Source organism: Pedobacter planticolens (assembly GCF_014172375.1).
GTDB lineage: Bacteria > Bacteroidota > Bacteroidia > Sphingobacteriales > Sphingobacteriaceae > Pedobacter > Pedobacter planticolens.
This window is the reverse complement of record NZ_WNXD01000002.1, coordinates 922,745-1,153,430: the sequence shown is the minus strand read 5'-3', so window position 1 is coordinate 1,153,430 and position 230,686 is coordinate 922,745. Positions and strand designations below refer to the sequence as shown.

211 protein-coding genes (2 of these 211 cut by a window edge) are annotated in these 230,686 nt (G+C 34.2%); 98 read left to right on the top strand and 113 right to left on the bottom strand.

From position 1 onward, the window contains the following. The 5 genes from GM921_RS13795 to GM921_RS13775 all read left to right on the top strand — a co-directional run. Nucleotides 1-1,897 carry the 3' portion of an outer membrane beta-barrel protein gene (locus GM921_RS13795; protein WP_182923216.1) on the top strand. Its footprint begins 518 nt before the window's first position, so the window shows 1,897 of its 2,415 coding nt (coding positions 519-2,415); its start codon lies off the left edge, out of view; it ends in the stop codon at nucleotides 1,895-1,897. Nucleotides 1,898-1,992: 95 nt separating this feature from the next. Next, nucleotides 1,993-2,547 (top strand): NUDIX domain-containing protein, encoded by a 555-nt coding sequence (locus GM921_RS13790; protein ID WP_182923215.1) that lies wholly within the window; start codon nucleotides 1,993-1,995, stop codon nucleotides 2,545-2,547. 71 nt (nucleotides 2,548-2,618) lie between these two features. Continuing rightward, nucleotides 2,619-3,254 carry a family 16 glycosylhydrolase gene (locus GM921_RS13785; RefSeq protein WP_182923214.1) on the top strand — a complete coding sequence of 212 codons (636 nt, stop codon included), beginning with the start codon at nucleotides 2,619-2,621 and terminating at the stop codon, nucleotides 3,252-3,254. Between the two features lie 4 nt (nucleotides 3,255-3,258). Further along, nucleotides 3,259-4,005, top strand: coding sequence for a lysophospholipid acyltransferase family protein (locus GM921_RS13780; RefSeq protein WP_182923213.1), 747 nt, complete (start codon nucleotides 3,259-3,261; stop codon nucleotides 4,003-4,005). Then, entirely contained in the window at nucleotides 4,002-4,880 is an 879-nt protein-coding gene (locus GM921_RS13775) for a TraB/GumN family protein (RefSeq protein WP_182923212.1), read from the top strand. Before GM921_RS13780 ends, GM921_RS13775 begins: the two co-directional genes overlap by 4 nt. Before the next feature lie 89 nt (nucleotides 4,881-4,969). On the opposite strand, the gene GM921_RS13770 is transcribed toward GM921_RS13775, so the two are convergent. Both GM921_RS13770 and GM921_RS13765 read right to left on the bottom strand, forming a co-directional pair. Beyond that, nucleotides 4,970-5,719, bottom strand: a complete 750-nt coding sequence (locus GM921_RS13770; protein WP_182923211.1) for a LytR/AlgR family response regulator transcription factor — start codon at nucleotides 5,717-5,719, stop codon at nucleotides 4,970-4,972. Continuing rightward, a complete protein-coding gene (locus tag GM921_RS13765; protein WP_182923210.1) occupies nucleotides 5,716-6,747 on the bottom strand; it encodes a sensor histidine kinase in 1,032 nt (343 codons plus the stop codon). The genes GM921_RS13770 and GM921_RS13765 overlap by 4 nt, the downstream gene beginning before the upstream one ends. Before the next feature lie 253 nt (nucleotides 6,748-7,000). Here GM921_RS13765 and GM921_RS13760 point away from each other — a divergent pair, with 253 nt between their 5' ends. Genes GM921_RS13760 through GM921_RS13750 form a run of 3 tightly spaced genes read left to right on the top strand, consistent with a single transcriptional unit; the run spans nucleotide 7,001 to nucleotide 8,877 of the window. Continuing rightward, nucleotides 7,001-7,174 (top strand): hypothetical protein, encoded by a 174-nt coding sequence (locus tag GM921_RS13760; RefSeq protein WP_182923209.1) that lies wholly within the window; start codon nucleotides 7,001-7,003, stop codon nucleotides 7,172-7,174. A 2-nt stretch (nucleotides 7,175-7,176) separates the two neighbouring features. Further along, nucleotides 7,177-8,085, top strand: coding sequence for an ABC transporter ATP-binding protein (locus tag GM921_RS13755; protein WP_182923208.1), 909 nt, complete (start codon nucleotides 7,177-7,179; stop codon nucleotides 8,083-8,085). 3 nt (nucleotides 8,086-8,088) lie between these two features. Further along, nucleotides 8,089-8,877: an ABC transporter permease gene (locus GM921_RS13750; RefSeq protein ID WP_182923207.1), complete on the top strand. Its 789-nt coding sequence runs from the start codon at nucleotides 8,089-8,091 to the stop codon at nucleotides 8,875-8,877. 406 nt (nucleotides 8,878-9,283) lie between these two features. Here GM921_RS13750 and GM921_RS13745 read toward each other — a convergent pair whose 3' ends face one another. Together GM921_RS13745 and GM921_RS13740 are read right to left on the bottom strand one after the other, a co-directional pair. After that, on the bottom strand, nucleotides 9,284-9,979 hold the full coding sequence (locus GM921_RS13745) for a LytR/AlgR family response regulator transcription factor (protein WP_182923206.1): 696 nt from the start codon (nucleotides 9,977-9,979) through the stop codon (nucleotides 9,284-9,286). Next, a complete protein-coding gene (locus GM921_RS13740) occupies nucleotides 9,976-11,640 on the bottom strand; it encodes a histidine kinase (RefSeq protein ID WP_202985662.1) in 1,665 nt (554 codons plus the stop codon). The genes GM921_RS13745 and GM921_RS13740 overlap by 4 nt, the downstream gene beginning before the upstream one ends. A gap of 109 nt (nucleotides 11,641-11,749) precedes the next feature. Here GM921_RS13740 and GM921_RS13735 point away from each other — a divergent pair, with 109 nt between their 5' ends. Next, entirely contained in the window at nucleotides 11,750-14,140 is a 2,391-nt protein-coding gene (locus GM921_RS13735; RefSeq protein ID WP_182923205.1) for a TonB-dependent receptor domain-containing protein, read from the top strand. Between the two features lie 85 nt (nucleotides 14,141-14,225). On the opposite strand, the gene GM921_RS13730 is transcribed toward GM921_RS13735, so the two are convergent. Further along, nucleotides 14,226-15,584 carry a M20/M25/M40 family metallo-hydrolase gene (locus tag GM921_RS13730; protein WP_235969839.1) on the bottom strand — a complete coding sequence of 453 codons (1,359 nt, stop codon included), beginning with the start codon at nucleotides 15,582-15,584 and terminating at the stop codon, nucleotides 14,226-14,228. A gap of 172 nt (nucleotides 15,585-15,756) precedes the next feature. On the opposite strand from GM921_RS13730, the gene GM921_RS13725 reads away from it, so the two are divergent. After that, entirely contained in the window at nucleotides 15,757-17,379 is a 1,623-nt protein-coding gene (locus GM921_RS13725; RefSeq protein WP_235969838.1) for a M28 family metallopeptidase, read from the top strand. 58 nt (nucleotides 17,380-17,437) lie between these two features. Here the strand turns inward: GM921_RS13725 and GM921_RS13720 are convergent, their stop codons facing one another. The 6 genes from GM921_RS13720 to GM921_RS13695 all read right to left on the bottom strand — a co-directional run bounded on the left by GM921_RS13720 (nucleotide 17,438) and on the right by GM921_RS13695 (nucleotide 20,558). Next, a complete protein-coding gene (locus GM921_RS13720; protein ID WP_182923204.1) occupies nucleotides 17,438-17,881 on the bottom strand; it encodes a hypothetical protein in 444 nt (147 codons plus the stop codon). 145 nt (nucleotides 17,882-18,026) lie between these two features. Next, a complete protein-coding gene (locus GM921_RS17620) occupies nucleotides 18,027-18,251 on the bottom strand; it encodes a response regulator transcription factor (RefSeq protein ID WP_182923203.1) in 225 nt (74 codons plus the stop codon). Between the two features lie 58 nt (nucleotides 18,252-18,309). Next, nucleotides 18,310-18,606: a hypothetical protein gene (locus tag GM921_RS13710; protein WP_182923202.1), complete on the bottom strand. Its 297-nt coding sequence runs from the start codon at nucleotides 18,604-18,606 to the stop codon at nucleotides 18,310-18,312. 483 nt (nucleotides 18,607-19,089) lie between these two features. Further along, nucleotides 19,090-19,941, bottom strand: a complete 852-nt coding sequence (locus tag GM921_RS13705; protein WP_182923201.1) for a hypothetical protein — start codon at nucleotides 19,939-19,941, stop codon at nucleotides 19,090-19,092. A gap of 10 nt (nucleotides 19,942-19,951) precedes the next feature. After that, nucleotides 19,952-20,206: a hypothetical protein gene (locus GM921_RS13700; RefSeq protein WP_182923200.1), complete on the bottom strand. Its 255-nt coding sequence runs from the start codon at nucleotides 20,204-20,206 to the stop codon at nucleotides 19,952-19,954. A gap of 22 nt (nucleotides 20,207-20,228) precedes the next feature. Next, complete coding sequence (locus tag GM921_RS13695; RefSeq protein WP_182923199.1) at nucleotides 20,229-20,558, bottom strand: hypothetical protein; 330 nt, start codon at nucleotides 20,556-20,558, stop codon at nucleotides 20,229-20,231. A gap of 201 nt (nucleotides 20,559-20,759) precedes the next feature. Here GM921_RS13695 and GM921_RS13690 point away from each other — a divergent pair, with 201 nt between their 5' ends. The 3 genes from GM921_RS13690 (at nucleotide 20,760) to GM921_RS13680 (ending at nucleotide 23,353) form a co-directional block, all read left to right on the top strand. Beyond that, complete coding sequence (locus GM921_RS13690; protein WP_182923198.1) at nucleotides 20,760-21,290, top strand: hypothetical protein; 531 nt, start codon at nucleotides 20,760-20,762, stop codon at nucleotides 21,288-21,290. Between the two features lie 607 nt (nucleotides 21,291-21,897). Next, nucleotides 21,898-22,710: a sensor histidine kinase gene (locus GM921_RS13685; RefSeq protein WP_182923197.1), complete on the top strand. Its 813-nt coding sequence runs from the start codon at nucleotides 21,898-21,900 to the stop codon at nucleotides 22,708-22,710. Nucleotides 22,711-22,714: 4 nt separating this feature from the next. Further along, entirely contained in the window at nucleotides 22,715-23,353 is a 639-nt protein-coding gene (locus GM921_RS13680; protein WP_182923196.1) for a response regulator transcription factor, read from the top strand. An 8-nt stretch (nucleotides 23,354-23,361) separates the two neighbouring features. On the opposite strand, the gene GM921_RS13675 is transcribed toward GM921_RS13680, so the two are convergent. Continuing rightward, a complete protein-coding gene (locus GM921_RS13675) occupies nucleotides 23,362-24,765 on the bottom strand; it encodes an MBL fold metallo-hydrolase RNA specificity domain-containing protein (protein ID WP_182923195.1) in 1,404 nt (467 codons plus the stop codon). A gap of 165 nt (nucleotides 24,766-24,930) precedes the next feature. Between GM921_RS13675 and GM921_RS13670 the strand changes: the two genes are divergently transcribed. The 4 genes from GM921_RS13670 to GM921_RS17525 are packed head-to-tail and all read left to right on the top strand — an operon-like array spanning nucleotide 24,931 to nucleotide 28,477. Further along, nucleotides 24,931-25,308, top strand: a complete 378-nt coding sequence (locus tag GM921_RS13670; protein WP_182923194.1) for a BlaI/MecI/CopY family transcriptional regulator — start codon at nucleotides 24,931-24,933, stop codon at nucleotides 25,306-25,308. After that, complete coding sequence (locus tag GM921_RS13665) at nucleotides 25,305-27,284, top strand: TonB family protein (protein ID WP_182923193.1); 1,980 nt, start codon at nucleotides 25,305-25,307, stop codon at nucleotides 27,282-27,284. The genes GM921_RS13670 and GM921_RS13665 overlap by 4 nt, the downstream gene beginning before the upstream one ends. A gap of 12 nt (nucleotides 27,285-27,296) precedes the next feature. Continuing rightward, nucleotides 27,297-27,653 carry a TonB-dependent receptor plug domain-containing protein gene (locus GM921_RS13660; RefSeq protein WP_182923192.1) on the top strand — a complete coding sequence of 119 codons (357 nt, stop codon included), beginning with the start codon at nucleotides 27,297-27,299 and terminating at the stop codon, nucleotides 27,651-27,653. 26 nt (nucleotides 27,654-27,679) lie between these two features. After that, nucleotides 27,680-28,477 (top strand): energy transducer TonB, encoded by a 798-nt coding sequence (locus GM921_RS17525; RefSeq protein ID WP_182923191.1) that lies wholly within the window; start codon nucleotides 27,680-27,682, stop codon nucleotides 28,475-28,477. Nucleotides 28,478-28,661: 184 nt separating this feature from the next. Here GM921_RS17525 and GM921_RS13650 read toward each other — a convergent pair whose 3' ends face one another. The 4 genes from GM921_RS13650 to GM921_RS13635 all read right to left on the bottom strand — a co-directional run bounded on the left by GM921_RS13650 (nucleotide 28,662) and on the right by GM921_RS13635 (nucleotide 34,434). Next, entirely contained in the window at nucleotides 28,662-29,432 is a 771-nt protein-coding gene (locus GM921_RS13650; protein WP_182923190.1) for a succinate dehydrogenase/fumarate reductase iron-sulfur subunit, read from the bottom strand. Nucleotides 29,433-29,528: 96 nt separating this feature from the next. Next, nucleotides 29,529-31,508 carry a fumarate reductase/succinate dehydrogenase flavoprotein subunit gene (locus GM921_RS13645; RefSeq protein ID WP_182923189.1) on the bottom strand — a complete coding sequence of 660 codons (1,980 nt, stop codon included), beginning with the start codon at nucleotides 31,506-31,508 and terminating at the stop codon, nucleotides 29,529-29,531. A gap of 30 nt (nucleotides 31,509-31,538) precedes the next feature. After that, nucleotides 31,539-32,213 carry a succinate dehydrogenase cytochrome b subunit gene (locus GM921_RS13640; RefSeq protein WP_182923188.1) on the bottom strand — a complete coding sequence of 225 codons (675 nt, stop codon included), beginning with the start codon at nucleotides 32,211-32,213 and terminating at the stop codon, nucleotides 31,539-31,541. A gap of 667 nt (nucleotides 32,214-32,880) precedes the next feature. Then, nucleotides 32,881-34,434 carry a trypsin-like peptidase domain-containing protein gene (locus GM921_RS13635; RefSeq protein WP_182923187.1) on the bottom strand — a complete coding sequence of 518 codons (1,554 nt, stop codon included), beginning with the start codon at nucleotides 34,432-34,434 and terminating at the stop codon, nucleotides 32,881-32,883. Between the two features lie 175 nt (nucleotides 34,435-34,609). On the opposite strand from GM921_RS13635, the gene dapF reads away from it, so the two are divergent. After that, complete coding sequence (gene dapF, locus GM921_RS13630; RefSeq protein WP_182923186.1) at nucleotides 34,610-35,392, top strand: diaminopimelate epimerase; 783 nt, start codon at nucleotides 34,610-34,612, stop codon at nucleotides 35,390-35,392. Nucleotides 35,393-35,395: 3 nt separating this feature from the next. After that, nucleotides 35,396-35,848 (top strand): hypothetical protein, encoded by a 453-nt coding sequence (locus GM921_RS13625; protein ID WP_182923185.1) that lies wholly within the window; start codon nucleotides 35,396-35,398, stop codon nucleotides 35,846-35,848. Here the strand turns inward: GM921_RS13625 and GM921_RS17580 are convergent. Both GM921_RS17580 and GM921_RS13615 read right to left on the bottom strand, forming a co-directional pair. Continuing rightward, on the bottom strand, nucleotides 35,831-38,131 hold the full coding sequence (locus tag GM921_RS17580) for a helix-turn-helix domain-containing protein (protein WP_182923184.1): 2,301 nt from the start codon (nucleotides 38,129-38,131) through the stop codon (nucleotides 35,831-35,833). The two genes, GM921_RS13625 and GM921_RS17580, sit on opposite strands and share 18 nt — an antisense overlap. A gap of 125 nt (nucleotides 38,132-38,256) precedes the next feature. Then, complete coding sequence (locus GM921_RS13615; protein ID WP_182923183.1) at nucleotides 38,257-40,077, bottom strand: DUF4153 domain-containing protein; 1,821 nt, start codon at nucleotides 40,075-40,077, stop codon at nucleotides 38,257-38,259. 147 nt (nucleotides 40,078-40,224) lie between these two features. On the opposite strand from GM921_RS13615, the gene GM921_RS13610 reads away from it, so the two are divergent. Together GM921_RS13610 and GM921_RS13605 are read left to right on the top strand one after the other, a co-directional pair. After that, a complete protein-coding gene (locus GM921_RS13610; protein ID WP_182923182.1) occupies nucleotides 40,225-43,017 on the top strand; it encodes an outer membrane beta-barrel protein in 2,793 nt (930 codons plus the stop codon). A 4-nt stretch (nucleotides 43,018-43,021) separates the two neighbouring features. Beyond that, on the top strand, nucleotides 43,022-43,795 hold the full coding sequence (locus GM921_RS13605; protein ID WP_182923181.1) for a GLPGLI family protein: 774 nt from the start codon (nucleotides 43,022-43,024) through the stop codon (nucleotides 43,793-43,795). Between the two features lie 483 nt (nucleotides 43,796-44,278). Here GM921_RS13605 and GM921_RS13600 read toward each other — a convergent pair whose 3' ends face one another. The 3 genes from GM921_RS13600 to GM921_RS13590 all read right to left on the bottom strand — a co-directional run bounded on the left by GM921_RS13600 (nucleotide 44,279) and on the right by GM921_RS13590 (nucleotide 47,340). Next, nucleotides 44,279-44,974: a response regulator transcription factor gene (locus GM921_RS13600; RefSeq protein ID WP_182923180.1), complete on the bottom strand. Its 696-nt coding sequence runs from the start codon at nucleotides 44,972-44,974 to the stop codon at nucleotides 44,279-44,281. Between the two features lie 9 nt (nucleotides 44,975-44,983). Beyond that, complete coding sequence (locus GM921_RS13595) at nucleotides 44,984-46,822, bottom strand: sensor histidine kinase (protein WP_182923179.1); 1,839 nt, start codon at nucleotides 46,820-46,822, stop codon at nucleotides 44,984-44,986. A 149-nt stretch (nucleotides 46,823-46,971) separates the two neighbouring features. Beyond that, nucleotides 46,972-47,340, bottom strand: a complete 369-nt coding sequence (locus tag GM921_RS13590) for a DUF3127 domain-containing protein (RefSeq protein ID WP_182923178.1) — start codon at nucleotides 47,338-47,340, stop codon at nucleotides 46,972-46,974. A gap of 194 nt (nucleotides 47,341-47,534) precedes the next feature. Between GM921_RS13590 and GM921_RS13585 the strand changes: the two genes are divergently transcribed. The 6 genes from GM921_RS13585 to GM921_RS13560 all read left to right on the top strand — a co-directional run bounded on the left by GM921_RS13585 (nucleotide 47,535) and on the right by GM921_RS13560 (nucleotide 52,895). Further along, entirely contained in the window at nucleotides 47,535-48,728 is a 1,194-nt protein-coding gene (locus GM921_RS13585; RefSeq protein ID WP_182923936.1) for a THUMP domain-containing class I SAM-dependent RNA methyltransferase, read from the top strand. A 78-nt stretch (nucleotides 48,729-48,806) separates the two neighbouring features. Next, on the top strand, nucleotides 48,807-49,064 hold the full coding sequence (locus GM921_RS13580; protein WP_182923177.1) for a helix-turn-helix domain-containing protein: 258 nt from the start codon (nucleotides 48,807-48,809) through the stop codon (nucleotides 49,062-49,064). A 64-nt stretch (nucleotides 49,065-49,128) separates the two neighbouring features. Further along, complete coding sequence (locus GM921_RS13575; protein ID WP_182923176.1) at nucleotides 49,129-49,776, top strand: HD domain-containing protein; 648 nt, start codon at nucleotides 49,129-49,131, stop codon at nucleotides 49,774-49,776. A gap of 69 nt (nucleotides 49,777-49,845) precedes the next feature. Then, nucleotides 49,846-50,871: a sensor histidine kinase gene (locus GM921_RS13570; protein WP_182923175.1), complete on the top strand. Its 1,026-nt coding sequence runs from the start codon at nucleotides 49,846-49,848 to the stop codon at nucleotides 50,869-50,871. A gap of 75 nt (nucleotides 50,872-50,946) precedes the next feature. Continuing rightward, the gene (locus tag GM921_RS13565) at nucleotides 50,947-51,588 is read left to right on the top strand and encodes a DUF47 domain-containing protein (protein WP_182923174.1); all 642 of its coding nucleotides are present in this window, start codon (nucleotides 50,947-50,949) and stop codon (nucleotides 51,586-51,588) included. A gap of 5 nt (nucleotides 51,589-51,593) precedes the next feature. Then, nucleotides 51,594-52,895 (top strand): inorganic phosphate transporter, encoded by a 1,302-nt coding sequence (locus GM921_RS13560; protein ID WP_182923173.1) that lies wholly within the window; start codon nucleotides 51,594-51,596, stop codon nucleotides 52,893-52,895. Here GM921_RS13560 and GM921_RS13555 read toward each other — a convergent pair. From GM921_RS13555 to GM921_RS13545, 3 genes are read right to left on the bottom strand one after another with little or no spacing between them, the layout of a single operon-like run. Further along, nucleotides 52,892-53,506: an FMN-binding negative transcriptional regulator gene (locus tag GM921_RS13555; RefSeq protein WP_182923172.1), complete on the bottom strand. Its 615-nt coding sequence runs from the start codon at nucleotides 53,504-53,506 to the stop codon at nucleotides 52,892-52,894. The two genes, GM921_RS13560 and GM921_RS13555, sit on opposite strands and share 4 nt — an antisense overlap. A gap of 28 nt (nucleotides 53,507-53,534) precedes the next feature. Then, complete coding sequence (locus GM921_RS17575) at nucleotides 53,535-54,806, bottom strand: carboxypeptidase-like regulatory domain-containing protein (protein WP_182923171.1); 1,272 nt, start codon at nucleotides 54,804-54,806, stop codon at nucleotides 53,535-53,537. Further along, the gene (locus GM921_RS13545) at nucleotides 54,796-55,374 is read right to left on the bottom strand and encodes an RNA polymerase sigma factor (RefSeq protein WP_182923170.1); all 579 of its coding nucleotides are present in this window, start codon (nucleotides 55,372-55,374) and stop codon (nucleotides 54,796-54,798) included. The genes GM921_RS17575 and GM921_RS13545 overlap by 11 nt, the downstream gene beginning before the upstream one ends. A gap of 100 nt (nucleotides 55,375-55,474) precedes the next feature. On the opposite strand from GM921_RS13545, the gene GM921_RS13540 reads away from it, so the two are divergent. From GM921_RS13540 to GM921_RS13530, 3 genes are all read left to right on the top strand, one after another. Further along, the gene (locus GM921_RS13540; RefSeq protein WP_182923169.1) at nucleotides 55,475-57,388 is read left to right on the top strand and encodes a vWA domain-containing protein; all 1,914 of its coding nucleotides are present in this window, start codon (nucleotides 55,475-55,477) and stop codon (nucleotides 57,386-57,388) included. Nucleotides 57,389-57,442: 54 nt separating this feature from the next. Then, nucleotides 57,443-58,177, top strand: a complete 735-nt coding sequence (locus tag GM921_RS13535; RefSeq protein WP_182923935.1) for a DUF4197 domain-containing protein — start codon at nucleotides 57,443-57,445, stop codon at nucleotides 58,175-58,177. 581 nt (nucleotides 58,178-58,758) lie between these two features. Next, nucleotides 58,759-59,976: a DEAD/DEAH box helicase gene (locus tag GM921_RS13530; RefSeq protein WP_182923168.1), complete on the top strand. Its 1,218-nt coding sequence runs from the start codon at nucleotides 58,759-58,761 to the stop codon at nucleotides 59,974-59,976. A 122-nt stretch (nucleotides 59,977-60,098) separates the two neighbouring features. Here the strand turns inward: GM921_RS13530 and GM921_RS13525 are convergent, their stop codons facing one another. Beyond that, nucleotides 60,099-60,929 (bottom strand): 2OG-Fe(II) oxygenase, encoded by an 831-nt coding sequence (locus tag GM921_RS13525; protein WP_182923167.1) that lies wholly within the window; start codon nucleotides 60,927-60,929, stop codon nucleotides 60,099-60,101. Between the two features lie 129 nt (nucleotides 60,930-61,058). Between GM921_RS13525 and GM921_RS13520 the strand changes: the two genes are divergently transcribed. The 4 genes from GM921_RS13520 (at nucleotide 61,059) to GM921_RS13505 (ending at nucleotide 65,415) form a co-directional block, all read left to right on the top strand. Beyond that, a complete protein-coding gene (locus tag GM921_RS13520) occupies nucleotides 61,059-62,339 on the top strand; it encodes a replication-associated recombination protein A (RefSeq protein ID WP_182923166.1) in 1,281 nt (426 codons plus the stop codon). 1 nt (nucleotide 62,340) lies between these two features. Beyond that, nucleotides 62,341-63,813 carry a DUF5687 family protein gene (locus GM921_RS13515; protein ID WP_182923165.1) on the top strand — a complete coding sequence of 491 codons (1,473 nt, stop codon included), beginning with the start codon at nucleotides 62,341-62,343 and terminating at the stop codon, nucleotides 63,811-63,813. A gap of 3 nt (nucleotides 63,814-63,816) precedes the next feature. After that, entirely contained in the window at nucleotides 63,817-64,512 is a 696-nt protein-coding gene (locus GM921_RS13510) for an ABC transporter ATP-binding protein (protein ID WP_182923164.1), read from the top strand. Between the two features lie 222 nt (nucleotides 64,513-64,734). Further along, nucleotides 64,735-65,415 (top strand): OmpA family protein, encoded by a 681-nt coding sequence (locus tag GM921_RS13505; RefSeq protein WP_182923163.1) that lies wholly within the window; start codon nucleotides 64,735-64,737, stop codon nucleotides 65,413-65,415. A 151-nt stretch (nucleotides 65,416-65,566) separates the two neighbouring features. Here the strand turns inward: GM921_RS13505 and GM921_RS13500 are convergent, their stop codons facing one another. Continuing rightward, entirely contained in the window at nucleotides 65,567-65,911 is a 345-nt protein-coding gene (locus GM921_RS13500; protein ID WP_182923162.1) for a hypothetical protein, read from the bottom strand. Nucleotides 65,912-65,988: 77 nt separating this feature from the next. On the opposite strand from GM921_RS13500, the gene GM921_RS13495 reads away from it, so the two are divergent. Next, a complete protein-coding gene (locus tag GM921_RS13495; protein ID WP_182923161.1) occupies nucleotides 65,989-67,002 on the top strand; it encodes a Gfo/Idh/MocA family oxidoreductase in 1,014 nt (337 codons plus the stop codon). Nucleotides 67,003-67,119: 117 nt separating this feature from the next. Further along, a complete protein-coding gene (gene hutH, locus GM921_RS13490; RefSeq protein ID WP_182923160.1) occupies nucleotides 67,120-68,610 on the top strand; it encodes a histidine ammonia-lyase in 1,491 nt (496 codons plus the stop codon). An 89-nt stretch (nucleotides 68,611-68,699) separates the two neighbouring features. Here hutH and GM921_RS13485 read toward each other — a convergent pair whose 3' ends face one another. From GM921_RS13485 to GM921_RS13460, 6 genes are all read right to left on the bottom strand, one after another. After that, entirely contained in the window at nucleotides 68,700-69,548 is an 849-nt protein-coding gene (locus tag GM921_RS13485; protein ID WP_182923159.1) for a GIN domain-containing protein, read from the bottom strand. A gap of 4 nt (nucleotides 69,549-69,552) precedes the next feature. Beyond that, nucleotides 69,553-69,927 carry a GntR family transcriptional regulator gene (locus GM921_RS13480; RefSeq protein WP_182923158.1) on the bottom strand — a complete coding sequence of 125 codons (375 nt, stop codon included), beginning with the start codon at nucleotides 69,925-69,927 and terminating at the stop codon, nucleotides 69,553-69,555. A 17-nt stretch (nucleotides 69,928-69,944) separates the two neighbouring features. After that, nucleotides 69,945-70,766, bottom strand: coding sequence for a hypothetical protein (locus GM921_RS13475; protein ID WP_182923157.1), 822 nt, complete (start codon nucleotides 70,764-70,766; stop codon nucleotides 69,945-69,947). Between the two features lie 13 nt (nucleotides 70,767-70,779). Further along, complete coding sequence (locus GM921_RS13470) at nucleotides 70,780-71,607, bottom strand: ABC transporter ATP-binding protein (protein ID WP_182923156.1); 828 nt, start codon at nucleotides 71,605-71,607, stop codon at nucleotides 70,780-70,782. Nucleotides 71,608-71,907: 300 nt separating this feature from the next. Further along, a complete protein-coding gene (locus tag GM921_RS13465) occupies nucleotides 71,908-74,205 on the bottom strand; it encodes a TonB-dependent receptor (RefSeq protein ID WP_182923155.1) in 2,298 nt (765 codons plus the stop codon). Nucleotides 74,206-74,425: 220 nt separating this feature from the next. Beyond that, nucleotides 74,426-74,716 (bottom strand): hypothetical protein, encoded by a 291-nt coding sequence (locus GM921_RS13460; RefSeq protein ID WP_182923154.1) that lies wholly within the window; start codon nucleotides 74,714-74,716, stop codon nucleotides 74,426-74,428. A 111-nt stretch (nucleotides 74,717-74,827) separates the two neighbouring features. Between GM921_RS13460 and hutU the strand changes: the two genes are divergently transcribed. Together hutU and crcB are read left to right on the top strand one after the other, a co-directional pair. Continuing rightward, nucleotides 74,828-76,495 (top strand): urocanate hydratase, encoded by a 1,668-nt coding sequence (hutU, locus tag GM921_RS13455; RefSeq protein WP_182923153.1) that lies wholly within the window; start codon nucleotides 74,828-74,830, stop codon nucleotides 76,493-76,495. A gap of 118 nt (nucleotides 76,496-76,613) precedes the next feature. After that, nucleotides 76,614-76,985, top strand: a complete 372-nt coding sequence (crcB, locus tag GM921_RS13450) for a fluoride efflux transporter CrcB (protein ID WP_182923152.1) — start codon at nucleotides 76,614-76,616, stop codon at nucleotides 76,983-76,985. 1 nt (nucleotide 76,986) lies between these two features. On the opposite strand, the gene GM921_RS13445 is transcribed toward crcB, so the two are convergent. The 4 genes from GM921_RS13445 to GM921_RS13430 form a co-directional block, all read right to left on the bottom strand. Beyond that, nucleotides 76,987-78,420, bottom strand: coding sequence for an FAD-binding oxidoreductase (locus tag GM921_RS13445; RefSeq protein ID WP_182923151.1), 1,434 nt, complete (start codon nucleotides 78,418-78,420; stop codon nucleotides 76,987-76,989). A 134-nt stretch (nucleotides 78,421-78,554) separates the two neighbouring features. After that, nucleotides 78,555-79,055 carry a hypothetical protein gene (locus GM921_RS13440; RefSeq protein WP_182923150.1) on the bottom strand — a complete coding sequence of 167 codons (501 nt, stop codon included), beginning with the start codon at nucleotides 79,053-79,055 and terminating at the stop codon, nucleotides 78,555-78,557. Between the two features lie 22 nt (nucleotides 79,056-79,077). After that, nucleotides 79,078-80,589 carry a hypothetical protein gene (locus GM921_RS13435; RefSeq protein WP_182923149.1) on the bottom strand — a complete coding sequence of 504 codons (1,512 nt, stop codon included), beginning with the start codon at nucleotides 80,587-80,589 and terminating at the stop codon, nucleotides 79,078-79,080. A 74-nt stretch (nucleotides 80,590-80,663) separates the two neighbouring features. Beyond that, a complete protein-coding gene (locus tag GM921_RS13430; RefSeq protein ID WP_182923148.1) occupies nucleotides 80,664-81,257 on the bottom strand; it encodes a Crp/Fnr family transcriptional regulator in 594 nt (197 codons plus the stop codon). 919 nt (nucleotides 81,258-82,176) lie between these two features. Between GM921_RS13430 and GM921_RS13425 the strand changes: the two genes are divergently transcribed. After that, nucleotides 82,177-82,407 carry a hypothetical protein gene (locus tag GM921_RS13425; RefSeq protein WP_182923147.1) on the top strand — a complete coding sequence of 77 codons (231 nt, stop codon included), beginning with the start codon at nucleotides 82,177-82,179 and terminating at the stop codon, nucleotides 82,405-82,407. A gap of 138 nt (nucleotides 82,408-82,545) precedes the next feature. Here GM921_RS13425 and GM921_RS13420 read toward each other — a convergent pair whose 3' ends face one another. Both GM921_RS13420 and GM921_RS13415 read right to left on the bottom strand, forming a co-directional pair. After that, nucleotides 82,546-85,326: an outer membrane beta-barrel protein gene (locus tag GM921_RS13420; protein WP_182923146.1), complete on the bottom strand. Its 2,781-nt coding sequence runs from the start codon at nucleotides 85,324-85,326 to the stop codon at nucleotides 82,546-82,548. Nucleotides 85,327-85,727: 401 nt separating this feature from the next. Next, nucleotides 85,728-86,330, bottom strand: coding sequence for a hypothetical protein (locus tag GM921_RS13415; RefSeq protein WP_235969837.1), 603 nt, complete (start codon nucleotides 86,328-86,330; stop codon nucleotides 85,728-85,730). Nucleotides 86,331-86,539: 209 nt separating this feature from the next. On the opposite strand from GM921_RS13415, the gene GM921_RS13410 reads away from it, so the two are divergent. Next, a complete protein-coding gene (locus GM921_RS13410) occupies nucleotides 86,540-88,885 on the top strand; it encodes a PIG-L family deacetylase (protein ID WP_235969836.1) in 2,346 nt (781 codons plus the stop codon). Nucleotides 88,886-89,015: 130 nt separating this feature from the next. Then, nucleotides 89,016-90,737 carry a sodium:solute symporter gene (locus tag GM921_RS13405; protein WP_182923144.1) on the top strand — a complete coding sequence of 574 codons (1,722 nt, stop codon included), beginning with the start codon at nucleotides 89,016-89,018 and terminating at the stop codon, nucleotides 90,735-90,737. A gap of 21 nt (nucleotides 90,738-90,758) precedes the next feature. Here GM921_RS13405 and GM921_RS13400 read toward each other — a convergent pair whose 3' ends face one another. Beyond that, nucleotides 90,759-91,688 (bottom strand): DUF2911 domain-containing protein, encoded by a 930-nt coding sequence (locus tag GM921_RS13400; protein ID WP_182923143.1) that lies wholly within the window; start codon nucleotides 91,686-91,688, stop codon nucleotides 90,759-90,761. 199 nt (nucleotides 91,689-91,887) lie between these two features. Here GM921_RS13400 and GM921_RS13395 point away from each other — a divergent pair, with 199 nt between their 5' ends. Beyond that, the gene (locus GM921_RS13395) at nucleotides 91,888-92,730 is read left to right on the top strand and encodes an NAD(P)H-binding protein (RefSeq protein WP_182923142.1); all 843 of its coding nucleotides are present in this window, start codon (nucleotides 91,888-91,890) and stop codon (nucleotides 92,728-92,730) included. Here the strand turns inward: GM921_RS13395 and GM921_RS13390 are convergent, their stop codons facing one another. The 3 genes from GM921_RS13390 to GM921_RS13380 form a co-directional block, all read right to left on the bottom strand. Beyond that, the gene (locus tag GM921_RS13390) at nucleotides 92,731-93,177 is read right to left on the bottom strand and encodes a KTSC domain-containing protein (protein WP_182923141.1); all 447 of its coding nucleotides are present in this window, start codon (nucleotides 93,175-93,177) and stop codon (nucleotides 92,731-92,733) included. Between the two features lie 128 nt (nucleotides 93,178-93,305). Then, nucleotides 93,306-94,613, bottom strand: coding sequence for a DUF3887 domain-containing protein (locus tag GM921_RS13385; RefSeq protein WP_182923140.1), 1,308 nt, complete (start codon nucleotides 94,611-94,613; stop codon nucleotides 93,306-93,308). A gap of 134 nt (nucleotides 94,614-94,747) precedes the next feature. Continuing rightward, nucleotides 94,748-95,164 (bottom strand): OsmC family protein, encoded by a 417-nt coding sequence (locus GM921_RS13380; RefSeq protein WP_182923139.1) that lies wholly within the window; start codon nucleotides 95,162-95,164, stop codon nucleotides 94,748-94,750. Between the two features lie 158 nt (nucleotides 95,165-95,322). On the opposite strand from GM921_RS13380, the gene GM921_RS13375 reads away from it, so the two are divergent. The 3 genes from GM921_RS13375 (at nucleotide 95,323) to GM921_RS13365 (ending at nucleotide 97,012) form a co-directional block, all read left to right on the top strand. Then, a complete protein-coding gene (locus GM921_RS13375) occupies nucleotides 95,323-95,715 on the top strand; it encodes a response regulator transcription factor (RefSeq protein ID WP_182923138.1) in 393 nt (130 codons plus the stop codon). Between the two features lie 79 nt (nucleotides 95,716-95,794). Then, nucleotides 95,795-96,262 (top strand): nuclear transport factor 2 family protein, encoded by a 468-nt coding sequence (locus tag GM921_RS13370; protein WP_182923137.1) that lies wholly within the window; start codon nucleotides 95,795-95,797, stop codon nucleotides 96,260-96,262. 12 nt (nucleotides 96,263-96,274) lie between these two features. Continuing rightward, nucleotides 96,275-97,012, top strand: coding sequence for a class I SAM-dependent methyltransferase (locus GM921_RS13365; RefSeq protein WP_182923136.1), 738 nt, complete (start codon nucleotides 96,275-96,277; stop codon nucleotides 97,010-97,012). Here the strand turns inward: GM921_RS13365 and hisS are convergent, their stop codons facing one another. The 5 genes from hisS to pdhA all read right to left on the bottom strand — a co-directional run bounded on the left by hisS (nucleotide 97,013) and on the right by pdhA (nucleotide 104,487). Beyond that, a complete protein-coding gene (hisS, locus tag GM921_RS13360; protein ID WP_182923135.1) occupies nucleotides 97,013-98,545 on the bottom strand; it encodes a histidine--tRNA ligase in 1,533 nt (510 codons plus the stop codon). A 119-nt stretch (nucleotides 98,546-98,664) separates the two neighbouring features. Continuing rightward, nucleotides 98,665-100,443 carry a DUF885 domain-containing protein gene (locus GM921_RS13355; RefSeq protein ID WP_182923134.1) on the bottom strand — a complete coding sequence of 593 codons (1,779 nt, stop codon included), beginning with the start codon at nucleotides 100,441-100,443 and terminating at the stop codon, nucleotides 98,665-98,667. A 26-nt stretch (nucleotides 100,444-100,469) separates the two neighbouring features. Next, nucleotides 100,470-101,630, bottom strand: coding sequence for a DUF418 domain-containing protein (locus GM921_RS13350; RefSeq protein WP_182923133.1), 1,161 nt, complete (start codon nucleotides 101,628-101,630; stop codon nucleotides 100,470-100,472). 153 nt (nucleotides 101,631-101,783) lie between these two features. Further along, nucleotides 101,784-103,463, bottom strand: a complete 1,680-nt coding sequence (locus GM921_RS13345) for a pyruvate dehydrogenase complex dihydrolipoamide acetyltransferase (protein ID WP_182923132.1) — start codon at nucleotides 103,461-103,463, stop codon at nucleotides 101,784-101,786. A gap of 28 nt (nucleotides 103,464-103,491) precedes the next feature. Continuing rightward, nucleotides 103,492-104,487: a pyruvate dehydrogenase (acetyl-transferring) E1 component subunit alpha gene (pdhA, locus tag GM921_RS13340; protein WP_182923131.1), complete on the bottom strand. Its 996-nt coding sequence runs from the start codon at nucleotides 104,485-104,487 to the stop codon at nucleotides 103,492-103,494. 484 nt (nucleotides 104,488-104,971) lie between these two features. Here pdhA and GM921_RS13335 point away from each other — a divergent pair, with 484 nt between their 5' ends. After that, a complete protein-coding gene (locus tag GM921_RS13335; RefSeq protein WP_182923130.1) occupies nucleotides 104,972-105,526 on the top strand; it encodes a C40 family peptidase in 555 nt (184 codons plus the stop codon). Between the two features lie 66 nt (nucleotides 105,527-105,592). Further along, nucleotides 105,593-106,690, top strand: a complete 1,098-nt coding sequence (locus GM921_RS13330) for a CapA family protein (protein ID WP_182923129.1) — start codon at nucleotides 105,593-105,595, stop codon at nucleotides 106,688-106,690. Here GM921_RS13330 and GM921_RS13325 read toward each other — a convergent pair whose 3' ends face one another. Both GM921_RS13325 and GM921_RS13320 read right to left on the bottom strand, forming a co-directional pair. Next, nucleotides 106,691-106,876: a hypothetical protein gene (locus GM921_RS13325; protein WP_182923128.1), complete on the bottom strand. Its 186-nt coding sequence runs from the start codon at nucleotides 106,874-106,876 to the stop codon at nucleotides 106,691-106,693. Nucleotides 106,877-106,986: 110 nt separating this feature from the next. Beyond that, complete coding sequence (locus GM921_RS13320; RefSeq protein WP_182923127.1) at nucleotides 106,987-109,020, bottom strand: M13 family metallopeptidase; 2,034 nt, start codon at nucleotides 109,018-109,020, stop codon at nucleotides 106,987-106,989. A gap of 80 nt (nucleotides 109,021-109,100) precedes the next feature. Here GM921_RS13320 and GM921_RS13315 point away from each other — a divergent pair, with 80 nt between their 5' ends. After that, nucleotides 109,101-110,024 (top strand): SPFH domain-containing protein, encoded by a 924-nt coding sequence (locus GM921_RS13315; RefSeq protein WP_182923126.1) that lies wholly within the window; start codon nucleotides 109,101-109,103, stop codon nucleotides 110,022-110,024. A gap of 87 nt (nucleotides 110,025-110,111) precedes the next feature. On the opposite strand, the gene GM921_RS13310 is transcribed toward GM921_RS13315, so the two are convergent. The 9 genes from GM921_RS13310 to GM921_RS13270 form a co-directional block, all read right to left on the bottom strand. After that, on the bottom strand, nucleotides 110,112-112,337 hold the full coding sequence (locus GM921_RS13310; protein WP_182923125.1) for a carboxy terminal-processing peptidase: 2,226 nt from the start codon (nucleotides 112,335-112,337) through the stop codon (nucleotides 110,112-110,114). 104 nt (nucleotides 112,338-112,441) lie between these two features. Continuing rightward, nucleotides 112,442-112,663 (bottom strand): response regulator transcription factor, encoded by a 222-nt coding sequence (locus GM921_RS13305; RefSeq protein WP_202985661.1) that lies wholly within the window; start codon nucleotides 112,661-112,663, stop codon nucleotides 112,442-112,444. 43 nt (nucleotides 112,664-112,706) lie between these two features. Beyond that, nucleotides 112,707-113,174 (bottom strand): DUF6252 family protein, encoded by a 468-nt coding sequence (locus GM921_RS13300; protein ID WP_182923123.1) that lies wholly within the window; start codon nucleotides 113,172-113,174, stop codon nucleotides 112,707-112,709. Between the two features lie 94 nt (nucleotides 113,175-113,268). Next, nucleotides 113,269-113,904: a response regulator gene (locus GM921_RS13295; protein WP_182923122.1), complete on the bottom strand. Its 636-nt coding sequence runs from the start codon at nucleotides 113,902-113,904 to the stop codon at nucleotides 113,269-113,271. 9 nt (nucleotides 113,905-113,913) lie between these two features. Then, complete coding sequence (locus tag GM921_RS13290; RefSeq protein WP_262890415.1) at nucleotides 113,914-116,166, bottom strand: ATP-binding protein; 2,253 nt, start codon at nucleotides 116,164-116,166, stop codon at nucleotides 113,914-113,916. Between the two features lie 99 nt (nucleotides 116,167-116,265). After that, complete coding sequence (locus tag GM921_RS13285; RefSeq protein WP_182923120.1) at nucleotides 116,266-118,038, bottom strand: tetratricopeptide repeat-containing sensor histidine kinase; 1,773 nt, start codon at nucleotides 118,036-118,038, stop codon at nucleotides 116,266-116,268. Between the two features lie 89 nt (nucleotides 118,039-118,127). Continuing rightward, nucleotides 118,128-118,808, bottom strand: a complete 681-nt coding sequence (locus GM921_RS13280; protein WP_182923119.1) for a hypothetical protein — start codon at nucleotides 118,806-118,808, stop codon at nucleotides 118,128-118,130. Nucleotides 118,809-118,827: 19 nt separating this feature from the next. Then, the gene (locus GM921_RS13275) at nucleotides 118,828-119,670 is read right to left on the bottom strand and encodes an isoaspartyl peptidase/L-asparaginase (protein WP_182923118.1); all 843 of its coding nucleotides are present in this window, start codon (nucleotides 119,668-119,670) and stop codon (nucleotides 118,828-118,830) included. A gap of 85 nt (nucleotides 119,671-119,755) precedes the next feature. Then, a complete protein-coding gene (locus GM921_RS13270) occupies nucleotides 119,756-120,628 on the bottom strand; it encodes a cyanophycinase (protein ID WP_182923117.1) in 873 nt (290 codons plus the stop codon). A 258-nt stretch (nucleotides 120,629-120,886) separates the two neighbouring features. On the opposite strand from GM921_RS13270, the gene cphA reads away from it, so the two are divergent. After that, nucleotides 120,887-123,505 (top strand): cyanophycin synthetase, encoded by a 2,619-nt coding sequence (gene cphA / locus GM921_RS13265; RefSeq protein ID WP_182923116.1) that lies wholly within the window; start codon nucleotides 120,887-120,889, stop codon nucleotides 123,503-123,505. Nucleotides 123,506-123,586: 81 nt separating this feature from the next. Here cphA and GM921_RS13260 read toward each other — a convergent pair whose 3' ends face one another. Beyond that, nucleotides 123,587-124,042 carry a ferritin-like domain-containing protein gene (locus GM921_RS13260; protein ID WP_182923115.1) on the bottom strand — a complete coding sequence of 152 codons (456 nt, stop codon included), beginning with the start codon at nucleotides 124,040-124,042 and terminating at the stop codon, nucleotides 123,587-123,589. Nucleotides 124,043-124,157: 115 nt separating this feature from the next. Between GM921_RS13260 and GM921_RS13255 the strand changes: the two genes are divergently transcribed. Both GM921_RS13255 and GM921_RS13250 read left to right on the top strand, forming a co-directional pair. Then, nucleotides 124,158-124,736, top strand: coding sequence for a Crp/Fnr family transcriptional regulator (locus GM921_RS13255; protein ID WP_182923114.1), 579 nt, complete (start codon nucleotides 124,158-124,160; stop codon nucleotides 124,734-124,736). A 74-nt stretch (nucleotides 124,737-124,810) separates the two neighbouring features. Further along, nucleotides 124,811-125,251 carry a carboxymuconolactone decarboxylase family protein gene (locus GM921_RS13250; RefSeq protein ID WP_182923113.1) on the top strand — a complete coding sequence of 147 codons (441 nt, stop codon included), beginning with the start codon at nucleotides 124,811-124,813 and terminating at the stop codon, nucleotides 125,249-125,251. 4 nt (nucleotides 125,252-125,255) lie between these two features. Here the strand turns inward: GM921_RS13250 and GM921_RS13245 are convergent, their stop codons facing one another. The 6 genes from GM921_RS13245 to fumC are packed head-to-tail and all read right to left on the bottom strand — an operon-like array spanning nucleotide 125,256 to nucleotide 129,467. Further along, nucleotides 125,256-125,816, bottom strand: coding sequence for a DUF1543 domain-containing protein (locus tag GM921_RS13245; RefSeq protein ID WP_182923112.1), 561 nt, complete (start codon nucleotides 125,814-125,816; stop codon nucleotides 125,256-125,258). A 12-nt stretch (nucleotides 125,817-125,828) separates the two neighbouring features. Continuing rightward, entirely contained in the window at nucleotides 125,829-126,269 is a 441-nt protein-coding gene (locus GM921_RS13240) for a low molecular weight protein-tyrosine-phosphatase (protein WP_182923111.1), read from the bottom strand. A gap of 1 nt (nucleotide 126,270) precedes the next feature. Continuing rightward, nucleotides 126,271-126,705 (bottom strand): hypothetical protein, encoded by a 435-nt coding sequence (locus GM921_RS13235; protein WP_182923110.1) that lies wholly within the window; start codon nucleotides 126,703-126,705, stop codon nucleotides 126,271-126,273. A gap of 21 nt (nucleotides 126,706-126,726) precedes the next feature. Continuing rightward, a complete protein-coding gene (locus tag GM921_RS13230) occupies nucleotides 126,727-127,527 on the bottom strand; it encodes a S1/P1 nuclease (RefSeq protein WP_182923109.1) in 801 nt (266 codons plus the stop codon). Nucleotide 127,528: 1 nt separating this feature from the next. Continuing rightward, a complete protein-coding gene (locus GM921_RS13225; protein ID WP_235969835.1) occupies nucleotides 127,529-128,041 on the bottom strand; it encodes a fumarate hydratase in 513 nt (170 codons plus the stop codon). 28 nt (nucleotides 128,042-128,069) lie between these two features. Further along, nucleotides 128,070-129,467 carry a class II fumarate hydratase gene (fumC, locus tag GM921_RS13220; protein ID WP_182923108.1) on the bottom strand — a complete coding sequence of 466 codons (1,398 nt, stop codon included), beginning with the start codon at nucleotides 129,465-129,467 and terminating at the stop codon, nucleotides 128,070-128,072. Between the two features lie 330 nt (nucleotides 129,468-129,797). Here fumC and GM921_RS13215 point away from each other — a divergent pair, with 330 nt between their 5' ends. The 3 genes from GM921_RS13215 (at nucleotide 129,798) to GM921_RS13205 (ending at nucleotide 133,531) form a co-directional block, all read left to right on the top strand. Next, entirely contained in the window at nucleotides 129,798-131,414 is a 1,617-nt protein-coding gene (locus tag GM921_RS13215; protein ID WP_182923107.1) for a sensor histidine kinase, read from the top strand. Nucleotides 131,415-131,418: 4 nt separating this feature from the next. Further along, complete coding sequence (locus tag GM921_RS13210; protein WP_182923106.1) at nucleotides 131,419-132,165, top strand: LytR/AlgR family response regulator transcription factor; 747 nt, start codon at nucleotides 131,419-131,421, stop codon at nucleotides 132,163-132,165. A 130-nt stretch (nucleotides 132,166-132,295) separates the two neighbouring features. After that, on the top strand, nucleotides 132,296-133,531 hold the full coding sequence (locus GM921_RS13205) for a serine hydrolase domain-containing protein (protein ID WP_182923105.1): 1,236 nt from the start codon (nucleotides 132,296-132,298) through the stop codon (nucleotides 133,529-133,531). A 93-nt stretch (nucleotides 133,532-133,624) separates the two neighbouring features. On the opposite strand, the gene recG is transcribed toward GM921_RS13205, so the two are convergent. From recG to GM921_RS13185, 5 genes are all read right to left on the bottom strand, one after another. After that, nucleotides 133,625-135,730: an ATP-dependent DNA helicase RecG gene (recG, locus tag GM921_RS13200; protein ID WP_182923104.1), complete on the bottom strand. Its 2,106-nt coding sequence runs from the start codon at nucleotides 135,728-135,730 to the stop codon at nucleotides 133,625-133,627. Nucleotides 135,731-135,737: 7 nt separating this feature from the next. Then, nucleotides 135,738-136,640, bottom strand: a complete 903-nt coding sequence (locus GM921_RS13195; protein WP_235969834.1) for an EamA family transporter — start codon at nucleotides 136,638-136,640, stop codon at nucleotides 135,738-135,740. 6 nt (nucleotides 136,641-136,646) lie between these two features. Then, entirely contained in the window at nucleotides 136,647-137,027 is a 381-nt protein-coding gene (locus GM921_RS13190) for a RidA family protein (protein WP_182923102.1), read from the bottom strand. A gap of 82 nt (nucleotides 137,028-137,109) precedes the next feature. Next, the gene (locus tag GM921_RS17570) at nucleotides 137,110-137,256 is read right to left on the bottom strand and encodes a DUF6728 family protein (RefSeq protein ID WP_317170979.1); all 147 of its coding nucleotides are present in this window, start codon (nucleotides 137,254-137,256) and stop codon (nucleotides 137,110-137,112) included. Between the two features lie 70 nt (nucleotides 137,257-137,326). Next, nucleotides 137,327-138,676 (bottom strand): OmpA family protein, encoded by a 1,350-nt coding sequence (locus GM921_RS13185; RefSeq protein WP_182923101.1) that lies wholly within the window; start codon nucleotides 138,674-138,676, stop codon nucleotides 137,327-137,329. Nucleotides 138,677-138,846: 170 nt separating this feature from the next. On the opposite strand from GM921_RS13185, the gene GM921_RS13180 reads away from it, so the two are divergent. Then, nucleotides 138,847-140,136, top strand: a complete 1,290-nt coding sequence (locus tag GM921_RS13180; RefSeq protein ID WP_182923100.1) for an aminopeptidase P family protein — start codon at nucleotides 138,847-138,849, stop codon at nucleotides 140,134-140,136. On the opposite strand, the gene meaB is transcribed toward GM921_RS13180, so the two are convergent. Next, nucleotides 140,123-141,022 carry a methylmalonyl Co-A mutase-associated GTPase MeaB gene (gene meaB / locus GM921_RS13175; protein WP_182923099.1) on the bottom strand — a complete coding sequence of 300 codons (900 nt, stop codon included), beginning with the start codon at nucleotides 141,020-141,022 and terminating at the stop codon, nucleotides 140,123-140,125. The genes GM921_RS13180 and meaB overlap by 14 nt on opposite strands. A gap of 163 nt (nucleotides 141,023-141,185) precedes the next feature. Here meaB and GM921_RS13170 point away from each other — a divergent pair, with 163 nt between their 5' ends. The 4 genes from GM921_RS13170 to GM921_RS13155 are packed head-to-tail and all read left to right on the top strand — an operon-like array spanning nucleotide 141,186 to nucleotide 145,738. After that, on the top strand, nucleotides 141,186-143,006 hold the full coding sequence (locus GM921_RS13170; protein ID WP_182923098.1) for an ABC transporter ATP-binding protein: 1,821 nt from the start codon (nucleotides 141,186-141,188) through the stop codon (nucleotides 143,004-143,006). Nucleotides 143,007-143,011: 5 nt separating this feature from the next. Further along, complete coding sequence (locus GM921_RS13165) at nucleotides 143,012-143,938, top strand: glycosyltransferase family 2 protein (protein WP_182923097.1); 927 nt, start codon at nucleotides 143,012-143,014, stop codon at nucleotides 143,936-143,938. A gap of 43 nt (nucleotides 143,939-143,981) precedes the next feature. Next, a complete protein-coding gene (locus GM921_RS13160) occupies nucleotides 143,982-144,935 on the top strand; it encodes a glycosyltransferase family 2 protein (RefSeq protein ID WP_182923096.1) in 954 nt (317 codons plus the stop codon). A 20-nt stretch (nucleotides 144,936-144,955) separates the two neighbouring features. Next, complete coding sequence (locus GM921_RS13155) at nucleotides 144,956-145,738, top strand: glycosyltransferase family 2 protein (protein ID WP_182923095.1); 783 nt, start codon at nucleotides 144,956-144,958, stop codon at nucleotides 145,736-145,738. Here the strand turns inward: GM921_RS13155 and GM921_RS13150 are convergent. Next, complete coding sequence (locus tag GM921_RS13150) at nucleotides 145,716-146,612, bottom strand: glycosyltransferase (RefSeq protein WP_182923094.1); 897 nt, start codon at nucleotides 146,610-146,612, stop codon at nucleotides 145,716-145,718. The genes GM921_RS13155 and GM921_RS13150 overlap by 23 nt on opposite strands. Before the next feature lie 80 nt (nucleotides 146,613-146,692). Between GM921_RS13150 and GM921_RS13145 the strand changes: the two genes are divergently transcribed. After that, a complete protein-coding gene (locus GM921_RS13145; RefSeq protein WP_182923093.1) occupies nucleotides 146,693-147,763 on the top strand; it encodes an acyltransferase family protein in 1,071 nt (356 codons plus the stop codon). A gap of 105 nt (nucleotides 147,764-147,868) precedes the next feature. On the opposite strand, the gene infB is transcribed toward GM921_RS13145, so the two are convergent. The 4 genes from infB to GM921_RS13125 all read right to left on the bottom strand — a co-directional run bounded on the left by infB (nucleotide 147,869) and on the right by GM921_RS13125 (nucleotide 153,490). Continuing rightward, on the bottom strand, nucleotides 147,869-150,862 hold the full coding sequence (gene infB / locus GM921_RS13140; RefSeq protein ID WP_182923092.1) for a translation initiation factor IF-2: 2,994 nt from the start codon (nucleotides 150,860-150,862) through the stop codon (nucleotides 147,869-147,871). Between the two features lie 71 nt (nucleotides 150,863-150,933). Beyond that, nucleotides 150,934-152,169 (bottom strand): transcription termination factor NusA, encoded by a 1,236-nt coding sequence (gene nusA / locus GM921_RS13135; RefSeq protein ID WP_182923091.1) that lies wholly within the window; start codon nucleotides 152,167-152,169, stop codon nucleotides 150,934-150,936. Between the two features lie 4 nt (nucleotides 152,170-152,173). Continuing rightward, entirely contained in the window at nucleotides 152,174-152,638 is a 465-nt protein-coding gene (gene rimP / locus GM921_RS13130) for a ribosome assembly cofactor RimP (RefSeq protein WP_182923090.1), read from the bottom strand. 426 nt (nucleotides 152,639-153,064) lie between these two features. After that, nucleotides 153,065-153,490, bottom strand: a complete 426-nt coding sequence (locus GM921_RS13125) for a hypothetical protein (protein WP_182923089.1) — start codon at nucleotides 153,488-153,490, stop codon at nucleotides 153,065-153,067. Nucleotides 153,491-153,508: 18 nt separating this feature from the next. Here GM921_RS13125 and GM921_RS13120 point away from each other — a divergent pair, with 18 nt between their 5' ends. Further along, on the top strand, nucleotides 153,509-153,856 hold the full coding sequence (locus GM921_RS13120; RefSeq protein WP_182923088.1) for a phage holin family protein: 348 nt from the start codon (nucleotides 153,509-153,511) through the stop codon (nucleotides 153,854-153,856). Nucleotides 153,857-153,969: 113 nt separating this feature from the next. On the opposite strand, the gene GM921_RS13115 is transcribed toward GM921_RS13120, so the two are convergent. Beyond that, nucleotides 153,970-155,109, bottom strand: coding sequence for an acyl-CoA dehydrogenase (locus GM921_RS13115; RefSeq protein ID WP_182923087.1), 1,140 nt, complete (start codon nucleotides 155,107-155,109; stop codon nucleotides 153,970-153,972). Nucleotides 155,110-155,287: 178 nt separating this feature from the next. Between GM921_RS13115 and GM921_RS13110 the strand changes: the two genes are divergently transcribed. Both GM921_RS13110 and GM921_RS13105 read left to right on the top strand, forming a co-directional pair. Beyond that, entirely contained in the window at nucleotides 155,288-156,358 is a 1,071-nt protein-coding gene (locus GM921_RS13110) for a helix-turn-helix domain-containing protein (protein ID WP_182923086.1), read from the top strand. 106 nt (nucleotides 156,359-156,464) lie between these two features. Then, nucleotides 156,465-158,843, top strand: a complete 2,379-nt coding sequence (locus tag GM921_RS13105; protein WP_182923085.1) for an outer membrane beta-barrel protein — start codon at nucleotides 156,465-156,467, stop codon at nucleotides 158,841-158,843. Nucleotides 158,844-158,851: 8 nt separating this feature from the next. Here GM921_RS13105 and panD read toward each other — a convergent pair whose 3' ends face one another. Both panD and panC read right to left on the bottom strand, forming a co-directional pair. Next, nucleotides 158,852-159,202, bottom strand: coding sequence for an aspartate 1-decarboxylase (panD, locus tag GM921_RS13100; RefSeq protein WP_182923084.1), 351 nt, complete (start codon nucleotides 159,200-159,202; stop codon nucleotides 158,852-158,854). Between the two features lie 687 nt (nucleotides 159,203-159,889). Beyond that, nucleotides 159,890-160,750: a pantoate--beta-alanine ligase gene (panC, locus tag GM921_RS13095; RefSeq protein ID WP_182923083.1), complete on the bottom strand. Its 861-nt coding sequence runs from the start codon at nucleotides 160,748-160,750 to the stop codon at nucleotides 159,890-159,892. A gap of 149 nt (nucleotides 160,751-160,899) precedes the next feature. Between panC and GM921_RS13090 the strand changes: the two genes are divergently transcribed. From GM921_RS13090 to glmS, 3 genes are all read left to right on the top strand, one after another. Beyond that, a complete protein-coding gene (locus GM921_RS13090) occupies nucleotides 160,900-161,724 on the top strand; it encodes a glycogen/starch synthase (RefSeq protein ID WP_182923082.1) in 825 nt (274 codons plus the stop codon). A 24-nt stretch (nucleotides 161,725-161,748) separates the two neighbouring features. Next, on the top strand, nucleotides 161,749-163,173 hold the full coding sequence (locus GM921_RS13085) for a DUF4270 domain-containing protein (protein ID WP_182923081.1): 1,425 nt from the start codon (nucleotides 161,749-161,751) through the stop codon (nucleotides 163,171-163,173). An 82-nt stretch (nucleotides 163,174-163,255) separates the two neighbouring features. Next, a complete protein-coding gene (gene glmS / locus GM921_RS13080; protein ID WP_182923080.1) occupies nucleotides 163,256-165,094 on the top strand; it encodes a glutamine--fructose-6-phosphate transaminase (isomerizing) in 1,839 nt (612 codons plus the stop codon). A 127-nt stretch (nucleotides 165,095-165,221) separates the two neighbouring features. On the opposite strand, the gene GM921_RS13075 is transcribed toward glmS, so the two are convergent. Both GM921_RS13075 and mutY read right to left on the bottom strand, forming a co-directional pair. Next, the gene (locus GM921_RS13075) at nucleotides 165,222-165,644 is read right to left on the bottom strand and encodes a single-stranded DNA-binding protein (protein WP_182923079.1); all 423 of its coding nucleotides are present in this window, start codon (nucleotides 165,642-165,644) and stop codon (nucleotides 165,222-165,224) included. A 13-nt stretch (nucleotides 165,645-165,657) separates the two neighbouring features. Then, nucleotides 165,658-166,707 carry an A/G-specific adenine glycosylase gene (gene mutY / locus GM921_RS13070; protein WP_182923932.1) on the bottom strand — a complete coding sequence of 350 codons (1,050 nt, stop codon included), beginning with the start codon at nucleotides 166,705-166,707 and terminating at the stop codon, nucleotides 165,658-165,660. A gap of 170 nt (nucleotides 166,708-166,877) precedes the next feature. On the opposite strand from mutY, the gene GM921_RS13065 reads away from it, so the two are divergent. The 3 genes from GM921_RS13065 (at nucleotide 166,878) to GM921_RS13055 (ending at nucleotide 169,862) form a co-directional block, all read left to right on the top strand. Beyond that, the gene (locus GM921_RS13065; protein ID WP_182923078.1) at nucleotides 166,878-167,180 is read left to right on the top strand and encodes an HU family DNA-binding protein; all 303 of its coding nucleotides are present in this window, start codon (nucleotides 166,878-166,880) and stop codon (nucleotides 167,178-167,180) included. A 6-nt stretch (nucleotides 167,181-167,186) separates the two neighbouring features. After that, on the top strand, nucleotides 167,187-168,059 hold the full coding sequence (locus tag GM921_RS13060; protein ID WP_182923077.1) for a tetratricopeptide repeat protein: 873 nt from the start codon (nucleotides 167,187-167,189) through the stop codon (nucleotides 168,057-168,059). A gap of 252 nt (nucleotides 168,060-168,311) precedes the next feature. After that, nucleotides 168,312-169,862, top strand: a complete 1,551-nt coding sequence (locus GM921_RS13055) for an Rne/Rng family ribonuclease (RefSeq protein WP_182923076.1) — start codon at nucleotides 168,312-168,314, stop codon at nucleotides 169,860-169,862. A gap of 71 nt (nucleotides 169,863-169,933) precedes the next feature. Here GM921_RS13055 and GM921_RS13050 read toward each other — a convergent pair whose 3' ends face one another. Continuing rightward, entirely contained in the window at nucleotides 169,934-170,893 is a 960-nt protein-coding gene (locus GM921_RS13050) for a helix-turn-helix domain-containing protein (RefSeq protein WP_182923075.1), read from the bottom strand. 190 nt (nucleotides 170,894-171,083) lie between these two features. On the opposite strand from GM921_RS13050, the gene GM921_RS13045 reads away from it, so the two are divergent. The 8 genes from GM921_RS13045 (at nucleotide 171,084) to GM921_RS13010 (ending at nucleotide 180,085) form a co-directional block, all read left to right on the top strand. After that, nucleotides 171,084-171,644, top strand: coding sequence for a hypothetical protein (locus GM921_RS13045; protein ID WP_182923074.1), 561 nt, complete (start codon nucleotides 171,084-171,086; stop codon nucleotides 171,642-171,644). 25 nt (nucleotides 171,645-171,669) lie between these two features. After that, entirely contained in the window at nucleotides 171,670-172,185 is a 516-nt protein-coding gene (locus GM921_RS13040; protein ID WP_182923073.1) for a DUF6252 family protein, read from the top strand. A gap of 64 nt (nucleotides 172,186-172,249) precedes the next feature. Further along, nucleotides 172,250-172,747 (top strand): hypothetical protein, encoded by a 498-nt coding sequence (locus GM921_RS13035; protein WP_182923072.1) that lies wholly within the window; start codon nucleotides 172,250-172,252, stop codon nucleotides 172,745-172,747. A 41-nt stretch (nucleotides 172,748-172,788) separates the two neighbouring features. Further along, a complete protein-coding gene (locus tag GM921_RS13030) occupies nucleotides 172,789-175,950 on the top strand; it encodes an esterase/lipase family protein (RefSeq protein WP_182923071.1) in 3,162 nt (1,053 codons plus the stop codon). Between the two features lie 274 nt (nucleotides 175,951-176,224). After that, nucleotides 176,225-177,601 carry a DNA repair protein RadA gene (radA, locus tag GM921_RS13025; protein WP_182923070.1) on the top strand — a complete coding sequence of 459 codons (1,377 nt, stop codon included), beginning with the start codon at nucleotides 176,225-176,227 and terminating at the stop codon, nucleotides 177,599-177,601. 359 nt (nucleotides 177,602-177,960) lie between these two features. Continuing rightward, on the top strand, nucleotides 177,961-178,431 hold the full coding sequence (locus tag GM921_RS13020) for a DUF4920 domain-containing protein (protein WP_182923069.1): 471 nt from the start codon (nucleotides 177,961-177,963) through the stop codon (nucleotides 178,429-178,431). A gap of 143 nt (nucleotides 178,432-178,574) precedes the next feature. After that, nucleotides 178,575-179,132: a LemA family protein gene (locus GM921_RS13015; RefSeq protein ID WP_182923068.1), complete on the top strand. Its 558-nt coding sequence runs from the start codon at nucleotides 178,575-178,577 to the stop codon at nucleotides 179,130-179,132. After that, entirely contained in the window at nucleotides 179,132-180,085 is a 954-nt protein-coding gene (locus GM921_RS13010) for a DUF3137 domain-containing protein (protein ID WP_182923067.1), read from the top strand. Before GM921_RS13015 ends, GM921_RS13010 begins: the two co-directional genes overlap by 1 nt. Before the next feature lie 313 nt (nucleotides 180,086-180,398). Here the strand turns inward: GM921_RS13010 and carB are convergent, their stop codons facing one another. Both carB and GM921_RS13000 read right to left on the bottom strand, forming a co-directional pair. Beyond that, nucleotides 180,399-183,296, bottom strand: coding sequence for a carbamoyl-phosphate synthase large subunit (carB, locus tag GM921_RS13005; RefSeq protein WP_182923066.1), 2,898 nt, complete (start codon nucleotides 183,294-183,296; stop codon nucleotides 180,399-180,401). A 207-nt stretch (nucleotides 183,297-183,503) separates the two neighbouring features. Further along, nucleotides 183,504-183,821, bottom strand: coding sequence for a carboxypeptidase-like regulatory domain-containing protein (locus GM921_RS13000; protein ID WP_182923065.1), 318 nt, complete (start codon nucleotides 183,819-183,821; stop codon nucleotides 183,504-183,506). A 226-nt stretch (nucleotides 183,822-184,047) separates the two neighbouring features. On the opposite strand from GM921_RS13000, the gene GM921_RS12995 reads away from it, so the two are divergent. From GM921_RS12995 to GM921_RS12975, 5 genes are all read left to right on the top strand, one after another. Continuing rightward, nucleotides 184,048-184,569 (top strand): hypothetical protein, encoded by a 522-nt coding sequence (locus GM921_RS12995; protein WP_182923064.1) that lies wholly within the window; start codon nucleotides 184,048-184,050, stop codon nucleotides 184,567-184,569. Nucleotides 184,570-184,702: 133 nt separating this feature from the next. Beyond that, the gene (gene pnuC, locus GM921_RS12990) at nucleotides 184,703-185,326 is read left to right on the top strand and encodes a nicotinamide riboside transporter PnuC (RefSeq protein WP_182923063.1); all 624 of its coding nucleotides are present in this window, start codon (nucleotides 184,703-184,705) and stop codon (nucleotides 185,324-185,326) included. Then, a complete protein-coding gene (locus GM921_RS12985; protein ID WP_182923062.1) occupies nucleotides 185,310-185,837 on the top strand; it encodes an AAA family ATPase in 528 nt (175 codons plus the stop codon). The genes pnuC and GM921_RS12985 overlap by 17 nt, the downstream gene beginning before the upstream one ends. A 248-nt stretch (nucleotides 185,838-186,085) precedes the next feature. After that, nucleotides 186,086-188,533: a TonB-dependent receptor gene (locus GM921_RS12980; RefSeq protein WP_317170977.1), complete on the top strand. Its 2,448-nt coding sequence runs from the start codon at nucleotides 186,086-186,088 to the stop codon at nucleotides 188,531-188,533. A 145-nt stretch (nucleotides 188,534-188,678) separates the two neighbouring features. Further along, nucleotides 188,679-189,311 (top strand): thiamine phosphate synthase, encoded by a 633-nt coding sequence (locus GM921_RS12975; protein WP_182923061.1) that lies wholly within the window; start codon nucleotides 188,679-188,681, stop codon nucleotides 189,309-189,311. 192 nt (nucleotides 189,312-189,503) lie between these two features. Here the strand turns inward: GM921_RS12975 and GM921_RS12970 are convergent, their stop codons facing one another. Next, nucleotides 189,504-189,782 carry a hypothetical protein gene (locus GM921_RS12970; RefSeq protein WP_182923060.1) on the bottom strand — a complete coding sequence of 93 codons (279 nt, stop codon included), beginning with the start codon at nucleotides 189,780-189,782 and terminating at the stop codon, nucleotides 189,504-189,506. Between the two features lie 101 nt (nucleotides 189,783-189,883). Between GM921_RS12970 and GM921_RS12965 the strand changes: the two genes are divergently transcribed. After that, nucleotides 189,884-190,282, top strand: a complete 399-nt coding sequence (locus GM921_RS12965; RefSeq protein ID WP_182923059.1) for a group III truncated hemoglobin — start codon at nucleotides 189,884-189,886, stop codon at nucleotides 190,280-190,282. A gap of 36 nt (nucleotides 190,283-190,318) precedes the next feature. Beyond that, nucleotides 190,319-191,611 carry an MFS transporter gene (locus GM921_RS12960; protein WP_182923058.1) on the top strand — a complete coding sequence of 431 codons (1,293 nt, stop codon included), beginning with the start codon at nucleotides 190,319-190,321 and terminating at the stop codon, nucleotides 191,609-191,611. Nucleotides 191,612-191,715: 104 nt separating this feature from the next. Here the strand turns inward: GM921_RS12960 and GM921_RS12955 are convergent, their stop codons facing one another. The 4 genes from GM921_RS12955 to nagA form a co-directional block, all read right to left on the bottom strand. Continuing rightward, nucleotides 191,716-193,476: an ABC transporter ATP-binding protein gene (locus GM921_RS12955; protein WP_182923057.1), complete on the bottom strand. Its 1,761-nt coding sequence runs from the start codon at nucleotides 193,474-193,476 to the stop codon at nucleotides 191,716-191,718. An 88-nt stretch (nucleotides 193,477-193,564) separates the two neighbouring features. Beyond that, entirely contained in the window at nucleotides 193,565-194,128 is a 564-nt protein-coding gene (gene frr, locus GM921_RS12950; RefSeq protein WP_182923056.1) for a ribosome recycling factor, read from the bottom strand. Nucleotides 194,129-194,169: 41 nt separating this feature from the next. After that, nucleotides 194,170-194,877, bottom strand: coding sequence for a UMP kinase (gene pyrH, locus GM921_RS12945; RefSeq protein WP_182923055.1), 708 nt, complete (start codon nucleotides 194,875-194,877; stop codon nucleotides 194,170-194,172). Between the two features lie 64 nt (nucleotides 194,878-194,941). After that, nucleotides 194,942-196,039 (bottom strand): N-acetylglucosamine-6-phosphate deacetylase, encoded by a 1,098-nt coding sequence (gene nagA / locus GM921_RS12940; RefSeq protein ID WP_235969833.1) that lies wholly within the window; start codon nucleotides 196,037-196,039, stop codon nucleotides 194,942-194,944. A 68-nt stretch (nucleotides 196,040-196,107) separates the two neighbouring features. Here nagA and GM921_RS12935 point away from each other — a divergent pair, with 68 nt between their 5' ends. Further along, the gene (locus GM921_RS12935; RefSeq protein WP_182923054.1) at nucleotides 196,108-197,316 is read left to right on the top strand and encodes an FN3 domain-containing metallophosphoesterase family protein; all 1,209 of its coding nucleotides are present in this window, start codon (nucleotides 196,108-196,110) and stop codon (nucleotides 197,314-197,316) included. A gap of 49 nt (nucleotides 197,317-197,365) precedes the next feature. On the opposite strand, the gene tsf is transcribed toward GM921_RS12935, so the two are convergent. The 6 genes from tsf to GM921_RS12905 all read right to left on the bottom strand — a co-directional run bounded on the left by tsf (nucleotide 197,366) and on the right by GM921_RS12905 (nucleotide 201,526). Then, entirely contained in the window at nucleotides 197,366-198,211 is an 846-nt protein-coding gene (gene tsf, locus GM921_RS12930) for a translation elongation factor Ts (protein ID WP_182923053.1), read from the bottom strand. A 98-nt stretch (nucleotides 198,212-198,309) separates the two neighbouring features. Beyond that, nucleotides 198,310-199,155, bottom strand: coding sequence for a 30S ribosomal protein S2 (gene rpsB / locus GM921_RS12925; protein WP_182923052.1), 846 nt, complete (start codon nucleotides 199,153-199,155; stop codon nucleotides 198,310-198,312). A 20-nt stretch (nucleotides 199,156-199,175) separates the two neighbouring features. Continuing rightward, nucleotides 199,176-199,562: a 30S ribosomal protein S9 gene (gene rpsI / locus GM921_RS12920; protein WP_182923051.1), complete on the bottom strand. Its 387-nt coding sequence runs from the start codon at nucleotides 199,560-199,562 to the stop codon at nucleotides 199,176-199,178. A gap of 16 nt (nucleotides 199,563-199,578) precedes the next feature. Then, entirely contained in the window at nucleotides 199,579-200,022 is a 444-nt protein-coding gene (gene rplM / locus GM921_RS12915) for a 50S ribosomal protein L13 (protein ID WP_182923050.1), read from the bottom strand. 464 nt (nucleotides 200,023-200,486) lie between these two features. Continuing rightward, entirely contained in the window at nucleotides 200,487-201,113 is a 627-nt protein-coding gene (locus GM921_RS12910; RefSeq protein ID WP_182923049.1) for a DUF1579 domain-containing protein, read from the bottom strand. Between the two features lie 41 nt (nucleotides 201,114-201,154). Then, entirely contained in the window at nucleotides 201,155-201,526 is a 372-nt protein-coding gene (locus GM921_RS12905) for a hypothetical protein (RefSeq protein ID WP_182923048.1), read from the bottom strand. 83 nt (nucleotides 201,527-201,609) lie between these two features. On the opposite strand from GM921_RS12905, the gene GM921_RS12900 reads away from it, so the two are divergent. Together GM921_RS12900 and GM921_RS12895 are read left to right on the top strand one after the other, a co-directional pair. Then, on the top strand, nucleotides 201,610-201,816 hold the full coding sequence (locus tag GM921_RS12900; protein ID WP_182923047.1) for a YtxH domain-containing protein: 207 nt from the start codon (nucleotides 201,610-201,612) through the stop codon (nucleotides 201,814-201,816). 39 nt (nucleotides 201,817-201,855) lie between these two features. Beyond that, a complete protein-coding gene (locus GM921_RS12895; RefSeq protein ID WP_182923046.1) occupies nucleotides 201,856-202,545 on the top strand; it encodes a class I SAM-dependent methyltransferase in 690 nt (229 codons plus the stop codon). 100 nt (nucleotides 202,546-202,645) lie between these two features. On the opposite strand, the gene pepT is transcribed toward GM921_RS12895, so the two are convergent. Further along, complete coding sequence (gene pepT / locus GM921_RS12890) at nucleotides 202,646-203,896, bottom strand: peptidase T (protein ID WP_182923045.1); 1,251 nt, start codon at nucleotides 203,894-203,896, stop codon at nucleotides 202,646-202,648. A 148-nt stretch (nucleotides 203,897-204,044) separates the two neighbouring features. On the opposite strand from pepT, the gene GM921_RS12885 reads away from it, so the two are divergent. Continuing rightward, the gene (locus GM921_RS12885) at nucleotides 204,045-205,787 is read left to right on the top strand and encodes a M14 family metallopeptidase (RefSeq protein ID WP_182923044.1); all 1,743 of its coding nucleotides are present in this window, start codon (nucleotides 204,045-204,047) and stop codon (nucleotides 205,785-205,787) included. Nucleotides 205,788-205,790: 3 nt separating this feature from the next. After that, nucleotides 205,791-206,420: a rhomboid family intramembrane serine protease gene (locus GM921_RS12880; RefSeq protein WP_182923043.1), complete on the top strand. Its 630-nt coding sequence runs from the start codon at nucleotides 205,791-205,793 to the stop codon at nucleotides 206,418-206,420. Here the strand turns inward: GM921_RS12880 and GM921_RS12875 are convergent. Both GM921_RS12875 and GM921_RS12870 read right to left on the bottom strand, forming a co-directional pair. Then, nucleotides 206,403-207,371, bottom strand: coding sequence for a hypothetical protein (locus GM921_RS12875; RefSeq protein WP_182923042.1), 969 nt, complete (start codon nucleotides 207,369-207,371; stop codon nucleotides 206,403-206,405). The genes GM921_RS12880 and GM921_RS12875 overlap by 18 nt on opposite strands. A gap of 241 nt (nucleotides 207,372-207,612) precedes the next feature. Next, nucleotides 207,613-208,746: a hypothetical protein gene (locus tag GM921_RS12870; RefSeq protein WP_182923041.1), complete on the bottom strand. Its 1,134-nt coding sequence runs from the start codon at nucleotides 208,744-208,746 to the stop codon at nucleotides 207,613-207,615. 69 nt (nucleotides 208,747-208,815) lie between these two features. Here GM921_RS12870 and GM921_RS12865 point away from each other — a divergent pair, with 69 nt between their 5' ends. Then, the gene (locus GM921_RS12865) at nucleotides 208,816-209,850 is read left to right on the top strand and encodes a dipeptide epimerase (protein WP_182923040.1); all 1,035 of its coding nucleotides are present in this window, start codon (nucleotides 208,816-208,818) and stop codon (nucleotides 209,848-209,850) included. Between the two features lie 262 nt (nucleotides 209,851-210,112). On the opposite strand, the gene GM921_RS17615 is transcribed toward GM921_RS12865, so the two are convergent. From GM921_RS17615 to GM921_RS12805, 12 genes are all read right to left on the bottom strand, one after another. After that, nucleotides 210,113-210,433, bottom strand: a complete 321-nt coding sequence (locus GM921_RS17615; RefSeq protein ID WP_394354306.1) for a CPBP family glutamic-type intramembrane protease — start codon at nucleotides 210,431-210,433, stop codon at nucleotides 210,113-210,115. Between the two features lie 202 nt (nucleotides 210,434-210,635). Further along, entirely contained in the window at nucleotides 210,636-210,809 is a 174-nt protein-coding gene (locus tag GM921_RS12855; protein WP_182923038.1) for a hypothetical protein, read from the bottom strand. Nucleotides 210,810-210,832: 23 nt separating this feature from the next. Further along, a complete protein-coding gene (locus tag GM921_RS12850; RefSeq protein WP_182923037.1) occupies nucleotides 210,833-211,021 on the bottom strand; it encodes a hypothetical protein in 189 nt (62 codons plus the stop codon). 62 nt (nucleotides 211,022-211,083) lie between these two features. Further along, nucleotides 211,084-211,401, bottom strand: coding sequence for a hypothetical protein (locus GM921_RS12845; RefSeq protein ID WP_182923036.1), 318 nt, complete (start codon nucleotides 211,399-211,401; stop codon nucleotides 211,084-211,086). A 10-nt stretch (nucleotides 211,402-211,411) separates the two neighbouring features. Next, on the bottom strand, nucleotides 211,412-213,556 hold the full coding sequence (locus GM921_RS12840; protein WP_182923035.1) for a peptidase domain-containing ABC transporter: 2,145 nt from the start codon (nucleotides 213,554-213,556) through the stop codon (nucleotides 211,412-211,414). 84 nt (nucleotides 213,557-213,640) lie between these two features. Next, nucleotides 213,641-214,765 carry an HlyD family secretion protein gene (locus GM921_RS12835; RefSeq protein WP_182923034.1) on the bottom strand — a complete coding sequence of 375 codons (1,125 nt, stop codon included), beginning with the start codon at nucleotides 214,763-214,765 and terminating at the stop codon, nucleotides 213,641-213,643. A gap of 149 nt (nucleotides 214,766-214,914) precedes the next feature. Then, nucleotides 214,915-215,166 (bottom strand): hypothetical protein, encoded by a 252-nt coding sequence (locus GM921_RS12830; RefSeq protein WP_182923033.1) that lies wholly within the window; start codon nucleotides 215,164-215,166, stop codon nucleotides 214,915-214,917. Between the two features lie 385 nt (nucleotides 215,167-215,551). Further along, entirely contained in the window at nucleotides 215,552-215,698 is a 147-nt protein-coding gene (locus tag GM921_RS12825) for a hypothetical protein (RefSeq protein ID WP_182923032.1), read from the bottom strand. A 12-nt stretch (nucleotides 215,699-215,710) separates the two neighbouring features. Next, on the bottom strand, nucleotides 215,711-215,857 hold the full coding sequence (locus tag GM921_RS12820) for a hypothetical protein (protein WP_182923031.1): 147 nt from the start codon (nucleotides 215,855-215,857) through the stop codon (nucleotides 215,711-215,713). A gap of 442 nt (nucleotides 215,858-216,299) precedes the next feature. After that, nucleotides 216,300-216,482 carry a DUF6358 family protein gene (locus GM921_RS12815; protein WP_182923030.1) on the bottom strand — a complete coding sequence of 61 codons (183 nt, stop codon included), beginning with the start codon at nucleotides 216,480-216,482 and terminating at the stop codon, nucleotides 216,300-216,302. Between the two features lie 118 nt (nucleotides 216,483-216,600). Continuing rightward, nucleotides 216,601-216,918 carry a rhodanese-like domain-containing protein gene (locus GM921_RS12810; RefSeq protein ID WP_173271020.1) on the bottom strand — a complete coding sequence of 106 codons (318 nt, stop codon included), beginning with the start codon at nucleotides 216,916-216,918 and terminating at the stop codon, nucleotides 216,601-216,603. Nucleotides 216,919-217,051: 133 nt separating this feature from the next. Further along, nucleotides 217,052-217,681: a hypothetical protein gene (locus GM921_RS12805; RefSeq protein ID WP_182923029.1), complete on the bottom strand. Its 630-nt coding sequence runs from the start codon at nucleotides 217,679-217,681 to the stop codon at nucleotides 217,052-217,054. A 240-nt stretch (nucleotides 217,682-217,921) separates the two neighbouring features. Here GM921_RS12805 and GM921_RS12800 point away from each other — a divergent pair, with 240 nt between their 5' ends. From GM921_RS12800 to GM921_RS12785, 4 genes are all read left to right on the top strand, one after another. Next, nucleotides 217,922-219,034 (top strand): DUF4407 domain-containing protein, encoded by a 1,113-nt coding sequence (locus GM921_RS12800; RefSeq protein WP_182923028.1) that lies wholly within the window; start codon nucleotides 217,922-217,924, stop codon nucleotides 219,032-219,034. 84 nt (nucleotides 219,035-219,118) lie between these two features. After that, nucleotides 219,119-220,945: a M61 family metallopeptidase gene (locus tag GM921_RS12795; RefSeq protein ID WP_182923027.1), complete on the top strand. Its 1,827-nt coding sequence runs from the start codon at nucleotides 219,119-219,121 to the stop codon at nucleotides 220,943-220,945. 38 nt (nucleotides 220,946-220,983) lie between these two features. Next, nucleotides 220,984-222,297 (top strand): M20/M25/M40 family metallo-hydrolase, encoded by a 1,314-nt coding sequence (locus GM921_RS12790; RefSeq protein WP_182923026.1) that lies wholly within the window; start codon nucleotides 220,984-220,986, stop codon nucleotides 222,295-222,297. 24 nt (nucleotides 222,298-222,321) lie between these two features. Then, on the top strand, nucleotides 222,322-225,621 hold the full coding sequence (locus GM921_RS12785) for a S41 family peptidase (RefSeq protein WP_182923025.1): 3,300 nt from the start codon (nucleotides 222,322-222,324) through the stop codon (nucleotides 225,619-225,621). Between the two features lie 140 nt (nucleotides 225,622-225,761). Here the strand turns inward: GM921_RS12785 and GM921_RS12780 are convergent, their stop codons facing one another. The 3 genes from GM921_RS12780 to GM921_RS12770 are packed head-to-tail and all read right to left on the bottom strand — an operon-like array spanning nucleotide 225,762 to nucleotide 227,461. Then, nucleotides 225,762-226,265 carry a GNAT family N-acetyltransferase gene (locus GM921_RS12780; protein ID WP_182923024.1) on the bottom strand — a complete coding sequence of 168 codons (504 nt, stop codon included), beginning with the start codon at nucleotides 226,263-226,265 and terminating at the stop codon, nucleotides 225,762-225,764. Further along, nucleotides 226,262-226,825, bottom strand: coding sequence for a thiamine pyrophosphokinase (locus GM921_RS12775; protein WP_182923023.1), 564 nt, complete (start codon nucleotides 226,823-226,825; stop codon nucleotides 226,262-226,264). The genes GM921_RS12780 and GM921_RS12775 overlap by 4 nt, the downstream gene beginning before the upstream one ends. 36 nt (nucleotides 226,826-226,861) lie before the next feature. Continuing rightward, on the bottom strand, nucleotides 226,862-227,461 hold the full coding sequence (locus GM921_RS12770; RefSeq protein WP_182923022.1) for a hypothetical protein: 600 nt from the start codon (nucleotides 227,459-227,461) through the stop codon (nucleotides 226,862-226,864). 60 nt (nucleotides 227,462-227,521) lie between these two features. Here GM921_RS12770 and GM921_RS12765 point away from each other — a divergent pair, with 60 nt between their 5' ends. From GM921_RS12765 to GM921_RS12750, 4 genes are all read left to right on the top strand, one after another. Continuing rightward, nucleotides 227,522-228,016, top strand: coding sequence for a DUF1579 domain-containing protein (locus GM921_RS12765; protein ID WP_182923021.1), 495 nt, complete (start codon nucleotides 227,522-227,524; stop codon nucleotides 228,014-228,016). A 632-nt stretch (nucleotides 228,017-228,648) separates the two neighbouring features. Further along, on the top strand, nucleotides 228,649-229,995 hold the full coding sequence (locus GM921_RS12760) for a hypothetical protein (protein WP_182923020.1): 1,347 nt from the start codon (nucleotides 228,649-228,651) through the stop codon (nucleotides 229,993-229,995). Between the two features lie 17 nt (nucleotides 229,996-230,012). Then, nucleotides 230,013-230,540, top strand: a complete 528-nt coding sequence (locus GM921_RS12755; RefSeq protein WP_182923019.1) for a hypothetical protein — start codon at nucleotides 230,013-230,015, stop codon at nucleotides 230,538-230,540. A gap of 10 nt (nucleotides 230,541-230,550) precedes the next feature. Further along, a protein-coding gene (locus GM921_RS12750) for a hypothetical protein (RefSeq protein WP_182923018.1) crosses the window boundary here: on the top strand, nucleotides 230,551-230,686 show its 5' portion. It continues 356 nt past the right edge of the window; only the first 136 of its 492 coding nucleotides appear in the window; the start codon lies at nucleotides 230,551-230,553; the stop codon falls past the right edge of the window.

The following is a 230,686-nucleotide window of genomic DNA, read 5'->3' as shown; positions in this document are numbered from 1 at the left end:
TTCTGGCAAAAGAAGCACACGCGTTTTTATAGATGGAAAACCTTCTGATTACATGACTTCTAACATTGCAGATTTGTTAAATGTACTGCCATCAGATGCGATCGAAAAAATTGAAGTAATGACTAATCCACCTTCTAAATACTCTGGCGATGGTGAAGGCATTCTGAACATCGTGATGAAAAAGGGGTTTAAAGTTGGCTTTAATGGAAATATAGGTGTAACTGCAGGAATACAAGGCAACAAAAACACTAATGCCAACGCATCTTATCGTGGTAAAAATTATAACTTAAATGGTAGCGCTGCCTACCGACAAAACATTGGCATAGGAACTAGCGAAAGTTATCGAACTAACTTTTTCCCAGATACCACTTTTTACTACAATCAGTTTAATAATAACCGCAGCGAAAGTGATGGTGGCAATTTTAGGTTAGGTTTAGATTGGGATATTACGCCAAAACAAAACCTACGTCTTTCTACAAATTACAACATCAATAATAGCAATAGCATTTCTGGTAACGACTTTTATTACATTAATGAAGCCTTAACGCCAACTCGTTTGCGCAATCAGCATAACCTTGGAGACGGCAACAGCAACAACTTTGTTTTTAACGCCGACTATAATTTACAAACCGATACAACTGGTGGCAAACTGACCATGGGCATTACCTTAAATACAAATTCGAATAGCGATTTACGTTCTTACAACCGAACGTATGCTTTTCCAGCTAATTTAAATCCTAGTTTACAGCAAAACGATAATGAAGTTAGCAATCGTGGGTTGAATTTTAATTTAGATTATGATAAACCCGTTTTTAATAAAAGAGATCAATTAGAATTTGGTATCGCCTACAATTACCGTAAAAACGATAACGATTTATTGGTTCAGAATTTCAATTATCAAACAGAACAATTCGTCACCAATCAAAACCTCACCAACAAATTCTTTTATAACGAAAACATACTTTCTGGCTACGCTTCTTATAATTACCGCAAAAATGGATGGGGTTTAAAAGGAGGTTTAAGAGGAGAATATACCGATGTAAATTTCGATCTTTCTACTGGAACAAGTTATCACGTTAGCCCTTATTTAAGTTTATTTCCAAATGTATCCTTAAATCATTTTTTCAAAAAGCGATATAATTTTGGTGCAACGTATAGTGTCCGTATTAACAGACCGCGAGAATTTGCCTTAAATCCGCAAGTAAACAATGCAGATACGTTAAATATTTCTTTTGGTAATCCAGATTTATCTCCAGCTTATACCCACCAAATGGATTTCAGTTTCGGCGCTTTCGGACAAAAATGGTCGTTTACACCACGTATTTCTTACTCTACTAGTCGCGGTGTTATTGAAAGATATCGAACTGTTAAAAAGAATGGCGTTTCAGAAAGTACTTTCGATAACGTTGGAACAAACAACTCTTTCGCGGTAATGCTAATTGGAAACTTCCGCCCAACAAACAAAATTTCTGCAAACGGAAACTTTAGTGTAATTCAAAGCAAATACAGTTCAAAATTAAACACAGCTTTAAATAGAGATGGATTAAGTTTAAGAGCATCCTTAGGTTTTTCGATGCAATTGCCTTACAAAACTGCATTCGAATCTAACTTAAATTACGCCAATAACATCAATGCTCAAGGTCGTAATAAAGGCTCTATCAATAGTAGTTTTGGTGCTCGAAAATCATTCTTTAAAAATACATTGAGCGCTCGTATAAGTACAAGTGATCCTTTTGGTCGAAAAAACAATAACTCGTTTAATCAGGGTACAAATTTTACATCGCAAAGCTACTCTACCAACAATTCGAGCAATGTAACCTTCAGTTTAAATTATCGTTTTACGAAAGTAAAAATGAATAAAGTTGTAGTTCCGCCACCGCCACCTGCTAAGCCTTAATTTTTTAACGAAACCTATAAGGTTTTAAAAACCTTATAGGTCTTCACGCTTAAACAAGCTTTGCAATACTATTAAAAGCTCCGTATCTTGCACCTATGAGCACCGAAAACCCTTGGAAAGTTTTAAATAGTGAAAAAATTTACGATAATAACTGGATTTCTTTAACAGAACATCAAGTGCTAAATCCATCTGGTGGTGAAGGGATTTATGGTGAAGTGCATTTCAAAAACATCGCCATTGGCATTTTACCTTTAGATGCTGATTTAAACACATGGTTGGTTGGGCAATATCGTTTCCCGATAAAAGAGTACAGTTGGGAAATTGTAGAAGGCGGTGGCGTATTAAATGCAGACCCAATAGAAAGTGCAAAAAGAGAGCTTGCCGAAGAAACAGGTTTGACTGCAAAACGATATACTGAAATTCAGCGCATGCATTTATCAAATTCGGTAAGTGATGAGTTGGCCATCATTTATTTGGCGCAAGATTTACAATTAGGCGAATCATCTCCAGAAGAAACAGAAGAATTAATTGTTCGTAAATTACCTTTTGAAGAAGCCTATCTGATGGTAATGAATGGTGTAATTACGGATAGTATTAGCGTAGCCGCCATTTTAAAAACCAAAATATTACTACAGCAAGGTAAAATTTAATGAGCAAAAAGATTTTACTTTATTCGTTACTAATTTTGCCACTAATAAGTGGCTGTGGGGTTTTATCAAAAATGACAAAAGAAACGTTTACAGATGATTTTACTAAAGGTTTAAAAACCAATTGGACGATTGAAAATCATACGTTTGAAAATAATTTAGCACATTTTTCTCCTGCGAATGTGGTTACCGAAAATGGCGAATTAGTTTTATCATTAACTAATGAGAAATTTCATAAAAAGGAATATACTGCTGCTGAAATAAGATCAAAAAGAGCATATTTATATGGTAGATTTGAAGCTAGAATTAAGGCTTCTGATGCTTTAGGATGCATCACCGCATTTTTTCTTTATCAGCCTGCAGAAAATAACCAAGAAATAGATTTCGAAATTAGCGGGAAATCTCCAAATGAAATAACGCTTAATAATTGGATAGATAAAACATCACACGACAAAGTGATAGCACTTGATTTTAACACAACTGCAGCGTTTCATGATTATGCGATTATATGGAACCCAAATGAAATTAAGTGGGAAATAGATGGAAAGATAGTTCATTCTACAACCACAGCAATCCCTAATAAAGCAATGCACATTGTTTTTAACCTTTGGGCAACAAAATCCGTAAATTGGGGTGGAAATATAGAAGAAGCTACTTTACCAACAAAAGCATATATAGATAAGGTTCAATTTTATCCCTATATTAACTAAACAAATGAGAAAATTACTAGGCTACATTTTTGCCCCCATATTTCACTTTTTCTTCTTCTTATTGCTTTGCATTTTCCAACCTATACAATGGATTTGCTATCGATTTTTTGGATATAAAGCGCATAAAGTTTCGGTAGATGTTATGAATTTTTTCTTAACCTATTGCAACTGGTTTTTACTAAACTCTGTTACGTTTACCAATCAACAAAATTTGCCAACTGATAAACCAATTATTTTTGTGGCAAACCACCAAAGCATGTATGATATTCCAGGTTTGATTTGGTATTTACGCAAGTATCAACCTAAATTTATTTCAAAAATCGAATTAACAAAAGGCATTCCTTCTATTTCATTTAATTTAAAATATGGTGGTGGTGCAAACATTGATCGTAAAGACAGCAAACAAGCTGTTGCCGAAATTATAAAATTAGGTCGCCGAATGAAAGAAAATAATTGGTCCGCAGTAATATTTGCAGAAGGTACAAGAGCAAAAGATGGTCAATTAAAAACATTTCAAGTAGGCGGTATTGCTACACTTTTAAAAGTAGTTCCTAATGCTTTAGTAGTTCCGGTTGCAATTGAAAATTCTTGGAAAATTGTTCGTTTTGGTAAGTTTCCTTTAAGTATTGCTAACCCGATTAAATGGACAGTTTTAAAACCAATTGATCAGACCGATAAAAATGCAGAAGAAATAACTTTAGCTGCAGAGAATGCGATAAGAGAAAAATTAAATCAACCTATAGCTTCATGAGAATTATCAAGTACTTTTTAATCTGTTTTTTAAGCATCGGTTTTACCGTAAATGCACAAACCAAAAAAGCAGAAAACACCTTATTATGGGAAATTTCAGGTAAAGATTTAAAAAAATCATCATACTTATTTGGCACTTATCACTTTGCTGATAAAGGCTTTATAGATACCATGAAAGTATTAAATGAGAAATTAAATCAGGCTGAAGCGGTTGTGGGTGAATTGGTAATGGACAAAGATATGGCCATGAAGCTATTACCATATATGACAATGAAGGACAATACGTTAGATAGTTTATTAACTCCCAAAGAGTTTAAATTAGTGGCTGATTATTTGAAAACATTGGGCAAGTATGATCTTACCAAAATGAACAAGCTAAAGCCTATAATGATACAAACTATAATTCTTCAAGCTTCGGCTCCGAGAACTTTTACTGCAACCAATCCTGCAATTGATCAGTACATTCAAGATTATGGAAAAGCAAACCAAAAGAAAATATTTGGTTTAGAAACAGTTGAAGACCAAGCTAAAGTACTGTTTGGCAACAGCCTAGTTAGACAAAAAGAAATGTTAGTTAAAAGTGTTAAGGAAGCAAAAAAGATAAAGAAAGGGACTTTAAAACTATATCATTCTTATATTACTCAAAACTTAAAAGAGTTAGAAAAGATGTTTGCAAATCCAAAAGGTTTCACAACTGAAGAAATGAATGAATTGTTGAAGAACCGTAATGACAAATGGATTGTTCAATTGCCTCAAATGATGCAAAACCAATCTTTATTTATCGCTGTTGGCGCAGGGCATTTAGTTGGTGCTGATGGTTTAATTAAAGGTTTATTAAAGTTGGGATATACGGTTAAACCTGTAGCAACGAATTAATATTGGTTAATAGTTGATGGCAAATTGTCCATAGTCAAATTTAATAAGCATCAAGACAATCAACTATAGTCTATCGTCCATTAACTCCCTTAAATATTCTTTCCGTCAATTAATTTAAAAAATTCATCTCTATACGTATCTCCTACTGGGATAGTTTTACCCGCAATTAAAATCCGACTACGTTCAATACTTTCAATTTTATCTAATGCAATAATGTACGATTTATGCACTCTGATAAACTCTCCTTTCGGTAAAGTTTCTTCCATCTTCTTCATGTTCTGAAGCGTAATTACACGTTCAGTTTTAGTGAAAATAGAAATGTAGTCCTTTAATCCTTCGATATATAAAATATTGTCTAACTGAATTTTTTGAATTTTATGCTCCGTTTTTACGAAAATAAAATCTTGCACTGAACTAGTATTATGATTGTTATTTTGTTGTGCAACAGGTTCTGGAGTTGCAACCGCAGCTGGTTCAGATTTTAATAATTGATTATGAACTTTCTCAACCGCTTTATAAAAACGATCAAAAGCAATTGGTTTTAATAAATAGTCTGATACATTTAAATCATAACTTTCTAAAGCATATTGCGAATAGGCAGTTGTTAAAATATAATTCGATTTACCGCTGGCAATTTTTAAGAATTGAATTCCAGTTAAGTCTGGCATTTGGATATCTAAAAACACCAAATCTATTCCACCAGCCTGCACCAATTGTAATGCTTCAATAGCATTTTCAGTTCGTTTTACAAGTTGTAAAAACGGCACTTTAGATACATAATCTTCAATAATATCGAGCGCTAAAGGCTCGTCATCAACAGCAATACATTTTAATATCATAAGTCAAGCATCAATTCTGTGGTGTAATGCGTAGCCGAATTTACAATATTTAATTTATACCTATCGGGATAAAGTAACTGCAATCTTCGTTCTACATTATTTAATCCAACACCACCCATGGCGTCTTTATTGGTTTTACTTTTTTTATTGCTTACGCTAAAATGAAGTATTTTTTGGTTAGCAATAATATTTATTTTAATAGGGTCATCGTGGTCGTTTGCAATACCATGTTTAAATGCATTTTCTACAAAAGAAATTAAAATGAGTGGCACGATTTGTTGTCCATCTATTTCACCGTTTATAGTAATTTCTACTGCTGCACCATCTTTAAATCTCAATTTTTGTAATTCTACATAGCTTTTAACGTATTCCACTTCTTTACTTAAATCTACCCAACTATCGTTACTTTCATAAATCATGTAACGCATAATTTCAGATAGTTTTAAAATTGCATCCGCTGTTTTATCTGATTTTTGATACGCCAGTGAATAAATATTATTTAGTGAGTTAAATAAAAAGTGTGGGTTAAGTTGAGATTTTAAAAACTGCAATTCCATGTCTTTTTTCTCGCTCTCTAGATTGCGTTGTATGCGTTCGTTTGAAAACCAATCTGTAGAAAATTTAAGTAGTGAACTGATAACGATAAAAAAGCCGGTTATTAGAAATGTACCAACTAAGAAGCTTGTATAAGATATGTCTTCTAGTTTACCTTGAGGGCCTCGGTGTGATAACATTACTTCGGGATACATTAATGCAATTCCAAACTTAACAACCATTGTTACTGCAACTAATCCTGCAATTGAAATCAGATACAACCATGATCGTTGTTGTTTTTGGATAATATTTGGAATAAGTATCAGATAATTGATGAAATATATCGAAACATTAATAAGTCCAAAATAGCCAAATTGCACCAATAGCTCAAAGCGTGTTACTTTTTCTGGACTATTGAGTACCATTAATAGCGAAAATGCAAGAATTAATACCCAAAAAATCGCATTTACAATTATTGCACCTTTACTTCTCATGCGTGTATTATTTTAATATGCCTTCTATTTATATCCAAAGTAAATATTCCATTTATTTTAAGCTATCACTTTCGACGAACTGGCATTTTTTTTCTACCAAAAGGCTAAATCAAACAACCAGTTACAAAACTATTCTTTTTAAGCGTTTATCTAGAATAATATGCACTTGGTCTAAAACATTTTAGTAGTATTTTTTTTAGTATTCTATTTGTTTAACAAAACGAAACAACACAAACTCAAAAATAGAAGAACCATGAAAAAGTTATCAAACGTATCGCCATTCTTACTTTTATTATTTCCAGTATTTATCATGATGGTATTAGCTTTTGCAACTAGCACAACCACTAACCATGATGAAGAAGTTGCTTTAAAAAACACAACACCAACAAATACAATTGTTAAAGCAACTGCTGCAATTTTAAAATAAGCATGAGCAATTTCGCTATAGAAACTGTAGGCTTAACGTATAATTTCGGCTCACAAACCGTTGTTAAAGATTTATCGTTACAAGTACCAAAAGGTAGTATTTATGGTTTCCTTGGGCCAAATGGCGCAGGAAAGACCACAACCATAAAAATATTATTAAACTTGTTAAAATCTCCTGCAGATCAGGTTTTCATTTTCGGAAAAGATATCAACTCTAATCGCATTGCGAGTTTAAAACGCATGGGCGCTTTAGTAGAGCAACCTGCTATATACGGTCACTTAACAGGAAAAGAAAACTTAGTTAATCGTTGCATCCTTTTAGGAATTAGAAAAAGTAAATGTGCCGAAATGTTAAGTTTAGTTGGCTTAACGGATGCTGCTGATAAAAAAGCTGGCAAATATTCTTTAGGGATGAAACAACGTTTAGGCATTGCTTTGGCGTTGGTATCAGATCCAGAATTGTTGTTATTAGATGAGCCTACCAATGGCTTAGACCCGAACGGGATTATAGAAATTAGAAATTTAATGATTGAGTTAGCTACCAAACATCAAAAAACGATTTTGGTATCAAGTCATCTTTTGGCAGAAATAGAAAGAACAGCTACTCATGTTGGTATTATCAATAAAGGAGAATTATTATTTCAAGGTACCATTAACGACTTACACAGCTTAAGCAAACCAACCATAAAAATAGAAACTAACGATTTAGAAAAAACCAGTGCTATTTTGATAAATGCAGGTGCAGAAATCGTACAAAAAGAGGAGCATACCATTTCTATAACTTTTAAAAACAAAGAAGATATGGGCTACCTAAATACTTTATTGGTACAAAACGGAATTACCGTTTACGCGATTAGTAAAGAAAGAAAAGACCTTGAAAATTTATTCTTAGACATTACTTCAAAAAACTAACTGATGCGCTCATTCTTTGTATCCTTAACCTCAGAATTTTATAAATCGAGAAAAACGCTTGCCTTTTGGAGTGCAATTTTACTTCCATTGGTAATTTGTATATTAATGAGCTGGGGCTTTATAAGTCAGGCAACTAAATTAGCTCATAACCCTGCACCTATGTTGTGGTTTAGGTATATTTCTGCCATTGTTGGTGTAATGGGCGTATTACTTTTACCCGTGTTGGTAATTTACAATACTTACGCAATTACCAACATGGAATATAAAGGTGATACCTGGAAAAGCTTGTTTTCTTTGCCTTTACCAAAACTTTCTATTTACGCCAGCAAATACGTTTACATTGTATTTTTAACCTTTATAACGATGTTATTGTTTGGGGTATTCATCATCTTAACGGGTCATGGCATACAGCTAATTAAACCAGAATTAAAGTTTGGCGATTACAATGCGAACAACATTATATTCAGGTTCTTCAGTAAATTATTTTTATCAGCTATCGGAATTATTTCTATTCAGTTTTTGATGAATTTAATGTGGAACGATTTTTTAAAACCTTTCGGAATTGGTTTCTTGCTAACCATTATGGGTATTATCACCGCTAATGTAAATTGGAAATACGTTGATTATTTGCCTTATGCCTATCCAAACTTAACGGTTACCAATATTATGCATACCAAAGGTGATTTTAATAAAATGATAATTTTCGACCAAGCCATTTACAACAGTTTAATTTGTGGCGTTGTGGTATTCATTATAGGTTACTTTCTGGTTGCTAAAAAGACCATCAAATAATAAAGATTTTAGTACAATTTAGTTTTTAGTTTAGTTAGGGGTGGCGGATGCTACCCTTTTTCTATTTTATAGATTAAGGGCCTACAAAGAGTAACTGTAAACCTACAAAGAGCAATTGTAAACCTACAGAGAGCAATTGTAAACCTACAAAGGGCAATTGTAAACCTACAGAGAGCAATTGTAGACCTACAGAGAGTAATTGTAAACCTACAGAGAGCAATTGTAAACCTACAGAGAGTAATTGTAGACCTACAGAGAGTAATTGTAAACCTACAGAGAGTAATTGTAGACCAACAGAGAGTAATTGTAGACCTACAGAGAGTAATTGTAGACCAACAAAGAACAATTGTAAACTGTTTTTAATGCAATGTCAATTGACAATTACTCTTTAATTAACTGAAAGCAGCTAAATTATCTTTTCCTTAAGCTCTTTGTATTTAGATCTGCCAATTGGCAATAATTCGCCATTTTTTATCAGCAAGCTGTATTTGCTTCCAGGTTGAACAATTATTTTCTCAGCCAATGCTAAAGAAACTAAATATGATTTATGAATGCGGTTAAAAGAATTAGGTAAGAGTTGCGCTAAAGTTTCTAAAGATTTATCGTGTAATTCTTGGTTTCCGTTCCGTAAATGTAGCTCGCTATAAATTCCAGCGCCTTTAATGTAAAGCAACTCTTCAATGTCTATCAGCTTTATATTTCCAGCCTTTTTAACAGCTAAAAACTTAAGCGGTTCATCGGTTGTTTTTAAAGTATTCGTTATTCTTTTAAAAGCCTGTGCTAATCTAAGTTCATCAAATGGTTTAGGTACAAAATCTAACACACCATATTCAAATGCCATAATTGCTTTATCGGTGTAAGCGGAAACTATAATGGTATGAAATGATTTTGAAACCACAGCTTCCAATACATCGAAACCGTTTTCTCCATTTAGATTTAAGTCCAATAACAAAAGATCAATTTCATTATTTTCTATATGGTCCATTCCTTTTTGAACAGAATCGCAAATAGAAATGATAGAGTTTTGCTCAAAATAATTACTTGCCATTCTTTCCAATCGCCTAGCAATTCTGGCTTCATCTTCAATGATCAATACTCTCATTTGGTATAAATTTTAACAATTGAAATCCAACCTTGTTCATTTTCATTTGATGTAAACTCCCAATTATCTCCATAACTTTCTGTTAGTCGGGCTTTGATGTAAACAAATCCATTACCGCCAGCTCTCGGTTTAAGTTTAACTCTATTATTGGCAAAGGTTTCAAAAGTATATTGTTTGTATCCAGCAGTTGCTGAAAACGATAATTTAAACTTCATGCTACCATCTTCAAACGGACTGCTATGGGTTATCCCGTTTTCTAAAATGGTATGGAATAATGCTGGTGGAATAAATTCATTTTCATCGATACCACTTTCTTCCCATTTATAGTTTATCTCTTTACGAAATTGCATGACTGATAAATGTTTTTTGCAAAGTTCAATCTCCTGGCGTATCGGTATCAACACCTGTTCTGATATGTCGTTTATAATATCAAATTCATCGGCCAATGCCTGAATAAATGCCGTACCTTCTTTAGGCGATTCTTCTACCCAATCTATTAAAGACGTAAGTGTATTCTTTATAAAATGAGGTTGGATATTCTTTTTAATTAGTTCTAATTGTAGCTTAGAAGAAAGTAAAAGTGAGGATTGATATTCTTCTTCTATCACTTTCATTTGAATGGTATTAAGGTAAAGCATACACAAAACGATAATACAAAAGCTAATAAATAAGCTAAAATCATAAAATAGAAATTGATTAATCAATACTCTTAATAGTAAAGCTATTAGTACAATTATGGCTCCTTTTTCTTTTTGATAAATAGCATTAAAAACAACTATCAAAGAGAAAATCCACATGGTTAGACTATAATAAATAGCGGTGATATCGTAATGTCCAAAGTTTAAAATGTAGATGGATACCAATGTGATAAAAAGCAAACTCATCACTATTTTCTTCCATTTAAACTTAAACTGAATTGTAAAATATAAGGGCACTAACATGGAGAGTGCAAAAGTTATCCAGCCTATAAATTCCAATCGTAAGAAAAAACGCGGATAAGGTATTTCTACATAATACTTGACGTATTCTAAAATCAGCAATGCGAAAAACAGAAAGCAGATTACAGCAAAAATTAAAACGGTGTACTGCCTACTTCTGCTATTAATGTATAAGAAAAGATAATAGATGGCTGCAATTAGAAAAGCGCCAGCTATTAAATTCATAAAGGAGGTAATGATTAAAGGGAATTTAAGTAAACTTTCATATGTGCTTAAACCTACATTAACACTCCGCTGAACATTTGGCAAATAAGACTGCGAAGCTCTGATTGCTACCACATGGCTTCCTATTTGGGCTAATGAATCTGGTATACTATAATAACTTGTTGATGTACCTGGAACTTCAGCTTTGCTACTAATTACCTCACCGTTTTTCCCGATAAGTTTCCCATCCCAATACACATCGAAAGCACCAAAGGCTTCAATTTTTACACCAAGGTGTCCTACTGGTTTTTTTGTTAAATCTAGTTTTGTTCTTACCCAAAAGATATTGTTTTTGGTATAGTCACGATCAGTTGCCCAACCAATAGCATTAAAATCTTTTTTTGCCCACGACTGGTTATCTCCTGTTTTAAAAACAGGCGGATAATCTTTAAAACTAATGTCTGGTCTGCAAGAACAAAGACAACATAGTGCTAGAAAAAGAAAAAGGTAATTCTTCATTCATCAAAGATAATATATAACCTGCTGAGAAAAATGCATTTCAAAAGGACATAGAGCAGTTCACATGGTTTTCTACTTTTAAGCAAACAATGGCTTGTAAACTTGTGCCATGAAACGACTTATTCTCTTACTTACACTCTTGTTTAGTTACTCAATTAGTAAAGCTCAACAAACAAATACAGCATCAATAACAGTACACGGAACTGTGCAAGAGCAATCTACTAAAGATCCTATTATGTATGCAACGGTTCGCATAAAGGATGCAACAGCTAAATTAGTAGCCGCAACAATTACGGATGAAAAAGGTGCATTTAAACTAGAATTTATTTCGACTGATAGTGCAACAATAGAGTTTTCATTGATAGGATATAAAGCCGTAGTTAAAACCCTAAGCAAATCTAATTTATCTGTTAATTTAGGAACTATCAACCTTCTGCCAGATGCAACATTATTAAAAGAAGTTGCAATAAATGGCGAGCAGCCATCCATTAGTTTAAAGCTGGATAAGAAAATATTTCAGGTTGGAAAAGATGTTTTATCGCAAACTGGTTCTTCATTAGATGTATTGAATGGTGTACCATCTGTAAGTGTAAACCCTGCTGGAGGTGTTAGTTTAAGAGGAAATAGCAATGTTTTGGTTTTAATTGATGGCAGGCGTTCTGGATTTACGCAAGGAAATGCCTTAGATCAATTGCCGGCAGATCAAATAGAAAGAGTAGAGGTAATTACAAATCCTTCATCACGTTACGATGCGGCTGGCTCTGCTGGAATTATCAATATTGTTTTAAAGAAAAATAAAAAATCAGGTTTAAATGGTCAATTAAGTTTAGTTGCTGGAATACCAAATGAAACCAAGATTACGCCAAGTTTAAACTATAAATCAGCAAAAATTAACTTGTTTTCTACGTTTGGTGTCCGTTATTCTGATTATGATGGATTGTATATTTCTGATCAAGCTACCAATGATGCAGGAACAACCAATTTGCTCCATAAAAGGCAAGATGAAGATAGACATGATGATGCGAAGATGTTATATTTTGGGGGAGATTTTATACTAAATAATCACAATACGATTACTGCCGCATTTTTAAACAAAACAACAAATGATCATGATAAAACAAGTTTGCTATACGATTATGCGAAACAAGGGCAAACATTAGATAGCACATTATTACGTAAAGGAGAATCGTGGGAGAAAAGAAATTACAACCAATTAGAATTTAATTACACCAAAACATTCGATAAACCCAATAAGAAATATACAATAGATATGCAGTACGATTTCTGGAATAGCGATAAGGATTGGAATTTATCTACACAAAAAACTTTTCCAACTGCTACTGCTTTTCCTGGTGTTAGAACAAGTTCGATAGGTTCTAGTAAAGATTTTATGTTGCAAACAGATTATGTACAACCTTTAGATAGTATTACAAATTTAGAGTTTGGCGTTAAAGCCGAAAAACGTAGCGTAACAAGTGATTTTAAAGCTGAGCGACAAAACAATACTGCTTGGGAAATATTGGATGGAATTAATAATCAGCTTATTTATGATGAATTAATTGGAAGTGCTTATGTACAATTTAATAGCAAATGGAATAAAATAGGTTACCAATTTGGGTTGAGAACTGAATTAACTAAAATTGGTTTGGAAGATAAAGCTGGGACATTTAACAGTGATAAAAACTATACACGGTTTTTCCCAACGCTTAACTTATCTTATCCATTTAGCACAAATGCTACGCTGCAAGCTAGTTATAGTAAACGTATAAATAGACCTTCGCTTTTTGCATTATATCCTTTTAACGAACTAACAGATTTTAATGCTCAGTATGTTGGTAATCCGAATTTAAATCCATCTTATGCTGATGTTGTAGAACTAGGGTTTTTAAAAAATTGGGGTAAGTTGACTTTTAATCCTTCTTTATATTACCAAAACAACAAAGACATTACGCAAGATTATACCTATGGAAATGCTAGCGGAGTATTTATTACAACACCTATAAATATTGATGGAGAAACACGTGGTGGATTAGAGCTTTCGGCCTTATACAATCCGTACAAGTTTTTACAATTTAGCATGGAAGTGAATGCTTACTATTTTAAACAAAAAGGTTTTTATTCAAATCAGGATTTCTATTACAGCGGCAATATTTTAACCAGCAGAATAAGCACACAAATAAAACTACCTAAAAAATTGAGTCTTCAAGGACGATATAATTTTACTGGTGCACAAAGCAATGCACAAAGTAGAACCGCCAGCATACATAATATAGATTTTGGAGCTGCTAAAACTTTCTTAAAAGATAAGGCTACTTTAATATTTGATGTAACTAATTTATTTAATCTGAGAAAGTTCGAGACCACAACCACTGGTAGCAACTATTTACTTTCGCAAGTTAACAGTCCAAATGCAGCTAGATATCGCTTAACATTTGTGTATAAATTAAACCTTAAAGAAAACCAAGGCGCAAGACAAGCAAAGGCTGGAAATAGGAATTAAGATAGGTTATGTTTTTAACCACATAGGCACATAGAAAAATTAGCTAAACAGCACCCAACTATGTTTCTATGTGGTAAAACTTATTTTATCGCCCAGCTTTTGGAATAACTACCAAACTCTCATGTCCGTTTTCATCAACGGATTGTACACCGAAATAATAGTTGTCCTTTGAATAGGATAACGTTGCTGCATTCTCTTTTACAAAGAATTTCTGTTCCCAAAAAGGACTTGTAGTTTCACGCATCAACACATAATAACCTGCCGGAGATTTTCCTTTTGGTGCATCCCATTTTAGGGAAGTTTTATTCGTTAATCCTGAAGTAAGGACCACAACATTTTCAGGTTCTTGAGTTGACAAACCTAAATTTGCCATCACTGATAAATTCATTCGTGTTACTTTTTGCAGATAGTTATAATCTACATATTCGGGTAAATCGCCATATTTAAAACCATTTTCTGTTCTCACATCCTGGTGTTGGCGATTAAAATCTTCGTTCATTTCTGTTATCCGCACTGCGGCAAAACCTTGTTGAGAAAATGGAGTGTGATCTCCGCCACGCAAATAACGATCTCTTCTGTAAATCAGTTTTACTTCCAATTGGTCAACATATCGCTCTGCAACTTCTTTAATATATCTCGCCGCCTGACGAGCTTTCCCATCATTTTCAGTTCCAGCCGATTGTCTAGCCGCAGCTTGAGCTGGTGTTTCTAAAGCAGAAACTCCTTCACTAAAAACACGTACACTTTTATTGTCTTTTAAATCGGTTTCCATTCCGTAAGAGTTTCCAACAATATCATTATTCATTAATAAATGTACATTCCAACCTTCTTCCTTTGCTCGTTTAGCCAAATTTGTTGCACCATATAAACCCTGTTCTTCACCAACCATGGCTACAAAAACTAACGTACAGTTAAATTTCTGCTTGCTCATTACTCTGCACATTTCCATCATAGCGGCTACGCCGGATGCATCATCATTTGCACCAGGAGCGAAATCTTTGATATTCATTACATCTGTCACTCTCGAATCATAATGCCCAGAAACTAATAGCATTCTTTTATCATTCGGATCTGTTCCAGGTAAAACTGCTAGTACATTTTTAAGTACAACGGGTGCAGTAATTCTTCTTCCATCAGCAGCTTGCGTAAAAGTATCATAAGAAACTTGAAGCCTGCCACCACCAGCTGCACCATATTTTTCAAATTCACTTTTAATCCATGTTCTAGCAGCCCCAATACCTGTTGTTTTACTTAAGGTATCGCTTAGCGTGTGTCGGGTTTGAAAAGAAACCAGTTTTTTAATCGTTTGCTCTAAATTAGTGGAAGCAACTTCATTAACCATCGTGCTAATATTAGCATCTCTAGTTATTGTCTTTTGTGCAAATGAATTTTCAGAGAAAAGAATAACAGCTAATAAAAGACCTAAGTATTTCATTTTAATCATAATATGGCATGTAAAAATGTGAATAGAAAGGTACAATTATTTATCATTAACTGTAAATTCACCATAATAATGATACTTAACTAACTATTATGATGAAACCATCGCAAACCTGCAGACCAAAATATAACAATAGGTTTGTATAGCTTCATCTTCAATTAAAAACAACAATATTATGATGAAAAAATTTACTTTTAGTGCATTAGCCATTGGCTTGTGCTTTTCTGCATTTGCTCAAGAGCCTGTAAACTCAGCAATTGTTCAAAAAATCAGAACAGAAGGTTTGGAAAAATCTAAAGCTATGGATATTGCTTTCCATATTACAGATGTTTCTGGACCACGTTTATCTAACTCGCCAGGCTTAAAAAGAGCGCAAGATTGGGCGGTTAAATACATGAAAGAAATGGGCTTAAAAAATGTTCATTTAGAGGCATGGGGAGACTTTGGTAAAGGTTGGCAAGTAGATAAATTTTATGCAGCTACCACATTACCTTATTATCATGCTATTATCGCTTCGCCTAAGGCATGGACTCCAGGCACAAAAGGTTTAATTAAATCTGATGTGGTTTTAATAAAAGCAGATACCGTTACAGATTTAGCAAAATACAAAGGCAAATTAGCTGGTAAAATTGTTATTCTAGATCAAGGAGCACCTATTCGTAGTAATGATAAACCTGAGCTATTAAGATATACGGATGAGCAATTAACAGAAATGGCAGCTGCACAACCACAAGCTGCTGGTGCTGGTGGCAGACCACAACGTGCTGCTGGATCAGGCAATGATCAAAGAGCTATGATGATGAGACAATTCGCAATACGTGCAGCATTAGATAGCATGTTAGTGGCTGAAAAAATCGGATTAAAATTAACTTTAGCTAGAGGTAGTTACGGAACTTTCTTTACGAGCAATGGCGCTTCTTATAAGTTAGATGCTAAACCTGTTTCTCCAGAATTAGAAGTTGCAGGTGAAGATTATTTACACATTTTACGTTTATTACGTGGTGGTGAAAAAGTAGAAATGGAAGCGGATATCAAAACTTCATTTTATGATAAGGATCCAAAAGGATATAACGTAATTGGCGAAATTCCTGGAACTGATCCTAAATTAAAGGATGAAGTTGTAATGATTGGTGGTCATTATGATTCGTGGCATGCTGGAACGGGAGCAACTGATAATGGTGCAGGTTCTGCTGTAATGATTGAAGCCATGCGCATTTTAAAAGCAATTGATTTTAAACCAAAACGCACTATTCGTATTGCTTTATGGAGCTCGGAAGAACAAGGTTTATTTGGATCGAGAGGATATGTTGCTGAACACTTTGGCACACCAGCTGCTGCTGCTAGACCAGCAACTGCTACTACTCCAGAAACTCCAGCGAAAGAATTGGTACTGAAACCAGAGCATGAAAAATTAAGTGCTTATTATAATTTAGACAATGGAACTGGAACTATTCGCGGTGTCTATTTGCAAGGTAATGCTGCCGTTAAAGACATCTTTCAAAGCTGGTTAACTCCTTTTGCAGATTTAGGTGCAAAAACAATTACCATTAGCAATACTGGTGGTACAGATCACCAATCTTATGATGCTATGGGTTTACCAGGTTTCCAGTTTATTCAAGACCCAATGGATTATAATTCACGTACGCACCACTCTAACATGGATACTTATGATCGTTTAGTGGAAGATGACTTGAAAAAATCAGCTACAATTGTGGCTTCTTTCGTTTATCATACTTCTGAAAGAGCAGAGAAATTACCACGTAAAGAGATGCCTAAACCAGCACCTGCAAGACAATAGGAATTTTCTAATCTTAAACAAAAAAGCCTCCGCATTTGGAGGCTTTTTTGTTAATTAACTATTTATTTAACGCCTTATAACGTTCACCATATATTACAGCCCAACCTTCATCGGTTATTACAGTTACTCCCATTAAATCGTAACTATTTACTGGGTAGTTACCATTTTTTCCATCTAAATATTGAATGAGCAAAGTATATTGATATCTACCATTAATCCCTTCTGTTTTTCTTATCACTCCTTTTGCATCGCAATCAATCCAATATTTAATAGAAATTGGTGGAACCATATGTGGTTGGAAAGATCCAGTTCCATCTGCATTTAACACAACTTTCGGTTCGCCTTTCTTTTCATATAAATATTCTCCAATAATTTCCTTTGGGATTTTCTTACTAACGGTATACTTTGTTCCTTTTAGATCAATTGATATCACATCATTTTGAGCAAAAGCAAAGCCTAAAGAGAAGAGTAGGCCTACTAAAGTGAGGGTAATTTTTTTCATTTTGATTTAATATTAAAGGGTTAACTTATTAAACAAATTGGTAGTCGATTACGTATATCAAAATAAGAAAGTATAGCATCAGTAAACAATACCTAAAAATGGGTATTTACTAGTAAAGGGAAATCTCCAAAATTGGAGATTTCCCTCATACAGAAAGCATTCTTTCTTTAAATGCCCATACTATCAATTGGTGTGAGTTTCTTAGACCAAGTCTCTTCACCATATTGCGACGATGAGTGCACACAGTAAGTTCGCTAATAAAAAGCTGGTCGCCAATTTGCCTGCTATTAAAACCCATGCAAACCATATACAATATCTCTAGTTCTCGTTGGGTAATATGTTCAGCCTTATAAGATATATTGAGAGTCATAAGTCAATTTTTTCTAAAGCTTTTTATTAGTTTCATAACTTTATGATTTAGCCGATTATTAGAAACTATTACAATCAATATTATTCCATTGTTGCGTTAATTGAGCAATTTGTGCTTTTGTAGCAGCATCGCATTTTTCAAACTTTTTAATTAAATCGAGTGAAGCCGTCTTTAAAACATTGCAGTTACTGCGTGTTGGGCTATTGGCAAATTTCATAGCTGTATTGTAATAAGCTTTTGATTCTGCATCACTAAAGGTACAGGTTGATGATTTTACTTCGTCTTCAGGTTTACATTTAGAAAACACGAGTACAGCACAGAATAGAATTGCGATTTTGAGAGAATAATTTTTCATGATTTTTTAATTTAATGGTTAATTTATTTAGGGGTGATTATTTAATACAATCAAATTTACCCATGTAATTTTTTCAATTTTAACGCCTATTTGCCCTTTTTAATAAGGTGTTTTTACGGTATTCTTGTAGTATGCTATAGTCGAATTGAAGAAGATGATAATTCTAAATTTTAAAAAAACTTTGAAAGTTTATCAAAGCTTCTAGAAATAAAAAGGCCTCCAAATTTGGAGGCCTTTTTATTATACAGAAAGCATTCTTTCTTTAAATGCTCAAACTATCAATTAGTGTGAGTTTCTTAAACCCAATTTCTTTACCTTGTTGCGACGATGAGTTTGCACAGTAAGTTCGCTAATAAAAGCTGATCAGCAATTTACCTACTGTTATAGCCCATGCAAACTAGGCGCAAGATTTCAAGTTCTCGCTGGTTTATAACTGTATGATTTTGACATGAAATAGCGATTATCATTTTGTCTTGTCGGATATTAAAAAGTAACCGTTAATCCCATCCCATATTGATCTCCTTGATTAAAGTTTGGTGCTCCAGAACCTTTTTGGTATTTAAAATCAAAGAATCTTTTCTTATTGCTTGATAAATAAAATCTCAACTTTCCACTGAGCGTATAATAAATTTCTTTATTTAGAATATCATACCAACCATCTGTAGAACCTACTAAACCAACCCAACTTTTTGGGAACAGATTCTTTGTGTCCATGGAAAAAGTTCCTTTCAATCTAAATATTGCTTCATCTATTTTCTCTTTACTCTCGTCCAACTCTCCACCAACTGGGGCATTACCTCCATTGTTCCAATCAAATTTCTGACCTCCTTGTACAAATACACCAATTTTTGTGCTTTTTATAAGCTTTGGAACCTTCTGCATAGATTGATACCACGGCACATACCCAACTTCCAAAATTCCGTTAATAACATTAAAACTGTTATTCGTTTCAACTCCAGCTGCAAGCGGCAAAGTATGAAATAAACAATCAGAACATGGAGTTATAACACCCGCAACTGTTTTCGTTTTAAAGAAGATGAATAAGCCTTGAAGTTTTACATCTATTGATGAAAAAGCATCATCAGTTCCTGATTGCACATTAATTTCTGGAGATGCTTGAAAAAGGCTTTTTTTCCCACCCAAGAATATACCCTTTCTACTGATAAGGCTATCAATGGACTCAACATACTTTATTCCAAAATCGATAGCTTTATTCTTAAGCTCTGTTTTTATACTACCAATTGAAAGCTCTATTGGTTTTTCTTGGGCATAAGTAATAAATGCTAAAAAGGAAAAGAAAATAAGTCCTAATAATTTAAAATAAATAATTTTCATAACAGCTTAATTAAATAATTTTTGATGCCAAATACGATACATCTTTTTCAAACCAATCTGATGGCCACACTTTATCTTCATGCCCATTTTCAGTCATTGTCCACCTCATAAAAGCTCGATAAATAGTTTTTGAGTTAGCATTTCCAATTCCATCAGAATCACTAAGAACTGAATTATGAATTGTTTGGTCATTAATTCCAACGCCCTCGTCGTTAAAACTCTTAAGGTGATATTTCATCACCTCCTTTAATTGGTCTATTGTCATATCATATTTATTGATGAAATAATTAATTGTTTTTAGTTGATGTTGGCGCAAGTAATCCTGCCAAAGCACCTATGGCAGCAGATCCAATTGCAGTTAGAATGGTAGGCACGCCTGTATCGCCTTCAACTCTTCCTACTGCAATTAACACGATAGTTCCAAGAATGATAGCAAGAATGGTAATACCTAATGCTAATACCACTATCCTATAAATCCAAACATCATCTAATGGCTTTTTTTGTTGTATTTGACTAATAGCTGCAATAGGATCTGCCTTGAATTGATTTTGCATTTCCGAATCTGAAATAAGTTCGGTTTTAAATTCATCGAGTGTCTTAAAGTTTTTTGTCTCCATGATTTTGTTGAGTTTTAGCGTTAATAAACATTTGTATACCCAAAATTAAAGCGAAGTAATGCTAAAAGTTAGGAGGTAAACACCCGAGTTAACAAGGTATTTTTACGGTAAATCCATACGTAATTTCACTGTTGTTAATACGCTGAACATTAGCGACTTTTATATTGAATTAACAAATTAAACCATCTAAACAAAAAAATTATGATAGTAGAATTAAATGGCACTGAGAAGTTATTAGGATTTCGATCAAAAGGATTTGATAGGGATGTGGTAAGAGATATGGTTCTTGCTTATAGACAAAAGATAAAAGGCACAGATTCATTAAAATATTCACATTTTAACGTGTATGAAGTATTAGAATTATTGATGGCCAATAAAACACTAAGCCCTAATCTAATTAAAGCAATAGAAGCTGAGAAAGAAAGTATTAAAGCATTTGGGCTTAAAATTTATCTGGCTTCTCATTGTTTCCCTCTTTCAGATCCGTTGCCAGGGAATACAAATGCTAGTGAATATGAAAATAAGACTACAACCGTTCTTTGTAATACTAAAATTGGGCATGGTTTTAGAGATATACTTGATAACAAAAGTTATATCTCACTTGCAACATCAAGAGAGATAAGAGAAGGAGATATAGGAGAAGGTCAAGGCCTTGACCAAGCAGAAATTTGCCCACCATATAATAACGATGATGATGATAATTACGATATTGGTTATGATGGAACCCCATAATGGAAATAATTAAATTCCCGTTCTCCTTACTTGCAGAATGGATGTGCTTACTCACATCCATTCTGTTGTTTAAAGAAACCATTCCAAAATTTTGGCAATGGTTTGCCCCCTATCTTGCCCTAACAGTAGCCATAGAGAGCTATAGCTTTTACATGAGCAGGATTTTGGGTTTAAGGCCCGATACGCAATGGCTTTATAACCTATATTTAATGTTGTATATCCTATTTCACCTCTATATCTTTTCTAAAATCATCGAACTAAAAAGAATAAAAACCATTTGCCTTATTTTCTTATTCTTTTTGATTGGATTTTATGCTTGGAACTGGATAAACGTTAGCTTTTTTAAATCCTTTTCTACTACTAATACTTTATTTGGAGGATCTATAATCGTATTATCTATTTTATACTATTACAGTTTATTTCACCAAGAGGAACCTAAAGATATCTTAAAAGAACCTGCTTTCTGGTTTATTACTGGATGCTTTATTTTTTATGCAACCAGCACTAGTGTTAGTGCCTTTTATGAGGAAATAATTGCCTACAGCAAAAAAAATTATTTCCCTTTAAGATATGTTATTATGAATTTTTTGAATATTATTATGTACGGATGTTGGATCAAATCATTTCTATGTCTCCAAAGGAGTCAAACTTCTTCACGGCAATTATATTAATATCTCTTGTTTTCTTTATTGTTGCAATTGGGCTAATATTATTGGTGGTTATAAATAATCATCGCAGAAAACTTCATAAAGAGGAAACGAAAACTATGCATCAAAAATTCGAATCAGAGCTCTTAAAAACCCACCTCGAAGTACAAGAGCAAACCATGCAAACCATCGCATCAGATTTGCATGATAATATTGGTCAACTACTAAGTTTAACAGCGCTTACTTTAAGTTCAATCAATTTAAAAGAACCACAAAAATTGGAGAAAAAAGTGTCTGAATCTATAGGTTTAGTTAATAGTTCTATTAAAGAATTAAGAGGTTTAGCTAAATTAATGAATGGCGAACTTATAGTTCAAACGGGGTTAGGAAAGGCAATTAAACAAGAAATAGATCGATTAAAAAAGATAGGTAATTACAAAATAAGAGTAAAAAACGAATTACTCGATATCGAAATTTCATCGCCAAACAAAGACCTTATTATTTTGCGGCTGCTTCAAGAGATTATTAATAATATAATTAAACATGCTCAAGCATCACATATAGAAATAGAAGTTTATATCATTAAAGATTTACTTTACTTAACCGTAAAAGACAATGGCATCGGCTTTGATTATGAAACAGCAAAAACACAAAATAAAGGAATAGGCCTATCATCAATTCATAATAGAATAAAAATGATTGAGGGTAAAATTACCATAAATTCAAATCCTACTGATGGAACTATAACTTCAATTGAAATTCCTTACCCATAAAATTATGTTAAATACTATAGATATAGCGGTTGTAGATGACCATACGTTGTTCCGTTCGGGGCTTGCCAATCTATTAGCAGAGTTTGAGGAAATCAATGTTGTTATTGAAGCAAAAAATGGCGTAGATCTGCAAGAGAAAATTAAAATCTTTGAAAACGTTCAGGTGATTTTAATGGATATTAATATGCCAATTATGGATGGATATGCGACCACCAAATGGCTAAAAGAAAATTATCCACAGGCTCATGTCTTAGCATTAAGCATGTTTGAAGATGAAAAAGCAATTATCGGAATGTTGAAAGCTGGAGCAGGCGGCTACATGTTAAAGGAATCAAAACCATCTGAATTGTTAACTGCGATTAAAACCATTGTAGAAAAGGGATTTTACATTAACGATTTAGTGTCAGGCAGATTATTAATTTCATTAAAAAACGAAGATACAAAGCCTATATTTTCTGAAAAAGAGCTCATATTTCTTCAGTATTGCAGCACCGAATTAACCTACAAAGAGATTGCGTCAGAAATGAATATCAGCCCACGAACAGTAGATAATTATCGCGAATCACTTTTTGCAAAATTGAATATCAAATCAAGAACTGGTTTAGTGGTTTATGGCATAAAAAATAACTTAATTACCATCTGATAATTGATTTAGGTTAACTCAAACTCCTGGTGCCTATCTGGAATTTCTATATTCAAAAATCTGGCAGCAATTAATTTTTGCGCAAATATTTGCTGCACATCATATTCTCCATGCACTAAAAATACTTTTTTAACCTTAGCAGGATCTTGGCAGGACATAAATCGGAGTAAATCTTCATAATCGCCATGTGCACTCATAGATTGTATACTTTGTACTTCGGCAATTACTTGAAATTGTTCGCCATAAATACTTACTTCCTTTGCACCATTTTTTAAACGACCACCTAACGAATTAGGCTCGCAATAACCAACCATCAAAATTGTATTCTTGCTATCGCTTATGTTATTTTTAATGTGATGTTTTACTCTTCCTGCTTCGGCCATGCCCGATGATGATATAATTATACATGGATCTGGATTATAATTTAGCGCTTTAGATTCTTCCGCATCTTCTACATAATGTAGGTTTTTAAAATCAAATGGGTTCTCATCTACTTTTAAAATCGCCAAAACTTCCTGATTATATCCTTCCGAATGGCTTTCTACAATTTGTGTAGCTTTTTCAGATAATGGACTATCCACATATACCTTAACATCGGGCAATTTTCCTTCTAAACCTAAATTATTTAAAATATATAAAATCTCTTGCGTTCTGCCCACACTAAAAGCTGGGATAATTACTTTACCTTTTTTCTGTACACAGGTTTTTAAAATTACCGCCAATAACGCTTCCTTAGTTGGCTGCTCGTCTTTGTGCAATTTATCACCATAGGTAGATTCTAATAAAACATAATCAGCTTGCGGAAATTCTTCCGGAGATTTTAATAGCAAATCACCATACTGACCAACATCGCCACTAAAACTCAATTTTGTAGTTTTTCCATCCTCAACAATAGTTAAATGCACCGATGCACTACCAATAATATGTCCAGCATCTACAAATTGCACTGTTACGCCATCTATCAACTTTGTTTCTGTATGGTAATCAACTGCCACAAAATAATCCATTGCTTGTAGCACATCTTCTTCCTCGTACAAAGCTTCTTCTAATGGCAAACCACGTTGCTGCTGTTTTTTATTTTTATATTTTAAATCGCCTGCCTGTATTTTCGCAGAATCTAATAGCAATATTTTACTTAATTCTTTAGTGGCTGGTGTACCATAAATCGCTCCTTTAAAACCTTGCGCTACTAATCGAGGAATTAATCCGCTGTGATCTATATGCGCATGCGAAAGCACTAAAATATCTACTTCTGCTGCATTAAAGCCAAAGTTTTTATTTAGTTCATCGGTTTCTTGGCCCATACCTTGAAACATGCCACAATCCAATAATATTTTTTTTCCGTTGTTTAACGTAATTAAATGTTTGCTACCTGTAACGTTACGGGCTGCACCATGAAAGGCTATTTTCATACCGATGAGATTTATTTTTCAATAATATAGAAAATAATTAGTGAAATGTTTTGTAAACTAAAATATTAGTTTTAAGTTTATGTTAAATTATTTATATGTTAGGACATTCAATATTGTTTAACATATTTAAAATAACGCTCAAACACCATAAAAACAACAATTATCATGGAAATAAAAGATTTAACAAAGGCAGAGGAACAAATCATGCAAATTGTATGGCAACTAGAAAATTCATTCGTAAAAGAAGTAATGGATTATTTGCCAGAACCTAAACCTGCTTACAACACGGTATCTACCATTATTAGAATTTTAGAAGTTAAAGGATTTATTGGACATGAAGCTTTTGGGAAAGCTCATAAATATCATCCTTTAATTAGTCGCGAAGAATACAAGCGCCATGCAACAGAAAAATTATTAGGTAATTATTTTGAAAACTCTGTAGAAAGCATGTTCTCGTTTTTTGTAAAAGAAGAAAAATTGGATTTAAGTGATGTGGATGAAATTTTAAAAATGATCAACAAATTTAAAAACAAACCAAAATGAGTTGGGCGCATTATCTCTTACAAGTAAACATTTACTTGATTATATTTTATTGTTTTTACAAGCTACTTTTAGATAAGGAAACCTATTTTGTATTAAATCGGATATACCTTGTTTCATCGGGCTTATTCTCTTTGGCTATACCTTTTTTAAGGTTCGAACTATTTAGCGAAAAAGTAGTAAGCGATAAACTATATATCAGCGTAAGCGAGATAAATGCCGTCGTAAATAATTATGCCATTTTACCGCAAACACAAGATCAATACGATTGGGGGCGGTTAATTGTGATTATTTATATTTTTGGTGTACTTTGCTATTTGCTATACTTCATCTATCAGTTGTTAGCAATTAACTTGTTATTTAGCAGAGCTAGTGCAAATGATGCCTTTTCTTTTTTTCAACGAAAATCAGTAGCCGAAAATTTACCAGAAAGAGCTACTGTTGATTTGCATGAAGACATTCATGTAAAGCAATTACACACCCTAGATGTTATCTTTTTTGAGATTTTAGGAATAATTACATGGTTTAATCCGGTTATTTATTTGTACAAAAAATCGGTTAAAAACATACACGAATATTTGGCTGATGAGGCCGCAGCTAAATTTCAGGGAGATAAAGAAACCTATGCACTTTTATTATTAAGTCAAGCTTTTGGAGTAAAACCAAATACATTAATGAATGGGTTTTTCACTAAATCCTTAATAAAAAAGAGAATTTTTATGCTGCACAAACAGCGCTCTAAGAAAACCGCAATTTTAAAATATGGTTTATTTGTGCCCTTGTTTGCATTAACACTTGTTTTATCGTCCGCCACAATTCGTAAAAACAATCAGATTTTGGCAGTAGCCGATCAAATACCTTTAAATGATGCGAGTTCAGTGGTAAATCAGGCAATAAAAGCTCCATTAAGCGTGGTAAACTTAGCATCAACATCCGCAGTTAAATTAGATCAAGTTCAGGTGCAAGATCTGGTAACCAAAAGTAACGTGATTTCTCCTTCAGCCAGTGGCGATAACTTAGAAAAAGAAAAGGCAAATTCATGGAATAGTTTTTACAAATTCTTAGGAGATGGCATAAAGTATCCAGCCGAAGCTGTTAAGAAAAAAATACAAGGAAATTTAGTAGTTAATTTTACAGTTAGTCGTGGTAAAGTAAACGATTTAGTGGTACAAAACGAACTAGGTGGTGGTTGCGATGAAGAAGTTACCCAGCAAATAGCTAATTACGATGACTTCTTTCAAAAAGATGGTAATTACTGCTTAAAAGTAACTTTTAAACTTGATGGCACAGATACTCAACTTAAAAATGAAGACGCAACAAACACAGAAGGATATACTGTTTTGCAAAACCTAGTTATAACAGGTTATGCACCTAAAGAAGAAGTTACCGATAATAGAGTTTACAATTTTGTGGCGATGGAGATTCCACCAAGTTATCCGGGAGGACTTAATGAGTTTTATAACTTTTTAGGGGAAAACATAAAATATCCAGTATTAGCTGGTGATAATGATATACAAGGTACTGTATTTGTTTCTTTCACAGTAGAAAAAGATGGATCATTAAATAATATTAAAGTAGACCGAAAATTAGGTTATGGCACAGATGAAGAAGCAGTTAGGGTTTTAAAACTCTCTAAAAGATGGAATCCTGGAATGCAAAATGGAAGAGTAGTTCGAGTAAAATATAACGTCCCTATTAAGTTTTCATTAGGAACAGAAAAACAAGAAGCTAAAACAGATATTATCTTTAAAGGTTATGCTGACGATAAAACCCCTCCTCTTGTAGTTTTAGATGGAGAAATAAAAGAGATGGGTATTTTAAAAGATATTGACCCTAAAACAGTAGAAAGAATTACTGTGCTAAAAGGAAGTAATGCTATTGCTCTATACGGAAAAAGTGGTGAAAATGGCGCTATAGTTATTACATCGAAAAAACAAAAACCTCGCTCAATAACAGCAACACTTATCAATAGAAATTAAATTAAATCGCATATGAAAAAGTTAATTTATTTGTTGTTACTAACAGTTTTAGTATGCTCATTTCAGCAAGCCAATGCTCAAGAAACTGGTTCAGCAAAGACAAAGCCTGACACGGTTAAAACAGTAACTTCGGCCTCAGGGTTTATCTGTAGGGTTGCTATTGATAAAGCAGACACAAATCATCCGTTAGTTGTATTAAATGATGAAGTCATCGAATACGCTGGGATAAAAGGAATTGATCCAAATAAAATCAGCACTATAAGTATTTTAAAAGATGCCTCAGCTACAGCGCTATACGGACAAAGAGCAAAAAACGGAGTAATTATTATCTCTACTAAAGATTACGTACCAAAGAAGACAATCAAATAAATCCCATACCTAAAAACTAAAATCACATGAAAAAATTAATTTTCTCATCGCTAATAGCGGTGTTAATGCTCGGCTTTTGCCAAAATAAAACGGCAGCCCAAGCAGTAGAAGACAACACGGTTTACAACTTCGTTACAATGGAAACGCCTCCAACTTACCCAGGTGGTCTTGACAAGTTTTATGACTTTTTAGGAAAAACAATGAAGTACCCTGATAGTGCCGTAAAAAATAATGTACAAGGGAGTGTTTTTGTTTCCTTTACAGTTGAAAAAGATGGATCGCTAAACGACATTAAAGTTGACCGTAAACTAGGTGGCGGAACAGATGAGGAAGCAGTTAGAGTTTTAAAATTATCTGAAAAATGGAATCCTGGAATGCAAAATGGTAAAGTGGTTAGAGTTAAATACAATATTCCTGTTAAGTTCGCTATTCCTGGTAAAGACTCAAATCCTAAAGTAGCTACACCAGTTTATAATTCTACTGGTCCTGTTAATGAAAATACAGTTTATAATTTTGTATCCATGGAAAATCCACCGTCATACCCAGGCGGTATGGCAAAGTTTTATCAATTTTTAGGAGAAAACATGAAATACCCTAAAGCTGCAATTGATAACAAAGTGGAAGGAATGGTGTCTCTTTCTTTTATTGTTGAAAAAGATGGCTCCTTAAGTGATATTAAGGTAAATCGCAAACTCGGGTCAGGAACTGATGAAGAAGCTGTTAGAGTACTTAGTTTAAGCAAAAGATGGAATCCTGGAATGCAAAATGGCACAGTAGTACGCGTTAAATACAATATTCCTGTTAAATTTAAACTCCCTAAATAATTGTTAACCATTGATTATACTCCACAAAAAACCCCAGCCAAATGGTCGGGGTTTTTCGTTTATTAAATCTCCTGTGTCTCGGACATTTAAATCTAGTAATTTTATAGGATAAAAACAAATTATTCAGTTCAATAGTCATTTGTTAGCCAGCATACCTAATGGCCAATGAACTAATGAACAAAGCCTATCCTTCTTCTTCGCTGATAAATTTAGCCGAATAATAATCTCTATTCATACGAGCAATGTTCTCTAAAGAAATTCCTTTAGGGCATTCTGCTTCACAAGCACCAGTATTTGTACAGTTACCAAAACCTTCAGCATCCATTTGTGCAACCATATTTTGTACACGTTTATAACGTTCTGGTTGTCCTTGTGGCAATAAAGCCAATTGAGAAATTTTAGCCGAAACAAATAGCATAGCCGATGCATTTTTACACGTTGCCACACATGCACCACAACCAATACAAGCCGCTGCCTCAAAAGCTGCATCTGCTTGCGATTTTGGAATTGGCAAATTGTTAGCATCTTGCGCATTACCTGTATTTACAGAAATAAATCCGCCAGCCGCAATTACACGATCAAATGCTGATCTATCAACCGTTAAATCTTTAATTACTGGAAACGCTTTTGCTCTCCAAGGTTCAACTACAATCGTATCTCCATCTTTAAAAGAACGCATGTGCAACTGACAAGTTGTTACTGCATCTTTCGGTCCGTGAGGGCGACCATTGATAAACATTGAACACATCCCGCAAATTCCTTCGCGACAATCGTGATCAAATACAATTGGGTCATCACCTTTGGTAATTAAATCTTCGTTTAAAACATCGAACATCTCTAAAAAAGACATGTCAGGAGAAATATCGGCAACTTTGTAGTCAACCATTTTCCCTTTGTCTTGTGTGTTCTTCTGACGCCAAACTTTTAGCGTTAAGTTCATATTTCCTGTACTCATTGTATAGAGATTAGGTATTTAGTAATTAGTAGTTAGTAGTTAGATAGAATAGCGAATATGCCCAGATCTAAATACTAAATACTGCCCATCTAAATACTATTTATAACTTCTTTGTGCTATTTTAATATTTTCGAATTTCAATTCTTCTTTGTGAAGTTCAAAAGTTCCATCACCTTTATTTTCCCAAGCGGCTACGTAAGCAAAATTTTCATCATCACGCAATGCTTCTCCTTCTTCGGTTTGGTGCTCTTCACGGAAGTGACCACCGCAGCTTTCTTCACGATTTAATGCATCCATACACATCAATTCTCCTAGTTCGATAAAATCTGCAACGCGGCCTGCTTTTTCTAATTCTGGATTATATTCATCTGCCGATCCTGGTACACGAACATCACTCCAAAAATCTTTTTTCAATTGTTGTATTTCAGCAATCGCTGATTTTAAACCTTCAGCATTACGAGCCATTCCGCATTTTTCCCACATAATTAAACCTAATTTTTTGTGGAAATGATCTACAGATTTAGTTCCTTTAATATTAATAAAGTGATCTAAGATTCCTTTTGCTCTTGCTTCTGCTTCAGCAAATGCTGGATGATCTGTTGGAATTGCTTTAACCGAAATTTCTTTCGATAAATATTGTCCGATAGTGTAAGGAAGAACAAAATAACCATCTGCCAAACCTTGCATTAAAGCTGATGCACCTAAACGGTTTGCTCCATGGTCTGAGAAGTTGGCCTCACCTGCACAATATAAACCCGGTACGGTTGTCATCAAGTTATAATCTACCCATAAACCGCCCATAGTATAGTGAACTGCTGGATAAATACGCATTGGAGTTTCATAAGGATTTTCACCAGTAATCTGCGCATACATATCGAACAGGTTACCGTATTTTTCTTTAATAACAGCTAAACCTAAACGCATGCAAGTTTCCTTATCAGGATGATGATTTCCCGCTTTAGAAGCTTCAATTCTGCCGTAACGTTCTGTATTTGCTTTAAAATCTAAGTAAACCGCTAATTTAGAAGAACCTACACCATAACCTGCATCACATCTTTCTTTTGCAGCACGAGAAGCCACATCACGAGGAACCAAATTACCAAAAGCAGGATAACGACGCTCTAAATAGTAATCTCTTTCATCTTCTGGAATTTCTGATGCTTTACGTGTATCGTCTTTCTTTTTAGGAACCCAAATACGTCCATCGTTACGTAACGACTCAGACATTAGAGTTAATTTAGATTGATGATCTCCAGAAACTGGAATACATGTTGGGTGAATTTGAGTGTAACAAGGATTTGCAAAAAATGCGCCTTGTTTATTTGCTTTCCAAGCTGCAGTTACGTTACTTCCCATTGCATTGGTAGACAAATAGAATACGTTTCCGTAACCACCTGTTCCTAAAACCACTGCATGACCGAAGTGACGTTCTAATTCGCCAGTAATTAAGTTACGAGCAATAATTCCGCGAGCTTTTCCGTCAATTTTAACTACTTCAAGCATTTCATGGCGAGTAAACATTTCTACTTTACCCATTCCAATTTGACGTTCTAAAGCAGAATATGCACCTAATAATAACTGTTGGCCAGTTTGTCCGGCTGCATAAAAAGTACGTTGAACTTGTGTACCACCAAATGAACGGTTATCTAACAAACCGCCATATTCTCGAGCTAAAGGAACACCTTGAGCCACACATTGATCGATGATATTTGCACTTACCTCAGCCAAACGATATACGTTTGCCTCACGTGAGCGATAATCTCCACCTTTAATGGTATCATAAAATAAACGATACGTGCTATCGCCATCATTTTGATAATTTTTGGCGGCGTTTATTCCACCTTGTGCAGCAATAGAGTGTGCTCTACGTGGTGAATCTTGAAAACAGAAGCATTTTACTTTGTAACCCATTTCGGCCAAAGTTGCTGCTGCAGATGCTCCAGCTAAGCCAGAACCTACTACAATTACTTCTAAAGTTCTTTTGTTTGAAGGGTTAACCAAAGCCACAGACGATTTGAATTTCGTCCATTTAGTGGTTACATCTCCCTCTGGTATATTTGAATTTATTGCTGACATTATATATAGCTTTATTCGTTCAAAATTATTTTAAAGACCTAAATAGATCCAAACTGGCATTGCTGCAAAAAGTAATGGTACGATGATTGAAAAACCAACGCCAATTGCTTTAATAAGTGGGGTGTATTTTTTATGATTCCAACCTAAGGTTTGAAAAGTTGAAGCGAAACCATGTAATAAGTGATAACCTAAAGAAATCATTGATAAAACATATAAAACCACAAACCAAACATTGCTGAAAGTTTCTTTCATTACTGCATATAAATCTTCATGTCCGTTTGCATCAATAGTAGGAATACCTGTAAAGCGAGATACAACCCAGAATTGTGATAAGTGAACGATTAAGAAAATCAATAACAAAGTACCTAACAAACCCATTGAACGAGAATACCATTTACTGTTTGCATTGCCGTCGTTATACGCATATTTAACTGGTCTTGCTGCCTGATTTTGGAATGTTAACCGTGCTCCTTGTACAATGTGCAATAACAAACCGGCCATTAATACCACTTCCATAGCACGGATAATCCAGTTGGTTGCCATAAAATGAGCGCCTTCGTTAAATAAAACTCCTGTCTTATCAAAAAACACAAAAGAATTTAGAAAACAGTGTACTACTAAAAACGAGATTAGAAAAAGGCCTGTGATGCCCATTATTAGTTTTTTTCCTATTGATGAGGAAAAAGCATTTGTGATACTACCCATTAGCTTTTATTTTTTATTCAGTTAGTGCAAAAGTATTTAAAATATGATTTAAAATAGACATACTAGGTATAAAAACGCAATAAAGAAGCTATTTAGAAACGTTCTAAAAAAAAGAGATAAAAATTCACTGAAATTCTTACCTACTAACTCCTATGGACTGAAAATCCATACGTTTAAATGACGAATAAAATTCATTAAGAAAGCCATGGATTTACAGACTACAAATAAACATTTATAGAAAAGAATTCTTACACTGAAAGAGGATAATTGCAACTAACGAATGAGATAAATGAACAAAAAGAAGTTACAACAACTAATATAAAATGCTAATGCTTCTAGGAAAGAATATAAAGAAATATACTCTGTTCGTAACAGCTTAACTATTGGCTCAAGTTTAATTCGGGCTTCAGTCGCACTTGGTTCGGATACAATTGTCATAAGTCCGAACTAACCCCGAACCAACCCCGAACTAAGTGCGTTTTAACCACTATGCTTTTACGATGCAAAACGAGGTTTTTATAACGCAAAGACAAGGCAAATAACAAACAATTAACCTCAAGTTTCGCTTGAAAAAAACAAGACTAATGAAGGCCTTAACCTTAAAATAAGTGCATAAAAAAGGAGTGGCATTACCACTCCTAATTGTTATAACATGTAATATTAATTTTTAATTGAATGAAAACGTATATGAACCACCGTTTTCATTAAAACCAGAAATGGTAGTTTTACCATTTGGAGATGTTGGCAATGCTTTTTCAATATCAGCTGCGCTATTTACTGGCTTGCCATTTACTTTTGTAATTAATAAGCCTTTACTCACATCCCAATAATCGAACAATTTTCCTTGCTCTACATTGGTTACCACAACACCATCTTTAACTCCGAATTTAGCTTTTACCGCTGCTGATGCTGGTGCAAAACTTGCTCCCAATTTGCTAATTGTTGCTCCAGTAGACTTACTCTCTACTGTTTTTGCCGATGCTAAGCTAACTGTGCTTTCTGGTTTTAAAGTTACGGTTACATTCTTGGTAGAACCATCTGTTTTCAAAACAGTTAAAGCAACTTTATCGCCTGGGCGCATACGACCAATTTTTTCTTGTAAATCTGGTGAGTCATAAATTTCTACACCCTCAACTTTTTTAATGATATCACCCTCTTTTAATCCAGCAGATGCCGCACCACCACCAGGAAGTACACTACTTACATACAAACCATTAATGTCTTTTATTTTTAAACGTTCAGCTGCATCAGCATCTAAAGCCTGAAAAGTTACACCGATATAACCACGTTTTACAGCGCCATATTCTTTAAAATCTTCTAAAATCTTTTTAGCCAAGTTAATTGGAATTGCAAAGCCATACCCTTCATTGGTGCCAGTTTGAGAAGCAATTGCGGCATTAATACCAACTAATTCTCCATTTGTATTCACTAAAGCACCACCGCTATTACCTGGGTTAATTGCCGCATCTGTTTGAATATAAGATTCGATAGCGTTATTTGCCGGGCGATCTGGTATTTTACCTGTTCTTTGATATTCTTCGTACTCTTCTCGGGTTGGTTGTTGTTGTTCACGGTTTAAAATACCAATATTGCGTGCTTTTGCACTCACGATACCTGCCGTTACAGTAGTTTGTAAATCTAAAGGGAAACCTACGGCCAAAACCCACTCGCCAACTTGTACATTATCAGAGTTACCCATTTTAACAAAAGGCAAACCAGTTACATCAATCTTAATTAAAGCTAAATCTGTGTTGGCATCTTTACCAATCACTTTTGCCATTACTTTACGTCTATTTGATAAGATAACTTCAATTTTATCAGCATTATCTACTACGTGATTATTGGTTACGATATAGCCATCAGCCGTTAAAATTACACCAGAACCCGAAGCTGCCCTTGGCACTCTTGACCTTGAACCACCTCCACCTCTAAAAAGCTGATCGAACATGTCAGACATATCTCCACCACTTCCTTCATCAGATGTAACTTTTGAACCGTATGTGGTTTTAATGTGTACTACGGCTGGCGAAACTGCCGCAGCCGCCTGCACAAAATCTACTGCGCCAGATGACCCCACTTTAATTGGGTTATTGGCAAACATCAAATTCTGCTTCTCGGCTAATGAAAAGTTATCGTTGTTGCGCTCTAATAGTTTATAAGCGCCAATTGCAACTGCACCTCCTAAAAATGCAGCCAACACTATTAATCCTATTTTTTTCATTGTATATATATAATTATTATTCTTTTTTACGAATGATTTACTCAAATTTAATACCATATAAACGATATTTGTATACTAAACACATCTAATTTTGTGTTAAAAAATGTTAAATCAAATTTAACCATTGATTTGACACTTAATGCTGGCAAATATTACATGCTTAAATGAAGAAATAATGAACATAAAATTCTATAAATATCAAGGTGCAGGGAACGATTTTATTTTAATAGATCATCGCGTTAGTGAGTTAAAAAATATCGATAATAAACTCATAGCACAACTTTGTGATCGTCGTTTTGGCATTGGTGCTGATGGTTTAATGTTCTTAACACAACATAAGGATTACGATTTCGAAATGGTGTATTACAATGCCGATGGCAATGTAGGCAGCATGTGCGGAAATGGTGGTCGTTGCATTGTTGCATTTGCCAAATTTTTAGGTGCTATTGAAAATGAAACTAATTTTTTGGCAGTTGATGGCCCTCATTACGCCAAAATTACAGCAGAAGGCAATTGGGTTGAGTTACAAATGATTGATGTTGATACAATTAAAGCTGATGGAAGTGCTTTTGTGTTAAATACTGGTTCTCCTCATTATGTAGAAGAAGTTAAAAATTTAGCTGCGCTTGATGTATTTACTACTGGTAAAAATATTCGCAATAACGATACGTATAAACTGAATGGCATTAATGTAAATTTTGTGGAGGATAAAGGCGATCACTTATTTGTGCGCACTTTTGAACGTGGCGTAGAAGATGAAACCTATGCATGTGGCACAGGCGTAACTGCTGTAGCAATGGCAATGGCACAACAAAAACAACCAGGGCATATTGAAACTCCTATTGAAGTTTTAGGCGGCAAATTGCAAATTAACTTTGATTACGATGGCTCGAAATTTACTAATGTGTTTTTATGTGGCCCAGCAGAACAAGTTTTTGAGGGAGAATTGAGCGTATAAATGATGAAAAAATCAATAAGTAGGTTCTATGAAGTTCTTTTTAATTATTTTCTTAAAAAGGATGGTGGTTATAGCAGTGCAACACCCATTTTAGTTTCTTCGATAATTGGTCTTACTTTATTCCTTTTTATTACTACAATAAATTGTGCAATCAGCTTGGTGATAGGATCACCATTTTTTAATCATTTAGGAATAAATAAGGGTTTGATATGGATTTGTTTAGCTATTTATATGGCGGTAGTATATCTAATATTATTCTCTGCCTTTAAAATTACTAAACATGGGAAAGAAGAAGATAATTATCTTTTTAAATTAGAAGAAAAAACTATAAAATTAGTATGGAAATTATTCATTATTAATATGGCATTATGCTTTATAGTTATGTTTTTATACGCTATATATGTGCCAACAAAAGCAACAATTAATGAGCATAGTTTTTTAATTCCCCTCCGCTAAATAAGCAGCTATCGCAATTTTTATTTCTCCAAAAGCATAAGATTTACCTAAATGCTCACGAATATCATTCATTCTAATTGATTTCAGTTTAACTATAGCACCCATAATTTCTGTCAATTTCTTTTCAGAAATAAGCTCGTTTGCTTTTACTTCTTGCTTTGCAACAAAATGCGCTAAATGCCCTTCAATTGTACTTTGTGTCATTTTACGTTCTGTTGCTATTTCTGCTAATGTTTTACCTTCTTTAAATAATGCCAACGTAATTTCTTTTGTATCTTCTTTAGGTGCAGCTGGTGTTTTGGGTTTTCTTATCGCCCTTGGCTTACCGTATTCATCTTCTTCAGTCGGATTAAATTCCTTTTTATTTGGCAAAGTATACGCCGTTTTAACCTGTTCTTCTCTTTTTGCACTTGTGTACAAAGCCAAAACCTCTTCCTTAGTTAATTCGACACCTTTATTTGCTGCAGCCAGCATCGATTTTGCTTTAAGAATTCTTTTAAATTGCTCATAAAACATAGCTTCCATGGCTAACAATTCCGCTAAATATTCTTTGGTCTGCTTTTCAGTTTTAACAACTTCTATTAACTCAAAAATAGAATCACTCATTTGTGCTAATTGCGGATTAAAATAGTTAACCGCCGCTTCTGTTCTTTCTAAAAGTAAGTTTAAACTTTCGGCGTTGCCGATGATAAACAAACGCTCTATCTGTTTTAAAAATTTATCGGCATTTACTTTTAACGCCATTAAATCTTGTTGCAGTTTTACCGCCCAAGCTAAATGCGTTTGCTTTGTGGATCTTTTTTCATCTTTTGTATAACTAAAAACATGTTCAAAAACATAATTATCCAATACTGTAAAATTGAAACTTTGCAGCAACGAATGCCTTAAAAACGCATCGCTTTCCTTTTTAATTTGAACGATCAAATCTTCCTGCTGTTCTTTTGTTCTAGCAAAAAAAGTTACATTTTGGTCTTGCCTAATTCCCTTGCCTGAAATTAACGAAGTAAGCACCAAACCATCCATAGAGCGTAAACGCGAGAGCGCCACATAAATTTGTCCTGGTGCAAAGGCATCGCCAATATCAATAATTGCCTTATCAAAAGTTAAACCCTGACTTTTATGAACTGTAATAGCCCAAGCTAATTTTAATGGAAACTGCGTAAAAGTTCCTGCAATTTCTTCCTCAATTTCATTCGTTGTTTTATTGGTGTTGTATTTAATGTTTTTCCAAGTATATTTTTCAACTACTAAGTTTTGTTTCGAACCATCAACTTGTACTTCAATACTATCATTACTTAATTTAGTAACCACAGCTATTTTTCCATTAAAAAATCGTTGTTCGCCAGTTGGATCATTTTTAATAAACATCACTTGCGCACCAATTTTTAGTTCTAAAGTTTTTTCGGCGGGATAAGCACTCTCACTAAATTCTTTTTCAATAGTAGCGTGGTACAAAAACGACTTACTATCCAACTTAGTTAAGCTGTTTTTATTTAATGTATCAGCTTTGCTATTGTGCGTAGTTAAAGTGATATAATTATCAGTCAGCACCGGCTGATAATTTTCTTTGTAATAGGTTTTTAGCAGAGCGATGTCTTGCTCAGTAACCTGATTATTGCGCAGATTATTTAATAAATGAATAAATGTTTCATCTGCTTGGCGATAAATTTTCTCTAACTCTATATAAACTGGCGGATTTTTTTCCAACACCAACGCGTCAAAGAAAAAAGCACTCTTATAAAAGGCACTCAACAAACCCCATTCGTTATTCTTAACCACTGGCGGTAGCTGATGCAAATCACCAATAAACAGCACTTGCACGCCGCCAAAACTTGCCGAATTATTTTTACGGATATAGCGTAAAACCATATCAATTGCATCCAGCAAATCCGCCCGCAGCATACTTACTTCATCAATAATTAGTAATTCTAAATCCAACAGAATACGACGCTTAGTTGCATTCATATTCAAATGCTTCACAATAGATTTCGGCGTATGGTAATGTTGATATTCTGTAACAGTTGTAGTCGGCACAACCTTTGGCAAAAAAGTGCCAAACGGCAATTGAAAAAGCGAATGAATAGTTACACCAGCCGCGTTGATAGCTGCTATACCTGTTGGGGCAACAATTACAGCTTTTTTATGGGTTAAGGAAATTAGATTTCTAAGAAATGTGGTTTTACCTGTACCGGCTTTACCCGTTAAAAAAATATGTCTCGATGTTAAATTAATAAATTTAGCAGCAAGGTGGGCGGGTTCTAATTCTTCTATGGGTTGTAGCATTTTATTAATAAATCACAGGTCGCTCAATATACATTTTTCGTTTTGCAAATGTAAATATCAGCCACAGATGCAAACAGTTAAACACAGATTTAAGATAATTCATTATTCCATCTGTTTACTTTTTTCTAATTCTTTTTTACCAGGATAAACCCCTGAAAATCAAACCAGTCAAAATCCTTCTTATCGCTATCATAGTTGCCATTCATAGTAGTAACTACTAGTTTTATGGTATATCGTTGTGTTTGATGAATGAATTGCATTTTTTCTGAAGGATATTCATAACTACGATAATTCTCTTTTATAAGTTTATGTGTTTTGTATTCATTGTAAGCCTCTTTTGCCAAGCTTTTTAAATTAAAATCGAATGAATTTTCATTACCAATACTTACCGTTAATCTAAACTTGTTTTTACTCCCTTCCTTTTCTGAATTTTGATCTAATTTAAAGGTAGTTCCATCAAACATTCTTGCAGAACCTGAATACTCATTAAACGAAAAAACTGCATCATAACCTGTTACTGAGATAACACCTTTATCTTTATTAATAAAGTTTACTTGTTCATTATAGTCTTCATGCCTTGAATCTTTAATTTTTAATATACTAAAAGCAGTATCAACTTTTTGGCTTTTTATTTCATAATCATAAGATTTTTTTGATTTTGCGTTAGCATTAATTTTCGCTTCTATAGTTTCTAAATCTGCATTTGTAAAACTTTGTAATGAAGTTAATCCATGTCTATCTACTAAATATTCTACTACTTCAGATCGTTCTATGATTTCCTGTTTATTTTTGCTTGCTATTAGCATTTTTAACCTCGAAACTTGAGAATATCTTGAAACTGAAAACGCACTTTGTGGTCCATACGTTGCCAATAATGCCAAAACACAAAGGCTAATGGGAATAATTTTGATATTCTGTTTTTTACTGATTAAAAAATAAATGGTAATTGCTGTGAGCCATACTCCTAAAACAATTAAAATATATCTGGATTCCGTTACGCCATAGCTAAAAACTCTTTTACCAATTGCAAGCAATAGAAGAACAATTAGTGGGATCATCATTAGGTAAAAGAACCTAGAGAAAAGTCGCATCCAACCGTTACCTTCTTTATCTTTTATTGGGTAAATTAAAAGCAACGATAAAATTCCGAATACTGCATAACCCAAAATTAAAGTAGAAACTAGACCTTTGGGTAAAGTCCACTGAAAAATAATCTTTACCTCATAAACTAAAAGGATGCCTAAATAGATCGTCATTAAAGGAATAAGCACATATTGAGTAAAAATCTTTAATCCCTTTGGATAAGATTGTTCTTCATTTAGTGCTTCGAAATTATCAGGCACTCCTGCCAAAAAGAAAATGGTAGTAACTCCTGCACTTACCAAGGCCAGGAGTTTCATATAAATTCTATATGTAATATTTACATCAAACAATCCATCAATTGCTAACAGAGCGACAGACAAACCTGCATATAAAACAGCAGCATAAAATGCAGATGTTAGAAATCGAAGGAAAAGTGTTTTATTATACTGCCAAAAACCATTAAGATTTGATTTGCCAATAAAAGGTGCAAAGGCAACTAACAAATGAAAGGCAAAAGCTAAGAGAAATATCCTATAAACATCTACCAAATATGCCCAAGGATTAAGCAAGAGATACAAACCTGTCGAAATTGCAAGCACAATAATTCTTAATATCCACTTTTTGAGATTTGAATAATGATGACTTTCACAAAATAAATCTGTGGCCAGTAAAAGTGTTAAAGCTATATTACAAACTGCTAAGCCTGTAATTAAGTTATGTGTATAAACCTGGTCGTTGTAGCTTATATCAATTAAGCGCCACCAGATTCCAATAGAGATAATTGCTATTAAAAACTGAAATGGAAATCGTTTAGAAACTCGGTTAGTTCCTTGCCAGAGCGTTTGTAAAGATGGTAATTTCATAATCCTAATTTGTGGTTTAAATATAACGATGAATGTATAAGCATTTGATAAATGTTAAATAGTGTTATTTATTGTTAAATTCTTTCAACTAAATTTTTAGTATTAAAGATTTAGTTATATCTTGTGGCAACCAAACTAACCTATCAGATGAGATCTATAAGCCTAGCCCTCTTGCTTTCCTTGTGCTTTTGTACGGCAATTTTTGCACAAAATCCATATTCAATTAAAGGAATTGTTGCCGATACTGCTAATAATAGCAAACTTCACAACGCAACAATTAGTATTTTAAATGCTAAAGATTCAACATTATTTAAATATACTCGTGCTTCGGCAAATGGTTCATTTGCAATTAATGCTATGAAAAAAGGAAATTTCATCCTTTTACTCACGTATCCAGCCTATGCCGATTTTGTTTCTTCTTTCACCTTAGATTCTGCTAAAACCACACTAGATTTTAAGCAAATTAACATGAAAACGAAGGCTACATTACTTAATGAGGTAATTATTAAAGGGCAAGTCGCAGCCATTAAAATTAAAGGTGATACCACCGAATTTAATGCAGGTAGCTATACTATACAACCTAACGATAAGGTAGAAGATTTGTTAAAGAAATTTCCTGGGATGCAAGTTGATAAGGATGGAAAAATCACTGCCCAAGGTAAAACTGTTTCAAAAGTTTTGGTAGATGGTGAGGAATTCTTTGGTGATGACCCAACCTTAGTGACTAAAAACTTACGGGCTGATATGGTAGATAAAGTTCAGCTTTTTGAAAAATCTAGTGATCAAGCGGCTTTTACTGGCGTAGATGATGGACAAAAAACCACAACCCTAAACATTAAACTGAAAGAAGATAAGAAGAGTGGATACTTTGGAAAAGTAGATGCCGGAATAGCGACCAACGATTTATACCAAGGCCAAGCCATGTTCAATAAATTTAAAGCCAAGCAAAAGTTTTCACTCTATGGTACATCTAGTAATACTGGTAAAACTGGGTTGGGTTGGGAAGACAATGGCAAATTTGGCGGTGGAAGCGATAACGTTGAATTTATAGATGGCGGAATGATGATTAGCGGTGGTGGTGGAGACGATTTAGATTCGTGGGGTGGGAGATACTATGGCGAAGGAATTCCTGTTGCACACAATGGTGGTGCACATTACGACACCAAATGGAATTCAGACAAACAGTCCTTAAACACCAACTATAAAATTGGTTCTTTACGTGTTACAGGTTCAGACAATAGCATTACTCAAAATAATTTGCCAGATAGCATTACAAATAGTAATTCTAATAAGGTTACCGATAATTACATGTTTAGACAAAAGTTAGATGCGACCTATCAAATTAAATTAGATACCACTTCTAACTTAAAAATAAGTGCAGATGGAAGTTTGAAAAATAACGAAACCACAAATGATTTTATCTCATCAAGCACCAGAGGTGATAATAGCTTAATAAATAAATCTAAACGAAGCGTAGATAATAATGGAAACGATAAGGCATTTAATATCTCAGCATTTTATACCAAAAAACTAAAAAAAGTAGGGAGAAATTATTCTCTTAGACTAAGTCAAGCAATTACTCAAAAAGATAGTGAAGGGTTTTTAAACGCCAAAAACGAATTCTTTAATCCTGAAGGTATAAATTATAAAACGGAAATTACAGACCAATTTAAAACAGTAAATACTAAAAGTACTGTCTTCAGTTCAAACCTTACCTATAACGAGCCCCTTAGTAAAACCCTAGCATTAGTTTTAAATTATGGGTTAAGCATTAACAATAGCAGATCCGATCGAAAATCTTTTAACGCATCCACACCTGGCAATTACGATGTTTTAGATGCCGATTATAGTAATGATTTTAAAGCAGATCAGTTAATTAATCAAGCGGGTGCAATATTCAATTATAAAAAACTGAAAACCGTAGTAAGTTGGGGTACTAAAATAAGTGCAGTTAACTTTGATCAATTCGAAGCCTATTCAGGTACAAGCTACAAAAGAAGCTTTACTAATTGGATGCCTCAAGCAAGTTATCAATACAAATTCTCACAACAAAGTTCATTCAGATTTGGCTATAGTGGCTATACAAATCAACCAACGGTAGAGCAATTACAACCCGTAAAAGTGAATACAGATCCATTAAATATCCCATTGGGTAACCCTGATTTAAAACCGTCTTACAATAATAGTTTCAATGTAAGCTACAACTCCTACAAAGTATTAAGCAGCCAATCTATTTACTTAAGCGGTAGATATAACTTTGTTTCAAATCAAATTGTAAACAATACAAATTTCGATCAATCAACAGGAAAAACCGAATACCAATCGATTAATTTCAACAGTAAAACACCTTTTAATTATAGTGTGTACCTTGATTTTAATAGAAAAATTAAATTCTTAGGAATTAACGGTGGTATTAGTTTAAATACCTCAGGTAGCACATCGTATAATTATGTAAACCACGCACTCAATAAATCAACTTCAAATAATTATTCTGCTAGCATCTCTTTAAGTAAATACAAAGAGAAAAAATATGACTTCTATTTTTATGCTGGACCAAATTACAACACACAACAAACTTCCCTACAAAAAAATGTAAATAACAATGGATGGGGAGCTGACGCCAGTGGACAATTTAGTTTTTACCTGCCGGGGAAAGTACAGTTAAGATCTGATGCCAATTATGAATATACTGCCAAAACACAATCATTTGATGAAGATTTTTCTCGTGTAATATGGAATGCTTCAATCAGTAAAACCTTTTTTAAAGGAGATAATTTAAAGATGACTCTTTCTGGAAATGATTTACTAAATCAAAATTTAGGCTTTAGCAGACGCGTAAGTGGGAACTTGATAACCCAAAGAAGTTACACCACTATAAAACGTTATTTTATGTATTCGGTAAGTTGGGATTTCAGCAAAATGGGGGTAGTTAAAAAATAATAAGATGAAAATTAATCAAATTACAATCACCTGTTTGTTAGTAATTGCTATGCAAACAGCGTTCGCTCAAAATGCTCGTTTCGCACAACAAGGCACTATAGAGTTCGAAAAAAGGGTAAATATGTTTGCTCTCCTTAAGAAACAAATTACTGCCCGTAACGAAAGTTACATGAAACCGATGTTCGAAAACTATCAGAAAACGCAGCCTCAGTTTAGGGTCTTAAAAAGCACACTAACGTTTTCAAAAGATCAAACTTTGTTTAAGCCTATAGAAGAAACTGTACCCGTTAACAATATGTGGGGAGATTTTGCCGCACAACAAAACAACATCATTTTTACCAATACAGTGACGGGTACAAGTACCAGTCAGAAAAAAGTGTACGAAGAAACCTATTTAGTAAAAGATAGTACTAGAAAAATTAATTGGAAAATTACCAACGAAATTAAAAACATTGCTGGTTATGATTGTCGAAGGGCAAATGCCTTAATTATGGATTCCATTTATGTAGTTGCTTTTTATACAGATGAAATACCCATTTCAGGCGGTCCCGAATCATTTTCCGGTTTACCTGGGATGATTTTAGGAGTTGCCCTACCCTACGAACACACCACATGGTTTGCAACCAGCGTAACCGATCAACCTGTAGCAGAAGACAAATTAAAAGCGCCCGTTAAAGGAAAAGCAACAACTAATGCTGGCTTAATCGCTACACTAAAATCTGCCTTAAAAGACTGGGGAGATTACGCAAAAGATGCCTTTAAAGCTTTTCTGCTTTAGTAGGATAAAAGAAACAAGCCAAAAAAATAAAATGGCAGGTACAATCTTTGTGATATCACCTGCCATTCTTTTTATTAGAGCTGCAGGTTTTGTAACGCAACCTGCTAAACACCCTCATCATTGCAACCTCACCAAAACCACAAACCATTCCCAAGGGCGAGGACTGGCCTTGTAGCATCCCGAAGGAGAAAGCATTAAAACTTTTGCAAACACGTTCAAAAACCACAACCCAAAACAGAATGCAGTTCCGATCCTTCATCGGGACCTTATTCTGTTGCCCTAAAAGTTTTGATAGCTTAATCCGAGAGATGATACTAAGCCTTGATCTTTTGTTTCTTTTCTATCAAGAGAAAAGAAAGAGCCATAGCGGCAGCGAGCTAAAAAAAATAACCTTCGACAAACTACCGATGTAAAATCGGCACAAGCCAGGATGACAAAATGTGAGATTCTTCTCTGCGCTCTGAATGACAAGAGAAAAGAAACCTAATTCACCAACAACTTATACCCCTTACCATGCACATTTAAAATCTCCACCTTCGGATCTTCCTTCAAATACTTACGAAGCTTACTTAAAAAGACATCCATACTCCTACCATTAAAGTAATTGTCATCATGCCAAATACTTAACAAAGCCTCTTCCCTAGTTAAAACCGTGTTTTTCTTTAAACAAAGCAATTGTAAAAGCTCCGCTTCCTTAGTAGATAGCTTCTGCTGCACACCATTAAAATGGATCAACTGCGTTGTATAATCAAACGTATATTGACCAATTTCAAAATGAGTTTGTACAGGTTCATTAGCCGTATTCTCCTTCGCCGATGCCCTTTTTAACAATGCATTAATACGTAACAACAATTCTTCAATACGGAAAGGTTTAGTAATATAATCATCGCCACCTAAATCATAAGCAGAAGCTTTATCTTCCATCATGGCTTTAGCAGTTGCAAAAATAATAGGCACCTGCTGATTCGACTTTCTAATCTCCTTGCCCAATGTAAATCCATCCTTTTTAGGCATCATTACATCTAAAATGCATAGATCAAAGTTTTGCTTAGTAAAAGCCTTTATTCCCTCCTCGCCATCAGTACACAAAACCACCTCAAACTTACCCTTCAACTGTAGGTAATCTTGTAATAACATGCCCAAATTAGGATCATCCTCTACCAATAAGATCTTCTTCATATTTCTATTTTAATTGCTTTGTTTAAATGGCAAGCACACTTCAAACGTAGTTCCTTTATCTTTTTCACTATGTACTTTTATTGTTCCGTTCATTTCGTTTACAATATCCTGCACATAATTTAAGCCCAATCCAAACCCTTTCACATCATGTAAATTGCCAGTTGGCACTCTATAAAACTGATCAAAAATGCGTTTGGTGTGGTCTTTCGTCATTCCAATTCCTTCATCGCATACCTCAATATACAAGTTTTTAGCGTCGCTTTGGGTAGTTATTATAATCTGAGGCTCATTTACACTATACTTATTTGCGTTATCTATCAAATTATAAATCACGTTAGATAAATGCAATTCATCACCCATAATTACATCTTCCGTTGCGTTTAAATTAAGCGTTATCGTTGCATTTCTTTTGTGCAATTGTAAGCCCATACTATCAACCACCGCAGTAATTAAATCATTTACCTTAACAGGATTAAATTCTAGTTTTATTTCCTTTTTCTCTAACCTCGCAACACTTAATACACGTTCAATATGATTTCCCAAACGTACATTTTCATCATAAATAATGTTAGCCAACCGGCTGATTCTACTCTTATCTTCTACAACCTCTGGATCTTTTAAAGCCTCACTTGCTATCATAATGGTAGCAACAGGAGTTTTAAATTCGTGAGTCATATTGTTAATGAAATCCGTTTTCATTTCCGACAGTTTTTTCTGTCTGATGATGGCATAAATCGTATACGTAAAGATAAAGATGAGCACCAAAAGCAATCCAGCAGATGATGCCATGGTTGCAAATAGATTACTAAATATCAACGAGTTTTTCTTAGGGAAATACACATACAACATCCCCGGATCTCTAATAATATCTTTACTAAACAAAGGCAATTTGTATAGACCCGATGGCGTAACCTCTCCACTAGTATGAGCCGCATTTTGATAAATCACCGAATCCTTTGTGGCCAATTTTACCCAAAAATCATAATCGATATTGATGTTCCTAATCAGCAGTTCCTTTTTAATTAAGGTATCCAAATTATCCCTTTTAGGTATTCTTTTAATCAAAGGGACGTCTTTATCTGCCATTTCTTTAGCAGCTTCTTGGTACACATTTACGCTACCATCATCTAACAAATTAACCGTATCGGCATTTAACTGTTGTAACGCCTGTTGATACCTTCTTTGTGCGATAGCGTCCTCAATTTTAAACTTCTTTGCCATCGCATCATCAACAGTGGCAACGGAAACACCCAAAGGTTTTAAATCTCGAGGGTCTTGTACCAAATACCTAATAGTATCGGGCATAGTATTTGGTGTCAAATTAAAGGTCCTAGCTCTATTAGGGTCATATCTTAAAGCGGCCACTCGACGAAGAACATTGCCATTCGCATCCATCAAATCTTTAGTAACCATTAATACGCCCGAGTGCACTAAATCTGGCAAATTAGCATATTCTTCTTCAGAAATGACAACTGCATCTCCAAAGTTCATTCTAATTAATGTATCTTGATAATTTAGAGCTGCTAGAATTTGTCGATATTTATCTTGCTTTCTTTTTTCTTCCTGTAGATTAAATTTCTCTTTTAAATCAACATATTTTTGAGCCCTGTTTAAATCGTTTTGTTCACCTTGTATTTTAAAATCAAGATCTTTTTTAGTGATGTGAGTAACAGCATTTTGCTTTTGAACCTTATTAACTACTGCATTTAACGCCTGGTTTACATCTTGTTCAAACAATTGAGATTTTAGTGTATACGATTCCTTGATGTAATACAATTGCATTACAAAAACACCCAGCAATGCTAAGGTCATTAAGGCGGTTATCAACCAAAGACTTCTCTTTTTCATTTAAACTATTCAAAAATAAATGATTAATACCCAAAAAACCGTGTTTTAACACTTTTTAACACAGTAACAACCAACGGCTTAAACGCAAAAAAACCGTCCTTTGTTGAGGGACGGTTTAATTAACAAACTTGTTTTCTTAAAAAAGATTTTTAGAACGGAAGATCGTCTTCTTCTCCTGCTGGAGTATTAACATCTACCGGAGCAGCGTATTGTGGAGCCGCAGCAGCACCCGCTGTATTGGTTAAAGCCGTTAAACGCCAAACCACTAAACTATTAAAATATGAAGTTACACCTTCTTTGTTTGTCCACGGGCGACCGCGTAAATTGAAAGAAACTTCTACTTCATCACCAGCTTTTAATGTATCGAATAAAGCTGTTTTATCTTGTAAAGCCTCAAACCTAATATATTCAGGATATGTTGGGTTTTCTGCGTATTCTATAATTAAATCACGTTTTTTAAACGTTTCACTTACCTGTTGTAATGCACCTATTTCGTGTACCTTGCCTTTAATTTCCATATCAAAACTTATAATTATACTATCAAACCAAATCTCTAAAATTTTATTGATAAATCTGCATCGAAAAGCATCAAGTTTTCCACACAACTTTGAGTTAACTAATTATAGAATAACGATAATTTAGGGTCGATAATATACAAATCAAGTCCAAAAATTAATTCTCTATTTTTATTGGTAACTTTGCGGTTAATATGATGCAAGTTTTCCAAACCAAAAGCAAGGTAATTATTACCTGCAACAAAAGGCTTTCGCCTTATTTACAAGATGAAGTTACCGCTTTAGGTTATGAAATTGTAAGGGCTTTTCCAACAGGTGTTGAGTTAAATATTACGTTAACAGAATGCATAAAACTGAACTTGAACTTAAGATGTGCAAGTCAGATTTTATATTGCATAAACAGCTTTAAAGCGAACACTCCAGACGAATTGTACACCGCTTTGGTTGCGATGGAATGGGAAGAATTAATTGACTTTGCTGGTTATTTCTCGGTAACATCTAACGTAGATAACCCAACGATTACCACTCCTCTTTTTGCTAATTTAAAAGTTAAGGATGCAATTGTAGATCGCTTTAGAGAAAAGAAAAATATCCGTCCAAACTCTGGTTCTGATGCTAACAAAACAGTTGTTCATTTGTACTGGAAAGATGACGAAGCTGACATTTTTATAGATACCAGCGGTGAAACCTTAGCGAAACATGGCTATCGTAAAATCCCTGGAAAAGCCCCAATGTTAGAAGCTTTAGCGGCTAGCACAATTATGGCAACCCAATGGGATCAGAAATCTCCTTTTGTAAATCCGATGTGTGGTTCGGGAACTTTAGCCATTGAAGCTGCTTTAATAGCTACCAATCGCCGACCAGGTTTATATAGAATGAATTATGGTTTTATGCATATTTTAGGTTATGATGAAGAAGTATTTTTTGCAGAGCGAAGAATTTTAAAAGATCAAGTAATTAAAAATGTGGATTTACAAATTATCGCGACTGATATTTCTGAAGATGCAGTTGATGTAACCAGAAGAAATGCAAAAACTGCTGGTGTAGATACGTTAATTACTTTCGAAGTTTGTGATTTTGAAGAAACTCCAGTTCCAGAAGGCGGAAAAGGTGTAGTGGTTTTTAATCCAGAATATGGCGAACGTTTGGGTGTGCATAGCAAATTGGAATTGACCTACAAACGCATTGGCGATTTCATGAAGAAGAATTGCAAAGGATATTTTGGTTATATCTTTACAGGAAATCCAGATTTGGCGAAGAAAATTGGCTTAAAAGCTGATAAAAAAATAGAGTTTTATAACGGAAAACTAGATTGTCGTATGCTCGAATACGAATTATACGATGGAACTAGACGACCAGAAGACGAAAGACCAAAAGCAAAATTAGATTAGATTTAGCGCCCGTAAATTTTATTAAAACTCTTACTACCACTTTTTCGTTTATGTAGGTAATCAACCTATAAAAATTCGATGAAAGACAAGGTAAAAGCAGAAATGCAAGTTGTGGCGGGTAACATTAGAAAAGTAAGGGAATTTCGAAATTACACGCAAGATTATTTAGCGGCAAAGTTAGAAATATCGCAAAATGCGTATAGCAAAATTGAATTGGGTTATACTAAAATCACTTTAGATCGGCTTTTTCATATCGCCTTAATTTTAGAGGTGGAAGTAACTCAGCTCTTGTATTTTAATCAAGATAAATTTGAAAGATTAGGTCCATTTGCATAGCAATTTTTCAACATTAAGTGGTTTTCAATTAAATTCAGAATAACTTGCGGTATAATTTTTCTTTATGCAGCATATCATCGATCAAACCATCAACTTTGTTAAAATTACTTTGGTTAATGCAGAAACTGGACACGATTGGTTTCACATTGAACGCGTTTATAAAACTGCACAAACTATTAATGCTACCGAAAAAGGCGATGAATTGATTGTTGCTTTAGCAGCTTTATTACATGATATTGCCGATAGCAAATTTAACAATGGTGATGAAGAAATTGGCCCACAAAAAGCTGGTGAATTCTTAAAAAGTATTGGTTTAGAAAATGAAATCATCCACCATGTGCAAGAAATTATTAGAAATCTATCTTATAAAGCAAGTTTAGGAGAAATCTCTTTTAAATCTAAAGAATTAGATATTGTGCAAGATGCAGACCGATTAGATGCGATTGGCGCCATCGGCATTGCCAGAGCTTTTACCTACGGCGGTTATAAAAACAGGGTTTTGTACGATCCTGAAGTTAAACCGAACCTTAATATGAGTAAGGAAGAATATAAAAATACTACTGCGCCAACATTAAATCACTTTTACGAGAAGTTACTTTTACTAAAAGATTTGATGAAGACCAGTGCAGGAAAAGCTATGGCAGAACAACGTCATCAGTTTATGCTTACCTATTTAGAGCAATTTTACGCCGAATGGGAAGGCAAATTATAAAAAACAGATGAGCGAAAATTTAACATTACAACTCTCTTCAACTTAATTTATTCCTTGTAAATTAGCCTTATGAAGTTAAGCGTACTTGTTTTAATTACTGCTCTTGCCGTTGGGCTTTCTATCGGCTTGGTTAATTACCACTTTCAGGGCAGTTGGTATTATCTATTAATCTCCTTTGGAATTTCCTTCGTTACCAGTTTTTTAGTGTTCTATTATCTGATGGAGAAATATATTTACACTAAAATTAAGCTTATTTACAAACTTATTCACAATTTAAAACTTGGCAAAGATTTAAAAGAAGCCATAGGTGAGTATAAAAGTTCTGATCCAATTGGTGATGTTGAGCAAGAGGTGAAAGAATGGGCTGGCGCTAAAAAACGTGAGATTGATCTACTAAAAAAACAAGAACAATTTAGACGAGAATTTTTATCAAATGTATCTCACGAGTTTAAAACTCCACTTTTTGCTATTCAAGGATATATAGAAACTTTACAAGATTGTTTAGTTGATGATCCAGAAATGGCAGTTAAATTTCTTAAAAAAGCAGAAAAGAATGTAGAACGACTAAGTTATCTAATTAATGATTTAGATTCTATTTCTAAACTAGAAACTGGAGAAATCCCTATCAATTTCGAGAAATTTGATTTCGTAGTTTTAGCTAAGGAAGTAATGGACAGTTTAGAAGATCGAGCATTAACACATAAAATTAAACTATCGTTTAAAGATAAATATACTGCACCAACCTTTGTTTATGCCGACAAAGAAAAAATAAGGCAAGTGATGATTAATCTAATTCAGAACTCTATTAAATATGGCAATGAAAACGGCGCTACGGATATTAAAATTTTCGAATTGCATGATCAATTTTTAATTGAAGTAACTGATGATGGTATTGGTATTGAAGAAAAACATTTAACTCGTTTATTTGAACGTTTTTATAGAATTGATTCACACAGATCTCGTCAAGAAGGTGGCACAGGATTAGGCCTAGCCATTGTAAAGCATATTTTAGAAGCGCATCAACAAACTATTTCAGTTCGTAGCACACCATACATAGGCACAACCTTTGCCTTTACTCTGCAAAAAAGCAATTAATTTTATTAAAATAGTTCAACTACTTAACATTAACTTAACATTGTAACTTTAGCTTTGCACCATATTTAATTTAATATGAATAGTATTTTTACCTTCTTTACACCTAAAGACAAAAAATTTCAACCTCTTTTTGAGCAAGCTGGAGCAAATGTTTTAAAAATTGCTGAAGCGCTTTTAATTGTTGTTACTACGAATGATTTAGAAAGAAGAAAGGAAGCCATTAAGGAAGTTGAACGACTTGAACATGTTGGCGACGACATTACACACACCATTTTTATCGAGTTAAGTAAAAACTTTATCACTCCTTTTGATAGAGAAGATATTCACTCTTTAGCAAGTGCTATTGATGATGTTGCAGATTATATCCACGCATCTGCAGGAAATATTGAGCTTTATAATGTAACCAACATTGGTGATGCAATGGTAAAACTAGCAGAGCTTTTAGTAGAAATGTGTGGTGACCTTGAAAAAGCAATCAAAGAATTAAGAAGCTTTAAAAATATCCGCGTTATTGCAGATGCTTGTGTTAGAATTAACAGTGCCGAAAATCAGGCAGATTACGTTTGTAATTTAGCGATTGCCCGCTTATTCGAATTTGAAACTAACGCAATAGAATTGATTAAACAAAAAGAGATTTTACAAACATTAGAAATCGCTACCGATAAATGTGAAGACGCAGCGAATGTATTGGAATCTATTTTGGTTAAAAACGCTTAAAAAACATGACTTTAACCCTACTTTTTGTTATCATCGTATTAGCCTTAATTTTCGACTATATTAATGGTTTTCATGATGCTGCAAATGCAATTGCGACTATTGTAGCGACAAAGGTATTAACACCTTTTCAAGCTGTACTTTGGGCAGCATTTTTTAACTTTTTAGCCTATTGGGTTTTTGGTTTTGGTGTGGCAGACACTGTTGCAAAAACAGCGAACACCATGGAAATTAACTTGGTGGTTATTTTGTCTGGGGTTATTGCCGCCATTATCTGGAATTTATTAACGTGGTGGTTTGGTATTCCTTCAAGTTCATCACATACTTTAATTGGTGGTTTTGCTGGTGCTGCAATTGCACATGCTGGTTTTAACGTAGTAAACTGGTATAAAGAAGGTAAAGCAGGAGAAATGCCAACAGGTGTTTTGGTAATTATTGGTTTTATTGTTTTAGCACCCGTAATTGGAGCTATTATTTCTTATTCCATTTCCATTTGGCTTTTACATTCATCTAAAAAGAGCATCTGGCCAAAAATATTTACACTTTCTTTAATTATAGTTACGGTTGTATTTATTTATAACCAAATGCTGTTTTATAGTGAGATTAAACATCCAAGATTCGAATCTCATTTTTTAAGTGTGATGTTAGAATCTCATAACATTAAATGGTTATTGGTTGCCTTTATCGTTTTATCGGTTAGTTTCTTTTGTTTAATATTTAGCAGCCTTAATCAATCACAATCTACTGCTTGGTTAAGAAAAATGCAATTATTATCATCTGCATCTTTTAGTTTAGGTCATGGTGGTAACGACTCGCAAAAGGTAATGGGTATTATCGCGGCGGCAGTTGTTGTTTATATTCATACTAGCGGAGTAGATATGTCTGCATTACCATCATGGTTACATGTAGCACTTCCATCAAAAGGAGCAAACGGAGAAGAAATAGCTGGGCACATGCCAAGTTGGATTCCTTTAGCCTGTTACAGTGCAATTGCTGCAGGAACATTAAGTGGTGGTTGGAAAATTGTAAAAACAATGGGCTCTAAAATAACTAAAGTAACTGCTTTTGAAGGCGTAACGGCAGAAACTGCTGGTGCATTAACGTTATATTTTACAGAACATTTAAAAATCCCAGTAAGCACAACACACACCATTACGGGTTCTATTATTGGTTCTGGCTTAACAAAAGGTGTTTCTGCTGTAAAATGGGGAGTAACTGTAAAACTGATTTGGGCTTGGGTATTAACTATCCCAGTATCTGCAGTTTTAGCAGCGTTAATTTATTATTTGTTAAGCGCTTTTATACACTAGCAATTCGCTTTCATTTGTTGCGCAACTACAATCGCATTTTGATCGTTGCTTTCTATTAAATGCTCAATAATCTGTGCCTGATTTACTGCTGAATGATTTTGGCTTAATTTAAACACGCTATTAATTTCCTCCACTTGTATTTCAAAACCGCTAATTGCTTTTAGGTTTTTCTCAATGTAGGCATCATCCATTTTATGAAAAGCAGCTGGACTTTTTGCTGGATCCTCATAACTATTTGTTAAGTGTTTAATCACTTCCCTAGTTTCATCATTATTCATTAATCGGATTTTCCCTTTGGCCTGTACCGAACTGTAATTCCAAGTAGAGGCAACTGCCGGATTTTCATAAACCGAAGCACTCACATACACATGTGCTCCAGCAAAAAGCGCTAAAACATTATCATTTTTGGCATACGCCTGATAGTGATCCGTCTTTTTCATGATATGACCAACCAGACGAGTACCTTTTTCATCTTGATACACATGAACAGGAATTTGTGTCGCAACTGGATAAACACCATCGTAACCAATTAATGTAATAAAAGAATGCGCTTGCATAAATGCCAATACTTTAGCAGCATCCTTTTCTTCAAAATAAGGGGCTTTGTACATATTATAAATTTGAAATAAATAGGAGTATTTAAAACTTAATAACTACCTGCATGGCAGTAGGTGCATTTGCAGGCACTATCCAATTCGGTCCGGCATTAACTAAACGAATAGCTTCTTCGTTTTCTGCGGAAGTTAAACCTCGAACTATTTTAATCCCGCTAGGCCGCCCATTTAACACATCAAAACTAAGCGTTACCGATTTATCCGACACTCCTTCTTTAAATAATCGGTTATTGTTTTTAAGATACTGCTCAAAACTTTCCCATCCGCCTTCTGGTAATGGTGTAGATTTTATCGTAGTAACCGATGCACCCAACGCCTGTTTTTTTGCTTGTCTAGCACCATAACCTGTAACTATAACTTCACTTAAGGCCTTATCATCTTGCTGTAATTCTACATTAACATCTTGATTTGCATCAACCGTTATATTTTTAGTCACAAAACCTAAATAAGCAACCGAAACCTGATTATTCTTACTAACACCATCTATTGGAAGCGTAAATTCTCCTTTACCATTAGTAGTTGTACTCGCTTTTCCATTTGCTAATCTAACAGCAGCTCCAGGGATAGGCAATCCATCACTTTGTGAAACTACTTTACCATTAATTGATTTAGCGTTAGCAGAACTAACTTGCATACCAGCAACCCTACCTTGCAAAGCCGAAACTACAACTGCTTTACTTTCTTGTTCTTTTTTTTCTGCCTGCAGTGCTTTAGCAACGCTTTCTTGTTTAGCATCAGCTTGAATAACTACTTGTGCTAAAACAGGTTCTTCCGCTACTGGGGCAGCGGTAGCAATTGTTGGTTTTTCAGCAACTGCTGGAATATTATTTTTCGCTTTACGATTTACCTTTGCAACAGCAACAGCCTTATCAACATCCAAATTTAATGGTGGTACTGGCTTAAGCTCTGCATTTGGCTTTACTTCTGGCGCAACTTTTACCTGTACATTTTTTGGTGCGTTATTATTTATTTTCTGACGAAAATCTTCCTTCATCCAAAATAAAACACTTGCTGTAACAAATAATACCGCAGCCGCAGCGGCTATACTTAAACGTTGCGAAGTAATTGTCCAACGTTTTTTCTCTATAGGTTTTTGCGCAACACGCTCTTGTAATTGTTTTTGCAACAGCGATAAAGATTGACTTCGTCTCGGCGATTGACTTAAGCCCGCCAATGCTTCAGCCACAAAAGGATCTTCGAGCGAAAGTCGCTCTACCTTATACATAGTTTTGGCATCAAGCTTACCATCAAGGTAATCTTCCAACACATCAATATCTAACCACTCGTTATAGCTCACTGTTTTTCTCTATACAAATTTTCAAATTCCTCTTCCCATTTTGGATATAACTCTTCACCTTAAGCATATCGTAACCTGTCATTTCTGCAACTTCCTTATAACATTTCTCTTGCAAATAAAACAAATCTACACTTTTACGTTGCTCTTCAGGTAAGGTTTCCATGCACTTTTCCATCACAGTTAACTGCGTTTCTTTTGCGTCGTCTATATCCAGATGCACAAAATCACCATTTTCCACAAAATTATCTTCCATAGCAACAGTCGGATTCTTTGCAGATTTACGCAATGCCATCAAACAATGATTACGAGCCAATACATGCAACCAGCTCTTAAAGTTTTGCACCTCATGCATTTTCAACTTCGTTACCAACTCCTCAAAAATTTGCATCACCGCATCCTTGCTTTGCTCTTCATCCTTAAAATAATTAAAGCAAACCCCAAAAACCAAATGCATGTATTTATTGTAGAGCGTACCCAATACCTCTAAATCACCACTTTTTTTATAAGCGATTAGGAGCGCAGAATCATCCTGTTCATTAATCTTAGCGGTGTTTTTTATAAACTTCAAATTGGGTATTCGGCTAAATGTTGTTCAAGTATAAAAAATATTTTCCGATAAGGATATGGAAATCTGATAAACCTTACATCTCCTATTAAAACCAAAACTCATGAAAAAATTATTGATACCCATTTTGGCTCTCCTTATCCTAGTCGGATTTAAAGCCGCTACCATCAGAACTATTACAGGCGTAGTAGTTGACAATACTGATAATCTTGCCATACCAGGTGTAAGTATAAAAAGTTTGCCCAGCAATAAAACAGCAAGCACAAATAAAACTGGTAAATTTTCTATCAGCATACCAGAAACTGATACCAAACTAGTGGTCTCATTCATAGGTTATGAAACGCAAACCATAAAATTGGGCAAAGCCGATAACTTAACCATTAAACTTAAAGCCGATGCAAAAGCACTAAGTGAAGTTGTTATAGTTGGAGCAGCAGCGCAAGCTCAACGAAAAGAAGAATTAGCTTACAATGCCGTAACAAAATCTAAGCAACAAGTGTACGGTTTACAAGGACGAGTTGCAGGAATGCAAATAATGAGCGCACCTAATTACGAAACCGAAAGCTATGCTGGAGTAAACGAAAACGGTTTTAAAAACCCACTAAAAGATGCGCTTTCTACCTTTTCTATTGATGTAGATGCAGCCTCTTATAGCAACATCCGCAGGTTTATTAATAACGGAAGCTTGCCTCCAAAAGATGCAGTTCGTATAGAAGAAATGATTAATTATTTCGATTACAACTACACACAACCAACTGGCAATGATCCTGTAAATATTCAAACAGAATTAGCTCCAGCACCTTGGAACCCTCAACACAGATTAGTACAAATCGGGCTAAAAGCAAAAACTATTTCAACGGAAAATCTTCCAGCATCTAACCTTGTGTTTTTAATAGATGTTTCTGGCTCAATGAATAGCGCCAACAAACTTCCCTTATTAGTTTCATCCTTAAAATTATTAACAGACCAACTGCGAGATAAAGATAAAGTTGCAATTGTAGTGTACGCTGGTCAATCTGGTTTGGTGTTGCCTTCTACCAGTGGCGATGCAAAAGCAAGTATAAAAGATGCCTTAAATAAATTAAGTGCTGGCGGTTCTACTGCTGGTGGCGCTGGTTTGCAATTGGCATACAAAGTTGCGGGCGAAAACTTTATAAAAGGCGGTAACAACCGAATAATTTTAGCTACCGATGGCGATTTTAATGTAGGCGTAAGTAGTGATAATGAAATGGAACGCTTAATTGAAGATAAACGCAAAAGCGGGATATTTTTAACCGTATTAGGTTACGGAATGGGTAATTATAAAGACAGCAAAATGGAAATTCTAGCCAACAAAGGAAACGGAAACTATGCTTACATCGATAATATTAACGAAGCCAGAAAAGTATTGGTAAACGAATTTGGCGGAACCTTATTTACTGTTGCCAAAGATGTGAAATTGCAGATAGAATTTAATCCTGCAAAAGTACAAGCCTACCGATTAATTGGTTACGAAAACAGAATGTTAAAGGATGAAGACTTTAATGATGATAAGAAAGATGCTGGCGAAATGGGTTCTGGACATACTGTAACCGCTTTGTATGAAATTATCCCCGTTGGTGTAAAAAGTTCTTTTGCAAACAAAGTTGATGATTTGAAGTATCAAAAAACTACAAAAGCTGCCAACACTTACACAGGTGATGAAATGCTAACCATTAAATTGCGCTACAAATTACCAGATCAAAACACTAGTAAAAGCATACAAAAATCTATCAACGATAATCAGAGTGCGAGTACAAGTGTAAACTTTAGATTTGCCGCCGCTATCGCCGAGTTTGGTATGCTCCTTCGTCAATCTGAGTACAAACAAAATAGCAGTTTTACACAGGTAATCGCGTTAGCAGAGGGTGCTATGGGCAAAGATAAAGAAGGGTATCGTTCAGAGTTTTTACGATTAGCAAAATCTGCTCAATTAATGGCAAAAGATTTGCTTAGTATTGTCGAAGTAGAAAACGGTAGCGAACAAATCATCAAATAAACGCTGATTTAGGTAATCTATTCCGTTTCAATTAGACATTAACTTATGGAAAAGATGAAAAAAATCAGCCTATACTTTACTGCATTAGTGGTAATTTGTTTAAGCAGTTGTGATGTGCAAAGTCAGAATAAAATTGGCAACATTTTAAAGCAAATACCTACGGGTGGTACGCCAACAACGCTAGAAATTGGACAAGGCATTAAGCAAGCTTTAGAGATTGGAACATCGCAAGGTGCAGATCGACTTTCTGCTAAGGATGGTTTCTTAGGTAATTTGGCGGTTAAAATTTTGTTTCCGCCAGAAGCGCAAAAAGTAGAAAAAACGCTACGTAGTGTGGGTTTAAATTCGCTAGCAGATAATGTAATTTTAAGTATTAACCGTGCTGCCGAAGATGCTGCTAAAGAAGCAAAACCGATTTTCCTATCAGCCATTAAACAAATGACTATTGCCGATGCAACCAATATTTTATTAGGCAATAAAAATTCTGCTACAGAATATTTTAAACGTGTAACTACAGCACAGCTGATGGAAAAATTTAGACCAGTAATTACTACAAGTTTAAGTAAAGTTGGCGCCACCAAATATTGGGGCGATGCAGCATTAGCCTATAATAAATTACCATTGGTAAAACCTGTTAACACAGATTTATCTGCCTATGTTGCGCAAAAAGCAATTGATGGCATGTTTATACAAGTTGCACAAGAAGAATTAAAAATTAGAGATAACATTGGCGCCCGTAGCACTGGTTTATTGCAAAAAGTATTTGGCTATGCCGATACAAAGAAATAACTAACACCATTGTTAATTTGTGGATAAATTTCTATCGGATTAAAACCAAATAGTTGCTAGCTTGTTCTATCAAAAAAGAGGATTAATTAACGATAAAAAAGTCCTGTGAACGGGTAATCCGTGAAGGGCAGGCACACCATAAATAAACAAGTTTAACATGTTTTATGAAAGGCTTTTCGAGTTAATCGAAAAGCCTTTTTTATGCCCAATCTTTATAAACAACAACTTAGAGTAGTAAACAAACAGGGTACAAGTTTTTGCCCCAAGGTTTGCTTCATGTTAAAGTAATATTAATACCACTATAAGTCCGTAGTGAGTCCGCATTATTACATAAAAATGCGGACTTGATGCGGACTCACTACGGACTTACTATTAATATGACCTAAACTTTATGTTCACATAAACATCACTAACACACTCGTCTTTGCGAAGGAGGTTCTTCACCGACTGTGGCAATCTCCTTCCTAATAAGTTATAAAACCACTTCGTGCCTCGCAAAGACGCGATCGTAAGAAAAACCCCATATTTGCTTTTCGCTTTAATTTAAGGTAATTTACACGCAATATTTACAACACAAAACATTGGATTTCAAAGATTTTAATTTCAACCCCGATCTTTTAGAGGGTTTACTGGCAATGGGTTTTAAAAACGCAACGCCTATACAACAACAAGCCATTCCGCTTATTTTAGCTAAAAAAGATTTAATTGCATGTGCACAAACGGGTACCGGAAAAACGGGTGCTTTTTTGTTGCCGATAATGAATTTGCTTACTCAAAAACACGAACGTCATAACGAAGTACTCATTTTAACACCCACTAGAGAATTAGCACAGCAGATAGATTTGCAGGTGGAAGCGCTTTCGTATTTTACCAATATCAGTTCATTAACAGTATATGGTGGCGGCGATGGCATTGCTTACGAACAGCAAAAACGATCTATGCGTGAAGGTGTTGATATTATTATTGCTACACCAGGAAGGTTAATTTCTCATCTATCATCTGGTTTATTAAAGATGGATAAATTAGAATATTTAGTGTTAGATGAAGCCGATAGAATGCTAGACATGGGTTTTTACGAGGACATTATGAAAATTGTTGGATACTTACCACAAGAACGTCAAACAGTAATGTTTTCGGCTACCATGCCACCAAAAATTAGAAAGCTGGCAGCGACGTTATTAAAAGATCCTGAGCAAATAAGTTTAGCCATCTCTAAACCTGCCGAAGGTATTAACCAACAGGTTTATTTAATACACGATGATCAAAAAGTTCCTTTGCTAACAGAAATGCTTAAATCGGCTACGTATAAACGCATTATTGTTTTTGCAGGGCGAAAAGAGAAAGTAAAAGAACTGGGCAAGCTTTTTAAAAGAATAGGGTTAAAAGCTGCTGCTTTCCATAGTGATTTAGAACAAAAAGAACGCGAAGCGATAATGCTAGATTTTAAAAATAGCAAACTCGATGTTTTAATTGGTACTGATGTTTTAAGTCGTGGTATTGATGTTACAGGTATTGATTTGGTAATTAATTACGATGCGCCACAAGATCCTGAAGATTATATTCATAGAATTGGACGTACAGCTAGAGCAGAAACCACAGGAACTGCAATTACTTTAGTTAACAATAAAGACAAACGCAAACTGGCTAACATTGAGAAATTAATTGAACGCCAAATTGATAGAATGCCTTTGCCAGCAACTATAGGTGAAGCACCTAAAGATGAACCTGCTACCGCAAGTGATAAGCCTTATATTAAGAAAAAGAAGTTTTTTAAGAAGAAGCCGAAGCCTAGCGTTTAGATTTGACTAAACATTAAGGAATTAAGAATTATTAAGTCTTCACTTATCTTAATTCCTTAATGGTAAAATAAAGCTTGGCTGAAGTTGTTTAAACCAAATTTCTGTTCAATTCTTCAATATTATTACTTGATTATTTTCTTAAGAAGATTAAAGATAATAGGCGGTGTAAAGTTTTTAACTGCACTTGTTAGCTTTGGTACTAATGTTTTTGGAGGGGCTATGTCCTTAGGTTTTCCTTTTCGATTTACAAATAAGGTGCTGTGTTCGCCCTCATTTAATTCACTAGCGGGGCGCCCGTTGGTATAATAATATAAAGCAATCGATTTCCTACTACGATCTGGCGGACAGGTAAGTGGATCAGGATGCCCATGATAAGAGAAATCTGTAGTAGAAAAAATTGCAACACGATTAAATATTGGCAATAATTTTCTTTGCGCACTAACCATGTTTTCATCCCAAAGTTCAAAGAAACCGCCATAGCTTTCTTCCCAATCCTTGTTCAAATAAACCAATAGATTTATTCTCCTATCTAAACCCGTTTTATTGTGCTTGTTAAAATCCGCATGGATTTTCAAATATCCACCAGGCTTAATTTCATGATATCCACCTCCATAAAAATAAGGATCCGGCAATAAAGTCTCTGTTATTCCTGTAAGTTCTTGCAAAAATTCGAGAATTGGTTGAGAATTGAGGTAATGGCAAATCAATTTTGTATACTCCCCGAAATCTGCTTCACCTTTTGTCCCTAATTTTTTTTCATTAAGATTATTAAAAACATTAATCTCACTTTTAGTCGAAAGGTCTGGGAATTCATTTAATACTTTAGACAAAAATTCTTCTTCAAAAAAATCATCTATCACAATGTTCGGAAAAGGTTTTGCATTCGCGTATTCTTTATGCTTTTCTTTCGCAAACTGTTGTAGATCGACAATCTTTTTATTCAGATAAACCATAGTTGAGTAGTTGATAACCAAAAATAATACTATTTGTCAGTTTTAAATTATTTTAGTCAATTTCTTTATCAGTGATTTTTTAAGAACAAGATTTGATAAGGCAGATAATAAAATTACTACCTTTAACTTATGCAAAACCTACCGCCATTAGCCGAACGGATGCGTCCTCAGAATTTGGACGAATATGTGGGACAAAAGCATTTGGTGGGTCCAGATGCAGTTTTGCGCAAGGCGATAGAAAGCGGACAATTGCCGTCTATGATTTTTTGGGGGCCTCCCGGAGTTGGTAAAACTACTTTAGCTTACATTATTTCTCAAAGTTTAGACAGACCATTTTTTAACCTAAGCGCCATTAATTCGGGTGTTAAAGATATAAGAGATGTAATTGATAAAGCCGCAGCATTAAAAGACAGTTTTTTAGGTTTACCTATTTTATTTATTGATGAGATTCACCGGTTTAGTAAAAGTCAACAGGACAGTTTGCTTGGTGCTGTTGAACGTGGTTTGGTTACATTAATTGGTGCTACTACCGAAAACCCAAGTTTCGAAGTTATATCAGCTTTGCTATCGCGATGCCAAGTTTATATTTTACAAGCTTTAAACGAAGATGAGTTAGTAGGTTTACTACAAACTGCCCTTAAAAAAGATGTGATTTTAAAAGAGAAGAACATCAACATAAAAGAACATGAAGCTTTAATTCGTTTATCTGGTGGCGATGCTCGTAAATTATTAAACGTTTTAGAAATTGCGGTTAACGGAATTGGCGGCAATAAAATTGAATTAACTAATGAAAATGTCCTCGCCCATGCGCAACAGAATTTAGCGTTGTATGACAAAGCTGGCGAGCAACATTACGATATTATTTCAGCGTTTATTAAATCTATCCGCGGCAGCGACCCAAATGCAGCTGTATATTGGTTAGCACGAATGATTGAAGGTGGCGAAGATCCTTTATTTATTGCTCGCAGGTTGTTAATCTTATCGTCAGAAGACATCGGCAACGCCAACCCAAATGCGTTATTGTTAGCAAATAATTGTTTTACGGCAGTAAATGTAATTGGTTATCCCGAAGCTCGAATAATACTTTCACAATGCGTAACTTACTTGGCATCAAGCGTTAAAAGCAATGCTAGTTATGAAGCTATAAATAAAGCACAGGCTTTAGTGAAACAAACGGGCAATTTGCCAGTCCCATTACATATTCGCAATGCGCCAACAAAGTTGATGAAGAAGATTGGGTATGGAAAAGATTATCAATATTCGCATAGTTATGAGGGAAATTTCTCTCCTCAAGAATATATGCCTGATGAATTGAGCGGCACAAAATTATATGATCCGGGTAAAAATCCGGCAGAAGAAAAACTGAGAGAAAAACTAAAACAGAATTGGAAAAACAAATACAACTATTAATATGCTATCAACTTTTTTAAACCACCAATGGAAAGATTTTTGGCGCAGCCGAAATAAGGCTGGCAGTATTGCCGCAAATATTCTGCTTGGTTTTTTTATGCTCTACTTTTTAGTCGTTGCAATTGGTGTAGGCTTTTGGATGGCAATGATTATTGGCAAAGCTTTTCCAGGGCAAAATGTAATTACCGTTTTTAATGGTTTTATTTTGTACTATTTCTTGTTCGATCTTGCCATTCGCACACAAATGCAAGAACTCCCAACCTTAAGTATCGTACCTTATTTGCATCTTAATATTCCTAAGAAAACGATTGTTAATTTCTTAAATATTAAATCGCTGTTTTCATTCTTCAATCTATTACCACTATTTATTTTTATTCCTTTTAGTGTTATCAAAATTGGCGCAACATACGGTGCAATCACTTCATTAATGTATGTGTTGTCTATTATTTCACTTATCGTTTTTAATAATTATTTGGTTTTATACTTAAAGCGTAAATCCATTAATAATTTTATCTATTTCATTTGTATAATAGGTTTTGTTGCGGTATTGGCTGGTTTAGATTATTTTAAAATTATTTCGGTGAGGAATGCATCGAACTTCATATTTGTAGCAATTGCAAAATATCCTTTTTTAGCATTAGTTTTCACATTGGCAGCAGGGCTGATATTTGTCCTTAACTCGAAATATTTGCGGGCTAATTTATATACCGAAGAATTAAGCACAAAGGATGATAAGAAAGTAAGCACAGATTATGCTTTCCTTAATCGTTTTGGAAGAGTTGGAGAATTAGCTGCATTAGAATTGAAATTAATTCTTCGCCATAAACGCTCAAGAGGCTCCATTTTAATGGGTTTTGCCTTTTTAGCCTACGGTTTTATTTTCTATAAAGACAAAATGATTGCAAATGATGATTTTGGTAAAATGCTTTTTGCTGCTGTATTCATGACGGGGATTTCTATTATATCTTACGGTCAGTTTATGTTTGCTTGGCAAAGCACCCACTTTGATGGACTTTTGGTAAATAAAATTGATTTCAAGAATTTCATTAAAGCTAAATTCTTACTCTTTACCATAAGTTGTACTATTATTACTGTATTAGCTAGTTTTTATGGCTTTATGAGTTATAAATTGCTATTGCTTCATTTAGCAGCCTATTTATATAACATCGGCTTTGCCACAGTAATTGTATTATATTTTGCTACACTGAACTATAAACGATTAGATATTACCAAAAGTGCAAGTTTTAATTGGCAAGGTGTAGGTGCCACACAGTGGATTTTAGGATTGCCTTTTATTTTAATTCCAATACTTATTTATGTGCCTTTCGGTATAATGAATAAACCTTATTATGGTTTGGCCGCAATTGGCTTATTTGGGTTAATTACTCTTTTAATGCGCAATTTTTGGATTAATCTACTCGTTAAAAGATTTGAAAAACAACGTTATAAAATAGCCGAAGGCTTTAGAGAATAATATATGTTAACATTTAAAAACTTAAAAAAAACTTACGGAGGTAGAACCGTAGTAGACATCAATAACCTAAACATTCGCTCTGGCGAAACCATTGGTTTGGTTGGAAATAATGGTGCTGGTAAAACTACTCTTTTCAGAATGTTGCTGGATTTAATTAGGCCGGATAGCGGCGAAGTATTATCTAAAGATCAAAATGTAGCGCAGAACGATCATTGGAAAGATTATACAGCTTCTTACTTAGATGAAGGTTTTTTAATCGACTATTTAACCCCCGAAGAATATTTCACCTTTATTGGAAGTTTGCATAACTTAAGTGTGGCGCATGTTGTGGATTATTTAAGACAGTATGAGGAGTTTTTTAATGGGGAAATTCTAAATCGTGGTAAGTACATTAGAGATTTTTCTAAAGGAAATCAGAATAAAGTTGGTATTGCCGCAGCATTGATGCAAAAACCAGAGCTTTTAGTATTGGATGAACCTTTCGCTAATCTAGATCCTACCACTCAGATTAGACTGAAAAGTTTAATTAAATCGTTAAAACAAACACATCGTTTAACTACTTTAATCTCTAGTCACGATTTAAACCATGTAACTGATGTTTGCGATCGCATCATTTTATTAGAAAAAGGACTAATCATAAAAGATTTCCATACCGATGAAAATTCATTAAAAGAATTGGAAGCTTATTTCTCTGAATAGATTATTGTAACAATTGTATAGTATTATGGTCAATTTGATGCCCAATTTGTGGAATCAAATTGACCATTTGTTTTTACAGCAATCATTTTAAATTGTTTATCCCAATAAGTTAAAACACAGTAAATCAACTTATAAAATATTAATTCCATTTAATTTTAAAGCGAAGCTGGAATTGGCATCACCTTTGAATAAGTCATTTTATTAAATTAAAACATGACTAAAATGATGACTTCAAAATTCAAAATAGCAACATTAAGTATTGCCTTATCATTAGGCGCAATGACTTTTCAAAGTTGTGACAGTTTAACTAACACACAAAAAGGCGCTGGTATTGGTGCTGCTGCTGGTGGTGTAATTGGAGGTATAATTGGTAAAAAAGCGGGTAATACTGCTGTTGGCGCTATCATTGGTGCTGCAGTTGGTGGTACTGCTGGTGGTTTTATCGGTAAACGTATGGATAAACAAGCTGCCGAGATACAAACTGCAATTCCAAATGCAGAAGTTATTCGTGAGGGAGAAGGTATTATTGTAAAGTTTGATAGTGGTATTTTATTCGACTTCGATAAGTTTGCATTAAAAGATGCTGCTAAAACTAATATTCAATCTTTAGCTAGTTCATTAAACCAATATCCAGGTACTGATATTAAAGTTATTGGTCACACTGATAGCCGTGGTACTGAACAATATAACATGGGTTTATCTGAAAAAAGAGCTGCTGCTGTAAAAGCGTATGCTGTTTCGCAAGGTGTACCATCATCTCGTTTAATTACTATTGGTAAAGGTTTTGCAGAACCAATTGCAGATAATGCAACTGATGCTGGTAGAGCTGCTAACCGTAGAGTTGAGATTGTAATTGTTGCAAATGATCAATTGAAAAAAGAAGCTGCTGCTCAAGGCAAATAAGCTAAAAATTTATATCTACCTATATAAACGTAAAACCCTGTTGTATTAATTTACTTCAGGGTTTTTAGGTTTAAAAGTTTCTCTAACATTAAGAAGTTAAGGAAATTTAAGCTTTACTTTTCTTAATTCCTTAATGGTGATTAGTTAAATACTAAGAATAAATATCTTCGAAATAAGTAATAGCGAGCCCTTTAAGCAATAATTCTTGTTCCATTAAAGCATAGGATGGAATTGGTTTAAGTAATTTCCAATGCGGCCATCCATCCTGATCTAACCCTTCTAGTTCGTAAAAACCCATTTCACTTAACAACCGACAGGTAGCAATATGCATTAATTCTTCCTTTTGTCTTTTGCTGTATTTGCCAGGCCCCTTGCCTAATTCTTGTACACCAATTAAAAATAAAATTACCTTTAGATCGGGCGTATCCGAATCAAATTCCTCTGCAATTTTTAGCTGTAAAGTTTTCCATTTGGCATGTATTTCTGCTGGCTTCATGTTGCAAATATACATTTATAGCAGCTTTATGACCTACAGATTAACGCACATATAAGTCAAATTTTTAGCTTTGTGTTATGAGCAGTAAAATCAATACTGGCCTTTTGGCTTATGGCATGTCTGGCAAGGTATTTCATGCCCCTTTTGTGAGTACACATCCTGGTTTCAACTTTGTTGCAGTTACCGAACGTAACCAAAAACAAGCGGTTAATGATTATCCATCAGTTAGTAGTTATAATAGTGTTGAAGAATTATTAGCTGATGGTTCCATTGAATTGGTGATTATCAACACTCCGAATTTTACACATTACGAGTATGCTAAACTGGCTTTACACGCTGGAAAACATATTTTAGTCGAAAAACCTTTTACGGCTACATCAGGGCAAGCTAAAGAATTATTTGCTTTAGCTAAAAGCGTAGGCAAAAAAGCATTGGTGTATCAAAATCGCAGATATGATAGTGGATTTAATGCTGTAAAGAAAATTATTGAAAGTGGCAAGCTTGGCAAATTGGTAGAAGTTCATTTTCGTTATGATCGATATAGAAATGAAATTAGTCCTAAGTTTTTTAAGGAAGAACCTTATCCCGCAAGTGGCTTATCCTATGATCTTGGTCCACATTTAGTAGATCAAGCTATTGCTTTGTTTGGTAAACCTAATAGCTACCACAAAGTATTAAGTAAAAATCGTGTTCACACAAAAGTGGATGATTATTTCGCTATACAATTAAGTTATCCGAACGATTTGAATGTGTTTTTAACTGCAAGTATGCTGGTTGCGGATATACAATCTGCATTTGTATTAAATGGGATGATGGGCTCTTTTAGTAAAAATCACGCCGATGTGCAGGAAGAACAGTTACTAAAAGGAATAAAACCTACTGCTGAAACTTACGGAATAGAAAATCCAGCAGATGCAGGAAAACTTACTTTAGTTACTGAAAATGGAGGCAGAAGTACCGAATTTATTCCATCAGAAAAAGGAGATTACACTGGTTTATTTGAAGCTGTTTACCAAAATATAGTGAACGATGTTCCTTATCCAATAACTGAGGAAGATATTATTACACAGCTAGAAATTTTAGAAAGCTAGACCAGGATTAATAAGATTTTAGGATTTGTAGGATTATTTCAAAAAACGCCCAAACGTAAAACTCACAACTTATAACGTACAACTTTTTTCCTACTTTTGAGCACCAACTATAAATACATGACAGATTACCAAATCGGTTCGGGGCAATTATCCTTAGCCGTTATTGAAACCATACTACAAGAAAAACAAAGCATTAAATTATCTGCTTTAGCAATTGAGCGAATTGAAAAATGCAGAAAATATTTAGACGATAAATTAAACACCAATGAAGATCCGATTTACGGGATTAATACTGGATTTGGCTATTTGCAAAATGTAAAAATTGAAGCCGAAAATCTTACCCAACTTCAGCATAATTTATTATTATCCCACGCTTGTGGAACAGGACAAGAAGTGCCTAAAGAAATAGTAAAACTGATGCTTTTACTAAAAATACAATCGTTAAGTTACGGCCATTCTGCTATTGCTTTAAGTACGGTTCAACGTTTGGTAGATTTTTACAATCATGATATTTTACCAGTAATTTATACACAAGGTTCGTTAGGTGCATCCGGCGATTTAGCTCCATTGGCACATTTAGCTTTACCCTTAATTGGCGAAGGCGAAGTTTGGTATCAGGATGAAAAAATCAGCAGTGCTGAATTAAATAAAAAATTAAATTGGGCGGCACTTACTTTACAAAGTAAAGAAGGCTTAGCTTTAATTAATGGCACTCAATTTATGAGCGCTTATGGTACTTTTTGTTTATTAAAAGCTCAAAAAATATCAGCATGGGCTGATGTAATTGCAGCCATTTCTATTGATGCATTTGATTGTAGAATTGATCCTTTTTTAAATTTAAGTCATGTGATTAGGCCTCACAAAGGGCAAATTGCAACGGCAAGTGCTATTAAAAATTGGTTGGAAGGAAGTGAATTAATAGCCAGAAAAGGCAAGCAAACGCAAGATCCTTATTCTTTCCGTTGTGTGCCACAGGTTCATGGCGCCAGCAAGGATAGCATCAATTATATTCAATCGGTTTTCGAAACAGAAATGAATTCGGTAACGGATAATCCTAATGTCTTTCCGGATGAAGATTTAATTATTTCTGCAGGGAATTTTCATGGTCAGCCGTTGGCATTAACCTTAGATTTTTTATGCTTGGCATTGGCCGAATTAGGTTCAATCTCCGAACGAAGAACTTTTCAATTAATTTCTGGAACTCGAGGGTTACCGCCATTCTTAGTGAAAAATGCTGGTTTAAATTCTGGATTAATGATTACACAATATACCGCAGCATCTATTGCAAGTGAAAATAAACAGTTGTGTACGCCAGCATCTGTTGATAGCATTGTAAGTAGCAACGGACAAGAAGATCACGTAAGTATGGGCGCAAATGCCGCAACAAAATGTCTTAGAGTGGTAGAGAATGTAGAACGAATTTTGGCTATAGAACTGTTAACAGGAAGCCAAGCACTAGAATTAAGATTACCAGAAAAATCATCGGTTAAAATTGAGAATTTGGTGAGTAAATATCGTGAACTTGTTTCTTTTAATGAGGCGGATCGGCTTTTGGCAAATGATATTAAAGCTAGTGTTTCGTTTATTAGAGGTACTAGTTTAACATAAATCGTCATTGCGATCTCGATTTTCATCGAGGGAAGCAATCTATCTAGCAGGAAAGATTGCTTCGTACCTCGCAATGACGAATTTGTAGTTTACTTTTTAAACATCTGATTTAAATTAACGGCAGGCATTTGCACTGTTGTTTGATCAGAGAAAGAGCCTTTGCAGTTATCAACCTTAGTGTTTTCCAATTTGACATCAGCTAAATCGAAAGTGTTTATGGTAAGGTTTTTAATTGATGTATTTTTATCCTCATAACTGCTAATCTCTATTTTACTCTTGCCATAAGCTGCAATAGATAAATTCTCATAAGAATTATTCTGTGTCTTAAAATCTGTACCATTTAGTTTGACAGTTAAAGATTTTACATCAACATTTGATAGGTATAAATTCTTTACCTCTTCCGTATTTATAGTTAAAGCCTTCAATGTTAAATCGTTCTGCAAACTAATTGAACCCGACTTTTTAACATTCAAGGTCAAAGAATCTAACTTTGCATCTAAATTTACAGTATTAGCATTAACAACAATTACTTGTTTAATGTTTGGCGCATAAACCCATATCGTGTTATAATTATTATTTTCTGGTCGTTTATTTTTAAAAGTAATTTGTAACTCCCCATTTGTATCAACATTAAAACTGATAAAGTCTTTTAGCTCTTTGGGAACTTTTACTCCAAATTTTTCATCTTTAATAATATTTACATAGATGCCCATTTTTTTGGCATCCGCAATATTTATTGATTCGAATGATGTAGCAATAGCTTTACTCTCCATGTTTTCTGTTGGAGTGCTAAAGTTTTCATCTTTACGTACAACATCTACAATGTCTCTATCACTACCTTCTTTATAATATACGCGAGAAATATAAATCATCCCCGTTAACGGAATAAGAATTAGTGCTAATGCAAACGTGATTAATATTTTATTACTTAGTTTCATGTTCTTAAGGATTAAAAGTTTCTTTAACAAAAGTGTTGTAGCGGCTTTCCAATTCATCAAACCCGATGTTTAGCAAATACACATTACGGAAAACAACAGGAAGTTCATCGTCCATAAATTGAGTTTTACGATAGCTTTTTACATTTGCTATTGCATCATCTGCTACAAAAAAACCAATGCCTCTTTTGTTATTAATTATATTTTTATTTTGAAGTAATTCGTAGGTACGCATTACTGTATTTGGGTTTACCTCTAGCTCTACAGCCATTTCCCTAACTGAAGGAACTTTCTCGTCTGTATTCCATTTGCCAAGCAAAATATGCTCGCAAACGTACTCTGCTATTTGAAGGTATATCGCCTTATTATCTCTAAATTCCATATCTATACCATTTAAAATTAAACCTGTTTTTCTTTAAGGCGCACATAAGTAATACTCCAAAAAATTAGTGTGAGTAAAACCAATAGAAGTGCAAGACATAGTTCTACATTGTCTTTTGCAGGACCATTGTTCCCCATTCTATTGATAAGCGTTCTATTATCAAATAATAACTTCCCAGATTTAAAAATAATTGCTGTCCAAATGCCAGAGAAAACCATTGCCGAAATAGTTGTTTTTATGTAATGGAACTTATTAAAATAAATAGAGCCTAATAAGAATATACTAGTTACAAAAAATGGAATAATGTATAATCCTTTATAAACATGAGGGCCATTTTTAGAAAAGAAATAAGCTAAATTATCAACAACTATTGCTACTGCACCTTGCGCATCTGTATAAGAAGTCCTAGTGGAACTACTATGATAAACACTTCTCAGTTTAGCTAAAAATGCTAAATCTGTTACATAAAATATAAATATAAAACTAACTGTACTTAATATGGCAGTAAAGAAAATACCAGTTAAAAACTTCTCAAAAGTTGATGCAGGTATCATTAAATCAATAATCGCCTTTGGCTTTTGCCCTAAGTGTGCAAAATAATTACTTGCAATAACGGTGATAAATAAGAAACCAAAAATTAAAAATAACGGCTCTCTAAAATTAAGTGCTCTCTCATAAAAAGGTTTTGTTTCTGCAATATATCCCCATAGTGAAAAACTATAAAAGGTAACAATTACTCCGAGTGCAACCGCTAAAGTAATTAAGTAAATTTTGCCAAATTCTAGCCATTGTCTCTTCAACAAAAGACCAAAACGTTGTATGTTAAATGTATTGTTCATGTCTGTTTAAGATTTAGTTAAAAATTGGTTTTAATTTATTTTTCTCTGCCAATACCGCGTTAAATAGCAACTCTAAATCAAGTTTACTATCTTCTTGATGAAAGTTTTGCATTACTGCATTATAACCAGCTAAAGAAGGCTCAGCATAAATTACTTTATCATCTAGTTCTTTTACCCGTTTAAAGCAAAGTCTATTGGTAATTTCTTCTACCGATGCTTTTAAGGCTACGCTATTTTCATCGAGCATAATTACGGTATCAATTAAATTATCTAAATCTCGCACTTGGTGTGTTGAAATGATAATACAACGATCTTCCGTTAAAGCCGATGCCATAATTTTACGAAATTGCGCTTTTGAAGGAATGTCTAAACCATTGGTCGGCTCATCCATTATAACCAATTTAGCTTGTGTGGCTAAGCCAAAGGCGATGATCACTTTTTTCTTCTGACCATAAGACATATCGATCAATTTTTGGGTTACTGGAATATCAAATTCTGCTAGTAAGGCCGTAAAGTACGGATGATCAAAGTTTGGATAAAAAGCTGCATTTGCTTTTACAAATGCATCAATTTTAATGGATGGCAAATAAAATTCCTCTGGAATAAAACAGATTTCTGTTAATAACGCAGGTTGACGCTTTGAAGGATCGTAACCCATAACGTCCATTGATCCGCTGTCTGCGTAAACCAATCCCGCTATATTTTTTAATAAGGTTGATTTACCAGCGCCATTTTTTCCCAACAATCCATAAATATGTCCAGTGCTTAATTGCATGCTCATATTTTTGAACAACAGTTGATTTTTGCGGTAACCAAAATTAAGGTTGTTAATTTTTATCATATTCTACTGTATTAGTTAAATAATACACTAAAGTATAATGTTATTTTGAAACCACCAAATTATTTTTGAAATTATTTTTGGTTGATGGCTAATGGTTGATAGCTAATAGCTTATTCTGATGTATTAGCGCATGAAAAAGCCGCAGATTCGCTGATTAAAAAAGTCTGCAACTCTGCGGCTACTATTTATTTCTGTCGGTGAGACACCAACCGATAGATCAATCTTTTAAATAGAGATCCTTCGCTGCGCTCTGGATGACAAAGCCGACCCAATGAACAATTGAACTAATGAACCAATGAACTATAGCAACGGAACGCTAATTCCAAAACTCACGTTACGTCCAGCATTATAAATCCCGGCAGGTTTATATCTACTTAAATGGTTGTAATATAGTTTATCAGTTAAATTTTGTCCGGTAATCCATAAATTGATTTTACCATTTTTAACTTTTACAGAAGTTCCAACACCAGCATCTAATAACGTATAACCATTTGTTTCAGTCTCGAAACTATCAAAGCGATTTTGTTTAAACACATTGGTTAAACCAACTTTGATAAAACTATCTTTCAATCCTTTAATGGTTGGCTCGAAACGTAGCTCATTATTTAAACTTGCTGCCGGAATAAATGGTAAAGCAGTACTACTTGCAAGATTGGTACCTTTTACATAAGCGAAAGTATTTTCGAAATGCAAGGCTTTAACTAAATGAAAATCTATTGAAGCCTCGCCACCCAACAATTCTGCATCTGTTTGCACATAACGGTACAATGGCAGTGTAGTTGTACTACCATCTTCTTCTAAAAAGGGATGAGTTTCGTTATTAAAGTTACCTGGATAAATATAATTGTAAATACGATTGCTGTATGCATTTAAGCCAACCGTAACTTTTTCTGCACTGTATTCTAATCCTAAATCGAATTGCAAACTGGTTTCTTGTTTTAAATTGCTATTACCAATTTCATATCTAAATGTACCTTCATGACGACCATTTGCTCCCAACTCTGCAATGTTTGGTGCTCTAAATCCCGAACCTGCATTTCCTTTTAAATTTAAGTTTTTAGCAATTTCAAATGCAAAGCCGATTGATCCAGATACGTTAGAAAACTTGTTATTGAATGCGGTAAAAACTTGGTTTCCATCGGCAATCAAATCATCACCATCAATGTTCTTATAATCGTAACGGATACCTGCGTTTAGTGCACCTTTATCAAAATTGCGTTTCAAATAGGCAAACGCACCGATATTATCACTTACATAATCAGGTATTAAAAACTCATCTCCACTGTTTACATTCGTTTGATGCATTCCTTGCACACCAATTGTTGGCTCCCAAACACCAGCATTTGCAAAAGAATATTTTACATCATACGTATAAGAATTCAGCCCTAAATTTAAACCTGGTTCAGTTGCACTTTCTTCAAACTCTTTACGAATGTTTCGCTGAAAAGCCAACGTAGTTTTCAATTGTCCGCCACCTAAAAGGATGTTACTATTTAAGGCAGCACGATAATGGTTAATGTTTTGAAAAGGAAGATCAAGTTTTCTGGTTTGTGCTTCACTATTAGTAATTACAGCTCCATTTTCATCTTCATAATCGCCATTGGCATTTGGTCCATTTTCTACCAAACCAACATTCGTATTAAACCTTGATAAACTTAAATGAGCATAGCCCCAAGTTTTATTTAAACCCAACATTCCGCTGAAGTTAGTTTCGTTAAAGCCAGAATTTGGCACCGTGTGATCTTTGTAGCTAAAGCCATACGCATTTTTATACGATACACGTCCACGATACACAAAACCATCGGTATTGCATTGCAACATTAAAGAAGATGCTGTTAAGCCATTGTTTGTACCATAACTCGTGGTAAAATTTCCATTAAATTCTCCAGGCGCAGGCACTAAATCATCTATAATATTAATTACTCCGCCTAAGGCATCAGAACCATACAATAAACTTGCTGGACCTTTTAAAACTTCAATTCTATTGGCCGAAAACTGATCTACTTCAACTCCATGTTCATCTCCCCATTGTTGAGCTTCTTCTCTTGCACCATCAACAATAGTTAACACACGGTTATAACCCAACCCTCTAATAGATGGTTTTGAAATTGCACCACCAGTTGTAACTTGAGAAATACCGGGTAATTTGGCAATTGCATCTATAATATTTGTACCCGCAGCCTGCGCTAATTTTTCTCTATTTACAGAAACTACAGCTAAACTGTTTGTTTTATTATTTGAGCTATAGGGCGTTCCGGTAATTACCACCTCAGCACTTTCTATTACAGATTGCTCTAATGCAAACGTGAGTTGATTGTTCGCAGCTAAATCTACCTGCTTTGATGTTGTTTTATAACCCACATATCTTACCTCAACTAAAAACTTTCCTTTAGCTGGGATATTTCTAAATGTAAATTCGCCGTTGGCGTTTGTAGTGGTGGTTGTTTTTAAATCCGAAATATAAATTGTAGCACCAGAAAGTGGTTCATTAGTAGTAGCATCGGTAACCTTTCCTATAACTTCTGTTAATTCAGTTGCCAAAACTGGTATCGTAAAACAGGCAAATAGTACAACCATTAATAGGCGTATCTTGTTCATAATAATATATTTTAAGGATAAACAGCATATTAGCCTTGGCTAAAATCTATTCATCAAAACGTGATTAAACAATAATTTTTTTCTTCCGTCCCCCTGAATTTTTCAGTCGCTTCTATTGATTTTTGTCTTCAAGAGAGCTTCGCTGTTTATTTCAAGGTCTAGGCTGCTTGGACATCGCATGAAAGATGCTGAAATGAATTCAGCATGACGATTTAGTTTATTATGAAAAACTTGGAGGGCCTCTAAGTGAGGTAGAAATAAGCTCTGCGTAAGAGCTAGTTACGACAGCAATATTTTTCGGCATCAACTTACTTGTTAAATAAGTGATGTGAGAAGCAGTGGTAATCGTATAGTTTTTTTCGAAATGAGCAGCGCAAATTAAACACGTATCTTGTTGTGTTTTTATATGCAATTTATGGGTGCAATGCTTTTCGACTGCTGTATCTGCAATTTGTTGGTGGTGATGCAAAACACTCCAAGGCGTTATCGCAAGGGAAAATACCCAGAGCATAACTACCGATATAACTTTTTGAATATGTGAGTGCTTCTTTTTCAATTTCAACAGCAAACCTAAGCAAATAACATAAATTTCCTACATTTGGAATTGTAACATTGCCTTGATATGACTACAAAAATGCTAGACGGTTTAAATTTAACAACAAAACAAACACCAACGGGAAACACGCTAACTTGTAAAGGTTGGGTGCAAGAAGCAGCCCTAAGAATGCTGTTAAATAACTTAGACCCTGATGTTGCCGAACGCCCTGAAGATTTAATTGTGTACGGTGGCAGAGGCAAAGCTGCTCGCAATAAAGAAGCCTTAACTTTAATTATAAAAGCCTTACAAACCTTAGAGGATGATGAAACTTTACTCATCCAATCGGGCAAACCAGTTGGCGTTTTACCAACACATAAGGATGCACCACGAGTTTTAATTTCTAATTCTCAATTAGTTCCAAAGTGGGCAACACAACAACATTTTGATGAATTAGAAGATAAAGGGTTAATGATGTACGGCCAAATGACGGCTGGCTCTTGGATTTACATAGGCTCTCAAGGAATTGTACAAGGCACATACGAAACCTATTCGGCTCTTGCCAAAAAACATTTTCAAAGTAATTTAAAAGGAACGTTAAATGTTACCGCTGGTTTAGGCGGAATGGGTGGTGCTCAACCTTTGGCTATTACTATGAACCAAGGGGTTTGCCTAGCGGCAGATGTGGAAGAATGGCGAATTAAAAAGCGCTTAGAAACCAGATACATTGATGAAATTGCCTACGATATTGATGAAGCAATTGATAAAGCGTTAGCTTATAAAAAGGAAAATAAAGCAATTTCAATCGGTGTAGTTTGCAATGCCGTTGAACTTTTACAGCGATTACTAGATAGGAATATCGTTCCAGATACGTTAACGGATCAAACTTCGGCTCATGATCCATTAATTGGTTATTTCCCAGAGGGATTATCTGTTGAGCAAGCAAACGTGTTGAGAACAGAAAATCCAGCAGAATATACCAAGCGTTCGTATGCCACCATGGCAAAGCATGTTCAACAAATGTTGGAGTTGCAAAAACGTGGCGCAATAACATTCGATTACGGCAATAATTTACGTGGCAGAGCTTTAGAAGCTGGTGTAAAAAATGCTTTTGATTTCCCTGGTTTTGTACCTGCTTACATTCGCCCTTTATTTTGCGAAGGAAAAGGTCCGTTTAGATGGGCAGCTTTAAGTGGTGATCCTCAAGATATTTATGAAACTGATAAATTAATCCTCGAACTTTTTCCAGAAAACGAGAGTTTACACCAATGGATTACGATGGCGCAAGAACGCATTGCTTTTCAAGGTTTACCAGCTCGTATTTGTTGGTTAGGACAAGGTGAAAGAGAAAAAGCTGGTTTGGCATTTAACAAATTAGTAGCCGATGGAAAAGTAAAAGCTCCGATTGTGATTGGTCGTGATCATTTAGATACGGGTTCTGTTGCTTCTCCAAATCGTGAAACGGAAGCCATGTTGGATGGCTCTGATGCAGTAGCCGATTGGCCAATTTTAAATGCATTAATTAATACTGCTGGTGGCGCAAGTTGGGTTTCTTTGCATCATGGTGGTGGCGTTGGTATCGGTTATTCTATTCACGCTGGGATGGTAATCGTTGCAGATGGAACTGAAGATGCAGCCGTTCGAATAAAAAGAGTGTTACATAATGACCCTGCAATGGGCGTTATCCGTCATGCAGATGCAGGTTATGATATTGCAAAAGATACCTTAAGAAAACACAGACTGGGGTTGAAATAATTAGCTAATATTAAACATTAAGGAATGAAGAAGAATTAAGGGATTTGTAAAGATGTAGTCGACTTTATCTTAATTCCTTAATGTTGAAAAACTGGATCCGATATAAATACTTTTAATAATGATAAAACAACTTTTATTGGTAGGCTTTGGCGGCGGATTAGGAAGCATTTTCCGTTATCTTACTTCTGTATTAACCGCAAAATATTATGCGAGTACTTTTCCATTGGCAACATTTATCACCAATGTTTTAGGATGTTTTATTATTGGGCTATTAATTGGGTTTTTTGGACAAAACATTTCTTCCAATCAGAATGTAAGGCTTTTATTTATTACTGGTTTTTGTGGTGGTTACACTACCTTTTCTACTTTCGCCGCAGAGAATATTTCCTTACTGCAAAACAATAATTACATCACTTTAATAGCGTATGCACTTGCAAGTATTGTTGTAGGTTTTTTAGCTGTTGGTTTGGGATTGATGATTACGAAATAAATCAGTTTCGATAATAAGCATCAAAAAGCTTGTTTTTAAATTTATAATCTGGATCATATTTCTTTTTCAATTTGAAAAATTCTTTAGCATTAGGATATGCTTTTAAAAATTGTTCTTTCGTAGCATGAATTTGATAAGGCAAATAATAAGATCCTTCCTCTGAGAGCGCAGCATTTATCAATTGTTGTGTCCATTCTTTTACCTTTTTCTTATCCTTATTAGTTACTCCCTGTTTATAATAAATTACAAATGCAAAGACTTCTGTTTTAGCCCATGCCATTATTGAACCTGGATCTTGCTTAGCATGCCTAATGGAAATGTTCATTACATTAACTTCGTTTTCCTTAAGGATTTTAATCATTTTAGGATAAAAAGAATCGAACTTTTCTACAGGAACAAAATACTCTTCCAAAACGTATGTTGTTTTGTTCCTTGAGCTAGGTTCAAGTTCCTTAACATCATAAGTCGCCTCATAATTTCTCCATTCAACAGGATTATTTTCATAATAAATCGGATTAATAATTGTCTTTCTAATCCATTTACCAAAAGATGAACTTGAAACAGTTTTAATTGCAAAACGATTCATCGCAAAACTTCCATCATTAGGCTTTAATCTATCTTTTATGGTTAATTCTTTATCAGTTTTACTGTAGGAAATTGCTCTTATCTCATCATAGGTATTTGGATAAATGTCTGCATTATGAAAAACCACTTTATCATTATTTCTAATTGTTGAAGTAAAATATTTATAATAATCTTTAATATCCATCACTTTATCACTCCTTTCTAACTTACAATTATCGGTTAATGATAATGTCACTTCTGCAATTATTCCTATCCCACCATATCCACCAATTGTAGCATAAAAAATTTCTTGATTTTGAGTTGCACTAGCCATTACAAAATCTCCATTTGCTAAAATTACTTTTATGCTCTTCACCGATAAGATAATTGGCCCTTGTCCAACATATCTTCCATGCACATTAACACTTAACGAACCTCCAATTGTGAAATTTGCATAGGTTTGCATAATTTTAACAGAGAGGTCATATTTATCAATAAACTGAATTAATTCCCTCCATCTAATTCCTGCTTGTACAGTAATTTCTTTTTGCTCTTTGGAAAAGCTAACAATGTGATTATACTTTCGCATATCAATTTGAATTGCATTTTCAGTAGCCGTTTGCCCACCCATGCTAAATCTACCACCTCCAATTGAAATAGAGCCTTTGTGATTTTTAACAACATTAATAATTTCTGCAGTTGACTTAGGTGTTACTATACCTCTAACTTTTATAGGGTTGAGTTGAGTAACATCATTTACTACATTTTGCTCTTGCTTAGGTTTATTGTTTAAGCAAGAGAAAAGTAGAGCTACAAGAAGAACAAGATAAGTTTTTAATAAAGTGAAATTTACATTTTTTCTATTCTTCATCTTAACTTTTGATAATAGTTTATCTGACTTCCTTTCTTACAAGAATTAATTGTAACAAGTGCTTTTCGAAACGCACTAAGTTAGCATCTCGAAAAGCAGGCATACTTAAACCTAAAAAGAAATTGTTCTGCGGGTTATCGAGAATTAGTAAGCATAAAAATAAAACCAATAATCAACATAAAGAAGATATAAGTTGGAAAAACTGCACTAATAACGGATAATAGAATTATGGCATACATTAACCATTCGAATGCTTTTAAATTTTTAAACGCTATTAATGTGGCTATAAATAATATACTATGGAGAGCAATTACACTAATTATCGGAATTAACAATGTTCTATTGAAAATTTCTATATACATGTACAATCCACTTAAAACCACAAAAAATATTCCCGCAATTAACCACTGTTTCGCCTTTCGGCTATCCACACCATATTTTCTAATAGCCATTGCTGCAAAAAATGAACTCAAAGAATAAATTGATAGTGCAAAGAAAAAATCATCAAGTCCTTTTTCTGGATTATTAAAGTAATGCTTGTAGCAAAGCCAAAGGCCTGTGATTAAACATATACCATTAATTATAAGAACGAATTTAAGATATTCATTAATAGATACTTTCTTTAACTTTTCCATACTCATATATTACATTAAATTATTAATTGCAGGGCCCATTACTTGCTGGATTGTTGCCAGTGGATGAAGCTCCTGAAGAAATTCTACTATCGCCTGAAGCATGAGCTGATCGCATACTAGAGCCTAAGCCACCTGGTGTCATTGCGACTGTAGCGGCCCCAGATCCAGCAGGGTAAGGTCCTACAGTTGTGTTTGCATTAGGTAAGGTTATTCCTCCTGCCGCACACGCTCCGACTACAAATGCTGTACAATTCATTCCTAATAATTGATAATTTGATGGTGGATTTTCAATACTTGATATAATTTTATTAAAATCTGTTGAATTACTTCCCATGTCAAATATCATTCTAATTGTATAATCTGTTTGATCAGAATTGTTAACCATTTTTGAGGGACTACTAAATGAATTAGTTGTAGGGTAAAAGCCAACAGTTTGCGTCGTTTTTAAACCATTACTTCCTTGCTTAATCATTGTTATAGCAGTATGACCAACACCATTTATTGGCCCATAATTATAAGAGGTTCCTGGAACGGGCTCTAGAACTTGAACTATAACCTTGTATGTTGCTCCAGCATTGGGTATATTATCAAAACATTTTGTATACTTCTTTATATCAATTGCAGGATGTTCCTGTCCTGGTAAAATTGGATCATCGGGGATATCATTAGAACCTTCATTTGAACCACCATTACCCGGATCTATTGGTTCTGGTGGATCAGGAAACCAAACACTTTCACATACATCCTCTATATTATAATCACCTAATATCCAAATTGAGTTTTGGCAATAGCTAGGTTGTTGGCAATCATAACTATATTCGATAACAAGACCACCCCCACAGCTCGACAAATACGTATAATAGGTACATGATTTCATTTCTGTATGGCAATAATTCTCAAAAAATGAGATAACTCCTTTATTTGATTGTAATTTTTTGAGAGCTATTTCTCCATTTTTATGATAGGTATCACTAATTTCTCCATTTTTATAATCAATGACATAATTTTCCTTAACCTCTAAATTACTTAGAAAAAGCTTACCTGTAAAATTTTTAGTATTGATTTCATTTAACTTGCTGTCAGATTTAATGATATTCTGATTATTAGGCTGATAATACCTACCACGAAAATAATATTTTTCGTTTTTTACGATAATGTAAGATTTCGCTCCCAATTCTTCAGCCCTTAACAATTTGCCATCTTTCAAAATGTGACCTATCAATGGATAAAATACATATGAAACACTATCGTTGACAGTTTGAATACGTGGATTATCCCATTCGGGCATCCAAATTAAATTTTCATCTATGTTTGTTTTTAACTTATCCTCTAATTTTCGTAAATAGAAATTTCTTTTAATTTCAGCTAATCTATTTTTTAAATCAGGAGAATTTTCAGCTAATGTTTTTTTTGGTTCTTGGTCTTTCTCTTTAAAGTTGTCTTTTGTACAAGATCCGATAAATAATAGAAGAACAATTGTACAAAGGAAGAACCTGCTCTTTTTAATGCTTCTAGTTTGTGATAGTTTTTTCATAAATAGTTTTGGTTAATGTTTATATTCAAAACTATGTTATGTTTCTCTCCCAACTTTTGACAAATGTCAAAAAATCAAATTTGCTTTCTAATTCTACTTAAAGTTTCTTGAGAGATGCCTAAATAAGAGGCGATATGACCTAAAGAAACTCGATTTAATAACTTAGGGTTATTTGTCAACAACCTCTGGTAACGTTGTTTTGCGGTAAGCACCCTTAATTCATTTGCTTGAATTTCATTTCGGATATAATAAAACTCAGTAAGTTTTCTGCCAATAAAATTAAAGTCCAAGTATTTTTCGTACAGTTTATTTAACTTTTCACGTTTTAAAACTATAAGAGTTGAGTTTTCTAAAGTTTCTAGGTATTCAAAGCCAGGCAAACCTGTAAAAAAACTATATACTGAAATAAGCAGTTCATTTTCAAACAAAAACCATGAGGTAATTTCAGCACCTTCTTTATCTAAATAGTAAACTCTAGCAGCCCCTTTATTAATAAAATAGATATTATTGCTTGTTTCGCCAGCATTTAATAATTGGGTTTTCTTTTCAACATGTATAATGTTACTCTCATTAACAATGGCTTTTTTTAATTCATCACTTAACGGATAAATGGAATTAAATACATTAAACAAGCTTTCATGTTCGGGGTATAAATTTTCATTAGGCATAACCTAATATGAATAAACATTAGCTTAAAACAGCCAAAAGACTAGTTAATTAGTCCTTTTTATTACAAAAATATGATGTCTTATTGCGTTAACCACTTCTTTGTTTTAGTTAGCATCCCTGCCAAAGGATAATCTATCCAATCAAATATTAACCATCTTGTAAGGTTGTTATATAGTGTAAAAACTACCGCCGAAGGCTTGCAAAGGCAAATTGTTAACTGTGTTTTTTTCATTGTCAACCGTCAAAGGCAAATTGTCAACTGTATTTTGTACAATGTCAACCATCAAAGAACAATTGTTAACTGTATTTTTTAAATTGTTAACCAACAAAGAACAATTGTCAACTGTTTTTTATGCAATGTCAATGAACAACCGTCAAATGTCTATTGTCTAAAACCTAAAAAACGTCTCCTTACCACCTACTTTACCACCAAGATTCACCGTGATACTAAATGAACACTTTTAATAACACTTAGTCACTTTTAAACACTAATTATACTAAATGAGACGAACTGAGACTAATTAATAGTCTTTTATTGGGCAACTTATTACACGGTTTTACCCCAAAAACGCCCTAATAACTATTTAAAAGCACATATACATTTATTTCATTTCCAATTTTCTTGACAGGAAATGAACATTTCCTGATAGGAAAAGGTCTTTTCTTACCATATTATGGGCAACATCTAGCGTATTATGTCAATAGTTTGCTCTACTTAAGGCATTTCTTATCGTATTATGGCTCACATCTTGCGTATTATATCAATAGTTTACTCTACTTAAGGCATTGTTTGCTATACAATTGTGTTTGTTCGATAGATTATATCCATTTCTTGTCGAACATATATAGGTGTACACCTTTAAATTAAGCAGAAAAACTACAAATGAACAGTAACAAAAAAATAATAAATCAACTACTATGGATAATGAAGAAATCTTCGTTCACGCTAAAAACATTATGGCGTTATATAAATGTTGTAGATCTACCGGCTTTCGCAAATTGAAAGCCATTAAGCGAAAATTGGGGATTATTGAACCTAAAGAACTAACAGTAGACCATGTTTGTATTCATATTGGCATAACGCCAGAGCAATATTGGAAAACCCAAGAGACTAGTTATAAGAATAAACCAACAAAGGGCACAAGTTAGTGTATTTGGCTTTAAGCTTTGCTTTACAATATTTCTAAAGAAATAATAATCGAACTCAGGTTTATACTAATGCCTTATTTTATCTTATTTAGTTCGAGATGAGCTACGCAAATAGCTCAAACAGTCATAGTCTGATCATTAAAACCTAAAAAACGTATCCTTACCGCCTACTTTGCCACCAAAATTTTGGATGTTGTATGTTAAAGTTACTAAACCATGTCGGCCTAAGTTATTTGTACGTGTATCGCGAATAGAGTTTTCACTAATAGTAATATATCTTCTTGTATTGGTATTTAGAATATCGTTAACCGCAAACTTTAACTGAGCCCTATCATTCTTCATAAACAATAAAGTAAGAGCAGCATTCCAAATTTCGACATTGTTGTTAAAGCCTGCTGTAGTTTGTGTGTTATGTTGGATTTTGTAAGTGGTTTCCCAAACCATTTTCTTTGGTAAACGAACAATTAATTCCGTTTCACTGTTATGCGTATAGAAATTTAAATCTCTATAAAACGCATCATCATAAGTGCTTTTGTTATAAGCAACACTATATGATTCTCCTAGTTCAAATTTATCATTTAAGTTAATTCTACCACTAATTCTTGGCGCTATGGTTATATTTTTAGCGTAACTTCTTACATCATTTACCTGTACAATATTGCGGGTGAAATTAGAATAAAACCCTGTTCCAAACGTAAATTGTCTTTTGCCATTTTTAAAGTCTTTGTTTATGTTTCCACCTAAATAAAAACGCCAGATCCCATCAGCATTAATTGGAGTATTAGTTTGAACGCCAGATTGAGAAATAGTTCTAGCCATAATTACAGCATTATTTTGAACACTTCCATTCGAGTTTAGATTATAATTAAGCGAACGTTTTGTATCGTATTTATAAACATTTAAGTTCACCTGATAAGATTTAGCTGGCAGTAAATTTGGGTTACCTTTTTGCACAAATAATTGATTTGTATTATCGGCAACTGGCTGAATATACTTTACATCTGGCTCTCTAAATGAAGGCGAATAACCTAAATTAAACCCTTTATAGGTAATATTTAATGAAGGCGCAATAAACTGATAATGTTGTTCAAATGAGGGGTATGAGCTAAAGGAGTTTTTTAAATCAATTGTATTAAAAACAAAGCCTGGCTGTATGCTTAGATCTTTTGTTGCTTTCCATCGTAAACTTGTTCTGGTGTTCGATTTATATCCGCTTTGCGTAACCGTTTGAGACAAATTTGGCACTTCTACATCATAAGCTTGATCAAGTGGATTTTTATAAAAAGTAGACAGTGCATTTTCATTATCCAAATAATTTGCACCAACGGCCAAACTTAATCGTAGTTTTTTACTAATAGGTTCATTGTAATTTGCATTCAAATAAACCCCCAAGTTTCTAATATTATTATCTCTTAACTGATCTATAATCAATGTTGATGGCGGCGCTGGTATATAAAAATTACTAATTGAGTTATTAAAATTATCGTTTAAGTTATTCTTTTTAGTAATACTAACACTGGTATTTAGAGAACGTCCAGCTTTTTTAAAATCTTTCCATAAACTAGTCAGTAGAGAATAATCTGCATTGTCGCCTCGTAAACGAGAATTATTTACACCATTATTTATTAGATCATTAGCGGTGTTTCTATTTTCGGTTTGAAGTGCACCTAAATTTCTTAAAGTATTAAGCGTAACCGTTGGCTCAAAAGAGAAATTTGTTAAACTATCTATTTTCCATTCGGCTCTCGCTCCAAAATTGTGATTATAACTTTTGTTTTGTTGATTTGAGATTGTGCTCGTATACTGTTTGTCACTCCCTAAATTCTGGTCAACATTAACAAGCTGATCAATTAAACTTTTAGCCTGCCCAAAGAAATATTTTCCATTAATCTTGATTCCATTTTTGGTTAATGTATTAAAATTTGCACCAGCACCTAAAGATCTTTGTACACCTGTGGAAGTTCCTCCAAAACCAATATTATTTAACTCAAAACCTCCTTCACTATTAATCATTATCGAATTAATGCCCGCTCTACTAAATCCTCCTATACGAGAAACATCGCCAATACTAAACCCTGGTTTATTAATATTATTACCGTAAGCCAAAACACTTACTTGCGTAGTATCTCTAAAAAAGTTCATAATACCACCGGCTTCAAACAAATCATTTGGCCCGCCACCTGCGTAAAGTTTACCAAAAGCTCCTTGCTTAATTGCTCTTTTCAACTTTAAATTGATGACTTGAGGTGTGTTCCCTGCTAATAGATCTGGATCTCGTCGTTTTGCTTCTTTATCATCGCTCACCTGAATTTTATCTATAATATTTGCTGGTAAATTTTTAGTCGCCATTTGCTGATCGCCGCCAAAAAACTCTTTCCCATCAACCAAAATTTTGCTTACCGTTTTTCCATTAACTTGTATCGAACCATCTGATGCGATTGCAACTCCTGGCAATTTCTTCAGCAAATCTTCAACCACCGCAGTCGGCAAAGTTTTAAAAGATTCTGCATTAAATTCTATGGTATCTTTTCGAACAATTATAGGTGGTCTTTCAGAATTGATAACTACTTCATTCAAATTATTCGTTTTCCCCGAAAGCAATAATTTCCCTAAGTTTAAATTAAGTTCATTCGACGATAAAGTTACTTCCTTACGCAAAACCGTATACATCCAAGCATTAACTACCAAACGATATTTTATCCCTGTTTCGAGGTTAGAAATCTTAAATACGCCTTTATCATCCGATAGTTTATAAGTGGTTAAAACTGTATCTGAACCTTTATAAACAGAAATTGTGGCATAATTTAAAGTGAGTTTTTGATTTGCGCTATCTAACAAAACTCCGGTAATGCTTCCCTTTTGGGCAAACAAAAAATTAGCACATAAAACTAAGGCAAGGGTAAATAAAATTCTCTTCATAAAATGGAGTAAACAGATAAAAGACACTAGATTTTTTACAATGTTACATCAAAACTAAATAAATAGTTGATTAAAATAATACCGTAACGGGTTTGTTACTATTATTTAGTAGATAGAAATTTGCATCAATTACCGAAAATGATAATTACAAGAAAATCATTTTATGAAATGTGATGAAAGTAAGAATAAATGTGATGAACTAAGAAACTGTCTAAAAATGAAACCACATAGGCACATAGGATGTTTGACTTTGTGGGATAGGAAGATTAATCTTCTACATAGCCTTTGTGTACCTTTTGCAATGCCTTCAGGCATTCTATAAGGCCTTGGCTCTCATAAAAATCTATGTGCCTATGTGGTTATAATTAAATTTGAGTGAAATTTAGAGAGCTTTTAAGATTTTACAACAGAATCTTACTACTTACTTCTTTATCAATGGTGATATAACCTGGATATTTTACTAAATTATTCCCAACTAGTATAGATGGTTTTATTTTTATAGTAACCATTCCCTTTTTTTCTGTGCCCTTACTTGCGCTGGTTAAAAATGCAGTAATATCATCTAAAATCTTTCCGTTTGCTACAAACTGATAAATATTAGCATTTAATTGAATAGGTACAGTCACGTTTTTGCCTGCATCAATACTAACTCTTTGATCTACTGAGCCATTTGCAATTTCTTGACGATTAATTAGAATGATATATTCGAAATTATTTATAGCGGCTAAAGCACCCGATGGATTAGTAATTTGAAGATTTAAATTTGCTCTTAACGGAATGTCCTTCCTTAAATAACCTAAGGCCAAAGCCGGAATACTTACTAGATTAACTGATTTTTCATTGATCAATTTTTTCACATCCGTACCTGCAATCGTAATGTTAGATGCATCAATTAATTTATAATCGCATTGCTCTAATGCCTTAATTTGTTGAGCTTGTTTATTAATGCTACATGAAGAGAAACCAACGGCCAAAAGGCAAACTAAAACTATTTTATTCATCATATACTAACGGATAATTACAGAGAAAGGTATAAAATCACCTTCTTTAGGTATGCAACAACAATGTAAGGCAAATTGTTACGTAAAGAAAATTTCCTCGCCATTTGTTCTGTTAAATTTTAATTAATTTAGTGCTATAACCAAACCATATGAACTGTCGAGCTTATTTTTTCGCTTTACTCTTATTATTTCCTTTTCTTTTAAAAGCTCAAATGCAGCAAATGAATGCTGCCGAAATTGCATTGGGTATCTCAAAGCTAAGTGTTAAAGGAAGTGTATTATATATTGCAGCACATCCAGACGATGAAAATACAAGGTTATTAGCGTATTTGGCAAAAGAGCAAAAATTAAGAACGGGATATTTATCACTTACCAGAGGCGATGGCGGACAAAATTTAATTGGCAACGAGCAAGCAGAATTGCTCGGGTTAATTCGTACGCAAGAATTATTGGCCGCTCGCCGTATTGATGGTGCCGAACAATTTTTTACTCGAGCAAACGATTTTGGGTTTTCTAAAACACCCGAAGAAAGCTTTAAAATTTGGGGTAAGGAACAAATTTTAGCCGATGTAGTTTGGGTAATTCGCAAGTTTAAACCAGATGTTATTATCACTCGTTTCCCTGAAGATGCTAGAGCTGGACATGGTCATCATTCGGGTTCAGCAATTTTAGCTAGAGAAGCTTTTTCTGCTGCTGCAGATCCTAAACGCTTTCCTGAACAATTGAAATATGTGCAGGTTTGGCAAGCAAAAAGAATAGTTTGGAATACTTTTAATTTTGGCGGAACAAACACAACATCCGCCGACCAGCTTAAAATAGATGTGGGTTTATACAATCCGCTTTTAGGTAAAAGTTATGGTGAAATTGCGGCGATTAGTCGTACAAACCATAAAAGTCAAGGTTTTGGTTCTACTTTGCAACGTGGCGAAGCATTCGAATATTTTAGTCCTGTTGCCGGCGAACCTGCTAAAAATTCACTTTTTGATGGAATAAATACAACAATAGAAAATAAGGAAATCGCATCTTTAGTATCAGAAATTCAAACTAATTATCGTGTTAACGCACCTTGGCTTTCCTTACCCAATTTATTAAAACTTAAAAATGCGACAAAGGATATTTCTTTTGATCATAAATTAGTGGATGATTTGATTTTGGCTTGTGCTGGAGTTTGGGTAGAAACCGATGCTTTAGAAAATACCTATGCCGTTGGTGATTCAATTCCAGTTAAAATTCAGGCAATTGCCAGAGCAAAAGATATTTCTTTAACAATTGCTAATCAAAAACCTATTCAACTCGAATCGAATAAATTGGTAGTTTCCGATTATAAAGTTGCTACTTCAACGGCTAATAGTACTCAGCCTTATTGGCTAACAAAAAATCATCCCGTTGGTCAATTTGTAATAGATTCTCAACAAGATGTTGGCTTTCCAGAAAACCCAAAACCGTTAAGCTTAAAACTTCAATTAACAATTAACAACCAGCAAATCGAGTTGAATAGTCCTCTGGTTTTCAAATCTACAGATCCAATTCGCGGTGAACGTTATCAGCCTTTAGTTATAGCACCTGCGGTTACAGCCACAATGAGTGAGAAAGCTTATTTATTTAATGGTAATTCTGCTAAAAACATTACCGTTCATCTTAAAAGTTTTCGCAACAATAGTACTGGTTTCGTAACGCCTCAATTACCAAAGGGATGGAAGAGTAGTCCTGAAAAAATTGATTTCAATTTAGAGAAAAAAGGCGATGAACAAATTGTGGATTTTAGCGTTACTCCAGGAAATGAAATAAGCAGCGGAAATTTAATTTTACAGGTAAATACCAATGGAAATTTTGATGATAAAAGTTTAAAGACAATTAGTTACGAGCATATTCCTAACATCACTATTTTTCCTCAGGCTAGTGCCAGATTAGAAAAAGTAGACTTAAAAATTGTTGGCAAACGCATTGCTTATATTGATGGGGCTGGCGATTTAGTAGCTGATGCATTGAAACAAATTGGTTATGAAGTAACGCACTTAACTACCGCACAAATTCTTAACAATGACCTTTCCATTTACGACGCGATTGTTACTGGTGTTCGTTTGTATAATATTAATAACGAAGTGAAAATAATACAACCTAAATTATTAGCGTATGTACAAAACGGTGGAACCTTATTAATCCAATACAATGTAAATAATGGTTTAAAAACACAAAATATTGGTCCTTATCCTTTTAAAGTTTCTAATAAAAGAGTAACGGAGGAAGACGCTAAAATTAACTTTCTGGCACCTACAAATCCAGCTTTAAACTATCCTAATAAAATAACTGATAAAGATTTTGAGGGTTGGGTACAAGAGCGAGGTATTTATTTTGCATCAGATATGGATCCAAAATATACGTCGATTTTAAGCATGAATGATACGGGTGAAACTGCCAGCGATGGATCTCTACTTATCGCCAATTATGGTAAAGGAAAATTTGTTTATACCTCTTTAGTTTTCTTCAGAGAATTACCCGCAGGTGTACCAGGTGCATATCGATTATTTGCAAATTTACTAGCGCCAAAACAACCCTAATTATGGAAGAAAAGCAACCAGAGCAAGAATTACCTCCATTTGTAAAAACCTGGAAACAATTTTATAGATTACTAATTCTATGGCTAGCTTTTTTGATTGCATTGTTTTACGCTTTCACTAAATATTTCGAATGAGCTACGTAGATTGGGCAGTATTATTTACAACCTTATTGGCAATTGTAGGTTATGGCATTTACAAAAGTAGTGGTGCACAAAGCATGCAGGCCTATTTATTGGGCAATCAAAGTTTGCCTTGGTATACCGTTTGCCTTTCGGTAATGGCCACACAAGCAAGTGCAATTACTTTTTTATCGGCGCCTGGATTGGCTTATTCATCGGGAATGAGCTTTGTGCAATTTTATTTTGGCTTGCCATTGGCGATGATTGTTTTGTGCATCACCTTTGTGCCTATTTTTCATCGGTTAAAAGTTTATACAGCGTACGAATATTTAGAACAACGTTTTGATCTTAAAACAAGGGCGCTAACTGCTTTTTTATTTTTAATCCAAAGGGGATTATCTACCGGAATTACTATTTATGCACCATCAATTATTTTATCAACTATTTTAAATATCGACACCACTTATACAACTTTATTTATAGGCAGTTTAGTAGTTTTTTATACTGTTTACGGTGGCACAAAAGCAGTGTCTTATACGCAACTCTTGCAAATGAGCATTATTTTTTGTGGTTTGTTTGCTGCCGGAATTATGGTTGTTCATCTCCTTCCAGGAAATATTGGATTTGGTAAAGCTATCACCATTGCAGGAAAAATGGGCAGAACAAATGCGATTGATTTTCATTTCGATTGGGATAATCCGTACACAGTTTGGAGCGGATTAATTGGTGGATTTTTTCTTCAACTTTCTTATTTCGGCACAGATCAAAGTCAAGTGGGACGTTACCTTACAGGTGCATCTGTAAGCCAAAGTCGGTTAGGGTTATTAATGAATGGCTTGGTAAAAATTCCTATGCAGTTTTTAATTTTATTAATTGGGATTTTGGTTTTCACCTTTTATCAGTACAACAAACCACCACTATTTTTTAATAAATACGAGTTAAATAAATTAGAGCAAAGTCCGTACAAAGCAGAGCTGAAAAAGATAAATGAAGATTATAACAAATCTTTTGAAACCAAACGTTTAGAAGTAATTAAGCTTGATAAAATTCTGGATGAGAACAATAAAACCGCCATTAATCAACAACGCATTGCGGTAAAAAAAGCAGATGATCAGACAAAAAGCATTCGAAAAAGCTTAACGGATTTAATGATTAAGAATGATAAGAATGCAGAAAAAAATGGTGCTACAAACGATAATAATTATGTTTTCTTAAGTTTTGTTACTCAATATTTACCAAAAGGATTAATAGGCTTATTGATTGCCATTATTTTTCTAGCATCTATGGGTTCTACGGCAAGTGCATTAAACTCTTTAGCTTCTACCACTGTTGTAGATATCTACAAAAGATTAATCAACAAGGAAGCAACAGATCAGCAATATGTAAAAGCATCCCGTTGGGCAACCATTATGTGGGGCGTGGTTTGTATCGTTATGGCATTATTTACAAGTAAAATTGGCAATTTATTAGAAGCCGTAAACATACTTGGCTCTTTTATTTACGGAACAATTTTAGGTGTATTTATTGTCGCTTTTTACCTCAAGAAAATTAACGGAAAGTCTGTGTTTTATGCTGCAATTTTATCAGAAATTGTAGTTTGTATTTGTGGTTACAACAAAGTAGTGGCCTATCTTTGGTTAAATGTTATTGGCTGTTTATTGGTGGTTATCTTATCGCTTATTATTCAACAATCAACAAAAAAGGTTGCTGAAAAAACTCCAACAACCTTTTAATTCATTGCAAATTATTAGTATTTAATTCCTTCTAACTTCTCTGGTTGTAGTAGTTACAGTCCGAACTCGAGTTGTGCTGCCATCATTACTTTTTGATTTGGTTTGGCGTTTTGCCTCTTCTAACACCCATGTATTCAGCCTAACGTATTCGTCATCTTTATTTGCAGTAGCTAAATCAACACCAGCTTGTGCAGTTGCTTGTGCTCCTGCAATATCTCCCATTTTCAATTGTATTTTAGCTTTCCATAATTTAATATATGGCACTTTTGGATTTGCCTTTTCAGCTTCATTCATCCAATTTAAAGCGGTTGCTAAATCTTTTCCATTATCTAAATAATACTGTGCGGCTCCAACATAAGGTTTTTTATCAGTTTTCATTGCTGCATCAATACTTGCCATTACTTGTTCATCAATAGATGTAGTAATGTTAACAGCTATCGCAGTATTTTCCCACATCATATCAAGTTGAGCAGAAGTTGGTAATACATTAGCAAATTGCATGGTAAAAGTCTCTACCTTATCTTTTATTGTCATTGGCTTTACTTTAATACGCAAAATATCATCTGCTTCTTTATAATCATACGCACCCCATTGTTTTGGTGTTTTGTTTAAAATTACAGTCCATTCTGTTTTATTAGGGATTGTAAATAAGCCATACTCGCCAGCTGGAACATCTTGACCATTAATTTTCACCGCATCAGTAAATTTAATTACCGTTGCTGTGTTTGCCCCTGTGCGCCAAACTTTATCATAAGGTTCTAAGTTTCCAAATATTTTACGCCCCTTTACATTTGGACGAGAATAAGATAATGTGATTTTCCCAAGTCCTAAATCTTGAACAATAGTTTGCCCGCTACTTGCTTGTGGCAATTTAACTCCTTGTGCATTAAGTTCTGCATGCATACCTAATACCACAAAAAGCAACGCAATGGTTTTGATTGTAGTTTTCATTTTTTTGTTTTTAGTTTCCGATTAAAATTAAGCATATCATTAGATAAAATCTTCATTCTTTTGTAATCACATAAATAAGATACTCTAAACCTGAATAAGTTACGTTGTATCCAATTCTTTAGCAATTTTCTTTTTTGGCAACAAAGTGACACTGTTTAGCATTCATTAAACTATCTTGTTCTAAATTCTTTTTTATTAAATGACAAATCAACAAACAGAACGAAAAGAGAAAATTAGCATTTTAGGATGTGGATGGTACGGTTTTGCTCTAGCGAAAAAATTGATCGAAAATGGATATTCAGTTAAAGGATCAACAACTAGCGAAGAGAAAATAGCTATTCTTAAAACTGAGAATATTCAACCTTACCTTGTTAATTTCGAAGCAGATAAAACCGAATATGATGTCGATTTTTTTGATTGTGATGTGTTATTTATTTGTATTCCGCCGAAAAAGAATTCTCCGCAACTGCTAGATTTTCCTGTCAAAATTGAAAAAATTGCCGAAGCTGCACAAAAAGCGAAAGTTAAGCAGGTTGTTTTTATTAGTTCGACAAAGGTTTATCAGGATGGAAATTTCGTTGTAAATGAAAATACCATTCCTCAACCAACCACTGATTCTGGAAAAGCTATACTTGCGGCAGAAAACATTTTAAAGCAAAATCAGACTTTTACCGCAACTATTATCCGCTTTGCGGGATTAATTGGACCTGAAAGAAATTTGGCAAAACATTTTGCAGGTAAAAAAGATATTGCTAATGGATTAGCTCCAATAAATTTAATTCATTTAGCTGATTGTATTGGAATTACTGAAGTAATTATTAAACAAAAAGCATTCGGGAAAATATATCACGGAGTAACTCCAAATCATCCTACTAGAAAAGATTTTTATACCAAAGCCTGCATTGCATCAAGCTTAGAAGAGCCATCATTTATTGCTGAACTTTTAAGTTGGAAACAGATAGAAAGCAAAAACGTACCCGAAGTTTTAGCTTACGAATACGTTTTTAAGAATTGGGATAAATATTTTGAGACACTAAGCTGATTAAGCCATTGCCAATTTACTTACATTACGATAAGGAAATGCATTGAAAATATGTCTTCTAGCGAATCTTCCTGGCGAATCTGCGTTTACCAATTTGATATACATTGCTCTTGGCACATCAAAATATTCGTAACCACTGCCATCAAAAAAGTCAATGCGTAAAATTTGATCTTTATATTGAAAATCTTGAATATTTGATAAAGTTGTTGTTTGAATGTACTCTTCTTTAGCATGCTCCAAAGTTTCTGGTGCAATACTCAATAAAAAGTTATAAGCTTCGATGATTTCTTTACTTTTTTCTTCAGCTTCAGTGTGTTTTTCTGCATCAGCACTAAATTTATCAGGGTGCCAATCTTTCATCAAGCCTCTATAAATACTCTTGATTTCTTTTAACTCTGTAGCTTTAGTAACGCCTAATGTTTTTCTGTAATCTCCAACTTTTTTCATAAACCTTTTTATATGTTATTGTTTATGAAATGATTGCAAGATTTTAAAGCGCAACTCCCAGTAAAACAATTTTTGTGCAAAGGTACGCTTTTTAAAGGAAAATTCTAATAGTGGCTATACTAATTGTTTTACTTCGCTTTAATCCATGCCGCAATATCATCAATTAGCTTTTCTGATACGTTTACAGGAACTTGATATTGAGCCGTTGTTCCTTTCTCCGTTTGCGGGCTCATCAAATGATTTAATTCTGGATATAATTTCAACGTTGCATTTGATTTTTTGCCCAATGCAGTATTCCATAAATTATAATCAGCCATAGCTACTTGAAAATCATTCCCTCCCTGAAAAACAAGAATACGTTGCTTTAGTTTTTTTGCAACAGCTACTTGATCGTAAGAATTTAAATCAACCCAATAAGATGCTGGCAAACCTATCACGAGTGAATCTGGTTTCATATTCCCCAACTGAGAGATTCTACTTTTTTCTATTGTAGTAGTTGCTTCTTGTAATATAGTTTTAGTAGCTTGTGTTGTATCTTTTGCAAGTTCAAACATATATTTATTCTGATCTAAGATAATATCTGTCAGCTTTCTAGCTGGTGCTGCCGCCAAAATAATTCCTTTTAAATCAGGAGCCATTGTTGCCAATCTCGGAGCAAGCATTCCACCTAAACTATGTCCCATTAAATACACGTTTTTCACATCAGCTCCTTGCACTGTTTTAGCCAATGCAACAGCCGCTAACGCATCATCCGTTACTTCTTCTTTAACGGTAAATGCTTTAGTGAATTCGTTTTGGTAAATTACTGTTCTTTTTACGTAACGAACTGTAGCTATTCCTTTTGAAGCAAGCCCTAAAGCGATATCTTTAAAAGGTTTATTTGGCCCAACAGTTTCATCCATATCGCCAGGACCGGAACCATGAACAAGTACAACGATTGGGAAGTTCTTTACATTTTTAGGTGTAGTAATAACTGCTGCAAGCTGATGACCTGGCGTTTGAAGATAAACAGATTTCTCTTGATATAAAGTAGTATCCGCATAGCTAGGTTTTGCATATACAACAGCTTTTGGCGCCATAAAAAGACCAACCATTTTCTCCGTCTTATCAAAAGCAAGCATAAAGTCTTGCTCATCCTTCTCGAACTTTCCATTTACAATTACAACAAAAAATTGGCCTTGTACTTTACTTTGAATAGCTTCTAAAGATTCGGTTTTACCTAACTTTGTTTTTACAGAAGTCCACAATTGTTTTAGATTATCAACAGAAATTTTACTTTGCTCACTTTCTGCAAAATAGGAATGAGCTGTGTCAAATTTGCCATCCTCTAACAAGGTGAAAAACTGATTAGCCTTACCAAATAAACTTAAAACATTTTGAGAGAATGAAACTGTACTTATAAATAATAGCGCAATTAATAGGATGGTTTTCTTCATAAAAATTTAATTACCTCGCACTTAGCGAGATTCAAAGTTAATAATATTTAAATCGCTTTAATGTTAAAAACTGTGAAATAAAAACGCTGTTACAAATAATTATAACAGCGTTTTTAAATTAAAGCAATAGAGATTTACAATAATTCAGCTTCAATAGTTATTGTCGCATTTAATAGCTTAGAAATTGGGCAATTTGCTTTTGCATCGGCAACCAATTCATCAAATTTCTCTTTTGATAAACCTGTTGCTTTAACTTTTACTTCTAAATGTATGCCTACAATTTCTCCTTTTTCTGGATTAAGATCAACGGTAGCTTTGGTTGTAATTTCTTCTGGAGAAATATTCTCAGCCGAAATATTAAAACTCAATTTCATGGTAAAACAACCAGAATGTGCCGCAGCAACTAGTTCTTCAGGGTTTGTACCCACGCCTTCTTCAAAACGGCTTTTGAAAGAATATTGTGTCTGATTTAAGGTTCCACTTTGCGTGGTTAGCGTTCCTTTTCCATCTTTTCCGGTGCCATTCCAAACGGCTGTTGCATTTCTTTTCATATCACTAGTTTTTTAATAAAGAAAGATAATTTATGGCATAAATGTTTGCTCATTATCAATATCTGACAATAAATTTACTCATATTTTCTCTAAATTAATTTAGTTAAAAATATCATTGCATTAAATATCTTTGTGGCTAGATTAAATATCATAACGCTTTGGCAAAAAACTCTAAACTGTACAAAAACATCTTAGTTATTGAAGACAATCATGCTATTTTAGATGTTATAACTTTAATTCTACAAAGCGAAGCCTACAAAGTTTCTGGACTTAATAAAAGTGCAGATATGATGGAGCATATTCATACTTTTCAGCCAGATATGATGATACTTGATATTATGCTTCCTGATGCTGATGGAAGAGAATTATTAAGTCAAATTCGTACAAACGAAAAAACTGCGAATATTCCAGTACTTATGATTTCTGCAAAATATACCGCTCAAAATGTTCAGCATGGTCCACATAAACCGAATGGATTTTTAGCCAAACCCTTTGACATAGATGATCTTTTAGATAAAATTGAAGGTATTCTTGCTGGAAAAACTTATTAATTCCTGACCCTTGACTTAAGTCAACGGCAATAAACTTCGCTCAGCGATATTTTTCCTATATTTAAGAAAACTATAGCTAATGAACACGAACGAGCAACTCATTAACACTTTTTATACTTGTTTTAAAAACAAGGATTATAAAGGAATGCAGGCCTGCTATGCAGATAATGCCACTTTTAGTGATGCTGTATTTAAAAATCTGAATGCAGAACAAGTAAGAGCGATGTGGGAAATGTTGCTTTTAAAAAGCAAGGATATGCGCTTAGAATTTAGCGAGGTTTCTGCTAATGAAACTACTGGCAAAGCTCATTGGGATGCATATTATACGTTTTCATCTACTGGTAAAAAAGTAATTAACCGTATTGATGCGAGTTTCGAAATAGAAAACGGGAAAATCACTAAACATGTAGATCATTTCGATTTTTATACTTGGGCAAAACAAGCATTAGGTTTAAGTGGCATTTTGCTAGGTTGGACAGGCTTTTTAAAAAATAAAATACAAGCTACAGCAATGAAAAACCTAGATAACTTTATGAAACGTAGCTAAAATTCAAACAATATGAAAGACAATTTTTCTAGTCAGGCTCATAATTATGCCCAATTCAGACCCAAATATCCTCAGGCTTTATATGATTTTTTACTAAAAAATATAAATCAACTTAATACAGTTTGGGATTGTGCTACTGGAAACGGACAAGTTGCTTTTGAATTGGCAAAAACATTTAAGCAGGTTTATGCTACAGACATTAGTGCGCAACAATTAAGCAATGCTCCTCAGGCAAATAATATTACTTACAAGGTAGAAAGAGCAGAACGTACTGATTTTGAGAATGAGAGTTTTGATTTAATTACAGTTGCGCAGGCAATACACTGGTTTAACTTTGAAGAGTTTTTTACTGAAGTAAAACGTGTTTTAAAACCAGATGGTTTATTTGCAGCAATTGGTTATGGAATTATGCATATAAGCCCTGAGGTAGACAAAGTTGTTCATTATTTATATGAAGATATTTTAGGCAAATATTGGGATGAAGAAAGAAGGCATATTGAAGACAATTACCTTAACATTCCTTTTCCATTCACAGCAATAGAAAGTCCAGCACTAGAAATTTTAACCAAATGGAATTTTGAACAATTGGTCGGTTATTTAGAAACGTGGTCGTCTTTACAACATTATATTAAAGCAAATGGAGAAAATCCGATGGCTTTAGTTTACGAAGATTTAAAAAAAGCATGGGGAAATAATGAGCAAATGGCTGTACATTTTCCGCTTTTACTTAAAGTTGGAAGAAAATCTTAATTAATTCAGCTTTGATATAATGGCTGCTATGTCTAATTTTTGTTGATCTCCGCTTTCCATGTCTTTTAATGTTAGCAAGCCACTATTCATTTCATCTCCACCAATTAAAATCACATATGGTATATTTTTAGCATCCGCATAACTCATCTGTTTTTTAAGTTTCGCTGCCGATGGATATAATTCTGCTGAAATATTAGCAGCTCTTAATTGTTGCAAAATTGGCAAAGCGTATAACTCAGCTATTTCATCAAAATTGCTAATTAACACTTTGGTTCCTTGTGCTGCAGATGCTGGAAATAAGTTGAGTTCTTCTAACACATCGTAAATCCGATCTGCGCCAAATGAAATTCCAACTCCAGTTAAATCCTTTAAGCCAAACATCCCAGTTAAATCATCGTAACGACCGCCACCGCCAATGCTTCCCATTGCAACTTCATTAGTTTTAACTTCGAAAATACAGCCTGTGTAGTAATTTAAACCACGAGCTAGGGTAATATCAAGTTCGATAGTTGTTGCGAGTTGTGTATTATGAGTTGTGAGTTTAGAAACATAGTTGAAAACCGTTTCAATTTCCTCAATTCCTTTTAAACCAATAGTTGAGGTAGCTAATACTGATTTCAAACTCAACAATTTCTCCTCATTAGCGCCCTGTAATAAAATTACTGGCTTTAGTTTTTCAATATCAGCATTGCTAAAACCACGTTCTAATAATTCTTTAGTTACACCATCAAAACCAATTTTATCTAGTTTATCAATGGCAACAGTCATGTCTACAATTAACTCTGGTTTGCCAATAATTTCGGCTATGCCTGATAAAATTTTACGATTATTAATTTTTATGGTAAAATCTTTTAAACCTAAATTTTTTAATGCTTCATGATAAATTAAAATAAACTCAGCTTCGTTTAATAAAGATGGAGAGCCCACCACATCTGCATCGCATTGATAAAATTCTCTATACCTACCTTTTTGCGGTCTATCTGCTCGCCAAACAGGTTGCACTTGAAAACGCTTAAAAGGAAAAGAAATTTCGCTTTGGTGCATCACAACGTAACGTGCAAAAGGTACAGTTAAATCGTAACGAAGTGCTTTTTCTGAAATTTTTGGAGTAAGTTGATTTATTAATAATCTATAATTTGTTTTTGCATTCTCAGCTCCGCTCAATGCATTAAAAATATTTAGATCATCAAGCGACACTGGAATCTCAGTGCTTACTTTATTAGTGCTATTATCGAATGACCCAATCTGAACATTATTTTCTTGGAAAGATTGTGTAATCTTTTGTATTATTTCTACTGAATTCTTATCTATATATTCTCCGCTATTTAAAATTTTGAAGATTAACTTATCACCTTCATCACCATATTTACCAGTTAACGTTTGCAAGTTCTCCATACTTGGAGTTTGAATTTCAGCATAACCATATTTTTTGAAAACAGTTTTAATGGTATCGAAAATATAGTTGCGTTTCACCATTTCTTGTGGCGAAAAATCTCTTGTTCCCTTTGGTAAACTCGGCTTGGTAATAGACATGGTGCAAAAGTACAAAAAGAAGTTTTAAAATAACCACATCACATTTGTCATTCAGAGCGAAGCGAAGAATCTAAATATCGCATAGAGATCCTTCGCTTCGCTCTGGATAACAAGCTTCACTATTTCATCTTATCTGCCCAAGCATCCATTTTAGTTTCGAAAACGCTTAACGGTAAAGAACCATCTTTTAAAACTTCAGTATGGAAATCTGATATTTTAAATTTAGCACCTAATTCCTTTTCATACTTGGTTCTTAATTCTCTAATTTTCATTGCACCAGTTTTATAGCCTAATGCTTGCGCTGGTATGCCCATATAACGCTCTATTTCTGCAGTTGCGCCCTCTTCACTAATCGCTTCATTATCCATCATATATTTAATGGCTTCTTCTCTACTCATGTTTTTAGTGTGAATAGCCACGTCTACTACCAAACGAATTGCTCTGTGCATTTCATCGCCTAAAGCACCCATGTGTTGATAAGGATCTTGATATAAGCCTAACTCTTTTCCAAGAGATTCGCAATACAATGCCCAACCTTCAACATATGCATTATGTCCGCCAAAACGACGGAATTTAGGTAATGATGTATTTTCTTGAGTTAAAGAAATTTGATAATGATGACCTGGAATGGCTTCGTGTAAAAACAAAGATTCCATGCCTGATGTAGTATTGAATTTTGTAGCATCTAATATTGGAACATAAAATATACCCGGGCGTTTACCATCTGCTGAACCTTGATTGTATTCTGCACTGGCAGACGCTGCTCTAAAAGCCTCAGTTTGTCTAATTTCGAACGGTGTTTTTGGCGCATTAGCAAACATCTTTTTTAAATTCGGTATCATACGTTGATGTATATTTTCGAAAGCTGCTAAAACTTCTTTTGGTGTTTTATATGGCATGAATTTTTTATCCGTTTTCATGTATTCGAAAAATGCTTTTAAATCGCCTTTAAAACCAACCAAGTTTTTAATACTATCCATTTGCGACTTAATTCTGGCCACTTCTTTTAATCCAGTCTGATAAACTTCTTCTGGAGTTTTTTTGGTAGTAGTTTGTTGTCTAACCAAATAGGCATACCATTCTTCGCCGCTTGGCATAGCAGACCAACCTGAAGTTGTTCTTGCTTTTGGCAGATATTCATTTTGTAAAAAGTCCCCTAACTTTTTATAGGTCGGAATAATTACAGTTGTTATCGCAGTACGATATTCATCTGTTAACTTCTTTTTATCTTCAGCAGAGAAATCCTTTGGCAAAAGATTAATTGGCCCGTAAAACAAACTTTCCTCTGGCTTACTAACTACCATACTTTGCATTTGTGGAATCATTTTTACCACTAATGATTTTGGAAGGACAATTCCGCTTTGCATACCTTTTTTAAAGTTTCCGATCGCTGTATCGGCCCAAACAGAAAATGCGGTAACACGTTTTAACCAATCTTGGTAATTTTTTACGGTTTTAAAAGGTTGCGCACCTGTACCCGAACCCAATTGACCAATTGTTAACGGCAGGGCAAACATTTGATTAAATGGCAAATATTCGGAGTGGTACTTAAATCCTTCTATATTCATTTCTAGCTGATCTTTTAAATAATCATAAGAAAGTTTATCGTTATCATTTAGGTTATTTCGATCGTAATTACCTAAACTATCTAAAAATCGTTGATTAAATGCTTTAGTTTCTTCTACATATGCTTCTGAACCATCATTTGGCAGAAGATCATTATATCTTTCATCACCAATAAAAGTGGCATTAATAGGACTCAATTTCAAGCCTTCCTCATAATATTGATCCGTTAAGGCTGCAAAATTTTTATTTGCTCCAGTAGTTTCAGATTTATTGGTTTGTTTACAGGCACTAATTATACCTATTGCTAGTGCGATTAAAATTATTCTTTTCATTATATCTTAGTTTATTTGGTTGATTTTTACTTTTTAAGTTGCAAACGTTTACGATAGCTTAATTGTCTCCAAATCCATTCTACTGGGCCGTAATTATATTTCGATAACCACCATTTGCTAATGTAAATTTGTATAATATAAACTACTATCGCCAATATTAGATAGAACCAAAGTGGTTTCGTATTCCAAATACCTAAGCCAAAACCAGAAAAAACAAGCAAGCCAATTAAGTTTTGAGTCATGTAATTTGTCAACGTCATTTTACCCATAATAGCCATGCTGGCGAAAGCATTTTTAAGTTTTCCTGATATATAAAGCCAGCAGATTGAAGTCGCAATAAAAAGCATAGAGCTTAAAATTATCCAATATCTGATGTTGTAATACCGCGAAACATTCCATTTCAGTTTTCCATCTAATATTGCAAATCCTGTTAACAGAATTGCAGTAATCAAACTACTCCAAAATGCAGTTTTAAGCCAGCTTTTTTTAGTTTCCAGCTGATTAAAAAAGTTGATTTTATAAAGAGAAAATCCCCACAAGAAACAACAGAACATGACTACGTGAACGGTGTATAGATAAGGCTTACTAATTATTTGCACCAAATAAGTAGCTTGTAAGCCAAAGCCTAAAACATCAAGCGGATTATGACTTTTATACAGTGGAAATAATTTGGGAATTTCTTTCCAACCCGTATTATTTAAAGAAGAGATATAACTGTTAAGTGCTGGAATAGAGAGCAATAAAATTAAACTAGTTATGAAAGCTGTTTTAGCCGAAGCACGATAAAAACACAACAACAACAGACCTAAAAAAGCATAATCTTTTAAGATATCGCCAAAAAATAAGGCGCTATTAACCAACGCTAATACCATTAACCAAAACATCCGCCCCGCGAAAAAACCATACGGATTATGGCCTTTCTCTTTAATATTATTCATGAGAACAGCGAATCCATAACCAAAAAGCAAGCTCAATAATGTCCATGATTTAGCAGCAAAAATAATACTGGTGATATAAAAAAGGATATTAGTAAAGATGTCTGGTTTAAAGTTTGTCCAATCTTTATCAAGGGTAAAGAAATCGAAATAATTCATAAGTACAACACCAAAAAGTGCCCAGCCTCTAAGTACATCGACAATTACAGTACGTTGGTTTAATTGAATTGGCTGATTAAGTGCATTATCCATATGCGCTGAAATAAAATAGTTTAACTAAGATAATGTTATTTTTAGTTAACACTGAAACAAAAAAAGCTACCCTTTTGAGGTAGCTTTTTGAATTTATTTATGAATGGTAAAAAACCACCCCGCCTTTTAGGCACCCCTCGAGAGGGGAATTTTTTATGCTAATAATCTGATTGGCTCTTCTAATAATCCTTTTAAAGTTTGTAAGAATTGCGCTCCAGTTGCTCCATCTACCACGCGGTGATCACAACCTAAAGTTAATTTCATTACATTCCCAGGAACAACAGCGCCATTTTTAACTACTGGAATTGCTTGAATTGCACCAACTGATAAAATTGCACCATCTGGCGAATTGATAATAGATGTAAATTCATCAATACCAAACATACCTAAGTTAGAAACCGTGAAAGTTGAACCTTCCCAATCTGATGGTTGTAGTTTTTTAGCTTTTGCTTTTTGACCAAAGTCTTTTACTTCTGCCGAAATGTGAGATAAAGATTTACCATCTGCAAAACGAACAACAGGAACTAATAAACCATCTTCAACCGCCATAGCAACACCAATGTTTGTATGCTCATTGAAACGGATTTTATCACCACCCCACGATGAATTAACAGCTGGGTGTTTTTTCAAGGCGATAGCAACCGCTTTAATTACGATATCGTTAAACGAAACTTTTACTGGAGCAACTGTATTAATTGCGGTACGAGCAGCAATTGCGCCGTCCATATCAATACTAACAGTTAAATAGAAATGCGGAGCTGTAAATAAACTTTCGGCTAAACGCTTTGCAATTATTTTACGCATTTGCGAAACTGGCGCTTCTGTAAATTTAACCTCACCAACATAAGTTGGAATTACTGGAGCCACAACAGCTTTATCTTTCGGACTTTCGGACTTCTGACTATCAGCTTGAGGCGCAGCCGAAGGTTTAAAGTTCTCGATATCTTTTTTAATAATACGACCACCTTCTGCACTACCAGCAACTTGTGCTAAATCAATTCCTTTATCTTTTGCTATTTTCTTAGCCAATGGCGATGCAATGATACGACCACCATTTGAATTATTTGTAGTAGTGGGGCCACATGATGAAGCCGTTGGCGTTTCAATTGAGGGAGACGCTTGAACTTGTTCTTTTACCGGTGCATCAGCACTTTTATCTACAGTTGGTTTTGCAGGAGCATCACCTTGTGCTAATATTGATGAAATATCTGTTCCTTCTGGACCAACAATTGCGATAATGCCATTTACTTTAGCAGCTTCGCCTTTGTTTACGCCAATATGTAATAAAGTACCATCAGCATAACCCATAATTTCCATGGTCGCTTTATCGGTTTCTACATCAGCTAAAATGTCATCCCCTTTTACTTTATCACCAACTTTTTTATGCCATTCAGCGATAACACCTTCAGTCATAGTATCACTTAATAAAGGCATACGAATTACCGTTACACCTTTTTTAGCTAATTCTTCTTCGCTTAAACCGCCTTGAGCTGGTGCTTCTGCTTTAGTTTCTTCTTTTGGAGCTTCTTCAGTTTTAGGAGCATCTGCTTTTGCAGCACTAACTTCAGCTTCAAGCGCAGCTTTATAATCTTCGCCTTCTTTACCAATTACGGCAATTACAGCATCAACAGGAACAGCTTTACCTTCTTCAACGCCAACAAATAATAACGTTCCATCCCAGTAAGATTCTAAATCCATCGTAGCTTTATCAGTCTCCACCTCGGCTAAAACATCACCGCTTTTAACTTTATCGCCCACTTTTTTATGCCACTTTGCCATTACCCCTTCGGTCATGGTATCGCTCATTTTGGGCATTTTTACTATATCAGCCATTTATATATATCTATTGAAATGCGTTTTATTAATTTTCTTGATAAGGATAGTCAGCTTGCATGTACACATCTTTGTACAATTCAGATGCATCTGGCCATGGCGATTCTTCAGCAAATTTCACTGATTCATCCACAATCTCTTTTACTTTTTCTTCAATTGAAGTAATCCAAGCATCATCAGCATATTTCTCTTTCAAAATAACTTCTTTCACTTGCTCAATTGGATCTTTTGCTTTGTATTCTTCCAACTCATCTTTAGTACGATATTTTGCTGGGTCTGACATTGAATGACCTCTATAACGATACGTTCTCATTTCTAAGAAAGTTGGTCCTTCGCCATTACGAGCACGTTGAATTGCTTCGTCCATTGCATTATGAACCGCAACTGGATCCATACCATCTACAGGAGCACATGGCATATCAAAACCTAAACCAATTTTATAAATATCTGTCATGTTTGTGGTACGCTCTACAGAAGTTCCCATTGCATAACCATTGTTTTCGCAAACAAAAATTACTGGTAATTTCCATAACATCGCCATGTTAAATGCTTCGTTTAAAGCACCTTGACGAACTGCTCCGTCTCCCATGTAGCAAACATTAACATTTTTAGTTCCTTTATATTTTTCCGCGAATGCGATACCTGCACCTAACGGGATTTGACCACCAACAATTCCGTGACCGCCGTAAAAGTTATGTTCTTTACTGAAAATGTGCATTGAACCACCTTTACCTTTAGAACAGCCTGTAATTTTACCATACATCTCAGCCATGATACTATTTGCGCTCACACCTAAAGCTAATGCATGCGCATGATCGCGATAAGCTGTAATCATAGAATCATCTGGTCCCATTGCAGAAATTGCACCAGCAACCACCGCTTCTTGGCCAATATATAAGTGACAAAAACCACGAATTTTCTGCTGTCCGTATAGTTGTCCCGTTTTTTCTTCGAATTTGCGCATTAGCAACATCGACTCAAACCACTTCAAATAGGTATCCTTATTTATTTCTACTGCACTCATGTTGAGGTATTGATTTTTTGTTTGTGAGAGCAAATCTAATTTTTTTTATGCAATTTTTGATAAGAATTAGTGTAAAATTATCCTTGTGTAGGATGCAAACCACTAGATTTTAACCCTGTTATCAAAATTTATCGGCTATTTATTTTACTGCAATATAAGGATATGTATAATTTATATTTTATCCTTTCATCCAATCGCAATAGATTTTAGAATTACTTAAAAATAATAGAAAAATATTATTCTGTTTCGAATTCATCTTTTATTTGATAAATTATTAACAGTTTTTAAATTTAAATTCTTTGAAATAGATTGCTCCAATACTCATTTTCGACTTAAAACCGAGTAAAATGTTAATAACTTTTAGTTTTAACTGAAATACATTTGGATAACATTTGTAAATAATCTACTTTTGCTCCCCTAACAATAAGCCCTAGTGGTGTACGTTTAAGTGTAAGTGTCATTTACCCAAACTTAACAGTATAACATGATTAAAAAGTTTTTGTTTTCTACCCTTATTGTCATTTGCAGTTTATCTACTGTATTTGCTCAAAACAAGACAAAAGAAACCAACAAATTAGAAGACCCAGATAATTTAGCCTCGCAATATTTTTCGCAGGTAATGGGTGTGGCCGTAGATGCAACCTCTAACTTAAAGCTATATAAATTTATTTACGAGTGGATTGGTACTCCTTACCGTTTTGGTGGTAATACAAAAAAGGGAATTGATTGTTCTGCTTTTACCAAAACTATTTACGATAAAGTTTTCAATACAACCATATTACGTAATTCACGTGATATTTTTAGTACAGTAAACCCATTATCTAAAGATGAATTGAAAGAAGGTGATTTAGTTTTCTTTAGAAGTAACGGTCGTACTATTTCTCACATTGGTGTTTATTTAGGCGATAATCGCTTTGCGCATGCTTCATCTTCTAGAGGTGTTGTAATTAGCAATTTAAACGAACCGTATTATTCTCGTATTTTTTATAAGGGCGGAAGAATTCTAGAAGCAACGAAGAAAGATTTTGTAGAAGAATAATTGAATTAACACAAAATATTTAATCCCTCCCGATAAACCGAGAGGGATTTTTTTATGAACAAAACCATGAATAAACTTTTTAGTGTTGCCTTTTTGGCCGTTATTGTTACTTATTTTTCAATGAGTTGCCAAAGTGAAACTACCGCAGCCGCACAAGAAAACAAAGTTGATAGCGTAAAAGTTCGAAAAACAAAGGATACCATTAGCATTACTGCAGTAGGTGATATGATGTTGGGTTCTGCTTTTCCTAATAAACTTAATTTACCACCTGATGATGCAATAAATAGTTTCAAAGCAGTTGATTCATTTTTAAAAGGAGATATTGTTTTTGGGAATTTGGAAGGTTGTTTTCTAAATTCTGGTAATTCTGATAAATGCAAAGGCATCAATCCAAATAACTGTTACGCGTTTAGAATGCCAGATCGCTATGCGGAAATTTATAAAAAAGCAGGATTTAATGTCTTAAGCATCGCGAATAATCATGTTGGTGATTTTAATGCAAAAGGTCGAAAAAATACAGCTAGAATTTTAGACTCTTTGCAAATACATTATGCTGGTCAACTAAATAAGCCTTTTGAGATTTTTGAGTTAGATAGTGTTAAATATGCATTTTGTGCTTTTGCCCCTAATGAAAATACGGTATCCATTAAAAATATTGACAGCGCAAAAATGTTAATCGCCGCACTTAAAAAGCAAGCAGATATTGTAATTATATCTTTTCATGGCGGTGGAGAAGGCGCAAATTTTGAACATGTAACTCGCAAAACAGAAATCTTTTTTAAAGAAAACCGTGGAAATGTTTATGCATTTGCACATGGCGTAATTGATGCTGGCGCTGATGTAGTTTTAGGTCATGGGCCGCACGTTACTAGAGCAGTTGAAGTGTACAAAAACAAATTCATCGCTTATAGTTTAGGTAATTTTTGCACCTATGGCATGTTTAGCTTAAAAGGTTCAAACGGTTTTGCTCCATTATTACAGCTAAAAATAAATTCAACAGGTGATTTTCTGTTCGCCGATATTGTTTCAGTAAAACAGGATAAAATTAGCCGACTTACACTTGATAAAAACTTTACTGCATTTAAAAAGATGCAACTTTTAACCGCTCAAGATTTTCCTGAAAATCAATTAAAATTTGAAGGCAACAGAATAAGTTTAAAATAATTAAGCCTCGTCCTTTGTATTTCTTACCAAACCAATACCAGATACGAAGAAAATAATGCCAATAATCCCCACCACAATTAATTCGCGGCTACCAGTGCTATGTTGCACAAATCCCCAACCAGCATAAATTAATCCAATAATGCCTAAAATAGTTAGGATAGTTCCGAAAGTACGTTTTACGTTCATAAGTTTAGATTTTATCCTCGTATAACAGCATAGAATGATTTTTGTTTCATAAAAAAAGCAGCACCAAATTAATGATACTGCTTTAAAAATTAATGTGTTATATAATTAGTTTACCAAACCCCAAGTCTATTTTCTGGAGCGATATACATTTTGGCAGTTTTAGGAATGTTAAATGCTTTATAAAATGCTTCCATGCTATAAACTGGACCATTTACTCTAAATGTTTCTGGTGAATGTGGATCTGTTTTAATACGCACACGCATATTTTCATCTCTATCTTTAATTCTCCAAACTTGCGCAAAGCTTAAAAAGAAACGTTGATTAGGAGTAAAACCATCAATTTTCTTTGTGGCTTCTTTACCCTGTTCCGTTAACTTAAATGCATCATAAGCAATAGCTAAACCACCAATGTCTGCAAGGTTTTCTCCCAATGTTAAATTACCATTTACATGTTGGTTATCTAATAGTGTAAACCCATTATAAAGTGTTACAACTTTATCAGTTTTTGCTTTAAACTTATCCGCATCAGCTTTTGTCCACCAGTCTTTCATATTACCAACAGCATCATATTGGCGACCTTGATCATCAAATCCATGAGTCATTTCATGGCCAATTACTGCACCAATAGCTCCGTAATTAATGGCATCATCTGCATTCGCATCAAAAAATGGAAACTGCAAAATTCCGGCAGGGAAAACGATTTCATTAAACGTGGGATTATAGTAAGCATTTACAGTTGGAGGCGTCATTCCCCATTCTGTTTTATCAACTGGTTTTCCAATTTTACTAATCATTTCATTATAACCATGCGTTCTCGCAGCACGAGCATTACCCAAGTAATCACCTTTGTTAATCGTTACATCATCAAAGTTTTTCCACTTTGTGGTATAGCCAATTTTCTTTAAAAAGATATTCAGTTTTTCAGTTGCTTTTGCTTTTGTTTCAGCGCTCATCCAATCCAATTTATCAATACGTGTAGCAAATACTTTTTGTAAGTTATTTACCAATTCATCCATGCGTTGTTTAGCTTCTGGAGTGAAATATTTCTCTACATATAATTGACCTAACAAATCGCCTAAATTAGCATCAATTCCATTAACCATTGCTTTCCATCTTTCTGGTTGTTTTTTCTGTCCATTAAACATCTTGGTATATTCGAATTTTGCATTTACAAAAGATTTGCTTAAAAGGCTGGCGTTTCTGGCGATATAATCAAACTTGAGTTTAGTTTTCCATGTATCTAAAAGTTCGCTTGCCAATAATGTGCTTAATGCTTTAAAATATGCGGGTTGTCCTACATTCACACTATCAGTTTTAACTTTCATAGTTGCAAATATTCCCGATAAATTTACCTGTGGTGCCAATTTATCAAAATCACCCACACTCATTTTATTATAATTCTTTTGAGGATCCCTAAGCGCTTCAGGGCTTAAATGTGATTTAGCAATTTCTGTTTCAAGTTTTAAAATAGTAGCAGCGTTTTTAGCTGCCGTTGCAGTATCTAGTCCAGATAAAGTAAATAGCTTGGTAGCATACTTTATCAATCCTGCTCTAGCTGCCTTAGAGGCACTATCAGTTTTAAAATAATAATCTTTTTCTGGTAACGATAATCCAGATTGATAAAATGATGCGATATTTTTTACGCTGTTTTTCTCATCTGCCCCAACAGTTAAACCCAATAAGCCAGCCTCGTCTGTTTTGGCTAATTGTGCCAATAAAGTTGTCAATTCTGGCAAATTACTCAAGGCATCAATTTTTGCTAAAACAGGCTTTAAAGGTTCAGTTCCAAGTTTTTCGATAGTTGCAGTATCTATTCCGCTGGCATAATAATCACCTACTTTTTGCTGTATACTTCCTTTAGCCGAATTGCTCTTTTCTGCATCTTCTACAATTCCTTTTAGTTTCTTTAAATTGTCTTCATACAACGTATAAAAACTGCCCCAGCCACTTTGATCGTCAGGAATAATGGTATTTTTCATCCATTTTCCATTAGCATATTCATAAAAATTATCCCCCGGATTAACGGTAGTATCCATTCCCGCTTTATCCAAAAATACAGTACGCACATCGGTCTCTGTGCTTTTGTTTTGGCAAGCCATTAGTAAAGCTACGCCAATTATTGGTAAACCTAATTTCAGTTTCATAAACAATTGATTAAAAAATATTTAAATAAATCTACATAGAAAATCAGTAATATTGAGCTTAATTTAAACCAAATAATACCATGAATTACATTCCATACGTTTTACTCTTTTTCGGGCTAGTAGTCCTTTTTAGTTCGTTTGTAACTGTTAAACAAGGCACAATTGCAGTAATTACTGTATTCGGCAAATACCGCCGACAACTAAGACCAGGTCTGAGTTTAAAAATTCCATTGATAGAGCAAATACATTCTAAAATTTCTATTCAAAATCGCTCAGTTGAGCTTTCTTTTCAGGCAGTTACGCAAGATCAGGCAAATGTTTATTTTAAGGCGATGTTACTTTATTCTGTTTTAAACCACGATGAAGAAACGATTAAAAATGTTGCATTTAAGTTTGTTGATGCTAACAATTTAATGCAAGCCTTAATAAGAACTATAGAGGGTTCGATTAGGGCTTATGTTGCCACACAAAAACAAGCTAATGTATTAGCACAGAGAAATGAAATTGTAGATCATGTAAAACATCAGATTGACCAAGTTTTAGAAAGTTGGGGTTATCATTTACAAGATCTTCAATTGAATGATATTACTTTTGATGAAGAAATTATGCGCTCAATGAGCCGTGTAGTGGCATCAAATAACTTAAAAGCTGCCGCTGAAAATGAAGGACAAGCTTTATTAATTACCAAAACTAAAGGCGCAGAAGCTGATGGTAATGCGATTAAAATTGCAGCCGCAGCAGAGCGTGAAGCTGCTCAATTGCGTGGACAAGGTATTGCATTATTTAGAGCAGAAGTTGCGCATGGTATGACTAAGGCTGCTCAAGAAATGGAAGAAGCTAATTTAGATATCTCGGTAATTTTATTCACCATGTGGACAGAATCTATTAAACATTTTGCAGAAAACAGCGATGGCAATGTGATCTTCTTAGATGGAAGTACCGAAGGCATGAACAAAACGATGAAAGAAATGATGTCTATGCAAATGGAAAAAACCAAAAAATAATTGATTTCTATATAAATAAAAAAAGTCCAGGTTTATTGCCTGGACTTTTTTTGTGTGCTAAAAGCTATATTTTATTGCGTTTAGTGCTTATTTATTAAAACTTTGTATTACACCAGCTGTTTTTGCTCCATCGGTCATTTTCATCAAATCGACCATAATTTTTAAGCTTTCATCTTCTACAAAATCATAAGAATCTGTTTTGGTGGCTTTATCTCCTTTTTTAACTGGAGCTAAACCTCTTGCAGCTCTTATTTGATTTAAGCGAGCTAATCCTTTCGCCTCTAACTGATCTCGCTCTGCTTTCAATTTAGCCTCGTTTAATGTAATTGAAGTTTCGCCATCACGTTTTTTAGATTCTGCAATATCATCTACTAATGCTTTATAATCTAAAGAACTTGTCATTCTTTCATCATGCAATTTTATCAAATTCGCTTTAATGCCAGCTAAATCTGAAACTGCTACATAATTAGATGGTTTAATCATATCAAAAGGCAAAGCCGATGGTTCAGTATCTTCTCCAATTTTGTCTAACGGATAAATTGAAGGGAAAGTAACATCAGGAATAACGCCTTTATGTTGTGTACTATTCCCATTTATACGGTAAAACTTGCCCATCGTTAAATTTAGCTGCCCAAGTTGAGGAATACCATCTTTATCTACAATAGTTACGCTTGTTGAACCAGGATTTTGAATTTTTTGATCAACAACTTTTGATTTTGTAGCCGCTAAAACGTTAGCCATTTTTTGTAAAATAGTTGGATCAATCATTTCATTAAGATCGATGGTACGCTGAACAGTTCCTTTACCATAAGTTTGAGTTCCCATCACAATACCACGACCATAATCTTGTATCGCTCCTGCAAAAATTTCCGAAGCAGATGCGCTCAATCTATCTACCATTACACCAAATGGACCAGTCCATGCAGCACCAGCATTTTTATCATCATTAACTTTTATGCTATTGTTAAATTCTCTAGTTTGTACCACTGGACCTTTATCAATAAATAAACCTGTTAAATCAATTGCCTCGTTTAAAGAACCACCACCATTTGCACGTAAGTCCATTACAATAGCATCAACTTTATCAAGATTTTTCAACGTATCAATTAATAAACGCACATCACGAGTGGTGCTTTTATAATTTTTATCACCTGCATTAGCTGCTTTAAAATCTGCATAAAAGGCTGGCACTTCAATAATTCCTATTTTATATGGTTTCCCATCTGATTGAATAGTTTTAACAGATTTCTTTGCAGATTGATCAGCCAGAATAATTTTATCTCTAACTAAGGTTACGATAACCGGTTTAGAAGAAAGTTCTTGTCCTACAGGAATTACTTTTAATTTCACCGTAGTTCCTTTAGGGCCTTTGATTTTAGAAACCGTATTATCTATTCTCCAACCAACAACATCCTCAAACTCTCCATTTACTCCTTGTGCTACCGCGATAATTCTATCACCAGCATTTAATTGTTTGCTTTTAAAAGCCGGACTACCTGGTACAATGGTTACAATTTTAGTAATCTCATTTTCCAATTGTAAGGTTGCTCCAATTCCTTCCATTGAGCGGGCCATTTCTTGATTGAAAACCTCAGCATTTCTTGGATTGAAATAATTTGTATGTGGATCAATAGCTTCTGTAAAAGCATCCATCAAAATTTGAAATACATCTTGATTATTGAATTTAGCAGCTTGAGATTTTAAACTTTGGTAACGTTTAGTTAAAGTCTCTACATTTTTTGCCTGATCAGTTCCTGCAATTTTAAGATTTACCAACTCATATTTTACTCTCTTCTTCCAAAGATCATCCAACGCAGTTGTGTTGCTAACCCAAGGCATTTTCTCTCTATCATACACATAGGTGTCATTTTGATTGAAATCGTACTTGCTTTTTATCTGAGAAACAGAATAATCAATGCGTTCATTATATCTTTTCAAATACACATTAAAAATATAAAATGGCACACTTAGATCTCCAATTTTAAAATCATCATCTAAAGTGGTTCTGCTTTTTTCGAACTCAGCAATATCACTTGCTAAAAAATAATATTTAGATGGATCTAATGCTTTTATATATCTATCTAAAATGATAGAAGAAATAGAGTCATTCAGTTTTATCTGTTTATAATTATACCCCTCAATTAGCGAAACTACTTGCCTAAGCACCAAACTTTGTTGATCGTCTGGTTTAATATTTTGCACACCATCCACCATTTTTTGAGGTTTAGGCGAAGCGCTACACGCCAACGCTGCGGCTGTAAACGTAATCATCAATACTCTTCTCAACATCTCTTTAACTAATTTAAAATTCATTCTTATAAAATCATCATCCAATATGATACCAATTTCTCAAATAAACAAAAAAGATACAGGTTTAAACTGTATCTTTTTTGTAAACTTTGTAAAGTTAATTAATTCTATGCTGAAATTAGCTTGCTTTTAATGGCCAACATCACCAAACCTACCACGCTTTTTACTTTTGTTTTTTTGAAGATATTTTTACGATGTGTTTCTACGGTTCGCTTACTTATAGCCAAATAAGTTGCAATGTCTTCATTACTGTATTCTTGGGTTATGAGTTTAATAATTTCTACCTCACGCCTGCTTAAAACATCAATTACTTTAGTACTTGTTTTCATATTCATAGCGTTTGGTTTTAAATTGTTAATTCATTCCCTTAACTTAAAAAGAGGCAGAAAATTTTCCGCTTCCTAAACTACAGTAAACAGCCGCAGAGGTTGTGCCATCAAACATTTCTGCTAAGAAAGTTCCTTCAATTTTATCACTTGCTAATGAAGTGATAATAATATTGCCACCGCCGCCATTTGTAGTTGCATAGGTTTTGCCTCCTGTTGTAAATGTTGCTGTTCTGGTAGCTGTTGTTAAATTATATGTGCCCGCAGCCGTAACATTGTCTACTTTAATAACTAAGCTAGAACTACCTGCACCTAAAGCAGTAATCGTATAACTCGTTCCAGATTTTACTGCTGTTGCCGCAGTTGCTGTCCATGTTACAGCGGCTGCACTTCCAACTGTTAATGATGCGCTTGCAGAACCTGCCGCTTTAACTGTTTCTTCGTCTTTTTTGCAAGAAACAAATACTGTACTTAGCATAGCGAATGCTAGTAGGATAAATGTGATTTTTTTCATTTTGATTAATTTTATTAAACAAAAGTTGAAAAAAGTACCACTCCCTACAATACCTTAGCACGGGTATATTCATCTACCCAACAGCAGGTATATATTAAATTATTTTATGATCGTATGCGTACTTTAATAGCCCTACAATGCTTTGTGTACACGTTTTTCTGAAAATATTTTTACGATGAGTTTCTACTGTACGTTCACTGATAAACAACATATCTGCGATTTTTTTATTGCTGTGTTCGCATTCTATCAATCGGATAATTTCTACTTCCCTATTCGTTAAATGAGATTCCTCGTCGTTGTTTCTAAAAGATTTCATGAGCTCACGCGTTACTTCTTCGCCATAAAAAGTTTGCCCTTTGGCTAATTTGTCCAGCGCCTCTAATAATTCTTGTTTCCCTGTATTTTTAAGGATGTATCCTGATATGCCTGCATCAACCATTTCTTTGATGACTTGTCGCTCGCCAAACATGGATAATGCTAAAACCTTTATGTGTGGATACTTTTTCTTTACGTTCCGCGTCAATTCAACTCCAGACATTTCTGGCATATTGATGTCGGTAAGAAGAATATTGACGGTCAATTCATCAAGCATTGCCATCACTTCTTTTGGCTGATTACTACAGCCGACAATAGTGTATTTTTCTTCGTTATTAAGCAAAGAACGTAAACCATCTACCACCAATTGGTGATCGTCTACGATGAATAAATTTGTTGAGAGCGTATTTTCCATCTTACTAATTTACAAAGGAATATGAATAGCCACAAGGGTTCCAGAGCCTAGTGTGGAAGAAAAATCTACTGTGCCTTTTAAGTATTCGACCCTACTTCGGATATTCTTCAAACCTATACCTTCAAATTTTTCTAACGATGTCGTATCAAACCCTTTCCCATTGTCTTCAATCATAGCGTTAATTCCTTCTTCATCTTTTGTGAGTTGAATATCTAAACTATTTGCACCAGAATGCTTGATCACATTATTAACCGTTTCTTGTATCACTCTGTACAAAACAGTTTCTACATTTTGGTCTAACCGTTGTTGTAATCCGAATGTTTCTAAATTAATTTTCAATTTACGAGCATCGATTTTATTAATGAAGTCCCTTACAGCAGTTGCCAAACCAGATTTTAACAATACATTTGGCGCCATTTGATGCGAAATTGATCTTACTTCTTTGCAGCTTTCATCTACCAAGTCCAGCGTTTTTTCGAACATTTTTTTACCTTCAGTATTTTTAAACGTTAAATCATCTGTTAATGCCGATAAGTTCATTTTAACAGCCGAAAACATTTGCCCTAAGCCATCATGTAATTCGCCAGAAATTCTTTTCCGTTCATTTTCTTCTGCATTTAAAACAGATTTAGTGGCTAAATCCTGTTGTGTTAAAACTGTTTTTTGCAAACGCGTTTCCTGCCTAAGTTTATAGCGGTTATAAAACAGATAACTTAATAGTATAGTGATGAGTAAAGCCCCAGCAATAACGCCTAGCAATATATTTCTTTTTAGGATTTCTAGTTTTTGAACATCATTTTGTATAGCAAGCAACCTTATTTTCTGGGTTTTTGCTTTAGTTTCTACTTGTTTTTGAGTTAAAAGCGCTTGATTCTTTTGCAATGATAAATTTTGAGATTCGATACGGAAATTATTCTTATCCAGTTCAAGGTTTTTATTTTCTATGACCAGCTTATTTTCATTTAGCTTCAAAACTTGAATCAAGTTTTGTTTATCCAATAATAAAATCTGCTGTTCTTTCTTTTGAGTTTGATAAATGGTATTTAATTCATTTATCTGTTTGTTATTATTTTCATTTAATAAGCTATCTTTTATTGCAATAAATTGTTTCTGACTTTTAATGGCCTTATCTGGTTCATTAATTCTGATGAAATATTCAGTCATAGCTTCATAGCCACTTCTTTTATCAATAGCTGATTTTTGATTGATTGCAAGCGCTAAACCTTTATCTAAGTTAATCTTAGCTTGATCAATCTTATTCAATTTTAGCAACGTCTTTCCATACCCTATATAAGCAGCTGCTAGAGTTTTTTGCAGAGTTATTGCTTCATGCAGATTTATTGCCTGAATAAAATCTTTTGCTGCCTGTTCATATAACCCTTCTTCAAAATAAAAGTTAGCCAATTTTGATTGAAAGATTGCTAAAGAGCGTTTGTCACTATATTTATCGGCCAGATTTATGGCCATTTTTTCATATTCAATAGCCTTTGATGTATTTTTCAGACTAACAAAATAGGTAGCATACAAATCATAACTTACTGCTATATTCCTGCCGTCATTTAATTCTTTGTACTTATCTAAAGATAAATCCAAATATTTCTTTGTATTATCTAGATCGTTTTTTTGATTGTATAGCAATACCAATTGTTGATAAGAATGTGCCAATCCCATTTTATTATTAATCTCTTCATCTATCTTTATTTGTTCGAAAATATAGCTAATAGCTTTTGCATTATTTCCTATATATCTATATACAAAAGCTAAATTCCCGTACCCTAAAGATTGGCCTTTCTTGTCGTTATTCTTTTTACTAATTGCTAAAATCTCTTCATATTTTTGAATTGCATCATCGGTTTTACCTTGATCTATAAGTACATTGGCAATATTATTATTAGCTTGAGTAGCAAGTACATTATCTTTTATTTGAACAGCAATTGCTCTAAACTTTTCAAAATTTGATAAGGACGCTACATAATTGCCTTTATAATACATCATTTGTCCTAAATAATTATAACCAGTAGCGAGTTCCTTATAAATTTTATGTTGAGAAGAAAAACTAATGGAGTTGTTAGCGTATTTGATAGCGCTATCCAAGTTAGTATTAAAGTATGCCGATGAAAGCTTATTAAGGTTTTTAGCTTGTTCTGTTATGGAGGACTTTTTTAACGTTCTTTTCAAGCTATCCACCCCCCTTTGATTTTGGGCATTGACCAGACAAACTCCACTAATGTAAAACAATATGAGGCTGAGCGTAAATTTCATTGGGATGATTTAACACTCAAATTTAAGCTTATTAGCAGTTGTTTATATACCCACTAGTTGGTATTTTTCAGATTAAATAATTGTGTTTTAAATGATTACTTAAAAAGGAATAAAAATAGCAATGAGTGTTCCTTGACCAGGTTTAGAAGAAAAATCTACTGTTCCATTCAAGTAAATTACGCGAGTGCGGATGTTTTTTAGTCCAATGCCTTCAAATTTTTCGAGTTGAGTTATATCAAAACCTTTCCCATTATCTTCGATCATGGCATTAATTCCTTCTTCATCTTTAGTCAATTGAATATCTAAAGAATTAGCTTTTGCATGTTTAATTACATTATTAACCGCCTCTTGTATTACTCGATATAACACAATTTCTATATTTTGATCTAATCGATCTTGTAAACCAAAAGTGCTTAAATTAACCTTTAACTTTTTGACATCTATTTTATCAATAAAATCTCGAATTGCGCTCGCTAACCCAGCTTTTAACAAAACATTTGGCGCCATTTGATGTGAGATTACTCGAACCTCTTTGCAGCTTTCATCAACCAAATTTAGTGTTTTGCCATACATTTTTTTTCCATGTTCATCTTTAAACTCAAAATGATCTGCTAACGCTGATAAGTTCAATTTTACTGCAGAAAACATTTGACCAAGTCCATCGTGCAACTCGCCAGCAATACGTTTTCGTTCATTTTCTTCAGCTGTCAAAACTGCTTTTGTCGCTAAATCTTGTTGAGCGATAACTTCATTTTGCAATCGAGAATTTTGCCTTAATTTATAGCGATTGTACAGTAAATATCCAATAATTGAGCTCAATAGAAATGCTAAAGATATGGTTATGATAATTCCATCACGCTGTGTTAATTTCAGTTTCTGAATAGTATTTTCTTTATGTAAAATGCTAATCTTCTGCTCTTTTTTCTCAGTATCGTATTGTGTTTGTAATTCGTTTATCTGCTTACTTTTGGCAACATTAAATATCGAATCTTTTATAGTCGCGTAGTTTTTATGTGCTTGATAAGCTTGTGCGAAATCCTTTTTTTGCTCGTAAATCTCTGAAAGCAATAAATAACCTTGTTGCAACATATCTGGATAGTTTATCTCTTTACAAAAAGAAATAGCTTGTTTAGCATAAACTATTGCCTGATTAAAATCTTTCTTATCCCTATTTATTTCCGTTAACTCAATTAGGCAAACTGCAATCCCATAATTATCTTTCAATTCCCTTCTAAGGGATAAACTTTTTTGCAGATATTCTAGTGCAAAATCATAATTTTTCATCAATCCAAATACATAACCAATGTATTCTAAACTATAAGATTCACCTAGTTTATCTTTGGCTTTTTGATAATATTGTAATGATTTTTGATATTGTTTTAAAGCATTTTGGTATGCGCCATCTTCCTCATAAACTAATCCAATATTATTATGTGAATTTGCTATTTGAGCATTATCATTAATATTAATTGCCTCATTTAAAGCTCTAGTATAATAGTTTAATGCTTTTTTAAAGTCTTTGTTTTTCTTAAATAACGTGCCTATTTCATTACAAATTGCTGCTATATCTTCATGAAGATTATTTTTTTCAGCAGTTCCTAAAGCATGTAAATAGATTTTTAATGCTTCGTTATGTTTTCCTTTAAAATAAGCAATATTTCCTTCAATAAGTTCCGCAGCAATTAATGAGTTATTGTCGTTTGCCTTTATTGCATTGGTTTTTACTTGCACTAAAAGTGAGGAAGCTAATTCTGGTTGAGCTCTGAAGATGTTTTTGGCAGAATCCAGTAATTTGTTTTGTTGAGCAATTACTGGCAATGACAAGACAAATAATCCTAAAACTGTTGTAATAGAAGTCAGAATCTTTTTCAATAGGTATGGTTTTTTTGGAAACACAAAACAAAGTTCGATTATTAACCTAATAATCAAATACCCTATTCTACTGATTTTGATATAAAATCTTATTTTTTGCTGTTTTGCTTCTCAGCGATAGTAGATCTACTTGTTTTAATCTGCTGTGCAAATTGAGTGATTTTTGCATTTTTAGCAAGCAGTTCTGCTCTGTTCACGTCTTTAGTTGCCAGATTATATTCTTTCTTCTTAATCTTAACCAAAGCAATACCTAATACCGAATCAATGTAAGATGTATTGTTTTTAAGTTGTTGTGCTAAAATCCCCTGTTGGGTGTAAAACCATAAAGATTGGGTAAGTTTATTGGCTGCAAAATAAATTTTTCCGAGTTGGTTATACGATGCCATTTGGCCAGACTTACTGCCAATACGCGAATATGTTTTTAGCGCCGCATTTAACACAACTTGCTCTGCTTCAACATAATGCAAAAGCAATAAATGCACATTACTCATTCTTAGTAAGGAAGCACCATAACGACTAAATTTCTTGTCATTATTATACTCAAACGCGGCTTTGCCGAATAAGATTAAAGCTTCATTTAAATCACCACGGCGCTCATTACGGTCTGCATCTTCAAAAAATTCATCGGCACTCGTTTCGTCCACATTAAATACCGAAATATTAATTGCGGATACTGGCTGCGGAACGTCTTGAGGCCCTGAATTAACATTTTGTGCATTTGATATAGCAACCAAAAACAAGCAAACAAGCGTTAAACAGATTTTATTCATCCGATAAAGATATATAAATTTAGTTAAACACCTGTAAACTACCATCAAAAGATGCCCAAACCATATACGGATGCGAATCGCAATGATAAATTTCGCCTTTGGCTGAGATACCAACTACACCTGCGAATCCATCAAATGGTTTTAGTTCGGTAAATGATTTATCACATGCAGCTTGTAGCGTAAAACCATCCGTTACGCGGGTTGCAATTTTTGCGGCTAGTGCGCCACTTACAATATCTTCGCCTACGCCTGTGCAAGAAATCCCTGCAAAATCAGTCGCAAAATTACCTGCTACTGTTGCAGAATCGCTTACACGACAAGGAATTTCAAAACCTTTTCCGCCAGTTGATGTTGCTGCAGCTAAATTTCCATCAGTATCAAAAGCTACACAGCCAACCGTTCCTTTTCTTTCTTGTTGATTTAATTTTGCTTCGTATTCTAATTGCCTTTGTGCAGTTATCGGATTAAAATAGTCGAATCCATTAGCTCTGGCAAAGGCTAAAGCTCCTTCTCCACTTAATACACGATCATCATAATCAAGTAGTTTTTGTGCGACTTCAATCGGATTTTTAACATCTTCTACATTAATAACTCCGCTAAATTTTTGGGTTTTACCATCCATTAAAGATGCACTTAATCTCACTTTGCCATCACTTTGTATTTGAGAACCGATCCCCGCATTAAAAAGTTCATTATCTTCTAATAAACCCGTAGCGTACACTACGGTTTCTAATGCTGTATGCGTAGCTAAAAAATGATATGCTTTTTCTACAATTTGAGCCAAAGCATCTTGCTTCGCTTTTTTTGTTTCCTGATTGGTAGAAGATTCGCTAAAAAAACCACCATGTATGATAACTTTCATTCTTTTAGTATTTAGTATCAAGTGTCCAGATTAGTCGCATAACTTTTATATCCAAAACTGTAAACTAATGCCTGTAAACTGCTAACTATTCTGTCGGAACAACTTTAGGATGTTGAATAACCAATTGGTGATTTGTTAAATCATAGGTATCGCCATTACACATTACATGTACAATCATGTTTTTTATAGATACTGGCTGCCCCATTTCTACATCGGTTAAATTGGTGTCTGCCATATTACGACCATCAACCAAAATTACCATCCCTGAGCCAATTGCTTCCATTGTATTTCCGTGAATATATAAGCCCGTGTCTTCGCCTAAACCAATTCCTAAAATTCCAGGATTACTTGCCGCAGCATATAATAAACGCCCAATTCTACCTCTTTGCACAAAGTGAGTATCAACAATTACACCGTCAATAAATCCTAATCCGCCAGTTATTTTAACTTCGCCTTTTAGCAAAGCATCTTTACTACTTCCCTGATAAATCATGTTTTTAGAGCTCGCAGCAGCACCAGCTGAGGTGCCTGCAATTACAATTTCTGTATTCTCATACTTATCTAGCAAAATGCGATGAATTTCTGTTCCACCAAAAATAGATGATAAACGCAATTGATCTCCGCCAGTAAAAATTATTACATCCGCTTGCTTAACTCGTTCAGCATATTCAGGTCTGTTTGCCTCTTCTCTGCTTCCAATATTAAGCACACCAACATCATGCACATCTAATTGGGCAAAAGCCTTAATATATTCTTCGCCAACCCGCTCTGGAATTAGCGATGCTGTAGTCATAATTTCAAACCGCGAATCATTTCCTCTAACAGATTCCGTAGTTATTCTTTTTAAAATCCCACGCTCAAAAAAGTTCATGTTCTGTGGCAGTCCGAACTGTGTTTCGGCAAAACTTCCAGTATTTATTGCACCGCCAATTATAATTAATTTTCCTTTTGGAGCCATCTTATTGTTTAGGTTTTCGCTAAATTCCAAATATATGCCATTAGCCTAATAATTAACATTATTTTTATCAATATTATACTTTTAATTAACAATTAAACTTGTTTCAGTCTATTTTCTCAATAGACCAAAAACGATTACAAAATTTAATGATAGATTGACGGGTAAATTGGAAAAAATTTTATACTTTAATTTTTTCTTTGAAATTATACGCTCAATTCAGCAATAACGCTCCTTTTTACCACCATTAAAATAACAACAATGAAGATATTAGGCATACAGGTATTACGAGGACCAAATATTTGGTCTGTTAATCGAAAAAAATTAATCCAAATGCGTTTAGATTTGGAGGAATTAGAGCAACGCCCAACCAATACAATAGACGGATTTAGAGAAAGAATAGAAAAATTAATTCCCAGCCTACAATCTCATCGTTGCTCTAAAGCCGCACCTGGCGGATTTCTATTACGCGTGGAAGAAGGCACATGGATGGGACATGTAATAGAACACATCGCACTCGAAATACAAACTTTGGCCGGAATGGACACTGGCTTTGGCCGGACTCGTCAAACCAAAACTGATGGTATTTACAATGTTGTTTTTAGTTATTTAGAAGAAAAAGCTGGCGTTTATGCAGCAGAATCTGCCGTTCGCATAGCGGAAGCCTTGATTGATAACAAAGAGTATGATTTGGAGCATGATATTCAGCGCATGCGTGAATTGCGAGAATCAGAACGTTTAGGTCCAAGTACAGGTTCTATTGTTGATGAAGCTATTGCAAGAGATATTCCGTGGATTAGATTGAATAAAAGTTCATTAGTGCAATTGGGTTATGGCAAAAATCAAGTTCGTTTTAGGGCAACAATGACCGAAAGGACAAGCAGTATTGCTGTTGATATTGCTGGTAATAAAGACGAGACTAAACGTTTATTAAGTGATGCCGCAATTCCGGTTGCAAAAGGCGTAACCGCTTCTACTTTAGAGGATGTGTACGATGCCATAAAAAGAGTTGGTTTCCCCTTGGTTTTTAAACCTTTAGATGGAAATCATGGCAAGGGCGCAACTATCAATGTAAAAAATGAAGAAGAGGCAATTGCTGCTTTTCATTATGCGAAAGAATATTCGCGACGAATTATTGTAGAAAGTTTTATTACCGGACATGATTTTAGAGTTTTGGTGATAGATCATAAAATGGTTGCGGCAGCTTTACGTGTGCCTGCGCATGTAAAAGGTGATGGAAAATTCACAATTCAACAGTTAATTGATAAAGAAAACGAAGATCCACGTCGTGGTTATGGACATGAAAATGTGCTAACCGAAATAACAGTAGATCGCGATACATTAGATCTTTTAGAAAAGAAAGAATACACCTTAGAAACAGTTGCTCCAAAAGGAGAAATTGTATACTTAAAATCTACAGCTAATTTAAGTACTGGCGGCACTTCTATTGATGTTACCGATCAAGTCCATCCTCAAAATGTTTTTAATTGCGAACGTATTTCCAGAATTGTTGGTTTAGATATCTGTGGTATCGACATTATGGCTAAGAATTTAACTGAGCCATTAACTGAAAATGGCGGCGTTGTTTTAGAGGTAAATGCAGCTCCAGGTTTTAGAATGCACTTAGCACCAAGCGAAGGTTTACCTCGTAATGTTGCAGCTCCAGTTATCGACATGTTGTATCCGCCAGGAAAATCTGCCCGAATTCCAATTATTGCCGTAACTGGAACAAATGGAAAAACTACTACTACGCGTTTAATTGCACACATTGTAAAAAATAATGGTAGCAGAGTTGGTTTTACAACTTCTGATGGGATTTATGTACAAAACACCTTATTGATGAAAGGTGATACCACTGGTCCGTTTAGTGCAGAATTTATTTTAAAAGATCCTACGGTAGAAGTTGCGGTGTTAGAAACTGCCAGAGGTGGAATATTGCGTGCTGGTTTAGGCTTTAACAAATGTGATATTGGTGTGGTTACGAATATTCAGGAAGACCATTTAGGCATTTCGGATATTAATACATTGGATGATCTAACGCGAGTAAAAGCGGTAATTATTGGTGCTGTAAAAAGAAGTGGATGGGGCGTTTTAAATGCTGATAATGCGTACTGCTTAAAGATTGCCGCTAGTGCAGATTGCAATATTGCTTATTTTAGTATGGATGAAAAAAATCCAGTAATAAAAGAACATTGCAAAAAAGGAGGAATTGCAGCAATTTACGAAAACGGCTATGTAACTATTAAAAAAGGTGATTGGAAAATTCGTGTAGAAAAAGCTACGCACATTCCATTAACGTTTAATGCTTCTGTTGATTTTATGATACAGAACGTTTTGGCGGCCACACTTACTACTTTTTTATGGGGTTATAAAACCGAAGACATTAGAACATCTTTAGAAACTTTTATTCCTTCGGCGGCACATACACCAGGAAGGATGAATATTTTTAAATTTAAAGACTTTAAAGTTTTGGTAGATTTTGCACATAATCCTGATGGTTTTAATGGAATTAAGGATTACTTACAAACTGTTGAGGCTACCGAACACGTGGGTGTAATATCTGGCACAGGAGATAGGAGAGATGAGGATATTATCGAAACAGCTCGTATTGCAGCTAAAATGTTCGATAGAGTTGTGATTTGTCAGGAGAAATATCTGCGAGGACGCAAACAACAAGAATTAATTGATTTGTTATTAGTTGGGCTGAAGGAAATTAAACCAAATATGCCAATTGAAATTAATAACGATGGCGAAGATTGTATGAAAAACCTAATTTCTACTGCTAAATCTGGTTCTTTTATTACCATTTTAAGTGATACAATTAATGATGCGATTCACAAAGCAACATATTATTTAGATAAAGAATTGGATAAAAAATAGAGCAATTGAATTGCCTAAAAAACACAAATCCTCCCGATTAAAGTCAGGAGGATTTTTTGTTTAACCGAGAGAGTTTTTAAATTACTGTTGGGAGTCTCTCAGTCTTTTAATTTCATCATGCGAAGCTCTTAATTCAGCTTTCTGTTCCGTAATCATACTTCTTAAATTTGCCGATAATCCCTGTGTTTCTAAAACCATTTTATATGCTCTTTGTGCAGCATCTTCGCCAGATTCACAATTACTTAAAACAGCTTTTCGGTCGATACCTGTAAACATTGCTTTCACATCCATCCATGCCCTATATATTTTGCCAGAATTGGTAGTTCCTTCTTCAATATCTTCGCCTAAAGTCTGCACTTCTGTTGCCAAAGCCATTTTATGTCTGTGACTTTCACGTATCATCTTCACAAAAAGTGTTTTCAAATCAGAATCCTCTACACTTAATTCTTCAATCGCCTTTTCATAACCAGCAACTCTGTCATTATTGATTAGGATGAGATCGTTTAAAACTTCTGCATTTACTGTTCTAGTTTCCATATCATATAGTTTTGATGTAGTTTAAAAACAGCTATAAAAATGAAAAGTTTAAAAAAGTTTAGCGCATTTAGGAATACAATAAGCTTTGATATATTTGAGCCATAAACAATACACCATGTATCCAAATTTTATCCAACATCTTAAAAAACATATTTCTTTAACGGATGATGATATCCAAGTTTTATCAACATATGTGAAAATAAAATCTATTAAGAAAAAGGAATTTTTGTTAGAAGAAGGACAAATTTGTAAAGGCAATTATTTTGTGGAAGCTGGTCTTTTACGAATGTTTTACATCAATGGTAAAGGGACTGAACAAATTACTCAGTTTGCTTTAGAAAATTGGTGGTTATCGGATTACATGAGCTCGATGATGCAATCTCCCTCAAAATTTTATTTACAAGCGGTAGAAGATGCTGAAGTTGTAGTTGTTGATCATCAAAAACAAGAAGAATTATTTAAGAAAGTACCACAACTTGAACGATATTTTAGAATTATGATGCAAAGAGCGTATGCGGCTTCACAAATGAGAGTTAAATATTTTCATGATTATTCTAAAGAAGAAAATTATAGACAATTCGTATTGTTATTCCCGCAATTTGTTCAACGCATTCCGCAATATATGTTGGCCTCTTATTTGGGAATTACCCCCGAATATTTGAGTGAACTACGAAAAAAACATCCAATAACTTAATTTCTTAAACCAGCTTAAGTTTTTTAAGTAGGGTTCGTTTTACCTTTGAAGTATCAAATTAAAACACAATAAAAATGGAAAAAAGAATTAATGTTGGTCAACTTGAACCAGCAGCTTATAAAGCCTTAATGGGTTTAGAAAGTTATTTAGCAACCACAACAATTAACAAAACTCATAAAGAACTGATTAAAATTAGAGCTTCTCAAATTAATGGTTGCGCTTTTTGTATCAATATGCATACTACTGATGCAAGAAAAAATGGAGAAACCGAGCAACGTATTTATTTATTGAATGCTTGGAGAGAAGTGCATGATTTATACACAGAAGAAGAAAGAGCGATTTTGGCATTAACCGAAGAAATGACTCTAATTGCAAATGGCGGTGTATCAGATGAAACTTATCAGAAAGTAAAAAGCCTTTTCGACGAAAATCAGTTGGCTCAAATCATGATTGCAATAATAACAATTAATGCATGGAATAGAATGGCGATTGCTACTCATTTGCAACCAGCTTAAAACTCTATATTTTAGATAAAGGCAAATACCCTAAAAAGATCTCATCTTCAGACAAATCGATGTTTGAAGTAAACTTTAAAGCGTATTTGCTTTTTGTTTCTGATGATAAAATATCCTGGATTTCAAAAATGTCATCTACATCAACTCCAAATTTATCATCTATATGAGAAGTAGCGCCTTCAAAAGCTGTGTGTTTATAAAAAGCTGTTTCTTTGGCTTGCTTAATCGCTAAAGCTTTTTGGTCAGATACTACTAGCATTTTATAATGCAATTCGTCAAATTCATCTTTTTTGTAGCCGCCTAAATTTAAAAAGAATAAACTATTCAAATCACTTTTCACTTCTTCATTTTTAGCGACAACTTCTACTTTATAGCCATCCACTTTGTTTACAATTCGCCAAGCATCTACATGAATTTTGCCCTTCGCCTCTGGCCAAAAAGCATTCATTTCCGGCATCAATTCTTTTAATGAAGTACCTATTCCGAAAAAAATATCATGTTGCTCGGTATGTCTTCCCTCTGGGCGACAACCTAATAAAATCATAAATAACTGTGGTGCTTGCATTGGTATTAAAGATTATGATTTTAACTCCTCAATTAATTCTATGCATCTTTTTTCTATCAATGCGCAAACAGATTCAAATAACGAACTGTCTTGATAAGGGTCGGTAACATCAGATCCATCTGCCAAAAACAATTTTACTTTTTTCTTCTGATCTTCATTTTGAGCCAAATTTAAAACATCTCTCAAATTGTATTTATCCATTACCAAAATATGGTCAAACTGGTCAAATAAATCGGCTGTAAAATGTCTTCCTCTTTGAGCAGAAATATCATAACCAAAGGTTTTAGCCATAAGAATGCTTCTTCTATCCGGCGCTTGACCAACATGCCAATTTCCAGTTCCAGCAGAGGCGATTTCCCAATCTAAATGTTGTTCGTTAACTAAATGACGCATAATTCCTTCCGCCATAGGCGAGCGACAAATATTACCCAAACAAACCATTAAAATTTTCAAATTATTTGGGTTTTACCGCAAGATATGTGGTTGTTAAAGAATAAGTTGCTCCATTATACGTAATGGATGATACTCGAATCAAGGTGTTTTCTTTAAGCGTTAAAGGTTCGCCTGAACCATTTCCATAATCCAAAGTAATTTGATCGCCTTCCTTTTTCCATTTTTGTGAATTAGAATTTGCGACCATATCGCAAAGCGCTCCATTAGAGCTAACTGAAAATATGCCACTTTCATTAAATGAAATGGTGAAATTTTTAGAGCATCCATCTGGATTTTGCAAACTCAAATAGTTGGTGGAAGTCTTTCCATTCATAGTTATTGCAGGGGTTACAACTTGCGTTTTCAAAACCCAATTGTACTTTGTAATGTCTTCTACATTTTCCTTTTTACAAGAAAATAATACGCAAACACAAACAAATAAAATCAGCTTTTTCATCATAAATAAATTTAAGAATTCTTATTTATAAATATCGTTCAAAACCTTTGCCAAACGAACACCACCTTTAAGCAATTGCTCATTTACAGTGTCAATCCAATCAAAATTATACTTGTAACTTAATTTATCGTCATTTTTAATACCTGTAGCATAAATTTTATTACAGATTTGATACGATTCAAATACACAATCTTTCAAACTTGCTTGTTGCCAATTAATAACTTGTTGTTTTGTTGGGTGATTAATCGCTTTAGTGTATTCTGTAAAGCTCAACTGCTGAAAATTTACCAAACCTTCATCCCAAACTCTGTGTAAATTAGATTTTTCTCCAAACCACGTCAATAGAATTTTATTGCCACCTAAATCGTCTTTTCTAGCTGTATGCATAGGCTGATGCAAATCTCCCATCAAATGAATAACTAATCTTAATGCTAATTTCTTTTGATCTGCTGTACTTTTTACATTTTTAAGCACTGCAATCATTTCGTTAAGTTTGTTATAAATATTAGGCGCTGGTTGTTTTTCTAAAAAGCTATATACATCACTCTTTGATAAATCTGCAGGAAGATTTACATAATGCCAATTACTCAAATAATTATAGGTCGTGTCAGACTTTATAAAATCTGCCCAATTAGCGGCCATTGCCATGCTCTCTGTACCTAAAATTTGTTTTATGGCCAAACGGGTTTTTGCTTGCAAATATTGATCAGCAACTTCACCAACAATCCTATGCCCTAAAACACCCCAAGCACCCGCTGTAAACGGCACATAAATCAAGGTAAACACAATAACGATTTTCTTAAAAACGGATAATTTCTTCATTTTATAATTCTTTAGGCACACAGGTTATTTTTTCTTTTAAAACAAGTGTGCATTCTCTTTGGTCGTTTAAATTCTCTAGCACTAAACTAGTCGAACTTGATGATTTAATTTTGAAATTGCTTATATATTGTCCATTTCGGTAACATCCAGAAGCTTTTTGTTTATAATTTGCTTTTGTAAATGTGCCGGTTAACATTAGTGTATCGCCTTTAACAGCATACGTTCCTTTTGCGTATTCTTTCCAAATGCCTTTATTAAAACATGAATCGGAATAGTAATTCACTTTAGAATGGGTAGTTAAATCTACATAAAATGAATCACAACTTATTTTGAAACGATGCTGAGTGTAGTTTAGCAACTTAACCGAATTAGCAATACTATCTTGATTCCAAACTCCTTGCAAAAATACTTCACCTTTACCTTGTACATTTGGCAATCTTGTACACGAAAAAAACGCCAAAAGACTAAAGCCAAAAAGTAAAAGGTAAATTCTGTTGTATAAAAAATGCATCATTAGTTAAAATTCTAATCTTCTTTTGGTCTTATTTAAGGCTTCCAACCATATCTTCAGGTTTTACCCATTCAGTAAATTGTTCGCTGGTCAACAAACCTAATTCAACTGCAGCTTCACGTAAAGTTTTGTTTTCTTTATGTGCTTTCTTAGCAATTTTAGCTGCATTTTCATATCCAATATGTGGATTTAAAGCTGTAACCAACATCAAAGAATTTTCCATGTGTTGTTGAATTACAGGTCTGTTTGGTTCAATACCTGCTGCGCATTTATCGTTAAACGAAACACAAGCATCCCCAATTAAGCGACCACTTTGTAATACGTTTGCTGCAATAACTGGTTTAAAAACATTCAATTCAAAATGACCATTACTACCACCAATACCAACAGTTACGTCATTACCCATAACTTGAGCACAAACCATTGTTAACGCTTCTGGTTGTGTTGGGTTTACTTTTCCTGGCATAATAGAGGAACCCGGTTCGTTATCAGGAATGATAATTTCTCCAATTCCACAACGTGGACCAGAACTTAATATTCTGATATCGTTAGCTATTTTCATTAAAGAAACTGCAACACGTTTATAAGCACCAGATAACTCAACCATTGCATCATGTGCAGCTAAAGCCTCAAATTTATTTGGAGCAGTTACAAAAGCTAGACCTGTTAATTCGGCAATTTTTTTAGCAACCAAAACATCATATCCATTTGGTGTGTTTAAGCCTGTGCCCACTGCCGTACCACCCAAAGCCAACTCGCTAATCATTACTAAAGCATTTTTTATTGCTCTAATGCCATTGTCTATTTGTTGCACATAGCCCGAAAATTCTTGTCCTAAAGTTAAAGGCGTAGCATCCATAAAGTGAGTACGACCTGTTTTAACAATATCATTCCAAGATGATGCTTTTTTATCTAACGTATTTCTCAATTTTTCCAATCCTGGGATGGTAATTTCTACTGCTTGCTTATAGGCAGCAATGTGCATCGCAGTTGGATAAGTATCGTTACTTGATTGCGATTTATTCACGTCATCATTTGGGTGAAGCACTTTTTTATCATCAGCTAAACTTCCTCCATTTAATACATGAGCACGATTTGCAATAACCTCATTGGCGTTCATATTACTTTGCGTACCAGAACCAGTTTGCCAAATTACCAATGGAAATTCTGCATCCAATTTACCTGCAATAACTTCATCACAAGCATTTGCAATTAATGTTGCCTTTTCTTTAGACAAAACTCCTAATTCAGTATTTGCCAAAGCTGCTGCTTTCTTTAAGTAACCAAAAGCATGTATAATTTCCTTTGGCATACTTGCCTCTGGTCCAATTTTAAAATTATTACGCGAACGTTCTGTTTGTGCGCCCCAATATTTATCAGCGGGCACCTGTACCTCGCCCATGGTATCGTGTTCTATTCTGAAACTCATGATGTTGCTATTTTTTTGGCAAATTTAACCTTTTTGCCCCTTAAAGGAAATTTATTTAGAAACGTTACACAAATTAGAAAAACAGTGAATTAGTTCTTCGGCAACTTCAGTCCCGCTGTACGCTACAATTTTTTTGTTGGCCAACCACAAGCCTTAATACCAAAAAGTATTTTCGCTGCCATCAGGTTTAATTTACGACGGAATTGATTATCGGTAAAACGAATACTGCACAAAACAATACCTCTACTATTTCAAACACTGTCGTTACTGTTTTATGATTTTAGTTTCGCTATTATTGCTACAAGTTTGATGAAAATTAAACTTAATAATATGAAAAAGATCATCTTCACATTTCTCAGCTTCATTATTGCATTTTCTACAGTAAATGCACAAAAAGGCATCAACTTTAATCGCATATATGGTGCAGGAGGGCAAATGCAAATGTGCGTTGACAGTTTAGCCAAAAACATTCATGGTACGGTATTTCCGAATTTACCTAATACAACCTTCAATTTCTTACCCGAAGTAAAGAATGTAAGTATCTCGATTAATTTTAGAAAGAATATTAATATACAGCACTACAGGTACACCATTTTGGTGGATGACACAACAATTGTGCTAAACAAGTCGATCGACTTAACAAAACTAAAAGATACTCATGCCGGGGGCGATGAAGAACTATTCAGTTCTACAACTTTTGGCACATTCGCTATAAAAGATAAAATCATTACAATAATAACGTATGACATTAAAAAGCCTCAAGATGTTTACAAAACTATTTTTTACGGGAAACCCATTCCAAGAGCTAAAATCCAGGCTTTTTCAAAGCGCTTCAAAACTGACCTAGGTGTGGATTACAGCTGGATCAAGGATCCAAAAGAAAAAACTAACCTTATTCTCACGGAAAAAGACGATGAACTTACCCTTGTAAAAGACTTATCTGATATTGATTATCTTTACAACACTACCATAAAAGATAAGAAAACGAATAAAATAATCTTAAAATCAACTGCATGGGAATATGGCAACATCATAAGTGAAGATCATAAGGCTGTACCTTATATAAAAATCGACAAAAATATTTTTAAAAAGTCTGGTGATTATGAAATTATTATTCAGCCATCCATTAACTGGACTAATTGCAGTGATTGCGATATTTCGCCAAAAGAAATAGAGAAATATATAACCAGATATACGCTTTCTATAACTTTAGAAGAAGAAGCCTACACCAAAAAGGAACTTTTAATCTATACGCTTATTGTAGCATTTTCTATTGGATTAGTTTTTCTTGTAATCCTCTACTTCAACAAAAAAAGAAATAAACAAAAACTGGCAGAAAAAGAGCAACAAAAAAATACTGCTAGACTTCAACTTAACTCTGTTCGTTCACAATTAAATCCACATTTTCTATTTAATGCACTTTCTGGCATTCAAAACTTGATGAACAAAAACGAAACAGACAATGCCAATAAATACCTTTCTAAATTTGCTAGATTAACTCGTAACGTACTCGACGATAAAGAACTGATTAGTTTATCACAAGAAAAAACTTTATTAGACGATTACCTACAGATGGAACAATTGCGGTTCGGTTTTACCTATGAAATTCATAGCTCTGAGAACTTAGATTTAGATAACATAGAAATACCAAGTATGTTGTTACAACCTTTTGTAGAAAATGCAGTAAAGCACGGTATATCTAAAAAAGCCACCTATGGAAAAATTATGATCGCATTTATTAAGCAAGCAAATGATTTGGTCTTAATTGTTACCGATAATGGAAATGGCTTTGACACAAAGAAAAAAAGCAATGGTTTGGGACTTCCATTAAGTGACAGCAGAATAGAACTCTTAAATAGTATTTATAAAGAAAATCGCTTTACTTTAGACATACAATCGACCAATAACGAAACTAAAATAAGCTTAACACTAACCGATTGGTTATAATATAATGAGGGCAATTTTAATAGATGACGAAATTTCCAACTTAGAAAACCTACGGACTTTGCTAGAAAAGCACTGTCCGCAGGTAAGTATAATGGCAATAGCGCAAAATGTAAGTGATGCTGTTAATGCTATTGAAAAATATTCGCCTCATTTAGTGTTTCTAGACATTCAAATGGGCGAGCAAACAGGTTTTGATGTACTAAAACTACTTCCAACACGTAATTTCGAAGTTATTTTTGTTACCGCTTATGACCAATATGGCATACAAGCCGTAAAATTTGCCGCCTTAGATTATCTTTTAAAACCTATTGATATTGAAGAATTAATAAATGCAGTAAATAAAGCCGAACATAAATTGGCAACACAAATACAAACTTCACAGCTCGACTTCTTACTGCAACAACTTAAAAAACCAGAAACGAACGTGAGCACAATTGCCTTGCAGATGCAAAGCGAAATAAGGTATGTTAATTTATCAGAAATTATACGTTGCGAAGCAGATAATACTTACACTTATTTCTTTTTGGCGAATTGCGAAAGAATATTGGTTTCTAAATCGCTTAAAGAATATGCAGATCTATTGCGTCCAAATGGATTTTTAAGAACTCACCAAAGCCATTTAGTAAATCCAAAATATGTAAAGAGCTGGCTAAAAGAAGACGGTGGAATTTTACTACTTAACACCGGCGAAAAAATTCCAGTCTCCAAACCTAATAAGGAAACCGTTAAACAAGCATTGCAACAGCTTTAGTTTAAAAATTTGGTATTGGTGGAAATTGCGTCATTAATTCTTCAAACAAAGCAATGTTTAAAACTCTTTTGCGTTTAAAAAAGCAATAATCCTTAATTTGCCAGCTTTTAAACCTGTACACTTATTTTACATGAAGTTTCGTTTACTCATTACAGCTTTTACGCTGACCATCATATCCATTTCATCTTGCACATCTAAAGAAGAAAAAGCTAAAAAGGCAGAGGCCGATAAAAAAGTAAGAACCAAAGAAGACGATAAAGCAGATAGTTTGCTAATTGCTTATGATCCAGCTAAAGGCGATAAATGGATTGCAGATTTTGCTCAAAATCTCCATAAAAAATCTGGTTTTAACGGTAATATGTTGGTGGCTAGAAAAGGTAAAATCTTATATGAAAAAGCAATCGGTTGGGCAGATTATTTACATCGTGATAGCTTAAAAATAAATTCAGAATTTGAGTTAGCCTCTATTACTAAAACTTTTACGAGTGTTGCAATTATGCAATTAGTGGAAGCTGGAAAACTAAAATTAACCGATGATGTAAAAAAATTCTATCCAAATTTCCCATACAATGGGATAACGGTTAAACTGCTTTTATCTCACAGAAGTGGAATGATGAATTACGTTTATTTTATCGACGACATTTGGCGCAAGGAAAAACGTGATCAAAAGAAAGGTGTATCTAACCAGGAAGTAATGGATGTAATTGCTGAAAGAAAACCTAATCCATATACCAAGCCAGACAATAGATTTCACTACAACAACTCAAATTTTATGGTTTTGGGTGCGATCATAGAAAAAGTTACAGGTAAACCTTATGCAGATTACATGATGGAACATGTTTTTAAACCTGCCGGGATGAAACACACACATGTTTATTCTACTACGGTTTACCCAAAAATTCCTGTAGATGTAGTAGGTCACGATCGTAATAGTTTTAGATATTCTGTAGTTCAAAATTTCTTAGATGGCCCAGTTGGTGATAAAGGAATTTATAGCACTTTACATGATTTAGTTTTATACGATAAGTACCTAAAAAATGGAAGATTATTAACCCAAAAGAGTTTAGATTCTGCATACACAGGGCATAATAAACCTGTAAATGGTCATTTTAATTATGGTTATGGTTGGAGAATGTTTGACGGTAAAGGAATGGACAAAGTGGTTTACCATACAGGTTGGTGGCATGGTTTCCGCCATATTTACGTCCGCGATTTAGATAAAGATATTGTAGTAATTTTCTTGGGCAATTTAACAAATGGCAGTTTAATGCATTTAGATGAATTGTTCAAGTATTTAAAAATGCCTATTATCCGTAAAGGGGCATACACAGGAAGTGGTTCTTTACCAGGGACAGACGAGGATTAAACAGACTTTACTTTGTCAATCTTTAAAAGATTGACAAAGTTGCTCAAAAATCGTTTCAGAGATTCTTCGCTACGCTCTGAATGACAAAGTTTCTTAAGAAATCTTATCAAAAGCGATTGCTCTCGTTCTTTTGTTGATGTAATTCTTAAGGAGTATATTTTCTGGTAATTCAAGCATTGTATCTTTTTCAAAAAGTTCAATTACGGTATTTCTTGCTTCTTGTAAAATGATTTGATCTTTCACCAAATTTGCCATTTTAAGCTCTAAAACTCCACTTTGTTGTGTACCAGTAATATCACCAGGCCCACGAAGTTGTAAATCAATTTCAGAAATCTCAAAACCATTATTGGTTTTAACCATAGTTTCTAAACGTAATTTTGAGTTTGGCCCCAATTTATTTCCAGTCATTAAAATACAGAAAGATTGCTCAGCTCCACGACCAACTCTACCTCTTAATTGATGTAATTGCGAAAGCCCAAATCGCTCTGCGTTTTCTATAATCATTACCGATGCATTTGGCACATTTACTCCAACCTCTATAACAGTTGTAGCCACCATAATTTGACTTTTACCATCAATAAAACGTTGCATTTCATATTGTTTATCTGCATTTGGCATTTGCCCATGCACAATACTAATTTGATAATCTGGCAAAGGAAACTGATAGCGCATTTGTTCAACTCCAGCTTCTAAATGCAACAAATCCAGTTTTTCGCTTTCTCGTATCAACGGATAAACAATATAAACCTGTCTACCTTTGGCAATTTCTTGCTTCATAAAGCCAAACATTCGCATTCGCTGGCCTTCAAATAAATGTTTGGTTTCAATCGGTTTTCTTCCCACTGGTAATTCATCAATTACCGAAACATCTAAATCACCATATAAAGTCATAGCCAATGTTCTTGGAATTGGTGTAGCAGTCATGACCAAAATATGTGGTGGAACAACATTCTTACGCCATAATTTCGCTCTTTGCTCCACGCCAAAACGATGTTGTTCATCAATTACTACTAAGCCTAAATTTTTGAATTGAACTTTATCTTCAATCAGCGCATGCGTACCAACTAAAATATCTATTTCACCAGCTTCTAATTGTTGATGCAAAATAGTGCGCTGCTTTTTAGTAGAGTTTCCTGTTAATATCGCAACGCTTATTAATTCTCCTTTTAATAAGTCTACTAATGATTGATAATGTTGTCGAGCTAAAATTTCAGTTGGCGCCATCATACACGCCTGATAACCATTATCATTTGCAAGCAGCATGCTCATTAATGCCACAACTGTTTTTCCGCTACCAACATCGCCTTGAATTAGGCGGTTCATCTGTATCCCTTTTTGGGTATCTAGTCTAATTTCCTTAATAACTCGCTTCTGTGCGTTCGTTAAATCAAAAGGAAGCATGGTGTTATAAAAAGTGTTTACTTTCTCTCCAACAGTATTAAATAGCGCTCCTTTAAATTTTAAACTTCTTAATTGTTTGTTGTATAGTAATTGCAATTGAATAAAGAAAAGTTCTTCAAATTTCAATCGCCTTTCTGCATGTTGTAACGTCGAAGTGTTGGCAGGAAAATGAATGTGAATCAAAGCCTCTTTTCTACTAATTAATTTATATTTCTCTAAAATATAAGCGGGCAAATTTTCTCTAACTTCGTTGATATGTAATTCAATAATATGATGAATTAACTTCTGAATACATTTGCTATCCAAAAACCCCTTCTTCATTTTTTCACTAGTATTGTATATAGGCTGAAGCGTTAAATTTCCAGTAATTCCAGTTTGTCTGGGATAGGTTTCTAAGTCGGGATGTGAAATACTAAAGCCATTATTAAATAAAGTTGGTTTGCCAAAGGCGATGTAAAGACTGCTACGCATCACATGATCTTCTACCCATTTTAAACTCTGAAACCAAACCAAATCCATTGTCCCAGTATCATCTGTAAATTTGGCAACAACCCTTTTTTTATGTTTTTCGCCTATCGTTTCTTTACTAGTAATTCTGCCAATTACTTGCACCAAAGGCATATCAGGATTTAATTCATTTATTTTATAAAAACGAGTTCTATCGATATACCTAAAAGGATAATGATTTAAAAGTTGCTCATAGGTTGATATGCCTAACTCCTTTTGTAGCAATTCGGCTCGTTTAGGGCCAACGCCCTTTAAATAAACTAAAGAAGTATCTAAATTTGAGGCAAACAAAGCAGATTTATTTTCTCTTAAAAGTAAAAATATCTTTTATCAAGTTCCAATTAAAAAGAAAAACAGCGAATATTAATAGTAAATAAGCGAGGAATTGATGTAGACTTATTTTTTCATCGAAATATAAAACCGCAACTGCAAACGCGATAATTGGATTTACGTAAATAATAATTCCCAAAGTGGATGAAGGAATTCCGATGAGCGCATACAAACTTAAAAAAAGCGGAATAACCGTAAATACTATCGCAATTACAATAATATTACCCCAAAACCATCCGCCAGTTGGCAAAGTTTGATGATGATATATATAGAAAGGCAACATGAGCAGTACGGCCAATGTTATTTGTAAAGCCAACACATTTAGCTTATCCAAGTTTTGCATTTTGCGTTGAATGATGAGATAAAAAGCATACAACGCCGCAATAACAACCGACCAAAGTACATCAATAAAAGAACCTGTAGCCAACATAACAATACTTAGCAAGGCTATACCGAGGGCGATTAATTTTAAGTTAGAAAGTTCTTCTTTTAAAATAAGAAAACCACCAAATGCTGTTATTAACGGACATACCATATAGGCAAAAGCCGCAGCTTTAAGGTTAACATGATTAACAGCATAAATAAATGTATACCAATTTAAGGTAAGCAAAATAGTAGCTCCTATAATCTGATAAACAATTATTCGCTTTTCCTTTGGTAGGGCATTTTTAAAATACTGAATATCTTGAGTTAAAAATTTTCGTCTAAATAAAAGTATTGCAATCCAAATAACAACTAGGGAAGTAAATATGCGATAATACAATATTTCTTCTGAAGGAAATGTTTTTAGATTTCTTAAAGGAATAGAGAAAAATCCCCAAATGGCTACAGATAAAAAAGCTGCTAATAAATAACGTGATTTAGATTTCAACAAAGCTTATGCTTTAAATGCTGTCACCGATATTTCTACATTTACACCTTTTGGTAAACCCTTAACTGCAACTGTTTCGCGGGCAGGAAAATGAGATTGAAAATAAGATCCATACACTTCATTAACTTCAGCAAATAAGCTCATATCTGATAAAAATATAGTGGTTTTCACTACGTGATCAAATTCATATTCTGCTTCTAATAATACAGCTTTAATATTGCGCATTACTTGATGAGTTTCCTCAGGAATTGATGACAGATTTAGCTCACCATTTTCTGGATTAATAGCTACTTGACCTGAAACAAATAGAAATCCATTAGCTAAGACTGCTTGACTGTAAGGACCAATTGGAGCGGGCGCATTGTGGGTATTAATAATTGTTTTCATCTGTATATATTGTTTTTTAACTGTGATGAAGCTATCAGATTTTTTTCATACTATTATTTGGTTTGAAAAATAAATGAAACCATCATGATTTTTCTACTATAAACCATTGTATCAATTTCCAAATTATTCCGCCAACAAATAATAAGATAGCTATCGCATTAATAATGTGCATTATCTTAATATTAATATTTGTTGGGCGTTGTGGATCTTTCTTTCTAAAGAAGTACATACACAAATATAGGTATAAAAAAAAAGTGCTCCGAAATTTCGGAGCACTTTTTATATTGAATTAAGAAAGATTAGTTTCTTGAAGTCTCAACACGACGATTTTGGATACGACCTTCTTCAGTATCGTTAGAAGCAATTGGATTAGCTTCACCAAAACCTTTAGTAGTTACTTGGCTAGCATTAACACCAGAGTTTACTAAGTAAGTTTTAACAGAATTAGCTCTGTCTTTAGATAATTTCAAATTGTATGCAGTAGTACCTTCGCTTGAAGCATAACCTTTAGTAGTTACTTTACCACCGTTTTCACGCAATACTGAAGATAATTTATCTAAAGTAGGATAAGATTCAGTTTTTAACACTGAACTGTTAAATTCAAATTGGATAGTTTCCCAACCAGTTACACTTGAAGTTTCAGTTGGAGTTGTTGTAACTACAGTTGGTACAGGAAGTGGGCATCCAGATCCGTCAACTTTAGTTCCAGCTGGAGTTCCAGCACATTTGTCAAATTGATCAGCAACACCGTCACCGTCAGTATCTTTTTTCAAATCTTCAACTGATTTTTCTACGTTAGAAACACGATTTTTCAATGCTTCAACTTCTTGACGTAAAGTAGGATCTTTCAATTCATCATACATCATAGCTACTGGGTTAACCCAATCCAAGTTAGGTTTAGCTTTCGAACCTAAAGAGAATTCTAAGCCAGCAGAAGTATAAGAATATTTATCTTTTGAAGTACCACCTGCGTAAACTCCATCAACGTTATCGCCATCAACAAAATTCATTGTATAAGCTAAGTTGAAAGATACGCGGTCAGACACTTTAAATTTAATACCAGCACCTACAGGAATATAAGCTTCTTTGATATAATCATTATCGTGATTTTCGCCAAATTTACCTTTGTTATTAACAACAGTACCATTAGCTAAAGTTACTTTTGGGTTATAAGCCATTAAACCGTAACCTGCAGTTACGAAGAAATTAACTGAATTTTCGCGACGTAAGAAATCTACAGTTGCAACATTCACAACACCTCTTAAGTCAGCTGCATATTGAATATCAGTTTCAAATTCTTTAGTTCCGTTTTTAACACCACCTGTAGCATCTTTATTAGTTCCAGATAATTTACCACGGAAGATGTTACCTTCTAAGCCAAATGCATGACCTAATTGTTTGCGTAATGAGATACCATAACCTAAGTTAACATCCCAGTTAGTAAAATCGTTAGATCCACCTGTAACAACAACTGGCGCTAAAACACCACCATTGACACCAAATGACCACGTTCTGTACTGTGCTCTACCACCAAATACTTTGGCAGAAGACGAGGCTGCAGGAGCATCCTGAGCATTAGCAAGAGTTGTTACTCCCATTAAAGCTACTAGAGAAGCTACAACGCCCTTTTTTAAAGTAGAATAATTCATAATTTTCTTTTTTAAGGTTAAACAAATATTAATTGTATAATTTTTTGTAAGACAAAATTAAACAAATTTTTATAATCTCAAAACACTATACAAACTCCGTTCCAAACTTCTAAAGAACTGATCATTTTATTACATTTGAAAAAATTATCTCACTTAAAGATAGCAAAATTATGAAATACAAACAAATAAGCAATTCTCTATTTCTAAAGAACAGAGAAAATTTTGTAAACCTATTGCCAGACAACGCAATAGCAATATTTCAATCTAATGATGAGTTCCCGAGAAGTGGCGATCAGAACTTTCCTTTTAAGCAAAATCCCGATCTTTTTTACTTATCTGGCATAGATCAAGAACAATCTATTTTATTACTTTATCCAAACTGTCCTAATCCATTATACAGAGAAGTCCTATTTTTAAGACAGACTAATGACCATATTAAGGTATGGGAAGGGCATAAATATACTAAAGACCAAGCTAGAGCAACTTCGGGAATTGCAACTATTTATTGGTTAGACGATTTTGACAATATATTACATAGTATAATCCACTATGCAGAATATATTTATTTAAATACAAATGAGAACGACCGTTATGCTCATTCTGTACCTTACAGAGATATTAGATTTATTAAAGAGCTACGTGAAAAATATCCTTTGCATAAATACGAACGAGCTGCGCCATTAATGAGGGCAATACGAGCAATTAAGTCTAAAATAGAGGTAGAACTTACCCAAAAAGCCTGCGATATTACCAATGATGCATTTAAAAGAGTGCTAAAATTCGTGAAACCAAATGTAATGGAGTACGAAATTGAAGCCGAAATTATTCACGAATTTATAAAACAAACCGCAACGGGACATGCATATAGCCCAATAATTGCATCTGGCAACAATGCCAACATACTGCATTATACTGACAACAATCAAAAATGTAAGGATGGTGAATTGATATTGATGGATTTTGGGGCAGAATATGCCAATTATAATGCAGATTTAACCAGAACTATCCCAGTAAATGGCAGATTTACTACTAGGCAAAAGGAAGTTTATAATGCTGTTTTGCATGTAATGAAGGAAGCAAAGAAGTTAATGGTTGCTGGAGTGATTTGGAATACCTACCATGAACAGGTTGGAGAAATCATGACAGAACAATTGATTAACCTTAAATTAATTTCTTCTACGGATGTGAAAAATCAAAGCTCGACTTATCCTGCATATAAAAAATATTTTATGCATGGCACTTCCCATCATTTAGGAATAGATGTACATGATTTTGCAAGTAGATACACTCCTTTTGCTGAAGGAAACATTTTAACATGCGAACCAGGTATTTATATTCCAGAAGAAGGTTTTGGTGTAAGATTGGAAAATGATATTTTGATCACAAAGAATGGAAATTTGGATTTAATGGCTAATATTCCAATTGAAGTAGATGAAATAGAAGAACTTATGAATGCTTAATCCAATTTTCTGCAAAACGATAAATGTTGAAATCTAGCTGCATTACTGCTTCTTCAACATCTTTACGCAATTGTATTTTATCAATATCTTTCATTCGATAATGCTGAATAATTCGTAGTGCTTTTTCTGCCATTAAGAATTTTTTACGTTCATTAATTATCTCGATTGGCTTCAACATCCATTTGCATACTGCACTTATCCCTTCATTTTTATCTGCAACTGTTTTAAAAACCGGTATATTTTGATGTTGCTGACTCACTAATTTTTTAAGATTATTTGCAAAAGCATCTGCGCCCTCTCTATCAGCTTTATTTACAATGAAACCTTGAGCGATTTCCATCAAGCCAGATTTTATATTTTGTATCTCATCTCCCGATTCGGGAACCAATACCACAACCGTTTTATCTGCCAATCCTGCTATTTCTACTTCAGATTGACCGACACCAACGGTTTCTACTAAAATTAAATCGAATTTGGCAGCTTTTAATACATCTACCATTTCCAATGTTTTAACAGAAATCCCTCCCAAAGCCCCACGAGTGGCAATAGATCGAATAAACACATTTGGATTATTAAACTGTTGAGCCATCCGAATTCTATCTCCCAATAAAGATCCAAAATTGAAAGGGGATGTAGGATCTACTGCCAAAATGGCTATTTTCTTACCCTGTTCAATAAAATAGTTTGTAATTGCATTCACTAAAGTACTTTTACCTGCTCCCGGTGGGCCAGTTATTCCTAAAACAGGCACTTCATTTTTAATATGAATTGCTTTTAACAAAGTTGATGCTGGTTCAATATCGTTCTCCACAAAAGTTAATACTCTTGCCAAAATCCTAAAATCTCCTTGTTCAATTCCTTCCTTAAATATCTGATGCGAACTCATTGCAAACTATCTTTACTACAAATAAACAGAATTTTATTAAGTATGTATCATTCAATATAGCTACGCTTGCTATAGTTTGTTTTTGGTAATATTATGTACAGTAAAATGATCAACCAATAAACAAAGAACAAAATATGTAGCTTTGTATGTTTATACCCTTTGAATGAAAACCTATTTTAGATTATTATCTTTTGCTAAACCTATAGAGAAGTTTGCAATACCTTATATCATTGCAACGCTTTTTGCCATCATTTTTAATACTTTTCTTTTTACGTTATTAGGCCCATTAATGCAGGCCCTATTTCTTGGAAAGTGCGAAGATCCAACAAAAGTTGCCGATGCCGGTGACTCATGGAATCCAATGCACCAGTTTGATAATTATATAGGGCATATTATCTCTGATGATAAAATATTTGCGTTAAAGATAATCTGTATCGTCATTATTGCTACTGTTTTTCTAGCCAACTTTTTCCGGTATTTCTCTCAACGATTTATGGAAGATTTGAGAGTACATACACTTTTAAATCTAAGAAGAGCTGTTTTTAACAATGTAATGAATTTACATGTTGGTTATTTTAGCAACGAGCGTAAAGGCGATATCATTTCTAAAGTTGCATCTGATGTACAAGTTGTTCAATTTACGGTAACCAATACCTTGCAAGTGGTTTTTAAAGAGCCAGTACAATTGCTATTTTTTATTGGCGTATTAGTCTCAATTTCTTTTAAGTTAACGATATTTTCTCTTTTAGTCATTCCAATTTCTGGATTTATCATTAGCAAAATCGTAAAAAGATTAAAGCAACAATCTACGCAGTCGCATGAATCTTTTGCTAAAATGATTGGATTTTTGGATGAAGCTTTAAGCGGAATAAAAATTATCAAAGCCTTTAATGCAACATTTAGAGTAAAAGAAAAATTTCACGAAGAAAATAAATTCTATTCTAACCTTAACCGTAAAATGGCAAGGAGACAGCAATTGGCATCTCCAGTTTCTCAGACATTAGGTGTTTTAGTAGTTGTATTTATTTTATTATACGGCGGAACAGAAATTTTGAGCGGGCGTGGGGATCTTACCTCAGCAAAATTTGTGGTGTACCTTGCAACGTTTTCTCAAATCATGCAACCTATTAAGGCATTAACAGATTCATTTAGCGGCATTCACTCTGGAATTGCTGCAGGAGAACGTGTTTTAGATTTAATAGACACAAAGGCAGAGTTAGAAAATAAACCAGATGCCGTTATATTACCAGAATTTAAAAAAGCATTGGATATAGAAAATGTTTCTTTCAATTATGGAGATAAACAAGTACTCAAAAATATTAATCTGAGTATTGAGAAAGGTAAAACAGTAGCTCTTGTAGGTCCATCTGGTGGCGGAAAAAGTACCTTAATGGATTTAATTCCTCGTTTTCATGATCCCCTGATGGGCGATATAAAAATTGATGGGCATAATTATAAAGATTTAACTGTAGAAAGTATTCGAGCTCAAATGGGAACTGTAAATCAGGAATCCTTCTTATTTAATGATACGATTTTTAATAATATCGCATTTGCAAAACCAGAGGCGACAGAAGAAGAAGTAATCGCTGCTGCAAAAATTGCCAATGCTCATGAGTTTATTTTAAATACAGAGGAAGGTTATCAATCTTTTGTAGGAGATAGAGGTAATAGATTGTCTGGCGGACAAAAACAAAGAATTTGCATTGCCAGAGCAGTTTTAGCAAACCCTCCAATTATGCTATTAGATGAGGCAACTTCTGCACTAGATACTGAATCAGAAAAATTAGTTCAGGAAGCACTCAATAATTTAATGCAAAATAGAACTTCAATTGTAATTGCACATCGATTAAGTACCATTCAGCAAGCCGACCTTATTGTTGTAATAGATAAAGGTGAAATTGTTGAAAGAGGAAATCATCATGAATTAATTGGCAATAATGGAGTTTATAAAAGGCTAATTGATATGCAAACTTTCAACGATTAAAGCCTATGCCTTTAGTTTCTATTGCACTCTGCACTTATAATGGTGAAAAATATTTAGTTGAACAATTAGATACGCTTGTTAAACAAGATTACCCAGAATTAGAAGTGATAGTGGTAGATGATGGTTCTAAAGATCAAACTGTAGCAATTTTAAAACAGTATGAATCGGTTTATCCTTTTTTTAAAGTATATCAAAATGAGCAAAATCTAGGTTATACCAAAAATTTCGAAAAGGCTATTTCTTTATGTAATGGTGATTTTATTGCTTTATCTGACCAAGATGATAGTTGGGAATTGGATAAGATTAGTCTAATGATACGAGAAATTAAAGATAATCTATTGCTGTATCACGATTCTGAATTTATGACTGAAGAAGGGATAAGTCTTAACCGTAAAATAAGCGATGTTAGAAATTTTTACGCTGGAGAAGATTCTAGAGTTTTTTTACTTGAGAATTGCGTTTCTGGTCATGCCATACTATTTAAAAAAGAATTATTGAATTTTATAGGTGATTTTGACAAGAGCAGTTTTCATGATTGGTGGTTAGTTTATGTAGCAAGTAACCACGGAAAAATAGGTTTCATAAACAATTGTTTGGTAAAATACCGCCAGCATACAGACGCAAACACCAACATTTTAGGACTAAAAAGAGATTCGACGAAAAAAAGGGACGCATTACTACAAATTGAGAAAGAATATCATCGAATAAAATTCTTTACTGAGTATGAATTTAATAACTTTCAACCCTTTAAAACTAAACTACTAGAATTGTACAGTAGCAGAATGGAATCCTATTTTTCATTTTCTCTTACTTTTTTTATCTATCAACATAGAGCGCAATTGCTATTTATTAAAAAGAAATCGGCCCTTAGTAAAATCAATTTTATTGTAAGATATGCCTGGGGATATAAATTAAAAGCTATTTTAGGTTAATCTTGTAATCAAGAAACTATATAAATGCTAATTTTATAAAGCGATGAAAGACAAAATAGTTTCGATTATTATTCCCACTTATAATTATGGGCATCTGATAGCGCAAACGCTAAACTGTTTGATTGCTCAATCCTACAAAAATTGGGAAGCTATAATTATTGATGATGGCTCATCGGATAATACCGAAGAAATTGTAAATTCTTTTTTAGTAGCAGATGATCGATTTATCTTTATCAAACAAAATAATAAAGGCGTTTCTTCAGCCAGAAATACTGGTCTAAAAAAAGCAAAAGGTAATTATATTCAGTTTTTAGACGCTGATGATTTAATCTCTATTCATAAAATAGAAAATCAGCTTAATTTCTTAGAGTTAAACGAACATATCGATATCTGTTTGGTGGATACTAAATATTTCGAAAGTGATAATGACCAAATTCTATTCTCTGATTTAAATTTAAAAAACGATGCCAGCACACCAAAACTTAATGGAAAAGGATTTAATGTACTATCTGCTTTTGTTCAAAATAATCAGACTGTAATTCAAAGCCCATTATTTAGCAAGAAAATTATTGCTGAAATTGGGTTATTTAATGAGAGAACGGCCTATTTAGAAGATTGGGACTTTTGGTTTAGATGCGCGGCTAAGAATTATCAGTTTGGTTTTTTAGACGACCAAGATAGTTTAGTGTTGGTAAGAGTGCATCAGAACAGTGCATCAAAAAAAACAACCCTCATTTACGAAGCCGAAGCTATACTAAGGAGAAAATTTATCAAATATATTAAAGACATAGATTTTATCTCACCAGAAGAAAAAATGGTTTTGTTAAAGCAAAATAGAAATTCACTGCGAAAAACGTTTAGAGATTTAATGGCAGATACTTCACTTTATGACTTTAAGAAATGGAAGTTTTATTATGAACAACTTAATAGTTTTTCTCTTTTTTCTTCTTCGTTCATTAAAGCTTTGAATGTTAAACGAAAATCTAACAAGTCTTAAAACTAATAAATCACTCAAAAATGAATGCTAAAACCCCTGTTTGGATAGATGTTATTATTTTAAGTTATGCTAAAACTGATGCTTTAAAACTAATGACCGAGCAATCGATTCAATCTTTAATAGATTCGGAAGACGCATCTGAAGTTTCTTTTAACATTATAGTAATTGAATCCAATCATGATTTAAAACCATATCAATATCCAAATACAAATACCGTTTATTCAGACAAGAAATTTGGGTACCATAAATACATGAATACTGGCATTAACATGTCCGAAAATCCTTATGTATGTATTTGTAACAACGATTTGTTATTTCATCCTAAATGGGCAACAGAAATACTCAAGGCATTTGATCAAGATTCCAGCATCCAAAGCGCTAGCCCTCTTTGCTCTATTCATCATCCTTTAATAACAGGTATAGAACCAAATAGTGGAGTTTACATTGGCTATGAAGTTAGAAGAGAAATAACAGGATGGTGCTTATTCTTTAAAAGAAGTATATTGAAAAAAACGGGACTGCTAGATGAAAAATTCACTTTTTGGTATGCCGATAACGATTATGCGAATACACTAAAAAAGCACAGCATTAATCACGCACTGGTTACTTCATCAATTGTAGATCATCTCGAAAGCAAAACCCTTAAAACCTTTAACCAAGAAGAACAGCTAAAAATGACTGCGATGGAGCGATTTTATTTTGAATATAAATGGGAAGGAAGAAGCTATTTCTCTTATCTAAATAGATTGCTTAAATCGAAAAAAGAAATAAACCGTCAAATTAAAAAGACTGGCGACTCTTAAATACATACTTTATTAATTGACTATATATTTTAACAAATAGTCCAACGGTCATTAGTTTAGAACGTCGACTATCCCAAAGTAGACTGTGCATAGCTGCAATGCTAAAACCTTCGTTCCACATTCTTTTAAGTATACTTCTAAAAGCTCGCTTCTCTTCAAGTAAGATTTTATTCTGAGGCAATTGAGCTAAATTAATAGGCAACTTTTCTCTCCATTTAGCATGTACTTTTAATATTTCACTTAGCCAAGCTTTATTAAAGTTTCCTTCTGAGAAATGTTCAATTAGAACTTCAAAAGTTACGCCTACTTCATAGTTTTGGTTAATTCCTAAAGCGAAGTCCAAATCATACCCATGAAATCCTTTTAGTAAATTTTCATCAAAAGGATAGGATAAAACTGCCTCTCTTGTACAACAGAACCATACTCCATCAATGCACACCACTTTGGCCAATTTAACAGCTGTTGGATTTGAATATTCAGTAGATTTTTCTTTTTTTGAAAACTTATAATTTTGAATAATATTAAAGTATTGTATTTCCGCATCAATACCATAGCAGTGCCAACCAGACGGAGTTAAAGATTTATACTGACTACCCGCAATACCAATAAGCCCCAATTTTTTATTGTCATGGAAAGTATGTCGCACAACTTCACCCCAATTTAGAGTATGAATTTTAATGTCCTCATGCATAAAGCACAAAACATCATATTTTGCCAATTTAGCCCCTAAATTATATATTTCGCAAATTCCTTTCTCGCCTTTACTGTTATCAATAGCAATTATCTCATGTTCTACACCAATTGTTTCGGCTACATTTATTTTAATATTTTTTAATAAAACCTCATTAACGGATGAAATAATAATACTTATCATAAAGTTTAAATCTACTTTTTGCGATATGAAACAAGAAAGATATACAAATAAGTTGCCCTATTTTCGTAAAATTGCGGCCTATGACAGACAAACTTATTTCGCGAAATTACGATTTTATTGATACGATGAGGTTCATTTCTATGATTGGTATTGTGATGGAACACAGTTCGCCATTTTTAGGAATGAGATTTACCAACTTTCATGATCAAATCATTCAAACTACAGCCTTACAGTTTATTAAATTTGGAACCATAGTTTTTTTTATTCTTGCTGGTTTTTTAATTGGAGATAAGTTTAATCATTATACCACTAAACAATATCTGGGAAGAAGGCTAACTACAACTTTTAAACCTTGGTTGTTTTGGGTTACGATATTTATTGTGCTCTTTTTTATTGATCAAGGGGTCCGCTTTTATAAGGGTTCTCCCGCACCTGGGTTTAGTCATCCACTAGATTTTTTATTAAATAGGATACATTTTATAATTGTCGAAACAAGTTTTTGGTTCATTATAAATTTTATGCTTTGCATTACAATACTACTGGTTTTCAGAAAGTACATGTATAGCTTGGTATTTGGAGGTATTTTAGCAGTTCTTTCACTTTTCTATTCCGTAAATCTGTATTTCGATTGGATGCCAACAGGCCATACAACTGCTCTGCTTGGTTTTGTCTTTTACTTATGGCTTGGTGTAATTTTGCACAAGTATTTTGATGAATTTAACCAATGGATAAATAAACAATCCTTTGCAATTCTACTTTCTGCGGTTTTAATTACGTTTGCCATTTCTTGCGCAGAAACGTTAAACTTAATGCATATCGGATCAACAGATGCGCTGAATACCTTAAGGGTAACAAATATCATATACTCATTCGCTTGCTTTCTCTTCTTATACCGCTTTTGCAATTTTCATGCTATTGAGCGATTAAAACCAAGATCTATGACATTTGGCATTCATCTACTTCACCATATTTTAATCATTATATTTTTACCAATGCTATTACGCCCATTGAAAATTGTATACACTAACGAGACTGCTTGGAGCTTGTTTTTTATGCAGTTTTTAATCTTCATTTTAATCTATTCAGTAACCTATGCATTGGTTTATTATATTAGAAAATCAAAAAAATGGAAATGGGCTGTCGGTCAATAGGTATAAAATTCTTAACCTCTTCTTAAGTCCTTAAACCTTAAAAGCAATACACAAAAAAAGGGAGTGACAAATGTCACTCCCTTTATATTTTAAAAGTTTTTAAACTTATAGTTTACGCTTAACTTCTACTTGTTCGTAAGCTTCTACAATATCTCCAACTTCAATATTATTAAAGTTTTGGATGTTTAAACCGCATTCATAACCTTTTAATACTTCTTTAACATCGTCTTTAAAGCGTTTTAATGAAGCTAACTCTCCAGTGTAAATTACAACACCATCACGTACAATACGGATTTTGCTATTTCTAGTGATTTTACCATCTAATACCATACAACCTGCAATGGTACCCACTTTAGTAATTTTAAAGGTTTCTCTAATTTCTACGTTAGCCACAATTTTCTCTTCAAATTCTGGGGCCAACATACCTTCCATTGCAGCCTTAATCTCGTTGATAGCATCGTAAATAATCGAATATAAACGAATATCAATTTGTTCAGCCTCTGCTAATTTACGAGCACCTGGCGAAGGACGTACTTGGAAACCAATGATAATCGCATCTGAAGCAGACGCTAACAATACATCAGATTCTGAAATCTGACCTACCGCTTTACCAATAATATTGATTTGTATTTCTTCTGTAGATAATTTCAATAATGAATCGGCAAGTGCTTCGATTGAACCATCCACATCACCTTTAACAATTAAGTTTAACTCTTTAAAGTTTCCAATCGCTAAACGACGACCAATCTCATCTAATGTAATGTGTTTCTGTGTACGCAATCCTTGCTCACGCATTAATTGTAAGCGTTTATTGGCAATTTCTCTTGCCTCAACTTCGCTTTCCATTGCGTTGAATTTATCTCCAGCTGTTGGAGCGCCTTGCATACCTAATACTTGTACTGGTACAGATGGTCCAGCTTCTTCAACTTTTTGACCGCGTTCGTTAAATAAAGCTTTCACTTTACCACTATAACTACCCGCTAAAATTGGATCACCAACTCTTAACGTACCAGCTTGCACCAATACTGTAGTTACAATACCACGACCTTTATCTAAAGTTGCTTCAATTACAGTACCCGTTGCTCTCTTATCAGGATTAGCTTGTAATTCTAATAATTCAGCCTCTAGTAATACTTTATCTAATAGTAAATCTACATTTAATCCGCTTTTGCTTGATATTTCTTGAGACTGGAACTTACCACCCCAATCTTCAACCAAAATATTCATTACAGATAATTGTTCTTTAACTCTATCTGAATTTGCACCTGGTTTATCAATTTTTGTAAAGGCAAATACCAATGGTACGCCCGCAGCTTGTGCGTGGTTAATTGCTTCTTTTGTTTGAGGCATCACTGCATCATCTGCTGCAATTACAATAATTGCAATATCTGCTACTTTAGCACCACGAGCACGCATCGCTGTAAAGGCTTCGTGACCCGGAGTATCTAAGAAAGTTACCTGTTTGCCAGAATTGGTAGTTACTTTATATGCACCAATGTGTTGTGTAATACCACCTGCCTCACCAGCTACTACATTCGCTTTACGAATATAATCTAGCAATGAAGTTTTACCATGATCAACGTGACCCATAATGGTAACCACTGGTACTCTTGGTTGTAAATCTTCTGGTGCATCTTCTTCTTCAATAACACTATCAGCTTCTTCATCCGCTTTTACAAACTGGATTTCGTAACCAAATTCATCCGCAACAATTGTTAAAGTTTCAGCATCCAAACGTTGGTTAATAGAAACGAACATACCCAAACTCATACATGTTCCAATAATTTTAGTTACCGGTACATCCATCATATTAGCTAATTCATTTGCCGTAACAAACTCCGTAACTTTTAATACTTTAGATTGTAATTGTTCTTCTGCTGCTGCTTCTTCTGCTGTTAAAGCTACATCATCACGTTTTTGACGACGAAGTTTAGCTCGTTGTGCAAATTTACCAGATTTACCAGCGCCACTTAAACGAGCAAGTGTTGCTTTAATCTGATCTTGTATTTCTTTTTCTGTTGGCTCCTCTTTAGGTCCGCCTGGGGCTGCGCCACCTGGTCTTGCATTTCTAAAGTTTGGACGACCGCCAGCTGTATTATTTGTATTATTTCTAAAATCTGGTCTGTTACCAACATGCGGAGCAGGTGTACCTGCCGGGCGAGGTTGGTTTGTACCTTGTTGACCTTGATTTTGTTGTCCCTGACCTTGTCCTTGTTGAGGAGCATTTGGTCCACCAGGTGTTTTTTTGCGTTTGCGCTTGCGTTTTGCTGCTTCGCTATCTCCAGATGAAGCTACAGGTTGGTTTCTACGATCAGGAGTAGTTGGCAAAACAATTTTACCGATAATATTTGGCCCTGATAACTTAACCGAACGAGCTTTAATAACTTCGTCTTCAGGAGAAGCTGGAGTTTCAGCAACTGGTGCAACAGGCTGAGGTGCTTTCGGTTTTTCTTCAACCTTAGCTTCAACTACTGGTGCTTTTTCTTCTTTAACTTCAGCAGGTTTTTCTGCAACTGGAGCCTCTACTTTAGGAGTTTCAACAACTGCAGGAGTTTCTTTTTTAACTACCTCGGCAGCTTTAACTTCAACAGGTGCTTCTTCTTTCTTAGCAGGACGAGTTTTACTGTTTAAATCGTTAAGATCTATTTTACCAACAATTTTAACACCAGGCAAAGATCCCTCTTCGGCTGCAACTTCCACTTCTTTAGCAGGTGCTTTTACAGGCTCCTCTACTTTAGCTTCAACTGGTTTTTCTTCCTTTGGCTTCTCAGCTGGGGGAGTATATGAATGAAGATTTTTAATTAAAATACCTTCATTTTCAAAATCTTGCTTTTTTCTAGGCGCCTCAGGAGACTTCTCAGCTATTTCAGGTTCATCACGACGAATTTTACCTATAACTATCTGATTAGCTTCTTCCTTTACGATTTTATCCCCCTGAAACTCTCTTAACAATGTATCATACATCTCTTTTGAGAGTTTTGTAGTGGGCTTATTTTCCACAGTAAAGCCCTTCTTACTCAGAAACTCTATAATCGTCGAGCTTCCTACGTTAAGTTCTTTAACTGCTTTAAATAAAATTATGGCTTTGTCGTCTGACATCTATTATACTGTTATTTACTAAATTATATACAAAAGTAACGTTTATTCTTATTTATTCAAGCATATAACGTTTATTCAAATTCCGATTTAAGAATACTAATCACCTCTTTAATGGTTTCTTCTTCAAGATCGGTACGTTTTACTAATTCATCTACTGATAAGGCTAAAACACTTTTCGCTGTATCACAACCAATAGCTTTTAGTTCATCAATAATCCAGCTATCAATTTCATCCGAGAATTCTTCGATATCCACATCTTCATCTTCTTCTCCAGCTTCGCGATAAACATCGATTTCATAACCCGTCAATTTACCTGCCAGTTTAATGTTGTGTCCACCACGACCAATCGCTAATGAAACCTGATCTGGTTTTAAATAAACCGAAGCAGTTTTATTTTCATCATTTAATTTAATAGAAGTGATTTTTGCAGGGCTCAAAGCACGTTGAATGTATAATGAAATGTTATTGGTGAAGTTAATTACATCAATATTTTCATTTTTCAATTCTCTCACGATACCATGGATACGAGAACCTTTCATACCAACACAAGCACCAACTGGATCAATTCTATCATCGTAAGATTCTACAGCAACTTTAGCACGTTCTCCTGGTTCGCGAACAATTTTCTTGATAGTAATTAAACCATCAAAAATTTCTGGAACTTCAATTTCGAATAAACGTTGCAAAAACTCTGGCGCAATTCTCGAGATAATGATTTTTGGAGTTGCGTTAACCATATCAACTTTAGAAATTACAGCACGAACTGAATCTCCTTTTTTGAAATAATCTGCTGGAATTTGTTCAGTTTTAGGCATCATTAATTCGTTGCCTTCATCATCCAATACCAAAGTCTCTTTTTTCCAAACTTGATAAACCTCACCAGTTACAATCTCACCAACTCTATCCTTATATTTTTTGAAGATTTCGTCTTTCTCTAATTCTAAAACTTTAGAAACCAAAGTTTGACGAGCTGCTAAAATCGCTCTGCGACCAAAACTTTCTAACGTGATTTGCTCAATGTAGTCGTCACCAACTTCCATATCTGCATCTAATAACTTTACTTCAGCAAGCTCGATTTCTAGGTCATCATCTTCAGAAAACCCATCTTCCATCACTTTTCTGGTTCTCCAGATTTCCAAATCCCCGTTATCTGGGTTCACAATTACGTCACAGTTTTCGTCTGTGCCATATTTTTTACGCAACATACTGCGAAATACCTCTTCCAGTACACTAATTACTGTAGGGCGGTCGATATTTTTGAAGTCTTTAAACTCCTGAAATGAATCGATTAAATTAATATTGCTCATTTTTCTATTTAAATGAAATTAAAACCTTTGTTTCTACTATATTCTTAAACTCAATTGAGGTTTCTATCAATTGGGCTTTTTTACCTTTTTCTTTAACTTTCTCTTCTATCGAGATTGCATTATCAGTAACCGAAAGCAATTTGCCTTCTTTTTTTTCTCCATTAGCTAATTTAACGCTCAACTCTCTACCAATATTTTTATGATATTGACGATTAAGTAAAAGTGGTTCACCAACACCTGGAGATGAAACTTCTAAATTGTAGGCCTTTTCAATTGTGTTTTCTTCTTCTAAATGAAAACCAACATGCCTACTAATTGCTGCACAATCCTGAATACTTATCCCCTCATCACCATCTACATGGATAATAAGTTTGTTATTTGGCAGCATTTTAATGTTTACCAAAAACAGTTCAGGTCTATCCGCAATCTTTTCCTCTACGAGCTCTTTAACTCTTTTTTCTACCTGCATATCCTAATTTGTTGTAAAAGAAAAGAGGGGACTCTGTCCCCTCTTCTTCCTCTATTACGGTGCAAATGTACGAAATATTTTCTAAAAATAAAAACCAAGAACACTAAGATTATTAGGGTCTTAAGATTATAGGAGTATAAGATCTAGAAAATCCTCGTTGTTCTTTTATTTTTTAAGGAGAATATTTTATTTTGTTGATACCGATAAAAAATGCCAATACCCAATACTGGCAGAGTAAAAAGCACAAAACCTAATACCACTTTTTCAGTAATTGACAAGAATTTACTTTTGATGAGATCGTATAATGTTTTTAAAATCAACAGTATTAGTATTGATAATGAGACTATTAATACTGTATTCATAGATAAAATTAATAACGTTCAATAAAGTTAGTAAATTTTTAGTCTTAGCAAATCCTAGTCGATTTTAACGTTTGAGCATTTGTTGCTGCGCTTTTACAGCATGACCAACATTAGATTTTACAATTTCTTCACCTTTGGCAAATTGCACATTCAACATTGTTTCAATAAGATATGATTTTCCTTTTACAAATGGATTTGCTGGCGTAAACAATAGACTATCGCCAATGATACTCAATTTTCCAGGCCATTCAACTTCCATGCTTGTCGAATCGTCATCAGTAGGTGTTTGTAAAACCGACACTAAATTTTGGTAAGTCGTATCTGTATTTATATTATTTTTAAGTTGAAAAAGACCTGCAGGTTCAATGTTAGTAATCACAATTGCACTGCTATCTTTAGAAAAATGAATTAATAATGGCTTGTTATTTGTTGTACAGCCAAATAAGAAAAGGCATAAAAGCCAAATTGATACTTTTAAATATTTAAACATTTAACTAAATTAAACATTATGAAACTAATAGTAGAAATTTTACTTATGGGTCTAGCCATGCTTGTGGGAGCCTATATTATACCTGGAGTACAAGTTGATGGTTTTGGTAGCGCTATTATTGCAGCTGTTTTAATTGCTTTAGCCAATGCAACAATCGGATTAATTTTAAGAATATTCACTTTTCCGTTAAATATATTAACGCTTGGTTTAATTTCTTTTATCATTACCGTGTTAATGATTTTACTAGTAGATAGCTGGATGACAGGTTTTAATACTTCTGGTTTTTTAGCCGCTGCTATTTTAGCAATAGCAGTATCAGTTATTAAAATGATATTGGATTCTATTTTTGGAGTTGAGAAAAAATAAGTAAAAATTTAAGCCACTGATTTACAGATTTCCTTCGACTACGCTCAGGATGACAAAATCTGTAAATCTGTGGCTTCTTTCTGTCTTCCAGACTTTCGGTCTTTCTGACTATTTTAGCTTAATATACTTCGGCTAATTACCATCTTTTGTATTTCAGATGTACCTTCATATATCTGTGTAATTTTTGCGTCACGCATCATCCGTTCTACGTGATATTCTTTTACAAAACCGTAACCACCATGTATTTGTATGGCTTCTACCGTAACATCCATGGCAACTTTACTCGCAAATAATTTAGCCATAGAACCTGCCAATGTATACGATTGACCTTGATCTTTTAACCATGCGGCTTTATACACCAACATTCTAGCTGCTTCAATTTGAGTAGCCATATCTGCTAATTTAAAGGCGATTGCCTGATGATCTGAAATTGGTTTGCCAAATGCTTTACGTTGTTTAGAATATTCAAGCGCTAATTCATACGCACCCGCAGCAATACCTAATGCTTGAGCCGCAATGCCAATTCTACCGCCTTCTAATGTTTTCATGGCAAAAGAAAACCCAAACCCATCATCCCCAATTCTATTTTCTTTTGGAACTTTTACATCATTAAACATTAACGAATGTGTATCTGAGCCACGAATACCTAACTTATTTTCTTTTGGTCCAATTGTAAATCCAGGCGTTCCTTTTTCTACAATAAAGGCATTGATACCTTTGTGTCTTAATTCTTTGTGAGTTTGAGCAATTACAAGATACGTACTTGCAGTGCTACCGTTGGTAATCCAGTTTTTTGTGCCATTTAATAAATAGTAATCTCCTTTATCTTCGGCGGTAGTTTGTTGAGATGTCGCATCAGAACCTGCTTCTGGCTCAGATAAGCAGAATGCTCCAATTTTTTCGCCAGACGCTAATGGTTTTAGATATTTTTCTTTTTGTGCCTCATTCGCATAAGCTTCGAGACCATAACAAACCAACGAATTATTTACAGAAACAACTACAGAAGCTGATGCGTCAATTTTTGATAATTCTTCCATCACCAAAACATAAGAAACAGCATCCATACCGCTACCATTATATTTTGGATCTACCATCATTCCCAAAAAACCAAGTTCACCAAGTTTTTTAACCTGCTCGGTAGGAAATTTTTGATGTTCATCTCTTTCGATAACTCCAGGCTTTAATTCTGTCTGTGCAAAATCTCTAGCAGCCTGTTGTATCATCAATTGTTCTTCACTTAACTCAAAAAGCATAATTATGATCTATAAAAGGTTAGATTTTCCAAATTTAGTATTTCTATTTGAAATTACTATGCAACCATAGTAATTTTTACAAAACAATCGCCTTTAAGGCTAAGTATTATAAAGGTTGTTAAAATTTTAACTAAACAGTTCGCTCTTACGCTAAGAATGCTATTTTTGTTAAATGAATTTGGGCCAACAAATCTTATTTTTCTTTAGTGCCCTAGGCGTATTTAATGGTTTTATCATTAGTATCTATCTGCTATTTTTCAAAAAACCAAAATCATCAAGCTCTTATTTTTTAGGCCTATTGCTTTTGGCGGTTTGTTTAAAGATTGGCAAATCTTTCATTTTTTATTTCTATCCAAGCTTACCTGGCATTTATATCCAGATAGGCATTTTAGGAAGTTCTTTTGTAGGCCCCTCTCTTTTTTATTTTATTAAATCGGCATTAGGACAAAGCCCAAAAAATAAGACTGTACAAAAAGGCACTTATCTATTTTGGGTTTTATCAATTATTATCATTAGTTGCATTGCCTCTTATGATACTAACCCTAGTTTATGGAATAATTATGTAGGAACGATAATTTCTATACAGCTCGTTGTTTATATCGTCTTATCTGCTTGGTTGTTGAGGCATATTTTTGTTCATCTTTTTACTGCAAGCACAAAAATATCTTCGACAGAAAAATTGCTACTATCTGTGTTTATAGGCAATCTAATTATCCCTGCTGCCTTTAAACTATCCATTTTTTCATTTTTTAATGGCCCTTGCATTAGTGGTGCCCTATTTTTCTCTCTCATTCTTTACCTAAATACTTTCTTATTTGTGAGCAGGAGGAAAACCAGCAATATTTTTTCGACTACTCAAGATCAAGGACGTTATGCCAATAAAAAAATTCCAGAAGAACAAGCATTGTTCTTAACAGAGAAGCTACAGAGAATTATTCAAGAAGAAGAACTTTATACAAACCCAGATCTTAAGTTGAACGATTTGGCTAAAAAAATCAATATTTCAGGCCATCAGCTTTCGCAGCTGCTCAATGATAATTTAAACAAGAGTTTTGCTGCTTATATTAATGAGTTTAGGATAAATAAAGCCTGCGAGCTGATTGCAGATGACAAAGGCATCAAGTTAGAAGCAATTGGTTATGAAGTAGGGTTTAATTCTAAATCTACTTTTTATACTGCCTTTAAAAAGCACAAACACACCACGCCCACATTGTTCAAAGAGCAACCCTCAGCTGTTTCCTTGAATTAGATTTTGTCTGAATTTATAATTCCGAACTCCCAAATCTGAGAATCAAAACCTATTCTCTTTTCTTCTCTTCTAGTTTTGGAATATGCTAAAAAATCCAAACACTAAGATGAAGTCGATACTTTTTTTATGCCTCTGCTTATTTGCAAATCTCCTGGCAAATGCACAAACCATCAAAGGAAAACTAGTTGATGGCAAAACCAGTCAAGGAGTTTCAATGGTTAATTTAACCTTAACCAATCAAGATCATACCAACTTAATTAAGTATGCCAATAGCGACACATTGGGCTTATTCGAATTCAAGGAAATATCTTCGGGCAAATACATTTTAACGGTTAGCTCAATAGGCTATCAAAAGCTGCAAAAAGAACTAACAATTAATGAGAATGGCCCAAAAACTTTAGAGCTGGGCAACATTTTGATAAACGAAGATCTTAACCAACTCAAAGAAATAACTATTACAAGCGGAACACCAAGCTTTAGCACACAGAATGGCCAAATGAAAATTGGTGTTGCCAATAATACCTTTTTTAAATCCTCCGCTAACCTACTTGATGTATTCAGGAAACTGCCTGGTTTGCAGGTTAACCAAGATGGCACCATGTTACTGGCAGGTAGGGTTACCCCAACACTGTTTGTTGATGGCAAACCTGTAAATATGAGCAATGATGAAATCCAAACCTATTTAAGCAGTCTATCTCCAGATATGGTCGAATCAGTTGAGTTGATTAATCAGCCTTCCTCAAAATATGATGGCGAATATCAAGGGATTATAGATGTAAAACTGAAAAGAAATCAGTCTTTAGGTTTAAGGGGGACTTACAATGCAAGGTTTCAGCGTAATAATTATAGTTTGTTGGATAATAACTTATCACTTACTTATAAAACAAATCGATTGATCTACGATTTAAAGCTGGGTCACACTACCGGTAGCACCTTTTATAAATACTATGCCTTACAGTACTTGCCCAATACCAATGCCATGACTACCGATACACGAACTGCCACTTCTAATCAGAATTTTAATGTGCAGGCAAGGGTAGCTTACGAATTGCAGAAGGGGCAAAGTTTAGAAGCTTTTGCCCGAACCTTCCAAGTAGACAGAAATGCGGTAACAAATAATCAATTACTTACACAAACCAACAATTTAGGGCAAACAATTGCACATGTTAGCGGTGGCAATAATGCGTTACCTAAACAGTATAATTATGCAGGAGGGCTCAACTACGATGCCCAGTTTAAAAATGGTGAACTTCATATAATTGCCTCTTTGGCACAAATCGACAATCGGCAAACTGAAGACATACAAAACTGGAATGCACTTAACAATGAATGGCTAAATTATTGGAAAACCAGCTCTAGGAACAACATCTTGATCCATACTGCTCAAGCAGATTACAGCCAAGCTATGGGCACAGGTAAGCTTGAATTTGGTGGTAAATTTGCCTACACTACTACCCAAAATAATCTTCGTTACGATACTTTAGTTAATGCGGTTTTTAACTTAGACCCCAAACGCAGCAATCAATTCGGTTACCGCGAATATATTACCGCAGGATATCTCTCTTATCTAGGCAAATGGGATAAAATCAATTACAGCTTAAGTTTAAGAACAGAACATACACGCACCATAGCCAATTCAATCACGACTAATGTGGTTACAGAAAGAAAGTATTTGAAATGGCTACCCAGCCTCAATATTACTTATACCATTAATAATGGTGAACAACTTAGTTTCAGTTACAGTAGGCGGTTAACAAGACCAACTTTCGCCGCTTTAAATCCCTTCCGGTTTTACTATAGTCCACGTCATTATTGGATAGGAAATCCATATCTACAACCTTCTACAACCAATCTTTTCGCATTGGTCTATAGCAGAAAAGCCCTTAATATTTCATTAAATGCTGGACGAGAAACAGACGTTCTCGCACGTTACCCTGAATATAATCCAGAAACAAATGAACTGATTTTCTTGGGCCGAAATCTTCCCTACAGAAATTTTGCAAACCTGCAATTAAGCTCACCACTAACCATCAATAAATGGTGGCGGATGAACAATAATATTGCTTTCTATTACGCCAAGGAACTAACTCCCTACTTCGATCAGACTTATCGTATTGGCATCTTCAACTATACCATTAGTGGCAGCCAGGTTTTCAGTTTAAAAGATTGGTTATTGGATGTTAGCTATAGTTATGAATCAAAAAGTGGTAATGGTCTTTATGTGTTTAAACCTGTTTACGGAGTTGATTTTGGCTTGCAAAAAGCTTGGTTCAAAAACAAGCTCAATACCAAACTTACGCTTTATGACGCCTTCGACAATATCAAAAGAAGACTTATCTTTAGGGAAAAGAGCATTATCAATAATGATATGTACCATTATTTTGGCGCACAACGCTTAGTTTTTAGCTTGACTTATAATTTCGGCACTTCTACCTACAAAATAAAGGATAGCAAAAAGAGCGAAGAAGAAAATAGAGCTAACTGATCCTATAATTATTTCAGAAGTTTGTTATTGTCGTCTGGGAAAACAAGAATAGGTTTGTACTTTTTAGCTTCTTCTATAGGTAAAGAACCATAAGACATAATAATTAAGATATCGCCTACTTGAACTTTTCTGGCTGTAGCGCCATTTAAGCAAATAGTACCAGTACCGCGTTCGCCTCTAATGGCATAAGTTTCAAAACGTTCGCCATTGTTATTATTTACAATCTGAACTTTTTCATTTGCAATAATATTAGCTGCATCCAATAAATCTTCATCTATGGTAATGCTGCCAACATAATTTAATTCAGCCTGTGTTACTTTAACACGGTGTATTTTCGATTTAAGAATCTCGATAATCATACTGCAAAGTTAGTAATAAAAGGTTGAAGGTAACAAGGCAAAAGGTTGAAGGCTACAATTCGCAGACAAAACAAGCCTTTTTGGTAATACACTAAGTCTTCCCTTTTGGGGTTACCATTTGGACACTTCTTTTTCAGAGTGAAGGAGGCTTTCATATAATGGCTGAATTAACAGCTCAAAGGCAGGTTAATTATCGAACTCCTCAGGTTACAAATTAAACAAAAAGAGAGCCTTATTTTTGTCTTAAGGTTCGCTTCGAGTTAAGGTAACATTAAGACCATAGTTAATCCGAAGTTAGTCCGCATTATTACATGAAAATGCGGACTATACGCGGACTATATGCGGACTAACTAGCAACATGACCAAACCTTATCCCTATTTGTTTATATCGTTAAACAAGGTTAAAAAGTATGGTGCTCTAAACTAGATTTAGTTTACAAATTTGGACTGTAATTAGTGATTTAAGTTTACAACTTAAATCATTTTACTGGTATTACTTTATAATAGATTTTATTTTACTATTTCTGCTTTATGTTTATGTTTTTTTATGGATTTGTAGCAAGCTTGAATACCATTAAAAACAATAATCAAATTATGAAAAACGTTTGATGCTATGCGACATAGCGCATCAAATAACACTAAATACTTGTGCCTACACTGTAGCTTTGTGGGAGGGTTGTCTGTCGTTTAGGCAGAGTTGGTGCCTAACAGCATATTATCTATTAATCTGGTTTCACCAACTTTTGCGGCAACTAGCGCTACTGGATATTTAGCGGTTTTATTTTCGATAGGCAATAAGGTTTCTCCATCAGCAATAGTGAAATAATCTAATTCAACTCCATTGGTTTCATTAATCATCCCTTTAGCATTCTCCAATAACTGAGCTAAGTTCAAAAGATCAAAATTATCCTTAACGTATTGTAAGGCTTTACTTAACACCAACGCATTTTTTCTATCTGTTTCAGATAAATGTATATTTCTAGAGCTCATTGCTAATCCATCTTCTTCTCTTATAATTGGGCAAGAAATAATTTCAACAGGCATATTAAAATGCTTAACCATATTTTTAATCATCAGCACCTGCTGGAAATCTTTTTGACCAAAAAAAGCAATATCCGGATTTACTGCATCAAAAAGTTTTTTTACAATTTGAGTTACACCCTGATAATGTCCTTTTCTAAATTCTCCCTCTAACAAGAACTCTGCTTTACCTAAATCAATGTGCCAGTTTTCTGGTTTTGGAAAGCTCGGGTACATTTCTTTAACTGAAGGCATAAATACTAGGTTGCAACCAGCATCACTTAGCATTTTAATATCATGCTCTAATGGTCTTGGGTATTTTTCTAAATCTTTAGGATCTGTAAATTGAGTAGGGTTTACAAAAATGCTGCACACTACAATATCAGCTTGTTGCTGTGCTAGTTTAATGAGCGATAAATGACCTTTATGCAGTGCACCCATAGTTGGCACCAATGCGATTTTAGATTTTGCTTTTTGTAAAGGTGTCAACACCGTTTTAAGTGCTGAGATTGTATGTATAATTTCCAAATTACCAATCGGTTTTAAAAGCTCAAAGTTGAACATTTATCTAAAACTTACAAAGCCTATTGCATAAGTTATTGATAAATATTAATATTTTACGTACCTTTGCCCCTTGATAATCTTTAAATTAACATAATTTAATATACAATATGGAGATGGCAAAAACGAAGCTACTGATTGTTACACACGAGATGTCGCCTTTCCTCGAACTCACAAAAATTTCAGAAATTACCCGTCAATTACCGCAAGCGATGCAAGAAAAAGGATTTGAAATCCGCATCTTAATGCCAAGGTTTGGTAACATTAACGAAAGAAGAAACAGGTTACATGAGGTTATCCGTTTATCAGGTATGAACATTATTATTGATGACAATGATAATCCTTTAATTATTAAAGTTGCATCAATTCCTGCTGCACGTATGCAAGTTTATTTCTTAGACAACGAAGATTATTTTCAACGTAAATATGTTTTCAGAGATAAAGAAAATAAGTTTTATGCAGATAATGATGAGCGCACCATTTTCTTCTGCAAAGGCGCATTAGAAACTGTTAAAAAGTTAGGTTGGGCTCCAGATGTTGTTCATTGCCATGGCTGGATGACTTCTTTAGTGCCTGCTTATATTAAAACGACTTATAAAAACGACCCTACATTTAAAAATGCAAAAGTGGTTTACTCAGTTTATGAGAATTGCTTTACTGAAACTTTAAATGCTGACTTGCACAAAAAAGCGGTGATGAATAATATGACCGAAGATGATACAAAAGCGTTCCTAAAAGCAGACTGTAACAGCTTGCATATCGGCGCAATAACTCATTCTGACGCTGTTGTTTTGGCAGATGAAAACATAGATAAAGATGTGTTAAAATTTGTTAAAGATTCTAATAAGCCAACTTTAGCCTTTAATTTAACCGAAAATTACGAGAACTTCTTCAATTTTTATGAAGAGATCTCTGATGAAGAATTGGTTTCAGTAGCTTAAGCGAGCATTATTTTAATATTAAATATGAAATTTTCAAAACTAGACTTATTAACCCTGTTGATAAGTCTTTTTCTTTTCGCATCATGCGAAAACACCTCAACCATAGGACTAGAAGTAGACCCTAGTAGCGCAATACAAGGTTCGTTAATTGACTCAGTTACGATTATGTCCCGTACTATAAAAGAGGATGAAACATCAACGGTCTCTGCAGTTAGACATCCTTTGGGATATATGAAAGATGCCATATTTGGCACCACCGAATCTAGTTTAGCAATGGCTGTAAATTTACCAAATGATGCTTATGATTTTGGAACTACACCAGCTATTGATTCGGCTGTTTTAGTTTTAAATTATGGTGGTGAATTTTATGGAGATAGTACCGCAACCTATAGTATTGATGTTCATCCGCTAAATGTTAATATTTCTAAAGAAACTTCTTTTTTAAGTAATAAGGATTGGAGTTACAACAGCCAATTATTGGGAAATAAAACAGGTAAATTATATCCAACAACAAAATATAAAGTTACTGATATTGTAGACAAAAAAGCAGATACACTGAGAACTGTTACCCCACAAATAAGAATCCCTTTGGATAAAACATATATCCAAAATAACATTGCAAATTTGAGTGCAACGAATTTAAAAAACAATTCGAATTTTACTCAAGTTTTTAACGGCTTACATGTTCAGATAAACAAAACAAGCTCTACTGGTAATGGAGGTCTTGCTTTTTTTGAATTTTCAGGAACTACTTCTGCATTAGTTTTATATTATAAAAAGCAAAATGCAACTACTGCAACATTAAAAGATACCGTTTCCATTAACTTCCCTATCTTAAATGCTACAGGCCCTATTGCAGCTACTATTAAACATGATTATACTGGCACACCTGTTGGCGCACAATTATTAAGTAACTCAACAGTGCAACAACCTGTAACTTACTTACAACCATTAGTTGGCTTAAGAAATAAAATTACTTTCCCTTATCTAAGCAAATTTGCTACTAACATTGGTAAGATTGTAATTAACAAAGCAGAATTAGTAATAGATGTAAGCACCGGAACAGATGTGCTTCCATATGGAGCAGCGCCTAGGCTTTCACTTTACAGGTATGATATTGCCGAACAAAGACAAAATGTACCCGATAATAACTTATCATCACAGGTTAATAGCGGAGATCCTCGTGCATTAAGCCCGACAGTTTTTGGTGGATATTATAATTCATTAACTAAACAATATGTATTTGTTGTAACTAGTTACATACAAGATTTGTTGAATGGGAAGACCAAAGATTATGGCACTTTTTTAGCGCCAACACCTACAAATGAATATCAAATTTCTCCTTCTATTTCTACTGGTGCAAGAGCTGTAATAGGCTCTTTCAAAAAGACACCAGCTGCTGGAGATAACCTAATGAAATTAAACATTTATTACACTAAAATAAACTAGAAATTTATTTTACGCAACCGTTTGATTAATCGCTCAAAAGCAATACTTTTGAGCGATTTGTTTTTTTAACGGAAAAATTTTTATGTGTGGAATAGTAGGTTATATTGGTTTTCGTGAGGCTTGGCCAATTGTAATTAAAGGACTAAAAAGATTAGAATATCGTGGCTATGATAGTGCTGGTATTGCATTAATTGACGACGGTAATTTAAATATTTATAAAAAAGCTGGTAAAGTTCAAGAACTAGAGAACTACTCTGTTGGTAAAAATTTATCTGGCACAATTGGCATGGGTCATACCCGTTGGGCAACACACGGCGCTCCATCAGATCGGAACTCACATCCTCATACTTCAAATAATAGCAGATTAAGTATTATCCATAATGGAATTATAGAGAATTATGCGACACTAAAAGAAGAACTTTTAAGAAGAGGGCATACTTTTAATAGCGATACTGATACTGAAGTTTTAATCCACTTAGTGGAAGAAATCTATAAAAACGAAAATGTAGATTTATTTGAAGCTGTTAGATTGGCATTGAATGAAGTGAATGGGGCTTATGCCATTGTGATCATGGATCAAGATAATCCAGATCAATTAATTGCTGCTAGAAAAGGAAGCCCAATGGTTATTGGTGTTGGTCAAGGCGAATATTTTATTGCTTCTGATGCGACACCAATTATAGAGTACACTAAAAATGTTATTTATCTTAATGATAATGAGATTGCCTTTGTAAAAAGGGATGAACTTTTAATTAAGCGATTAGATAATGTAGTACAAACTCCATATATCCAAGAGTTAGAACTTAAGTTAGAAATGCTTGAAAAAGGTGGTTACGATCACTTTATGCTCAAAGAAATTTACGAGCAGCCTCGTTCCATTAGAGATTGTATGAGAGGCCGTATCTATCCTGAAGAAGGGAAAGTACAATTAGGCGGAATTAAAGAGTTTGCAGACAAGCTTAAGAACATAGATCGCATTATTATTGTTGCTTGCGGTACTTCATGGCATGCTGGTTTAGTAGGAGAATACCTAATCGAAGAATATGCTCGCATTCCTGTTGAAGTTGAGTATGCATCAGAATTTAGATATAGAAACCCGATTATTACAGAAAAAGATGTAGTTATTGCCATTTCTCAGTCTGGCGAAACCGCCGATACAATGGCGGCTATAGAAATGGCCAAAGAAAAAGGTGCAACTATTTTTGGCGTTTGTAATGTTGTTGGTGCTTCTATCCCGAGAATTACTCATGCTGGCGTCTACACACATGCTGGCCCAGAAATTGGCGTGGCATCTACAAAAGCGTTTACTGCTCAAGTAACGGTTCTTACGCTAATGGCATTTTACATGGCTCAGCAAAAAGGAACAATTTCTAATTCAAAATTAGTAGAGCTTTTAACTGAACTAGATTGTATTCCTGATAAAATTGCGATTGCATTGCAATCTAACGATATCGTAAAAGCTATTTCAGAGAAATTTAAAGACTCTAGAAATTGTTTGTTTTTAGGCAGAGGGAGTGGTTTCCCAGTTGCTTTAGAGGGAGCATTGAAGTTGAAAGAGATTTCTTATATACATGCAGAAGGCTATCCGGCAGCAGAAATGAAACACGGCCCTATTGCTTTAATTGATGAAGAAATGCCTGTAGTCGTTATTGCCACTAAAAACTCATCTTATGAAAAAGTAATTAGCAACATTCAAGAAGTTAAGGCTAGAAAAGGGGTTGTTATTGCCATTGTAACCGAAGGTGATATAGAAGTTAAAAAGATGGCAGATTATTGCATTGAAATACCTGATGCTAGTGAAGCATTTTTACCACTACTCGCCACAATCCCATTGCAGTTATTGTCTTATCATATTGCGGTATTAAGAGGTTGTAATGTAGATCAACCAAGAAATTTAGCTAAATCTGTAACTGTAGAATAAAAAAACTAACCATTAAGGAATTAAGAAGAAAGGCTTTATGGTTCTTAATTCCTTAATGTTAAAAAGCACAAGAATAAAACAAAAAAGGCTCGATAATTATCGAGCCTTTTTAAATAAGTTTTGAGCGTTAGAAGGGTAAATCTCCAGTTTCGTCTACTGGACTTACAAAATCATCCTCACTTTTAGGTGTTCCAGAACTAACTGGTGTATTTTCGAAATCGCTTTTTCTACCAAGCATCGTAAAGTTTTCTGCAACCACCTCGGTTACGTATTTTTTAACTTTTTCCTTGTCTTCAAAAGAGCGGGTTCGCAATTTTCCTTCAATGTAAACCAATTTTCCTTTTTGCAGATACTTAGAGGCAACTTCTGCCAAACCTCTCCATAACACAATGTTGTGCCATTCAGTTTGTTCTACACGCTTACCGTCTTTGTTGTACGTTTCTGAAGTAGCCAATGGAAAGCTCGCTACCGTGACACCACCTTCTAAATGTCGAACCTCTGGGTCTTTACCCAAATGTCCCACTAAAATAACTTTGTTAATACCAGACATAGATATATTTGATTTAGTTTTTTATATACAGATTAATAAAATCGCTTATTACTTTAGGATGAGGTAAATCTTCAAAATCTTCCAGTAAAACAGATTTAATGTCTGTATGTAGATTAAAGTTAATAATATAATTATCTAAAGCAAAAAATTGCACATATATAATTTGGTGGGTCAATAAATGCTTTTTTTGCAGTATTGGTGTAATTTGAACGTTTTTTCCAAATGTATTTTTCACCTTTTCAATGAAAGATTTTTCTTCAAAATCAGGCTTTTCATCGGTCTCAATTAATGGGAAATCATACAGATGTTGCCATACATCTCCAGGTTTACGCTGCTTAGTTAAAATGTGGTCATTCTCTATTCCAACAAAATAATTAAACCATCGTTCTCTAACTTTTAGTTTCCTTAATTTAATCGGCAAAACATCCACTTTGTGATGTTTAAAAGCATAACAGTTGATTTGTAAAGGGCATATATTACACGCTGGTGATTTCGGTTTACATTGTAAAGCGCCAAACTCCATAATAGCTTGGTTGTATACTGATGGTTTTTGATTTTCAATCAAACTTTGCGCAAGTTCTGAAAACACTTTTTTTCCAGTAGTAGAATTTATAGGTTCTTCCACTCCAAAATATCTGGCTAGTACTCTAAAAACATTCCCATCTAGTACTGCTTTCGATTGATTATTAGAAAAAGAAGAAATTGCAGCGGCTGTGTATTCACCAATTCCCTTCAATTGAATTAGTTTTTCATACTGAATTGGAAATATTCCGTTATGGATTTCCATTACTTGCTTAGCAGTAAACAGCATATTTCTACCGCGAGAATAATAGCCTAAACCTTGCCAAAGCTTTAATACTTGGTTTTCTGTTGCATCCGCGAAAGATTTAACCGTAGGAAAATGCGCTAAAAACTTATTAAAATAAGGTAATCCTTGCTCAACTCGGGTTTGTTGTAAAATAATTTCTGATAACCAAATCACATAAGCATCGGTAGTATTACGCCACGGAAGCTCACGTTTATTGATTTTATACCATTTTACAATTTCATTTTGGAAGTTCATTTCCTCAAAAATACAATCAAAATATATCATTTTGGCAAAACTTGCATTAACATGATAACTTTGATTGTAAATAAATCATCTTTTATTTTCCTATCTCATTAAAAAGCAATACTTTTGCAACCCCAAAACAGTTATAATATTTAACAACAATAACTTAATAATAGAAAAATATGACTAAGGCAGATATTATTTCAGAAATATCAACAAAAACAGGAATTGAGAAAGTAGACGTACAGGAAACAGTTGAGGCATTTTTCAAGGTGATCAAAAACAGCATGATTGGCGGAGAAAATGTTTACGTAAGAGGATTTGGTAGTTTCGTTGTAAAAAAGAGAGCACAAAAAACTGCTAGAAATATTTCTAAAAACACTGCAATCATTATCCCTGAGCATTTTGTTCCAAGCTTTAAACCAGCAAAAGTTTTTGTTGAAAAAGTAAAAAACAACTCTAAAAAAGTTAAAGCAGAAGCTTAATTTATTATGTTAAACACTATCCGTTCAAAACAAGTTTTTATTATTGCTGCAATTTTATTGCTTGTTGGATTTTTGTTTACCAGAGAAATTAAGGGCTTAGTTAAGCCTAAGGATGATGCTAGTAAAATGCCTTCTGCGCAAACGACTACAAATTCTACTACTCCATCGCTGACTATTGAAGAAGTATCAGCAACTGCTAAAAACTTGGTAAGCAATGCTACCTCAAAAGAAATTTCTGCTTTAGAAAGCAATTACAAAAACGCTACAGGAACGGAAAAAACTATTGAGGCTAAGCAATTAGCTGAGAAATGGGATGATGTTGAGCAAGCTATTCCAAGCGCAATGTATTTAGAAGTTGTTGCAAATGGCGAACCTACTTTAACGAATTGGTTAAATGCTGGAACTCGCTTTTTAAAAGCCTTTGATAATGCTGCACAAGATAGTTTGATACAACCAGTTATGTTGCAAAAAGCTAATAATGCTTTTACTAAAGCCCTGACAATTGACTCTACTAGTAATGATGCTAAAACCGGATTAGGAATTACCATCGTTAACGGTTTAGGAGCACCAATGCAAGGTATAGCAATGCTGCTGGATGTAGTTAAAAAAGACCCTAAAAACCTTAAAGCAAACATGCAATTAGGCATGTTCGCCATTAAATCTGGTCAATTTGATAAAGCTATTATTCGTTTTAACGACATTATTAGCAATATTAAGGCTACGCCAGATGCTTATTTTTATTTAGCAACTGCTAATGAAAATTTAGGCAAAAACAAAGAAGCAATAGACGCTTATTTAAATAGCAAGAAATTAGCAGCGAACCCAACATTATCCAAATGGATTGATACTAAGGTAGCTGAGTTAAAGAATAAACGTTAATTAACAGAATTAATAAAAACATTAAAAACTTAAAATTATGCCAAGCGGTAAAAAAAGAAAAAGACATAAAATGGCTACGCACAAACGTAAAAAACGTTTAAGAAAAAACAGACACAAGAAAAAATAGGATTTTCCTATTAGTGTATTGATCAAAAATAAATATCTGATAATTCTTCGGGTATTTATTTTTGGATTCAATGTTTTTTAGTCCATGTGTAATAAGGCATTAAATTGCCTTAAAATCTGTAGCTTTTGGTAAAGGAATTAATAATCGATTCGACTCCTACGGGAGTAACCATAGCTTTAATTGAAGACAAACATCTTGTAGAGCTTCATAAGGAACACATTAACAACAATTACGCCGTTGGCGATATTTATTTAGGCCGCATAAAGAAAATTATGCCTGGTTTAAATGCTGCGTTTGTTGATGTAGGTTATGAGAAAGATGCATTTTTGCATTATTTCGATTTAGGTCCGCAAGTACAATCTTTAATAAAGCTTACTAAAATTAAGCGTAACGGCACAGTTAATGGCACTTTATTAGATAATTTTAAATTAGAATCTGACATTAATAAAGCGGGTAAAATATCCGAAATCGTCAGTAAAAATTTGATCCTACCCGTTCAAATTGCTAAAGAACCAATTTCTACTAAAGGCCCAAGATTAAGCTCTGATCTTTCTATTGCAGGAAGATACATTGTCTTAGTGCCCTTTTCTAACGTGATATCGATCTCTAAAAAGATTAAAAGCAATACTGAACGTAATCGTTTAAAAAAGATTATCGAAAGTATAAAGCCTAAAAACTTTGGGGTAATTATCAGAACGGTATCTGAAGGAAAAGGTGTTACCGAATTACAAAAAGATTTATTGGATTCTGTATCTAAATGGGAAAACTTTACTAAAAAGTTGCCTGATGCAGAACCTTCTAAACGTGTTTGGGGAGAGATGGATCGTACTTCTACCCTAATCAGAGACATTTTAAGCACTGATTTTACAAACGTTTATGTAAATGATGCAAATCTGTTCGAAGATATTCGTTCTTATGTACATGAGATTTCACCAGAAATGGAGAAAATCGTTAAACATTACAAACATAAAGAACCTATTTTTGAGCATTTCGGTGTAGAAAAACAAATTAAAAACGGCTTCGGCAAAACAGTTAATCTTGCTGGCGGAGCTTATTTGGTAGTAGAACATACCGAAGCTTTACATGTAATTGATGTAAACAGTGGTAATAGAACTGCTAGTAAAGAAAATCAAGAAGAAAATGCACTTCAAGTAAATAAAGAAGCTGCAAAAGAAATTGCTCGTCAATTGAGATTGAGAGATATGGGCGGCATTGTGGTTATCGATTTTATCGATATGCACAAACCAACTAACCGTAAAATGCTTTTTGATTATTTACGCGATTTGATGTTGCTTGATCGTGCTAAACATACCATTTTACCTCCAAGTAAATTTGGTTTAGTTCAAATTACTCGTCAGCGTGTTAGACCAGAAATGAATATTGTTACGGTAGAAAAATGTCCTACATGTGATGGTACTGGAGAAATTAAGGCAAGTATTGTTTTAATGGATGACATAGAAAGTAATTTGACTTATATTTTGCAAGAGCAGAATGAAAAGAATATCACATTGTGTGTGCATCCTTATATTGAAGCCTTCATTAAAAAAGGATTGGTTTCATTACGGTGGAAATGGTTCTTTAAATTTGGTCAGCGCATTAAAATAAGAGCGGTATCATCTTATAACTTAACAGAGTTTCATTTTTTATCTTCAAAAGACGAAGAAATTAAATTATAAACAACTACTTAAAACTGAAAGCCTGGTTTCTAAAAAGAAATCAGGCTTTTTTGTGCGTAATGTTTATACCATTACGAATTATTAATTTCTCTAATTAAATTATCGCACTCTGTAAAAGCATTATATAAATATTTATTTCGATGTTTTTCGCCTTGCCCACTAAATGAAACTGATTTTTTAATTAAACTATGCATCCAACTTTTAGTTTGTTCGCAATACGATTGATCTTCTGTTTTTAAATAATTGAAAGTGTTAAATCTATTAAAGCAAAGCATCGTTTCTTTAAAATCTACCAAATAAGAAATGCTTCCCAAAACATCACAATTGTACCAGTTAAAAGTGTGATTAGGGTCTATTGTTTTTTTGCTGCTAATGGCATACATATTCATGTCTGTTAGGCAATAACGCACTTGTTCTGTAATTAATTCTGCTTTGGTAGCATTGATATACCCTGCTTCAAAAGCGTATCTAATTTGCTCTATAGTGCCATGAACAGTATCTTTTGCCCAAATCTCTGTACAAGGAATTTCTAAATAGATCTGATTAAGTTCTTTAGAAATATCGATAATTTCTTCCTCAAATAAACTTGGATCAAACTTAGCCTCATTATTCATTACGCTATCGGACCAAAAAAAGAGCTTAAAACAAGTTAATTCTGGATATTTAAAAAAATGAAATAATGGAATATCGTCTGTAGTTATGGTAATGTGCTTCTGTTTACTTTGTTGTATTTGTTTTATATTTTTTAATAAATCCTTCAAATAATCAAGCATACTTAGGCTCTCTTTATTCATACTTAAATAATCAAAAGTAACCGTAGGAGATTGATTAGGTTTATAAATAAAAGACACTTCAAATGTGTTAGCTAATTTTATAATCTGTTGCAAATTTAACGCACTATTGCCTCGTATTTTTTTATAAGCTTCGTTAACACTAATAGCTAAACATTCGGCAATACTTTGTGCCATATTTTGGTATTCGGGCAAAGCCGATTTAATGCGAGCAAAAAACTCTGTTTGTGGGTTAAGCATAAAAAAAGAATAATGTCTTACACTAAATTAGGGTTTAATTTTAATTATTAAGCATAGCTTCTTTATTAAATTAATCTTTAAGGATAATTTTGATGCGTATTCGTTGTAGAATAAATTTTTAATATTTATTTTTTGAATACCTAAATTAAATAGGATAATTTGATGTGTTTTGTTAACCTACTTTTAGGTTATGAAATTTCAACTTCTTTTAATTTTTATGCTTTTTAGCATCGTAGGAGTTTTTGCACAACAAGACAGTGTAAAATTAAAAAACGGATATTTTTTTGGGGTTGGTATTGCTGTAGGAACAGGTAGCCAAAATGGAGTTTATGTAATGGCACATATACAAGTACAACATTCTACTTCTTATTTGGCTTTAAAAGGATCTAGTTTTGTGGTTTTAGATATTTTGGGAGATGAACCTACTCCGAGTGTTTCTGATGTAAGTTTAATAGTTGGCAAAAGTTATACATTTGGCGGCATACATAATTTTCAGATTGGAAGCGGACTATCCTCAGTAACTATTGTTTCAAGGGGTGCATTACTGCCATGTAAAAGTTGTGGTTGGTTTGAAAGTAATAAATATGAAACCATTACCAAAAATGTAATTGGTCTCCCAATAGAAGCAAAATACAATCTTTACTCTTATCGTCGGCGTGGCACTATTTCATTTTCACTCAATGCCAATCTTAATAAAGAACAAAGTTATTTTGGAGCTGCAATAGGCTTAATAGCAGGGCGGTTGAGATAAAATTTCAAAAACTAAACCTTTAAATATGAAAACAAAACTGTTATTACTGCTCCTATTGCCATTGCTAATGGGTGCATCTTGTAAAAAAGACAAAGATGATGGCTTAACAAAGCCTACTCAAATTGGCGCTAATACCTTTTCTTGTAAAATTAATGGCGAGAATTTTATTGCCTCTCAAAGTTTATTTGGACCCACCGCAATTTTTGTATCGAATGTACAATCGTCTACTCCATATTTTTTATTAGATGGAAGAAATACAAATAGCCAACCTTATAAAGAGATAGAGTTGAAAATATTTGAAGATGTTAGGGTTGGGGTGGTATATAAACTTGGAGGAGGTGAGCAAAATTATGGAAGTATAACGTATAGGTATCCAGATGATCTGTATAAGACAAGTATTAACAGCATAGGTGAGGTTATGTTTACTCGTGTTGATAATACCAATAAAATCTATTCTGGCACATTTTCATTTTTATGCGTAAACTCAATTAATCAACAAATAAAAATTACAAATGGCAGGTTTGATGTGAAAATTCAATAACCATACCTTCGATAGTATTTGATAGTATATTAAGATAAAATTTGAAAAAATAAACCTTATAAATATGAAAACGAAACTATTATTACTGCTCCTATTGCCATTGTTAATGGGTGCATCTTGCAAAAAGGACAAAGATAATGGCTTAACAAAGCCTACTCAAATTGGTGCTAATACTTTCTCTTGTAAAATTAATGGGCAAATTTTTACGCCTAAGCAAGATTTGTTTGGTCCAACGCCATTATATTCTCAAGTTGATATTTACAATGGAAATAATACTCTAAATATTAGTGCTAGTAACCCTAATACATATATAACAAATATGCATTTTAACATTAATAGTTTTAAAGGGGTTGGGGAGTATAGTATTGATATAATTAATGGGGTATATGTTGATTGTTATCTAAATATTCCTTCACCAAATTTGGAAAAATCACAAAGTGGAACTATAAGAATAACAAAGTATCAAGGGGAAATCGTATCTGGTACATTCGAATTTAATTTAAAGCATGGTACGGAGAATATAGCTGTTACCTCAGGTCGTTTCGATCTTACATTAAGATAAACTCTTAGAAAATAATAATTATAAAATCTAAACATAACCTCATGAAAAAAATTATCTATTTATTTATTATTACCATATTCTTTTTGGGTTTAAAGGCAAATGCCCAACAAACAGACGAATACAAACATACAGCTGATAGCCTTTTTCTACATTTGGATAAAACTGGAGTAAGCACTGGCGTATTGTATGATAGAGTATTTCCTTCGGCGTCACTTAATGATTTTAATTTGGCCATTCCCGATACAAGCTCAATGTGGCATTTTATACAAGGCTATAGCGAGTTTTATCGTTCAGCTTATAATCCATCTAGTAGTTGGCTTACCGTTAGCCAATTAAAAGAAAATATAGCTTTGGCAAAAACACAAGGACAAATACCCATTGGACTAGGCAATTATCAATTTAATGTTATCGATACCAATGCTATAGATTTAGGATTGATACGACTAGAGCAAAGCGATAGTTTATATTATGATGTGCTAGGTAGGCAAAGGCATCCTTTTAATACAATTAATTCGTTTGTGGCGGCAGCATTGGTAGATAGTGTACGGGCAGGCTATGTGAGTTTTTATTTATCATCCGCTTTTACATTTAATTATAGTAATAAGACACTAACTAATCTATCAGTTGATTTTAAAGATGGCGGAGGTTTACAAAGCGTTAGCTTGAGCTGTTCAAAATCTGTTTATTACGCTACCTCAGGTTACGTTAATCTTAAGTTTGTGGCTACATTTTCAGATAATACAACAGTTACAACCTATTCTATTATAAAAATTTTTGGCGAGGCAGATAATAATTCTTTTAAAAGCTTAATTAATAGTTGCGATATGCAAACGACATTTACTCTTTGGAGTAAACTTTCATTTCAAGGTTATGATGAGAGTATAGCGACAAAAGGAAAAGGCGATGTAACAGTATATCATTCAAAAATTAACAATTGTGATGGTATAATTAGGAAACCACTTATTATTATTGATGGCTTTGATCCTGGCGATGAGCAAAAAGCCTATCAATTATATGATCTTTATTTAAATAATCCTGATAAAGCATTATTAGGGGATAGTTTACGCAATCGCGGTTATGATTTATTTATTTTAAATTTTCCTAATTATCAGATAAATGGAAAGAGCAGGGATGGTGGTGCAGATTATATAGAGCGTAATGCAAGGGTTTTAATGGCATTGATAGATACTGTAAACTTAATGAAACAGGGTAATGAAAAATTGGTGATTATTGGGCCAAGTATGGGCGGTTTAATTAGCCGTTATGCTTTGGCTTATATGGAACAACATAATATGCCTCATCAAACACGTTTATGGGTTTCGTTTGATACGCCACACAATGGGGCGAATATACCTATAGGAGACCAGCGCTGGCTGGATTTTTATGGAAGAAAAACGGAGAGCGAAGAAATTATCTCAAAGCGTGATGGTAAAATCGGTTCAATTGCAGCCAAACAAATGTTGGTAAGCCATTACTTGTCACCCTCAAGTGTAGGAGCCCCTGGATTTAGAAATCAGTTTTTAAGTAATATTAATACGTTAGGTTTCCCAGTTGGAGATTCGGGACAGGCATTTAGAAAAATTGCTTTGATAGATGGTAGTTTAGGCGGCACAGAAATAAATAGTCCCGGGCAAAAGGGTTTTACTTTTGATGTCCGTAGGTATCGCAAAAGACTTTTTATTTTTAAAGTTAAATACAGAACATTTACTGTGGCTGCTGCAAGAATGTATTTTACACCTAGTTATGGTGGTCAAAATACAGTATTTGATGGTTGGTTCTTAAATAAAGCAGAAGAATATACCTATAGCACTCTATCAAATACTTCTGGAATAGATGTTTCACCTGGTGGTATCTATAATACACAATGGCAAATAGCTGATGGAGGTGATGGAGTTATAACAAAAAAGTACGGTTTATCTTTTAAAGCAAGATTTTATTCTGTTGTACCTAACCATAGTTTTATAAATTCAAAAAGTGCTTTAGCTTTTACTGGTTCGAACCAAAATCTTTCAGAAAACATTAGCAATAGAAGTTTGGTATGTACAGGAGAAACACCCTTTGATAGCTATTTTGGTGATGTTAATAAAAATAGAGACCATGTTGAGCTATGGCCTGAAGCAGTAGATTATATTTTGAAAGAAATAGATGGTATACCACAATTACCTCTTATAAAAAATACAAACCTGAGTATTTCTGGTCCAGTTCAGTCCGGTGGTAATACAACTTATTCTATTCCTAATTTACCATCTGGGGCAACTGTTAAATGGGCGGTAACTAGTCCTTATACCATTAATGGTTTTAATACCGCAAATCCAGTTGGTATTGTTATACCAACAAATAACAATCAGTTTTCAATGCTAGCTGCTACAGTAAGCACTAATTGTTATAAAACTATTGTTACAAAACAATTAGTGCCACCAATCATTACCATAAGTTCTGGTGGTAATGGTGGTGTTTGCGGAGAAGCTACTGCCCAAATCAACTTGCCAAATGGCGCAAATTTTCATTGGACATCAGATGGAGATGTAATCATCAATGGGCAAGGTCAATCAGTTTATACCACAGATAATAATGTAAGTATTGTAGGGTTAAATGGGCTAGTTTATTGCACTTTTATGAGCTATAATAATGAGGTAGTTACCTATGCAATCCATAATCCCTACCAGGTTACAGTTAGCATAGCGGCGAACCCAATGTATGGTAGCGAGCCATTAAATGGATGTATACAAAACCTAAATTTTGGCTACACAGCCATTAGGTGGTATATCGATGGAAGCTTGTCTAATAATACAGGAGAGTGCATTTACGAGTCTAACTTATCTTGTGGTAATCATACCATAAGAGTAGAGGCAGATTTAGCGTGTGGTATAACCTTGGATATAGCTGCATTTGAGGTAGAAAGATATTGTAGTTGGTGGTGGCGCAGTATGGTAATCTACCCGAATCCAACTATTGGCAGTAATCTATTTGTTGCCCCTGACGAAAACAAGATGGCAAAAATATCTGCGGCCGAAAAAAGTAAAATGAAAGAATATGAGGTTTGGCTTTACGATGATAAATCTAAACTGAGATTAAAAGTTAAGAGCAAGAATTTAAAAGTAGAATTGGATACCAGAAGCTTACCATCAGCTACTTATTTTCTCCACATGCGGATGGATGGTGATAAAGAAATTATCAAAAAACAGGTGTTGATACGTAATTAAATTAAAAAGCCCGCTAACTCAAAATTAACGGGCTTTTTCTATTTTGTAAATTACTTCGTTTTATTCTTGTTGTTCGAGATGTTAGCGTAGCGCATTTCGAACTATAAAACAAAGCGGATTTGAAATCCACAAAACTAAGTTCTTCGAGATGCCTTTCAGAACATCTCGAACAGCGAATTAGTTAGGGTATTATCAATATCCTAAATTTTTCTTAATCCCTTAATGGTTTAATTTTCTAAATTCGTAAATCTAAAATCATCAATCTAAAATCAAATTGGCTAAAACAAAATCAGCATATTTCTGTCAGAGTTGCGGTTATGAATCTGCAAAATGGTTGGGCAAATGTCCATCATGTAATCAATGGAATACTTTTGTAGAGGAAATAATTGATAAAGGCGCAACTCATGTTCCAACATGGAAATCAGCCGCAGGCACACAAAGGTTAAGCAAACCTAGCAAGGTTGAGGAAATTCAAAGTGCAACAGAAGAAAGAACAACTACTGGCGATGCAGAACTAGATCGGGTTTTAGGTGGTGGATTGGTGGCGGGCTCAGTTACGCTAATTGGCGGTGAACCTGGTATTGGAAAATCTACGTTAATGTTACAGGTTGCGCTAAATGTATCCGGCAGGAAAATATTATATGTTTCTGGAGAAGAAAGTGAGCAACAAATTAAAATGCGTGCCGAAAGAATCACTGTTAATCCTAAAGCAGATTGTTATATTCTTACCGAGACATCTACCCAAAATATTTTTAAGCAAATAGAGCATTTAGAGCCTGAAATTGTAATTATAGATTCTATTCAAACCTTACATTCTGCGCATATCGAATCTACGCCAGGAAGTGTTTCTCAAGTTAGAGAATGTACGGCCGAGTTATTGCGTTTTGCAAAAGAGACCAATACGCCAGTTTTTTTGATTGGACATATTACCAAAGACGGTGCGATTGCAGGGCCTAAAATTTTAGAACACATGGTTGATACTGTTTTACAGTTTGAAGGAGACAGGCATCACATTTATCGAATTTTAAGGTCTATTAAAAATCGTTTTGGTGCAGCGGCGGAATTAGGGATTTATGCAATGCAAAGCAATGGGCTGAGGGAAGTTTCAAATCCATCAGAAATTCTACTTTCTCAGCGAGATGAAGAATTAAGCGGAATAACTATTGGCGCAACTTTAGAAGGTGCTAGACCAATGTTAATTGAAACGCAGGCCTTAGTCAGCATTTCTGCTTATGGCACGCCGCAGCGATCTGCCACTGGCTTTGATACCAAGCGAATGAATATGTTACTTGCGGTATTAGAAAAAAGATGCGGATTTAGATTAAGCGCAAAAGATGTTTTTTTAAATATTGCTGGTGGAATTAAAGTAGAAGATCCTGCAATTGATTTGGCAATTATGGCGGCCATTATTTCATCTCACGAAGATATTTTTATCTCATCTAAGGTTTGTTTCGCTGCTGAAGTTGGTTTATCTGGAGAAATTAGAGCTGTAAATCGCATTGAGCAACGCATTTCTGAAGCAGAAAAATTAGGTTTTGAAAAGATATTTATCTCCAATTATAACCTAAAAGGATTAGTGAAGGATAAATTTAAAATACAAATAATTACCGTTAGCAAAATTGAAGAGGTTTTCTCTTTGCTATTTGGATAACTCTCAAGTCCTTTTTAAGGAAATATATTGCCCATATTATGATTTTCAGGTATCTATTTCTACACATGAAATTCGAAAATTATAATATTCCCTTATCCTTTATTGTTTAATTATCTATAGATCAGTAAGTTATAAATAATTTACACTAAACTATCCATTTGGATAAGCTATTGCTATAGATTTAGCATTAGTATTTTCATGGTTACTAATAAATAGGGATGATTGACCCCCACTACTTTTAAGTGGTGGGGATTTTTTCTATATTACATTTATAAGAAGAACATTCCCTATTTAAAAAGATTTTAAATATTTTTGTATCAGATAGATAAGAGTTCAACCCCGTTAATAATAAACAGAAAATGAAAAAAATTATTTTAAGTCTAGCCCTTTGTATGTTTACTGCATTTGCTTTTGCACAAGACGCGACTTCATTTGAAGGAAAATCTTTTGGTGAAGGCGTTAAAAAAGGAAATGTGATAACAACAGCAGAAGTGAATACAAAACTTGGCGATAGCACCAAAAAAGACATGAAAGTGACCGGCTTAGTAACTTTGGTTTGCCAAAAAAAGGGTTGTTTTATGAATTTAGAAACATCAAATGGAGAAACTATGCGTGTGAATTTTAAAGATTATGCATTTTTTATGCCTAAAGATTTAGCAGGTAAAAAAGTAGTAATTGATGGCTTTGCAGAAAGAACAGAAACATCTGTTGAAGATTTGAAACATATTGCAGAAGATGCTAAGAAATCACCTGAGGAAATTGCAAAAATCACAAAACCTAAAAAAGAAATTGTGTTTGAAGCAAAAGGAGTCGTAATTTTAGAGAATTAGAAAGGTTCTCCTTTTTAATATTGATTGATTGAACCTTGCTCTCTCCGGAGCAAGGTTTTTTTACAATCATTCTGTAACAGGTTGAGCAATTAAACATCTATATGCTTATATAATATTTATAAAAACCTTAATAAACTCAAACTATGATTATTGTAGCTATAATAGCAATCGCCGTTTTACTAATTGGCATTGGGATATATAATTCCCTAATTAGTAAAAAAAATCAAGTAGCAAATGCATTTTCTGCCATAGATGTAATGCTTAAAAAACGTTTCGACTTAATTCCAAACCTAGTAGAAACTGTTAAACAATACATGCAGTACGAAGGTGATACGTTAACCAAAATAACCGAATTAAGAGGTAAAGCCCTAGGAACAAATGTTAGTGAAAGTGATAAATTAGCTTTAGACCAACAAATTGGAGCTGCTGTAAAAGGCTTAATGGTAAGTGTAGAAAATTATCCAGATTTAAAGGCTAATCAGAATTTTTTAAACTTACAAAGTACTTGGACAGAAAGCGAAGAACAGATTGCTGCTGCTAGAAGAAACTATAATTCCTCTGTAACTACTTACAATAATGCAGTAATGATGTTCCCAGGAAATATGTTTGCGGGTATGTTGGGCTATCAGCCAATGACAGTTTTAGAAACTGCGGAAGAAGAACGTAAAAATGTAAGTGCTAAAGAACTTTTCAATAATTAATGTCCACAAATTTTACGATAAGTTCGGCGGTAGAAAATATACTCGTTGAATTAGAAGTCCAACGGAAAAAGATAGTTTCTAGCAAGATGCAAGGCTGGAGTTCTATTATTTTGGGTGTGATTTGCTTTGGTATTGGTTGCGTTTTAAGTCAAGTTATTCTAGCAATTGTAGGTTTTGTTATCGTAATTCCTGGTGCAATTATTTTATTCCGCATTAGCGATGACGTTGCTCAATACAAAAGTAGATTTAAACAAGAAGTAGTTGGCGCTGCATTAAGTTCAGTTGATAAAACTTTAACATTAGATCCTAATAGGGGAATTTTAGAATCTGAATTTAGATCTTCACAACTCTTTACCACTTCTCCAGATCGGTATAGTACGGAAGATTTAATACGTGGAACCATTGGAAAAACGAGCTTCTATTTTGCAGAGGTACATGCCGAATATAAGACTGAAGTTCAAACTAAAAGTGGTAGACAGGTAACTTGGCATGACATTTTAAAGGGGATTGTATTTACTGCCGATTTCAACAAAAACTTTAATGGAGTTACTGTAGTTAGGCCTAAAGATTTTGGGAGTAAGATTGGGGCCTGGTTTTCTAAAAATGTGTATTCTTTTGGAGATAAAAATGTGGTGGAATTAGAAAACGAAGACTTTAGCAAAAATTTTGTAACTTATAGTAACGATCAAATTGAAGCGCGATATATTTTAACTCCAGCTATGATGGAAAAAATTAACGATCTCAATCAGCGATCGGCTAATGCCATTTCTTTATCATTCATTGATACTAGAATGTATATTGCTTTCCCATTGGATAAAAACTATTTTGAACCACCTGTATTTAAAACCTTATTAAAGCCAGATTTATTAGACGATGATATGTCTGTTTTAGCATTTATGTATGATATCGTTAGAGAATTGGATTTGAATACACGGATTTGGACGAAACAGTAATTTGATAGCCACAGATTAGCAGATTATTATTGAAAACCAAGCATGGTTTCTTTGCAGTGGCTTAAGTTAAATAGCCCAAATTGAAGCGATATACTTTTTTGTCATCCTGAGCTTGTCGAAGGGCAAAAAAGATATAGCGGAAAGTTGGACTGACTTTAATTATTTCACTATGGTTGCGCTTCAAATTATTATTTATCTCTAAGATTTTTAGCTTCATTCTGAATGACAAAAAAACAAAAAATCCCTCAACTCTCGTTAAGGGATTTTGCTTTAATTAGTCTTCGACAAGCTCAGACTGACAATATTATTTATTCTATTTAGACAAATACATCGATTTATCTTTATATAACTTACGGAAATAAGGATCTTCTAAATCTTTAATGAAACGAATTGATTCACCAGTAGATTTCATTTCTGGCCCTAATTCTTTTGTTACCTCAGGGAATTTATCGAAAGAGAACACTGGTTCTTTAATTGCATATCCTTTTAGTTTACGAACAATATTAAAATCTTTTAATTTGTTAACGCCTAACATAATTCTAGCTGCAATGTTAATGTAAGGCACATCGTAAGCTTTTGCAATAAATGGAACAGTACGAGATGCTCTAGGATTTGCCTCAATTACATAAACCTTATCATCCTTAACAGCGAACTGTATGTTTAATAAACCAATTACATTTAAAGCTCTTGCAATTTTTTTAGAGTAAGTTTCCATATCAGCAATTACCTGTTCAGATAAACTGAAAGGAGGCAAAACCGCAAATGAATCTCCTGAATGGATACCTGCAGGCTCAATATGCTCCATTAAACCAACAATATGAACATCTGTTCCATCGCTAATTGAATCTGATTCTGTTTCTTCTGCTCTATCTAAGAAATGATCGATTAGCACTCTGTTTCCAGGTAAGTCTCCCAACAACTTAACAACAGCTTTCTCCAAATCTTCATCGTTAATCACAATGCTCATCCCTTGTCCACCTAAAACATAACTTGGACGTACTAAAACTGGATAACCAACTTCTTGTGCAACTATAATTGCTTCTTCAGCATTTTCTGCTACACCATATTTTGGATAAGGAATATCTAATTCTTTTAACAAGTCTGAGAAACGACCACGATCTTCGGCAACATCCATATCATTATAAGAAGTACCAATGATTTTGATATTGTTTTCATGCAATTTTTCAGCCATTTTAAGTGCAGTTTGACCACCTAACTGAACAATTACACCTATTGGATTTTCTAGTTCTATAATCTCACGAACATGTTCCCAGAAAACTGGCTCGAAATATAATTTATCGGCCATGTTAAAATCTGTAGATACCGTTTCTGGGTTACAGTTAATCATTATCGCTTCAAAACCACTTTCTTTCGCAGCTAACAATCCGTGTACACATGAGTAATCAAATTCTATCCCTTGTCCAATTCTATTTGGTCCAGAACCTAAAACAATTACTTTTTTCTTATCGGATACGATAGATTCGTTTGTACCCAATTCATCTCCATTAGAAAGTATTTCGTTGCCAACTAAAGAAATTTGGATTGGTGCTTCCTCAAATGTTGAGTAGAAATAAGGTGTTTGTGCCGCGAACTCTGCCGCACAGGTATCAACCATTTTATAAACACGTTTAATTCCTAATTCTTTACGGCGATTGTAAACATCATCTTCGGTTACATTACCTAAAACATAAGCTATTTGAATATCAGAAAATCCTTTTTGCTTAAGGTTGAAGAAAACATCTTTAGGTATATTATTTAATGAATAGCGTTTAAGTTCTACTTCTAAGTTTACTAATTCTTGAATTTGAGACAAGAACCATTTATCTATTTTAGTTACCTTACGAATAGATTCTAAAGGCACACCCATGCTCATTGCATCTTTAATTAAGAACAATCTGTTCCAACTTGGATGCTCTAAACCGTGCATTATTTCGTCGATGCTTCTGTTATGTCTACCATCTGCTCCTAAACCTGCTCTACCTATTTCTAAACTTTGAGTAGCTTTTTGTAAGGCTTCGATAAAGCTACGGCCAATTGCCATTACTTCACCTACAGATTTCATTTGAAGGCCCAACTCCATATTCGCTCCTTTAAATTTATCGAAATTCCAACGAGGGATTTTTACGATAACGTAATCTAAAGTAGGTTCGAAATAAGCTGAGGTAGTTTTGGTAATTTGATTTTCGATCTCATCTAAGTTATAACCGATGGCCAGTTTAGCGGCAATTTTTGCAATCGGATAACCTGTTGCTTTACTCGCCAAGGCTGATGAACGTGAAACACGAGGATTAATCTCAATCGCAATAATATCATCGTTATCTGGGTTAACAGAAAACTGAACATTACATCCGCCAGCAAAATTACCAATGGCACGCATCATTTTTATAGCCTGATTACGCATTTCTTGGTAACAGCGATCTGATAAAGTCATTGCTGGAGCAACTGTAATTGAATCTCCAGTATGTATTCCCATTGGGTCGAAATTCTCAATAGAGCAAATGATAATTACGTTATCATTGCTATCTCTCAACAATTCTAATTCATATTCCTTCCAGCCTAAAACAGCTTTTTCTACTAAAACTTCGTGAGTTGGAGAAGCTTCTAAACCACGCTTTAACGCAGCATCAAAGTCTTCTTTTTTATGTACAAAACCACCTCCAGAACCACCAAGTGTATATGACGGACGAATTACTAATGGAAAACCAATTTCTTGTGCGGCTTCTTTTCCTTCTAAATAAGAGTTTGCAATTTTTGATGGAGCAACACCCACACCTATATCAACCATTAACTGGCGGAAAGATTCTCTATTTTCAGTTTTCTCAATCGCGGCAACATCTACACCAACAATTCTTACTCCATGTGCTTTCCATAAACCGCGTTCTTCTGCATCAACACAAAGATTTAATGCCGTTTGACCGCCCATTGTAGGTAATACTGCATCAATTTTAGGAAGGTTTGGATTGTTTGTGTGCTCAGTTAAAATCTGTTCAATCGATTCTAAAGTTAAAGGCAATAAATAAACATGATCACCGATAACTTTATCGGTCATAATTGTTGCCGGATTAGAATTGATAATCGAAACCGTAATTCCTTCGTCTTTAAGAGAAAGTGCGGCTTGAGAACCAGCATAATCGAATTCGCAAGCTTGGCCAATAATAATAGGTCCTGATCCGATAATAAGTACTGAGCGTATGGAGGTGTCTTTAGGCATTGTGGGGGTTTAAAAAAAGTCTAAAGTAAATAGTCAAATCTGACTGCTAGCTGGGAGAATTCCTGTGCTATAAAATGAAAAATCCCAACTGCTCTGTCGGGATGCAAAGATAGGTTTTTTGAAAGAAAAAAGAAGGTGTTTTTTGAAATTTCTTACAATAAAAAAGAAGGCATCAAGCCCTCTTTCTCTTTTAACACACAATTTTATCTATTGTTGCAACTTTATTTCTCCAATATCTGTTGTTGCACTATCTACAACTGCAACATTTTCTACCGAAGCATCTTTATAAGGTGCATTTGCTTTTATCCAAACAGTATATGTGCCTTTTTTAACATTACTAAATACAAAAGCGCCATTACTAATCTGACTTTTCAATGTATCTGTTCCAGCAATTGCAACAACTTCTTTTGCGCCTTCAGCTGGTGTTACTTTACCTTGTATTCCACCTTCTTTAATTGAGCCGAACGCAAACAATCCTAATGATAAACCTGCAACAGCTAAAAAATTTAAACTCGCTCTTTTCATGATATTAATTTTTAGTTTAACTTCTATTTAATTAAGCGTAGTTTTTCTTCATCTAATAAGATTAAATCGACAATTGTTTTTTTAAGTTTCCATTTAATAAACACTTTTATAACGGACTTGTTTTAAAAATTATTACCAATCTATTTCAAATCGTCTTAAATTATATACAGAGATACGCCTTTAAATAGGTAAAACTATTTGGAACGGCGTTTGTTTATTACACAATATGAAAAAGATAATCTTACCATTTATTGTTTTAGTTGTTCTCATCAGCGGTTGCGCTACAGTACAATCTATCATCAAATCAACATTTCCTTATACCGCAACTTTAGTCATTCCGACAGGTACTAAAAGCGGCGTAGTGCAGATAACAACCAGTACTGCTAGCAGTATCGATCAGATATTTGGAAACCAAAGCGGAACCGATTACATTAAAGAGGTACGAGTTGCTTCAGTAAAATTAGACGCGAGCAATCCCTCAAATCAAAATTTAGGCATGTTTAAGTCTGTAAAAGTATTTTTAGTGAATGGTAGTGGTGCAGAAGTCATGGTTGCGTCAAGAAATGATGTCTCAGAAAATATTGGCAACAATCTTGTACTAGATATAGACAATTCACGTTTTGTTGATGAATATATTAAAGGAAGTAATTTGAGAGTGCGAATGGAATACACGTTAAGGAATAGTTTAACAAGTGATGTGAGTGTAAGAGCGGCGATTAATTTTAGCTCATCGCCAAATACAAAATAGATCTAAAATTTCCTCAACAAGTTTGAGGATTCTTCATAAATAGTTTGTTTGGTTTATTGTCCGGTAGGGGTTGTTCCCTATCGGACTTTTTTGTTTTTGGACAGAAAGATAAAAGTTTTTATACTTTTGAAACATGTTATTACTGATTGACGGTTTTAAAGAAAGTCTAGTTCAATTTTTATTTGGAACAGGATGGTTAGAATGGTGCGGAGTTTTTACAGGCATCCTCTGCGTGTGGTTAGCCGCCAAAAACAACATCTGGAACTGGCCAATTGCAATAGTTAGCGTATTGATTTATATAGTTATCTTTTTCGAAAGTAAGTTATATGCAGATATGGGCTTGCAATTTTACTTCTTCGCCATGAATATTTATGGCTGGTATTATTGGAGCAAACAAAGAGATAATCCAGAAAAAGAACGACCAATTGGTATAATCACTCTGAAAGAAATTGTATTATCCGTTATTGGAATAATTGTTTTTACTCTTGCTTTAGGTTTTATATTACATAAAAACACCGATGCTTCCTTCCCTTTTATAGATAGTTTTTGTACGGCCTGTAGCTTAATTGCACAGATATTTTTAGCAAGAAAAGTATTACAAAATTGGCTAATTTGGATCTTCGTTGACATTATTTATGTAAGTGTATATTTCTCTAAAGAACTGTATGCAACAGGGTTGATGTATGCTTTATACGTTATAATAGCTACAATTGGTTATATAGATTGGAGGAAAATCTACCGTGAACAAACAAATTAAAAAAATAGCGATAGTTGGCCCAGAAAGTACGGGGAAATCGACCATGTCTCAACAATTGGCGAAACATTACAATGTGCCTTGGGTGCCAGAATATGCTCGTTATTATTGTGCAGCTTTAACCACCGATTGCACCTTACAGGATGAAATTAACATGTTTCATGGGCAAATTGCATTAGAAGAATCTGTTTTAGCAATGGCCGATACCGATTTCATTATATGCGATACGACTTTTGTAACTGTTAAAATTTGGAGCGATGAAATGTTAGGTGAAACCCCTCAAATTGTACTCGACGCCCTAAAAACTCGTCCATACGATTTCTATCTTTTACTAGATATCGATTTACCTTGGCAAGAAGACCCATTAAGAGACTTTCCGCACATGCGAGAACATTTTATGAAAATTTGGCATAAAGAACTAAAAGCACTCAATGCAACTTACAAAGAGATTGGCGGCATAGAAAATCGCTTGCAAAATGCTATAAACGCGATAAATAATTTCCTGAAGGAATAGCCCCTACACTTATATTTTCTAAAACTATTTCTTAATATCAATCCTTTTGCCTTACATTTGCACCATCAATAAGGGGTGCCTTGTTTTGTAAAAAACGCAAATACAGGCTGAGAACATACCCATTTTAAAGCGTAAAGCTTTAAATGCACCTGATCCAGGTAATGCTGGCGTAGGGATGGTTTATGGAGTTAACTAAGGTCGGGAGTACCCCTACTGTCGACAGGTTTAACTAAAACAAAAAATACAAATTGAAAAAATTTAAGTTAGCAGTAATCACTGCGCTATTGTGCCCAATCTTTACCATGGCTCAATTCAACATTTCGGGTACAGTATCCGAAAAAAACAGCACCAACTTACCAGGTGCAACCATCCGATTAAAAGGTAAAACAATTATCACATCAAGTAACGAAGCAGGTGATTACGAATTTAAAAATCTTCCGGCAGGTAATTACACAGTTGCAGTTAGCTTTTTAGGCTACCAAAGTCAAGAGCAAACTGTAAATCTACAAGCAAATGCTACGGTAAACTTTAAGTTAAATCAACTTACTTTTTTAGCGAATGAAATTGTAGTAAGTGCAACCCGAGCAGCTGCAAATTCTGCCAGTACCTACAAAAACATCGATAAAGAAACCATTGCTAAAAACAATTTCGGACAAGATTTACCTTTCCTTTTAGATAATACACCGGGCGTTGTCATCACTTCAGATGCTGGTGCAGGCGTAGGTTATACAGGTATTCGCATCCGCGGAAGCGATGCAACCCGAGTAAACGTTACACTAAACGGTATCCCTTATAACGACAGCGAAAGTCAAGGAACTTTTTGGGTAAACATGCCCGATTTCGCCTCATCAGTAGATAATATTCAAATTCAGCGTGGCGTTGGTACTTCTACAAATGGAGCTGGTGCTTTCGGCGGAAGCTTAAATATTCAAACTACAGCTGGCGAAACCGAACCTTATGCGGAGCTAAATAATACGTATGGATCTTTCAATACTTGGAAAAATACCGTAAAAGTTGGTACAGGTTTAATTAACGATAGATGGAGTTTCGATGGTCGCTTATCTCGTATAAAATCTGATGGCTTTATCGATCGTGCAGCTTCAAACCTTAAATCTTATTTCCTTTCAGGAGCCTATCACGGCAAAACAGATCTATTAAGAATCAATGTATTTTCTGGAAGCGAAAAAACTTATCAAGCATGGAATGGTATACCCGAATCTCGTTTAAATGGAGATGTTGCAGGTATGAACGATTACATTTCTCGCAATGGATTAAATTCGGCAGATGCCGCCAATCTCTTAAACTCTGGCAGCAGAACCTACAACAGTTTCACCTACAAGGATCAAACTGACAACTATTGGCAAGATCATTATCAACTCTTGTACGCCAAACAATTTAACGATCAATTCTCATTCAACGGCGCTTTACATTATACGGCAGGGCGAGGATATTACGAGGAATTTAAAGAAGCACAAAAATTAACAGCCTATGGTTTACAACCCGTTGTTGTTGGCGCTACTACCATTACCAAAACGGATTTAGTACGTAGAAGATGGTTAGACAACGATTTTTACGGTTTCACTTATGCCTTCAATTACAAACCCGTTACCAAACTACAACTCACTTTGGGCGGTGCATATAACGAATATAAAGGTGCTCACTTCGGACAAATTATTTATGCGCAATACGGAAGTAACGGCAACAACGACAGACATTATTATGATAACGACGGCTTTAAAACTGATTTCAACTCGTATTTAAAAGCTAACTATAACCCAATAGAAAAACTTACTGTTTTTGCCGATTTACAATACCGCCACATTTATTACACTGTTTTAGGAACCGAAAAAAGCCTAAATCAGTTAGACATAAAAGACAAACTCGATTTCTTCAATCCCAAAGTTGGCGCAAGCTATTTTGTTAACCCGAATGCAAATATCTACGCTTCATTTAGTGTAGCCAATAAAGAACCTGGCCGCGATGATTATGTAAACGTAGAAGCTGGAACGCTACCAAAATCTGAGCGATTGAACAATTTAGAAGCAGGTTATCGCTTCAAAAACGCTAGTCTATCTGCAGGTGTAAATGTGTATGGCATGTGGTACAAAGATCAATTAGTAGTAACTGGAAAAATTAACGACGTAGGCGAATACTACCGTCAAAATGTAGATAAAAGTTACCGTGCAGGTGTAGAATTAGATGCCGCTTATACCATCAATCAGCAGTTTTCTGTGTTAGCAAACGCAGCTTTAAGTCGTAATAAAATTAAAAATTTTACTGAGTTTATTGATGATTACGACAATGGCGGGCAAATTGTAAACAATTACAAAAGCCCCGATATTTCTTTCTCACCAAATGCTGTGATTTCTGGCGAGTTAGTGTATAGCCCAATAAAAGCATTGGCGTTTGGCTGGCAAAGTAAATATGTGGGCAAACAGTATTTAGATAATACCCAAAACGAAACTCGTAAATTAAATTCATATTGGGTTAATAATGCACGTTTAGCCTACGATATGCAGTTAAAAGGGTTTAAAAACATCAACATCGCTTTCTTGGTAAACAACATTTTAAACAACAAATACGAAAGCAACGGCTACACCTACGGTTACTTTTACGGAGGTGCACAAACCACAGAAAATTTTTATTTCCCACAAAGTGGAACGAATTTAATGTTAAGTTTGAACTTGAAATTTTAAGGCTTTTTATAACACGCTCGTCATTGCGAGGAACGAAGCAATCTATCCTGCATGAAAGATTGCTTCGCCCCGATGAAAAATCGGAGACTCGCAATGACGATATGTTTTAATCGGTGTAATCATTACCTCTGTGAAATCCTCTCCCATGCAAAAATACATAGAAAAACTCCACTTCATCACCCACGATATTCCGCAACATTCGCACATTGCACAAGCCCAAATAGCTTGCCAAGCAGGTGCAAAATGGATCCAATACCGTTGTTTAAGCAAAGCTGATGAAGAACTATTAACCGACATAAATGCCATTGCAGAAACCTGCGATGATTGGGGCGCAACCTTAATCGTTACCAATCATACTCATTTAAAAGGCAAGGCCGATATACAAGGTTTCCACATAGAAGATATGGATGCAGATTTCATCGCCCTGCGCAAACAACTAGGTGAAGAATATACCTTAGGCGGTTCATCAAACACCGTCGAAAACTTAATTAGACTCGCCAACGAAGGTGCAGATTATGCAGGTTTTGGTCCTTTTAAAACAACAACCACAAAACCCAACAACTCCCCATTATTAGGCATAAAAGGTTATGCCGATGCAATAGAGCAATTAAAAACTGCAAACATTAGCCTACCAATATTAGCCGTTGGCGGAGTAACTTTACAAGATATTCCCTCACTTTTAGCAACTGGTATTTACGGCATTGCCGCCTCATCTGCCATTAACCAAGCCGAAGTTATGTATGAGGCTTATCAGGATTTTTATAAAGCTGTTATTTAAAATCAACATCTCGTCATTGCGAAGGGAGGTTCTTCACCGACTGTGGCAACCTCCTCCTTGCTAAGAAAAACACAGAGTGATAACCTACAAATAGGAGATTGCTTCGTTCCTCGCAAAGACGTACACAGTAGTAAAGACGACCGCATTGCAACCTTACCACATAGGCAGATAGAAACCCCAGCTAAGGTTAGCTTAGGTTTCTAAGGTGGTAAAAACAAAACAACCTACTCCAACCAGAAACCAACCAACATCACTCCCTGTTATACAACAACCACTCCCACTTTTATCAAGCTTACTCCGACTTATTCGGTAGTTACTCCGTCTTTTAACAACTTTATTTCCGAAAGCATCAACTTTACTCCCACTTTTAACAACATCACTCCGACTTATACCATAATTACTCCCATTTATAACACCAACACTTCCGCAAACATCAACTTCACTCCCGCTTTTACCACAATCACCAAACACAACACCACCAACAGAAATACCAACTCAAGGTCATTTTATACTACTAAATAAAGCATCTCAACAACAACCCCTTATATTTGATAATATCAAGCAATACTACTATGCAAAGTGAAAGCACAGATATCCTCAACCTAGATGATGTAAAAATATTAGTCAACGACTTTTACGGGAAGGTGAGAGATAATCAATTACTAGCCCCTATTTTTAACAACGTTATAAAAGATAACTGGCAAGCCCATTTAGAAAAGATGTACACCTTTTGGCAAACCATTTTATTAGAAACACCCACTTACAGCGGCAGTCCGTTTTTAAAACACGCCAAACTACCCATCGCAAAAGAACACTTTGATACCTGGATTAGCTTATTTAACCAAACCGTTGACGAACATTTTACAGGTACAAAAGCAAGCGAAGCAAAATGGCGAGCAGCCAAAATGAGCGAAATGTTTCAATACAAATTAGATTATTATAAAAATAATCCGGCGCAGCCGTTAATTTAAAAACCGAAACATTATTTTTACTACAAATTAATCCCTTTGGAAGAGCAGCCCATCATCACCGAAAAAAAAGACCCATTTGCCGCACTCCGTTACCGAGAATTCCGCTCTTATTTAGGCATGCGCTTCTTCTTTACGTTTGCCTATCAAATGCAAGCAGTAATTATCGGTTTTCATATCTATCATTTAACAAAAGATCCTTTAGCACTAGGTTTAATTGGCCTTTGCGAAGCTATTCCTGCCATCAGCATTGCTTTATATGGGGGTTATGTTGCAGATAAATCAGAGAAAAGAGGTTTACTATTGAAAATATTTAGTGGTGTATTTTTGTGCTCATTAGTTATGCTAATAGCTACTTCAAAGCAAATGCACACTTACATTCCAACCAGTTATATCGTACCCATTATGTATTGCATGGTTTTCGGAGTAGGTTTAGCTAGGGGGTTTTTCGGCCCTGCCACTTTTTCTTTAATGGCGCAAATTTTACCAAAAGAATTATACCCAAATGCAAGTACATGGAGCAGTTCTAGCTGGCAAATGGCTTCAATTTTAGGGCCAGCAGTTGGTGGTTTAATTTATGGTTTTTACGGCATCACGCCTACATACGTTGTAATTATCGCCTTTATATTTGTTTCATTAGTTTGTATTTTCTTCCTTAAGAAACATCAACCAACCTTTATTCCTAAAGAAAGTATTGTAAAAAGCCTAACCGAAGGCATCAACTTTGTTTTTAAAAGTAAAATGATGCTGGGCGCAATGAGTTTAGATTTGTTCTCGGTATTTTTTGGCGGCGCAGTAGCTTTACTTCCTGTGTTTGCCAATGATATTTTAAAAGTAGGCTCAGAAGGTTTAGGTTTTATGCGAGCGGCAGCATCCAGCGGAGCTGTAATTACCATGCTTTTAATGACCAAGTTTTCACCAATGAATAAACCTTGGCGCAACTTGTTAATCGCAGTTGTAGGTTTTGCTACCAGTATTATTTGCTACGGTTTATCAACCAGTTTCTACTTAACACTATTCTTTTTATTCTGCGAAGGCGCATTTGATAGTGTTAGTGTAATTATCCGCTCAACTATTATGCAATTGCTTACACCCGACCAAATGCGTGGACGAGTTTCCGCAGTAAATAGCATGTTTATTGGTTCATCTAATGAAATTGGCGCATTCGAATCTGGCTTAACAGCAAAGCTGATGCGAACCGTGCCCGCTGTAGTTTTTGGAGGAAGTATGACTTTAGGTATCGCCGCAATTACTTACTTTAAAACTAAAAGCTTACTGCCATTAACGCTTAATGATATTAAGCCTGCGGATAAAATCGAAGACCAGATTTAAGTGTGTTTTACTATCTTGGATCAATTTTTACCACCTTAGAAATCTTAGGACACCTAAGTCTTAAGTATTCTTAGGTGTCTTAGATGGTAAAAAAACTTTAAATCCTAAGAAAAAACTTCGTCATTTACTCGTTCGCCAACCTGTTGTCTCCACATTGCAAAATACAAGCCTTTTTCTGCCAATAAATCTGCGTGTTTACCTTGCTCAATAATATGTCCTTTCTCTAAAACATAAATTCTATCTGCATGTCGAATAGTTGATAAACGGTGTGCAATTAGAATAGTTACGTGACTTGTTAAAACAGATACATCTCTAATTGTAGTTGTGATTTCTTCTTCTGTTAATGAATCTAATGATGATGTTGCTTCATCAAATACCAAAATATCTGGGTTACGTAATAATGCTCTAGCAATTGATAAACGTTGCTTTTCTCCGCCAGAAACTTTTACACCCCCTTCACCAATTACAGTATCTAAACCTTTATCTGCCCTTGCTAATAAATTCTGACAAGCGGCTTGATGTAAAACTCGCATACAATCTTCATCGCTAGCATTAGGTTTTACGAATAGTAAATTCTCTCTAATCGTTCCAGAAAATAGCTGGGTATCTTGTGTTACGAAACCTATTTTTTCACGCAACTGATCTAAATCTATTTCCCTACCGGAAGTTCTGTTGTACAATACTTCACCTTCAATTGGCTGATAAAGACCTACCAGTAATTTCACTAAAGTTGTTTTTCCCGAACCGGATGGACCAACAAAAGCAATTGTTTCTCCGTTATTTGTAGCAAAGCTGATATTATTTAACGCATTTGTTCTGCCCGATAAATGTTTGAAACTTACGTTTGAAAATGCTAAGGTTTCAATCTTTTCTAATCGAATAGGATTAGCAGGTTTTTCATCCACAGGTGTATTTAAAATCTTTTTAAAATTACCTAAGGACACTTCCGCTTCTCTCCAAGATAAAATCACATTACCTAATTCCTGCAACGGACCGAACAAGAAGAATGAGTAAAATAAGAAAGAAAAATACTGACCTGGAGAAATTGTGTTTTCAAATATTAACATTAATAATACCACAACCATTGTACTACGAACCAAGTTAACAGTAGTTCCTTGCACAAAACTCATACTACGCACATACTTTACTTTTCTTAATTCTAAGCCTAATATTTTGTAGGTTGTTTTATTTAAACGTTCTATTTCTTGACTAGCCAAGCCTAAACTTTTTACCAATTCGATATTACGCAATGATTCTGTTGTAGAACCTGCCAAAGCAGTTGTTTCTGCAACAATTGAACGTTGTATTGTTTTAATTTTACGACTTAAAAACCAACTTAAAAAGCTAATAATTGGAATAGATGCAGCATAAATTAATGAAACTTTATAGCTAACCGAAAGTGAATAAACAATAACGAAAATTAACCCAATTAAACTCACGAAAAGAATACTAATGAAAGAAGTAATGAACTTTTCACTATCTAATCTAACCTTTTGCAAAATCCCTAAAGTCTCTCCGCTTCTTTGGTCTTCAAACACTTGATAAGGTAATTCTAATGAATGTTTTAATCCATCAGCATACATTTTGGCGCCAACTTTTTGTACAATAATGTTTGTAAAATAATCCTGAAAGTTCTTCGCAATTCTAGAAACCATGGCAGCACCAACTGCTAAACCAACCAGCCCTAAAACGCCCCAAGTATATTCACTTCTACTTAATTCATTGTGTCTGTTAATGAATCTATCTAAAATTCTACCCGTAAAATAAGGGTCCATTAAAGAGAAACCTATGTTAAAGGCAGCTAGTACAAGCGCCAAAACCACAATCCACTTATGTGTTTTTAAATACTGAAGTAATAAATTCATTTCTTTTTATGTTTGGGTTTCAAAAATAAACAAAGGGAATGAAGCTATGCTACATTCCCTTTTAAATTACATTTTAACGATATAGAAATTAGATTGTCATGATATCTTTTTCTTTTACTTCTGCATGTTTATCTACTTTAACAATATATGCATCGGTTATTTTTTGAACTTCGCCTTCGCCAGTTTTTATTTCATCATCAGAAACGCTTTCGCCTTTTAGTCTTTGTATTTTTCCATTTGCATCCTTACGAATATTGCGAACAGTTATACGTCCTCTTTCTGCTTCTTCTTTTACTTTTTTAACCAGATCCTTACGGCGTTCTTCGGTTAAAGGTGGTACAACTAATCTAATAATTATACCATCATTTTGTGGATTGATACCAATATTAGCTTCCATAATAGCACGCTCTATTGGCACTAATAAAGATTTTTCCCAAGGTTGGATAATTAAAGTACGTGCATCTGGAGTAGTAATTCCACCAACTTGCGCTAAAGGAGTAGGTGTTCCATAATAATCTACCATAATTCCATCTAACATTCCTGCCGATGCTTTACCCGCTCTTATTTTAGTTAATTCAGCCTCGCAATGAGCAATTGCTTTTTCCATTGCTGCTTGTGCATCTTCTAATTGTTTCTTTATGAGGTCGTTCATAATGTGTTCTGTTTATACAAAAATATAAAAAATGGTTAAGATTAGCCTTGAACTAAAGTGCCTATTTCTTCGCCATTGGCAATTTTCATAAAATTGCCTGTTTTATTCATATCGAAAACGATAATTGGAACCTTGTTTTCTTCGCAAAGCGTGAAAGCAGTCATATCCATTACGTTTAATCCTTTAGCGTAAACTTCTTTGAAAGAAATCTCCGTATATTTTGTTGCGGTTGGATCTTTTTCTGGGTCTGCAGTATAAATTCCATCTACGCGGGTTCCTTTTAACACTACATCTGCATTAATTTCAATCGCTCTTAATGCTGCAGCAGAATCAGTTGTGAAATATGGGTTTCCAGTTCCTGCTCCAAAAATAACTACACGGCCTTTTTCTAAATGTCGAACGGCTCTTCTTCTAACAAATGGTTCGCAAATTTGTTCCATTTTAATAGCAGATAACAAACGGGTTTTGATACCTACTTTTTCAAGTGCATCTTGCAAAGCCATGCTATTAATTACCGTAGCTAACATGCCCATGTAATCAGCTTGCGCTCTATCCATTCCAGATTTTTCTGCACTCAATCCTCTAAAAATATTACCACCTCCAATAACAATCGCTATTTCTAAGCCTTTGTCGTGAACTGCTTTAATATCTTCAGCATATTGTCTAACGCGTTCATTGTCAATACCGTATTGCAAATCGCCCATTAACGATTCGCCACTCAATTTTAGTAAAATCCGTTTATACTTCATGACCTCAAAAATATTAACAATTTTTTACTTAGCCGCTATGCTTTTAAACAATTGATGTAATTATTTAGTTGTGGATTGATTCTCCTTTAAATATTACTTCTTTTAAGTTCAATTCTTGATCTAAAATCAGCATGTCTGCTTGGTAGCCCGATTGGATTTTCCCTTTTAGATTATCTTCTCCAATTAATTTTGCTGGATACAATGAACTCATTTTTAATGCATCTTTTAGTTCGATATCGCAGTGGTTTACACAGTTTTTAACCGCTTGCAACATCGTTAAAGATGATCCTGATAATGTTCCATCTGGCATTACAAATTTATCTCCAACTAAACGGTGTTGATAAGGGCCTGACGAACATTCTGTTACCGCATCAGTAATTAAGAACATCCTTTCTTTTAACAACTTCTGACTAAATTTTATCACTTCAAAATCTACATGGTTGCCATCGGCGATGATACTTGCCATTGCTTTATCATGATTAAAAACTGCTGTCGGAATGCCTGGTTCTCTATGATGAATTGGAGACATGGCGTTAAAAAGATGTGTGGTAGTTTGTATGCCTAAATCATATGCTTTCGTGGCCTGTTCAAAATTAGCATCGCTATGCCCTAATGATACCACAACTTGACTATCCAAAAGGTATTGAATTATTTTTTCATCTTGTAATTCTGCAGCAATGGTCATCATTTTTATTATCCCATCGCCAAAATCAAGCAATGCTTTAATTTCATCAAGTGTCGCTTTACGAATAAATTCACTCACATGCGCACCTCTACGTTTTGCATTCAAAAATGGACCTTCCAAATGTAAGCCTAGGCAATTTTTTGCTACTTTTCGATGTTCCTTTGCAGCTATAATGCAAGCATTAAAAACTTCGGGAGTATTTGTTGCAATGCAGTTCAGGAAACTAGTTGTACCTTTTTTTAATAGATCTTCTTCAATAATTGTTAATGATTCTACTGTCGGATCTGCGGAAAATAATTTACCTCCAGCTCCATAAATTTGAAGGTCAATAAAGCCTGGAATAATAAGATTTTCTCTTTCAGAAACAATTTCAGATCCTAATACTGATTTAAATTTTCCATCTGCAATTTCCAATCCTTGTAATGACTTTATTGTATCTCCGTCGAAATAGTTGTAAATATCAAACGTTTGCATCATGTTAAGCGGGTGATTTGTGCTAAGGTAATATTTTAATCTTTTATATTGGTTGCTAGAAACCTTCAAACATGGATAAAATACAGACCTCAAAAAGAAGAAATTTTCTTAAAACAACTTTAGCTCTTGGTGCTACAGCGTTTATCAATCCACTGCAAACAATGGCCAGTTTGCCAGAAAAGGCAGACGAATTTACTATTTCAGTTGGGCCTTATTTGCAAACCAGTTTTGGTAATGAGATGAGTATCTTATGGCTGACAAACAAAGTTGCTGCTGGTTGGGTAGAGTTTGGGGATTCTCCTGATAAGCTAAATCAAAAAGCGTATGGCAAAGCCGAATTAGGTTTAAAAGCCGCAAATAGTAAATTAAACTGTGTCACGCTTAAAGGCTTAATTCCAGGGAAAACCTATTATTATCGCATTTATTCTAAAGAAATAAAAGATTTCCAACCTTACAAACTTACTTACGGAAACACGATAAATACTGAAACAGAAAGTTTTATCAATACTGATATAGCTAAAAAAGAGGTTTCATTTTTAATGTTAAACGATATTCATGATCGTCCAAAATCTATTCCTTTATTATTGGATTTGGATAAAGAAAAGAAGAATGATTTTGTCTTTTTTAATGGGGATATTTTTGATTATCAAACTGATGAGCAACAAATTATTGACCACATGTTAAAACCTTGTGTTGATGCATTTGCAAAGAAAACACCATTTATATACGTAAGAGGTAATCACGAAACTCGCGGAAAATTTGCCAGAGAATTTCCTCAGTATTTTAAACACGTAGGTTATGATGCATTTAGTGTAGGCCCAGTTCGCTTTGTGATTTTAGATACAGGAGAAGATAAAGAAGATGCTCATCCTGTTTATGCAGGAATAGTTGATTTTGATCAATACCGAATTGAACAAGCAGAATGGTTTAAAAATGAAATCAACTCCAAAGCATTTAAAAAAGCTCCATTCCGAATTGTATTAATGCATATTCCACCTCGTTTTTCTGGGGATGCGCATGGTCCTAAACATTGTACCGAATTATTTGAGCCCCTATTAAATCAAGGGAAAGTAGATTTAGTTTTAAGTGGACATACCCACACCTATAAAGTGCATCAACCAAATGAAGACTTAAATAAGTATCCCTTAATAATTGGGGGCGGGCCAAGAGATGGAACCAGAACATTAACAAAGATTACTGCCAATGCCAATGAAATAAAGGTTAGCATGTTAGATGATCTTGGCAAAGAAGTAGGCAGTTATACTGCAAAAAGGAAATAAAAAAGGGTCGGTTAAATTAACCGACCCTTTTCTATAAAATATTCTTGATTTAAGAACCTAATTGTACTCTTTTGAAAGCTGTTACTGTTAATCCTTTAACTGTTTGGTCTAAGAATTTACGAACATCGATCGAACCATCTTTAACAAATTCTTGGTTTAATAAAGTACTGTCTTTGTAGAATTTATTCAATTTACCAGCAGCGATTTTCTCAACCATTTCTTCTGGTTTACCTTCTTGACGAATTACATCTTTAGCAATTTCGATTTCACGCTCGATAGTAGCAGGATCAACACCGTCTTTATCAACAGCAACTGGGTTCATTGCAGCAATTTGCATTGCAACATCTTTACCAGCTTCAGTAATATCTATGCCTTTAGCGCCTTCAAATACTACTAAAACACCCATTTTACCGTTAGAGTGGATATAAGAAACGATTTTTTCGCCAGATACATTTGCGTACTCTTGAATAACGATTTTCTCTCCAATTTTACCGGTTAACTCAGTTATAGTTTCGGCAACAGTACGTCCATCTTCTAATGTAATCGCTGATAACTCTTCAGCAGAAGCAGGATTGTTAGCAACTGCTGCAGCTAAAACAGCCTGAGCCAAATTACGGAAATCTTCAACTTTAGAAACTGGCTCAGTTTCACAAGCTAAAGCAACTAATTTACCATTTGTGCCATCTGCTGAAATACTGATTAATACTTGACCTTCAGAAGTAGCATTACCAGAACGAGCGGCAGATACTTTTTGACCTTTTTTGCGCAATAAATCAACAGCAGCTTCGAAATCGCCATTGGCTTCTACTAATGCTTTTTTGCAATCCATCATACCGGCTCCGGTTTGTTGGCGTAATTTATTTACATCTGCGGCAGTAATTTGTACTGTAGACATTTTGTATGTTTTTTATTTTTTTTATAAAATATTATGGGTTGAAGGTTACAAGGTTATGGGTAAACCCGCAACTCGTAACTCTCAACCCACAACTTAATTTAAGCTTCTGTAGTATCTTCTGTTGATGCTTGTGCTTCAGCAGTTTCTTTTTTAGTTGGTCTTTTCTCACCAGCAGCTCTAGGCTCTTTAGCTTCAGGAGCGTCAGCAGCAGTTTTCACAGCTACAGCTTCTTTTTCAGCTTCATCGTCTTTTTCGCGTTTGCGCTCGTCTAAACCTTCTTCAATTGCTTTGATAATTACATCAGTAATCAATAAAATTGATTTAGTTGCATCATCATTCGCAGGAATTGGGAAATCGATGTTAGATGGATCAGAGTTAGTATCAACCATTGCAAAAGTAGGGATGTTTAATTTCATCGCTTCTGCTACAGCAATATGCTCTTTTTTAACGTCGATTAAGAAAATTGCAGCCGGTAAACGGTTTAAGTCTGCAATACCACCTAATAAACTTTCCAATTTGATACGTTCACGTTGAATCATCAAACGTTCTTTTTTAGAAAGGATTGAATATGTACCGTCTTTAGTCATTTTATCGATGGTAACCATCTTTTTAATTGACTTGCGTACTGTAGCGAAGTTAGTTAACATACCACCTAACCAACGTTCGGTTACGAAAGGCATGTTTACTTTTTTTGCTTGTTCAGCAACGATTTCTTTAGCTTGTTTCTTAGTAGCTACGAATAAGATCTTACGACCTGATTTTACGATTTGTTTAATCGCTGCTGCAGCCTCTTCAGTTTTAGTTAAAGTTTTATTTAAATCTATAATGTGAATTCCATTGCGTTCCATAAAAATATATGGTGCCATTTTCGGATTCCATTTGCGGGTAAGGTGACCAAAGTGTACACCTGCATCCAATAAGTCTTGATATGTAGTTCTTGCCATTGTGTTTGTCTCCTTTAAGATTAACGTTTACTGAATTGGAATTTCTTACGTGCTTTTTTACGTCCTGGTTTCTTACGTTCAACCATACGATTATCACGGGTCATTAACCCTTTAGCACGTAATGCTGGTTTTTTCTCAGCATCTAATTCAACAATAGCCTTAGCGATTGCCAAGCGAACTGCTTCTGCTTGTCCTTTTACTCCGCCACCGTTTACATTTACGTTAACATCATATTTACCAGTCAATTCCGAAACTTCGAATGATTGGTTAACAATGTATTGTAAAGGTAATGTTGGGAAATATACTTTGTGATCTTTACCGTTAACGGTAATTGTGCCGTTGCCTTCTTTTAAATAGATACGGGCAACTGCAGTTTTTCTTCTACCTGAAGTGTTTGTAACTGACATTTCTTTTCTCTTTTAATTAAAGTGTAATGGTTTTTGGTGCTTGTGCCGAGTGCGGATGCTCCGAACCAGCGTAAACAAAAAGATTGGTGTACAATTTTTTGCCCAATTTTGTTTTTGGTAACATACCACGAACAGCCTTCTCAACTACGCGAGTAGGGTGTTTTGCCATTAATTCTTTAGGAGAAATAAATTTTTGACCACCTGGATAACCAGTATAAGAAACATATTGCTTATCGCTTAATTTGTTTCCTGTCAATTTTACCTTGTCTGCATTAATAACGATAACGTTATCACCGCAGTCTACGTTTGGGGTAAACTCTGGCTTGTGTTTTCCTCTAATAATCATTGCGATTTTAGAAGACAAGCGCCCCAAAATCTCTCCTTGTGCATCAACTACAACCCACTGTTTATTAACAGTTTTGGCATTGGCAGAGACAGTTTTGTAACTTAACGTATTCACTTGCTTTTATTTAATTTGTTAAAAAATATTTATTATCCCTGTTTTTTAGGGACTGCAAAGATAGGGAGAATACTTTAATTACCAAAGGGTTGAGACGAAAAATTTGAAGGTTTTTAGTTATATGAGGTATAAGTGGTAGGTTTTTGTTGATAAGACAATTAAAAAATGAGTTTAAAATGTCGTTCAAATGGTGCCTTTAAAATTAAATTTCGCCGATTTGGAATGTCCGAAAATATCTGTGAATGTCCGGAAATGTCAGTATAAAACTTGTGTTGTTCTAGTATTGTTCGAGGATTACCCTAGGTTTGTTCTTCTCAAACCGCATTTTGCAGGAGAAATGCAGGAGCATACTAGGAGAAGTGTGGGAGAAATGGATATGGTATGGTGAACAAGTTTGAGAATTGTTGCAACATAAAAAAGCCCAAGCAACATGCTCGGGCGTTTAATTATCGTTAGTTATTAATTTACTTTGCTCTTTTCAAACTAATCGACATCGTTTTAACTTCTTTGCCGTCTTTGGTATCAAACATTTCCATTTGTTGAGTATTATCATCAATAAATTTCATGGTTTCTCTAATCGTAATATCCTTACCAGAAACTACATCTGTTGCTTTACCTTTCATATTCATGGTTTTTGTTGCTACATCAAATGTTCCTTCTAAATACATTACACCTGTTCCCATGTTATCTACCCAAGTGCTTACATAAATTTTCTTCGAATTATCGTAAGCTAATGTGTTTATTCCTTCAAAAGGCATGCCCTCAAAAGACCCTTTATATGTGGATTGTTGATAGCGGCCTCCTAAAATCATTTTATTTTCGCAAACAGCTTTATTTACACTAGGTGGTTGGTCCGACGAATAATACATAGTAATTTCTGCATTCCATTTTCCATCAGCAGCTGCCATCATTTTATGAGTATCTCCTGGAGTCATGTATGCAGCCCATGCTTTATTCATGGCAGCGGTATCTACTTGGCTAGTTGTGGTTGTATCAACCTTTGCACCATCTGAAGTAGCGTCTTTTTTTTCACTATTACATGCTGTAGCAAGCAATGCTAAACAACATAAAGACATCATTAATTTTTTCATATTTTCTATTTTTAAGTTTTCCTAATTGTTTAAACAAAAAATCAAGCTCTTTGTTCTTTTAAGCCCCTTACTAAATATACAGCAAACTGTATTATAACGGTTAACACAAAAATAGAACTGATAGTTAGATAAGTTGCTGTATCACTGCTCATAAAATCATATTCAATAGCTGGACTAATAATGTTTATTGCGCCATAAACTAACGTTCCAATAAAATACAAACTCCATAATCCTGTTAAGTAATGCCAAATTTTCCATTTGTAATTATCGAGCTGATAACTTCTTAAACACAACCAACTAAAAACAATAATTACAAAAATTCCGGCAGTAGAATTAAATGTTCCACTTTTTAAGTAAACCAGCAGGTAAATTATAGCTAATATTAAATTGAAATAAGATAGTTTCTGAAGCATAATTGTGACTAAAACTTTTAAAAATGTAAATCTAAAGAACAAATGCGTTTTAATATTGTTAGCTATTTATTAAAACTTGAATTATGACAAAGCAAACGAAAATATTAACTGGTTTATTGGCTGGTGCTGCTTTAGGCGCCGTAGTTGCCTTGGTAATTGCTACTGATAAAAATGACGAATTAAAAGGAAAAGTTAGCGATTGGTTTTGTGATCTTTTAGCTAGTTCTAAAGACAAATTGAGTACTGTTGGTAGTTTAGTAAAAGATAATTTAGCAAAAGTTAACGCTTAAATTTGGGCTTAAGGCTAACCAATAAACTATCTTTGGAGTATGGATGTTTTTGGAAATGCTTTAACTGACTTTTACAAAAAAGGCAAAGCCGATATTTTGTGGCTGCACAATTCTTACGATGAACCTGAAGAGATGCCGGTTGACATCTTTTTTAGAGACTTTGAAGAAATGCCAGATTTAGAACATAAAGCCTTAACGCTGTGTTATGGTAAAGTTTTAGATGTTGGCGCTGGTGTGGGCGGTCATGCTTTATTTTTGCAAGAAGCAGGTGCTGATGTAACGGCAATTGATATATCGGCCGATGCAGTGAAACTCATGCAACAACGTGGCGTTAAAAAAGCTGTTGTACAAGATGTTTTTGAAACTACAGAAAAATACGACACCCTTTTATTGTTAATGAATGGCATTGGTTTAACTGGAACCTTAGCTGGATTTATCGATTTTTTGGAGAAAGCAAAAACATTAATTAATGTGAACGGGCAATTACTTTTTGATAGTTCTGATATTGCTTATTTATATACGGAGCTTCTTAAGCCAGAAAATAAATATTACGGAGAAGTGAACTATTGCTACGAATATAAAAAGCAAAAAGGGAATTGGTTTAATTGGTTGTATTTAGATCAAGAAACTTTAATCCGCACTGCGAACCAAAACGGCTGGGAATGCGAAATCGTTTTTGATGATGGAGAAGATCAATATCTAGCAAGATTAACGAATAATAAACATTAAGGCATTAAGAAGAATTAAGATAAATTATTTTTAGCGGTTAGAATAGTTAATCCTTTTAAGTAAAAAAGCTTAATTACCTTAATTCCTTAATGTTAAAAATCTACGCTTTCTCCTCCCAAATACAAGCAATATTTATAATTGTTTGCACAGCTTTTTCCATATCCTGAACTGAAACCCATTCTTGTTTACCATGAAAAGCGTGTTCACCTGCAAAAATATTAGGACAAGGCAAACCCATAAAAGATAAACGTGAACCATCTGTACCACCTCTAATACTTTGTTTTTTTGGTGTTAAACCTGCTCTTTTAATCGCTTCTATACCATTCTCAATAAGTTGAGGATATTTATCTAACACTTTTTTCATGTTTCGATATTGCTCAGTTACTTCAAATTCGTACGTTGAGTTAGGATAAGATTTCAAAACCTCTTTAACTAAACTCTCTAAAAAAACTTCATGAGATTTCAGCAACTCATCATCAAAATCTCTAATAATAAATTGCGCTTCTGCTTGTTCAGCATGTCCGCTAAAACTTACAGGATGAATAAATCCTTCTTTTCCGTTTGTCGCCTCTGGTGTTAATTTATCTTTTGGCAAAGCCGATAAAATATCAGCCAATGCTTTAATTGCACTTTCCATTTTACCTTTTGCAAAACCTGGATGAGCACTTACCCCATTTATAATTAGTTTTACGCCATCAGCAGAAAATGTTTCATCTTCAATAGAACCCAACGTTTCTCCATCAACAGTGTAGGCAAAATCTGCACCTAATTTTTTCAAATCTGCTTTATCTACACCTCTTCCAATTTCTTCATCAGGCGTAAATAAAATTTTTATAGTACCATGTTTAACTTCTGGATTTTGAACTAAAAAAGCTGCCGCTTCCATAATTTCTGCTAAGCCAGCTTTATTATCTGCACCTAAAAGCGTGGTGCCACTTGCGGTAATAATGTCATTTCCTAATTGATCTTTTAAATCTTTATGCTCTGCTAATTTTAAAATGATGGAGTGATCATCTGGCAAAATCAAATCTTCCCCTTGGTAATTTTTATGAATAATTGGCTTTACATTTTCGCCACTACAATCTGGTGAGGTATCCATGTGTGAGCAAAAACAAATTACAGGAACTTGCTTTTGTGTAGTACTTGGGATTGTTGCATACACATAACCAAAATCATCCATGTGCGCATCCCCAATGCCTATTTCCAACAATTCGGCAACTAATACTTTTGCTAAATTCTTTTGTTTTAAGGTTGATGGAGTGGTTTTAGAAGTTGGATCTGATTGAGTATCTATTTTTACATACTTGAAAAATCTATCTTCTAGTTTATGTGCTGCATTTGAATAAATCATAGGTCAAAATTAATATATTGAAAGTATAAGAGATAAAGATTTTAGCGAAAACCGCATATTTTTCAAAATCCATTTAAAGAGAAAAGAATGTTACAGTTCGCTCTCAAATAAAAAAGTAATTTAGAGCTTTAATTTAGCCATTCATTTTATGAAGAGATTATTTTTACTCCTACTCATTTTTATAAATATGGAAACTTTTGCCCAACAAACTCCTTTTGAACTCAGCAATAAAAAAGAAACGACTACTTATGAAGCAGCGATTTCTTTTTATCAGGATTTAGCAAAAGCATTTCCGCAGCAATCGAAATTATTTACTTACGGAAGCACTGATTTTGGAAAACCTTTGCACCTATTAGTTTTATCGAAGAAAGGCGTATTTGACCCTACTACTTTAAGAAAAAACAATAAAAGAATATTTTTAATTAACAACGGTATTCATCCAGGAGAACCTGAAGGAATTGACGCCAGCATGATGTTTGCCAGAGATTTATTAAAATCCAATAAATTACCCGAAGATGTGGTGATTTGCATTATTCCTGTATATAATATTGATGGTAGCCACAATCGCAGCGGTACATCTCGTGCCAACCAAAACGGCCCAGTTGCCTATGGTTTTAGAGGAAATAGCAAGAATTACGATTTGAATAGAGATTTTATTAAAACAGATTCGAAAAATTCACAAGCGTTTCAGCAGATATTTAATACATGGCAACCAGAGATTTTTGTAGATACACACACCAGCAACGGTGCTGATTACCAATATACGATGACACTTATTCCTACTCAAAAAGATAAGTTGAACCCTATTTTATCTGCGTACTTAACCAAAACAATGGTGCCCGATTTATATAGTCAGATGAAAGGAAAAAATTATGAATTGATTCCTTATGTAAACTCTATAAATGAAACTCCAGATGCTGGGATTACAGGATATATTGAATCGCCGCGTTACTCTACTGGTTATGCGGCTTTGCACAATTCCATCGGCTTTATGCCAGAAACTCACATGCTTAAATCGTTTGATAAACGTGTAGAATCAACCTATAAATTATTACAAACTTATGTAGATATTATTGTCCGTGATGCGAAAATTATTGGTGAAAATAAACGCAAAGCGGATGAATTTACAGCACAACAACAAGACTTTCCATTAGACTGGAAGTTGAACCGCTCTGTTTATGATAGCATTGAGTTTAAAGGTTATGCAGCAAAATATAAACCAAGTGAAATTAGTGGAGTAGATCGTTTATATTACGATAGAAACGAACCTTACACTAAAAAAATAAAATATTGGGATAAGTTTGAGCCTAGTCTAACCGTCACCAAACCAATTGCCTATGTTATTCCAAAAGCTTGGAGCAAGGTAATTGAGCTGCTTAAACTGAATAATGTTAACATGCAGCAATTGACAGCAGATGCAAAACTAGATTTAGAGATGTATTATATTGGTGATATGAAAACCGCAACTAGACCATACGAAGGGCATTATCAGCATTCGGCCGTGACATTAAATCCTGTAGATCAAAAGGTGCAATTTTATGCTGGCGATTATGTGGTGTATGTAAATCAACCAAACAACAGATATATTGTTGAAACATTAGAACCACAAGCAATCGATTCATTTTTTAATTGGAACTTCTTCGATTCTGTTTTAGGTCAAAAAGAAGGATATTCTTCTTATGTTTTTGAAGATACCGCTGCAGATTTATTAAAAAAATATCCAGATCTTAAGCAAAAATTAGAGGCAGAGAAAGCAAAAAATCCTGACTTTGCAAAAAATGGTAGAGCTCAATTAGATTTTGTGTACAAAAACTCCGATTATTACGAAAAAACGTACATGCGTTACCCTATTGGGAGATTAAAACAAGACATCAAGTTAAACCTAAAATAACAAATGAACTATCTAAACGATACGCCAGTAGCTACAATTATATTTATTTTTACGCTGATTACTAGCATTTACGCATTTAACGACCATCAATTATATGGTAAATTTATGCTACATCCGTATACCGTTAGCAAAGGGAAAAAACTATATACTTTTATTACGAGTGGTTTAATTCACGCCGATTGGACCCACTTACTTTTTAACATGTTTACATTCTATTTCTTCGCGTTTAAGCTAGAGAGATTGATTGGGCATTGGCAATTTGGCTTGCTTTATTTCTTAAGTTTAATTTTGAGCGATATACCGACAGTTATAAAACACAAAGATCATTTTTGGTATAACAGTTTAGGTGCTTCTGGGGCAATTAGCGCAGTTTTATTTAGCTACATTATGTTCGATCCTACTACACTGTTATTGGTAATGTTTATTCCGATGCCAGCTATTTTATTCGCAGTTCTTTATTTATATTATTCTTGGTATATGTCTAAAAAAGGCCAAGACAATATTGGGCATGATGCACACTTTTTTGGTGCGCTAACTGGCCTATTATTTACGCTGATCTTTGTTCCAGGAATTATACCGAATTTTATAGAAAAACTTACATTAGGAATTCAATACTTAACTGGAAACGGGTAAAAAGGGTTGCTCAAAATAGCTCATTGGCGCTGTCGGATCTTTAATAATTTCAAACAACGTATGGCCCCATGGTTTCCAGAAGTTTTCTAAAACCTGTCCGTACGTTTTGTTAGTCCAAACATCAAAAAGTGCTTTGTTTTGTGTTCCTTTTAACGGCATTGCATCAATATAAATTACATCCTCAACAGGCATAATTGTATATTCTGGCAAGCGATTAAATAAATAGGCCGAATAGAAAAATCGAGCGGCTAATTCTTCAAACTGTTGTTCTGAAAGTTTTTTATCTTTTATAGAATCAATAATTTCTTGATGGTATCTTTTGTTCGTTCCATTATCTTGCAAACAAGCAATAATTCCAAAATCTTTAAACTTTAAGGAGAACGTTAACGTATTAATTTCATCTCTAAAACTAAATGCCGTATCTGCATTTTCAAGCTGCACAACCGCAATAGACCAAGGCGTAAAATCTTCTAAAACTACTTCTCGGTAAATGCTTTGCAACATGGTGTGTAAGTTGCCAAATTTGTGCATTAATCCTTGCGACATGTTCATTCCATCGCCGCTTAACTGTTGCAAACGAATAGCGCCTTGCATTTCGATATACAAAAAACTGTACATCAATTTACCAATCCAATTAAACAAAGCTATCTCTGGCAAAGCCGAAATGCCTTCATATCCTTTTCCAAAAGCTAATGCAATTTTATCTTCCAATGGAGAAACAAACTGATCATAAACCGTAGTGTTACAAGGAACTACTAAGCTTTTATAAGTACGAATAGTTTCATCTAATAATTGAATTTTCTCATCGCCAGTTAAGTTTGCCATGCTCAAAAGCCAATCGGGCAAAACATTAATTGTTGCCAAAGGCGATGAAAAACTATCACCGCTTAAAAAGCATTTATCATTCTTAAAATCGAAGTTTTTGAAAGGATTGTATAAGGCAGTATTCATTGCTGCAATATTAGCTAATAAATTGATACGATAAATCAATACCAAGTCAAAAGTCTATTTTAAACTTCGTCATTGCGAGTCTCCGATTTTTCATCGGGACGAAGCAATCTTTCCAAGCATGATAGATTGTTTCACCCCAACAATTTATCCTCACTTCAGTTCGCAATGACGGAGCTTTAAAAAATGAAAAATCCCTAAATCATACGGACTTAGAGATTCTTCGCTTTGCTCTGAATGACAACTAATATTTATTATAAAAATAACTGATCTCGTCTACCAATTGCGCATAAATCGGTTTGGTAAATTCTACAAACAATGCGTCTGGAGCAGGTGGCAACATTTCCCTCCTTTTGGTCATACTTAATTGTTGTTTAGTCAAGGCTCTTTCGTCGCCTTTGTAGCTTGCCCAGCTATCTTGCCAAATATAAGTTCCAGGTAAACGTTGTTGTTTGATAATTTTATTGGTTTGATAATCATAAATAGTCATTGATAACAAACCAGATGATGAAACTTTTTTGTCGAAAATACTCAACGTAGCTCTTACAGTGCCATAAACTTTGCCATTCGCTCTGGTTTCTCCAATTACAACACTATCTCTTTTAAGTTTTTCAACTCTTTCCTTAACATAAGTTTGACCAACTACAAAATCATCAAAATTTAATCTCAACACTTGATTTGGAATTATTTTCTGAGCGCTTGTTTGTTGTTCAGAATAAAAAATCACAAATCTATTTTTCTGATAATTGCTCATAAACTCATTTACCTGTTGCTGAAAATATTGATTACTCAACTTATAATAATTACTCTGAACCATAACTGGTTGCACTACAACTTTTAAAACCGCAGCCCAATACGCATCATCCATTTTATGCTGAACATCTTTATAATTTGGATAAAAATAGTGTGCTTTTTCGAAATTGAAATAGGCATTTTTAGCGCTAACTCTATTGTTTTCATTCAATTGATTTATACCTAAAGCATAACGAGTCTCTGCCGCTTTGTATTTACTATCCTCAACTTCAGCAATATATTTTGGAGGATTTGGTACTAAACTCTGAGCAACAGGCGAACTATTAATCTCGTCACTTAACTGATTGAGTTGTTGGTAATGGCTCAATATAGTTTCCCAACGTAACACATTTGAAGAAAGTTTAGCTTCATCAATTTTTCTTAAATGATCTTTTAACGCCAACTCATAAGCAGTAGGTAAAACTCGCATTGCTTCTGCATTTTTCGGCGAATTTTTTAAACGATCAACTGATTTAGAAACTGATGCATCGTAATTTCCTTTTTGTAAAGCATTTTTTCCGGTGGTACATCCAACAATTAGTATGGATAAATAAAGAAAATACCGTAATCTTGAACTAGTTTTCATGGTGCTTGTGTTTAGCGTTAACAAATATACTGTTGGCACGAATACCTTTTATTAACTAGACGATATCAAATGAAAATAAGTTGCAAGCAGTTTGAATTAGAATTAAAACATCCCTTTTCCATTTCCAAATTTACCAGAACAAGTACTCCGTTATTGCTTTTAAAACTCAATTATGAAGGTTTTATTGGCTATGGCGAAGCAAGCATGGTTCCCTACATGGGCGAAAGTCAGGCAAGTGCAGCAGAGTTTATTGCAAAAGTAGATTGGACTAGATTTAAACATCCGTTTGATTTTGCAGAAATTCATCACTATTTGGATAGCATTGCGCCAGGAAATCCGGCAGTAAAAGCGGCAATAGATATTGCTTTAAATGATATAAATGGTAAGATTTTAAATCAGCCTTGCGCTACAATTTACGGTGCTGATAAAACAAAAATGCCTGTAACTTCTTATACCTTAGGCATTGATACCCCCGAAGTTTTAAAGGAAAAAGTTGCTGATGCTAAAGGTTTTAAAGTGTTAAAAATAAAGTTAGGCAGAGATAACGATAAAGAGTTAATCCAAACCATTAGGAGTGTTAGCGATTTACCTTTATATGTTGATGCAAACCAAGGTTGGAGCGATAAAAAGCAAGCAATTGATATGTGTTATTGGCTACACGATCAAGGTGTTTTGTTAATTGAACAACCCATGGATAAAAATAATTTAGAAGGAAATGCTTGGCTTACCCAGCGTAGTCCGATACCAATTTTAGCTGATGAAGCAGTACAGCGTTTAGCTGATTTAGACGGATTAAAAGGTGCTTATCATGGCATTAACATCAAATTAATGAAAACTGCTGGCATGTACGAAGCGCACCAAATGATTTTAAAAGCCAGAAGTTTTGGTATGAAAATTTTAATTGGTTGTATGAGCGAAACTTCTATCGCTACTTTAGCTGGTGCAGCGCTTGCTCCACTTTGCGACTGGTCTGATTTAGATGGCCCTTGGCTAACTAAAAACAATCCTTTTGATGCACCAGAGATGAAAGATGGCCGCTATGTTTTAAATGATTTACCAGGTTTGGGATTGACAGGGGTAAAAGAAGATTTGTTTGGAAAATGAGATTGAAATCAAATAATAATACTTTGTGATTTTTGGGAAATAGTAATTGTGGGGCTAGTAAAATGAAGAATAGTAATTTTATAGATAAAGATGCTATTTAAAAATATTTATCACTTTCTGTACTATGTATCCTCCATAGTAACCCACAAAGTACATAAAATTTGAACCAGGAATAAGAGCTATTACCATAATAATAGCAAAAATTATAATTATTATCTTTTTTCTAAGCTTCATTTTATTTAGAGAAAAGTAAAGTTAATATCTAAACTAAAAAAACGTACGCATTATATAAACCATGAAGAAGGACTGTCATCCAAAACGGACTATAATGACCAGAAGATCTATAAGATTGGTACATATAATTAATAATTACACCTCCAAAAAATACAGCAAGAAAAAATATTATACTGTAAAAATGAGCTGCTGCAAAAAATAACGAAGGAATAAGAATCAATAAATAAAATCTATTAATTCGTAGTAACCCAAGTATCTTAGTTGACAAAGATTGAAATATATAAGTTTCAATTATAGGACCAATGACACACCCAACCACAATTTGAAAGTATCTACTTTCTAATCGCATTGGTCCCATTGAACTGGTAGGAGAAAAGTAAAATTGCAGTAAACTAAAAACCGTATTATTGATGACCAGCAATAATAAGCATATAAGAAAAAGTAAAATTAATTTCGGTTTATTTCTTTCTGTTTTATCGAGCATTTAACTTAAGCATAAAACATGGAAGAAAAATAATCTTCCATGTTTTTATTATACAATAATAAAAGGTTTATATTCTAGAAAGACCAACGCCCGCCCAAGATGTTAAACCTATAAATTTGCCTACATAGTAGCCAGCATATCCAAATATGCTCTTAGGAAGTTCTGCATATCCTCCATTTGTATTTTGCAGCTCATCGTTTGACAAATCGACAACAGATGCGTTTATTTTTTTAAGTTCCATATAAAAAATTTTAAATTTTTAGTTTAACTAGCTCCATCCTTAAACCCATCTACAAACCCATGCGCAAAATCAGCAACAGCCCCCGCCACGAAACCGAATGCCCCTTTTAATACGTTAAAAGGTCCAAGAATAATAAATCCTCCATTAATTTCTTTCATTTCCTTAGTGTTTATTTCTAAAACACCAAGATTTTGTAATTCTAAGTTTTTCATAAAATTATACAATTAAGTTTAACACAAACACCATTGTTTGTATCATATAAACTTACATTTGCTTAATGCACAAAAAAAGCATTTAGTAAATTCTTATTAGAGATCCAATAACCTCCGTTTATTTCTTTAGCGTCCTCATTATCAAGAGGCATAAATTCTAAATTAATATTCATTTTATAATTATTTGTATAATAATAAGTTTGAGATTGCCTTGAATATGCAATTGGAACACCTTTTAATTTTAAATCTTCTATTACTCTAAATAACCTAGATTTAGAAAGAGTCATTCGCCTTGCCAATACCTTTGGCGTTCCTGTTCGTCTCTCTTTAATTAATTTATGCAATAAATTAATTCGATCTATATATTCAAATATCTTCATAATAAAACCCTTAACTAAACTGTTGCTGCCATAAATTACTATAATGTCCTTTCGACAATATCATTTGTTCGTGGTTACCCTCTTCAATTACCTTACCTTTATCTAACACAATGATATGATTGGCATTTCGAATAGTAGTTAAACGGTGTGCAATAATAATGATGGTTTTTTGCTGCTGCACTAATAAATCTATTGCTCGTTGTACATACTGTTCTGATGCAGAATCAAGAGAAGAAGTTGCTTCATCCAATATTAAAATTTCGGGATTTCTATACAAAGCTCTTGCAATGGCAATGCGCTGTTTTTGTCCACCAGAAAGCGTAGCTCCGTTTTCGCCCAAATAGGTTTGAAAACCTTCCGGTAAACTTTCTATAAAATTAATGATGCCCAATTGCGTACAGATGTTAATGATATGTTGCATATCTGGTTCATAATCGCCAACAGCAATATTATCTATCACATTACCAACAAACAAATCTATTTTTTGAGGCACTACGCACAATAAGTTACGTAGCGAGGTATTATTTAAATATTTGATGGCATACTTCCCTATAAAAATATTTCCGTTTTGTATAGAATAAATATTTTGAAGTAACGCCATTAATGTACTTTTTCCACTTCCACTTTCTCCTACTATTGCTGTAAAAGTTCCTGCCTTTATAGTTAAGTTTAAATCATCAAATACAGTTACTCTTGTGCCATATCTAAAAGCTACGTTTTCAAATTTAATATCCCCAATTAGTTCTGAATTCAAGGCAATGTTGGCCGTATTGTTTTCTATTTCTAAATCCATAATTTCAAACAAACGATCGGCAGCAATTACCGCATCTTGTATTACCTTGTTTGCGCCAATTAAACTTGCTGCAGGTCCGGTAAAATATCCAATTAATGTATAAAAAGAAAAGAGTTCGCCAGGGGTAATTTCATTATCTAACACATAGCCTGCACCAACCCAAAGCAGAATAATAGTTAGCAATTTCGAAATCATTTCTACTGATGTCCCAGAGAAAACAGAATTCATTCCAGATTTATAAACGGTTCGGAGTAATTGGATGAATCTTGTTTCTGTTTTTGTATTAGTAAAATCTTCCAAACCAAAACGTTTTATGGTGCCAATAGCATTTAAACTTTCTACCAGTTGGCTTTCTAGTTCTGCAGAGTTTTCCATCAGCTTACGCTGTATTTTTTTATTTAATTTATTTGTGATTAGATAGATAATTAAATACAAAGGAATTACAGTTAACATGATCAAGGCCAGTTTCCAGTAATAGGTAAACATTAGAGCAAAAGAGAAGAAGACAATAAAAATATTTACTACCAAGCTAATAGAAACATCATTTATGAATGTTCTTATTTTTACAGCATCATTAACTCTTGATATAATCTCTCCAACACGCATGGTATCAAAAAACTGTTGTGGCAACTTTAATAAATGTTTATAGTAGCCTAATATTAACCTTGCATCTATTTGTTGGCCTGTTCGCATGGTAAAGATGCTTTTTACGGAGCCAATAAATAGTTGGAGTACTAAAATAAAAATCATTATCATACTCATGAGATTAAGCAGATTTCTATTGCCATCTATTAAAACATTATCTGTTATTTTTTGTACAAAAATAGAAGTAGCAAGGCCTAAGATGGTGTAAACCAACGATCCAAACAGGGCTTGTAAAACAATGCTTTTGTGTGGGCTTATCAACTGCCAAAATCGTAAACTATTTGCCACCTTTTCATCTCCTTGTATAAAGCTTTCATCTGGTAAAAGCAGGAGTAATACACCCGTCCATTCTTTTGTAAAGTCTGCAATAGTTTTGCGATGCATCCTTCCATTACTAGGATCCATTATTTCAATATATTGAGAAGTAACTTTATAAATTGCCACATAATGATGTAGGTATTCCTTAACCACTACATGAGCAATAGCGGGTAAGGGTATTTTACTTAAACTATCCAAAGTTCCTTTTACACCCTTCGCTTCAAATCCCAATTTTGTTACGGCTTCTATTAAACCTAAAATAGTAGTGCCTTTGGTATCGGTACTTGCATATTGCCTAATTTTAGCAACTGGCAGCTTTAATTTATAGTGTACTGCAACAGAAGCAATGCAAGCTGCACCACAATCGGTTATATCGCGTTGTTTAATTAAAATAGACATGAAATGTGAGAAGTAGATGTGAGAATAAATAATGTTATAGTGTTTTATTCGGCTTTAAGTTAATACTCTCAAAACTTTTTATCTTCAACCTTTTACTGGATTTAGCCAATCATCAACCTTGTCATATAGAAGTTGATAAAAACTACGTCTAGTAACTGTGAAGTTGGCACTAAAGGTCATTCCTTTTTTTATGTTACCCTTATAGCCATTTTTTAATTGTAGGTAACTTTTATTGAGTTGACATTTTACCTTAAAATAAGGTGTTTGGTCTTTTATAATTATATCATCAGCGATATCTGTTACTTTCCCCATTAATATACCCCATTGGTTATAATTGAAAGCATCAATTTGAAAACGAACTTCTTGTCCTATTTTAATTAGGCCAATATCTGCTGGTTTAATAAAACAATAAGCCATTAAGGCACTATCCGGACTAATTTCACCCAATTTTTGATTAGCATATACATAGGCGCCAGCCTGAACACCAGTCAAATTTTGCAAAGAGCCAGTTATAATGGCTTTTAAGATGTATTGTTTTGCTTGCTCATTTAATTCTGCTGTTTGGTTTTTTAAATCTCTTAATTCATTACGGTATTGGTTAGCCTCCGTTTGCCACTGGCTTTTGTATTTCTTGCTCACCATTTGCTCATCGCTAAGGGCTTGCTCATAATTAAACTTATATTGCTCAAACTCTGCAAGGGTAACTACCTTTTTATTGTACAAAATTTTGTAGCGTTCAAGAATTCGCTCTGCTTGTTTGGTGGCATTTGAAGCATTTTGCATCTGCTCTTGGTATTGTTGTAGACTTGCTTGATATAAAGAGGTTGAGGGTAGAAGATTATTCATTTTTGTTAGTTGTTCTGCATCATGCAGTTGTTGCTGAAGTTGATTAGCGTGGCTGTTTAACAAAACGTTTTGTTGTTTAGATAGGGAAGCATCCATGACCAACAATGTTGTGCCTCTTTTTACTCGTTGGTTATCTGTTAAATTTACGCTAACCAAACGCCCATTTGCAGGGGCGAACAATTCTGTTTTTTCTACACTGCTTTGCATTAAACCTTTCCCTTTTACGTTAACGGTAGTATATAAAAAAGGTAAACTGGTTATGGCAACAATTACGGCCATTAGGGTTAAAACATAAATTAACTGGCTACTCTTCCGAGTTTGATGCAGATAAACTAAGGAAGTGTTTTGTAAATTGGCTATCATTAAATTATTGGTAGTGATTTGCTTAATTATGAGTTTTGATCATGTATTTAGATACTAGCGAGATGCTCACACCAGCTTGGGATATGTAATAGAAGAACTTCATGAAATTCCTTCACTTATTTTAACAAAAAAATCAAGTCATCTTAAAATTACCTTATACCAAAATAAAGCTCTTTAAAATACTTAAGATGATAGTAAGGCATGCCCAGAAACATTTTCCATAAGCCTTGCTTTTTTAACAACCCTAAATCAATAAGTCTAAGACTATCTACAAATGGCCTATACAAAATCACATAAATTGCCAAACCAACACAAAATGTTGGTGCGTCAATAAGTTTTGCTACCCAATATAGCAATGGCATGGGTAAAAGAATGACCAAGTAGTATGTTAATAATTTCATAGTTAGACATTTTTACCAATACACGCTGCAACTACAAAAAAGCAATAAATTGTAAATAACCATATAGTATGGTAAGTTTTTAGTTGGTTTAGCATATATTTTGAATAGTAGGAAAGATGATTTTTTTAGCCCGAACTTATATATTTTTAATAATCCACAATTAAGACAAGTATGCTTAACGGTGGATTTGTAATGGTTTTAAAAACTCACTTTTTCCTATTAAGCATAAGTTCCCTTAGTAATATAATATTGCTTATGACAGGAATAATCCAAACTCCCATTTTTCCAATACCAAGAAAGACATATTCACTTTCAAAATATAAAAGAGATAAGCATATTATATTAATTATGACTATAAAAATTAGTGGTTTTACTTTCATGGTACTTAATTTGATAAAAAATCTATTTCTTTCATAATACAGCCAATAGTGATAGGAGGGAAAAGACTCGACCAAAGTAAGCATTCCATACCTCTTGGCAATTCGTAACCACCATTTATATTTATTATTTGATCTTTATTTAACTTTCTCATTATCATATTTTATTAAATTGAACATCCAATCCAAGCACCTGCAAAAAGAGCTGCTCCCAGAACAGGCCCTCCAATCATACCAACTAGAGCAAGACCTTCGCTACTACATAGCTTTCCTCCCTCAATAACTTCCATTTCTTTTAAATTTAATGTTTTCATTTTGTTTTAAATTAAGTTAAAATACAACCTACTCTTTTAAAGATTTTCGGTAAGCTCTTACTGCTGGCCAAACATTAAACTAAAGTTAGCGGTATTGCTTAGTTCATAAAATAGTCTTTTAGGGGGTATAGTGAATACCCATTAATTAGTGAAATTTAAACTTATTTTTTATCGATTTTCAAGATAGCGAGTGCTACATAAAAGGATTATAGCCTGATTTAAGGCCATATAATTTATTACTAATAAAATTAGCCGGCAATCTTAATACCTTAGAAAGTAAGCCTAATTAAATGTAAATAAAATCAATATCCCCTAAATCGACTAGTCAATTTAGAAAGCGAAGTGATAAGAAAAATTATGATGAGAGATTGACTAGTGCCGTAACAATTACGCACAATTACAATCAGTGTTATAAATCAACAATAGAAAATTAAATCCTAACCTATTTCTTAAAATCTTTAAGTGATTTAAGCAATTGTATTTTAACATAAATAAACGCCACAAAAGTTGCTGCAAAAAATGCAATAATCAATGGACTATTATTGTTAAAGGCCCATCCCATTCCAAAAATAGAAAGGATAATTCCTAAATTAAAAAGTACGTTTAAGAAAATCTTTTTTCTCATAGGATCTGGATTTGCAGGATTTAAGGATGACAAGATATTGAAGAATAAATGAGAGTGATTGAATCTTGAATGTATGCGATATGCCTAATTCAAAATTCAATCATTCTACTATTCAAAATTAATAAACCGGCATATTTGGATCAAAAGCTTCTTGCCAAGCTAAAATACCACCTTTTAAATTATATAAATTATCGAACCCGTGTAATTGCTCTAATTGCATAATTGCAGCAGCACTTCTTTTACCGCTACGGCATTGTACAATTACAGGTTTATCGGTAGCAATTTTATCTGTTTCAATTAAAATTCCTCCCAAAGGGATGTTTAATCCATCAAGATTAGAAGTTTCATATTCGAAAGTTTCTCTAACATCAATTAGTTGAAAATCTTCTTTGTTATCTATTTTCTGTTTTAATTCTTGTACCGAAATCTCTTTCATGATTTTATATTTTTTTCAAATATACAAAAAGCAGTTTTACAGGCAACTTAACAAAATGGTTTAAAAGTAAAAATCCCGGATTTAAAACCGGGATTTAATTTCTTTGAGCGTGTGCAAAGATTAGGTAATCTTATTATTTTGATTTATCACCATGCATCATCTTATTTGTCGCTATTAAATTTTGCGTCATTTTAGCATTAAAAGAAATTTCTTGTTTTAAAGCCACAAAAGCATTTTTAATATAAGCCATAGATTTTAACGCTTTCATTGCTTTCATTACACCAGCACTTTTAATTTCACCTGGCATAGTTAATAGCTCTTTTGAAGATTTAACTAATTCAACTCCCATGGTTACAAACATTTTAGACAATGCAATTAATTGATCTGGTTGCACCGGAGTAACTGTACCTGCCGGAGAACCATCCATAGTTTGCCCAGTAATACTTGCATAATACTGAGGGATAGAACCTCTGGTAGTTTTCATTTGGCCAATCAATTTTGCAGCCATTGATGTTAAAGCATCTAATCCGCCAATTCCAGTTTCTTTTGGCGCTTCTAATTTATCTGCTTTAGCGAGTTTCTCTAAAAACTCTTCAGATTTTGCCAATGCAACCAAAGCAGCACGTTGAGTTTTTAATTCATCGAGAGATAATGTTTTTCCATCCGTTACCTCAGCAGGATTGTTGTCGACCACCTCTTCTTGGGCGTTTGCAGCAAAGCATAATGATAATGCAAATGCGGCTGTTAGTAATAGTTTTTTCATGATGTTTAATTTTTAATAAATATCAGAATATCAATACATTACATAAATACCGTCCTCTTGGTATTTTGAAATACCCATTGCCACTTAGTTCTTTAATAGACTAAAAAATCATCAGCATTAATTAAAATTGGTTTTGGCTAACGATTTCTAAGAAATACCTGCTATTTATTCCATGATTTACTGTAACAACTTGCCTGTAAAAGCGTTTAATAATAAATCTTGATTAATTTTGCTTTTATTATGAATAGCATCTCTCGTTTCTTTTGGTTTTGCTCTGGCACACACCTCACTACTTTAGAAAAACATCCTACAGAACATAATAAATACATTGGTATTGGCGCAACTATCTTTTTCACTGGGTTATTTGCGGCACTTTCTGGTGGTTATGCTATGTATTTTGTGTTTAAAGGCGGGGATTTTGCTTGGCTATTCGCCATACTTTTCGGAATAATTTGGGGGTTAGCCATTTTTAATATGGATAGATACATTGTATCCAGTATTAATAAAAATGCAACTACAAGTAAGCAAGTTTGGCAAGCAACACCTCGTATTCTTTTAGCAATTATGATCGGGATTGTTATTTCTCGTCCACTAGAACTTAAAATTTTTGACAAAGAAATTAAAGAGCGTTTAAACGTAAGTTATTTGAATGGTCAACGATCTAAAATTGATACGTTAAACAAAGCTTTTGATAAAAAATACACCATCGAAATTGGAAAACTGAATGATGCTAAAGCAGAACGTGATTCATTAAGTGCAGCCATCAAGGCAGATAGACAAAAGCTAAACTTTGAGATTTTCGGGAATAAAACTACCGAAACATCTGGTGTGATGGGTTATGGCCCTTATGCCAAAAGAAAAGAAGCAGAGCTGAAACAACGTGAGCAAAATTTAGATACGTTAACCAGTGATGTTCGTCAATTGGAGAAATTTGTAGATGGTAGAAAACAGTTCGATGGCTTAATGACTGAGAAATTGTACACCACAAAACAACTTGATAGTTTAAGCAATATTGCAGGCTTTGCAGATCGAAATTGGGCCTTAGGTCAGCTAAGTTTTAATGTAGATGGAACCCGAGATTTAAACACTTCATTAGCCGTTACTTTTATTGGGCTTTTATTTATTTTCTTTGAGTGTTTGCCGGTTTTTGTAAAACTGATGAGTAGCAGAGGCCCTTATGATCATGCTGTAGAAAACATAGAGATTTCACAAGTCCATTTATCTGATAAAGAAAGAGAATTTGAGGTTGAAGTTGCAGATGGTATTCATGAAACTCGTGTAAGCACAGAAATAGAAAAGCGTAAAGAACAAATTCGCAATAAAGCGTATCGAGAATTGCATGGCGAGGATTAATCAATTACTTCATTCGTAATAATTATCAGACAATTTGTGTTTTTTTATTGAATAGCGCTACCTTAAGGCATTATTTTAAATCTGATGAAGAAAATTATTTTTGCCATAGGCTTGTTAGCCACATCAATCGCTGTGCAGGCGCAACAAGAAATTAGTTACGAAGTAAGCTTCCCAAATGCTATTCACCACGAAGCACAAATTAGCATGGTTATTCCAAATGTACCCGCAGGACCATTAAAAGTTCGCATGAGCCGTTCTTCGCCAGGTAGATATGCGACTCACGAATTCGGAAAAAACGTTTATAATTTGAAAGCATTTGATGCTAATGGTAAATCTTTAGCTTTAAATCAGCCAGCGGGCGATATTTATGAAATTCCAACTCATGGCACAAGCGTAAAAATAACCTACACTTTATTTGGTAATTGGATAGACGGCACTTACGTTGGTTTCGACGAAACGCATGCGCACATGAATATCCCAGCAACTTTTGCATTTCCTATTGGGATGGATAACCGACCTCGCATCGTAAAGTTTAATTATGCAGAAAAGCAGAATTGGAAAGTCGCTACCCAACTTAAACCAATGGGAAAAGACAAATATTATGCACCAAACTTGCAATATTTTATGGATAGTCCAACTGAGATTGCAGACTATAAAACCGCAAGTTGGGAAGTGAAAAATCTGAATGGAAAAACACAAACAATCCATTTAATTTCTCACTCAAATGATGAACAAAAAACCATAGACGATTACGCAATTATGCTAAAGAAAATGGTGGCAGAACATGTTGCTGTTTGGGGAGAATTTCCAGATTACGATTACGGAAATTATTACTTTTTACAAGATGTTTATCCAGATAATGCAGGCGATGGAATGGAGCACAGAAACTCGACCTCAATTGTGCAACGCACACCAAAAATTGCAGGTTATGAATCAGGGCTTTTAGGTACATTTTCTCATGAGTATTTTCACAGTTGGAACGTAGAACGATTAAGACCAAAAGGTTTAGAGCCATTTAATTTCGAGCATGCTAATATAACCGATGGGCTTTGGGTTGCCGAAGGCTTTACTCAATATTATGGCAATTTATTACTAGCAAGAGCAGGTTTTAGAACTGTAGATAATGCCGCACAAACTTTTAACGGTTTGGTGAATGCCGTTCTTAATTCGCCAGGAGCTAAGAATTTTACGCCAATTCAAGCTAGTCGTTATGCTGTATTTGCCGATGCTGGCGTAGCGATAGATCAAACAAATAAGAACAATATTTTCACTTCGTATTACACTTACGGAGCAGCAGTTGCTTTAGCACTTGATCTTCGTTTACGATCAGATTTTAAGCTCACACTTGATGATTATATGCGAGCTTTATGGAAAACGTATGGCAAAACGGAAATTGCGTATTCCATGTCAGATTTAGAGAAAACTTTAGGTCAGTTGACAAAAAATCCAGCGTTTGCTGCAGACTTTTTTAAAAACTATGTGTACGGAACTGCTAAAAACGATTATGCTAAATTATTGCTAAATGCAGGTTTCGTTTTACGAAAATCTAACCCCGAAAAAGCATACACAGGTTTTGGAAGAATAGACTTTGAAAATGGAAAAGCAACGTTAGGCAGTACTACGCAAGGTACACCTGCTTATGATGCTGGTTTAGATATTGGCGATAATCTTTTAACGGTTGATGGTATTGAGATTAAAGACCAAGCTGCTTTAACTAAAATAACCGATGCGCATAAACCTGGAGATATTATCACCATTAAGTACACGTATCGTGGTGAAGAAAAAACAACGAAACTTACGTTTAGTGAAAACCCTGCATTAGAACTAATTTCGATAGAAAAAACTGACGGCGTTTTAACTCCAGCTATGCAAACTTTTAGAGATAATTGGTTAAACTCACAAGTTAAATAATCCAGAAAGAGACTTTAAGAAATAACAAACTTTATAAAATGAAAAGAACAATTTACACCCTATTGCTATTGTGTGCTGCTTCAATCGCATCGGCACAAAATATTAATAAAATTATCACAAAAGATTATGTAGATCACTTGATAAAAACATTGAGCAGCGATGACATGCAAGGCAGAAGAACGTTTACGCCAGGCATTGATAAAGCGGCTACTTTTATCGAAAATGAGTTTAAACAAATTGGATTAAAACCATTGGATGGCGCAACAGGATATCGCCAAACATTTTACAAATACCAATTAAAACCATCATCAATTAATGTAACGATTGATGGGAAAACTGTAGATAAAGAAAACATCGCCATAGTTGGCAACAACTCAAAAGAGCTTTCTTTTGATCAAACTACTGGTGATGGTTGGATTAAACTTAATCCTGAAAAAGATTTCATGAGCCAATACAGAACAATTAGCAGAAGCGGTAAAAAGCAATTGGTATTAGTTGACGTGAAGTTTGTGGATATGTTTAACCGTTTAAAAACTCAATCTGCTAGGGCTGTTGATGAAAAAGATTTAACTCCTGCAAAACCTAGTGCGCTAGTTTTCATTTTAGACAAGGATACTGTTGCGAAAGACTTTAAGGTTGAGTTGAAAAATGAAGTAGTGAAAATGCCTTTATTTAATGTTGCTGGTATCATTCCTGGTAAATCTAAAGCGAAAGAATTGGTTATTTTTTCTGGTCATTATGATCACATGGGAATTGTAACTCCAAAAGAAGGCGATAGCATTATGAACGGCGCTGATGATGATGCTTCTGGAACTTCGGCCATGATTGCCTTAGCCAAATATTATAAAAAACTAAAGAACAATGAACGCACTTTAATTTTTGTGGCTTTTACAGCTGAAGAAATTGGTGGTTATGGCGCTCGTTATTTTTCACAACAACTAAACCCAGATGATGTTGTTGCCATGTTTAATATCGAAATGATTGGTAAAGACAGCAAATTTGGAAAAAACACAGCCTTTATTACCGGTTATGAAAGATCTGATTTCGGAAAGATTTTACAGAAGAATTTAGAAGGAACGGAATTCACTTTCCATCCAGATCCTTATACCGAACAAAACTTATTTTACCGAAGTGATAATGCTACTTTAGCCGCTTTGGGCGTTCCAGCACATACCATTAGTACAGATCAAATTGATATTGATAAACACTATCATCAAGTTACCGACGAATACAAAACCCTTGATGTAGAAAACATTTTATCAACTATTAAAGCAATTGCTAAAAGTGCGGTAAGCATTATAAAAGGAATTGATACACCAACTCGTATCCCGCCATTGACTGGAAGACAATAAATTTTTAAACCAAAAAAACTAAACATGAAGATCATCAAATTAAATCGCCTCTTTTTATTGGCAAGCTTATCTATTTGCCTTATAAATGTTTCTAAGGCTCAAAATAATGAGACTTTATTATTGCGTAGCCCCGCAGTAAGCAATAACAATTTAGCTTTTGTGTATGGCGGCGATATATGGATTTCTGACTTAAATGGAAGCAATCCGCGTAGGTTAACTATAAACCCAGCGGTTGAACAAAGCCCAGTATTTTCTCCCAATGGGAAATTTATAGCCTTTACTGGCAATTACGATGGCAACAACGACATCTATGTAATTCCGATTGAGGGCGGCGCACCTAAACGAGTAACCTACCATCCAAATGCAGATTTGGTAAAAGGTTGGTTAAGTGATGATGAGTTGTATTTTACGTCTACACGTGATTATAATTATGCATTAACGTCAAGAATGCACCGCATTAAAGTTGATGGAACTGGCGAAAAAGCATTGCCTATGCCTGAAGCTGTGCAAGGCTCTCCATCTGCCGACAAACGTTATTGGGCATACATTAAAAATACAGATCCAACAGATCGTGCTAACGTAGCTTTTAAACGTTACCGAGGCGGAGGTATGCCAACGGTTTGGATTTTTGATACCACTACTCAAAACATCGAAATTATTCCAGGAAGTAATTCTAATAATGTAAAGCCACAATGGGTAGGTAATAAAGTTTATTTCCTATCGGATAAAGATTTAACGTTAAACTTATATAGCTACGATGTAAGCTCTAAGAAGGTTGAAAAATTAACCAATTTTAAAGATTTCGATATTAAATCATTAACTGGTGGAAATGGCAAATTGGCATTTGAGCAGGGCGGAAGAATTCATCTTTTTGATGTTGCAACAAACAAAGAAAATGCAGTAGCTATAAATATTCAGGCAGATGCTCCTTACAAACGTAGCCATTACAATGAGTTGGCAAGTGATGTTCGCAATTACGAAATATCACCAAAAGGCGTAAGAGCTTTGTTCGAAAGTCGTGGTGAAATTTTTACCGTACCTAAAGAAAAAGGCGATGCTAGAAATATATCTAACTCTCCTGGTAGTTATGAGAAATACCCAGCTTGGTCGCCAGATGGAAAGTATATTTCTTACCTGTCGGATAAAAATGGAAAATATCAATTGGTATTGCAAAATCAAGTAACCAAAGGCGAACCAGAATATATTGATTTAGGGAGTACATATTTCTATTTCCAACCAACTTGGTCGCCAGATAGCAAGAAATTATTTTACAGCGATAGCCATTTAAACTTATTTTATATTGATATCGATTCAAGAAAACCAATCTTAGTAAAACAAGATAAATTAGGTTCGCACACCAATAGAACGTATAACATGTTGCAACCAACGTGGTCGCCAGATTCTAAATGGATTTCTTATGTAGCAACTTTGCCAAGTACAGTTAGTGCAATTTTTATTTACAATGTAGAAAAAGCAACTCATACCCAAATTACAGACGGAATGAGTGATGTAGCTAATCCATCATTTAGTAAAGACGGAAAATATTTATTCTTTATGGCAAGTACAGATATCGGTTTAGCTGGTAGCGGTTTACACATGTCTGCTTATCAAAGACCAGTAAATTTCTCGGCTTATGCCTTAATTCTTGCAAAAAAAACTCCTTCATTATATAAAACTGAAAGCGATGAAGAAACGGTAAAAGCAGATGAGCCTGCTCCGAAAAAGGAAGAGCCAAAAAAAGACGATAAAAAGTCTGCGGATAAAAAAGAAACAGACACCAAAGCTAAACCTGCGGAGGCAAAACCTACAGTTATTGATTTAGATGATTTGAGTAATAGAATTATTGCTTTGCCTATGGCAAATGGTTTATCATCTCTTGACGGTGCTGTTGATGGACAATTATTATACGTTAAAAACGGAGAATTAAATGCCATCGATTTAGCTAAAATGGAATCGAAATCTCTGATTACAGGTATTAATGGTTTTGGAGTTAGTAGTGATGGCAAAAGCATGATTTATACTTCTCGTGGAGGATATTACATTGTTCCAGCGGCACAAAAACCTGCAACTTCTGAAACTGGGAAAATCAAACTAGAAGGAGTTAAAGTTTTGGTAGATCCAGCTGCAGAGTGGAAACAAATGTTTAATGAAGTTTGGAACATGGAAAAAGAATATTTCTATGCCGAAAACATGCATGGTGCAGATTGGCCAGCTATTAAAGTTAAATATGAAAAATTCCTTCCTTATGTAAATCATCGTTCTGATTTAGCGTATTTATTTAATGAAATGATGGGCGAAATGGTAGTTGGTCACAATTACATTTACCCAGGTGATGAACCTACTGCTACTTCGATTGCTATTGGTATGCTTGGCGCAGACTATGAAATGGAAAACGGCTATTATAAAATCAAAAAGATTTTTAATCGTTTAGATTGGAACCCAAGCTTTAAAGCACCATTAGCAGAGCCTGGTTTAAATATTAACGAAGGCGATTACATTGTTGCAGTTAATGGAATTCCATTAACTAGCGAAACTTCAATTTACAGTTTGTTCGATTATAAAGTTGGTAAACAAGTTGCCATTAAAGTAAATAGCAAACCAAGTTTAGTAGGCGCAAGAGAAGTGGTAGTTGTTCCTATTTCTATTGCTTCTGAAATGGAATTGAGGAAAATGGATTGGGTAGAGAGAAACCGTAAAAAGGTAGATCAATTGAGTAATGGCGAAATTGCGTATGTGTATATGCCAAATACAGGGCAAGACGGTTTTACCTATTTCAACAGATATTACTTCTCTCAAATGGATAAAAAAGCCTTATTAATGGACGAACGCAATAACGGTGGTGGTTCTGTTGCCGATTATGTAATCGATTTATTAAGCCGTGAGCTGGTGAGTTATTGGGCAATTAGAGATGGTAAAAGTTTCACAACTCCTGGTAATGGTATTTTTGGGCCAAAGGCGATGTTAATTAACGAAAACGCTGGCTCTGGCGGCGATATGATGCCTTATATGTTTAAAACCAAAGGCTTAGGAAAACTAGTTGGTCGTACCACAATGGGTATTTTAGTTGGTATTAGTGGCTATCCGCAATTATTAGATGGCGGTAGCATTACTTCTCCAAACTTTGGTATTTATGATACAAATGGAAAATGGATTATTGAAAATGAGGGTGTTGCACCTGATATTTTTGTAGAGCAAACCCCTAAAGACTTACTAGAAGGTAAAGATCCTCAATTAGAACGTACCATTAAATTACTTCAAGAGGAAATGAAAACCTATAAATATCCGAATGTAGCTAAGCCCAAAGATCCAATTAGAGGGCATTAATCTTTCGTACTGCTCGTCATTCCCATGAAAATGGGAATCGTAAAGCGTAAAGACTTTAACCTAGCATTAGGATGCCCAGTCGAGCTGAGCATGACGAGATGGTTAGCGGTTTTCAACTGACAATTGTTAATTGAAAACTGCTAACTGATCTCCAGCTCCATTACATAATCATTCATAAAGAAACCGTTGCCGATATTTACGTCAACGGTTTCTTTTATTTTAAAGCCTGCTTTTTCATAAAAATCTTTGGCTTTATTATTTCTATTTACGTTTAACTGCAAGAATTTTCCACCGTTACGAACCGCTAAGTTTTTAACCTCATTAGTCAGTATTTTACCCACGCCTTTACCATGTGTTTCTGGCAAAACATATAACTTATGTAATTTGTAAACTTGGTTTTCTGTATCTACAATTGAAAATCCAGCAAAACCAACATCTTTATCTTCTTCCGTTTCTGTGGCAATTAAAAATGTATGTCCTTTTTGCAATTGCGATAATAGTTCGCCACGATTATACATTAACTTAAGCATATAACTCAGCTGCTCTTCACTAATGTAGTCGCTATAAACTTGTGGCCAAATGCGCTCTGCCATGTCACTAATAATAGCTAAATCTTCCTCTTTTGCTTTTCTTAAAACTATCATAATAACTCGCTCAAAAACAAATAATCAGTATTAAAATTAAAACTCACAAAACCATCTTTTAATACTACAAAATCTCCATTTTCTTCTTGCTTTAAATTGCTTGTTTCGAAATAAGAAATAATATCGATATGAAAAATAGTGCCTTCTGGTTTCCAAATACTAAAGCCAGGTTTAACAGCATAGCTTTTTTCTGTTTCGGTAAACAATACAATGTTTATTTCTGGTAAAAAATCTACCAAATCATCAAACTTATTTTCTTTACTGATAATGTTTACTGCCGGATATTTCTCTGCAATTAAATATTTAACTACCTTTTGCAAATTAGCTGTTGCCGAAAATATCCACTTTGTGTTTTCTTGTCGTTGCAAATTATCATCGGCACCAATTACTACATCAACTTTTAAACCGAGAGAAATTGCTTTTTCATATTCCTCGGCAGCTACTACTAAAGTTGGACTCCATTCTAATAACTGCCCTAAAAGTTCATCATCAAAATTACCTAAATGATGAATGTATAAAGCTGGCTCTTGTTTTTCTCTTACAATATGATGTGATGACATGTAGCGAAGATAAAATGAATTTCAGTATTTCTTTTACTATTTAGCAAATTTGGATTGCTTAAAAGAATCTAGCAGTATTTTTTTATCTGCTTCATTGTTGTAACTAATATTAACACCAAAATCGTATCCCTTAATTATTTTGCTAAACATAATTTGGTTCATAATTTCTGTGCCATTTGGCCCATAAACTTTAATATGAAACGCATTAAATTGCTGACCTTGTATATTTTCTTTAGACGATAATGTATCTGCTTTTATTCCCTGTTTATGATAGGTATCAAAAATTAACTGCTTAATTAACTTATTATTTGCCTCATAATCGCCAGGCTGTTTTTCTACATAAGGTTCAATCGTCGAATCGAATAGGTTTAATTGGTTTTTCTGAAAACTAGCCAAATGCTTTAAGCTATCTGTATTTACTTCTCCCTCATAAACTTTATCAACCGCTTCTTTCCCTTTTTTATCGCTAGCCTCAATTTTTGCTTGGCTTATTAATTTATAACCTGCCGGGATTTCAATTGTCCAACCAATTTCAGTACTGGTATAACTCTCTAATTTAGTTCCTTCTTTTTTAGCTTGAGAATTACAAGCGCCTAAAGCACATAACAGTACAAAGAATAAGAGATTTGTTTTCATGCTCAGTTTCTTAATGATTGATTAGCTGTAAATTTAAATAAATTCTCTATTTTAGTATTGATGAGCAAAAGTAAATTCGAAATCTCCAAAGAAAACGGTCCACACCACAGATTAGCAGCTTTAGTAGGAAGTTGGGATGGCACAACGCGTACTTGGTTTGAGAAAGACATTTTAGCTGATGAATCGCCAATGCGAGCTAGGATTTTTATGGTGATGGATGATCGGTTTATGCACTACGAATACGAAGGCACATTGAATGGAAAGCCTTATGGAGGCAAAATGTTATGGGCTTACGATTTAGGCAATGAAAAATGTCAATGTAGTTGGGTAGATAGTTTTCATATGGGAACTGGTATTTTACAATCTGAAGGGCATGAAACTGGAAATGGTTTTGCTGTAACTGGTAAATATGGATGGATTGGCATTCCTGAACCTTGGGGCTGGAGAACTGAACTGGAAATCATCAATTCTACTCAATTTATTATCAGAGCTTACAATATTTCACCAGAAGGTGATGAAGCTAAAGCAACAGAAACTATTTATCATAGAATTTAAGAGCATCTGAAATTTCTTTAAAATTAGTTGTATTGCTGTCCTGCTGAGCGAAGTCGAAGTATCCTTTAGTTAAAGTAACCAATGCACAGAACTGTATCGGCTCATTACTAACCGCCATAACCGTCTTTGCGAAGCCGATTTTCATCGGCTGTGGCAATCTCATTGCTGTTATTAATTTGTTCTAAAACAAGTGGGAGATTGCCACGGTCATTACTGATGAAAAATCAGAAAATGCCCTCGCAAAGACGACCGCCAACTATACGCCAATTGTCAAGCTGAGCGACGTCGAAGTACCGATATGTATTACTTTCTCCATTCATTATCCTTCCTATAAAAATTCAATGATTTTTCCTTTTTAGAAATACAAAATCTAAAAGAATATCTCCTCTAAACCCCTAAACATTCGTTTTACAGGTCAAATTCGATGAAAAATACCTAATTATAGGTATTTTTTGCTCAATCTAATTTATTGACATTTAGGAAATTAATCCTACCTAAAGGAAAACATAATAATTAATAGTTAAAAATAGACGAGTAATACTAACGCTTAACGAAAAAGTCGAAACCTATTACCAATCTATTAAAGGTTAATTCATTCAACGCTCTTAAACCAAACAAACTATATCAATATTATGAAAAATCCACAAAAATTATTCGTGTTACTTGGGCTACTTATGGGTTTTAGTCCCGTTGTTAAAGCTCAATCTGGCGATGCAGAAAGTGCAGTAAAATACCGCAGAAATTCGCTCCACTTAATTTTAGTCGAATCAGAAGATTTCCCTAGAAAGGAAACTGTGATGAAAGCATACAGCAATGCACCATTTCCAGAAAAATACAATAATCATTCTATCGGTTTTAATTCTTTCGACCCAACGCAATTCAATGTGACTGGAACAACCCAAACAGCCTCAACAAGCTCAAAAAAAGGAATGTTTAGTGGATTAAAATCTGCTGCTGGCGCAGTAGCAAACGCTGATGGCGATGGCTCTGATATGTCAATGACGATTAATAAATTCATCAAAGACAAAAAAGTAGCTAATCAATTAATCGCCAAGTGGTTTAATCGCCAAGCAGATGGCTCATTTGACATGAAACTTGTTGCAGAAAGGGGTTCTTACAACGCAAGTGAAATGGAAGCAAACATTGCAAAAGGATCTGCAAGAGGAACCGCTTCTTTAGCTGATGCTGGAGAAGAACTGATTAAAAACACCTTCGTGGTTTTTACAAAATTGAAATTTGTAAGTAACGAGCCTATTGCGGCGGCAATTAGATTAGCAGCTAAATCACAAACTGGCAAACTAGGTTATTTTCAAATACTTGCAGATGCAGCAGCTGATAAGATCTATGAGAAAACCAAAGAGGGTTATTCTGTTTGGACTACTTCTTATTTATATCGACTAAAATGGAACGACACAACCGCAGCTGTTTTTTACGATAAATATTGGATGGATAAAAAGAGTTTAGATGTGAAGAAAAAAGAGGCATTTAACAACTCAACCGATTTTGATATGGAATTTGTGGGAAGTGAAAAATCTAGCACGTTGGTTACGTTTTCATTAAAAACCCAACGAACCGAAGACCAAACTGTAGAGTTAGCCACGATAAGAAATGTAGATAACGTTTTTGCAAAACTTCAAAAAGAGTACGATGTCTTTAAACCAAAAACTCCACTGTATTCAGGTGATCCAATAACTGCTAAAATTGGTTTGAAAGAGGGTATAGAAGGGGGTGATAAATTCGAAGTATTGGAGCAAACTTTAGATCCTAAAACTGGATTAACATCTTATGTTAGAAAAGGCATCATTTCAGTTGATAAAAACTCTATTTGGGATAACCGATACAATGCTGCAGAAGGTGAAGTATCTGATAAGGATGATAAAGACAATAAAAAAGATAAATCTAAAACTCCACTAGATAGAACCACTTTTAAAGGCGGCAAAAACTTCGCTGCCGGAATGCTAATCAGACAAATAAAATAAAAACAAATTATATAGAAATGAAAAAACACATCTTAAGTTCGCTCTTATTGTGCTTGTTTATAGTTGGGTTTACCCTAAATGTTAACGCACAAGCGCATGCAAAGAAAAAAGCCGATGAAGCAACCGAAGCTTGGAGATACGAAGTAGAAGTGGCCGGAACTGGCACACAAGGAACCTATTTAATTAAAGTATGGTCGTACTCTAAACGCCCTGCTGTTGCTATTGAACAAGCAAAAAAGAATGCGGTACATGCGATTATATTTAAAGGATTTCCTGGGAAAACAGGTATTGCTGGTAAACCACCATTAACTACAAACGTAAATATTGAAGAAGAAAAGAAAGACTTTTTTACTGATTTTTTTAGCGAAGGTGGTAAATATATGAAGTTCGTTACCTTAACAACAGATGGCGCAGTAGCGGCAGAAGACAGAATGAGAGTTGGTAAGGAATACAAAATTGGCGTACTGGTTTCTGTAAATGTTGCCTTGTTGAGGAAAGATTTAGAAGACGCTGGAATTCTAAAATCTCTTAATGCAGGCTTTTAATTTTTAAACGATGAGAAAGAAATTATTATGCGCTGGTTTAGCTGTATTGCTAATCTACGCAAGCTGCTCAGCTCCTAAAAAAGTTGCAAATAACTATTACACGCACAAAACAGAATGTGTTAGTGTGGAGCTAGATGGAACTCAAA

Bases quoted from the DNA above. Each gene is read 5' to 3' on its own strand.
- GM921_RS13790 (WP_182923215.1), top strand. From the start codon at position 1,993: ATGAGCACCGAAAACCCTTGGAAAGTTTTAAATAGTGAAAAAATTTAC.
- GM921_RS13785 (WP_182923214.1), top strand. From the start codon at position 2,619: ATGACAAAAGAAACGTTTACAGATGATTTTACTAAAGGTTTAAAAACC.
- GM921_RS13780 (WP_182923213.1), top strand. From the start codon at position 3,259: ATGAGAAAATTACTAGGCTACATTTTTGCCCCCATATTTCACTTTTTC.
- GM921_RS13775 (WP_182923212.1), top strand. From the start codon at position 4,002: ATGAGAATTATCAAGTACTTTTTAATCTGTTTTTTAAGCATCGGTTTT.
- GM921_RS13770 (WP_182923211.1), bottom strand. From the start codon at position 5,719: ATGATATTAAAATGTATTGCTGTTGATGACGAGCCTTTAGCGCTCGAT.
- GM921_RS13765 (WP_182923210.1), bottom strand. From the start codon at position 6,747: ATGAGAAGTAAAGGTGCAATAATTGTAAATGCGATTTTTTGGGTATTA.
- GM921_RS13760 (WP_182923209.1), top strand. From the start codon at position 7,001: ATGAAAAAGTTATCAAACGTATCGCCATTCTTACTTTTATTATTTCCA.
- GM921_RS13755 (WP_182923208.1), top strand. From the start codon at position 7,177: ATGAGCAATTTCGCTATAGAAACTGTAGGCTTAACGTATAATTTCGGC.
- GM921_RS13750 (WP_182923207.1), top strand. From the start codon at position 8,089: ATGCGCTCATTCTTTGTATCCTTAACCTCAGAATTTTATAAATCGAGA.
- GM921_RS13745 (WP_182923206.1), bottom strand. From the start codon at position 9,979: ATGAGAGTATTGATCATTGAAGATGAAGCCAGAATTGCTAGGCGATTG.
- GM921_RS13740 (WP_202985662.1), bottom strand. From the start codon at position 11,640: ATGAAGAATTACCTTTTTCTTTTTCTAGCACTATGTTGTCTTTGTTCT.
- GM921_RS13735 (WP_182923205.1), top strand. From the start codon at position 11,750: ATGAAACGACTTATTCTCTTACTTACACTCTTGTTTAGTTACTCAATT.
- GM921_RS13730 (WP_235969839.1), bottom strand. From the start codon at position 15,584: ATGATTAAAATGAAATACTTAGGTCTTTTATTAGCTGTTATTCTTTTC.
- GM921_RS13725 (WP_235969838.1), top strand. From the start codon at position 15,757: ATGATGAAAAAATTTACTTTTAGTGCATTAGCCATTGGCTTGTGCTTT.
- GM921_RS13720 (WP_182923204.1), bottom strand. From the start codon at position 17,881: ATGAAAAAAATTACCCTCACTTTAGTAGGCCTACTCTTCTCTTTAGGC.
- GM921_RS17620 (WP_182923203.1), bottom strand. From the start codon at position 18,251: ATGACTCTCAATATATCTTATAAGGCTGAACATATTACCCAACGAGAA.
- GM921_RS13710 (WP_182923202.1), bottom strand. From the start codon at position 18,606: ATGAAAAATTATTCTCTCAAAATCGCAATTCTATTCTGTGCTGTACTC.
- GM921_RS13705 (WP_182923201.1), bottom strand. From the start codon at position 19,941: ATGAAAATTATTTATTTTAAATTATTAGGACTTATTTTCTTTTCCTTT.
- GM921_RS13700 (WP_182923200.1), bottom strand. From the start codon at position 20,206: ATGACAATAGACCAATTAAAGGAGGTGATGAAATATCACCTTAAGAGT.
- GM921_RS13695 (WP_182923199.1), bottom strand. From the start codon at position 20,558: ATGGAGACAAAAAACTTTAAGACACTCGATGAATTTAAAACCGAACTT.
- GM921_RS13690 (WP_182923198.1), top strand. From the start codon at position 20,760: ATGATAGTAGAATTAAATGGCACTGAGAAGTTATTAGGATTTCGATCA.
- GM921_RS13685 (WP_182923197.1), top strand. From the start codon at position 21,898: ATGTTGGATCAAATCATTTCTATGTCTCCAAAGGAGTCAAACTTCTTC.
- GM921_RS13680 (WP_182923196.1), top strand. From the start codon at position 22,715: ATGTTAAATACTATAGATATAGCGGTTGTAGATGACCATACGTTGTTC.
- GM921_RS13675 (WP_182923195.1), bottom strand. From the start codon at position 24,765: ATGAAAATAGCCTTTCATGGTGCAGCCCGTAACGTTACAGGTAGCAAA.
- GM921_RS13670 (WP_182923194.1), top strand. From the start codon at position 24,931: ATGGAAATAAAAGATTTAACAAAGGCAGAGGAACAAATCATGCAAATT.
- GM921_RS13665 (WP_182923193.1), top strand. From the start codon at position 25,305: ATGAGTTGGGCGCATTATCTCTTACAAGTAAACATTTACTTGATTATA.
- GM921_RS13660 (WP_182923192.1), top strand. From the start codon at position 27,297: ATGAAAAAGTTAATTTATTTGTTGTTACTAACAGTTTTAGTATGCTCA.
- GM921_RS17525 (WP_182923191.1), top strand. From the start codon at position 27,680: ATGAAAAAATTAATTTTCTCATCGCTAATAGCGGTGTTAATGCTCGGC.
- GM921_RS13650 (WP_182923190.1), bottom strand. From the start codon at position 29,432: ATGAGTACAGGAAATATGAACTTAACGCTAAAAGTTTGGCGTCAGAAG.
- GM921_RS13645 (WP_182923189.1), bottom strand. From the start codon at position 31,508: ATGTCAGCAATAAATTCAAATATACCAGAGGGAGATGTAACCACTAAA.
- GM921_RS13640 (WP_182923188.1), bottom strand. From the start codon at position 32,213: ATGGGTAGTATCACAAATGCTTTTTCCTCATCAATAGGAAAAAAACTA.
- GM921_RS13635 (WP_182923187.1), bottom strand. From the start codon at position 34,434: ATGAAAAAAATAGGATTAATAGTGTTGGCTGCATTTTTAGGAGGTGCA.
- dapF (WP_182923186.1), top strand. From the start codon at position 34,610: ATGAACATAAAATTCTATAAATATCAAGGTGCAGGGAACGATTTTATT.
- GM921_RS13625 (WP_182923185.1), top strand. From the start codon at position 35,396: ATGAAAAAATCAATAAGTAGGTTCTATGAAGTTCTTTTTAATTATTTT.
- GM921_RS17580 (WP_182923184.1), bottom strand. From the start codon at position 38,131: ATGCTACAACCCATAGAAGAATTAGAACCCGCCCACCTTGCTGCTAAA.
- GM921_RS13615 (WP_182923183.1), bottom strand. From the start codon at position 40,077: ATGAAATTACCATCTTTACAAACGCTCTGGCAAGGAACTAACCGAGTT.
- GM921_RS13610 (WP_182923182.1), top strand. From the start codon at position 40,225: ATGAGATCTATAAGCCTAGCCCTCTTGCTTTCCTTGTGCTTTTGTACG.
- GM921_RS13605 (WP_182923181.1), top strand. From the start codon at position 43,022: ATGAAAATTAATCAAATTACAATCACCTGTTTGTTAGTAATTGCTATG.
- GM921_RS13600 (WP_182923180.1), bottom strand. From the start codon at position 44,974: ATGAAGAAGATCTTATTGGTAGAGGATGATCCTAATTTGGGCATGTTA.
- GM921_RS13595 (WP_182923179.1), bottom strand. From the start codon at position 46,822: ATGAAAAAGAGAAGTCTTTGGTTGATAACCGCCTTAATGACCTTAGCA.
- GM921_RS13590 (WP_182923178.1), bottom strand. From the start codon at position 47,340: ATGGAAATTAAAGGCAAGGTACACGAAATAGGTGCATTACAACAGGTA.
- GM921_RS13585 (WP_182923936.1), top strand. From the start codon at position 47,535: ATGCAAGTTTTCCAAACCAAAAGCAAGGTAATTATTACCTGCAACAAA.
- GM921_RS13580 (WP_182923177.1), top strand. From the start codon at position 48,807: ATGAAAGACAAGGTAAAAGCAGAAATGCAAGTTGTGGCGGGTAACATT.
- GM921_RS13575 (WP_182923176.1), top strand. From the start codon at position 49,129: ATGCAGCATATCATCGATCAAACCATCAACTTTGTTAAAATTACTTTG.
- GM921_RS13570 (WP_182923175.1), top strand. From the start codon at position 49,846: ATGAAGTTAAGCGTACTTGTTTTAATTACTGCTCTTGCCGTTGGGCTT.
- GM921_RS13565 (WP_182923174.1), top strand. From the start codon at position 50,947: ATGAATAGTATTTTTACCTTCTTTACACCTAAAGACAAAAAATTTCAA.
- GM921_RS13560 (WP_182923173.1), top strand. From the start codon at position 51,594: ATGACTTTAACCCTACTTTTTGTTATCATCGTATTAGCCTTAATTTTC.
- GM921_RS13555 (WP_182923172.1), bottom strand. From the start codon at position 53,506: ATGTACAAAGCCCCTTATTTTGAAGAAAAGGATGCTGCTAAAGTATTG.
- GM921_RS13540 (WP_182923169.1), top strand. From the start codon at position 55,475: ATGAAAAAATTATTGATACCCATTTTGGCTCTCCTTATCCTAGTCGGA.
- GM921_RS13535 (WP_182923935.1), top strand. From the start codon at position 57,443: ATGAAAAAAATCAGCCTATACTTTACTGCATTAGTGGTAATTTGTTTA.
- GM921_RS13525 (WP_182923167.1), bottom strand. From the start codon at position 60,929: ATGGTTTATCTGAATAAAAAGATTGTCGATCTACAACAGTTTGCGAAA.
- GM921_RS13520 (WP_182923166.1), top strand. From the start codon at position 61,059: ATGCAAAACCTACCGCCATTAGCCGAACGGATGCGTCCTCAGAATTTG.
- GM921_RS13515 (WP_182923165.1), top strand. From the start codon at position 62,341: ATGCTATCAACTTTTTTAAACCACCAATGGAAAGATTTTTGGCGCAGC.
- GM921_RS13510 (WP_182923164.1), top strand. From the start codon at position 63,817: ATGTTAACATTTAAAAACTTAAAAAAAACTTACGGAGGTAGAACCGTA.
- GM921_RS13505 (WP_182923163.1), top strand. From the start codon at position 64,735: ATGATGACTTCAAAATTCAAAATAGCAACATTAAGTATTGCCTTATCA.
- GM921_RS13500 (WP_182923162.1), bottom strand. From the start codon at position 65,911: ATGAAGCCAGCAGAAATACATGCCAAATGGAAAACTTTACAGCTAAAA.
- GM921_RS13495 (WP_182923161.1), top strand. From the start codon at position 65,989: ATGAGCAGTAAAATCAATACTGGCCTTTTGGCTTATGGCATGTCTGGC.
- hutH (WP_182923160.1), top strand. From the start codon at position 67,120: ATGACAGATTACCAAATCGGTTCGGGGCAATTATCCTTAGCCGTTATT.
- GM921_RS13485 (WP_182923159.1), bottom strand. From the start codon at position 69,548: ATGAAACTAAGTAATAAAATATTAATCACGTTTGCATTAGCACTAATT.
- GM921_RS13480 (WP_182923158.1), bottom strand. From the start codon at position 69,927: ATGGAATTTAGAGATAATAAGGCGATATACCTTCAAATAGCAGAGTAC.
- GM921_RS13475 (WP_182923157.1), bottom strand. From the start codon at position 70,766: ATGAACAATACATTTAACATACAACGTTTTGGTCTTTTGTTGAAGAGA.
- GM921_RS13470 (WP_182923156.1), bottom strand. From the start codon at position 71,607: ATGATAAAAATTAACAACCTTAATTTTGGTTACCGCAAAAATCAACTG.
- GM921_RS13465 (WP_182923155.1), bottom strand. From the start codon at position 74,205: ATGAACAAGATACGCCTATTAATGGTTGTACTATTTGCCTGTTTTACG.
- GM921_RS13460 (WP_182923154.1), bottom strand. From the start codon at position 74,716: ATGCTCTGGGTATTTTCCCTTGCGATAACGCCTTGGAGTGTTTTGCAT.
- hutU (WP_182923153.1), top strand. From the start codon at position 74,828: ATGACTACAAAAATGCTAGACGGTTTAAATTTAACAACAAAACAAACA.
- crcB (WP_182923152.1), top strand. From the start codon at position 76,614: ATGATAAAACAACTTTTATTGGTAGGCTTTGGCGGCGGATTAGGAAGC.
- GM921_RS13445 (WP_182923151.1), bottom strand. From the start codon at position 78,420: ATGAAGAATAGAAAAAATGTAAATTTCACTTTATTAAAAACTTATCTT.
- GM921_RS13440 (WP_182923150.1), bottom strand. From the start codon at position 79,055: ATGGAAAAGTTAAAGAAAGTATCTATTAATGAATATCTTAAATTCGTT.
- GM921_RS13435 (WP_182923149.1), bottom strand. From the start codon at position 80,589: ATGAAAAAACTATCACAAACTAGAAGCATTAAAAAGAGCAGGTTCTTC.
- GM921_RS13430 (WP_182923148.1), bottom strand. From the start codon at position 81,257: ATGCCTAATGAAAATTTATACCCCGAACATGAAAGCTTGTTTAATGTA.
- GM921_RS13425 (WP_182923147.1), top strand. From the start codon at position 82,177: ATGGATAATGAAGAAATCTTCGTTCACGCTAAAAACATTATGGCGTTA.
- GM921_RS13420 (WP_182923146.1), bottom strand. From the start codon at position 85,326: ATGAAGAGAATTTTATTTACCCTTGCCTTAGTTTTATGTGCTAATTTT.
- GM921_RS13415 (WP_235969837.1), bottom strand. From the start codon at position 86,330: ATGATGAATAAAATAGTTTTAGTTTGCCTTTTGGCCGTTGGTTTCTCT.
- GM921_RS13410 (WP_235969836.1), top strand. From the start codon at position 86,540: ATGCAGCAAATGAATGCTGCCGAAATTGCATTGGGTATCTCAAAGCTA.
- GM921_RS13405 (WP_182923144.1), top strand. From the start codon at position 89,016: ATGAGCTACGTAGATTGGGCAGTATTATTTACAACCTTATTGGCAATT.
- GM921_RS13400 (WP_182923143.1), bottom strand. From the start codon at position 91,688: ATGAAAACTACAATCAAAACCATTGCGTTGCTTTTTGTGGTATTAGGT.
- GM921_RS13395 (WP_182923142.1), top strand. From the start codon at position 91,888: ATGACAAATCAACAAACAGAACGAAAAGAGAAAATTAGCATTTTAGGA.
- GM921_RS13390 (WP_182923141.1), bottom strand. From the start codon at position 93,177: ATGAAAAAAGTTGGAGATTACAGAAAAACATTAGGCGTTACTAAAGCT.
- GM921_RS13385 (WP_182923140.1), bottom strand. From the start codon at position 94,613: ATGAAGAAAACCATCCTATTAATTGCGCTATTATTTATAAGTACAGTT.
- GM921_RS13380 (WP_182923139.1), bottom strand. From the start codon at position 95,164: ATGAAAAGAAATGCAACAGCCGTTTGGAATGGCACCGGAAAAGATGGA.
- GM921_RS13370 (WP_182923137.1), top strand. From the start codon at position 95,795: ATGAACACGAACGAGCAACTCATTAACACTTTTTATACTTGTTTTAAA.
- GM921_RS13365 (WP_182923136.1), top strand. From the start codon at position 96,275: ATGAAAGACAATTTTTCTAGTCAGGCTCATAATTATGCCCAATTCAGA.
- hisS (WP_182923135.1), bottom strand. From the start codon at position 98,545: ATGTCTATTACCAAGCCGAGTTTACCAAAGGGAACAAGAGATTTTTCG.
- GM921_RS13355 (WP_182923134.1), bottom strand. From the start codon at position 100,443: ATGAAAAGAATAATTTTAATCGCACTAGCAATAGGTATAATTAGTGCC.
- GM921_RS13350 (WP_182923133.1), bottom strand. From the start codon at position 101,630: ATGGATAATGCACTTAATCAGCCAATTCAATTAAACCAACGTACTGTA.
- GM921_RS13345 (WP_182923132.1), bottom strand. From the start codon at position 103,463: ATGGCTGATATAGTAAAAATGCCCAAAATGAGCGATACCATGACCGAA.
- pdhA (WP_182923131.1), bottom strand. From the start codon at position 104,487: ATGAGTGCAGTAGAAATAAATAAGGATACCTATTTGAAGTGGTTTGAG.
- GM921_RS13335 (WP_182923130.1), top strand. From the start codon at position 104,972: ATGATTAAAAAGTTTTTGTTTTCTACCCTTATTGTCATTTGCAGTTTA.
- GM921_RS13330 (WP_182923129.1), top strand. From the start codon at position 105,593: ATGAATAAACTTTTTAGTGTTGCCTTTTTGGCCGTTATTGTTACTTAT.
- GM921_RS13325 (WP_182923128.1), bottom strand. From the start codon at position 106,876: ATGAACGTAAAACGTACTTTCGGAACTATCCTAACTATTTTAGGCATT.
- GM921_RS13320 (WP_182923127.1), bottom strand. From the start codon at position 109,020: ATGAAACTGAAATTAGGTTTACCAATAATTGGCGTAGCTTTACTAATG.
- GM921_RS13315 (WP_182923126.1), top strand. From the start codon at position 109,101: ATGAATTACATTCCATACGTTTTACTCTTTTTCGGGCTAGTAGTCCTT.
- GM921_RS13310 (WP_182923125.1), bottom strand. From the start codon at position 112,337: ATGAATTTTAAATTAGTTAAAGAGATGTTGAGAAGAGTATTGATGATT.
- GM921_RS13305 (WP_202985661.1), bottom strand. From the start codon at position 112,663: ATGAAAACAAGTACTAAAGTAATTGATGTTTTAAGCAGGCGTGAGGTA.
- GM921_RS13300 (WP_182923123.1), bottom strand. From the start codon at position 113,174: ATGAAAAAAATCACATTTATCCTACTAGCATTCGCTATGCTAAGTACA.
- GM921_RS13295 (WP_182923122.1), bottom strand. From the start codon at position 113,904: ATGGAAAATACGCTCTCAACAAATTTATTCATCGTAGACGATCACCAA.
- GM921_RS13290 (WP_262890415.1), bottom strand. From the start codon at position 116,166: ATGAAATTTACGCTCAGCCTCATATTGTTTTACATTAGTGGAGTTTGT.
- GM921_RS13280 (WP_182923119.1), bottom strand. From the start codon at position 118,808: ATGAATAAAATCTGTTTAACGCTTGTTTGCTTGTTTTTGGTTGCTATA.
- GM921_RS13275 (WP_182923118.1), bottom strand. From the start codon at position 119,670: ATGAAAGTTATCATACATGGTGGTTTTTTTAGCGAATCTTCTACCAAT.
- GM921_RS13270 (WP_182923117.1), bottom strand. From the start codon at position 120,628: ATGGCTCCAAAAGGAAAATTAATTATAATTGGCGGTGCAATAAATACT.
- cphA (WP_182923116.1), top strand. From the start codon at position 120,887: ATGAAGATATTAGGCATACAGGTATTACGAGGACCAAATATTTGGTCT.
- GM921_RS13260 (WP_182923115.1), bottom strand. From the start codon at position 124,042: ATGGAAACTAGAACAGTAAATGCAGAAGTTTTAAACGATCTCATCCTA.
- GM921_RS13255 (WP_182923114.1), top strand. From the start codon at position 124,158: ATGTATCCAAATTTTATCCAACATCTTAAAAAACATATTTCTTTAACG.
- GM921_RS13250 (WP_182923113.1), top strand. From the start codon at position 124,811: ATGGAAAAAAGAATTAATGTTGGTCAACTTGAACCAGCAGCTTATAAA.
- GM921_RS13245 (WP_182923112.1), bottom strand. From the start codon at position 125,816: ATGCAAGCACCACAGTTATTTATGATTTTATTAGGTTGTCGCCCAGAG.
- GM921_RS13235 (WP_182923110.1), bottom strand. From the start codon at position 126,705: ATGAAAAAGCTGATTTTATTTGTTTGTGTTTGCGTATTATTTTCTTGT.
- GM921_RS13230 (WP_182923109.1), bottom strand. From the start codon at position 127,527: ATGAAGAAATTATCCGTTTTTAAGAAAATCGTTATTGTGTTTACCTTG.
- GM921_RS13225 (WP_235969835.1), bottom strand. From the start codon at position 128,041: ATGATGCATTTTTTATACAACAGAATTTACCTTTTACTTTTTGGCTTT.
- fumC (WP_182923108.1), bottom strand. From the start codon at position 129,467: ATGAGTTTCAGAATAGAACACGATACCATGGGCGAGGTACAGGTGCCC.
- GM921_RS13215 (WP_182923107.1), top strand. From the start codon at position 129,798: ATGAAAAAGATCATCTTCACATTTCTCAGCTTCATTATTGCATTTTCT.
- GM921_RS13210 (WP_182923106.1), top strand. From the start codon at position 131,419: ATGAGGGCAATTTTAATAGATGACGAAATTTCCAACTTAGAAAACCTA.
- GM921_RS13205 (WP_182923105.1), top strand. From the start codon at position 132,296: ATGAAGTTTCGTTTACTCATTACAGCTTTTACGCTGACCATCATATCC.
- GM921_RS13190 (WP_182923102.1), bottom strand. From the start codon at position 137,027: ATGAAAACAATTATTAATACCCACAATGCGCCCGCTCCAATTGGTCCT.
- GM921_RS17570 (WP_317170979.1), bottom strand. From the start codon at position 137,256: ATGTACTTCTTTAGAAAGAAAGATCCACAACGCCCAACAAATATTAAT.
- GM921_RS13185 (WP_182923101.1), bottom strand. From the start codon at position 138,676: ATGAATTATTCTACTTTAAAAAAGGGCGTTGTAGCTTCTCTAGTAGCT.
- GM921_RS13180 (WP_182923100.1), top strand. From the start codon at position 138,847: ATGAAATACAAACAAATAAGCAATTCTCTATTTCTAAAGAACAGAGAA.
- meaB (WP_182923099.1), bottom strand. From the start codon at position 141,022: ATGAGTTCGCATCAGATATTTAAGGAAGGAATTGAACAAGGAGATTTT.
- GM921_RS13170 (WP_182923098.1), top strand. From the start codon at position 141,186: ATGAAAACCTATTTTAGATTATTATCTTTTGCTAAACCTATAGAGAAG.
- GM921_RS13165 (WP_182923097.1), top strand. From the start codon at position 143,012: ATGCCTTTAGTTTCTATTGCACTCTGCACTTATAATGGTGAAAAATAT.
- GM921_RS13160 (WP_182923096.1), top strand. From the start codon at position 143,982: ATGAAAGACAAAATAGTTTCGATTATTATTCCCACTTATAATTATGGG.
- GM921_RS13155 (WP_182923095.1), top strand. From the start codon at position 144,956: ATGAATGCTAAAACCCCTGTTTGGATAGATGTTATTATTTTAAGTTAT.
- GM921_RS13150 (WP_182923094.1), bottom strand. From the start codon at position 146,612: ATGATAAGTATTATTATTTCATCCGTTAATGAGGTTTTATTAAAAAAT.
- GM921_RS13145 (WP_182923093.1), top strand. From the start codon at position 146,693: ATGACAGACAAACTTATTTCGCGAAATTACGATTTTATTGATACGATG.
- infB (WP_182923092.1), bottom strand. From the start codon at position 150,862: ATGTCAGACGACAAAGCCATAATTTTATTTAAAGCAGTTAAAGAACTT.
- nusA (WP_182923091.1), bottom strand. From the start codon at position 152,169: ATGAGCAATATTAATTTAATCGATTCATTTCAGGAGTTTAAAGACTTC.
- rimP (WP_182923090.1), bottom strand. From the start codon at position 152,638: ATGCAGGTAGAAAAAAGAGTTAAAGAGCTCGTAGAGGAAAAGATTGCG.
- GM921_RS13125 (WP_182923089.1), bottom strand. From the start codon at position 153,490: ATGTTTAAATATTTAAAAGTATCAATTTGGCTTTTATGCCTTTTCTTA.
- GM921_RS13120 (WP_182923088.1), top strand. From the start codon at position 153,509: ATGAAACTAATAGTAGAAATTTTACTTATGGGTCTAGCCATGCTTGTG.
- GM921_RS13115 (WP_182923087.1), bottom strand. From the start codon at position 155,109: ATGCTTTTTGAGTTAAGTGAAGAACAATTGATGATACAACAGGCTGCT.
- GM921_RS13105 (WP_182923085.1), top strand. From the start codon at position 156,465: ATGAAGTCGATACTTTTTTTATGCCTCTGCTTATTTGCAAATCTCCTG.
- panD (WP_182923084.1), bottom strand. From the start codon at position 159,202: ATGATTATCGAGATTCTTAAATCGAAAATACACCGTGTTAAAGTAACA.
- GM921_RS13090 (WP_182923082.1), top strand. From the start codon at position 160,900: ATGGCAAAAACGAAGCTACTGATTGTTACACACGAGATGTCGCCTTTC.
- GM921_RS13085 (WP_182923081.1), top strand. From the start codon at position 161,749: ATGAAATTTTCAAAACTAGACTTATTAACCCTGTTGATAAGTCTTTTT.
- glmS (WP_182923080.1), top strand. From the start codon at position 163,256: ATGTGTGGAATAGTAGGTTATATTGGTTTTCGTGAGGCTTGGCCAATT.
- GM921_RS13075 (WP_182923079.1), bottom strand. From the start codon at position 165,644: ATGTCTGGTATTAACAAAGTTATTTTAGTGGGACATTTGGGTAAAGAC.
- mutY (WP_182923932.1), bottom strand. From the start codon at position 166,707: ATGAACTTCCAAAATGAAATTGTAAAATGGTATAAAATCAATAAACGT.
- GM921_RS13065 (WP_182923078.1), top strand. From the start codon at position 166,878: ATGACTAAGGCAGATATTATTTCAGAAATATCAACAAAAACAGGAATT.
- GM921_RS13060 (WP_182923077.1), top strand. From the start codon at position 167,187: ATGTTAAACACTATCCGTTCAAAACAAGTTTTTATTATTGCTGCAATT.
- GM921_RS13050 (WP_182923075.1), bottom strand. From the start codon at position 170,893: ATGCTTAACCCACAAACAGAGTTTTTTGCTCGCATTAAATCGGCTTTG.
- GM921_RS13045 (WP_182923074.1), top strand. From the start codon at position 171,084: ATGAAATTTCAACTTCTTTTAATTTTTATGCTTTTTAGCATCGTAGGA.
- GM921_RS13040 (WP_182923073.1), top strand. From the start codon at position 171,670: ATGAAAACAAAACTGTTATTACTGCTCCTATTGCCATTGCTAATGGGT.
- GM921_RS13035 (WP_182923072.1), top strand. From the start codon at position 172,250: ATGAAAACGAAACTATTATTACTGCTCCTATTGCCATTGTTAATGGGT.
- GM921_RS13030 (WP_182923071.1), top strand. From the start codon at position 172,789: ATGAAAAAAATTATCTATTTATTTATTATTACCATATTCTTTTTGGGT.
- GM921_RS13020 (WP_182923069.1), top strand. From the start codon at position 177,961: ATGAAAAAAATTATTTTAAGTCTAGCCCTTTGTATGTTTACTGCATTT.
- GM921_RS13015 (WP_182923068.1), top strand. From the start codon at position 178,575: ATGATTATTGTAGCTATAATAGCAATCGCCGTTTTACTAATTGGCATT.
- GM921_RS13010 (WP_182923067.1), top strand. From the start codon at position 179,132: ATGTCCACAAATTTTACGATAAGTTCGGCGGTAGAAAATATACTCGTT.
- carB (WP_182923066.1), bottom strand. From the start codon at position 183,296: ATGCCTAAAGACACCTCCATACGCTCAGTACTTATTATCGGATCAGGA.
- GM921_RS13000 (WP_182923065.1), bottom strand. From the start codon at position 183,821: ATGAAAAGAGCGAGTTTAAATTTTTTAGCTGTTGCAGGTTTATCATTA.
- GM921_RS12995 (WP_182923064.1), top strand. From the start codon at position 184,048: ATGAAAAAGATAATCTTACCATTTATTGTTTTAGTTGTTCTCATCAGC.
- pnuC (WP_182923063.1), top strand. From the start codon at position 184,703: ATGTTATTACTGATTGACGGTTTTAAAGAAAGTCTAGTTCAATTTTTA.
- GM921_RS12975 (WP_182923061.1), top strand. From the start codon at position 188,679: ATGCAAAAATACATAGAAAAACTCCACTTCATCACCCACGATATTCCG.
- GM921_RS12965 (WP_182923059.1), top strand. From the start codon at position 189,884: ATGCAAAGTGAAAGCACAGATATCCTCAACCTAGATGATGTAAAAATA.
- GM921_RS12955 (WP_182923057.1), bottom strand. From the start codon at position 193,476: ATGAATTTATTACTTCAGTATTTAAAAACACATAAGTGGATTGTGGTT.
- frr (WP_182923056.1), bottom strand. From the start codon at position 194,128: ATGAACGACCTCATAAAGAAACAATTAGAAGATGCACAAGCAGCAATG.
- pyrH (WP_182923055.1), bottom strand. From the start codon at position 194,877: ATGAAGTATAAACGGATTTTACTAAAATTGAGTGGCGAATCGTTAATG.
- nagA (WP_235969833.1), bottom strand. From the start codon at position 196,039: ATGATGCAAACGTTTGATATTTACAACTATTTCGACGGAGATACAATA.
- GM921_RS12935 (WP_182923054.1), top strand. From the start codon at position 196,108: ATGGATAAAATACAGACCTCAAAAAGAAGAAATTTTCTTAAAACAACT.
- tsf (WP_182923053.1), bottom strand. From the start codon at position 198,211: ATGTCTACAGTACAAATTACTGCCGCAGATGTAAATAAATTACGCCAA.
- rpsB (WP_182923052.1), bottom strand. From the start codon at position 199,155: ATGGCAAGAACTACATATCAAGACTTATTGGATGCAGGTGTACACTTT.
- rpsI (WP_182923051.1), bottom strand. From the start codon at position 199,562: ATGTCAGTTACAAACACTTCAGGTAGAAGAAAAACTGCAGTTGCCCGT.
- GM921_RS12910 (WP_182923049.1), bottom strand. From the start codon at position 201,113: ATGAAAAAATTAATGATGTCTTTATGTTGTTTAGCATTGCTTGCTACA.
- GM921_RS12905 (WP_182923048.1), bottom strand. From the start codon at position 201,526: ATGCTTCAGAAACTATCTTATTTCAATTTAATATTAGCTATAATTTAC.
- GM921_RS12900 (WP_182923047.1), top strand. From the start codon at position 201,610: ATGACAAAGCAAACGAAAATATTAACTGGTTTATTGGCTGGTGCTGCT.
- GM921_RS12895 (WP_182923046.1), top strand. From the start codon at position 201,856: ATGGATGTTTTTGGAAATGCTTTAACTGACTTTTACAAAAAAGGCAAA.
- pepT (WP_182923045.1), bottom strand. From the start codon at position 203,896: ATGATTTATTCAAATGCAGCACATAAACTAGAAGATAGATTTTTCAAG.
- GM921_RS12885 (WP_182923044.1), top strand. From the start codon at position 204,045: ATGAAGAGATTATTTTTACTCCTACTCATTTTTATAAATATGGAAACT.
- GM921_RS12880 (WP_182923043.1), top strand. From the start codon at position 205,791: ATGAACTATCTAAACGATACGCCAGTAGCTACAATTATATTTATTTTT.
- GM921_RS12875 (WP_182923042.1), bottom strand. From the start codon at position 207,371: ATGAATACTGCCTTATACAATCCTTTCAAAAACTTCGATTTTAAGAAT.
- GM921_RS12870 (WP_182923041.1), bottom strand. From the start codon at position 208,746: ATGAAAACTAGTTCAAGATTACGGTATTTTCTTTATTTATCCATACTA.
- GM921_RS12865 (WP_182923040.1), top strand. From the start codon at position 208,816: ATGAAAATAAGTTGCAAGCAGTTTGAATTAGAATTAAAACATCCCTTT.
- GM921_RS17615 (WP_394354306.1), bottom strand. From the start codon at position 210,433: ATGCGATTAGAAAGTAGATACTTTCAAATTGTGGTTGGGTGTGTCATT.
- GM921_RS12855 (WP_182923038.1), bottom strand. From the start codon at position 210,809: ATGGAACTTAAAAAAATAAACGCATCTGTTGTCGATTTGTCAAACGAT.
- GM921_RS12850 (WP_182923037.1), bottom strand. From the start codon at position 211,021: ATGAAAAACTTAGAATTACAAAATCTTGGTGTTTTAGAAATAAACACT.
- GM921_RS12845 (WP_182923036.1), bottom strand. From the start codon at position 211,401: ATGAAGATATTTGAATATATAGATCGAATTAATTTATTGCATAAATTA.
- GM921_RS12840 (WP_182923035.1), bottom strand. From the start codon at position 213,556: ATGTCTATTTTAATTAAACAACGCGATATAACCGATTGTGGTGCAGCT.
- GM921_RS12835 (WP_182923034.1), bottom strand. From the start codon at position 214,765: ATGATAGCCAATTTACAAAACACTTCCTTAGTTTATCTGCATCAAACT.
- GM921_RS12830 (WP_182923033.1), bottom strand. From the start codon at position 215,166: ATGAAATTATTAACATACTACTTGGTCATTCTTTTACCCATGCCATTG.
- GM921_RS12825 (WP_182923032.1), bottom strand. From the start codon at position 215,698: ATGAGAAAGTTAAATAAAGATCAAATAATAAATATAAATGGTGGTTAC.
- GM921_RS12820 (WP_182923031.1), bottom strand. From the start codon at position 215,857: ATGAAAACATTAAATTTAAAAGAAATGGAAGTTATTGAGGGAGGAAAG.
- GM921_RS12815 (WP_182923030.1), bottom strand. From the start codon at position 216,482: ATGAGAAAAAAGATTTTCTTAAACGTACTTTTTAATTTAGGAATTATC.
- GM921_RS12810 (WP_173271020.1), bottom strand. From the start codon at position 216,918: ATGAAAGAGATTTCGGTACAAGAATTAAAACAGAAAATAGATAACAAA.
- GM921_RS12805 (WP_182923029.1), bottom strand. From the start codon at position 217,681: ATGAAAAAACTATTACTAACAGCCGCATTTGCATTATCATTATGCTTT.
- GM921_RS12800 (WP_182923028.1), top strand. From the start codon at position 217,922: ATGAATAGCATCTCTCGTTTCTTTTGGTTTTGCTCTGGCACACACCTC.
- GM921_RS12795 (WP_182923027.1), top strand. From the start codon at position 219,119: ATGAAGAAAATTATTTTTGCCATAGGCTTGTTAGCCACATCAATCGCT.
- GM921_RS12790 (WP_182923026.1), top strand. From the start codon at position 220,984: ATGAAAAGAACAATTTACACCCTATTGCTATTGTGTGCTGCTTCAATC.
- GM921_RS12785 (WP_182923025.1), top strand. From the start codon at position 222,322: ATGAAGATCATCAAATTAAATCGCCTCTTTTTATTGGCAAGCTTATCT.
- GM921_RS12780 (WP_182923024.1), bottom strand. From the start codon at position 226,265: ATGATAGTTTTAAGAAAAGCAAAAGAGGAAGATTTAGCTATTATTAGT.
- GM921_RS12775 (WP_182923023.1), bottom strand. From the start codon at position 226,825: ATGTCATCACATCATATTGTAAGAGAAAAACAAGAGCCAGCTTTATAC.
- GM921_RS12770 (WP_182923022.1), bottom strand. From the start codon at position 227,461: ATGAAAACAAATCTCTTATTCTTTGTACTGTTATGTGCTTTAGGCGCT.
- GM921_RS12765 (WP_182923021.1), top strand. From the start codon at position 227,522: ATGAGCAAAAGTAAATTCGAAATCTCCAAAGAAAACGGTCCACACCAC.
- GM921_RS12760 (WP_182923020.1), top strand. From the start codon at position 228,649: ATGAAAAATCCACAAAAATTATTCGTGTTACTTGGGCTACTTATGGGT.
- GM921_RS12755 (WP_182923019.1), top strand. From the start codon at position 230,013: ATGAAAAAACACATCTTAAGTTCGCTCTTATTGTGCTTGTTTATAGTT.